The sequence below is a fragment of the Bradyrhizobium lablabi genome (assembly GCF_900141755.1).
In the GTDB taxonomy this organism is placed as follows: domain Bacteria; phylum Pseudomonadota; class Alphaproteobacteria; order Rhizobiales; family Xanthobacteraceae; genus Bradyrhizobium; species Bradyrhizobium lablabi_A.
Map to the genome: position 1 here is coordinate 226,855 of NZ_LT670844.1, position 228,001 is coordinate 454,855.

Below are 228,001 nucleotides of genomic sequence, written 5' to 3' on the forward strand. Positions count from 1 at the left end.
ACTGGCGACCGGCGAGCCGCTTTCGCTTCTGATGTTCGACATCGATCATTTCAAGTCGTTCAACGACAGTTACGGCCATCTCACCGGCGATCAGGTGCTGCGGCTGGTCGGCATGTCGCTGAAACAGACCATCAAGGGCCAGGACATCACCGCGCGCTATGGCGGCGAGGAATTCGCGGTGGTACTGCCGAACACCGCGCTGCGCCAGGCGCTGACGGTCGCCGATCATATCCGCCGCGCGGTGATGTCGAAGGAATTGAAGAAAAAATCAACCGGCGAAATCCTCGGCCGCGTCACGATCTCGGTCGGCGTATCCATGCTCAAGCCGGGCGACGATACGGATTCCCTGATCGAACGCGCCGACGCCTGCCTCTATGCGGCCAAGCGCAACGGCCGCAACCGCGTGATTTGTGAAGCCGATCCGGAATACGCCGCCGAGACGCAGAGCCAGGTGGCGTGATGAATGTCCCTCATGGTGAGGAGCGCATCTTGCGCGTCTCGAACCATGAGGCCACGATCTCGGCCCTGGCCATCCTTCGAGACGCGCGCGAATAGCGCGCTCCTCAGGATGAGGACCTCTTGTCTGGCGCCTTGTTCTTGGATTTCTTTGCAGCCTTTTTCTTTTTAGGCACTGCTTGGCCCGTAACCATCTTCTTCGCCTTGCGCGCCTTCGGACGCTTCTTCACCGCCGCGCGCTGTGCCGCCGCCAGTGCCGCCCTCGCCCAACCGGCCAGTTCTTCGGAATCGTCGAACAGCCGCGCGGGCAGCTCCCAATAGGAGTTCACCGTGACGGTTTTGGCGCGGGTTTGATACTGGAACGGCTTTGATCCTTCCGCCTCGAACTGCGGAATGGTCGCGTCATCGGCGCGGAAATAGAGCCCGCTGCGCAGCGCCAGCGCAAAGTTGGTGCCGTCAGCGGAAATACCGAAGCCGGAAAACATCCGGCGGATGGTCACCGGGCCGAAATCGGAAAACAGATCGATCAGGAAATCGCGGTCCATGCAGTCCGCTCACAACACGACGTCGTCCCGGCGAACGCCCGGGACCCATACGCTGCGGCTTCTCGTTTTGGCGCTGTGGGGTTAGCCGGCTTCTTTAAACAACAATGTACGGGGGTTATGGGTCCCGGCTCAAGGCCGGGACGACGGTAGTTAGACCTTCGCGGCCGTCAGCTGCACCGACTCGCCGCAGCCGCAGGCGCCGACCTGGTTTGGATTGTTGAAGATGAACTGCGCCGACATCCTGTCGACCTTGTAGTCCATCTCGGTGCCGAGCAAAAACAGCACGGCCTTGGGATCGATCAGGATCTTCACGCCCTTGTCCTCGACCACCTCGTCAGTGGGACGGACCTCGTGAGCATATTCGACGGTGTAGGATTGCCCGGCGCAGCCGCCATTCTTGATCCCGACCCGAAGGCCCACGATCTCGGAATCGGCGCGTTTTGTAAGCTCCGTGATCCGCTGCGCGGCCGCGTCCGTCAGCTTCATCACCTGCGGGCGTGGACGCGGCTTCGGTTTTGATACGGGCGTCGGTGTAGCGGGTGTCATGTCAGTCATGTGGTCATTCCAGGAGGCAAATCAATGCCGCGCATTTTCCGTTCTAACGCGTTAACGCTTCACCACATATTGAGGACGAGGCGCGCCTCGTCGCTCATCCGGTCCGGCGACCATGCCGGCTCCCAGACCAGATTGACATTGACCACGCCGACGCCGGGAACGCTGGCGACCGCGTTCTCCACCATCTGCGGCAATTCACCGGCCGCCGGACAGTTCGGCGTCGTCAGCGTCATCACCACGTCGACGGTGCGGTCGTCCTTGATGTCGACCTTGTAGATCAGGCCGAGTTCGTAGATGTCGGCCGGAATTTCCGGATCGAACACGGTTTTGAGCGCAGCAACGATTTCGCCGCCCAGCCGCTCGCTCTCCTCCGGCGGCAACGCTGAACTGGTTTCCATATTGCCGGTTTTGACTTCGGGACTCTTGGTTTCTACTGCATCGCTCATGCGAATATTTCCCGCGCCTTGATCAGCGCCTGTGCCAGATGGTCGACTTCTTCCCGCGTATTATACATCCCGAACGAGGCCCGGCACGTCGCCGTCACGTTGAACCGCTCTAAAAGCGGCATCACGCAATGGGTGCCGGCGCGTACCGCGATTCCCTGGCGGTCGATGACGGTGGCGACGTCGTGGGGATGGGCGCCCTTCATCTCGAACGAGATCACCGGTCCCTTGTCGCGCGCGGTCCCGATCAGGCGCAGCGAGTTGATTTCGCGAAGGCGCTCTTGTGCATAGGTCAAAAGGCCATGCTCGTGTGCCGCGATGCGTTCCTTGCCGATCGAATTGACGTAGTCGATCGCGGCACCGAGTCCCACAGCCTCGACGATCGCCGGCGTTCCCGCCTCGAACTTGTGCGGCGGATCACCATAGGTGACCCAATCCTTTGTCACTTCGCGGATCATTTCGCCGCCGCCGTTATAGGGGCGCATGGCGACGAGGTGCTCATGCTTGGCATAGAGCACACCGATGCCGGTTGGCCCGTACATCTTATGGCCGGTGAACACATAGAAATCGGCGTCGATATCCTGCACGTCGATTGCAAGATGCACGGCGGCCTGGCTGCCGTCGATCAAGACCGGAATGCCGTGGGCGTGCGCAAGCTTCACCACGTCCTTGACCGGGACGATGGTACCGAGCGCATTCGACATCTGCGTGATCGCGACCAGCTTTGTCCGCGGCGTCAGCGCTTTCTCGAATTCCTCGATCAGGAAATTGCCTTCGTCATCGACGTCGACCCATTTGATGACGGCGCCGTGGCGCTCCCTGAGGAAATGCCAGGGCACGATGTTGGAGTGATGCTCCATGATCGAGACCACGATCTCGTCGCCGGCCTTGATGTTGGGCTCACCCCAGGAGTAGGCGACGAGGTTGATCGCCTCGGTGGCGTTGCGGGTGAAGACGATCTCCTCGTTACGCCGCGCATTGAGGAATTTTGCCACTTTGGCGCGGCCGCCCTCATAGGCTTCGGTCGCCGCATTGGCGAGGTAATGCAATCCGCGATGGACGTTGGCGTACTCGGTCTTGTAGGCCTCCGTCATGCGCTCCAGCACGGCGTTCGGCTTTTGCGCCGACGCTGCGTTGTCGAGATAGACCAGCGGCTTGCCATAGACCTTTAGTGACAGCGCGGGAAAGTCCTCCCGCACCCGGGCGACGTCGTAGGAACCGTTCAGGACTGCCGGATGCATGGTCATCCCCGTGCCGCCAACCAACGCTGTGCCGCTGAGATCACAAGTTCGCGCAAGGCGTCATTGGCGATTGATTCGATCGCTTCGCCCACAAAAGCCTGGATCAAGAGCGCCTGCGCTTCCTTCTCGGAAAGGCCGCGCGCGCGCAGGTAAAACAGCAGGCTCTCGTCGAGCGCGCCGGTGGTCGCGCCATGGCCGCAGGTGACGTCGTCGGCAAAGATTTCCAGTTCCGGCTTGTTGTCGGCTTCCGCCTCGTCGGACAAAAGCAGCGCCCGCGTCATCATCTTGGCGTCGGTCTTTTGCGCATGGGGTCGAACGATGATGCGGCCCTGGAACACCGAATGGCCGCGGTCGTCGAGCACGGAGCGGAAGATTTCGCGGCTCGCGCAATTCGGCACCGCGTGATCGAGCAGCAGCGTAGTGTCGGCATGCTGGCGGCCATTGAGCAGCTTGACGCCGTTGGCCTCGACGCGGGACCCCTCGCCGGCAAAGGCGATCACCGGCTGATAGCGACTCACATTCGACCCGCTGGTCATGCCAAAAGTATTGAACTGCGCCCGCGCCCCCAATGTCACGACGGCGGAAGAAATGTTGAAAGCGTCGCGGGCGTCTTCGACCAGGCGCACATGATCCAGCCGGGCGTCATCGCCGATCGAAACGATGGCTGAGTCATGGACCTGATAGGCCTTCGAGCCGCTGGCCGCGATATAGCTCTCCACCAGCGTCACACGCGCAGCCTTGCCGACGTTCAATAGCGAGCGGGTGAACATTGCCGCGGGCGCTGCCGCGCTGGCGATATGGACGATATGCAGCGGCTGCGTCAGCGCGACGCCGTCGGCGACCTCGACCACAAGACCGTCCGTCATCATGGCGGTATTGAGCGCGACCATGGCATCGGCGTTGTCGGGCGCGAACAGGCGCGCCTGCAGCGCCGCGTCGCCAGTTTCAAGCACCTCGCGCAGCGTGCGGATGCCGAGACCCTTTTCGAGTTTCGCCAGATCGGACAGGCTTGGCGCGAATACGCCGTCCACCAGCACCAATCGGCGCACGCCGGCAATGGCGTGCAGTTTCAAGACGTCGCCTGCGCGCTTGAGCGTCGCGGCATCCGGTGCGGGCGCAAGCGGCAGCACCTCGCGCATCAGGACGCGCAGATCGGTGTATTTCCACTCCTCGATCCGCCGGTGCGGCAGTCCGGCGCGCTCATAGGCCGCGAACGCCTGCCGCCTGAGCTCGGCGAACTTTCCGGCGCCCGGCAAACGGTCGCGCGCAATGACAAAAATGTCGCTCAGCGCGCGTCCGGTCTCGGTTTTGGCCAGCACCACGTTCATGACAATTTCCGTTTTGGCATCAGGCCGCGTCTTCGAACTGCGTGTAGCCGGAAGCCTCGAGCTCCAGCGCCAGTTCCTTGTCGCCGCTCTTCACCACGCGGCCCTTCGACATCACGTGCACGAAGTCCGGCACGATGTAGTTCAGAAGCCGCTGGTAATGCGTGATCACCACCAACGCACGGTCGGGCGAGCGCAGCGCGTTGACACCGTCGGCGGCAATCCGCAGCGCGTCGATGTCGAGGCCGGAATCCATCTCGTCGAGGATGCACAGGCTCGGTTCGAACAGCGCCATCTGCAGAATCTCGTTGCGCTTCTTCTCGCCGCCGGAGAAGCCGACATTGACGCCACGCCGCAGCATATCCTGGGGAATGTTGAGTTTCGCTGCGACTTCGCGGACCTTCTTCAAAAAGTCCGGCGTCGAGAATTCGCTCTCGCCGCGCGCCTTGCGCTGGGCATTCAGCGCGGTGCGCAGGAACGTCATGGTCGCGACACCCGGAATCTCCACCGGATATTGGAACGCCAGGAACACGCCCTTGGCGGCGCGCTCATCCGGCGACATCTCCAACAGGTCTTCGCCGTTGAACAGGATCTCGCCGCCGGTGACTTCATAGCCCGGCTTGCCGGCGATGACATGGCTCAGCGTCGATTTGCCGGAACCGTTCGGCCCCATGATCGCGTGCACCTCGCCCTTGTTCACGGTGAGCGAAAGCCCGTGGAGAATTTCACGATCCTCGACACGAACCTGCAGATCTCTAACTTCGAGTAATGGCATTCTTTTTCCTAACTCAGTCATCCCTGCGCAGCAGCCTAGCCGCTATCGCCTGCACGACGTTTATCCAACCGAACCTTCCAGCGAGATCGAGATCAGCTTCTGTGCCTCGACCGCGAACTCCATCGGCAGCTGCTGCAGCACGTCCTTCACAAAACCGTTGACCACGAGGCCGACGGCCTCTTCCTGCGACAGCCCGCGCTGCACGCAATAGAACAGCACGTCTTCCGAAATTTTTGACGTGGTCGCCTCGTGCTCGAACAGCGCGGAAGAGTTCTTGGCCTCGATATAGGGCACGGTGTGCGCGCCGCATTTGTCGCCGATCAGAAGTGAGTCACACGCGGTAAAATTGCGCGCGCCGGTGGCCTTGCGATGCGCGGTCACGAGCCCGCGATAGGTGTTTTGCGAGACGCCGGCGGCGATGCCCTTGGAGATAATCCGGCTGGTCGTGTTCTTGCCCAGATGGATCATCTTGGTGCCGCTATCGACCTGCTGATGGCCGTTCGAAATCGCGATCGAATAAAATTCGCCTCGCGAATTATCGCCGCGCAAAATGCAGCTCGGATATTTCCAGGTGATTGCGGAACCCGTCTCGACCTGGGTCCACGAGATCTTCGAATTGTCGCCGCGGCAATCGCCGCGCTTGGTGACAAAATTGTAGATGCCGCCCTTGCCCTCGGAGTTGCCGGGGTACCAGTTCTGCACCGTCGAATATTTTATCTCGGCATCATCGAGCGCGACCAGTTCGACGACCGCGGCGTGCAACTGGTTCTCGTCGCGCTGCGGCGCGGTGCAGCCTTCGAGATAGCTGACGTAAGCGCCCTTGTCGGCGATGATGAGCGTCCGCTCGAACTGCCCGGTGTTGCGCTCGTTGATGCGGAAATAGGTCGACAGTTCCATCGGGCAGCGCACGCCCGGCGGCACATAGACGAACGAGCCGTCGGAGAACACCGCCGAGTTCAACGTGGCGAAGAAATTGTCGGAAGTAGGCACCACCGTGCCGAGGTACTTCTTCACGAGATCAGGATGCTCGCGGATCGCTTCCGAGATCGGCATGAAGATCACGCCGGCCTTCTTCAGCTCTTCCTTGAAGGTGGTCGCAACGGAAACCGAATCGAACACGGCATCGACGGCGATCTTGCGCTGGCCCTCCGGCCGCACGACGCCTTCCAGCACTTCGACCTCGCGCAAGGGAATGCCGAGCTTTTCGTAGGTCTTGAGAATTTCCGGATCGATCTCGTCCAGCGACGACACCGACTTCTTCGGCTTCGGCGCTGAGTAGTAATAGAGATCCTGATAATCGATCTTGGGATAATCGACGCGCGCCCATTTTGGCTCGGTCATGGTCAGCCAGCGGCGAAAAGCCTCCAGACGCCATTCCAGCATCCACGCCGGTTCGCTCTTTTTCGCAGAAATGAAGCGGACGGTATCTTCCGATAGCCCCTTCGGGGCCTTGTCGGACTCGATTACGGTCTCAAACCCATAACGATATTGATCGACGTCGATCCGGCGCACCCGATCGACGGTCTCCTGTACGGCCGCCATTCCATCCTCCGCTCGCGGTTTCAAGGACCGCGGTGGATCAATTCCGAAAGACTATTACGATGTTTCCCGGACGAAATCACCTGCTTAGAACCGTTCAAGCCGTGTTTCGTCGCTCCCCTGTAAGTAAGGTACCGGCGAGCTTTCGCCAAGCCTTAATGGCCAAATCAATGTCCGCCTCGGAGGTAGACCAGCCCAGACTAAGCCGCACCGCTCCCTTCGCAAGCTCGGGACCGTACCCCATGGCTTCGAGCACGTGGGAAGGCTGCACCTTGCCCGAAGAACAAGCGGAACCCGAGGATACCGCTACGCAAGTGAGGTCGAAGCCGATTATCGCAGTCTCGGCGTTCAGGCCGGGCACCGTAAACAGGGTCGTATTCGGCAGCCGCGGCGCCTCGGCCGAAAAGACAATGGCCCCCGGGGTCTGCGCCAGACCGCGTTCGAGCCGGTTCCGCAAGGTTTCGAGGCGCATGGCGTCTTTATCCAGAGCAGCCATGGCGGCCCTGGCCGCGGCCCCAAAGCCCGCGATGCCTGCGACGTTCTCGGTTCCGGCCCGGTGCCCCCGTTCCTGACCGCCGCCGCGCAACAGCGGTTCAAAGCCCAAAACCCCCTCGGCCAGAACCAGGGCGCCCACCCCCTTGGGGCCGCCGATCTTGTGCGCCGAGAGCGTCACCAGATCGGCGTTCATCACATTGATATCACAGGGTATTTTTCCGAACGCTTGGATCGCATCGACGTGCAGCAATCCTCCGGCGGCATGGACGATCCCAGCCGCCTCGTTCACCGGTTGAACAGCGCCAGTCTCGTTGTTGGCCAGCATCACCGAGACCAGCGCCGGCGGCCCATCCTCGAGCATGGACCTCAGACGATCGAGATCGACGAGGCCCGAGCGCGTTACACCGAGGCTAGTGATGGCGCCGGCCGGAAACCGACCCCCCGTGAGCACTGAAGCGTGTTCGATGGCCGAAACCACAAGTCTTTGCACCGGATGCCCGGACGCCCGCCGCAGCCCCGGCGTCAGCGCCAAGGCATTGGCCTCGGTGCCGCCCGACGTGAAGATCACGTTTTGCGGAAGCGCGCCAATGGCGACCGCGACCGCAGCCCTGGCATCCTCGACCAATTTTCGGGCCTGGCGGCCCTCGGCATGAACCGAGGACGGATTGCCCAGGATTTCCCACGCCTCCACCATCGCCGCCCTGGCTTCCGGGCGAAGCGGCGTGGTCGCATTCCAGTCGAGATACACCCTGTCAGGCATAGAGTATTATATTACCTTAATGACGTGATTTGGAAGCCGGCGGCCGCGTTGAAAAACGTCGCCGGTCACGCTTTACCTTATGCCAAGTGGCGACCGCGGCGTCTCCTGACAATCGTCCCGCTAACGCGTTGACCCCACTGGACGATGTTCAAAACCCTTGCTTTTTGCCCCTCGCCTCATGCTAGAACGCGGCCTCCAGTTCACCGAGCGCCGTTGGCTTCGAGCCGAGCGGCGCCTGATCAGCCCCTTACTCTTGCGAGGGTTTGTCTGCAAAGAGCCAGATGAGCCAGCACAAAGTCGGTTGATTTCGCCAGGGATCACTAATGCCTGAAGTCATCTTCACCGGCCCCGCAGGCCGCCTCGAAGGCCGTTACCATCCGGCAAAACAGAAGAACGCGCCGATTGCGATGGTGCTGCACCCGCATCCGCAGTTTCACGGCACGATGAATCACCAGATCATCTACCAGTGCTACTACGCGTTCGCGCATCGCGGATTTTCCGTGCTGCGCTTTAATTTCCGCGGCGTCGGCCGCAGCCAGGGATCATTCGATCACGGCACCGGCGAACTTTCGGATGCGGCCTCCGCGCTCGATTGGGCGCAGACCATCAATCCGGAAGCGCGCGCCTGCTGGGTCGCGGGCTTTTCGTTCGGCGCCTGGATCGGCATGCAGCTTCTGATGCGCCGGCCGGAGGTTGAGGGATTTATCTCGATCGCGCCACCCGCCAATCTCTACGATTTTTCATTTCTTGCGCCCTGCCCGTCCTCCGGCTTGATCGTGCATGGCGAGAAGGACGCCGTGGTGCCGCCGAAAGACGTCAACACGCTGGTGGAGAAACTGAAGACGCAAAAGGGCATCGTGATCGACCAGCAGATCATCCCTGGCGCCAACCATTTCTTCGACGGCAAGCTCGAGCCGTTGATGGAAACGGTGACCGGCTATCTCGACATGCGGCTCGCCAACGTGCGGTAGCGTCGCGCGGGCCATTACATTCAGGCCGTCATCACCCGCCAACGGGTCGGCGCTTAGCGCCCGCCCGATGACAGGCTCCAGCGGGTGATCCAGTACGCCGCGGCTTCTCGATCGATCACCAGCGTCTCTGGAATACCGGATCGCCCGGTCATAGGCGAGCGGAAGCGACGCCGTCCTTCGGACGGCTATGCCGGGCGATGACAGCTTTGGTCAAGCCGCGTCGCGCGCTTGCAATCCCAACAGCCACGAATTCCGCCGCTCGATGAACGCGCGCAGCAGCGCCGGATAGTCCGCGCTGACCGCCGATCGCACCGACGGCCGCACCGCAAGCGCCTTGCGCCATTGTACGAGCTTCGGCTTGCCCGACAGAATTCCGAAATCCGCGATCTTGTCGAACACATCGAAATAGCGGAACACCGGTCCGAACACCGCATCGACCAGCGAAAAATCTTCGCCGTCAAACCATGGCGCGGCCGCGACGCGAGCCTCTAGCCGCGCAAAGCGCTGCTCGAGTTGCGACGCCTTGGCCTTGAAAGTCGCCTCATCGGGCGCCGAATAAAACCCCGCGATATCGCCGAGCACGGCCGATCCGAATTCGATCCAGCCGCGATGCTCGGCGCGCCTCAAGGGATCGGCGGGATGCAGCGGTCCTGGTTGCGTCTCCTCAAGGTACTCCAGGATCACCGCCGACTCGAAAATCGCGGCGTCGCCGACTTGGAGCACCGGCGTCTTGCCGAGCGGCGAGATCGCCAGAAACCAATCCGGCTTGTTGGCGAGATCGATATCGATCCGCTCGAACGAAACGCCCTTTTCGGCGAGCGCGATCACCGCGCGCTGCACATAGGGACAAAGCTTGTGGCTGATCAGTTTTATGTGCGCGGCCATGGCGAATTAACCCCGTTTGATGCAGTTGCATGAACCTACATGCAACTGCATCAATCCGTCAAGCTCACGGCCGGGCGATCACTCCACCGGTCATCGGGATCGGCACGCCCGTCGTCGCCGGATAGCTCAGCGGCAGGCCTTTTAAGCCCCGCGCCGCCAAAAACCCAAAGGCCTGCGCCTCGATGGCATCCGCCGACCAGCCGAGCGCGTCGGCGGCTTCCACCGTTGCCGGGTCGAGGCGCTCGCGCAGCATCCGCAGCATGGTCAGGTTGCGCGCGCCGCCGCCGGCGACGATCCAGCACTTCGGCTCTTTCGGCAGTAGCGGCACGATCCGGGCGATGGCTTCGGCCGTGAGCGCCGTCAGCGTCGCGGCGCCATCGGCGGGAGACATGTCGCGCACCTTGAGCGAGGCAAAATCGTTGCGGTCGAGCGATTTCGGCGGCGGCAGCGCAAAGAACGGATGCTGCAGCGCGCGCATCACCCATGCCACGTCCACCGCGCCCTGCGCCGCCGTGCGGCCTTCGCAATCGAACGGCTGTCCCATGGTGCGAAAGATGTGATCGTCGAGCAGCGCATTGCCGGGCCCGGTATCGCAGGCGATCAGCGTGTTGGGGCCGTCGATATAGGTGATGTTGGAGACGCCGCCGATATTGACCACAACGATCGGGCCTTCGCGCTCCAGCGACTGCGCCAGCGCGCGATGATAGACCGGCACAAGCGGCGCGCCCTGGCCGCCGGCGTCGACGTCGGCCGCGCGGAAATCATGCATCACCGGGATATGGATCGCCTTGGCGAGCGCCGGACCATCGCCGATCTGCACGGTCATCTTCTCTGCCGGCCGGTGCAGCACGGTCTGGCCGTGAAAGCCGACGATATCGATGTCTTCATAGCTGATGCGGTTATGCGAGGTGAAGATGGCGACGGCCTCGGCGTGGGCCAAGGTAACGATGCGCTCGGCCTCGCGCAGGATGCCGGGCCGCGCCTCGCGGTGCAGCAGGTTCGGGGCTTCGTTCAGGGCCTGGCGCAGCAGGCCGCGCTCGTGGTCGGTATAAGCCCGATAGCCGGAGGGTCCGAACGCCCTGACCTGCTTGCCGTCGGTTTCGATCAAGGCGACGTCGACCCCGTCGAGCGAGGTGCCGCTCATCAGACCGATTGCCGTCAGCATTATCGCCATGGTGCCTTCGCGACGTCCCTGCCGCCCTGCCCTTGACGCCCGCTTGTGTCAAACCAGCGCATCTTATAATGCCACAGCGCGCACGCGTGCAGCAGCCTATTCCTCAGGGTTCCGCAATCCCCTAAGAATAGCGTGAAATAAGAATGATCAGAGTCGCACACGAATGACTACTTTTAAATCCGATTTTCTCCATATCTTGCAGGAACGCGGCTTCATCCATCAGTGTTCCGATTTCGAGGGACTGGACGCGCTCGCCGCTAAAGGCGAAGCCACCGCCTATGTCGGGTATGACTGCACCGCGCCGTCGCTGCATATCGGCAACTTCCTCACCATGATGATGCTGTACTGGCTGCAGCAGAGCGGCAACAAGCCGATCACCCTGATGGGCGGCGGCACGACCATGGTCGGCGATCCCTCCGGCAAGGACGAATCGCGCGCGCTGCGCTCGGTCGAGGAGATCGAGGCCAACAAGGCCAGCATCCGCGGCGTGTTCGCCAAGGTGCTGCGCTACGGTTCCGGCGCGACCGATGCGGTCATGCTGGACAATGCCGAATGGCTAACAAAACTGAACTGGATCGAGATGCTGCGCGACATCGGCCGGCATTTCTCGGTCAACCGCATGTTGACGATGGACTCCGTCCGGCTGCGTCTCGAGCGCGAGCAGGAGATGAGTTTCATCGAGTTCAACTACATGGTCTGCCAGGCCTACGATTTCGTCGAATTATCGCGGCGCGTCGGCTGCCGGTTGCAGATGGGCGGCTCTGACCAGTGGGGCAACATCGTCAATGGCGTCGACCTCGGCCGCCGCATGGGAACCCCGCAACTGTTCGCGCTGACGACGCCGCTGCTGACGACCGCGTCCGGCGAGAAGATGGGCAAGACCGCGAGCGGCGCGGTCTGGCTCAACGCGGAACAATTCAGCCCCTACGATTTCTGGCAATATTGGCGCAACGTCGAAGACGCCGACGTCGTCAAATTCCTAAAGCTGTTCACGATCCTGCCGATGAACGAGATCGCGCGCCTCGCGGCGTTAAAGGGTTCCGAAATTAACGAAGCCAAGAAGGTGCTGGCGACGGAGGCAACCGCGTTGCTGCACGGCCGCGATGCCGCCAACGCCGCATCTGATACCGCGCGTCAAACGTTTGAGGAAGGTCTCGTCGCCGAAAGCCTTCCGACGGTTGCGATCTCGCGCGGCGAGTTCGATGGCGGGCTTGGTGTGCTGAGCGCTTTTGTCAAAGCAGGCCTGGTCGCGTCGAACGGCGAGGCGCGCCGCCAGATCAAGGGCGGCGGACTCCGCGTCAACGACGTCGCGGTTTCGGACGAAAAGATGATGCTGAAACCCGGCGACCTCACGCCGGAGGGCGTCATAAAACTCTCCCTCGGCAAGAAGCGCCACGTCCTGCTCAAGCCTGCATAGGCGCATTCGCTTTGGACCCCTGCTCTTTGGCGCCGAAAAGCGCTCCTTGGTGAGCGCGGTCAGCAAAACTGGAATCCGGTTTTGCGTCCGACCGCGCTCATAACGAGCAAGCCATGGACCAAAATAGCCCAAGCGAAGATTCCGAATTGCGCCCACTGAAATCGGCGCACACGGCTCTCAGCGTGCTCGCGCTGTGCTTTGCGCTGTCGGTGCTCGGCCGCGGTCTCGGCGAGAGTTTTACGGTTTTCCTCAAACCCATCTCGGAGAGTTTTGGCTGGGACCGCGCCCAGGTGGTCTCGGTCTATTCGCTGACCGCGCTGGCCGGTGGGCTGGCGGCGCCTCTGGTCGGCCGGCTGTTCGACCGTTCCGGTCCCCGCACCGTCTATTCGCTCGGACTATTGTTGCTCGCCGGCGCGTTCTTGACCGCCGCGCACGCCCAATATCTCTGGCAGTTCCAGTTGAGCATCGGCATCTGCGTCGGTCTCGGCATCGCCTTTATCGGCAATGTTCCAAATTCGATCCTGCTCGGCCGCTGGTTCGGCGCGCGGCTGCCGACCGCGATGGCGGTGGTGTATTCCGCGACCGGCGCCGGCGTCCTGATCCTGCTGCCGGCGTCGCAAGTCCTGATCGATCATATCGGCTGGCGCGGCGCCTATCAGATTTTTGGCATTGTCGCGCTGCTGTTGTTGTTGCCGCTATTGCTATTGCCGTGGCGATTGTTCTCCACCGGCTCGCCGCATTTGGCGAAAAGCGCCGCCGCCGGTTTCGTCGACGAAGGCTGGACGCTGCTCCGCGCGATGCGCCACCACGCGTTCTGGGCCTTGTTTTCGACGTTCTTCTTCACCGCGATCGGCATGTATGCGATCGCGCCGCAAATCGTCGCCTATCTGATCGACGCGGGATTTCCGCCGTTACAGGCGGCGACCGCCTGGGGTTTTTCGGGCGTGGTGCTGTTGTTCGGCATGCTCGGCATCTCCTCGCTCGACGGCCTCATCGGCCGCCGGCCGTCGGTGTTGTTCAGCTATGCGGTGTCGATCGCCGGCATCCTCATGCTGTGGCTCTTGCAATGGTATCCGAACTACTGGCTGTTGACCGGCTTTGTCGTCTGCTTCGGCAGCATGATCGGCTCGCGCGGCCCGCTACTCACGGCGACCGCGATGAAGATCTTTCGGGGAAAGCGGGTCGGCACCATCTACGGCGCGATTTCGATCGGCAGCGGCCTCGGATCGGCGTTCGGCTCCTGGGGCGGCGGCCTGATCCACGATGTCAGCCACAGCTATAATCCGCTGATCGTGTTCTCGCTGATCAGCGTCGTCCTGGGGATGATCCCGTTCCTGGTCGTGCCGGCGCTGCGGCGCTAGTTATTCGGCGGGAATTCCACCGGGTTGTTCTGCTTGCCGGTGTTGAAATCCATGATCTTCCTGGAGACGCCGGGCAGTATCGCTGAAATCGGATTGACGCGAAGCTCCGGCTTGTCCGTCGTGCCGACGACTTCGTAGGTCACCCCGAACAGCCCCTCATTGCTGCCGCCGCCGAGAAACAGCCCGAGCACCGGGATCTGGCCGAACATGTTGTTCAGCCCGTACATCGGCACGAAGGTGCCGCTCATGCGCACCTGGTTGCGGAGATAGTCGATACTGCCTTCGATGGTGCCGCCGATCATCGGACCCTTCACGACGCCCTCGCGGATCGCGATCTGTCCGTTTTGCCGGGTGAATTCGGCACGCAACCGCGAGAAGGAAATCCCGCTCTGCACCGCGGCCGGCCCGCCCGCCGCCAGGCGATCGAGCGAGGCCTCGCCCTTGACGGTGAAGTCGCGGACCAAGATCACCCCCTCTTTCGCGCTCGGTTCGGCGGTCGGAGGATCCACGGCGTATTGCAGCTCGCCACCGACGACCTTGGAATAGGTGTCGGTGAAACGCAGGAACGCCCCGGCGTCGCTGGTCTCGAGATAGATCACGTCATGCCCTTGCGTGCGGCCGCGCAAATCACCGATTAGCGGCGTATCGCGTCCGAGCTTGCCGCTGAGCGCGAAATTTCGGATCGCGCCACCCCGCCGCGATATCTTGCAATCGACGCTGCGCAGCGCCTCGCCAAAGAAGCCGGCCACCGCGCCCAATTTGAGGTCGACATCGAAATCGACGGTCTTGATTTTGCTTTTGGGGTCGGCCTCCTTGCCCGAAATGGCGGATTTGAGGAAGCTGCGGCCATCGAACACCTCGCCGCGCATCGTCACTTTCACGACGCCGTCTGGGCCGCGCTCGGCCTTCAACGAGGTCTTGTCGCCTTCGGAGGGCGAATAGGTCGGAAAGGTCGCATTGATCAGATCGCCATTTGGATCGACCTCGATGGATCCCTTGATCGAGACGCCGCCGCCATCGATCACGATGTCTTCGAGGCGGGTCGATTGCGGCTTCTGCACCACGTTGAAAACCGCGTGGCTGGATTTGCCCGGCAATTTGACCCAGCCCGGCAGGATGTTGTCGAGTTTTAACGAGGTGAGGTCCGCATCTATTCCGACGCGGCTGTCGGTTCCGATCCTGCCGATGACCTTGACCGGCAGCGCGCCGCTGACGGCGGGGCCGAGATCGAATCCAAGCCGCGCGCGGCTGGCGTCATCGAGGGTTGCCTGCAATTTGATATCCGCATCACCCTCGTTCGGCTTGCGGTAATCCAGCGCGGCGGCCTGGCCGTTGATCTTGACGTCGCCCTTGACCTGATAGCCCGCATTGTTGGCGACGATCTTCAGCGTGCTGGCTTCGAGCTTCTGGTTCATCACCAGTTTGTCGGCGGTAAATCCGGAGAGATCGGCGGTCGCGGTATAGACCGTGTCGGCCTTGGTCAATGAGCCCTTGACCGGCAGGCCGAGCGTGATCAGGGCCGAAAACGTACCCTTGCTCGAGTTCGGGTCGATCAAGGTGCCGGAAAGGTCGCTGAGGCGATCCGAAGCGAGAAGTTCGGCTGCCGCCGGTACCGGACCGTCGATCCGGAATTTCACCTTGGCCGGCGACGGCTTGGGCGCCATATCCGGCACCTCGAATACGAAATCCGAAATCGTGAGCTTGCGGCCGGCGGGTGTATCGGACGCCGCCTGCCCGATCGTCACCGTCGCGGTCCGGCCGGTGACATGCGCCTTCAGATCCGCGTCGTGCACCGAGGGCATTTCGTCCACCGGGTGCAAGGTCACACCCGAGGCGACGATGTTGACGGAAAGCCCGTCATCCGGAATCGGCGGACCGCGCCGCGACAGGTTGCGCACCGGCGAGTTGACACCGACCTCGATGCGCTGCAGCGAGCCGCGCTCGACCCGCTCGATTACCCATTCGCGCACTTCGGGCACGATCAGGATCGGCCACATCCTCTTGAGGGCCGATGCCGACATCGGCGTTCCCGCAAAGCCCAGCGTCAGCCTCGGCTCCGCCGCATAGTCGATGCTGCCGGTGCCGGCGACGCCGATCTCGCCATTGCTGATATCGGCCTGGGTCAGGAGCACCCGCCGCTTGTCGGTGTCGAAGCGCATGCCGATGGCGATGCGGTTGAAGATCAATGGCGGCTGTTCGGGGTCGATCGCGGCCAGCACGATGGTGCCGCCGGAAAAACCGAGCTGCCAATCGGGAATGCTGTCGTTGGGCGGCTCGAGATGGGCCAAGAGCGTGATCCGGTTCTGCCCCGAAACGATCTTGAACGGCGCCACCAGCACGCGCCGTCCGGCATCCCATTCGACGCTCAGCTCCGCCGAATCGATCGCCATCGGATAATCCGGCGTATCGCTGTCGATGATGGGGCCCGCGCCGGCGCTGAGTTTGCCGCGGAAATAGGTCGGCAGACCGTCGCGGCCGAGTTCGCCCTTCAGTTCGCCGGTGAGCGGCAGGTCGGCGCTGTAGGTTAGGTCCTTCAGCCGCAACGCCAACAGGATATTTTTCGTGGAAACCTTGTCGGCGCGAATGTCGACCGATCGCACGCCATTGGCGGGCGCGCCGACGGTGACGCGCAGCGACCAGGCGTGGCGGCCGTCCTCGCCGACGCTCAGCGCCACCCCGCCGCCGCTCGGCCGGCGCAGGCTGAGGGTGATATTTTCAAAATTCCATTTGTTGCCGCGCTGCTGATCGTCGATGATCAGGCTTCCGTTCTTCAGGCCGATTTCGTTGAGGTTTTGTCCGTCCAGTCCGGTCAGGCTCAGGCTGTCGAGCCAGTCGAGGCCGGCAAGCAGCCCGCTTGTGGAATCTTTGCCGGGGATCGCCGCCGTCGTGCCGGGTTGTGCCGCCGGCGGCGGGGCGGCCGGGTTGATCGGAAGCGTCACGCTGGACTGGCCGGACGCAGAAGTCTGGCCGGACCCAGTCGGGTCCGATGCTGGCGGCGCGGCACCCAGTTGCCGCTTCGAGGCGACGCCGGTCGCGAGCGGACGTGCATTGTCGCCGGTGGAAACGGTGACATAGCCATCCGGCGTGATCCGCACCGCGAGTTCGGCGTCGACCAGATTGAGGCTCTGGGCGCGAAGCCGCCCCATCAAGAGCGCGGTGCCCGAAAGCCTCACCTCGGCCTTCGGCGCGCTTGCCACGATGGCGTGGTCGCGATCCCTGACGATGATGTCGCGGATGCGCACGGCGATGCCGATCCTACCCGCGCGCTCGATCTGCGTGCCGCCAACTTCGACGGTATTGTCGTGACCGATATTTTCCTCGATCGCCGCCGCAAGCCACGGCGTCGCCATCTCGAGATTGATCGGACCGGCGCCAAGCCGCCACCACAATCCGCCGAAGCAGCCGGCGAAAATCAGGGCCAACAACGCGATGGCGATCGCAAGCCGCCTGACCCAGCGTTCACCCGTGAGCCAGCGGCGAAACCGGGCGAGGTAATCGCCGATCCGATAAAAGCCGGAGTCCGATCGCGACAACAGCCGGCGCGCGCGATGGCCGGCCGCCTCGTCATGGTCCTGATCCCAATCGGCATCATCCCACTGCGAGGGCTGGACGTCAGCACGCGGACTTGACCCCTGGGGCGACGTATTCCTTGCCATTGCCTCTCGGTGCTGGCGCTGCTGGTTAGATTGATCGCCGCCAAGGCCTCGCCCGTCGACACGTAACGGACGCTCCTGTACCGGCATCGCTGCCAATCCTCGATTAATACTGTTACTCGTCATCTGGCCCACACGGGACATTCAACGAGCGGACGGGTGGTGCGTCGAATTCCTTGTAACCATACTCCGGGGCCGTCAGCCTTGCCCAGCAGCCCCCGCGAGATTCGCAAGGATCCGGGCAAGACACGCAATAACCCTATGATTGATCCGCCGAAAGCGACGAAAGGAAGGCGTATGTCCAAGAAAACGCGCAAGAAATCCCCCAAGCCATCCCCCAAGAAAGCTCCTAAGAAGGCCCCCAAGAAATCCCCTAAGTCATCCTCCCGCAAAGCGGCCGCTGTGCAGCCCGCGAACGCGGCGAAAACGCGCCCCTCCAAAACCCGCGCGACAGCCGCCGGCAAATCACGCAAGAACGATATCAAACAGCCGGGGAAAGCTGCTTCGGGAGCGTCGCACAAGGCCGCGACAAAACAGTTAACAAAAGCCTCCTCGCCGGCCGCGCGAACTTCAGGTTTGACCGAAGGCGCCGCCGCGCCGGCCTTCCGCCTGCCGAGGGACGGCGGCGACACCGTCTCGCTGTCCGACTACGCCGGCAAGAAGCTGGTGCTGTTTTTCTATCCCCGGGCCGACACGCCAGGCTGCACCAAGGAGGCCATCGACTTCACGCGGCTGGCCGCGGACTTCGCCGCGAGCAACACGGCGGTACTCGGCGTCTCCGGCGATTCCCTAAAGGCACAGGAATCCTTTCGAAACAAACATGAACTGACAATTCCTCTCATTTCGGACGAAAAACACGAGATGCTGCAGGCCTATGGCGCCTGGGGAGAAAAATCCATGTACGGCAGGACGTTCGAGGGAATTCTTCGCACCACGGTTCTGATCGGCGCCGACGGCCAAATCATACGAATCTGGCGCCATGTCAGGGTCGACGGCCACGCCGACGAGGTGCTGGCCGCAGCAAAGGCCGTATAATTCCGGCCGGTTCCATTTGCTAAAAATTAACCATGTGAAGGTCAAATCACTCCCGCAAAAATGGCCGTACGGAACGATCTCCGACCGGCGCGGGAGTGCCGATGTCGAACCGTTCCGGTCATTATTCCGAGTACCCCCAGCACCATCCACATGATCATGGCCGGGCGTTGCCGCGCCGGCCCGTGGCGAGCCAGGCGGTCGCCGCACCGCTGCCCACCCAAGAGGGCTACACGCTGGTCCATGCCGGCAAACAGGTCCGGTTCGGCCCGGTGGTGTTCTGGATCGTGGTCGGCACGGTGACGCTGCTCGGCATGTGGTCGGCGGCGACCGCGACCTATTTTGCCTTTCGCGACGACGTGCTGACGCGCCTGATCGCGCGCCAGGCCGAGATGCAATACGCCTATGAGGACCGCATCGCGGAGCTGCGCGCCAAAGTCGACCGCACCACCTCTCGCCAGTTGCTCGACCAGGAACAGTTCGACCAGAAGCTCGAACAGATCATGCGCCGCCAGACCGCGTTGGAATCCCGCGCCACCGCGCTTGGAACCATCCCGGACAATTCGGTGACCGGATCGATCCGGCCGCCCTCGCGCGGCGCCGCGGCAACCGATGCGGCGGCATCTGGAACCCCAAAACCCTCGCCGATCAACGATACCGTGATTTTCGTGGCGCCTCCGGATCGCGAAGCGCGGCTGGAATCGCGCGCGCCGATCGTCACCGACGTGCAGCCTAATCAATTCGCCAAGATCCAGGGGGTCGATAACGTGCTCGGCCGCCTGCAGGCCTCGCTTGACCAGGTCGAGGGCCGCCAGATCGCGGCGCTCAACGCGGTCGAAGACGGCATGGAATCGCGGGTACGGCGGATGCGCGGCGTCTTTACCGATCTCGGCCTCGACATGGCGCAATTGGAAGCGGCAACCCCGCGCGTCGGTATGGGCGGTCCGTTCGTTCCGGTCAAACTTTCAGCCAATGCCGGCGCCTTCGAGCGCCAGCTCTACCGGATCAACATCACCCGCGCCCAGGTTGAGCGGCTGAACCGGACCTTGGCGCTCGTGCCCTACCGCAAGCCTGTCGTCGGCGAGGTCGAATTCACCAGCGGATTCGGGGTCCGCACCGATCCCTTCCTCGGCCGCCCGGCGATGCATACCGGGCTCGATTTTCGCGCCTCGACCGGCGATCCCGTGCGCGTGACCGCGAACGGAAAGGTGGTTTCCTCAGGCTGGGCGGGCGGCTATGGCCGCATGGTCGAGGTCGACCACGGCAACGGGCTCTCGACCCGCTACGGCCATCTGTCCGAGATCGACGTCAAGGTCGGCGACCAGGTCAAGATCGGACAGATGATGGGCGCGGTCGGCTCGACCGGCCGGTCGACCGGCCCGCATCTGCATTACGAAACCAGGATCGACGGCGAAGCGGTCGACCCGCAGAAATTTTTGCGCGCCGGCGTGCGGCTCAGCGCCGGCTGAACGGTTATCGGTCCAGCATCGGGGCCACATGGTTCGAGACGCGCGGCGATGCCGCGCTCCTCACCATGAGGACCTAAGACCTCATCCTGAGGAGCCGCGCTCTTGCGTGGCGTCTCGAAGGATGAAGCCGCGGGATAGCGAGAAGCCCTAATGGCTCGCGTCGTGGCCGACCTCGCCGGTGATGACGTCGCCGAACAATTCCCAGGACGTGCCGTTGAACCGCATCAACTGCATTTGCTCGATCGGAAAATAATCGTCCGGCGAAGTGTTGATGGTGATCCCCGGCAGCAGCATGTCGCTGGTGAAGTTCTTCAGGTTGGCGGCCTCTTTCATGACGTTCTCGCGCGTCAGATTATCGCCGCACTGCTTGAGCACCTGCACCATCGCCTGCGATTCGACATAGGCATAGGCGTTGTTGGAGTTGGTCTTGTCGCCGTCGGGATAGTACTTGTCCATGAATGCCGCCCACTTCTTCACCCCCGGATCGTCCTTCCAGATCGGGTCGGTCGGATCCTTGACGTAAGACGTCGAGATGATGTCCTTGGCGTAGTCGAGGCCGGCGGGCTTCAAGACCGAGGCGATCGTGGTGGCGGTGTTGGCGAGGAAGAATTTGGGTTTCCAGCCGAGCTCGCCGACTTTCCGGATCGCCTGCGCCGATCCCTTCGGGGCGGCCCACGAGAAGAAAATATCGGCACCGGAATCGCGCAGCGCAACGATCTGCGAATCGATCGAGGGATCGCTCACCTCATACGACTTGTCGGCGATGATCATGCCGACCTTGTCGCCGAGTCCATCCTTCAGCCCCTTGAACTGATCCTTGCCGGCATCGTCATTCTGCCAGAACACCGCGATCTTGCCGCTAGGAAAGTGCTCCTGGATGTATTTCGCGTAGATGTGGCCTTCGCTCTGGTAATTGGGCTGAAAGCCCATGGTCCATGGAAAATTCTTGGGATCGCCGAATTTGGTGGCGCCGGAGGCGACGAATAGTTGCGGCACTCTTTTAGCGTTCATGTATTTCATGATCGCCGAATTGGACGGTGTTCCCAGCGACTGGAAAATCAGTAGCACCTCGTCGCCTTCGACGAGCTTGCGCGCCTGCTCGATCGCCTTCGGCGGACTGTAGGCGTCGTCGTAACTGATAAAGTTGATCTTGCGGCCGTTGATGCCGCCCTCGGCATTGACCATGTTGAAGAAGGCCGCCTCGGTCTTGCCGATCACGCCGTAGGAGGAGGCCGGACCGCTGTAGGGCATGATGTTACCGATCTTGATTTCGGTATCGCTGGCGCCGGGATCGTATTTCTTTTGCGCGTTCGCCGCGGTCGCGATGGTGAAGGCTGCGGCGAATGCCGCGGCGGCAACAAGGCTACGCATGCAAGCCGGCATCGTTCTCTCCCCTTCGGTATTATTTTAGCGAAGTCTCGCAAGTCGCGCGTGCACTTGCAAGCTTTGCCGCGGCGCGAAACCGTATTGTTGTGCGGCGGCGATTATGATCAGTTCCCCCTGACGCTCCAACCTTTTCGAGGCAGACGGCTTGGACAAACCAGCAATCCGCATCGGACCGCGGCATCCCAAAATTGCGAATTTAGGCTATCGCCTGACGCGCTGGATCTTTGAGCGGACGATGGCGCGCACCGGTTTTCATCGGATCGGCGACGAGTTCGCGAACCAGAAAATTGCCTCGATCAGGGAGCAATTGCAGCGCGGCGAGACAGTCTACATCGTGGGCCTCGGCGCCTCGGGCACCCACAATACCGGTGTCGCGCTGATCGAAGTCACGCAGAACACCGGACCCCGGATCATCGTCAATAACGAGGAAGAGCGGTTTTCCGGCAACAAGCACACCACCGAATATCCAAAGGTGTCGATCGAAGCCATGGTCGAGACGCTGCGTCAGAGGGGGCGAGCCGTCTCCGATATCGCAGCTTTCGTCACGACCTGGGATTATCCGGTTCTATTTGCGACCATGATGAGAACGGTACTGGAGGAAGTGCCGGCTAGTCTCAAGCTCCTGACGATGCCCATTGTTCCCGCCATCGACCTCCGCCGCCTGGACCAGGCGCGGCGCACGCCAAAAATTCTTGCCAGGCAACTCGGCCTCGGCGAACGCGTGCCGCTGATCTGCATGCCGCACCACGATAACCACGCGTGGTTTTCGTTCGCGGCTTCACCCTTCGCCGGCGGCGACGAACCAGTCGCCATCGCAGTGATCGACGGCACCGGCGATCAGGGTTCGATATCGCTGTATGTTGCAAACGATGGCGCGATGCGAAGGCTTTACTGCAATGACAGCGTGTTCGACTCGCTCGGCTCCTTCTACAGCGTAATCTCCTCGACGCAAGGTGGCTGGACCTGGCTGTCGAGCGAAGGCCGCTATATGGGCGCGGCCGCCTGGGGCGACATGAACCGCGCCAGCAATCCCTATTACGCGCGGTTGCGAGAGGTTTTGCATTTCGGCGACGGCGGCGAAATCAAGATCAACCGCGCCATGGCCAATTGGTACTGCGACCCCTTCGATCATCCCTACAAGGCCGTGCTAATCGATCTCCTCGGCGAGCCCTTAAAGCCCGAACAACTCTGGAATCCCGACGCTGTGCTTCGGGTCGAGGATATCCATCACCGGCCCGAGACAAAGGATCGCCTCGACAAGGCGGCGGCGACGCAATTGGTGTTCGAGGATGCAATCATCCATGTCGTCGACCATCTCCTGCGCGCAACCGGCGCCAACCGGCTGGTGCTCACCGGAGGCGTGGCGCTGAACGCGCTCGGCAACATGCGGCTGCTCGAACATTTCGATGAGGCGTGGTTTTCGCAGGCCCAGCAACGCAAAGCCCGCCTGCATCTGTGGGTGCCTCCGACCCCCGGCGATCCCGGCGTCACTATCGGCGCCGCGTGGCTGTTCGCCCATCTTGCGGGCGCCCCGCGCGGCGCGCCGATGACGCACGCTTTCTATTGCGGTTTGCCGCCGGCCCCCGAGGACATCGCGACCGCGCTTCAAGCCTCCGACATCGCCTCGCAACGGATCGGGAATATATCGACGCCCGACGGCCGCGAGGCGATCGCCGATCTGATGGCGTTCATGGTGGCGCAAAACGGCGTCATCGCGCTGTATCAGGGCGCGGCCGAAACCGGCCCCCGCGCGCTCGGGCACCGTTCGATCCTGGCTAACCCGTGCGACCCGCAAGCGCGCCAACGTCTCAACGAACGGGTAAAATACCGCGAGGCGATCCGCCCGCTGGCGCCGATGGCGACGCTTAAAGCAGCGCAGGAGTTGTTTTGGCTGCACGAGGGCGCGTCCGACGCCGACTATAACGCCTACAATTACATGGTGCTGACCGCGCATTCGAAGCCGCATGCGCGCGAAAAGATTCCGGCGGTGATTCATGCGGACGGCACCGGGCGGATTCAAATCGTGCGCGCGGAAGACGATCCCCTCACTCACGCCTATCTGAAGGCGCTCGGCCGCCGCATCGGCGTCGAGATCTCGGTCAACACGTCGTTCAATGTCGCCGGTCCGATCGCGCAGACCCCAAGCCAGGCGATCGATACGCTGCGCCGTTCCAAAGGCCTTGATGTCGTGCTGCTGGTCGCCAGCGACGGCACGGTGCACGCGGCATGGCACGGAGGTGAGCGCGACAGTGGCCGGTTTACGAGGTGGTTTTCGGAATGGACGACCGCGGCGGCCGTGGTCAGATCGCCTTAATTCAGGCGTTTCAATTACAAACCGATTGCCATTCGTAGCGTCTGGTCGCGGGATTCAAGACCTGATGCTGTGAACAGCCGGAGGTCCCGAGCGGAGCGATCACCTGGGGTTGGATCGGCGCGATCGACGGCGGAGCCATGCTGCAGATTGTCGCCGCGCATATCGGCGGCAGATCGATGGAGCTTGTGCACAGCGGCTGCACCTCGCCGTCAACGCAACGACAGACGCAAGACGCGTCGGCGTGCGTCACGAGAAGAGTGAGGAAAACGAGACCGAAGAAAACTCGCATATCGCCGCCCGCCCCGGTCCAACCTTACAAAATATACTATTTCTGCCGCGACACGATCTCGATCATCTTGCCTTCATCATCGTCGGGCGCAACCGCCTTCGCCCGCGCATAGGCCTCGACCGCGGCGCGCCCCATCAGCGGAGCATCGGACAAAAGGCTCTCGGCCAGCGCCACGGCGTAGGCGGCATCCTTGTGGCGCAACGCCGCGGTAAACGTCGCGCCGGAAAAATTCCGCGCCACCATGCGCTTAGAATGACGCAGCACCTGCGGACTGGCGGCGACGCCAGTCTCGATGGCTTCCAGCACCAGCTTCATGTCGAGGCCGGCCTGCTCGGCGATCGCAAGACCCTCGGCGATGCCGGCGATCTGGATGGCGCCCATCAGATTGTTGATCAGTTTGTAGACCGTGCCGGAGCCGACCGCGCCGAAGTGGCGGATCGTGGTCGAGAGCGGCACGAGATAGGGCCGCGCGCGCTCGAGGTCAGCGGGCTCGGCGCCAACCAGGAGCGTCAGCTTCCCGCTCGCCGCCGCATCGGGCAGGCCGGTGACCGGACTATCGATATAGATCAGACCGCGTCCACGCAGCTCACGCGCCAGATCGAGCGCGTGTCTGTAGGACACGGTGGAGCATTCGATCGCGAGCGTCCCGACTTTGGCCGCCGCCGCGCCATCCCTGCCGAGCCACACCGCGCGCGAGGCCTCGTCATCGGCAACCATCGTCACGATAGCGTCCGCGCCATCGGCGGCATCCGCAGGCGTAGAGGCCCATCGCGCGCCACGCGCGATCAGATCCTCGGCCTTTGCCTGGCTGCGATTCCAGACCGCGACCGTAAAACCTGCGTCGAGGTAGCGGCCGGCCATGCCGTGGCCCATGCGTCCGAGGCCGATAAAGGCGACATGTGCCATCGGCTAATCCACATCCTCGACCGCGCCCGGCGTGGTGCCGAAGGCGCGCTGCGCCAATGTCGCCGCCATGAACTCATCGAGGTCGCCGTCGAGCACGCCTGATGTATCCGAGGTCTGCACGCCGGTGCGGAGATCCTTCACCATCTGATAGGGCTGCAACACGTAAGAGCGGATCTGGTGGCCCCAGCCGATGTCGGTTTTGGCGGCCTGGTCGGCGGCGGCCTGCTCTTCGCGCTTCTTCAATTCAATTTCGTAGAGCCGCGCGCGCAGCATGTCCCAGGCCTGCGCCTTGTTCTTGTGCTGGGAACGGCCGGCCTGACAGACCACCGCGACCCCGGTCGGGATGTGCGTCAGCCGAACCGCGGACTCGGTCTTGTTGACGTGCTGGCCGCCGGCGCCGCCGGAGCGCATGGTGTCGGTGCGGACGTCGGATTCCTTGATGTCGATCTTGATGCTGTCGTCGACCACCGGAAACACCGCGACGCTGGAGAACGAGGTGTGGCGGCGCGCATTGGAATCAAATGGCGAGATCCGCACCAGCCGGTGCACGCCGCCTTCGGTCTTGAGCCAGCCATAGGCGTTGTGGCCTGAGATCTGGATGGTGGCGGATTTGATGCCGGCCTCTTCGCCCTGGGTCTCTTCCAGATATTCGATCTTGAAGCCGTGCTTTTCGGCCCAGCGCGTGTACATGCGGAGCAGCATCTCGGCCCAGTCCTGGCTCTCGGTGCCGCCGGCGCCGGCATGCACCTCGAGATAGGAATCGAACCGGTCGGCTTCGCCCGACAGCAGGGCTTCGAGCTCGCGACGCGCGACTTCCTTCTTCAAGTTTTTCAGCGCGATCTCGGCTTCGGTGACCACGCCGGCATCGCCCTCGGCTTCGCCGAGTTCGATCATGCCGATATTGTCCTCGAGCTCGCGCTCGACCTTGCCGATGCCGGCAAGCGCGTCCTCCAGCGAGGTGCGCTCCTGCATCAGCTTCTGGGCCTTCTGGGGATCGTTCCAGAGATCGGGGGCTTCGGCGAGCTTGTTCAGCTCCGCCAGACGCGCGGTGGATTGTTCGACGTCAAAGATGCCTCCTCAGCAGCCCGACCGACTGCTTGATCTCTTCGACTAGACGTTCGACTTCGGCGCGCATGGCTTCTCTGATCTGCGGCACGGGGCCGCTATGATTGGTGCTGCGAGGGGATGTAGCGGCGGGCGCCGCAAAGCGCAATCGGCTCGCGCTAGTAAAGCCCGCCGGTGCCGGGACGGAACAGGCTACGGTCGGCATCCGGAGCCGGCTGCAGCGATCGGCCGTCGGCATCCGCCACCCCGATCACGCTGTAATTATCCGGCGGCGCTGTGCCCGGCTTGAAGGCTTCCAGGATGACGCCGCCGGTCTCGCCCGGACCGGCACGCATGCCGGTCTTGGCCACGACCCGGATCAGCTTGATGCCGGCCGGCACCTTGAACGGGATCGCCGGCTTGTCGGCGAGCGCGAGTTTCAGGAAATCGCGCGCGATCGGCGCGGCCAGATGACCGCCGGTTGCCGCATTGCCCCGGCCGAGCGGGCGCGGCTTGTCATAGCCCATATAGATGCCGACGACGATGTCCGGCGAGAACCCGATGAACCAGGCGTCCTTGGCCTCGTTGGTGGTGCCGGTTTTGCCGGCGATCGGCTTGCCGACCTCCTTTACCGCGATCGCGGTGCCGCCCTGGACCACGCCTTCCATCATCGAGGTGATCTGGTACGCCGTCATCGCGTCCAGCACCTGCTCACGGCGATCGACCAGTTGGGGCTCGGGCTGGTTCTTCCAGCCGCCGGGCGCGTCGCAGCCGCGGCATTCGCGCGCGTCATGCTTGAAGATGGTATGGCCGTAACGGTCCTGAATGCGGTCGATCAAGGTCGGCTTCACGCGCCGCCCGCCATTGGCGAACATCGAATAGGCCGTGACCATCCGCATCGCGGTGGTCTCGCCGGCGCCGAGCGCATAGGACAGATAGTTCGGCAACTCGTCGTAGACGCCGAAGCGCCTGGCATATTCGCCGATCAGGGGCATGCCGATATCCTGCGCCAGCCGCACGGTCACCGTGTTCAGCGAGAGCCGCAACGCGTTGCGCAGCGTGGTCGGGCCGTTGAATTTGCCGTTCGAAAAATTCTCCGGCCGCCAGACTCCCGCCCCCTGCCCCTGATCGATCTCGATCGGGGCGTCGACCACCACCGTCGACGGCGTATAGCCGTTGTCGAGCGCGGAGGAATAGACGATCGGCTTGAACGACGAGCCGGGCTGCCGGTAAGCTTGCGTCGCGCGATTGAACTGGCTCTGGTCGAACGAGAAGCCGCCGACCATCGCGAGCACGCGGCCGGTCCATGGATCCATCACCACCATGGCGCCGGAGACTTCCGGCAATTGCCTTAAGCGATACTGGCCATCGACCGGATTGCCATCCCTGAACAGCGAATCGGCATAGATCACGTCGCCCGGCGCCAGCACCTGTGAGACCGCCGTCGGCGGCCGGCCCTTGGCCGGTCCCGATGCGGCCTTGGCCCATTTGACGCCGTCCAGCGTGATGATGCCGGTCTGCCGTTCCTTGGCGACCGCGCCGCCCAGTTCACGGCCGGGCTGGAAGCCGATCCGCGCGGATTGATCGCTGGTCTCTAGCACCACCGCCATCCGCCACGGCGAGATGTCCGACAGCGATTTGACGTCGGCAAGCTTGACGCCCCAGTCGCCGGATATATCGAGCTTGCTGATCGCGCCACGCCAGCCCTGCTGCTCGTCATAATTGACGAGGCCGGCCACCATGGTCTTGCGCGCCATCACCTGAATCTTCGGGTCGAGCGTGGTCCGGACCGACAGGCCGCCTTCGTAGAGCTTCTTTTCGCCGTAGCGCTCGAACAAGTCGCGGCGGACTTCCTCGGCAAAATACTCGCCGGCGAAGATGTGCGCGCCATTGCTCCGGTTGGTGACGATCAAGGGATCCTTGCGGGCCTTGTCGGCGTCGGCCTGCTTGATCCAGCCGTTTTCCAGCAGCCGGTCGACCACGTAATTGCGCCGCTCGACGGCGCGGTCGCGGTTGCGCACCGGATGCAGCGCCGTTGGCGCCTTCGGCAACGCGGCCAGATAGGATGCTTCGGCAACCGTGAGCTCGTTCACCGATTTGTCGAAATAGACCAGCGATGCCGCGGCGATGCCGTAAGCGCCAAGGCCTAGATAGATTTCATTGAGATAAAGTTCGAGGATCTTGTCCTTCGAGTAAGCACGCTCTATCCGCATCGCCAGTAAGGCTTCCTTGATCTTGCGGGTAAGCGACACCTTAGTCTTTTCATCGTCGGCAAACAGGAAGTTCTTCGCGACCTGCTGGGTGATCGTGGAAGCGCCCTGCGGCCGGCGGTTGGAGCCGTAATTCTGCGCGTAAACGACTGCCGCGCGCGCCATGCCCGAATAATCGATGCCGCCATGCTCGTAGAAGTTCTTGTCCTCTGCGGCCAGGAACGCGTTGATGACGAGCTTCGGCACCGCCTGGATCGGCAGATAAAGGCGGCGTTCCTTGGAATATTCGCCGAGCAGCGCGCCGTCGGCCGCATGCACGCGGGTCATGACCGGCGGCTCGTAATCCTGAAGCTGCGAATAATCCGGCAAGTCCTTGGAAAAATGCCAGATCATCCCCGCGGCTGCGGCGACCCCCACCAGGAACACCACGGTTCCGGCGGCGAACAAGAATCCCATAAACCGCACCAGCAAGCGCATTATCGAATATCCGTTTCAGCCCGTGCGCCACAAAAGGCGGCGCGTTCCTCTGCATGGACGCCATTCGCGGAACGGTCCCGTTCCGCGCCGGCACATAATACGTTGGCCGGGAGGGAATTTGGGTTGATTCCGAACACCTCGCGGTGTTTTTTTATAGGGTCGCCGCTGTGGCCAAACTAGGGCTTCCAGCATTGCAGGGGCTCCCTTTTCAATGCGCCGGCGTGGCCGTCGCCAGGCGTTTGGCCAGGAAGGCATCGACCGCCTGCGCCATCGATCCGACGGTCCGGGACCGCCAGCTCTCCGATACCAGGTGCTCGAGGTCGCCCTTGTTGGAGACATAGCCGAGTTCGATCAAGACCGACGGCACGTCGGGAGCCTTGAGCACCCTAAAGCCCGCCGATTTCAGCGGGTGCTTGTGCATCCGCACGGTATTTTTCATTTCCCCCATCAATAGCCGCGCGAAGCGGTTGGAGAAGGTGCGGGTCTCGCGCTGAGCGAGGTCGATCAGAATGTCGGCAACGTCGGTCGGCTCCTCGGTCAAATTGACCCCGCCGATGGCGTCCGCCTTGTTTTCGGCCTCCGCGAGCCGTTCGGCCTCGGCGTCGGAGGCCTTGTCGGAGAGCGTGTAGATCGTCGCCCCCTGGGCATCGCCCTCGCGGCGCGGCAAGGCGTCGGCATGGATCGACACGAACAGCGCCGCGGACTGATTGCGGGCGATTTTGACCCGGTCGTTGAGCGGAATGAAGGTATCGTCGTCCCGGGTCATGACGACACGATATTTGCCGCTTTTCTCAAGCCGGTCGCGCAGCGCGAGCCCAAACCCCAACACCAGGTTCTTTTCCACTATTTCGCCGCCCGACTGGGTGCCGTTGTCGAGACCGCCATGGCCGGGATCGATCACAACCACCGGACGCAAATCCGTAGGTGCCGCGGGTTTTGCCGGCTCCGCCGCCGGTGCGGGCACCGGCGCGGTTCTGGTCTCGGCAATGGCAGGCTTCAACTCGGGCCGGCTTTCGGGCGAAAGCGATTGAACGAAGCTGGTACGATCGACTTCTTCCAGTTCGATCACCAGCCGTGGCGGCTGGCCGTTGGCGGCCTCCAGCACCGAGGCGTTTGCGATTTTCGCCGGCCCGGTGAGGTCGAATACGATTCGCGAACCTCCGGGCATGACCAGCCCGTAACGGAAGGCCTTTACGAGCCCGCGTCCTGCAGCTCCGGTCCCCGCGGGCAATTGAAAGCTGACCTGGGGAATGTCCACCACCACCCGGTACGGATCGGCCAGCGCAAAGGCGTGAAACTGGATGGTCTTGTCGAGGTCGAGGACGAAGCGGGTCTGCTTGGCGTCGCCGGCCAGGCGGGCATCGGAGGCGATCGGAAAATTCGAGGCCGCGGCCGGGCCAGCCGCCTGACTTTCGGCGGCGCGCAGAATTGTGGCGTCGGAACAAAGCAATGCCGCGGCGCACAATAGCGCCCATCCCAGCAAAAAGCGATGATTTGTGCGGCTCGCCACGAATCCCAAGCCTCCGAGCAGCCCTCTTATCGCAATAGGGCCACAGGGTTAACCGAAGCTTAACGCAGATGTGGCGAATAAGGTCGAGTGTTGCCGGGCTGCGACGCTTCCCTTGCACGAAGGCCCCAATCCACGTATGTACGAGGGGCTGACGGCTAATACTCCCGGTTGTGTCGCGTTCAGCCTCCCGGTGCAGCGCCGGAACCTTCGAAACCTCGGGGATTCCAGCGTCCTTCCGATCCCTCCGCAGCCAGCGCAGCGCGCGGCTGACAAGGAGCGGCGGTTTCGAGCCCGAGCGGCGTCCGGTCCCAGGTTACCATCTTGTTCCAGGGACGGTTAAAGACACGGCATAACCGATTATCCGGGACGCAAACGTCCCGATAGCGAAGATCAGGCAGGCGCTTTGGCGCTGGCCTAAGCCAGCAGCAAAAGACAAGGCGGCCTTTTGCCGCCCAGATGTTTTAGACGGGCCGACGCTTGATGCGCCAGACTGTGAAGCCGACCATGATCCACGGAAGAATCGCGCCAACGCGAAGCGAAAGCTCCGCGCGCCGTCTTGCGGGATCCCGTTCGGCAGGGCGCCCCGGGTTGCGTTTTGGCCTTCCCCTCACCCCCGAATCAGGTGGACCGTCGCGTCACCCGGCGGCGCGACACGCGCTTACCGTGATACGCGCCCGCCGCCGCCAAGAGTTCCAAAATGCCCAACAAAATGTTGATAGATGCCACCCACCCGGAAGAGACCCGGGTCGTTGTGGTCCGCGGCAACCGCGTCGAAGAATTTGATTTCGAAACCGCCCAGCGCAAGCAACTGCGCGGCAACATCTACCTCGCTAAAGTCACGCGCGTAGAGCCGTCGCTGCAGGCGGCCTTCATCGAATATGGCGGCAACCGCCACGGTTTTCTGGCCTTCAGCGAAATCCATCCGGACTATTATCAAATTCCGGTCGCCGATCGCCAGGCGCTGATCGAGGCCGACGAACGCGCCCATCGCGAGGCCGAGGAAGAGAGCGAAAACCGCTCCAACCGCCGCCGCCCACGCCACCGCAACTCGCGCCGCCGCGGCAATGGCGAGCGCATCCAGAGCGAGATCGTCGAGAGCGCAAGCCCCGACCCGTCGCAGGCTGCCGCGCCGCGTGACAGCCAGTTCGAAGACCACGACCACGCCGAAGGCGTGCTTGCCGAAGGCTTGCACGCCGGGGACGGCCACCCCCATGACGGCGAACATCACCACGCCGATGCGGAGCATCATGGTCACGATCATGATCATGATGACCATGAGCATTCGCACGATCATGACCATGCCCATGGCGATCACGACCACGACCATGACCATGATGAGCACGACCATTTTCATGCGAGCGAGACACCGGCGGAAGCTCATGGCGAGCAGCACGCTGCCGCGGCCATCGACGCTGCGCCGGCGATTACGGCGAGTCTTGAGGCCGACGACGAACACGCCGACCACGAACACGGCGATGACGAGCGCACACACGAAGAGCACGCGCACGAGAACCTAGCCCATGCCGACGACGCCCCGCATGCCGAACATGGCGGCAGCGAGCATCCGGAACATGCCGACGGCGAGCCCGTCGCCCCGGAGCATGCCGAACATGCCGCCGCAGCGGTCGGCGACGAGAGCCGTGACGATGACGATGACGGCGACGAGGCCGAGGAAGACGTCGTCGAATCCGTCGGCGGCGACGACGTGCTGGAAGAAGTGCCCGAGCGCGCCTTCCGCCCGCGCCGGCAATACAAGATCCAGGAAGTGATAAAACGCCGCCAGGTGATGCTGGTGCAGGTCGTGAAGGAAGAGCGTGGCAACAAAGGCGCTGCGCTCACGACCTATCTGTCGCTGGCCGGCCGCTATGCGGTGTTGATGCCCAACACCGCGCGCGGCGGCGGCATCAGCCGCAAGATCACCAGCGCCCAGGACCGTTCGCGGCTCAAGGAAGTGGTGCAGGACCTCGACGTGCCGGAAGGCATGGGCATCATCCTGCGCACCGCGGGCGCCTCCCGCACCAAGCCCGAAATCAAGCGCGACTTCGAATATCTGATCCGGATGTGGGAAACCGTCCGCGACATGACGCTTAAGTCGCAGGCGCCGACGCTGGTCTATGAGGAAGGCTCGCTGATCAAGCGCTCGCTGCGCGACCTCTACAACAAGGAAATCGACGAGATTCAAGTCGCGGGCGAAGCCGGCTACCAGGAAGCGCGCGATTTCATGAAGATGCTGATGCCCTCGAACGTCCGCGCGGTGAAGCAGTATCGCGACGGCCAGCCGCTGTTCTCGCGGATGGGGGTCGAGAGCCAGCTCGATGCCATGTTCTCACCGACCGTGCAGCTACGCTCCGGCGGCTACATCGTGATCAACCAGACCGAGGCTTTGGTTTCGATCGACGTCAATTCCGGCCGCTCGACGCGCGAACATCACATCGAGGATACCGCGCTAAAGACCAACCTCGAGGCATCAGAGGAAGTCGCGCGGCAATTGCGATTGCGCGACCTCGCAGGCCTGATCGTCATCGACTTCATCGACATGGACGAGAAGCGCAACAACCGCGCGGTCGAACGCAAGCTCTCTGATTGCCTGCGGCAGGACCGCGCCCGTATCCAGGTCGGCCGCATCTCGCATTTTGGGCTACTCGAGATGTCGCGCCAGCGCATCCGCGCCAGCGTGCTCGAAAGTTCGACCGAGCCCTGCCCGCAATGCGGCGGCAGCGGCCACGTCCGTTCGGTGTCCTCGGTGGCGCTGCAATTGTTGCGCGGGCTGGAGGAGATATTGATGAAGGGCGCGACCCACAATCTCGTGGTGCGGACCCGGACCGATGTCGCGCTCTACGTCCTCAACCATAAGCGCGGCCATCTGCGCGACCTCGAAAACAGTTTTAAGGTGACGCTGTCGGTGATCGCCGATCCGACGGTCAGCGGCCAGCAGTCGTTCATCATCGATCGCGGCGAGCAGGTGCATACGCTGGAGGCGGCGAAAGCGCTGCTGGCGGCGCAGGTCGCGGCCTTTCCGCCGTCATCGGAGGAAGCGTTCGACGAGGACGAGGCGCTCGACGTCGAAGTCGAATCGGAAGTTGAGACCGACGAGACCGAAGGGCTCGCCGACGATGTCGTCGTCAGCGAAGGCAGTGAGGGTCAGGCCGAGGGCGAAGGTCCCCGGCGCAAGCGGCGGCGGCGGCGACGCGGCCGTCCCGGTGAGGCGCGCGAAGGCGGGCCGGTGCGTGACGAGAATGAGATGGCCCGCGTGCCGTTCGAAGCGGCCACGGTTCCCGGCGTCGTCGCGGAAGACGGTGAAGCCGACGACGATGAATCAGACGAGCAGCCCGGCCAGGTTCGCGCCGATCAGCCGCAGGGCGAGCGGCGGCCCCGCCGTCGCGGACGCCGTGGCGGACGCCGCCGGCGCGGCGGGCCGGAGGATGGTCTCCTCGGATCGATCCAGGACGAACTCAGCCCCCCGCCGGCTCCGGAAGCCGCCAGCGCTGTCGCCGATTTCGACGGATATACGCCACCAGAGCCATCGCTGCCGATGGTGCAACCGGAATCCATCGCACCGCAGCCGGAGCAACCGCCGGCGGATCGCACTCAACCGGAGCCTGCACGGGCCTCCACCGAAGCGGAGACCGCGCAAGAGGCCGAACGAGCCGCGGCGCGGCGCCGCTCAACCGTGCGCGAAAAGGTGAGCTTCCTGGCCGACGCCCAGCCTGCGGCACCGCCACCCGTCAGCCACAGCCAACCCGAGCCCGCGCCGGCCCCCGCCCCTGAGCCGTCCCCGCAGCCTTCTGCCGAGACGGTAACCGACACCCAGCCCCGGCGCGCCGGATGGTGGTCGCGGCGCTTCGGCAACGGCGAATAGACAATCTGATTTGTGAATCGAAAAAACCGCCCGGCAAAACCGGGCGGTTTTTGTTTCGGCGGGCGACGGAGAGCGTTCAGCGCGCCGCGACGCAGGGCCCCACCTGCATGCTCAGTGGAAAAAGGCTGTTAGTGCTGTGGTCCGCGAGGGTTGGACGTTCAGGCGCCCGGCCCCCCGAAGTGAGCTTGCCCAGCGAGTTGAGGGTACCCAGCGCGTCGAGCCAGCCGAGAGATTGTTGATAGCGGTTTTTGGGAAACTCTTCTTCGATCACGCAGCCCAGCGTGAAGACCGAAATTCCCTCGGCGTGAGATGTTGCCAGAGAGCGCAACGCGTTCTCGATGGCAAGCGCTCCCTTGCTGTGACCGACCAGGCGGGTGATCGTCGGAACGGCCTTAAGGATGGCGTGCACATCGTCTGATGCCGCGCTTCCATATCGATAGACCGGCGCACCGGTCGCCGCCGGATCGCGCCCCGGCGTGCTGAGCGCCAGTTCCTTGCCCATCATCGCGAGCGTCGGAGCGAAACTGGCGAGCCAATTTTGGGTCGCGCTTTGCAGCGCGTCATATATCTCGAAACCGAACCACCCGCCGAGCGCTTGCGGAACGACATCCGCTAGCCCGTAACCCGGCACCACGGCCGCCACCGGCTCCCCGATCGCCTTCGAGACGTCCCAGGCAAAAGCCACGGCACCATAGGCCGAGCTGCCGACGCCGGTGACGGCGAGGGTGTGGAGCGTGTCTCTGCCGGCGTTGTTGGCGTGATTAATGAACGGCTCCATGTCCAGGAACCAGTCACTGATCAAGCCGCGAAGTTTTGCATCGACGATGACGATGGAGCCGCTCGGATGGGTCGCGGCGGAGAGATCGATCGTCTTGGGCGGACGAGGCGACGTGCCATCATCGCACGACGCGCCGGTGTTGATGTCGATACCCTGCGCCAGCAAGGTCGTCGCCAGGGCGCCGACATCGTAGAACAAGGCATCGAGCGCGGTGTTGGTAAGACGGCAGAGCTGCAGCATCGGCTCAACAAAGGGCTTCTGCAAGTCATAGAGCTTAAGATTGCCATAGGCTGCGAGCGACGAAGCCGCGGCGGATTGCGGGGGTGCGGCGTCCGACATGAGGGTCCTTTCCTGCCCGGCAATGCAACCTACCCTATTTTCGGCCGCATGGCGCTCCCCGAAATGGACACCCTCGCTTTACTAACCCGTCGTGACCGCCGTCTCCACATCAGCCGGATCGATCGTCCGATCGAGATTGGCGTGCAGCCTTTCCTGGTCGAGCTCACCCTCCCACCACGACACGAACACGGTCGCGATGCCGTTGCCGGTGATGTTGGTGAGGGCGCGGACCTCGCTCATGAATTTGTCCACCGAGAACACGATCGCCATGCCCGGCACCAGCGCCGGATTGACCACCGACAGCGTCGCCGCAAGCGTGATGAAGCCGGCGCCGGTGACGCCACTGGCGCCCTTCGAGGTCAGCATCGCGACCACCAGGATGGTGATCTGCTGGCTGAACGACAGGTCGACGCCGAGCGCCTCCGCGATGAACAGCGTCGCCAGCGTCATATAGATGTTGGTACCGTCGAGATTGAACGAGTAGCCGGTCGGCACCACGAGCCCAACCACCGGTTTGGAGCAGCCGAGCCGTTCGAGCTTCGCCATCAATTGCGGCAGCGCGCTCTCGGACGAGCTGGTGCCGAGCACGATCAAAAGCTCTTCCTTGATATAGACGATGAACTTGAAGATGTTGAAGCCGACCACGCGTGCGATCAGGCCGAGCACGACGACCACGAACAGCGCCGCGGTCGCATAGAACAGCACGATCAGCCCGAACAAATTGAGCAGCGCGGCGGTTCCGAATTTTCCGACGGTGTAGGCCATCGCGCCGAAGGCGCCGAGGGGAGCGGCCTTCATGACGATGGCAATCACGCCGAAGATCGCATGCGAGGTGTCGTCGATGATGTCGCGCAGCCGGTGGCCGCGTTCGCCGAGCGCCATCAGCGCAAAGCCGAACAGGATGGCAAACAGCAGCACCTGGAGGATGTCGCCGCGCGCCAGCGCGCCGACCACGCTGTCCGGGATGATGTTGAGGACGAAATCGACCGATTTTTGCTCTGCCGCCTGTTCGGCATAATGCTGTACCGCCGCGGCATCGGGCTTCGCGGCGAGCCCGTGACCGACGTGAAACAGATTGCCCATCACAAGGCCAATGATCAGCGCAAACGATGACACGACCTCGAAATAGACCAGCGCCTTGACACCAACGCGGCCGACTTTTCGGGCATCGTCAATGTGGGAGATGCCCGACACGACAGTGCAAAAGATGATCGGCGCGATCACCATCTTGATCAATTTGATAAAGCCGTCGCCGAGCGCCTTGATCCAGTCATTGGTCGCGAGATTGGGCCACAGCGCGCCGATCAGGACGCCGAGCAGGATCGCGATCAGCACCTGAAGATAAAGTATCTTGTACCAGGGCTTTGCCGCACGGACTGGTGCCCCGGTTGCGATCGTTGCCGCCATGACGCTCACTCTCCCTTAACTAAATTCGCGAACCCGTCTTTGGCCTTTTTTGCGCCGACGACAGTTCCGCCGCCACAGCTGAGATCAATTGGCGCGGCGGAGTCAATGACGTTGCGCAAGGCCGCCGCTGATTTTACCTGCGGTGATCGAAGGCGTGCCTGAGCGCCGGCACCAGCGCCGCGCCGAGGGCGTTCTTGATCACCGTCGCGCCGAGGAAGGGCGCGATCCCGACCAGCCATGCCTTCGCAAAGCTGAGCTTCATGCCGAGCGCAAGCCACGCCAGTCCGCAGCCGAGAATGATGACGTGCCCGATCCCCATCGCCACAAACAGCAGCAGCACCGAGCGATCCCAACCGCGCTCGCTCAAATATCCGGTGACGAAGGCCGCGGCGACGAAACCGACCAGGTAGCCCGCTGTCGGGCCGACCAGCGGCGCGAGACCGCCAACGGGCCCCGCAAACACCGGCAATCCGCTTGCCCCTTCCGCCAGATAGGCCATCACGGTCAGACTTCCGAGCCACCTTCCATAGGCGGCGCCGATCACCAGGACGACCAGCGTCTGCAGCGTCATCGGCACGTAGGGCAGCGGCAGATTGATCTTGGCCGAAAGCGTCAACAACGCCGTTCCCAGCGCGATCAGCAGCATCGAGCGCACAAGGCCCGAAATTCCATCGGCGCGACCGGGCCACAGCATCGCGGCAAGCGGAAAATGCGGAGTGTCGACGGGTTGCGGTATTGACGTGGTGAACAAGGATGTCTCCTGCTTGAGATGGATATTTGGGAGTGTCTTTTTCCAGAGGGATCGAGCTGGTCGCGTTCGCTATCCGAGCCACCGCGCGAGGCGCGCGACGGCTTCGCGCATATCGTCGGCCGAGCGCGCATAGGAAAAGCGGATGAACTGATGGCCGTGGATCGGATCGAAATCGATCCCGGGGGTTGCCGCGACATGCGCCTCGTCCAGCATCTTTTTCGCGAATTCGAAACTGTCCGACGTGAACGCCGAGACGTCGGCATAAAGATAAAACGCGCCGTCGGCAGGCAGGAATTTGGTGAGACCGGAGCGCGGCAGGCCTTCGATCAGGATGCGGCGGTTCTCCTGGTAACCGTGTTTTACCGCTTCCATCTCGCTGCGGCCCTCAAACGCCGCTTCGGCTGCGATTTGCGACAGCGTGGGCACTGATATCGCGAGATTCTGCTGCAGCCGCTCGATCGGCCGCACCAATGGTTCCGGCACCACCATCCAGCCGACCCGCCAGCCGGTCATGCAGAAATATTTCGAGAACGAATTGATGATCAGCGCGTTCGCAGAAAGCTCCGCCGCCGTCACAGCCGGGAATGCATAGTCGAGGCCATGATAGATTTCGTCGGAAATGAAACGGATGCCCGCGCCTTCGGCCGCCGCGATCAGGCTCGTGAGCGCCTCCTTCGACATCATGGTGCCGGTCGGATTGGCCGGACTACCGACCAGCACGCCCTTTAAGGGTGTCTTGCGATGGACGGCCAGCAAGGCCTCGCCGGTCAGCGCATGGCGGTTCTCGCTCGAGGTCTCGATCAGCACCGGCTCGCAGCCGAGCGCGGTCAGGATATGACGATAGGGCGGATAGCCGGGCACGGTGACCGCAACCCGGTCGCCCGGCTCGAACAGCGCGAGAAACCCCAGGATGAACGCGCCCGACGAGCCCGTGGTGACCACGATCCTGTCCGTATCCACGCCAAAGCCATAGGCGTCGCGGTAGTGCCTTGCGATCCGCTCGCGCAGCGAGGGAACGCCGAGCGCCGAGGTGTAATCGATCCGCCCCACATCGAGCGCCGCGTGGGCGGCCGAAATCGCCGTCTTCGGCGCCGGAGCCCAGGGTTGCCCGACTTCCATGTGAATGACATGGCCGCCAGCCGCCTCGATGCGCGCCGCCGCCGCCATGACGTCCATCACCATGAACGGCGGAACATCGCTTCGCCCCGATGCCGTCAGCAGGCGCTTTGCACGTTCTCTCAGTGTCGCTTCGAGCATCGATATCTGCTATTTGACCCAGCGCCCCAGACAAGCCGCATTCCACGGTTTGTTAGGGCATATCCCGTATCCGGCCCGCCGCCAATCCTTTATAAATCGACATGTTGCTTCACATCGCGCACCGCAAGATATCGTCCAGCCTGATCGCAGTCACCGCCGCGGCAGCGCTTGCGCTTGCGCCGCTGCTCCCCGCCCGCGCCGAGCAGGACAAGGGCCCGCCGACGATTCGCGATACTGAGGCCGAGCAATTGCTGCGCGAATATACCAGGCCAATCCTGCGCGCGGCGGGCCTGGAAAAGCAGAACATTCAGATTGTCATCATCAACGAGAGCGTGTTCAACGCCTTCGTTGCCGACGGCCGCCGCATTTTCGTGAATTACGGCGCCATCATGCAGTCGGAGACGCCGAACCAGCTGATCGGGGTGCTGGCGCATGAAACCGGCCATTTGGCCGGCGGCCATCTTGCCAAGATGCACGAGCAGCTGGCGCAGGCACAGACGCAGATGATCATCGCCATGCTGCTTGGCGCCGGTGCAATGGTCGCGGGCTCGAGGGGCGGTGGCAACTCTGGCCTCGCCAATGCCGGCGCGGCCGCGGTCACAGGCCCTCAGGAAATGATCCGCCGCAGCCTGATCTCCTATGTGCGCCAGCAGGAAGAGAACGCCGACCGCGCCGGGGTGAAGTTCCTGACCGCGACCGGCCAATCCGCCAAGGGGATGCACGAGACCTTCAAGCGGTTCACCAATGAGAGCCTGTTCGCCGCGCGCGGGTCGGACCCCTATTTGCAGTCACATCCGATGCCCGCCGAACGCGTCGCCGCGCTCGAAGGACTGGCGCGCTCCTCGCCCTATTGGGACAAGAAAGACGATCCGCCGCTGCAGTTGCGCCACGACATGGTGCGCGCCAAGATCTCGGCCTTCATGGAGCGTCAGGACACCGTCTACCGACGCTATCCGATGTCGAACGACAGCCTGCCCGCGCGCTACGCGCATGCCATCTCAACCTATCTGCACGGCGATTTGCGTACCGCGCTCGGCATGATCGATGGACTGATCCAGCTACAGCCCAACAACCCCTATTTCTATGAATTGCGCGGCCAGGCGCTGTTGGAGGGCGGCAAGCCCGCCGAGGCGATCGCGCCGCTCCGCAAGGCGGTCCAGCTCTCGAATAACGCACCGCTCATCGAGATGTTACTTGGGCAGGCGCTCGTTGCCACGGATAATAAGGCCTACACTGAGGAAGCAATTGCGATTCTGCGTGCGGCGGTGGCACGAGAAACCGAGGCCCCGCTCGGCTTTTCCCAACTCGCAATGGCCTATGGCCGAAAGGGAGATTACGCCGAAGCCGATCTGGCGTCCGCACAGGCCGCCTTCCTGCGCGGCGACAACAAGACCGCGCGCGAACTCGCCTCGCGCGCCAAGACCCGCTTCGCCGTCGGTACCCCCGGTTGGGTGAAGGCCGACGATATCGTCGCTGCAAAGATGCCACCCGGCAGAAACAGCAACTAGAAATACACAAAGCCGGCGTATCAAGGTTTCCAAAAACCGGCTTTCACGAAAGAGGATTTGCCAATGCCTTCGTTCCGCTTTCTCGCCCCCGCTTTGCTCATGCTCGCGCTGTGCGGGATGCCATCTGGCGCATCGGCTCAGAGTTTCAACGACACCCAGCGCGGCGATATCGAGACCATCGTCAGGAATTACCTGATCGCGCATCCCGAGGTGCTGGAAGAGGCGATGGCTGAATTGAACAAGCGCCAGGCGGCGGCCGACGCCGAAAAGCACGAAGCGAGCGTCGCCAGCAACGCGGACACGATCTTCAATTCGCCGCGCGGCGTGGTGCTCGGCAACAAGGACGGCGACGTCACCTTCGTCGAGTTCTTCGACTACAATTGCGGCTACTGCAAGCGCGCGATGTCCGACATGCTCGATCTCCTGAAGAACGACGGAAAACTCAAGGTCGTGCTGAAGGAATTCCCGGTCCTGAGCGAGGGCTCGGTCGAAGCCGCCAAGGTCGCGGTTGCCGTGCGGATGCAGGACCCCAGCGGCAAGAAATATCTCGACTTCCACCAGAAACTGCTGGGCGGCCGCGGCCCGGCCGACAAGGCGCGCGCGATGGCCGCCGCCAAGGATGCCGGCCTCGACACCGCGCGGATCGAAAAGGACATCGCGAGCCCGGAAGTAAAGGCCACCATCGAGGAAAACTTCAAGCTCGCCGAAGCGATGGGCATGAACGGCACGCCGAGCTATGTGATCGGCAAGCAGGTCGTGATCGGCGCCGTCGGCCTTGACGGTCTGAAGGAAAAGATCGGCATCGCCCGCTGCGGCAAGGCGACGTGCTGAACCGTTAGCGGCGCTCATTCTTCCAGCGCTGATCCAACAAAGGCCGGCTGCAGCGTAGCCGGCTTTTTTGCGTAGATTTCGTGCGATGGTCTCATCGCGCCATCGCAAAACCTTACTCAAAATGATTTGGGCGAGCGGCGACTGAACCTCAGAATGCCGCCGAGCGTCTAACGGCTGGATTGCCCGTTGACTGCAGGACACAACGATGAGATTGGCGCCGCCCACGCTTGCCTACAACCTTGAACTCTTGAAGATACCGCCGGCGCGCGGCACGGAAAACGACCATGGCTGGTGCTATGGCCTGCCGCCCGGGATTACGCAAAGCCAATGGCCGCTGAGCCCGTTTTGCGGCTATCCGATGCAGCCTGGCTTTACGATTAGGGTTCCCGAGCAATATCGCACGCAGGGACCAGACTTCGTCGCACTCAGCCTGTTCGCGGATCAGCAACACGACGAGCCGGTCGAAGTCGAAGCCATCGCCGAATATTTCCGCGCCGATACGCAAGGCCGTCCCGACGACCCAAACCTGTTGCCGTTCTGGAGCTACAAGCAGAACCGGCATCCGATGGAATTTTGCATGGCGGAGGATGCGATGGGCCGCAGTTTCGCGGCGATCTGGCTGACGGAGGCCGAGTTCGCAGGACCGTTGTGTCAGCCGCCTCGCCTTGCCGGCAATCCGCTGCTGCGCCAGAACCCGCCGCCGCCCTGGATCGAGAAGGGTTCTGCGCGTGCCGTGTTCGAGCTTCAGATCGGCAGCTACGATGCAATCGAGGAAATCGAAAAGAAAGACTGGTATCGGGTCTTCGGACAGGTGCCGGAGATCGGTCACCGCGCCTACGCGATCGGGGTATCGTTACGTGAAGGCGATCCCAATGTCGGCAAGGCCCCGCGCGACCAACACCTGCACCAAAACGACATGGGCGACTACGTTGCGCCCTTCTCTCCGGCAGCCGAGCCGTTCGACTTGAAGCGCCTGTTCGGGCGCAACCATTTCGGCGGCACCATGTTCCCCGAACAATGGACGCCCAAATACGGCCCGAGCTATCTCGAGTTCGAGGAACACTTTGGCGGATTCAATTTTGGCGGCGGCAATGCCCAGCTCGATCTGGAGACGATGGCCTTCGAGTGGGCCTGCGGCTGAGATTGGCGCGGCTGCGAAACATCTAACGATGATGCCGCGGAAATCGATTCACTGATCTAGATCTATCGCAGCACATTAGGCGCGGTTTTTCGGAACGTGCTTCGCTCGTTCATCCTGCGTTCAAAAAACAAAATCGATGGAACCTCCGATATCGAGGAACATCGCACATCGCCTTTCGTTGTCGGCGCGGGCAATGCAGACACTTGAGGAGAGAATTCGATGACTACTCGTTTCATGATTTCGGTTGCCGCAGCGGCGCTGATCGCCGGAACCGGTTTTGCAAATGCGCAGGGAACCGGGATGAGCCGCGAAGGAACGTCTTCCGGTTCCGCCGTTCAGCAGAGCGCGCCGTCGTCACCGTCGGCCGCCCCCTCGTCGGCGACGCCGACGAATCGCAATGAGATGAATCGCAGCGATACCCCGGACAAGGGCGCGGCAAAGTCCACGCAGTCGGAAGAAAAGATGCAGCCCGGCGGCGCCAAGAGCCAGCGCGCTCAGGACGAGATGAAGGCCGGGCAAAAGGGTGAAAAATCGGCCCAGGAAAATATGAAAGGCGAAAAGTCGAAGAGCATGAGCTCCGAGAACGATAACGCCAAGGGCGCCAAGGACATGAAGTCCGAAGGTCGCGACAGCAAGATGAATGCCCAGGGCCAGGGCCGCGAGGATCGCAACACCGCCCAGGGCCGCGAGGATCGCAACACGGCGCAGGGTCGCGAGGGCCGCGACACCAACATGAATGCGGAGACCAAGAGCGGCGCTTCGACCACGACCACCGGCCAGGTCGGCGCCAGCGCCAAGCTTCCGCCCGAGCAGCGCACCAAGATCACGAGCGTGATCAAGGAGCAGCACGTTCAGCCGGTGACCAACGTCAACTTTGAGATCCGGCCCGGCGTGCGCATTCCGCGCGAGCGTGACGTGAAGTTCTATCCGCTTCCGCGGGAAGTCGTGACGATTTACCCGCAGTGGCGCGGATATGAGTACATCCTCGTCAAGGACAAGATCGTGGTGGTGGACCCGCGGACGTACGAGATCGTGGACGTGCTTGACGTCTAAATCTTGCAGGCAGTTGCGGGTTCGGGGCGGGCAGAAATGCCCGCCCCTTTTGCCGTGGCATCGCGGCCGGTCCGGATGACCCCGTGGGCCATCCCTAAACATTGGTTAATGCGTGTTATCCACAGCTTCTGCGCCGCTTTTTGCAAGCCGGATGAGGCATTTGAGCGCTGTGCCGGGCGCCCTAAAGGCTTCCCCTTGGCGCTGTAGTTACCTATAACCGCGCCACCTATAGCCCCATTGCCGGGATCTGGATGGCCAAGCCTTCTACTGACAAGACGTCTGCCGATACGATTTACGTGCTCAACGGCCCGAACCTCAATTTGTTGGGGACCCGCGAGCCCGAGACCTATGGCCATGCGACGCTCGCCGATGTCGAGAAACTGTGCGCGGACACATCGGCGCGGTTCGGCCTCAAGGCCGATTGCCGGCAGTCCAACCGCGAAGGCGAACTGATCGATTTCATCCACGAGGCCCACGCCAAAAAGGCGGCCGGGATCATCATCAACGCCGGTGCCTATTCGCACACCTCGATCGCGCTGCATGACGCGCTGGTCGCGGTGAAAATTCCGACCGTCGAAGTGCACATCTCAAACATTCACGCCCGCGAGAATTTCCGTCATCATTCGTTCACCGCCAAGGCCGCGTTCGCGATGCTTTCCGGCTTCGGCATCGATGGTTACCGGCTCGCGATCTCCGGCCTTGCCGCCAGGATCGGCGTCAAGGCCAAAGCCTGACGCCTCCGCCCTCATTCATTAGAAAGCCCCGGATCAAGCTCATGGCGCGCCAGCCTGACGACAAATCAGCCGTAAAAACGGGAAGCAACGACAGCGCGCTCATTCGCGAGCTCGCGCTGTTGCTTGACGAGACCAGTCTCACCGAGATCGAGATCGAGCGCGCCGGCCTTCGGGTGCGGGTTGCGCGCAACGTGACGATCGCCGCGGCGATGCCGCCGAGCATTCAGGCGGCCGCGGCTGCGGCGCCTGCAGTTGCGGGCCCGGCTGCGCTCGCCGATATGGCAAAACATCCGGGCGTCGTGCCCTCGCCGATGGTCGGCACCGCCTATTGGGCGTCGGAGCCCGGCGCCAAGCCGTTCATCGAAGTCGGCGCCAAGGTCTCGGTCGGACAGACGCTTCTGATCATCGAAGCGATGAAGACGATGAACCAGATTCCATCGCCGCGCGCCGGCACCGTGACGCAGATTCTCGTCGAGGACGGCCAGCCGGTCGAATTCGGCGAACCGCTGGTGATTATTGAGTAAGAGCACGAATAGCGAATGGCGAATGGCGAATAGGTAAGCAGATGAAGCCGGCGACAAAATTTCTTCTAATCGCTATTCGCTATTCGCTACTCGCCTCTAATTCGCTACTCGCCCCTGGAAAGACATGTTCGACAAGATCCTGATAGCCAATCGCGGCGAGATCGCGCTCCGCATTCTGCGGGCGTGCAAGGAGCTTGGCATCTCGACGGTAGCGGTGCATTCCACCGCCGACGCCGACGCCATGCATGTGCGGCTTGCCGACGAGAGCGTCTGCATCGGCCCGCCGCCGTCGAAGGACAGCTATCTCAACGTGCCGGCGCTGCTTGCGGCCTGCGAGATCACCGGCGCGGATGCGGTGCATCCCGGCTACGGCTTCCTGTCGGAGAACGCGCGCTTCGCCGAAATCCTGGCCGACCACAACCTGGATTTCATCGGGCCGAAGGCCGAGCACATCCGCCTGATGGGCGACAAGATCGAGGCCAAGAAGACTGCCAAGAAACTCGGCATTCCCGTGGTGCCCGGCTCCGAAGGCGCGGTCGGTCCGGACGACGACGCGATGGCGATCGCCAAGGCAATAGGCTTTCCGGTGCTGGTGAAGGCGGCCTCCGGCGGCGGCGGCCGCGGCATGAAGGTCGCGCAGACATCAGACGACCTGATGCTGGCGCTCTCGACAGCCGCCAACGAAGCCAAATCGGCCTTCGGCGACGCGTCGGTCTATCTGGAAAAATACCTGCAGAAGCCGCGCCACATCGAAATCCAGGTGCTCGGCGACGGCCGCGGCGGCGCCATCCATCTCGGCGAGCGCGATTGCTCGCTGCAGCGGCGCCACCAGAAGGTCTGGGAGGAAGGCCCCTCGCCCGCACTCGATCCGGCGGCGCGCGCGAAAATCGGCTCGACCGTCGCCAAGGCGATGCAGCAGATGAAATATCTCGGCGTCGGCACCGTGGAATTCCTCTACGAGGACGGCGAGTTCTATTTCATCGAGATGAACACCCGCATCCAGGTCGAGCATCCCGTCACCGAGATGATTACCGGTATCGACCTCGTGCTGGAGCAGATACGCATCGCCGCCGGCGGCGACCTCCCGGTGACCCAGGACGAGGTCGTGATCAACGGCCATTCGATCGAGTGCCGCGTCAACGCCGAAAACCCCGTCACCTTCCGCCCCTCGCCCGGCAAGATCCTGCAGTATCATCCGCCCGGCGGCCTCGGGGTGCGGATCGATTCGGCGGTCTACCAGGGCTACATCATCCCGCCCTATTACGATTCGCTCGTCGGCAAGCTGATCGTCCACGGCAAGACCCGCGCCGAGTGCCTGATGAGGCTGCGCCGGGCGCTGGACGAGATGGTGGTGGAAGGCATCGAGACCACGCTGCCGCTGTTCCGGGCGCTGGTCCGGGAACCCGACATCATCGACGGCGACTACCATATCCACTGGCTCGAACAGTATCTGGCCGGCCAGCCGGCCGATTGAGCGGCCCCGCCCCAAACATTATCATCGGCCTGGAACCAATTGCGCGGACAAGCGTTTCGGTCAGTTGGGGCGCTTTTCCCGCCCGGGAGAATGCTTGAATTCCATTCGCTTATGACGCGAGATCATTGTGAAGTTTGATGCCACGCGCCGGCGCGCGATTGGGCAAATCCTGCTGTTCGCGGCGGGCCTCGTGGTGCTGACCATCATCAGCGCCGGTTCGGTCCATCTGGTGAACCTGGCGCGGGAGGATGCGCGCTCGGTCGTCCACACCGTGGAAGTCGAAAACCAGATCTCGCTGGTCGAACTGCAGTTGCGTCGCGCCGAAAGCGCGCAGCGCGGCTATCTCTCGACGCTGCTGCCGGAATTCCAGACCGACTTCGAAGAAGCCGCCTCGAAGCTCACGCCGGCGCTGACGCGGCTCAGCCAATTGACCAGCGACAACCCCGTGCAGAAGCGGCTGGTCGGTGAGATGGCTCCGCTCTGCGACCAGCGAATCCAGGAATTCCGCAAGACCATCGACCTTGCGCGGATACAGCGCGTCGACGATGCCACCAGGATCATCCGCGAGGGCATCGGCCGCGACGCCATGAAGCGGATCGACGATCTCGCCAGCCAGATGCGCGCCGAGGAAAACCGCCTGTTTACCCTGCGCACCAAGAATGCCGACCGCAGCCAGACGATTGCCGCCTCGCTGACCTGGATCGGCTCGGGCTTCGTCGTGCTGCTGGCCGCGATCTCGATCTTTCTGGTGCGACGCTCGGCGCGCGCGCGCGACGACGCCGAAGCGCAAATGCGCGACAACAATATCAATCTGGAAGCCACCGTCGACGAGCGCACCGCCGATCTGCGCGAGGCCAACGACGAAATCCAGCGCTTCGCCTATATCGTCAGCCACGATCTGCGCTCGCCGCTGGTCAACATCATGGGATTTACCAGCGAGCTCGAAGAACTGCGCGCCGACATTTTCCGGCGGATCGCCTCGCTCAGCCGCGCGGCCATCCCGGCTTTGCCGGGGCCGCCGGTGGGCGACGACGTCGAGCAGGCGCTCGAGGGCGAAGACAAGCAGCTCGCGCAGGATTTTTCCGAAGCCCTCGGCTTCATCAAATCCTCGATCGCCAAGATGGACCGGCTCATCACCGCGATCCTCAACCTGACCCGCGAGGGGCGGCGCGAGTTCGAACCGGTCAGGATCGACACCCGCGAACTGATTGAAGGCATCGTGGCAACGGTTGCGCACCAGGCCGCGGAGGCCGAGGCCGAGATCCGCATCGAGCCGCTGCCGCACATCACAAGCGACCGCCTCGCGCTCGAACAGATTTTTTCGAATTTGATCGACAACGCGCTGAAATATCTCAAGCCGGGCGTTCCCGGCGGCATATCGATCCGGGGCCGCACCAAGCTCGGCTTTGCGATTTTCGAGATCGCCGACAACGGCCGCGGCATCGATCCCCGGGATCATCAGCGGATCTTTGACCTTTTTCGCCGCGCCGGCACGCAGGACAAACCCGGACAGGGGATTGGACTGGCCCATGTCCGCGCGCTGGTGCGGCGGCTTGGCGGGACCATGTCGGTATCCTCAGAGCTTAACAGCGGCTCTACCTTCATCATCACCCTGCCCATCAATTGGACAGCGAGCAACCGGAACAGAGAAAAATGAGCAAGCCAGTCACCATCATCATGATCGAGGACGACGAGGGGCACGCGCGCCTGATCGAACGCAACATCCGCCGCTCCGGCGTCAACAACGACATTCTGCCGTTCACCAACGGTACGGCCGCGGTGAATTATCTGTTCGGCCGCGATGGCACAGGCCTCGCGCAAAAGGGCCAGGCGCTGCTGATCCTGCTCGACCTCAACCTGCCGGATATGAGCGGCATCGACATCTTGCGGCGGGTCAAGGAAAACCAATATCTCAAATGCGCCCCAGTCGTGGTGCTCACTACCACCGACGACTCCCAGGAGATCAAGCGCTGCTATGAGCTGGGTTGCAATGTCTACATCACCAAGCCGGTCAATTACGAGAGCTTTGCCAACGCCATACGTCAACTCGGGCTGTTTTTCTCCGTCATTCAGGTTCCGCCGGCCTCCCCATGAACCCCGCAATGCCGACGCTGCTCTTTATCGACGATGATGCGGCGCTGGCCCGCTTGGTCGACCGCGGCCTGACGCGGCTCGGCTTCAAGGTGATCCACGCCGCCAGCGGCACCGAGGGGCTCGACCGGCTCGCGCAAGGCGGCATCGACGTCATCGCGCTCGATCAATACATGCCCGGCCTCGACGGCCTTGAGACGCTGGAGCGGATCTTGGCGATCCCGAAAGCCCCGCCGGTGGTGTTCGTCACCGCGGCGCAGGACTCCAGCATCGCCGTCACCGCCTTGAAGGCCGGCGCCGCCGACTATCTGGTCAAGGATGTGCACGGCGATTTCATCCCGCTATTGCAGGTCGCGATCGACGGCGCGTTGCGGCAGGCGGCCATCCAGAAAGCCCGCGACGACGCCGAGGCCGAGGTTCATGCTTCCCGCGACCGCTACGCAGCACTTGCCGCCGAGCGCGAGGTGCTGTTGCGCGAAGTCAACCACCGCGTCGGCAATTCGCTTCAGATCATCGCCTCGCTGTTGCACCTGCAGGCCAATTCCTCAACCCAGGACGACGTCAAGGCGGCGCTGACCAATGCGATGGGACGGGTCGCCGCGGTGGCGCAGGTGCACCGCAGGCTTTACACGACGCACGACCTGAAGAGCGTGTCGCTGAGCCAGTATCTCGAAGCACTATTGGAAGACCTCCGCAGGTCCGCTGAAGGCAACAAGATGTCGCAACTGACGTTGAAGGCCGAACAGATCGAGATCGACCCCGACCGCGCGGTTGCGATCGGCATCATCGTCAACGAGCTCGTGATGAATGCGGTGAAATACGCCTACCCCGACGGCGCCGGGCCCATTCACGTCGACCTTCATGCGCAAGGCGACGATGTCGTGCTGTCGATAGCGGACGAGGGCGTCGGGCTCAACGCCAAGAGCGACCCGCGCTCGACCGGGATGGGACAGCGCATCGTCAGCGCCATGGCGGCCAAGCTCGAGGCAAATCCCGAACGCGATCCGGCCCATCCCGGAACCCGGATCGTGCTGCGCTTTCTCCGCGTCAAGCCCGTGGCAAACGCCGGCTGCGCGACGACGAGCTAGGGTGTGAACCCATCATTCCGAGTGGCCGGCGGACGTCCGCTTTGGTGCGCAGTCCGGACTCAAGTCGGATATCGCGTGCGGTCCGAAAAGTGCAGCGGAAATCGCGGTCGCGGCCTACTCGATCAAATCGCTGGTGCCGCGAGACGGGACGCCGCGTCACTCTGGAAGTCCTGCTTTGCGGAGACCGTCGATATACAACTGAAGCCCCAATACATCGCCGCGCGCTACCCGTTCAGAAATGCGAAAATCGGGTTCGAGTTCGAGCAGACCGGCCACTGCCTCCCTTGCCTCTGCTTCGCGTCCTAGATGAGCCAGCGCCGACGCAAGGCAGCGATAAGTGAAAGGAAAAAGCGGGTTCTGGCGGACGGCCTTCTTGGCTGCCGAGACTGCCTCATCGAAACGACCAAGACCGATGAATGCAACGCTCATTCCTGCAAACGTTGCAAAAAGCAACGGGTCAAATGGGCTTAATCGAATGCGGCGCTCAAAGCTCCGGATTGCCTCTTCGGGCTGCCCCGCTGTTAGGTAAGCCCAACCTCGCTCTTCCCATGCGCGGAATGAATTAGGGTTCAAGGCGACCGCGCGGTCCACCATCTCCTTTGCAGTATCGAAATCGCCAGAAAAGCCAGCGGTTGCGCGGCCAAGCATGCTCAATGCCAAAGTGGCGTTCCCGTCGATACTGAGCGCCAACCGGAGAAACCGAAATCCTTCCGCAATTTCTGACTTCGGATCGGCCGCCCATCCGTGACGTGCATTTCGGAGGTGGCATTCCCCTGCGAGGGTAGCAGCAAAGCCGCACCGAGGGTCAATCTCTGAGGGTCAATCTCTAATGCGCGAGAGGCAAGCCGAAGGCTCTCGGCCGATCCGCCCCGGGTCCATGACTGGAGGTGTTGTGCTCGAAGACAAAGGTCGTAGGCGCTGAGGTTGTTCGGCCGACGCGCCGCCAAATCCATTTCTGTTTGAAGCAATTTTGGCTGAATGGCAGAAACAACATTCACCGTCACCTCGTCCTGCACCGCAAAAACATCGCTTAGATCACCTTCAAATCGATCAGCCCAAAGGTGCGCGCCGGTCATGGCATCAATCAATTGGCCGGTAATGCGGACTTTTCCGGCTGCCTTGCGCACACTTCCTTCCAGGACGTAGCGAACACCGAGCTCGCGCCCGACCTGTTTGATATCGACGGCCCTCCCCTTGTAAGTAAAGCTCGAATTGCGCGCGATCACGAATAGAGATTTGAACCGCGACAAGGCGGTGGTGATTTCGTCCACCATGCCATCCGCGAAATAGTCCTGCTCCGGATCGCCGCTCATGTTCTCAAACGGCAGCACGGCGATGGAGGGTTTGTCGGGGAGCGCGAGGGGCTGCGCAGTCTCGGTCTTCGGTTTTGTTGTCGGCGAAGAGCTTGGGCCGATGCGCACGCGCCAGGTCCGCATCGGTTCGGCGATATTCTTCAAAGATTGCGAACCCATATCCTCTAAGGTGCTCTCAACCTTGCCCCGAACCTGCCGGTGAGCATCGTCGGAAATGCAAATCCCACCCGGCTCTGCGATCCCTTCGAGACGCACTGCAATATTGACCCCATCACCAAAGATATCATCGTCTGCGATGATAATATCACCGACGTGAATGCCGATGCGGAGCTCGATCCGCTTGTCCTGCGGCACATCGGTATTTTGTTCTGCCATGCCGCGTTGGATTTCGTCGGCACATCGCACGGCGTCGACCACGCTGGCGAACTCAACGAGCGCGCCGTCCCCGGTATTCTTGACGATGCGTCCGCGATGATCAGCGATCTTGGGATCGAAAAGCGTCTTTCTGAGAGCTTTCAGTTGCTCCAGCGTGCCTTCTTCGTCCATCCCTATCAAGCGGCAAGAGCCCGCGACATCCGCCGCCAGAATAGCCGCCAGTCGCCGCTCTACGTGCTCGCTGCTCAAGATGCACCCCCGGGCTCGGGGAAATTGAATGTTCATATAGCACAATTGTGGGCCGACGTCCGGCTATGCCCCACGTCCGAAATGGGTCAAAAACAGTCCTGACGCCATTGAAATGGGATGTACGTATTACCCCCGACAGCAGACATCGTCAGCGCCGCCGCGATGCAAGGTCCCGATCCTGACCCGTTCGACGATTGCGATGTCATCGTCTGCTACGGCGGCGCGAAGGCCACCGACAAGCACCTTGCCTCCGCTGTTCATTGCGTTGACGACGAGATTTATCGAATGGCTGAAGCGCCCTGAGCAACGCAGGCGCGACCGCCACGCCACGAAGCAACTAGCCTGTAGTCGGCAACCGGCGTAATCGGTCATCGGGATTGCGGCCAGCTCGCTGCGACATTCAATGCGCACCGAGCAAATGCAGCCATTGCTACGCGAGATCGGCCAACTTCGGCAGCTCATATATGATCCCAATTGTGAAATGGCACACAGACAGGAGCCGTTCAGTCTGGTTGTGTTAAGTGGATGGCCGCCCGTCGGTGGGGAGCGCGCCACACGGTCTCGAAATCGGTTGCGCCATGAAATTGAATTGACGAAAGCACGCAACTCTGCTATCGGCCGTTTTCATCAAAAGCATGCGGCATTTTAGGAGTATCGTCATGCGCGGTTTCAATTGCACGGCTACTACTATGGTGTGCACCTCTCTCATTTTTGAGTCCACCTTGAGCGGGTGAACCAAAGAGGTTTCGCGTGCGCTGAATACTGCGTACAGGGATTTTCTGGGCCCCGCCGGCGACGGACGGGGCTTTTCTATTTCTTTTTTCTGCCCACTGCTGCCTGGCGGTGCCCCTGTGAAGAAGGACGCAGGGGTCATGTGGTACTTTTGGCCCGATTTAGCATTTGATCTTGTCAAGGGGCTGGTAGCCGGAGGTGCTTCTCTAGCGCTTCAAGCGGTCGCCCCCATGACGCTTCGCGCCTTGAAGCGGTTTCGAGCGCGTTGGTCTGCTCGGAAAGCCGCAAGAAAAGCAGGCCGCAACGCGTCCGTGAATGATGGCGGTTAGGAGGACAGTCGCATTAAACTAGCCCGCCGGGCGCGCTGGTCGGCGGGCTTTCTTATCAAGATTAACCATGATGCGCGTTGTGGCTGACAATGCGTCTAGGACGCGCATAGCAATGCCAAGTCGGCTGAATAATCCACCGGATTATTTAGAATGACGTGATTTCGCCCACTCGCTCAACAAGATGCGCACGCGAGGGTGCAGGGTCAAACCGATCGGCGAAATATTGCGTTTCATTGGCCACCAGTCCTTCGCGGAATTCCATGATGCTCACCGCGTAAGATGGTATGCCGTCATAGGTAAGTACGAATTCAGTGACCCAGAGATCGCCGCTGCCGATAATTCGCCGGACCGTAAAACGCTTCTTGTTTGGCTGGACGAATCGGCTCTCTTGAATGTTGTGCCGGCCGCGGATCCGCTCGCCCGATTGCGGATAATCAAGCACAGCATCCTCGCGGTAGATTTCATGTTCGACCTTGAAATCGCTCGCGTCCGAAGCATCCCAATGGCGCTCCAGCGCCGCCCGCACGGTTCGATCATCCATCTCAATCTCCCACCTGCGCTTCCGACTATCATTTCGGGACCACTGAATTCATTGTGCTGTACGCTATTCTGAAACGTGGGGCTATGCCGGTCGCGCCAGTCGTGCGTCGCCTCGCGATACCTTCGATTGCGGTTTGGTTTAAGGATACGCCTGTGGGAAGCCCCCGACAATGTGCGGATTTCGTCGGCCAATGGCGCGAAGAACTTCTCGCCTCGATTTGGACAAGTGGCCTAACCGAGTGTCACCTTCGGGTCAAAAACGGTCCTGACGGCCCCGAAACACCACTTTCGGTCTACCCCCGTCAACGGACATCGTCAGACCGCCCCGGCATGTCTCAAAGGTGCCAAAACCCGAAATCGTAAACCTAAGTATCATCGTCTCAAACAAATGTAAGGCACTGATGAACGTCTGTGCAATGGTCCGATCCGTCTCTCTGTGATTGGTTGTAGTTCGACGGCGTTATGCCGTTCGAACTGGGATTGTGGAGGCGAAATGCTGAGCAAAGAATATTTGGACACGGCACGGACCATACTCCGGGCGGCCCAAACAATGACCGACCAACACGTTGCGGGTCAGCTTAAGGCGCTTGCTGAGGACTATGAGCGGCGAGCTGAGAAAGCCGCACACGCTGATGCGGCTAAGGCATTGGCTCGGTCAGCTGCTCGCGAATGTGAGCGTAGGGTGGAGTAACGGATCGCGAAACTTGCCTGGAGGTGTAGCATGAGGCGGCGTTGGTTTGCGCTGATCGGCTTTACCGCCTTGCTTTTCCCCTCCTATCCTTACCGGCGACCATAGCACTAGCCTCTGCGTTCGTGCTCCAGTCCGTTCGCGTTTGCCCGCACGGTTGTGTCAGGACATGTAACGGTCGCTTTATGTGCACACTTAACCGGCGGGTTAATTCGTCCACAACACCTCTCAAGCAGGAAGGAAGCACTATCATGAACGTCATCATCCAGAAGCTTAACGGCTTGTGGCACCTCATCGTCGGGTCGTGTCAGATCCGGACTCCGTTCTTGGAGACACAGGACCGCGCGCTGGTCGTTGCGTACGCCCGCCGGGTCTACCCGGGCGCCAAGATCCTCGAACGCGACTGACGGTCAAGAAGGGGATGGGGCAGCACTCACGCAGGTCAAGTGTGCTGCGCCGCGAGTTCGGCGCTCGGACCCATGAGGCGCTCTGGGATCAATGAATCTAGTCATTGGCGGCGCCAATCCTAGTGGCGTTGCACGGCGCCACAAAGCCCGCTGTAATCGGCGCCATGAACGCTACCAAGTCTCGCGAGCGCATTTGGGTGGCCGAGTCCGCCGCTCCTATGTCTGGTTCTCGATAGGTAAGGCCGTTGAGCCGCCAAACTTGGACGGATCGTTGTAGCTAGGTGTGTCGTCGTAGTGAACGGTAGGCGGAGGCGCTGCGTAGGCCCAGCCCGGAACGGCGTAGCCCGAGAACCCTTGGCTAGGAAGAACGATGACATGATGTCGCGGGATAGTGTGATGCACAGTCGCGGCGCTTGCAGAAGCACACAAGATCATCAACAGGCTTAAGGCCAAAAGAACGCATCGCATTTGCTCCAATCAACTTGTCGGGTGGCGAACGGTCCCGACCTGCACGCGGCGGGCTGGGACGCTGCCGATCAAATGCGTTCGGGCGGTCGTCTCCCCAAGGGGCACCGGCCTCACGTTCGTTCAAAACAGCAAGATCATGCGCGCATGTCCAAGGGGCCGCGCCTCCGATATCCGCTAATGGTCAATCACGTCGGTTTGGCCAGGTGCCGGCCACTTCCGGTCTTCCCCGAACTACGGACATCGTCAGGCCGGCCTGGCATGTCTCAAACGTGCCAAAAACCGACGTGAGCCAGGACTTCGTCAGATGCAGTGAACGTTCGCGAGAGCGGGAATTGGAAAATCCGGATGCTGCCGGCTTCCCCCGTCGGCAAAGATCGTCTCCGTCCCGGTGCGGATCAGCGCGCCGGGGCTGTCCGTTGCTATGAATCGAATAGAACGCTCTAGCCCCCGATTTCGCTGCTTAGTGTGGGCCCGAACAACTCCCATCTGTCGCCCTTGAACCTCCTGAGCTGCACCTGTTTGATCGGCGCGAAATCGATCGGGCTGGTATTGATCTTGATGCCGGGCAGCAGGTTCGTGGTCTTGAAGTTCTTGAGGTTTGCGGCCTGCTTCATCACACTCTCGCGCGAGAGATTGTCGCCGCACTGCTTCAGCACCTGAACGAGCGTCTGGGCCATATTGTAGCCTGCCATCACCAGACTATCGGCCCGATTGCCTTCGGGGAAATCCTTGGCGAGAAATTCGTCGAACGCCTTCATGCCCGGATCATCCTTCCACTGCGGATCGAGTGCGTCCATCAGATAGGCCACTGAAATGATGTCCTGCGCTTTCTCCACGCCGGCCGGCCTAATCACGGCACCAATGGAGGTGCTGACGTTGTTGAGGAAGTGTAGTGGCTTCCAACCGATCTCGGCCGCTTTTCTGATCGCCTGCGCCGCGAACTTCGCCGTGGTGATGTCGACGAATACATCGGCATTTAGCGATTTCATTTTGACGATGTGCGAGTCGATGGTCGGGTCGGACACCTCATAGGCCTCCTCTGCGATGATCATCAACGCGGCCCTGTCGCCGAGGCCGTCCTTCAGGCCTTTGACATAATCCTTCCCGTAGTCGTCGTTCTGGTAGAGGACGCCGATCCTGGCGTTTGGCTTTTCCATCAGAATGTACTTTGCGTAGATCCGTGCCTCGTTCTGGTAGTTGGGGCTCCAGCCAATGGTCCACGGGAAGTTCTGCGGATCATTCCATTTGGTTGCCCCAGTCTGCACGAACAGCTGCGGCACTCTCTTCACGTTCATATATTTCTGAATGGCCGTGTTGGACGGCGTGCCAACCGAGCCGAAGATCAGAAAAACCTCGTTGCCCTCGACCAGCCTGCGCGCCTGCTCGACTGCTTTTGGTGGACTGTAAGCGTCGTCGTAGGAAATGAAGTTGATCTTGCGGCCGTTGATACCGCCTTCGGCGTTTATCTTGCGAAAATACGCCGCCTCGGTCCGACCGGTGACGCTGTAGGCCGATGCTGGGCCGCTGTACGGCATGATGTTGCCGATCTTGATTTCCGTGTCGGTAACACCCGGATCGTATTTCTTCTGGGCAAGTGCGCTGCTTCCGCTGGCAGCTAGCAAAATGATGGCGGTCGAAAACGCCGCCAATCGTCGCGCGACGAAAGACATTTCGTTTCTCCCTATGAATCAATGAATGTGTCTATTGTTGTTGGAGACCTCTCTCGGATCCCCTCTGCGGTAGTGAACACCCTTCGTCAACAGTTGTCGATCTCCACGAACGCCACCTCGCGTGCGCTTTCGGCGTCAGTTCGTGCGATTCGTCAATGTAGCTGACCCTAATGGTCAGGAGCCGCGTTACTCCTCTCCGTCGGTTTGAGGGAAGGTGCACTTGCTCAGCCGCCGGTTAGCCCTGAAAGCGGACATTGCGCGATACAGTCGGCATGTCTCAAAGGTGCCAGTACCGGAAATGGCGCACCATTGGTTGCCCAAGGACCTCTCTCAGAGCGATCAGCCGGATTCTCGGAGTTGGGCTTTGGACAGCCGTCACCGAACCGTCTTCGCCGTCGATGACGGAGGCGGCTTGCACCACATCGCACTAGGAAATCCTACCAAGGGTGTCTGTCCTCGCACTGAGAACAAATGCTCTACCAGTAGATCAAACCCTTTTGAGCCCTTGCCGCCACGCTGTTTGCAAATGCTGCTGCTGCGAGCCTTTGCTTTTCGGCGCAATGTATCGCCAGAATTTCGTAGAACTGCGCCTCCATGGACGGAACATTTTCCCCCTTGGTGCACACTGCATCAGCAGTGGTACTCACTAGGGCACTAACCTGACGCACAAGTAAATCATCCATTGATGGTTCCATAACCTTCTCCTTGTGCCACGCGAAACCGGATCAACGCCGCTTCGGCCTCAACGCTAGTTCATGTTTCCTATAAAGTTCGAGCCAACGTTTTTCACGGGGAGTTGTCGGTTCGCCCTCGAATGTCCAGCCAACATTTCCGTTGTCGTCCAGAGGGGGCAGTGCTTCGAGAGCTTCAAACTCGATTGTTTCTTCAAATGAAAGTCCGGCTAAGCACCGCCTATTCTCCTGCGGGCAAAAGTGGCGGCCAAAATCCTCTCGCGAAGAAAGCGGCGCAACTTTGTAAAAAGTGTTGCTACGGAACGAACGCGACATCGAAGAACCTCCGCGATAAGCCAGTTCCTAAAGGCAGGCTAACCGAAACACCGGTTAGACCTTGTGAACTAGTACACACATCACGAAAACACTCGAACGACCTCGTATAGCCGCGCAGAGTATCCACCGACTTGTGCCTCAGTTTCGCGCGGCCCTTGCGCTCCTCTGCATAGCCGCGAAGGAATCGAAGCGCATCCGTAGCGATATTCATCCGCAAGTTACGATCGTGACTGCACGGCAGGATACGTCATATCCGCTGACCGATCGAGCCTGTGGCCGTGCCGGGACTGTTGTGGCAAGCTCAGGCAGGCTTCCTCATGCAAAGTTGCACAGGGTCCTAAACCTAGGAGGACGACCATGGTAACTTATGTCGTGCTGGCGAAGTTCACTGAGCAGGGAATCCGCAATGCCAAGGATTCTCCAAAGCGGGCAGATGCCTTCAAGGAAATGGCGAAGACATTCGGCGTGACTGTGAAGGACATCGTCTGGACGCAGGGGCGATACGACATTGTGACGATCGTCGAGGCACCGGATGAGTCATCCGCCATGTCGCTGAACTTGAGTCTCGGCGCGCTCGGCAACGTCCGCACCGAAACGCTGCGAGCCTTTTCAGCGGCTGAGATGACGAATATTGTCGGTAAGATGCTCTGACACGCGTCCGCGTCTGCCCTTCTGCACGGCCGCCAAGAGGCGCGTTCCGTGGAGCAACGCGCATTCGCTGTTATGGGCCCCCAATTCAGAACGAGTAAATGTCTTCCGCTTTGCTCCCGGACTCGGACATGGTCCGATGCCGCCGGCACGTCTCAAACGTGCCAATTTCGGAAGTCACGAGCGTTGCCTTATTCGAGCATGTTGGCGGGCTCGCTTGAGGCATATTTTTTATTTCCTGTTTTTGATGGATACTAAGCAGCATGTCGCCGAGCGAATCCGCATTGGTGGTCTTGGTGCCGGAAGCAGAGGCCGTCGCGAAGCCATTCCGTGATCGTTACGATCCCTCAGCTGCTGCCGGTATGCCTGCGCACATCACATTGCTATATCCATTCAAAGCACCTTGCGAGGTCGACAACATAACGCTCGGCAAATTACGCGATTGCTTTGCGCGCTTCGAACCGATCCGGTTCTCACTTAGCGCGATCCGGCGATTCCCAATCGAGGTATTGTATTTGGCTCCGGAGCCCGATGAGCCGTTCCGCCAACTCACTTTGTCGATTTGGAATCTGTTCCCGGAAACGCCTCCGTATCGCGGAAAGTGGTCCGACATTGTTCCTCACCTATCCGTGGCGCAGCTCGTGAACGAACAGCAGATCGCCGCTGTCGCCGAAGACCTTGCGAAGGCATCTCAAGGAAAATTGCCGATCCGCGCGTTCGCGTCCAAGATAGCTCTGATGGACAACCGGTCTGGTCGTTGGGGGATTAGGGATTTGTTCAGCTTGGGCGCGTGACGCTATGACCAACCACGGCGCTATCGCGCGGCTGTGATGACAGCGACCGTCTGTCAAAAGGGCGACTTCCGGTATGGGTCAAACTGAGAAGAACTCAGTGCGAAGCGCGGTAGGGACGGTCATTGCTGACCGCCCCCCGCCCAAATCCGTGCAGGCGGAATTCCCGCACACGGCTCCTACCTTGGGTGCATGACGGCGAAACGCTTGTCAGGATACGGGTGAAGGATACGCGGTTGAGGGAGCCAGTTGGCGGCGAGCCCGTGCATTCGTTGCCACGAGAAGCGGTCCTTCTGGCTACGCCGCCGCAGCGTGCGCAACCAGATGCGCTTCACATAATGGTAGAATGCTCTCAGTGCAGGGCCATTGGTCGGCACGGCATGATAGGCGAAGAAGCCTCTGACCACCTGCTTGAGCCAGGCCCCTTGCTCGGGGATAGGCTCGTGCATGCGCCGTCGCAGTTCCTCCTTGATCCTCCTGAGCGTTGCCCGCATGCGATCGCGCCGTGTTGTTCTTTTGACAAGGAACTGCCCACGGCTGTTGCGTTCACAGATGAAGGTAAAGCCAAGAAAGTTGAAGGTCTCCGGTTTTCCGAGCCCGCGACGAGCGCGTCGTTCCGCCGCAAAGCGGCCGAACTCGATCAGGCGGGTCTTTTCCGGATTGAGCGACAGCGAGAACTCCTCGAACCGCTTGCGCATATCGTCCCAGAAGCGCCGGGCGTCCGCCTCGTGCTCGAAGCCGACGACAATGTCATCAGCATAACGCACGAGGATCATATCGCCCGTGGCCTCGTGCCGTCGCCAGCGCTCGGCCCAGAGGTCGAACACGTAATGCAGGTAGACGTTGGCAAGCAGCGGTGAGATTACCGATCCCTGCCCCGTCCCCTTTTCACTGACCGTGACAACCCCGTTCTCTAGGACACCCGCCTTCAACCACTTCTGGATCAGGCGGATAATGCGCAGATCGCCGATGCGGTGCTCCACGAATCGCACCAGCCAGTCTTTGCTGACTGAGTCGAAAAAGGAGGCCACATCTGCGTCAAAAATGAAGTTCACTCGCCTGCTCGTGATCCCGACGACCAGCGCATCCAGCGCATTGTGCTGACCTCGCTTGGGTCGGAACCCGTAGCTGAACCCGAGGAAGTCTTCCTCGTAGATGGCGTTCAGCACGGCCGCGGTCGCTCTCTGGACGATCTTGTCCTCGAGTGCCGCAACCGCCAGCGGACGCTGTTTCCCACCCGCCTTGGGTATGTACGTCCGGCGTGATGGCAGTGCCCGGTATGCTCCCCGATGAACCCGCTCGTGCAGATCAGTGAGGTTTCGGTCAAGGTCTGCTTCGTAGGTCGGCCACGTCAGTCCATCCACCCCGGAGGCGGCATCGCGTTTGAGCGCGAAGAACGCCATCCGCAGGCAGTCGATGCTGATGTGGTGGAGGAGTGCAGTGAACCTCTCCTTCTTCCGTTGCCTTGCGGCTTGCCGTACGCGCTCCAGCGCCTGTGCCACGCGCTCCCGTCCCTGTGTCCGGTGCGTGCTTTGCTGGCGCGCGTTCCCCTTGGCCCCCGCCCTTGGCTCCACCGGCTCCGCTGCGGTCGGGACCGCTTTGTTCGTCGGCTTCACAGCTACTATGGCAGAGTCTGACTTCTCGCGACCGTGCATCATCGGCTACGGCTCCTCGCCTTCCCGATGCGGACCGACGGCTGTTGCCGAGCGGTCGATCGCGAGATCTCCCGGTTCCCGTGCAAGGAGCGTCTGCACATGCCAGGGTCTCTGACCACGCCGGGTCGTCCTGGCGCTCGCGATGACGCGCCCGGATGTGTTGCCTTCCGCCAAATGCACGGCGTCGGCACCCAGAATAGGAATCTTTCGCGGCTCAATGGCTGGCCTATGCGCGCCCCTGTCAACGCTTCGCCGAAACCCTCGCGGGCAACTGCGCATGACTCGGGGCCGATGTGGATCGCTACTCCTTCATCGTAAGAGACTCGCACTCTCTACTCCTTGCCGGTCTCCCGGCGCTTCGCATATGTTTTCCGCTTCGCCCTCGAACTCGGACATTGCCCGATGACGTCGGCACTTCGCATTTGCGGCAATACCGGACATACAGGTCCATGCTGCTGTATGTACGCAGATGGCGGGATTCTGCTCAACCAAAAGCGGTTATGTGTCGATCTCATTCATGAAGATGAATGGAACTCTATGAGATGTTTCGCATTTTATGGCACAGGTAACCCTTGCGCGCCGGTTTCGCCGAGCGCACGCTTGCCAAGCGTTTTCACAAGAACTTACGGAGGATGCGACCATGCCACGGGTCAAGCAAGCTTCGAAGCAGAAACGCACAACCAAAGCCGCCGCCGTGAAGGTGCTGGGTGCCGCCGGACTGGGTCTTTCGCTGGTGGGTAGTGCATCCGCATCCACGATGCCCACTGCCGGTATCCCGCAATCTGACAATACCTCGCCCAATCAGCGCTTCGTTCTTGGCGAAGAGGAAATGGCCGACGTCAGTCTCGCTACGTTCCATCTCTTCGATAGGGAAAACGTTGGCAGCGGCGTGCAGCTAGCCCGCGGATGCGGTGGTTGCGGCTGCCGAGGTGGCGGCGGGTGCGGCGGGTGCCGAGGTTGCGGCGGTGGCGGCGGCTGCCGAGGTTGCGGCGGGGGCGGGTTCGGTGGCTGCCGAGGTTGCGGCGGCGGCGGCGGCTGCGGGTTCGGTGGCTTCTGGTTCGGTGGCTGCGCGGGCTGCGTGGGTTGCGCGGGCTGCGCGGGTTGCGCGGGCTGCTGCCTATCCTGGGGAGCGTGCCGCTTGTGCTAAGTCCCACGACCTAACGGCCGGCATCACCAAGGACTCTGCTAAGCTGGGTCTCTAATCGATCAGCCTCTCGCTGGTTGCGAGACAGGGCCGTTGATGCGTAGTCGAGTACGCGCTTGGCCGAGCTTTCGGCCGGCGCCACCACTCCATGCTTTTGTGCCGGGCCTTAAGCCTGAACCCTTACTAACATAAACCCGCTAACATAAACCCGACGCTGAGAAAATTGCGTCCAACGAGTTCAATAGCCGATTTTCCCAAGGTCGCCTTCGGGTCAATCGCGTCGTCCTGCCTGTCCGCCGGTCACTTCCGGCACCCGATGAACGGACAATTGATGCCAGCTTCGCAGACTATGGCCAATTTGGGCTGCAATTGTGCGACGCCTTCGGTGCGTGTGAAAACTTGCACGCTCCCGTCGCTCCGTGGCAGATATGGGCGAGTGCTCGGCCTCTTTTGGACCAGAATCTTTGATCCGGGCGATGACCCAACAGACTTGACGCGGGCATCGGCCGGCTCACAGACATGGGAGCGTTCTTATGATTGGCCTGTTCTTCGAGGTCATGCCGCGCCTTGGTCACGAGCAAGCCTACTTTGATACAGCTGCGGGCTTGCGACCGGAGTTGGACAAGAATCCTGGCCTCTTGTTCATCGATCGCTTCAAGAGTCTGGTCCGACAACGCATTGTGCTGTCGCACTCTCATTGGCGCGACGAAGCAAGTCTTGCCAGCTGGCGCACCCACGCAAAACATCATGTCGCACAGATTGCGGGGCGTCAGCAGCACTTCGAGGACTATCGTCTGCGAATCGGCCAGCTCGTTTGCGAGTGGCTTCCTCAGCCCAGCGGTCTCCGCCGGCTGGAAATCAGCAACAGCTACAACGACCCGCTGCTGCGCCAGGAACGGTACATGATTGCGTCCACCGCCAGGAGACCGCCCGAAGCAGGAGCCGAAAGCGATGTTCTGGCGAGTGTCTATCGTGACACCGAATACCTCGTCTTGACACCGACCCCATCACTTTCAGACGGCCTTGAGGCGGTCAAGCAGCTCTCGCTGACTGGCGCCATGACTTCGGTCCGCATGTATCTCGTTTCGCGCGACTACGGCATGTACGACCGGAAGGAGGCACCGCAATACTATCCGCCAGTGAACGGTGATCAATGAGATACACATCTGAGCCGCACGGATGTATTGCTCATGGCCCCGATGTCCGGTTCGGGTCGATGGCGTCGATTTTAGCGTGTCCGCGGTATGTCCGGATGGTGAGGAGCGCGGCAGCGCCGCGCGTCTCGAACCACGAGGCCATGCTACCCGTCGCGAAGTCCTCTTCGCCCTGCTAACCTGCCGCCCATGACGTCACGGGACTCCGCCTCTTTCGAAATTACCCCCGAGGTGCTGCTGCGCGCGTATGCCTGCGGCATCTTCCCGATGGCCGAGAGCGCCGACGATCCGACCTTGTTCTGGGTCGAGCCGGAGATGCGCGGCGTGATCCCGCTCGAGGGGTTTCGCATCGCCTCGCGGCTCGCGCGCACTGTGCGCTCCGACGCCTTCACCGTCACCGTCGACACCGCGTTCAAGGCGGTGATATCGGGCTGCGCGGCGCCGCAGGCCGGGCGCGACGATACCTGGATCAACAAGCGCATCCGCGATCTCTATGTCGGGCTGCATGAGCTCGGGCATGGCCACAGCGTCGAGGTCTGGGACAAGGACGAATTGGTCGGCGGGCTCTATGGCGTCAGCCTCGGCCGCGCCTTCTTCGGCGAAAGCATGTTCCACCGCGCCCGCGACGCTTCCAAGGTGGCGCTGGTGCATCTGGTGGCGCGGCTGATCGAAGGCGGTTTTGAGCTGCTCGACACCCAATATGTCACCGAACATTTGCGCAGTTTCGGCGCGGTCGAAATTTCAAGGCGGCGCTACCGCGCGCTGCTCGACAAGGCGATCGCAGGCGAAGCGAATTTTGGCAAATTGCCGGTCGATCGGCCGGTGCGTGGCGCCGAGGTGCTTGGGATCATCGCCGCGCGCGGGTAAGCGCCCCCGAGACTATCTGAAAATCCCGAACAGGCCGCCAGATTGCGGGGGTGGCGGCGGAGGCGGAGGTGGCTGCTGCTGCAGGGTCTGCTGCTGCGGCGGTGGCGGCGGGCGGACGGCCTGTTTGGGCGGCGCGCGCTTCTGAGCCGGTGGCGGCGCCGCCACCGGTTTCGGCGCCTCGGGAGGTGGTGCTGCCGTAACCACGGTCGTGTCCGGGGCTTTGCAGTCGGTCAGCCAGATGTCGTAGATCGGATGCTCGACGCCGTGTAGCCCCGGGCTCGCCGCATACATCCAGCCGGAGAAAATCCGCTTCACCTCGCCCTGCAGCGTGATCTCGTCGACCTCGACAAAGGCGTCGGTGTTGGCTGCCTCCGTCGCCGGACGGGTGTAGCAGGCGTCGGTTTTTACCCTGAGCGCACCGAACTGGACGGTCTCGCCGATATCCTCATCGAAATTGATGATACGTCCGGTGATCTTGTCGAGGCCCGAGAAGCTCGCTTTCTTGTTGACGATCTTCTGCGCCGGCGGCTCGGAGACCACCTCGTCGCCCGGCTGCAAAGTAGCCGGCGTCTGCGGCACGCTCTTGGGCTGGCGCTGTCCCGGCGGCAATCCCGGCAGCGGATTGGCGGCGGGAGGTGCGGTCGCGACGCCCTGGTTCGGACCTTGGCCCGGCTGCGGCGGCGCGATGGCGATATTGGGAGGCACGTTCTGCGGAATCACGGTGGTGCCGGGCGGCGGCGCCAGCGGTTGCGATTGCACCGAGCCGGGCGGCGGTACGCCCTGCCCCGGCAGCGGACGATTGGGTGTCGGCAGCAGGCGGCCGCCCTGCGGCAGCTCCGGCACTTCTTCTTCATCGTCGGGCGGCGGTTGCTGTTGATTGCCACGGGGAATATTGCCGGGCGGGCGCGGTGCCGGATCGGAAAAAATATTGCCGATCTGCGCGTGCGCAGGCGGCGCAAGCGAGAGCGTCGAAGCGGCCACTAGCGCCGCAAAACCGGTCAGGGCAATGGTTCGAAACATCTCGCGGCTTTTAAAGGCGAATCGGGCTCGCGACATCATACAGGGGTAAAGGGCTCTCCGCCGCGCGCAAGCCCCCGGTTAACACGGCGAATACGGCGGGGAAAGGGCGGTTTTGTTCCCGCGCAGCCCACTGGTCAGCCCGACCGGCGGATGAAATAGTCGCGCCCGAAAGCCGGCTCGGCCGGCACGCCGAACGTCAAATCCGGGACTACCGGAGCAAACAGGGGGAAATTTCCAACATGCCCGTCGTTCTCGACCCCGATGCCGCCGCCGTGTTCACCGCGTTTCAGGAAGCCGGCCGGCCGCCTTATGAGACGGTGTCGCCCACCGAAGCGCGCGAGCTTTATCTAAAAGGCCGCGCCGTCACCAATCCCGATCCGCCCGAGCTTTTGTCGGTTGCGCCGCTCACGATCCCCTCGCCCACCGGACCGATCCCCGCCCGGGTCTATACGCCGAAGACGCTGCGCAAGGCGGGCGGGCTCGCGCCGTGCCTGGTATTCTTCCACGGCGGCGGCTGGGTGATCGGCGATCTCGACTCCCACGACGTGGTCTGCCGCAAGCTCGCGCATGAAGGCGAACTTATCGTGATCTCGGTCGACTACCGGCTCGCCCCCGAACACAAATTCCCCGCCGCCGTCGACGACGCCATCGCGGCGACGAAATGGATTGCCGCCAACGCCGGCCAACTCGGCATCGACCCCTCGCGTCTGATGGTCGGCGGCGACAGCGCCGGCGGCAATCTCGCCGCGGTGGTTGCGCTCGCCGCGCGCGACGGCGACGGGCCAAGGATCGCCGGCCAGGTGCTGATCTATCCGGCCACGGATTTTGCCATGACGCATCCCTCGCACCGCGAGCCCGAGACCAGCATTCTCTTGACGCATTCCGTGATCAAATGGTTTTGCAATCACTATCTCCGCGGCGCCAGCGATATCGACAACTGGAAGGCCTCGCCGGCACGCGCCACGACGCTCGCCGGATTGCCGCCGGCCTATCTGCTGACCGCCGGCGCCGATCCCCTGCGCGACGAAGGCGACGAATACGCAAGGCGCCTGAAAGAGGCCGGCGTCGCCGTGACCTACCGGCACTTTCCCGGCCAATTCCACGGCTTCTTCACCATGGGCAAATTGCTGCAACAGGCCAATGTCGCGGCAAGCGACATCGGCGTTTGGCTGAAGGCGCTGAATTAGCGCTAGCCGCTTGGGAAACAGAGCGTAACCAGAAGTTACTTTGTTCCATGCGGCGATTGCCGCATGGTCGCGTCCGGCAACGCCGGTTCGCTTTGCCCGGCAGACTCGTTTCGCCGCCGCGCTCCATTCGAAAGCCGCATGCCCATCAGCTTGCAAAGGATCGCTGCGCTCCCGGTGCAGGCGCTGAATTGGCTCGGCGGTCAGGGGACCCGCGCGATTGCCGCGCTGGTGTTTTTCGGCATTGTGCTGCCGCCGCTTGGCGAGCTGCTCAAGCCTTTTGTCACTGAAGCCGTGTTTGTCCTGCTCTGCATATCGTTCATGCGGGTGGATATCGCCGCGCTGCGCGATCATCTGCGGCGGCCGGGCATCGTGCTGGCGGCAACAGTGTGGACCACGCTCGGCGTGCCGTTAATCGCCGGCGCAAGCTGTGTCGCGACCGGGCTCGACGCACACTCGGCGGATTTGTATCTCGCGCTGATGCTCCAGGCCGTGGCGTCGCCGATGATGGCAGCCCCTGCCCTGGTGGCGGTGATGGGGCTCGATTCGACGCTGGTGCTGATCACGCTGGTGACCAGCACGGCGCTTATTCCATTGACCGCGCCGCTGTTCGCCTACGTTTTCCTCGGCGCGGCGCTGACGCTTTCGCCGCTCGGGCTCGGATTGAAACTGTTTTCGATCCTCGCCGGCGCATTGTTCGTTGCGGGCGGCATCCGCTGGACGGTGGGCGCCTCCGCCATCAAACGGCACAAGGGCCCGATCGACGGCTTCAATATCCTGATCCTGTTCGTCTTTGTCGCCGCAATCATGGGGAACGTGGTTGGCAGTCTGCTGGCCGATCCCTTGCGGATGCTCGGACTGACGGGGCTGGCCTTCGCGGTGTTTTTCGCGCTGCTCGGCGTCACCGCGCTGATTTTCCGCAAAGTAGGCCACGAACAAGCGCTGGCGCTCGGTCTGATGGTCTCACAGCGCAACATGGGACTGATGCTGGCTGCGACCGACGGGGTGTTGCCGGGAACCACCTGGCTATATTTCGCCCTCAGTCAGTTTCCGATCTATCTGTCGCCGCAACTGCTCAAGCCGATCGTCGGCAGGCTAACGGCGCGGCAGCCTGCGCCCGCCGCGACCGGGACCGGCGAGGCCTAAGCGGCCGACCGCCATTGCATCGCGCCGAGGCGCCCGGCATGATGGAAACATCGCCGATCCGGGTTACTGTGCGCTCGACGAATCAGGGAGATTTCCATGCTGAGACGAATTCTTGCCGTGACATTGGTCGTCGGCGGCGTAGCGATGACAAATTCGGCCACAGCGCTCGCGCAGTCCGATGTGGTTGCCGGCGCCGTGGCGGGCGCCATCGCGGGAGCTGCGATCGCCACCGGCGCGATCGTGCCGTACGAGCATCGCGAGCCGCTGCACGAATATATCGTGCACGAAAACCGGCCGTCTTATCGCTATGACGATGAAGTCGCGGTGGGGCGGGAATTGCCGCCTGGCGCTTACGAATCCTATCCGGTGCCGGAGCGCTACGGCGTGCCCGAGCATCACTACGCGATCGTCAACGGCCGCCCGGTGGTGTTCCATCCGCAGACCCGCCGGATCATCCACGTTTACGACTAGCCGCATGATCGCGGCGTGGAAACGTCGGCCTCGATCGAAATTGCAAAACACACGCTGCTGTCGTGTGGGCTAATTCTGGCGGTCGGCACCCTCGCCGGCCTGTTGGCGCAGAAGATCAGGATCCCCGATGTCGCGGTGTTCCTGCTCGCCGGGATCGCGATCGGCCCGCAGGCGCTCGGGCTCGTCCATATCAAATCGGATTCGGCGCTGAACCAGATCATCCTGTTGTTCGGTGCGAGCTACATCCTGTTTGACGGCGGCGCGTCGCTGCGCTTTGCCGTCCTGAAGCAGGTCTGGATCACCATCACGGTGATCGCCACCGTCGGCGTGCTCATCACCGCCGGGGTCACCGGCATCGCCGCCCATTACATCCTCGGCATCCCCTTGGTGACGGCGCTGCTGTTGGGCGCGGTGCTTGCCTCGACCGACCCGGCCACGTTGGTGCCGATCTTCCGCCAGATCCGGATCAGCGATCGCGTGGCGCAGACCGTGATGAGCGAATCCGCGTTCAACGACGCCATGGGCGCGATCTTGACCTTCGGGGTGCTGGCGGTGGCGATGGGCGACGAGAAATTTTCGCTTGTCGCCTTATTGTTCGATCTCTTCAAGCAATCCGTCATCGGCATCGTCGCCGGGATCGCGCTCGGATATCTCGCGGCGCTGCTGATCGCCCACGAGAAATGGGCGTTCCTTGCCGAATACGCACCGGTCGTGACGCTGGTCGCCGTCATCGGCGCCTATTTCGCCGCGTCCGGCCTGCACGCCAGCGGCTTCATGGCCGTGTTTGTGTTCGGCATCATGCTCGGCAACAAGGACGCATTCGGCTTCCAGATGGAGGCCGGCGAAGCGCAAAAGCTCGACGAATTCATATTGACCACGGCCTTCATCATGCGGCTGTTCATTTTCATGCTGCTCGGCGCCCAGGTCGATTTTGCCCTGATGGGAAAATACTGGCTCGGCGGCGTCGCCATCGTCACCGTGCTGATGCTCTTGGCGCGCCCGCTGACGGTGTTGTTGTGCGCGCTGCCGGATCGCCGCGCGCGCTGGAACTTTTCTGAGCTGCTGTTGATGTGCTGGACGCGGGAGACCGGCGTCATGCCGGCCGCATTGGCCGGCATCCTGCTCGGCATCAGGGCCCCCGGGGCGCCGCTGATCGCCTCGGTCACCTTCGTCGCCATCCTGATGACGATCCTGATCCAGGCGCCGACCACCGAGTGGTTGGGACGCAGGCTCGGGCTATTGGAGGGGAACTAGGTCTCAGATGCTACTTCGCCGCGGCGAGTGTCGCCGCAAAGGCAGTGAGATTGTTGCGCGCCTCCTCATCGCCAACCATTTTGGTTGCCTTTGCGAGCAGGCCGATGATCTGGGTTCGATCATCGGGCAGGATGAACGAGGCCCGGAAATCCGCGTTGTCCCTCATCGCCGCGGTGATCAGGCGCGCGTTGGCAGGCTTGATCACCTTATCAGCGACGGTGCTGATCGAGCCGAACACCTGTTCCGCCGCGCCGCCGCGCGCCTTCCGAAGTCCGGCCTCGCGAATTGGCGTGCGCTGCTCGGGGCTGAGTTGGTCCATGAACAGATTCAATGCGGGTGCCTCGCGCGCCGTGAAGCGGAGCAGAAAATTCGTCGCCGCCGCGTATTGGTCCTGGTATTCCGTCAGATTGCGAAGCGCGGCGACCTGATCGAAATCCGGGCCCGGCTTCGCGCCAAAATACATGATCAGCTTGTTAGTCTGGTTCGCGGCCCCAAGCCAATCCAGCAGCCAAGGCAGATCGCCGGCCTTGCAAGGCGGCAGCGCGGTCAATTGCTCAAGGTCAAACACGCGGTGAAATAGGTCGGAAGCCGGCGGCTTGATGTAGTCCGGCCGTCCCCCTGATTTTGTCACCTCATCGAGATAAAGTCTTAGCGCCGGCACGGCATCCTTTGCGCTCGCCGAGAGTTTTGGACCGTCCTGGCCGAACGCGGGCGCGATGAGCGCAATCAACAACAGCACCGATCTGATCAATGGCATCGCCCGTCTCCAGATTTCAAAACTGCACATTGCGGCATGATTTTATGATCTCAAAATTCCTGCAACAGACATCACGCTCATTCGCGTGCAATTGGGTCGTGCCTGTTGGTATGTTTTACGGTGCCCAGCGGGAGTCGCACAGCCCCCCTCGGTCGAGCAAGGCGCCGTCCGGGTTCATGGCGCTTCCGGAAGCGCTGGCACGCCCGCAACGCACAACACAATTGACAATATTTTGCCGCCGCCAGAGCGTAGCTTCCTGAGAAAGAGGGAGGCGATCATGGAGGGTTTGGTTGAGACGATTGACGGCCTTGCGATCCAATATTGGATGTTGTGGGCTATGGCGATCGTTGTCGGCTTTGCGACCTGGAACATCTGGACGGGCAAGCATCATCAATGACGAGCTTGAGGCACGCCTGGCCCCTGCACCGCTGCATCTGGCGCGAGGCGTCGTGCCGGCAGGCGGCGCGGACATCGCTTAACTCCAGTTTTGGCTCCTGAACGGTGATACGCCGCGGGATGGTGGAAAAGGAGACTGTCAGATAGACTTCGCTGCTCAAAACCGAATGGTGGTTGATGATGGCCCGGTTCCCGCAGTCGGATACAACAGGGGAAAGCGGGGTAAAATTCAAAGCCTCGTTTCGCGAAAAAATAAGCGAAGAATTGACGGAGTTCATTATCCTTACCGCCTATCTCTACGTTTGCTTCGCGGCGGTGATCTATTTCAAGACGGCAATTCTGCAGGCGCAAGGCGTCGCCTACGCGCCACTGAGCCTGGCAATCATCAAGGCCGCAATCTGCGCAAAATTCATGCTGGTGGGACGTCTCTTTCACATGGGAGAGCGTTTCAAAAATCGTCCACTTATCATTCCAACGCTGCACCGGTCGTTCGTCTTCCTCTTGCTTTTGGCCGTCCTGACGTTGATCGAAGAGATCGTGGTTGGGGCGATCCACCGCCGAACGGTCATGGACTCCATTTCCGGAATAGCTGGCGGGACGTTGCATCAGTTCGTCGCGACAATTCTCCTCATGTTCTTGATCCTCGTTCCTTACTTTGCCTTCCGGTCGCTGGGCGATATCGTTGGTGACAAGATACTCGTGCGGCTGTTCTTCGAGCGGCGTCGCAGCGCATGAGCGGTCATGATCGGTTGCAGCGGCGATCGTGCTTGCTCAAGCGTTGCATCGGATGCAGACTTCGACAGCGGCTTACGAATGTCAGGGTGTCTGACCTATATCGGAAGTTGCGGCGGCGGTAAATGGGCGGCATTCGGTTTTGAGCGCGCGCCGCCGGTCACGATCGCGGCTTGGAGCGGCGATCAATCGACGTGAGGAGTGACGAGCATGGTTTCGCGCAATTTGCCTCTCTGGCTTCGTCTTGTCTTCCTCATCGGTGCTGTTCTCGGAATTGTTGCTCTTGCCTCGGATGCTGCGGCCCAAGGTACGTCCGGCAGCACCGGGGCCATCGCATCGATTCCCAGCAGCGTCGTGAGGGGCCACGAACAACAGCCCGGTATTCTCTCCCTCATCGCCAGCCCGCGTCCGCCCAGCGCTGATGCGGCTTCGAAGCCAAAACCGATCCGCCGCAGTGAAAGGCCGCCACCTTCAAAGTAGCGGCCTTCAATTGGTGCGTTAGGAGTAACGAGTATGGCTTCGCTGAAATTGCCGCTCTGGCTTCGTTTTTTCTTGCTCCTCGGTGCTGCCGCTCTTGCCTCGGGCGCAAGCCTCCTCGCCTATCGATATTATACGCGTCCGGCAACGCTGAGCGTGGCGGTGGGCTCGATTGACGGTGAGGCTGCCAAGGCGATGTCGGCCATTGCAAGCCGGCTGGTCTCGATCAACGCCCCGGTCCGGCTCAAGGTTGTCGACAGCGGTACGGCGCTGGAAGCCGCCAAGGCGTTTGCGGCGGGAAATGTGGATCTCGCCGTGGTTCGCGGTGATGTCGGTGACCTCTCGCAAGCCCAGGCCGTCGTTGTTGTCAGCCATGTGGTCGTCCTCATCGTCGCGCCGCCGGGCTCAACCATCGACAGCGTGGACAAGTTGAAGGGCCGCCGTGTGGGCGTGATCGGCGGCGACGCCAACAGCAAGATCGTCGAGGTGTTGAGCAAGGAATTCGGGCTCGATCGCGCCAAAGTATTCAAGGATATCGCGTTGCCGGATGCCCGGCGGGCCATTCAATCCAAGGAGGTCAATGCGCTTCTGGTCGTGATCCCTCTATCTGAAAAATATTTGTCGCTCGTGAAAGGCTTCCTTCAGCAGGGCCCAAAGGCGTTGCCGGTGCTGATCCCGATCGACTCCGCCGGGGCGATCGCCGACGCCGAACGCGCTTATGAAAGCTTCGATGTGCCCAAAGGAACGCTGCGCGGAGCGCCGCCGGTCCCGGAGGATGACCTGACCACCTTGCGGACCTCGCTGTATCTGGTTGCGAAGAAAAAACTAAGCTCTGATTTGATCGCAAGCCTCACGCAAACGATCATGAGCGTGCGCAGGGAGCTTTTGGTCGAGCAGCCGATTTTTGCGCAAATCACCGCTCCCAGCACCGACGCGGATGCGTACCTTCCACTGCATCCCGGAGCGGCGGCCTTCTACAACGGCACCCAGCAGAGCTTTATGGATGAATACGGCAACTGGATCTATCTGACGCCCATGATCCTCGGAGGCGCCGCCACCGTGCTGGCTGCGGCCTGGAAATTTCTTGGGCTCGGAAGCTCCAAAAATGAGGGCCCCCTGGATTCTCTCTATGCCCTGGGACGCCGGATACGACACGTCGGGACCGAGGCCGAGTTGTCGGATATCGAAGAAGAAATTGACGACATTCTCAAGGCGCAACGCGCCAGGTCCGCGGCAGGGGACGAGAGCGCGGTGGATGAGGCGACACTGAATGTGGCGGCGCACCGGCTGGAGAGTCTGATTCACGATCGACGAGCGATGCTTGCAAAGAAACCGGCGATCGTCTCCGCGGCATAAGTGACGCGGAATTTGGAATCAACCCAAGGAGAAGAACCATGAAACATCTGATCATCTCCCTCACGCTGGCAGGAAGCTTCATCGCCCTGAGCACGATGGACGCAAGCGCCGTCGTCTGCGCGCGCGGCGTCGTTCGCGCGGGCTGCGTCGCCACCGGCGGCGCCGTGGTCGTTGCAGCTCCTGTTGTCCGCCCAGCCGTTGTTGTAGCGCCACGGCGGGGTGTTGTTGTCCGCCGCAGGGTGTACTGACAATCCTTTATCAGTCGCCGAAAATGGCGGGGAGATCTTTGGGGGATGAACGATCTGTGGATCTCGCTCGCTGTGTTCGCCGTGATATTCGGCGGTGCCCTGGTCGGAGCGCTTGTTCGACCCTTGTTGTCGGAAAGCCATTTGCATCCGGACTCGAAGGACCTTGTAAAAATGGCAACGGGCCTGATCGGCACGTTAGCCGCGCTGGTGCTGGGTCTGTTGATCGCGTCCGCGAAAAGTTCCTTCGATCAGAAGACAACTCAGGTCAGGCAAATGACCGCTACCATCATCCTTCTGGACGATCTGCTTGCGGAATATGGCCCGGAAGCGGCTTCCGTCCGAAATCTTCTGCGGCAGTCCATTCCGCCGCTGGCTAACCGCATTTGGCACGAGGAGCAGCTTCCGAGCGGCAAGCTCGTTCATTTTGAGTCGACGGCAGAGTCGGCGGCATTCGAAAATCAACTGGAACGCCTGTCGCCGAACAACGACACGCAACGTTCGCTGCAATCTCGCGCCATTCAGGCATTCACGGAAGGCGCGCAGATCCGGCTGCAGTTGTTTGCGCAGGCCGGCAACTCAATTCCGGTTCCGTTTTTGATCATTCTGGTTTTTTGGCTGAGCGCGATCTTCGTGAGCTTCACTTTATTTGCACGAACCAATCTGGTCGTCATGGCCGCTCTGCTTGTTTGCGCGCTGTCATTTGCCGGCGCGATTTTTCTGGTCCTGGAGCTCGATAACCCCTTCACGGGATTGATGGGGATTTCAAGCGCGACACTGCGGAACGTGCTTTTGCCCTTAAGTCCATGAGTATTGTTTCTGAAGCAGGGAGGCATTATTTGTCAAAGAACCCGAATCGTCGCGCAGCCGCCGCGGGCTCATCGCCGATTTTCGGTATGCCGCTTCCTCAGCAGCCGGCGCTGCAACTGATCTACGATACGGCGCCGATCGGCCTCGCCTTCCTTTCTCCCGACTGCCGCTATCTGCAGATCAACCAGCGGCTGACTGAAATCTGCGGTATCTCCGTCGAAGATCATCTCGGACGCTCGGTTCGGGATTGCGTACCGGCGCTAGCCGATGCGGTCGAGGAAATTGTTCGCTCGATCATGGATACTGGCGATCCGGTAATAGGCGTCGAGGTCGCCGGCCAGCGCGCCGATCAGGTCGACGAACGTTACTGGATCACTTATTGGCATCCACTACGCAGTCCAACCGGCGAAATCGTCGGGGTCAACGTCGCCGCCGAAGAAGTCACGGAACGCAAGCGCGCCGAGGCAGCACTGAAGGCCAGCGAACGCGAGATACGCAGCGCCAGGGATGCGGCCGAAGCGGCGTTGAGCAATCTGCAGGAGACCCAAAACTTCCTGATCGAAGCGGAAAAACTCGCAGCGCTTGGGCGACTGGTGGCGGGCGTTGCGCACGAGATCAATAATCCCGTGGGTACCTGCCTGACCGTTGCCTCGTCGCTGGAACTTCGGACCGCCGGCTTCGCGGCGGAAGTAGCCCTGGGTAATCTCAGGCGATCACGCCTGAATGAATTTCTCAAGATCAGTCGCGAGGCGTCATCGCAATTGGTCGCCAATCTCAATCACGCGGCCGAGCTGATCCAGTCGTTCAAGCAGGTGGCGACCGACCGAAACTACTCGGACCAACGCATCTTCGACCTCGGCGACCTGACCGAACAGATCGCCGTGAGCCTGCGGCCGGGTCTCGGAAAGCAAAATCTGACCCTCAACGTCGCGTGCCAACCCGATCTGACGATGAACAGCTATCCAGGACCGTTCGGACAGGTCTTGACCAACCTTTTCCTCAACTCGGTCACGCATGCGTTTCCCGACGGCAATGGAGGAGCCATCGATATCAAGGTGCAGGCGTCCGGCAACAACCATGTCGAGATTGTCTTCTCCGACGATGGCTGCGGCATGAGTCTCGGCATCCGGCGTCAAGCGTTCGATCCGTTCTTCACGACGCGTCGCGACCAGGGCGGCACCGGCCTCGGCCTGCATATCGTCTACAGCATTGTCACCAACTGTCTGGGTGGCCGGCTCAATCTCGATAGCGAACCCGGCGAAGGCACAAAAATCCAGCTCATCCTGCCCCGTGTGGCGCCGCCAGCGCCCGCGGTTCGGTAGCGCGCTCGAGCGGATCGCCGCGATAGCTGAACCGCGCGGCGCCCTGTTGCGACACAGCATGGTCGGGCGAATGGCCCGGCCATCTTCGTTTGTGACGACAAGGGGCAAGATGATGTCCGCAAGCGCCGAAGAACCCCTCATCGACACCGCCGGCCGGCTCGCCTTCATGCGGCAGCACATGCGCCCGTATTGGTTCAGCTCCGAAGCCGGAGGCATTTATCTGGCCACCAGCGGCGATGTGGATGCAAATGCCCGGATATTCAACGAATTCCTGCGACGCGTGCCGGAAACCGCGGCGGCGACGGAGATGCGGGACCGCTGGGCGATCCTGCAAAACCTCATGGTTGACGACCTCACCCGGTTCTTCGCGACCGCCAAGCTCCCACCCGGTCAATATGAGCTCGACAATTACCACCTTGCGGAGGCAGTCGACGGCAAGCTGGCATTCGACATGCACGGACATGCGCCGATCGAGCTGCCGCCATCCCGGCTCATCTCATTCGTCGTGACGAACGAGCATCTTCGCCTGATTCCACGAATGAATACGCGGATGTGGCAGAACCTCGTCGAGATCATGGATGCCAAGCGTCCCTATGGCGACATGTCCAACTACTACGTCGATATCGCGGACGCGCTCGGCGAAAGCCCGCTACCGCGTGACCACGACAACCAGTTGCAACTAACCCGGACGCAGGAGGACCGTTACCTCGATCTTCATCGCAGCATGCTGTTTGCAGTGCAGGCGTTCTGGCTTCACGCCCGCTGAGCGCCACCGCCGAACCATGTATCGGGTTCGACGGCCCCCGGCATCTGTGGTTCAATCGCCGCGTTAGAAAAACAGGGGGGATCAACATGACCAAGTATACAGCGCTAGGTGCACTCGTTGGCGTGAGCTTGCTTGTATCGGCGACGTCCCACGCTCAATCAAGCAAGAGGACCGAACTGACAAAGGGTGACTTGACCGGCACGAATATGGAAATCGTTGTCGGGACGGTTGAAGTACCGCCCGGAGCGTCCGGAGTGCTTCATACCCACCCGGGCGATGAGGCCTATTATATTATCGACGGCGCCACCGCATTGTTGCCCGATGGCAAGCAAATTAACTTCGAACCGGGCGTAGCCAGAATCAACGTTCGCGATGTGCCCCACGGAGCTTTCCAAGTCATCGGCGACAAGACGCTTAAACTTCTTACCGTCCATATCGTCGATAAGGGCAAGCCGATGACGGTTCCGGTCAAATAGACCGCGCGTCAAATGACGCGCGCCGGACCGCCTCGCCGGTTCATGAGTGCGGGCCTAACCCGCCCGCGCCGCGCGGCGCAGCGATTGCGGCGGCTGGCCGAAGGCGCGGATGAAGGCGCGGCGCATCCGCTCCGGATCGCGAAAGCCGGTGAGTTGCGCGACGCGTTCGATCGCTTCGCTTGAGGACTGCACGCGCTGCCGTGCCACTTCGATGCGCAAACGCTCGACCGCTTTCGACGGCGTGGTGCCGGTCTCGGCGATGAAGGCGCGGGCAAAATGCCGCGAGCTCATGCCGGCCTGCTCGGCGAGATCCTCCACCGTCAGCGGCGCGTCGAGATGCTCGCGCGCCCAGGTCAACAGCGGTCCGAAGCGGCCGCTCGGCGCCTTCAATTCCAACAGCGAAGAGAATTGCGACTGACCGCCGCTGCGGCGGTGATAGAGCACGAGCTGGCGCGCGGTTTTTTGCGCGATCTCCTCGCCTAGATCCTCCGTCACCATGGCGAGCGCCAGATCGATGCCGGCGGTGATCCCCGCCGAAGTCCAGATGTTTCCGTCGCGGACGAAAATCTGGTCCGCCTCCAGCTTCACCTTGGGATAGGCGGAAAGAAAATGCCGCGTGCGCCCCCAATGCGTGGTGGCGCGGCGGCCGTCGAGCAGGCCGGCTTCGGCCAGGATGTAGGCGCCGGAGCAGACGCCGGCGACGCGGACGCCGCGTTTTGCAAGTCCCCGCACGAACGAAAGCGTCTTCGCGCAGATCGCAGGCGCTCGCGTGCCCATGCCGCCCGCGACGATCAAGGTTGAGATCGCGCCCGACGGCCGAAAGCCGCGTGCGAGCATCTCAGCGCCTGATGAGCTGCGCACCGGACCCGGCGTCGCGGCAAGAACCTTGATCGACGGAGCGGCACCCGCAAAGCGCGCCGCGATTTCGAACACCGAAATCGGGCCGGCCGCGTCCAGCAACTGGAAATCGGGAAATATCAGTACGCCGATCATGTTTGGGCTATGTCCTGAAATGAGGGAAATATGCCATTTCGGACAGAGGACGATCATGTCAGGATGTGCGGGTCAAGAAAAACCTTGGAGGCCCCCATGTCCGAACCGCTCCAGATTGGTCTCGTGCTGTTTCCAAAAGTCACTCAACTCGACTTCACCGGACCGCTGCAGGTGTTTTCGAGCGTGCCCGGCGCCAAGGTGCATCTGATCTGGAAACGGATCGAGCCGGTCGCGAGCGATACGCCTCTGGTGCTCACGCCCACCGTCAGCTTTGCCGATTGCCCGCAGCTCGACGTGATCTGCGTGCCGGGCGGGATCGGCAGCGATGACATGATCAATGACGAGGAGATGCTCGATTTCCTGCGCCGCCAGGCCGTCGGGGCAAAATACATCACCTCGGTCTGCACGGGATCGCTGGTGCTCGGCGCGGCCGGCCTGCTGCAGGGTTATCGCGCGGCAACCCACTGGACGGCGATGGAATATCTTTCGTCCTTTGGAGCTGTGCCGACGAAAACCCGGGTCTGCGTCGACCGCAACCGCGTCACCGGCGGCGGCGTCACCGCGGGGATCGATTTCGCCCTCACCCTGGTGTCGATGATGGTCGACCAGAAGGCCGCCGAGGCGGTCCAGCTCCGGCTCGAATACAATCCCGCGCCGCCGTTCAACGCAGGTTCGCCCGACACCGCGCCGGCTGAACTGGTCGCGATGTTCAAGGAGAAGATCGCGCCGAGCCGGCAGCGCCGCGGCGACGCGATCGCCCGCGCGGCGGCGAGGCTCGAGCAACGAAAAATATCGGCGGCGTAACAATGCTCCGTCAGAATGGTCTTCTCAGCATGACGGGAATTTCGACCTCATCCTGAGGAGCGGCGTCTTCGCCGCGTCTCGAAGGATGGCCGCGAGTCGGTGCGTTGCGGCCATCCTTCGAGACGCTTGCTTCGCAAGCTCCTCAGGATGAGGTCGAAGATGCAGAAAGAAGATGCAGAAAAAGGCCGCCTGGTTGCCCAGACGGCCTTTCCTGTCCTACGGTGGCTCCACATTGACGGGCGATCTCAGAACATCCGCACCGGGGGCCTATCTCCCGGCCGCATTCTGATCGGCAGCCGCTGCAAATCGGGACAGTCGCGAACTGGAGCCCGAACCGACGCGATGGTCTCCCATCTCCGTAAGATGACCCATTGAGCCATCATCGCGTGGAGACGGCAACAGCGCGCTGAAAGCTATCCCCGCTGTCACCGTTGTTCACAGGGGCTCACGTCGCTTGCGCCGTCATTCCCGGGCGCGCGTCAGCGCGAACCCGGAATCTCGACGTTGTCGCGCGGGATTCCGGGTTCACCCCTGCGGGCTGCCCCGCAATGACGATGGTTGGTGTCAGCTTCCCGGCGTCCACGGCTGATAGTCGCCGGTCGCCTTGGGGCGGTGGCCGCTGGCAAGCGTCGAGCCGGGCGGACGGTAGGCAAAGGGCGTTCCCGTCAGGTTCGGAAGGTGCGGCTTTTCCCACTCGCGCGGCGTATAGGCCTCCTCCGTCGGCGGGACATCGACGGTGTGATGCATCCAGCCGTGCCAGGATGGCGGTATCCGCGTCGCTTCGGCATAGCCGTTATAGATCACCCAGCGCCGCTCGAAGCCGAGCGACGGATCGATCTTGCCGCCCTTGGTGCGGTAATAGCGGTTGCCCTGCTCGTCCTTGCCCACGAGCTCGCCGAAGCGCCAGGTCCACAATTGCGTTCCAAACGTTTCGCCGTTCCACCAGGTGAATATCTTGAGAAAAAACTGTTTCATGGGGCCCGGCCGGTTCGAGACGCGCTGTCGGGCCGTGATGCCATCCGCAAGGCGAATTGTCCAGTAAAGCCAGGGCATGCGTGCCGATCGGCCCGCGGCCAACGGCGCTCGCGTGACCGATTGCCGCGGAACAGACAAGAATCCGTTCATTCCCCATACAGTTCCGCACTGGCAGGCTGATCTCACGCAGGATTGCTGAGGGTTTCCGGAACGTCCGCTCGCTCGGCGGGTTGAGCGACCATGTCCCACAAATGGAGCCGACGATGATCAATCTTAAGGTATTGAGTAGCGCTGCCGTGATCGCCCTGGCGTTGCCGATGGCCGCCTCGGCGGCTGGCCCGCATCCCGGCATCGGTGCCGCCTTCCGTGGCGGCGGTGCCGCGCCGATGGCGCATTTCAGCGCTGGCAGTCCGGCCGCACGATTTTACGGCGGCGGTGCCGGCTTCCATCCCGGCGGCGTCAGCGCGCCGGTTGCGGCGTATAGCGGCATCCGTCCCGGCGTGAGCGGCCCGGTCGCAGCCTATAGCGGCGGCCCCTATCGCGGCGGCTATGGCGGATGGCACCACCACGACCACGATCGCGGCCGCTTCGTGCCCGGCCTGGTGGCCGGCGCCCTGGTCGGCGGCGCGCTCGCGGCGGATAGCTACGCCTATTACGGTGGCCCGGATTACTATTACGGACCCGACTACGCCGATACGTATTACGACGACACCGCGGTGGTTGCAGAGGCTCCGGTGCCGGTGGGTGATGACGCGGTCACTTACTGCATGCAGCGCTATCGTTCCTACGATCCCGCGTCAGGAACCTATCTGGGTTACGACGGGTTGCGACACCCCTGCCCGTAACTGGATGCGTGCTGTCGCTGGCGCGCGTCAGGATCGCGTCGCCAGCGCCACGCCTGCGAGCGTAAAGATCAGCGCCGCGATCTGGCCGGGGCCGAGCGGCTCATGCAGCGCGAGCGCCGCCGTCACCACGCCGATCACCGGCACCGCCATGGTGCCGATCGCGGCCACCGACGCCGGCAGCCGCGCCAGCGCCGCAAACCAGCTGACATAGGCGACGCAGAACTGGACCACGGTCGCGCCGATCAAAAGCGTCCAGTCGAACTCGGACAATGTCGCCCAATCCGCCTTCTCGATCACGAGGCCAGCGATCGCGACCGGCGTGCAGCCGATCCCGACCTGCCAGGCAGCCGCCGACAGCGGCGGCAGATGGAGCGGCAGCTTTTTTGCCAGAACTGTGCCGAGCGCAAAGCCGAAGGCTCCGGCGAGCGCCATGATGATGCCCGGCAGCTTTTCCAGGCTCCCCGCAAAGCCGTTGCCGCCCATGATCGCCGCAAGCCCCGCGAACGCCATGGCGAGCGAAATGACGCGCAGCAGATTTGGCCGCTCGCCGAGGATCGGCCATGCCAGGATCGAGGCCCATACCGGCATGGTGTAGGCGATCAGCGCCGCCTCGCTCGCCGGCAGCCAGAGCAGCGCCAGTCCCATCAGCACCATCCAGCAGCCGACATTGAGTGTCGCGGCCACCACCAGTCGCGGCCAGAGCTTTGCCGGCACGCGCAGGCTCTGGCCGCTCAGGATCGCCAGCAGCGCCAGCAGAACCGCGCCGAACACGCCGGTGGAACCGCGCAAGGTCAGCGGCGGCAGGTCGCTCAGGAGATATTTTGTGATCGGCCAATTGAAGCCCCAGCCGACCGACGTCAGGGCGAGGAACATCAGTCCCGCGGGCGTGATGCGCGCACGCGCCGGCGTCGAATTTTGCAGTGTCATGGAAAGGGACCAGGTCGGGAATCACCGGCAATGTGGCCGTGATCGCGGCCGCTCGCCATCGATCGCCTTGCATGCCAGGGCGGCCTTCTCCGTAGCCCTGCGTGAGTCTCCTCAAGGCAACCCCCTCGCCCGCAATAAATAGTTACCCTGTGAACAACGGGACGAAGCCGGAATTGACCAGCCGCGACCAATTTTTTTCGCTTGGGAATCCCTGAGGACTCACTGATACTTGGCCACACAGCCAGCGGCGGGTGCCCCCTGGATTTCTCCCTTTTCCACCATATTTAGTATTTGATTCAGGAACTCGTACTAATCCTTGACGGGCGCGAGGGAGTTGTCCTAGCTTTCATCCTGTTCGGCGCGAGTGAGTTTGGGTCCCGCCGGTCGCTTCCAGAAGGGTTCCAGATTGACCACGCCGGTTGCCGGTCGAGGCAGCCTGTATGGGCTTTTTTGTCCTAAATCCGGGGGGATTTCGGAGCGCTAAAGCGAGCCAAAAACGGCTCAGGTTTTGTTGAGTTGGGGCGTTGAGAGCATGACCTGAAGACCCGGAACGTGGGGCGTTCCGTCAGGACATGCGGCAGCAAGATCGATGCGCGCATCGATCAGAGAGCCAGAGAAAAGGGCCGGGTCCACCGGTAGAGCTTGCGGACCAAAAGTTCGCTCAAGGAACATCACCCGGCGCCGTGACAAGCGGTCCGGTCAAAAACAACGGGGCATACGAAGATGCGAATCGAACGACGCAACACCACTTCTGGCCAGTCACCCTACGACAGGATTGATTTCAGATTGACGACATCTGAGATCCGCAATCCCGACGGCTCGGTGGTTTTCCGTCTCGAAAATGTCGAAGTGCCGGAATTCTGGTCGCAGGTCGCCTCCGACGTGCTGGCGCAGAAGTATTTTCGTAAAGCCGGCGTCGCGGCCCGCCTGAAGAAGGTCGAGGAAGAGACCGTGCCGTCCTGGCTGTGGCGCTCGGTGCCGGACGTCGAGGCGCTCGCGGACTTGCCGGAAGCGCAGCGCTATGTCAGCGAGCTCTCGGCCAAACAGGTGTTCGATCGCCTCGCCGGCTGCTGGACCTATTGGGGCTGGAAGGGCGGATATTTCTCATCCGAAGAAGACGCGCGCGCCTTCTTTGACGAGCTTCGCTACATGCTCGCAAAGCAGATGGTGGCGCCGAACTCGCCGCAATGGTTCAACACCGGATTGCACTGGGCCTACGGCGTCGATGGCCCCGGCCAGGGCCACTATTATGTGGACTGGAAGACCGGCAAGCTGACAAAATCAAAGTCGGCCTACGAGCATCCGCAGCCGCACGCCTGTTTCATCCAGGGCATCGAGGACGACCTCGTCAACGAGGGCGGCATCATGGACCTCTGGGTGCGCGAAGCGCGGCTGTTCAAATACGGCTCCGGCACGGGCTCCAATTTTTCGCGGCTGCGCGGCGAAGGCGAAAAGCTTTCCGGCGGCGGCCGCTCGTCCGGCCTCATGAGCTTCCTCAAGATCGGCGACCGCGCCGCCGGTGCGATCAAGTCGGGCGGCACCACGCGCCGCGCCGCCAAGATGGTGGTGGTTGACGCCGATCACCCCGATATCGAGACCTATATCGACTGGAAGGTGAAGGAAGAGCAGAAGGTCGCGGCCCTCGTGACCGGCTCAAAACTCAACCAGAAGCACCTCAAGGCCGTCTTGAAAGCCTGCGTCAATTGCGAAGGCTCCGGCGACGATTGCTTTGACCCCGAAAAAAACCCAGCGCTGCGGCGGGAGATAAAGCTCGCGCGCCGTGCGCTGGTCACCGACGCGATGATCAAGCGCGTGATCCAGTTTGCAAAGCAGGGCTATAAGGAGATCGATTTCCCGATCTACGACACCGACTGGGACTCGGAGGCCTATCTCACCGTCTCCGGCCAGAACTCCAACAACTCGGTGTCGCTGAAGGACGATTTTCTTCGCGCGGTGGAGACCGATGGCGACTGGAACCTGATCGGCCGCACCAACAAGAAGATCACCAAGACCCTGAAAGCCCGCGATCTCTGGGAAAAGATCGGCTACGCCGCCTGGGCCTCGGCCGATCCCGGCCTGCACTTCAACACCACCATGAACGACTGGCATACCTGCAAGGCGTCCGGCGACATCCGCGCGTCAAATCCGTGCTCGGAATACATGTTTTTGGATGACACCGCCTGCAATCTGGCATCCGCCAATCTCTTGACGTTCTATAACACCACCCCCACCCATCCCTCCCCCGCAAGCGGGGGAGGGTCAGGGAGGGGGCGCTTCGACGTGGATGCCTATGAGCATCTCTGCCGCTTGTGGACCATCGTGCTCGAAATCTCCGTGATGATGGCGCAATTCCCGTCAAAAGCGATCGCCGAACTCTCGTATGAGTTCCGCACGCTGGGCCTCGGCTTTGCGAATATCGGCGGTCTCCTCATGACCATGGGTCTGTCTTACGACTCGAAGGAAGGCCGCGCGCTGTGCGGCGCGCTGACCGCGATCATGACCGGCGTCTCCTATGCGACGTCGGCCGAGATGGCGAAAGAGCTCGGCCCCTTCCCCGGCTACAAGAAGAACGCCAACCACATGCTGCGGGTGATCCGCAACCATCGCCGCGCCGCGCATGGCGAATCGCGTGGTTATGAAGCTTTGGCCGTCAATCCGGTGCCGCTCGATCACGCCTCGTGCAAACAGGCCGACATCGTCGACCATGCAAAGGCCGCATGGGACCTGGCGCTCGAGCTCGGCGAACTCCATGGCTACCGCAACGCGCAGACCACAGTGGTGGCGCCGACCGGCACCATTGGCCTCGTGATGGATTGCGATACCACCGGCATCGAGCCTGACTTTGCGCTGGTGAAATTCAAAAAGCTCGCCGGCGGCGGCTATTGGAAAATCATCAACCGCGCGGTCCCCGAGGCGCTGCGTGTGCTCGGCTACCGCGAAAACGAGATCGCCGAGATCGAAGCCTATGCCGTCGGCCACGGCTCGCTCTCGAATGCGCCCGCGATCAACGTTTCCACCTTGAAAACCAAGGGCTTCACCGACGAAGCTCTCGCAAAAGTGGAAGCCGCCCTTCCGACCGCGTTCGACATCAAATTCGCCTTCAACAAGTGGACGTTCGGTGAGGACTTCCTCCGCGATACCCTGAAGATCGACCCCGAAGCCATTGCCGCGCCTAACTTTGACCTGCTCACCGCGATCGGCTTCACAAAGCGTGAGATCGAGGCCGCCAACGTGCACATCTGCGGCGCGATGACGGTGGAAGGCGCGCCGCATCTCAAGGCCGAGCACTACAACGTGTTCGACTGCGCCAATCCCTGCGGCAAGGTCGGCAAGCGCTATCTGTCTGTGGAAAGCCACATCCGCATGATGGCGGCATCGCAGCCGTTCATTTCGGGTGCGATCTCAAAAACCATCAACATGCCGAACGACGCCACGGTGGAGGATTGCAAGGAAGCCTATCTCCTGTCCTGGAAACTCGCGCTGAAAGCCAACGCGCTCTATCGCGACGGCTCAAAACTCTCGCAGCCTTTGAACTCGCAACTGATCAGCGACGAGGACGAGGAAGAGGATGCCGTCGAGGCGTTCTACGACAAGCCGATGGCCGCGCGCACCGCGCAGATTTCGGAAAAGGTGGTGGAGCGGCTGGTCGAGCGCATCATCGTGATGCGCGAGCGCGAAAAAATGCCGGATCGCCGCAAGGGCTACACGCAAAAGGCCGTGGTCGGCGGCCACAAGGTCTATTTGCGCACCGGCGAATATGATGACGGCCGTCTCGGCGAGATCTTCATCGACATGCACAAGGAAGGCGCGGCGCTTCGTTCGTTCATCAACAACTTCGCCATCGCGGTGTCGCTGGGTCTGCAATACGGTGTGCCGCTGGAAGAATATGTCGACGCCTTCACCTTCACCCGCTTCGAGCCCGCCGGCCCCGTGCAGGGCAACGACTCGATCAAATACGCGACCTCGATCCTCGACTATGTCTTCCGCGAACTCGCGGTCAGCTACATGAGCCGGTTTGACCTCGCCCATGTCGACCCCTCCGAGTCGAATTTCGACGCCATGGGTAGAGGCGTCGAGGAAGGCAAGGTGCCGGAGGGCAACAAGTACCTGTCGAAGGGCCTGACCCGCTCGCGCACGGATAATCTCGTCGTCATGCGCGGCGCCACCGAACCGCAAACCGAAGCGCGCCCGCCCAGCAACGTCACCTCGATGTCCTCCCACAGCGCATCCGCCCGCGCCTCCGACGCCGTGGAAGGCGCGGTGGCGCTGAAGCAGGAAGCCCTGCACGATCTGTCGCCGACGGAAAAGCTGGAGGCGTTGCAGTGGAGCAAGGCGGGAGCCGCGCAACAAGCGGCACCGTCAAAGGCCGAACGCCGGGCGGAAGCCAAGGCCAAAGGCTATGAGGGCGAGATGTGCGGGGAGTGCGGGAATTTTACGCTGGTGCGGAATGGCACCTGCATGAAGTGCGATACGTGTGGGTCCACGACGGGGTGTTCGTGAGGTAAATACAACAGACAGAATAGCAAAAGGCCGCTCTCACGAGCGGCCTTCGGTTTATGTGCATGATCGACGCGACACGCAAAATGAATGAAGCCGACGTCCGCGAAGATGTTGCTATGCCACTTCTCCGAGCGTTGGGCTATGCGGCCGGAACTGCAAACGACATCATCCGTGAAAAGGCACTTGAATATCCAAATAACTTTCTTGGCAGGAAAAAGAAGGCTGACCCGCCTCTCCGCGGCCGGGCCGATTATATATTGACTGTACTCGGCGCAGGCTCTTGGACATTAGAAATTAAGGCAGAGGAAGTCGAAATAGACAGGGACGCAATCGAGCAAGCCATTACATACGCGCGTCACCCACAAGTTTCAGGCAGCTACGCAGCGGTCCTAAATGGACGACGCTTCGTTGCGTTTCACAACACGCAGCGATCAGACGAACCGCTGCTAATTGACTTGCCAGTAGCGGAGATCACCGAACTCGCAAAGGCGTTAGAGAATACATTATCGCCGCACGCTGTTCGGCAAAATTGCTCTCCGCCCAAAGTCGATTTGGAAATGCCACTAGCTGCGGGACTTAGGTCCAGCGCAACAATTTCCAAGGCCTCGATTCTCTATGACAGATTCTCCTGGCGCAGCAACATCCCAGTCCCAAAGGAAGCCGTGGCTACTCTCGACGAAAGTTGCCGGAGGATGTCCGGACTTCGAGTGAGCGCTTCAGGAGGTTGGATAAAGCGAGACGAAAGGTCACGCATAACCGCCAAACTAGAATGGCTTTTTCCGAACGATGATCTGCGGAAATTTGCCGAGCAAAAACAAATCGCAGATATGGAATATGTTTGCCTGACTTCAACGCTCTCCGAAGATCCGCTTAAACCGACCATTTTTCATATCGTGGGAAAGATCGATATCGAAGCAGGCGATAGTCTATTCGATATGGCCACCTGGAGAACAAAAATTGCTGGGATCGACGCTGTATTGGCGTACGGCGGACAAGCTACAGGCTTTCTCGAGGCGGGAATATTCCAAGGCACCGTCGAGGCAAAATATGAAATTACGTTCCCCACAATGCCTGCGCTTCGGATAATTCAATCTGGGTTTGGAAAACTAGAGCTTTCCATACTTCGTTAGTAAGCGTAGCCCGGATGGAGCGCAGCGAAATCCGGGGCAGTCTCATTGACATCGCGATCCCGGATTGCACCGCGCTCCATCCGGGCTACGATCGAGCTCGATTGCATCGAGAGATTGCAGTCGACAGCCCGTAGGGCGGAATAGCGGAGCGTATTCCGCCAATCTACGCGCACCGGTCGGCGCAATACGCGGAGCCTGTCATCGGGCGCGTTCGCGCGACCCGTTGGCTATTGCGCCCTACGCGCTTCCGCTTTCCCCCGATAGAACTACCCTTCCAGTGTGAATCCAACTCGCAACGTGACCTGGTAATGTCGGACAGACCCATTTTCGATATGGCCTCTCGTTTGCACGACTTCGAACCATTTCATCTCGCGAATGGTCTTTGATGCGCGGGTGATGGCATTTTGAACGGCATCTTCGATACTTTTTTCGGAAGATCCCACGAGTTCTAGTATCTTATAAACGTGATCCTTCATTTCAGTTGCTGGCATGGCGAGCCTCCGCTGGTGAGCCAGGTCTATTTTGAGCCAGGTCTATTTTGAGCCAGGTCTATTTTGAGCCAAGTCTATTCTGAACGACGTCTATTCTGAACGAGGTCTATTCTGAACGAGGTCTAACCTCTCGAGTTCCGCTACTTCCGCGAGGGGAGCTGGAGCGGACCGCAGGGATCGAACTCTACACCTTCAGAATGTCCGCAAGGGATCAATCGCTTTGGTTTGGCGATGTCCGCGCTAAAACGCGCGAGAGGCGCCGGGATGTCCCCGGCGGCTCGCGCGTTGCGTAGCGATGTGTTGCGACGCGCAGCGTCGCGTGGTGGAACGTTGCGATGCGCCAGGGGATGAGCCGAGGCGCGCCGCGTTGCCGACCGTGGTGTCGATAAGTCCTACGCCTCTCATCGACCAGGCTAACATGGCTGGTCGCGGGGCGACATCAAGACAGCGCTGCTGCCGTAGTCACCATCTTTTTCGATCGCGCCTAAAAAGCCGCGACTGCTGGAACGGGATGTAACAAAATCTGCAACGGCCGGTTTTGGCGCTGACGACTGCGATGCTTGCGCATGGTGCCGCTGAGCCACCGTGCCTGTCAAAAGCGTGATATGCTTAGGGTAAAGCAGCGGGAGGCCTGGATGCCAGAAGACGCCCTTATCGTCATAACAAGCGCCATCAAAACCGCTTTCATTGATCATCCCGGTTCTGGACACGGTACGACGTGGGACCAAGTCACGAAAAGTGACGAAGAAAGTATTCATCTCGCCAAGGCTGTGCTGGTTGCTCTTCGCAAAGCCGGATATTCCGTCACCAAGGTCGAGGACCAGAATGCCCCGAAGCCCTAGAGCATGATCCGGAAAAGTGGGCACCGGTTTTCCCTCGCGACAAACGCGAAGCGTTTGCGCGGAGATCACGCTCAAACAAAACGATAGAGCGGGATGACGATTCGAAGAAAAGTCATCACGCTCTAAGGGCGAGAAGCTCCTGCCGACTTGATCGGGGATGCCATTTTCCGGTGCCGCGTCTGCGTACGGGGCTACGGAAATAAAGCAGGAGGGGTCTGCCGATGATCGAAGGGATCAGCGCGGTCACACTGGGCACCCACGAGATGGCCCGAGCTTTCCGGTTCTACCGCGCGCTGGGGTTTGAGGTCCTGCATGGCGGCGAAGATTCGTCATTCGCCAGCTTTCGAGCAGGGACGAGCTATCTCAACCTCATCGCCCAGCCTGCCGAGCGGCGCTGGTCCTGGTGGGGGCGGGTAATCTTCTACGTTGCCGACGTTGACGCATTTTACGACCGTGCGCTCGCAGCGGGATATCTGCCAGCTACCGTGCCCCGCGATGCCGAATGGGGTGAGCGCTTCTTCCACCTCAATGACCCCGACGGCCACGAACTCAGTTTCGCCCGGCCTTTGTCCCCGGTTTCCGTCCAATAGAGCATGATCCGGAAAAGCATGCCCTCGGGCTTGGCCCGAGGGTGGAAACCGGTTTTCCCTCGCGACAAACGCCAAGCGCGCGGAGATGATCGATGCGGCCTGCGATCCCTATCGGCCCGAGCGTCACTACATGCGCGGGCCAGGCCCGAAATGGCACGCGAGGCAACAAACCCTCGTGGAAGCCGGTGCGCTCTGAACCAGCGTGGCCCAAACGAAGCCAGCTGGTCGCGCTTCCGCCCATTGAACCTTTGCCCGGCCATCAGCGTCAAATCCTTCGGGCAAAGCCATGATGCGAGCGGAAGGCCATGTTTATCAGCACAGCCGGGTGGAGTGGTCGGTTTGGCCTGGCGCTTGCGTCGCTGATCGCAGCGGGAGCATGTTCCATTGCCTTGGCCGCCCCGGTCGAAAAATCCGTGGCCGGCAAACAACTGCACTTTCCCGAGGGTCACTGGAGCGCGCTGCCGCAGGTCGGCCCTGACGGCAAGGTGCGGCAATGCGTCCTCGTCGCGCTGCGGCAGCGCACCGGCAAGGATGGCCCGGTCGATACGCATTTCTCGCTGAACATCAGCCGCGGCAGCGGTCTCACCTTCGCGATCCAGGATGACGGCCTGCCGATGGAAGAAGTTCTGGACGACCAGGCCGAGATCCTGATCGACAACACCGCCTTTCCCGCGGTCGGCTTCCCGGTCGCGAATGTAGCCTTCGCCTTCCACCCGGGCGATGCCGCTGGTAGCCTCGCGGCGCTCCGCAAGGCGATGCACATCACGCTGCGCTCGGATGGTGCTGGCATTGACTCCGGCGCCGTCAACATCGACCTGCCGGCGGAAGCCGTGAGCTGGCTCAGGCAGTGCGGCAAGACGTTCGACATCCCGATCGACAAGCCGACCGATCCCAATGCCCCGGATATGCCGGTGCCGCGGCAGCGCTCGGCGAAGATTGCGATCATGCCGGCGACACCGGCTGGAGCGCCGGGTATCGAGGACAAGCAGAAGATCGAGGGCTGGAATGCCTCCGAGCTGCGCGGCAGCGACGGCAGCATCCAGGCCTGCTACATCCGCCGCCATTATCTGCTGACAGGCTCGGAGCCGTTCTCGCGCACGTTGGGCACCTTGCTGATGCTGAGCCGCCGCCAGGGCCTCATCGTGGTATTGAAGGACTCCAAGCTCGATCTGCCCGAAGGTCAGCCGGTCGAGGCGACACTGAAGGTCGGCGAAGAGCCCTTCACGGCATTCTCCGCGCATGTGGTGGGCCACGACGAGATCGGCATATATCCGCAGCACGCTACGACGCTTGCCACTGTCCTGGAAAAAGGCGCCCAGCTCATCTTCAAGGCAGCGCCGAGCGACCGGATGGAGTTTCCGGTGCAGGCAGGCGTCGTCCCCTGGCTGCGCGCCTGCGCTCGCCGCAACGGCATATCGATCGAACCCGTCGGGCAGTGACGGGCATTGCACCCTGGCGCATGAGTTGAATCGTCGCCTGCGCAAGTTCGATCACCTCGCCCCGCTTGCGGGGAGAGGCATAGGCCGCCTTCGGCGGCCGTCCTTAGACAAGAAGAACGCCGAAGCGAAGCTTCGGCTATGTCGCGCAGCGATCCGGGTGAGGGGGATTCTCCGCATAATTTGTGCTTCCGCATTCGCGGAAACAGCCCCTCTCCCCAACCCTCTCCCTGCAAGAGCGGGGCGAGGGAGAAGTCACCGCTGCGCCTCAACCTAAAGTCATCACGCTCTGGCGGCTCGAAGCGGCCCGCCATTCCAGGAGGCGCTGGGAGAGCGTATGGTGCTCCGATTATCCGCTGAACCTGGGAGGCAATCATGCAGTTCAGGACAACCGGACTATTGTTGCTCGGCGCGATGGCGCTTCCCGTCTCCGCGACCGCACAAACCACCCCCACAGCGCCGGCAATTACGCGAACAGTGGTCGCCGCAACCAAACTGCCGACCGTCACCGACGTGCCGCTGCATTTCAAAGCGGTGAGCGTCACTCTTCAGCCGGACCAGAAGAGCGGCGTGTCGGCGGCCAGCGGCATCCTCTACCAGTTGTCAGGATCGACCGAGGTCTCGCTTGGTGGCGAGGCCAAAATGCTCAACGCCGGAGACGGGCTGTTCATCGCCGGCGGAAAGACCGCGGCGCTAACGGCGGGTAGCGGAGGGCCGTCAACTTTTCTCCACTTCTTCCTTGTCCCCGCTGCCGACTTGGGTCGGCCTGTCGAGACGGCACCTGCCGCGGTGAGAGAGCTATATCGCACAGCGACTCCGATCCCCGACCTGCAGTCAGGCGGTTATGATCTCAATCTCACGCGAGTTACATTTCCGGCGCAGATGCCCTCCAACCCGCCGCACCATCGGTCAGGCGCGGCTCTATACTTCATCATCTCCGGCACCGGGGCCAACACGGTCGACGGCAAGACAGAAGCAAGGGGACCGGGTTCCCTGATCTATGAACCGTACGCCCTCGTGCACCAATGGGGAAACCCAGGCAACGAGCCGTTGATATTCCTGGCCTTCAACATCAATCCGGAAGGTATAGCGGCCGTGCTTCCGGGCGCACCAGCAAAGAAACAATAGCTAGAGCATGATCCGGAAAAGTGGGTACCGGTTTTCCGAAAAGATCATGCTCAAACAAAAAGATAGAGCGGGATGACGATTCGAAGAAAAGTCATCGCGCTCTAGTGGCGGGCGGCCCACCGCATCCGGAGGGCCGTTCGATCTCATATGAGTTGGCGAATTTGAATCATGGTGGCAACGAACGATCGCATCGTCACCGTGTTCGGCGGAACTGGTTTTCTTGGCCGCCGCATCGTTCGGCATCTATCCGATGTTCGGCCGCGGCGAGACCAGATTGCAGCCGGCCTATGTGGAGGCTGGTCGCGGGGCGACTTCAAGACAGCGCTGCTGCCGTAGTCGCCATCTCTTTCGATCGCGCCAAAAAAGCCGCGACTGCTGGATTCGGCGTGATTTCCAGAAGCTCGATCGACGAAAATCCGTACGACCCACCTGCTGCCCCGCTACGCCGGATCACCGTTGTTCGACAATATCTGCGCAGCGCCGCCGATGGCGCGTCGGAAGGCTTCATCGAAGGTCACACCGCGAAGCTGCCATCGGTGCGGCCGGCCCTGCCACTCCAGTTGCCACTCGGTGGCCCATCCGAGCTCCTGATCGTCCCACACCAGCCGCCCGACCAAAGCGACCTCCCCACCCTGCTCGGCTGCGCGAGAGGCCCATGTCGAGGGCGGCACCGCCGTCAACCCGGCACCATCGATGCCCGACTTCGCCAATGCCGCACCGCTCGGCAACACAATGGTCATCCCGCGCCTGGCGGCTGCGGCGAGCAGTGAGTCGCGCGGCGCTGCGGAACGCTCCGCATCAGCCGTGACGATGTATTTTGTTGGGCCCTGCTCCATCTCGACAAAGACTCCAAGGATCGGACGGTGCGAAAGCCACGGCGTGAGGCCAAGTGCCTTGAGCAGGCCGTCGATTTTCTTTTCATCGAAGTCGACAATCAGATCGTAGGGCCGGTCACGGGTGCCCTGCTCGTCGCGCGTCGGCGTGCCGGACATCTGGTCGTGATAGCGATACGCCCTAACAAAATCTCCCGCGCGCGATTTGTAGACCGCCAGTCGAGGGTCGCCGGCAAGTTTTAGCGCGCCCGACACTTTGATGAGGACATCCTCCAGACATGAGACAAAGCCGATGATGCGATTGGCCTCGCCCTGGCCTGTGACGACGGCCTGCGCTCGATATAGATCCGCCGCGGCCGCCATGGTGACGGTGAAACACATCAACGCTGCCAAAATCGATGTCCTGATCATGATCGCCTCCGCTACGCAGGCACATTGCGTCCGCAGCATATCGCGCCGTCTCCCGAACCAACTGCTGTTGCACCGCACCCGTTGCTCCGCAAAAAATATCATCTTCCTGCCCGGCTCGCCGCCAGTTCCAACAGCCGCCTTGAAAGATTGATCCGGAACAAACATGATATGATACGCGCTTAGCTTAGAGATCGGTCGCGGAGAAATCCCGATGTTACAACGCGCCCTCCCGGTACAGCATCCGCCCTTCGCGCTTGGTGAAAAGCTCGGAGTTCACGCGCCGTCGAGGGCGCGCGCGCTCGTTCGTGTTTTTGTCGGCCATTGCCTGCGGTTGCTGCGATTGTTGGGCCAGTTCGCCGCGGCCGGTGGTCCTCTTTCGTAGGCGCGTACCGCAACACGCGGAGTTCGTCGTCAGGCACCCAGTCGCGCGATCCGTTGGCTATGGCGCCCTACGCGCTTTGCAGCAGGGACCTTCTCGTCCTACTTGGCGGTAGAAGGACCGAGGCAATTACCGTGATTAAAACCGACCTCTCCGAAATCTACCGGGACTACATCGCCTGCTTGAACAGGCAGGACTGGCCGAAGCTGGAACAGTTCGTTCAGGATGACGTGCACTACAACGGTCGGCGGATCGGATTGTCAGGTTATCGCGAGATGCTGGTGAGAGACTTTGATGAAATTCCGGACCTGTATTTCAACATTCATCTGCTGATTTCCGATCCGCCTTATATCGCAAGCCGGCTGGGCTTCGACTGTACGCCTAAGGGAATGTTCCTTGGCCTCGACGTAAACGGAAAGCGAGTTTCCTTTACCGAAAACGTCTTCTATGAATTTCGGAGCGAAAAGATCGATCAAGTATGGTCTGTGATAGATAAGGCCGCTATCGAAGCTCAGCTCTAGAGCCAGGGACGGTGGCAAAAGAGCCCGGTCACCGGGGAGAGCACGAAGGAAACCGTTAAAACCATTGCGTGCGGGAATGCCGGGTTGATCCCGGTGAGCCCGTGGTGACTACTCGTGTGCTTTCTACCTTTGCACACGAGGCTGCGGGTGCACTGGGCACCCGGCATTCCCCACGCCCTCCTGGGGCGGAAGATTCATCCAGGCCTCGGGCGCATCGCGCCGCGAGATCGCCAAGTCATATCTATCCGTCATTGCGAGGAGCGCTTGCGACGAAGCAATCCAGCTTTCTTTTTCCCGGCGCCAAAGCTGGATTGCTTCGTCGCGGAGCCTGTCATCGGGCGCGCGTTCGCGCGACCCGTTGGCTCCTCGCAATGACGACGTCGCCGCACGACCGCTAAAATTGTTCGGATTTCCCGTACTTTCCCCTACCGTACTCGCCCGGAATATCCCGATACCCTTTCCGCTGCTATCCCTGAGTCGCACTTCGCTTTTTCATTAGGAGGCGGAACATGGCTCAGGTCTTTTTCCACTGCTCCAACGCCGAAGAGATATGGGTCGACGGGCGCGGCATCGCCGTCGGCAATCTCGCCGAGGCGCATCAGCAGGCCGCGATCGTGGTGCGCTCGCTGCTCATGACGGCGGGCACGGAAGATTGGCGCGAGTGGGTGCTGCACGCCAACGACGATCTCGGCGAAGAGATTTTTGCCGTGCCGTTCGTCTCCCTGCTCGGCAAGCTGCATTGAGAGGCCACCATGTTTCGCCAGCGCCTCCATGCGATCGTGACGAAGTGGCAGCGGCTGATCGAAATTGCCCGTAATCCCTATCGGCCCGAGCGTCATTACATGCGCGGTCCCGGCCCGAAATGGCGCGCCAAGCACAAGACCCAAAGCGGCGTGCTTTGAACCGGCCTGCCTAGCCGGCGTGCCATCCGGCGGCCTATAAGAGGCATCGGATGTCCCCCTGGCAGGCAGCATGACCGTCATTTCGATTCAGTCGCAGGTCGCCTACGGCCATGTCGGCAACAGCGCCGCCGCCTTTCCCCTGCAGATGCACGGCATCGACGTGATCGCGGTGCCCACCACTTTGCTGAGCAACCGGCCGGGTTACCCGACCGTCCGCGGCCGGGTGCTCGACGCGCCACTGGTCGCCGATCTCCTGCGCGGGGTCGAGGAACGCGGCGCGGTCGAGACCTGCCAGATGATCCTGTCGGGCTATCTCGGCTCGCCTGACATTGCTGCCGTCGTCGCGGAATTCGTGCAGCGGGCCCGGGCCCGCAACCCGGCGATATCCTATTGCTGCGATCCCGTGCTCGGCGATCGCGATCGGGGCCTGTTCGTCCACGCCGACATCCCGCCGCTGGTTCGTGACCGGCTGTGCCGGCTTGCGGACCTCATCACCCCCAATCATTTCGAGTTCGAATGGCTGTGCGGCGCGAGGGCCACCACGATCGATGAAGTGATCGCGCAGGCGCAAGTCCTGATCGCGCGCGGTCCGTCGACGGTCGTCGTCACCAGCGCCGAACTCGCCGATACGCCGGCAGGTCATATCGATACGCTTGCCGTCGAACCGGCCAAGGCCTGGCGCGTACGCACGCCGAAACTGCCGATCAGCCCCTCCGGGACCGGCGATCTGTTTGCCGCGCTTTTGGTGTCGGCGCGCGTGCGCGGATCGGACACGCCGGCCGCGCTCGCTCACGCGGCATCGGCCGTCTTCGCCGTGCTGGAATGCACCGCAGCCGGTGGCACCGAGGAAATGCGCATCGTCGAGACGGCTTCGCTGCTCGTCCACCCGCCGCGACGGTTCGACGCCGTCGCCGTGCGCAGCAGCTCTTCGTAACCTACTGCACGACGTCGAGCTTGACGTTCGCAACCCCCTTGTTGACCATTCCCAGCGCATTGGCCGCCGAATAGGAGACGTCGACGACCCGCCCGTGCACGTACGGGCCGCGGTCATTGACCCGGACGGTTACGGACCGCCCGGTCGCGGTGTTGGTCACGCGCAATTTGGTGCCGAACGGCAAGGTCGGATGGGCGGCGGTCAGTTCGTGCGTATCGAATTTTTCGCCGCTCGCGGTCTCGGTTCCCTCGGTGTAGAAGCTCGCCACTCCCTGCGAGGCAACCTGCGTCCCACCCGCATTCTTCTTCGCCGCGAACGGCGTATGCTTTTTCACGGACGCGACATGCCTGCGCATGGGCAGCGACGCGTGCCGGCTGGCGCCAACAAATTCGGAATGTCTGGTGACCACGGAGGACTGGGCGCAAGCCCCCAACAACGCCCCTCCGAGCGCGACGGCAAACAATCGAACGACACAACGCATGGAAAACATGTCGCATCCCCCAATCTGTGCCCCCGCGCCCAAACCGAAATCCGACATGGTTAAGAGCGGAGCCCAATGAGGGCGGAACGGTGGCCGGACGAGTCCAGCCCCACACGATTCCTTGCGAGTGTGATTATTGCGCCACAGTCATCCAGGCAGCGCGGCGGGTGGCGATTCCAACGATCAGCCGTGGGGACCTGCGATCGGTCCGTTCCACGCGCTCCGCCCCGGCGGAAGCACGACGACGGTCGCACCCTGCCTCACCCGATCGAAGAGATCGATGACATCCTCGTTGGTCATGCGGATGCAGCCGGATGAGATGGCCTGCCCGATATATTCCGGCTGGTTGGTGCCGTGAATACGATACAGCGTGTCCTTGTTGCCCTCGTAGAGATAGAGCGCCCGCGCGCCAAGCGGATTGGCCGGGCCTCCGGCAATGCGTGGCGGGTAAGGACCGAGCCGCGCCTGAATCTCCGGTGTCGGGATCCAGTCTGGCCATTCCGCCATCTTGCCGACGGTTGCGACGCCGGAGAACGCCATCGCTTCCTCCCCGACCGCCACGCCGTAGCGGATCGCCTTGCCGGCGGGCAGGACGTAGTAGAGAAACCGCGACTCGGTATCGACCAGGATCGTGCCCGGCGCCTCTCTGCGCGAATAGTCGACGATATGTCGGCGATAGGACTCAGGAATGTCCGCCCGCGCATAAGGCGGATGTGCCAGCAACTGCCGGTCGCGCGGCGTAAAACTGGCATCCGACGACGGCGCGAGCGTCGCCTGCATGCAGCCGCCGAGCGCAAGCCCGACAAGCCCCATCAGCAACAACGCGAGCCTGGAACTCGGCACCGCCCCGCCTCCAAAGCATTAGGTTGCGCCCATATGCTTCCCCAATCGTGCAGAAATCATGGCGATAATTTGTGAAACAACGCCTTGCCGCCCGGCGAATTCTTCCCGGCATTGAGCAAAATCCGGCGCACGCGGCAAAAAAATTCCACAATCGTTCAAAAAAAAATTGCCTCCCCTGGAGAAGGAGGACCTGACATGCGGATCGTAACCGCGATCATCTCTGGTTCGATGGCTCTGGCGGTTCTGACGACGCCGGCGCTCGCAAAACATTCCGACGCTCACCCAGCCCAAGTCCCTGCCCAAGTCCGCGACCCATGAAACCGGCCACCAAACCCGCTGATAAGCCCGATCCGGCGATGGCCTGGTAGCCCGCTGCCATCAGTGTAAACCAGAGATTAATTCCCGCCATCTACGATGGAGGACCTCGTCCTCTACCATCGCGAATGGCGCACAGACTCATGAAAATCGGGACCCTGCTCACGGCTGCAATCATCTCGCTTTCCACCGTCGGCGGCGGTCTCGCGCTCTATGTGGCGGTGACGAAATACCAGACCATGGACAAGATTTCGGTGGCGCAGAGCCGGCTCGAGGTGGTGCGCGCCGTCGGCGACATTCCGCGTTATCTGAACCCCGAGCGCGGGTTCGCCACCAACATCCTGTTCGGGCCTGCCGCGGTCGATCCGAAGCAGCGCGCCGAACTTGTCGACAAATACCGCAAGCAGACCGACGGCGCGCGCGACAAGATGAATGCCGTCAGGAAGAGCCTGCCCGGGCCGCTCGACGACGGTGACACTGTCGGCGCCGGAATCGACACACTCAACGCGAAATTCGTTAGCCTCCGCGTAGAGATCGATAAAGCCATCGACGGCCCGGCCGAAGCCCGCAAGGATGCCGCGAAGAAAATCGTTTCAGACAATGCGGCCTTCAACAATGCGGTCACCGCGCTGCTCGACGGCCAGGTCCGCAAGATCGCAAAACTCGACGGCGACGCCTACCGGCAGGCGAGCTATGCCAACATCGCCTGGACGCTGCGCGACGTCGGCGGCTTCAATGCCAGCCTGCACAAGAGCCTGGTCGGCGCCAAGCGGGCGGCGACCGAAGCCGAAAAGATCGAGCTCGCCCGCTCGCAGGGGCGGAGCGATCAGATCCTGATGTCGCTGCAGGAGTTGCGCGGCAATCCCGCAACGCCCGCCAACGTCGCCTCCGCGCTCGAGCGCATGAACGACGCCTATGTCGAGCGCTTCGGCAAGGAATTGAAACTTGCCAAGGAAGGCGCCGTCAGCGGCAAATACGAGCACGATCTCGATACTTACTTCACGGAGTCGCAGGTCGGCCTTGCCGCGATCGTCGAGGTACGCGATGCCTTCTACGACAATGCCGAACAGATCCTCTCCGCAGCCTATTCCTCGGCGCGCTTTAGCTTCCTGATCGCGCTCGCGGGGCTCTTGGCGGTCGTAGTCGCCAGCGCCGGCCTCGTGGTGATGGTGCGCCGCCGGATCTGCCAGCCGATCGTCGATCTCACCGGCACGATGTCGCGGCTTGCCGGCGGCAACGTCTCAGAGGAAATTCCAGGCGCCGAGCGCAGCGACGAGATCGGCGCCATGGCGGCCGCCGTGCAGGTCTTCAAGGACAACAAGATCGAGGCCGATCGGTTGGCCGCGGAGCAGGAAGCCGAAAACGACGTCAAGATGCGGCGCGCCCGCCTGCTCGACGATCTCACCCGCGCGTTCGAAACCAAGGTGAGCGAACTGGTCGGCGGGCTGTCGCAGGCGTCGGCCGCGATGGAAGAGACGGCGCAGTCGATGTCGTCGACCGCGGCCGCCACCAACCGTCAGGCCGCGGTCGTGGCCGCGGCTTCCGAACAGACCTCGACCAATGTGCAGGCGGTCGCGAGCGCCACCGAGGAACTGACATCCTCGATCACCGAGATCGGCCGCCAGGTCACGCAGTCCACCGAGATCGCGGCGCGCGCGGTCGAGAACGCCCGCCGCACCGGCGATACCGCGCGCTCGCTCGCCGAGGGCGCACAGAAGATCGGCGACGTCGTGACGCTGATCCAGACCATCGCCGCCCAGACCAATTTGCTCGCCCTCAACGCCACCATCGAGGCCGCGCGCGCCGGCGAAGCCGGACGCGGATTCGCCGTGGTCGCCTCCGAGGTCAAATCGCTGGCCGGCCAGACCGCCAAGGCCACCACCGAAATCTCCGAGCAGATCGCAGCGATCCAGGCCGCCAGCGACGAGACGGTGACGGCGATCAAGAACGTCGTCGACGTCATCACCGAGATCGATCAGATCGGCATTGCGATTGCATCCGCGATCGAGGAACAGGGCTCCGCGACCAAGGAAATCTCCCGCAGCGTCCAGGAAGCCGCGCGCGGCACCCAGGAAGTCAACGCCAACATTTCCGGCGTGCAGCGCGCCGCCGACGAAACCGGCGCCGCCGCCAACCGGGTGCTCGGCGCCGCCGAACAATTGTCGTCCCAGTCAAGCGATCTCGCCGGCCAGTTCAACCGCTTCCTGTCCGAGGTGCGGGCGGCGTAGGTCCAACGCTACCCGTAACCCGGATGGAGCCAACGGGTCGCGCGAATGCGCGCCCGATGACAGGCTCCGCGAAATCCGGGGCCCGACCTGCGCATCGCCTTCCCAGCGCTCCATCGGGACCACGATTAGGGAGCTTGATTGGTGCAGGCTTGACCAATGCCAGCTATGCCCCGGTAGCAACCAAATTCCGCATCGCAGCGAAATGATGCGACGTGCCAAAAGGCGACGTCGCGCCGGCCACCTCGGAGCTGTCAGCTCAAGGATCAGGGGCTCCATCCGTTGTGGGCCACCTTGTTCATGAGCGCTCGAAGTCTAACGACGATTTCGGCTGCTCGCTTACCGTCGATAGCGATACCATTGAGCGCCTGGCGGACTCCTTCCAGATCTGGCTGTTCAGCGCACAGCCAGTTTAACCCGGCCTCTGCATTAGTGACCGCCGCCGTGATCGCGTCGACGATCTCGTGAGCTTGCGCATTATAGGTGCGCACGAATTCCGCCGAGGTCTGCAATGGCACTTGACCCTTCGCGTCGCTCACGCTTCCTTCCGGCCGGAACGAGTGTTGATCAGTTAGCATGACAAATCTCCTCGACCGTAGAGGTGTTGAAGGTACGGAGATGCCGCGCAACCCGCCGGCGCAACGAAGCAGTAGCCTCGGCCGGAACCGTTCGTCACATAGCCCTCGCCTCCCTGACCGTCACTTAGGGCACGCCGCAGCTGCTGTCCGGTGTGGCCGTTTGCCGCCAGACGGGGAATGCCGTCAACTCTCGCGCGGATCATCGGCGTGCTCCAAAGTTCGGCGTTGGATTGGTGAGCAGAACTGTGCTCACGATGGCGTTGTTGCCTTGCTTGCAATCGCTTTCAATGCGGCTGCCATAGCGTTGACTGTCGTGTTGTTCGCACCGTCCAGGCCGTGGCGGTGCGCAAGAAATGCAGGATCGTTGTACGACAGCCAAGTGGTGCCCGACGCGTCCTGCCAGACCAAAGCCTTGAGTGGTAGATCGATGCCGAACGTCTGAGTCGACTGCATCAGCGGTGTGCCGGTCTTTGCATTGCCGAAGATCAGGAGTTCTGTTGGCCGCAGCGGCAGCCCGACGGCAGTCGCGCCCGCGGCGTGATCAATATGGGCAAAGACCGTCATTCCCCTGGCCCTGACCTCGGCCTCGAACCGGTTCATCGTTTCCTCCGGTCCATAGCGACTTTCGATCGTAATCAATCCATCTGGAGCCATTGCTTGGTGTCCCAAAGCATTTGCGATGGACTGACCTTACCGTCAGCGGACGCATCCATCCTTGAGGCAGTTCTGAAAAGTTCTGAAAAGCGTCGCCCAACGACCACAGATTCCTGCTCGAAACTGTCCAAATGGCCTTAAAATGTCCGAAGGGAGCACCGATGCCAGGCCAGGACCGACGGCCCGTCTACAAGTTCGGCGCGTGGGAAATCGATCTCGCGCGCCGTGAGATGCGGTTGAACGGCGTTCCGACTGACGTTGGCAGCCGGGCGTTCGAAATTGTCGAGACGCTGGTCCAGTCGGCCGGCGAGCTGATCGACAAGTATGAGTTGATGAACCGTGTATGGCCGGGTGCAGCGGTCGAGGAAAACACTCTACAGGCTCAAATCTCCGCGATACGCCGGGCGTTGGGTCCCGATCGAGGACTATTGAAGACAATCGCGGGTCGTGGCTACCGATTGCTGGGAGACTGGATAATTCAGCAGGAGGATTTTGCCGCGGCCGGCATGCCCACTGCTGAACCCGCTCGAAGCTATGTCACAAATCTTACCGCCCCACCCAGCGCATTGATTGGCAGAAACACAGCCGAGGCCCAATTATTAGAGCTGCTTTCGACCTATCGAATGGTCACCATGACCGGGCCCGGCGGTATCGGGAAGACCGTACTCGCGCAGGCGGTTGCCCGCAATCTGCTCGCGACTTTCGGAGGTGACGGTTTGCTCGTCGAACTGGTCTCGCTGTCGGACCCTGCGCTGGTGCCATTTGCGGTCGCGACTGTTCTCGGCCTCAGACTGGGCGGCGACGAGATTTCTTTTGAATCCATTGCGCGAGAAATCGGAGCAAGAAAACTCCTGCTCGTGCTGGATAATTGCGAGCATCTGATTGAAGGGGCTGCGAGGTTAGCGGAGACGCTCGTACGATCGTGTCCAAATACGACGATTCTGGCGACGAGCCGCGAGGTGCTTCGCATCGACGGCGAGTATGTCTATCGCGTTCCCCCGCTCGATGTTCCGGTACGGGGCGGAGATGGAGATCACGATATCCTCGGACGCAGCGCAGTGCAGCTCCTGATTGCCAGGACAAAGGCATTGAACGCCGACTTTTCGCCGCGCGGGGAAAGCCTTCAGCTGGTCGCTGCGATTTCGCGTCAGCTCGATGGCATCCCGCTGGCCATCGAATTCGCGGCGGCTCGCGTCGCAACGCTTGGGTTGCAACAGGTCGCCGCGCGCTTGCACGATCGCTTCAACCTGCTGACCCGCGGCTTCCGAACGGCGTTACCGCGACACCAGACCCTGCTTGCGGCCCTCGATTGGAGTTATGAACTGCTGTCTGAGACGGAGGCGCGGGTGCTGCGCCACCTTGCGGTGTTCAACGGCGATTTTTCCCTCGATGCCGCTGCCGCAGTGATGGGAAATCTCGACGCCGTCTCGGTCGCGGATAGCCTGGCAGGCCTGGTCGTCAAGTCGCTCGTCGCCGCGGACTTTCAAGCCGGGGACGATCACTATCGTCTGCTTGACACGACGCGTGCCTACGCCCTCGAAAAGCTGCGCGGTGCGGGAGAGCACCGGGAAGCCGCACGTCGCCATGCGGAATACTTCCGGGAAGCCCTCATTCAGGCTGAGGCAGAAGGCAATTCCTTACCGCAAACCGATTGGCAGAGACGCTATGGCCGACACCTCGGCAATGTCCGCGCCGGCCTCGAATGGGCATTCTCGGCGGACGGCGACTCGCAGATCGGCGCGGCGTTGACTGCCGCTGCAGTGCCGCTATGGGTCCACCTGTCGCTGTTCGGCGAATGTCGCGAACGCGCCGAATTGGCGCTCGCGAAGCTGGACGATGGCGCTATAGATCCGACACGCTTGCGCATGCAGCTCTCGGCGGCACTCGGCTGGTCGCTGATGTACGGCCAGGGTCGTGCGCGAGATGCGGGCCCAACACTCGCGATCACCCTCGAATTGGCGGACCGGCTCGACGACAAGCATTATCGCCTGCGCGCCCTCTGGGGCCTTTGCATCGACCAGTTCAACAATGGCGAATTTATCAAGGCACTCGAGTTCGCTCAGCGCTTCACGAAAGCAGCGGAGGGCTCTGCCGATCCGACCGACTTGATGCTGGCCGATCGCCTTCTCGCCGTGTCGCTGCACTTTCTTGGCGACCAAAACGGCGCACGTCGCCACATCGACCGGGTCGACGCGTCCCTCGATCTCCTGGCCGAGAAGCCCAAGATTTTCCCGCTCGATCTGCGGATCTCGACGCACTATTTCCGTGCCCGCATCCTGTGGATGCAAGGTCTCGCCGATCAGGCGCTGCGCCTTGTCGAGCACAACATCGAGGAGGGACGCGCGAATGGCCACGCCTTGACCTTCTGCAGTGTGCTGGGGCAGGGCGCGTGCCCGATCACCTTCCTGGCCGGTGATTTCGACGCGGCGGAGCGCTACGGTGAAGTGCTATTCGAGCACACTGAGCGCCACGCGATAAGCCTTTGGCGGCTTTGGGCGGGCTGTTTCAAGGGCATGGTTATGGCCAAACGCGGCAACATCGACGCTGGGCTGGTGCTCTTGCGGAGTGAAATCGATCGGGCGGGCGACGCCAGGTTCTTGCCGCGCTTCCTGCTTCCGCTGGGCGAACTGGCGGCCTGTCTCGGCGAAGCAAATCAGATCGAAAAAGGGCTTGCAGCGGCCGACGAAACCTTGGAGCGCTGCAAAGCCAGGCAGGAACAGTGGTACGTCCCGGAGCTCTTGCGCATCAAGGGCGAATTGATGCTGAAGGACCCGCAACATCAACCGGCCTCGTCGGTGGAACGATGCTTCATCGAGGCCTTGAAGCTGGCAAAGCAGCAGGGCGCGCTCTTCTGGGAGTTGAGAAACGCGCTAAGCCTTGCGCGTCTCTGGGTTGGGCAGGACCGGAAGACCGACGCAAGGCAGATCCTTGAACCGCTGTACGGGGCATTCACGGAGGGCTTTCAGATTGCTGACGTTCGCGAGGCAAAAACGCTGCTTGACGGGCTTGACGCTGACTGACGGCCAGACAGCACTCGGTCAACCTGAAAATGGCCAGTCGCTTGCTTCAGTCGTTTCGGCTCGCGCTCCTGGATCGTTCGCATGATGCTGAGCTGAGGCATCTTTTGGAGGCGGATCAATCTGATCCAATCGGCCGACAGTTGAGACGCAGTCGTACATGAATTTGTAACGTTTCTTAAACGGCCGCGATCAACTTGCCAGAGCGAGCGCAGATAGCCCCAAACCGCGGATCCGGACCACTTGCAACTGCTGGTTTTTCGGGAGCACGACGTGCGGCTCAAACGAGTACTTTGATAGGGCTGAAACCGGGATCGAGAGGACTGCCGTTGGGCGCGGCTAATGTCGCAGTTGGGTCTTGGCAAAACATGATATAGTAGGAGACGTGCGAGAGAAACGCGATGAGGGAGGCTGCTCATGACTGAGGCAATCGGGCGCCAAGCGATCGCAAAGGTCTCGCGTCGATTACTCCCGTTCATGGCCCTGCTTTATTTCGTAAACTTCCTTGATCGCATCAACCTCGGTTTTGCTGCGCTCACTATGAACAAGGACTTGGGGCTCAGCGCGTACGTGTACGGGCTGGGGGCCGGCATATTTTTCTTCGGTTATTTTATCTTCGAGGTGCCAAGCAACCTCATCCTGGAGCGTGTAGGAGCGCGTCTGTGGATCGCCCGAATCATGCTGACCTGGGGCTTCATTTCGGCTGGCATGGCGTTTGTCACGGGCGAGACGAGCTTCATCGTTATGCGTTTTCTCCTGGGCGTAGCTGAGGCCGGCTTCTTTCCGGGCATGATCCTCTATCTAACCTATTGGTACCCCGCTCCATATCGCGCCCGCGTCATTGCTGGATTTATGCTGGCCATTCCGGTCTCGATCGCTATTGGAGCACCGATATCGACGACCATCCTTGGCCTCGACGGTCTGCTCGGGCTTAAGGGTTGGCAGTGGCTGTTCATTATCGAAGGGGCTCCCGCGGTGGTTCTTTCGGCCGCCGTACTGTACTTCATGACCGACCGACCCGCACACGCGAAATGGCTCACTGCAGCCGAACGGGATTGGCTCGAACGAGCGCTGCGGGACGAACGCGAAGCGATCAATGCAGCTCACGGTACTTACAATCCCTTCCGTGCGCTAATCGACCCACGTGTGCTTGCTCTGTCGTTTATTTACCTTTGTCTCGTGGCTGCCGGCTACGGAACGGTTTACTTTCTGCCGCAGATCATCAAGGGACTCGGTTTCTCCAATTTTCAGACGGGGTTCGTGACCTCCGTACCCTCCATCGCAGGCTCCGTCGGCATGCTGGTCTGGGGCTGGTATTCGGATCGAATTGGCGAGCGGCGCTGGAACCTGGCGGTGGCCAGCTTATGCGGCGCAGTAGGACTCGCCGGCGCCGGCCTGTTTAATGCTTCGTACTGGGGCCTGTTGGCCATGTGTATCGCGAGCATCGGTCTGAATGGCACAAAGCCATGTTTTTGGCCGCTTCCGTCAACGCTCATGACTGGTACTGCCGCGGCAGCCAGCATTGCGGCGATCAATTCGATAGGAAATCTTGGCGGCTTTGTCGGACCCTATGTTGTGGGTTGGATCAAGGACACGACCCAGAGCTTTGAAGCGGGGCTCTATTTCCTAAGCGTCTGCGCCGTACTGGCGGCAATTGTGACCACGCTGGCGATGCGTCCATCCAGCCAGAGGGTCGCATCCCAAAGCATCAGTCATCCGGCATAAATCGGCCAGTTCGTGGCACGGGATACGGGCGATGTCGCAGTCGGGTCATTCGCGACGGAGTCCGGCGGCCAACAAGCCCGGCCACGTCCGCTGTGCTGCCGAAAGCGGACGTAAATTCAGAGCATTAGCGGCTCCGCGACGGACGTGATTCAAGCTGCGAAACCGGAGCCTTGCGCTACGACCTCAGCGACTTTGAATGGACCGCCAGTTATTGCGCCCCCACACCCTTTTGTGTGTCGCGCGCGAATGCTAAATCGCCGACATGCTCACCGCCGAAGACATCGAAAAAGCCGTCGAACAACTCGCCCCGCGCGAGCTAGCGCGGCTTCGCGCCTGGTTCGAAGTGTTCGATGCCCGGCAATTCGACGCCGCCATTGAGCGGGGGGCACGCGTCGGCAAGCTCGATGCTCATGCCGCCGAGGCGATTTCCGCGCACCGCGCCGGACTATCACGCGAGTTTTAATGTCGGGATCGGCCGCCGCCAATCGTCCTTCGGGCATCCACTGGCCCAACCCGAACGAGGCAACCGATGCTCTACGCTATCTTGGCCTATCACGTTGAAGAGGAAGTCGCGTCCTGGACCCCGGAAGAGGACGCAACAGTGATGCGCGACCTCAACAAGGTGCACGGCCGCCTCAACGAATTGGGACGCCTCGGGCCCGCGGCGCGGCTCGGGGCAACCGAGGGCGCCTGCGTGCTGCGCGGCCCGCGCAAAGGCGTGGTTACCGACGGCCCCTTTACCGAGTCAAAAGAGCAGCTTCTCGGTTTCTACATCCTCGACTGCGCCGACCGCGACGCCGCCATATCAGCCGCGCGCGATCTGCGCCAGGTCAATCCCTCTGCGATGTATGAGATACGGCCCGTAAAACTCTATCTTCCCGGCGTGCCGTTTCCGAGAACGGAGGATGGCGTCGACGCGTAGCCGTAACGCGACTGCGCATCCACCAGTCGTCCCGGCGAAAGCAGGGACCCATAGCCACCGATGTAAGTTGTTGGAAAGCCGTCTGGCCGCAGCGCTAAACAGAGAGGCCGCGGCGTATGGGTCCCTGCTTTCGCAGGGACGACATCAAGAAGATTGTCTCGCTCAGGTGATTTGCCCGTCAGGCAAAAACCTGTCCAGCCTCTTTTGCAAAAATATTTCTGTTTTTCCGAAATGCAAATCAGACTATATGATTTGCCGTCCTGTCCCACAGAGGGGCGGCTCGAGATCGTCACGGACGCGGGACAGGATGCGGTGGACGCGGATGCGCTCTTGACGAACGGCGCTGACGCGGACGGCGAAGTCGTGTGGTCCTGACACCCCGACGCTGGTGTCAAGTTCTTGAGAAGCAAGCTTCTCAGGGGCGACGGTGGCAAGAAAGCCCGGCTCACCGGGGAGAGCACGATATAAGCCGTAAAACCATTGCGCGGGGAATGCCGGGTGATTCCGGTGTGACCTGACCAACGCGTGTGCGTTCTACCACTGCCATTGCACACGCGGCTATCGGGCGCATCGGGCGCCCGGCATTCCCTGCGCCCTCTGACTGGAGGGTAAGGAAATTTATAGCAAACCTCGGGCGTATCCGGCCGCGAGATCGTGAAATTGTATCTAAACGTCATGGCGAGGCGCAAAGCCGTCACTGCGCTCCTCGCAATGACGGCCCCATTTGAACTTGCCGCCGACCGGGCGCGACTAGCAATAGTCCGACGCTATCAAAGGGGTAAGCCATGACCGATCCGCGAACGCAAGCATCCGATGGCACCGGCCGCAACCCCATCATCTCGCTCGTGCTGCCCTGCCTCCTGATCGGGCATTTTCTCTGGAACCTGCTGACGCCGGCCCACGAATACGCGATGCGCTCCGAGCAGCGCCTGACCATGACGCTCGATTTTCTCTTGCTCGCTGGCCTATTCGGCTTGAGGCGCTCGATGCCGGCGGCGTTGTTCTGGATTGCGCTTATCGCCGGGATCGGGCTATTCGCGCTCCGCATGACCAGCGACGCCGGCTGGTGGACCGGCCATCTCGTCTATTCCATTCCACCGCGCTGACCCCATCGGTCCATGCCCAGAACCGTCGACGATATCATTGCCGAGGCAGCCGCGCTGCCGCTGCGCGACGCAGCTTATGCGATCTGGCGGGAGAAAATCACGTTCGAGCGGCTGGAGGGCCGCATCTGGCCGCAGCGCGATTTCAGCACGCCGGAAGCGAGCGAAAAATCCATGCAGGAGATTTCCGCGCGGCTTAAATACGAGCACGATTTCGCGCAGGACGGGCCGACCTTCGACCGTTTGAAGCGGGCGCACCCGCGCGCCAGCGATGCCGAACTGAAGCAGGCGATCGTCGAGGCCGTAAAATTCGACGACGATTGCTTCAAATATTTCTCATACGGCAGCGGTGAGAATTATCTCGACAATACACCACGCGCCGTCGCCCGCGCGGCGCGCGAAAATCCGCCGTATCTGGAAACCACCTACCGCGATGCCGAGAACTGGGTCGCCTACAACATGAAGTGATGGCGAACCTAGAAGCAAAGATTGGTGACAAAATTACCGCGCTTGTCCTTGATCACGTAGGGGCATTCAATGCGCTTCAGCGCTTTCTTGGCGTCCTCATCGCCGAGGGCTGCGGCGCGCTCGTAATAGGCTTTGGCGGCGGCCGCATCCTTTGGCCCGCCGCGCCCTTCCTGGGTGAAGGCGCCCATCCGTTCCAGCGCACCGGGATGATTTTGCGCCGCCGCTTTCTCGAACAAAGCGCGCGCGCCGGAATCATCCTGGGCGCCGCCGGTGCCCTCCGCCAACATCAACCCCAACTGATACTGCGCCTCCGCATTGGTCTCGGCGGCTTTTGCCAGGAGCTCCCTCGCCCGCGCAGGATCCGGCGACGCACCGCCGCTGCCGCCGAGCGCCGCGAGGTTGCTGACGCCGCGCGGATTGCCGGCTTGCGCGGCGCGCTCGAACAATTTCCGGGCTTGCGCTTCATCCCGCGCGACGCCCGCGCCGGTGCCATAGAGCACACCGAGTTCGACCATCGCCGAGGTGGAACCTTTGTCTGCCGCCTTGCGCCAGGCGGCGATCGCTTCCGGCATTTGATGGTTGGCGGCGTAGGCGCGGCCCAATTGATAGAGCGCGCGCCGCGACGAGCCGGAGGCAATCTTACAGAATTTGATCGCGGTCGCGATATCGGGTGCCATGACTTCCGGCGTACCCTTGACATCGGCCGGCTTGTCCGGATCGGCGGGATCAGCGGCAAGCCGGTCGCACAGCACGAGATCGGCGGATTGCGCGAGCGCTACTCTGGGAGCCGCAACGATCGCGATCGCCGAGACGGCGACGCAGCCGATCGCAGCAAATACATTCGCGTGGGATCGTTTTGTCATGGCGCACATCGGAACGGCAAGGTTAGCTTCGAAGAACGGGCGGATTCAAGGCTCGAGCCCGGCCGCGCGCAGCACCGGAGCGACTTCGGCCGAGGCGAGGTAGGCCAACAACGCGTCGGCCTGAACCGCCCTTACGGAGGCCGCAAGGCGCCCGGCGGAAAACACCGCGGGCGTTTGCAATTCGCGCGGGATCGGTCCGACCACTTCAACGCCCCTGACCTGCATCAATTCGCTGAGCTGCTGCACGGCGAGATCCGCCTCGCCCGACACCAGCCGTTCGGCGGTCAAACCCGACGGCACGATCCGCGCGCCGGCGTTGATCTCGGAGGCGATCCCCATCCGCTCGATCAGTTGCGCAAAGAAAATGCCGCTGGCGCCGATCCGCGAATAGGCGACCGCGCGAGCATTAAGCAGCGTCGCGCGAAGCGCGGCGACGCTCGCGATATCGGGATGAACCGCACCGGCCTTTACCGCAATGCCCACGTAAGAGCTTGCCAGATCGACGCAACTTGCGGCGACCACCCTTCCCTGCGCAGCGAGACCTTCGAGCCCTTCGCGGGTGAGGATGACAACGTCGGCTTCCTCCCCACCGCGCAGTCGATCGAGCAATCCCAGTGTCGGCGCGAAATCCGCATCAAGGCGCGCGCCGCCGGCCGCCTGATAGGGTCCGGCAAGGGTTTGCACCGCCCCCTTCAGCGCGAGCGTCGAGAGCACCCGAACCACCTTCTCCATCGCGCGTCCCTTACCGCGGCCCCGCAGGCTGCGCCCACAAGCGCGGTCCGTTCTAGCAAACGCGCAAGCCGGCGCAATGGCGTGCGGTGTCTCCAAAACGCAATGATCCGCCAAAGCGCTCAAGCTCTGGCGGATCAGGATGCAGCCTGGAAGGCCCCAGCCCCTAGGCCTTATCGAGGCTTAGGCCGCGGCCGCCTTGGCCGCGGTCGGGACGGAAGCAATCGTCTTCAGGATCTGCGAAGCGATCTGGTAGGGGTCGCCTTGCGAGTTCGGGCGGCGGTCTTCCAGATAACCCTTGTAGCCGTTGTTGGCGAAGCTGTGGGGAACGCGGATCGAGGCGCCGCGGTCGGCGATACCCCAGCTGAAAGTGTCGATCGAAGCGGTCTCGTGCTTGCCGGTCAGGCGCAAATGGTTGTCCGGGCCGTAGACCGCGATGTGATCGGCGCGGTTAGCCTTGAAGGCATCCATGAGCTTCTCGAAGTACTCCTTGCCGCCGACTTCGCGCATGTACTTGGTGGAGAAGTTGGCGTGCATGCCGGAGCCGTTCCAGTCGGTGTCGCCGAGCGGCTTGCAGTGGTACTCGATGTCAATGCCATACTTCTCGGTCAGCCGCTGCATCAGATAGCGGGCCATCCACATTTCGTCAGCGGCCTTCTTGGAGCCTTTGCCGAAGATCTGGAATTCCCACTGGCCTTTCGCCACCTCGGCGTTGATGCCTTCGTGGTTGATGCCGGCGGCGAGGCAGAGGTCGAGATGCTTGTCGACGATCTCGCGCGCGACCGCGCCGACGTTCGAATAGCCGACGCCGGTGTAATACGGTCCCTGCGGCGCGGGATAGCCGCTGGTCGGAAAGCCGAGCGGACGGCCGTCCTTGTACATGAAATATTCCTGCTCGAAGCCGAACCAGGCGCCTTCGTCGTCCAGAATGGTGGCACGCTTGTTGGTGGGATGCGGGGTCTTGCCGTCGGGCATCATCACTTCGCACATCACCAGCGCGCCGTTGGTGCGCGCGCCGTCCGGATAGACAGCGACCGGCTTGAGCACGCAATCGGAGCTGTGGCCCTCGGCCTGCATGGTCGAGCTTCCGTCGAAGCCCCAAAGCGGAAGCTGCTCGAGCGTCGGAAATGCGTCGAATTCCTTGATTTGCGTTTTGCCGCGCAGATTCGGTGTCGGCGTATAGCCGTCGAGCCAGATATACTCGAGCTTATACTTTGTCATTGAGCCTCTCTCATAGTTTGATGATGCGAAAGGTGGGAAACCGAAGCTTATTGGTCACCACAAGCGTACCCGGCCACCATCGGCCATTTCTTTCTAAGCAATTAAGGTGCCAAACGCTGCGTTGCGGGATAGCGCTACCGGACGGCAAATCCACCCCGCCTCTCCGCCGCGGATTCGCGTTTGGGGGTGCGGCAAAGGCGCGCGGGGGGCCTCACGGGCAGGCACCCGGGCAAGGCGACTTATCCCCTATCTACGCCCGATTGCGCAGCACTCGGCAGACCGGTCCATCGCTTCGATTAAAACCGCGCCATCGGCCGGCAACAATCGGCAAGAAAGCAAGCCGCCTCCGGCAACCTCTGCGATGGCCCACGCGTTAGCCAGACGGGGACTGCTCCCCCGGGTGCAAAACCAGAACTGCCTAGAAATTATACAGTAAATGACTTTGCCTTGGTCAGGTTGCACCGGCGACGCGCACCGACGATATCGATTTCAGTAACCAGTCGAGAACGAGTCGGGCGCAGCATGAGTCTAATGCGCATCGACACATTGGAGAGACGATCATGAACACGAGTCTGAATCACGGGTCTGCAAAGATCTACCAATTCCCTCCCGGGGGCCGCGCGGCTCTCGGCGGACGTCGCTATGAGGAGACCAAGCAATCAGCCGAGCAAAGCTCGTCGCGCGTGAACGAGGCGGCGCTTAGCGGCAGCTGGTATCACGAAGCGGCCATCCAGGCGGCAATGCAGGAATCCAAGCCGGCGTGGGAGCGCTGATGCCAGTCGCAAGCTCGATACCGATGGGTGGCGGGTCTTGGGTGGGATATCAAAAGTTAAAAAAGGGTCGGGACCTCAGCGTTCCGGCCCTTTTTCATGTCAATGCGCACGCCGTCGTCGGCCTTCTCGCGTGCCTGACCGTGGTGCCCGTCTTGGTGATGTTTAACGTGATCCCGCCGCCCGAATAGCGCGCCCCCGACAGCGTGATGCGCCTGTTGAGCGTCACCGCCTGGCCGTCGATCTGCAGAAAGGCGCGCCGGTCATAGGCGAAAAATCCGACGATAAACTGCGTGCCATCGGCGCAGCGATAATTCTGGAAGGTCTGGGCGAAAGCAGACGATGACCCCGCCGCCGCAATGCCGGCAAAAAGTAAAGCCGCACCGAAAATTGAACGCTGTCGCCAATTCATCTTTGCCCCCACGAGCGGCTAGTATAGACGAGACCCGTCCGCCCGCCACGCCCGTCAGTCATTTCTCCGCCGCAGAGGATGGCTTAAGCTAAGCCGATGTCAGATCAACCCGCCCCTCCGCCTGCCCGCCATCTCAACCTCGCCGGCGCAAGCAATTTCCGCGACCTCGGCGGTTACGCCGCGAGCGACGGCCGCCGGGTGCGCTGGCGGCAGCTCTTCCGTTCCAACCATCTCGGCCATGTCACATCAGCCGATATCGAGATTTTGCGCGGCCTTGGCCTGAAGAACGCGTTCGATTTTCGCGGCACCGGGGAGCGCGTCGCCGCTTTGTGCGCGATATCGGAGATCGCGGTTCATTCGCTGCCGATCGAGCCGACCGTGGTCGCCGCGCTGCGGGCCCGCGCTTCCGACGGCGTCGTGCTGTCGTCGACCGACGCGGTAGATGTGATGCGCGATTCCTACCGCAACTACGTGCATCAAAACACGCAAAGCTTCCGGGCGCTGTTTACGCATTTGCTCGAGGACCGTGCACCGCTGGTGATCCATTGCACCGCCGGCAAGGATCGTACCGGCTTTGCCTGCGCGCTGATCCTGCAGGTGCTAGGCGTACCCGACGAGGTGATCGCCGAGGATTACCTGCTCACCAACCGCTTCTATCGCCGCGATCCCTCCGCGAGCTCCGAGCTTCCCGACGATGTCAGGCAGGTACTGGGCTCGGTGGAGACATCCTTCCTCGCCGCCGCCTATGACGCTATCCGGGCCGACTATGGCGATCTCGAAAACTATTTCAGCGATGGGTTGGGCGTCGGCGAACGCCAACGCGCGACGCTTCAGGCGCGCTATCTGGAATCCTGAACGCCTCCCCGCATCTCGGGAAGCGGGGCAGAGCTGCTTAGGCCGCCGCTTCCATTTCGGCATCGAGATCGGCGATGACGTCCTCGAACGCCGAGATCGCCTGTTGGATCGCCGCGATCTGCATCAGTTCCCACCCGCTCACCGGACCGACGCGATTCTGCAGCGCGACAACCAAATCCCGCCGCTGCTCCTTGAGCTGAACAAGCGGTAAACCGTGGTCAGGCAGATGTCTCATGATAGCTTTCCCAGCCCTTGGATTGAATCGCCACTCCCTATAGCGCGTTGATTCTGCCGTCCGCTTACAAAACTCCGGCAAATTTTAGCGATCGGCCCCGATCCGTATTCCTAAGTGGCGCCTTGCGCCGCCGCGACCGCCTTCATGATTGTATCGCACAAGCCTCTGGAAAGCCGGAGCGTGCTTGCATCGCTCTGATGCAGCCTGTCGGGGTCGGTCGGATCGAGCATCCGCTCGAACGATATGTTGTTGTGCACGTGCCAGTGCCGCATCAGCGCCCAGCGGTGAAAAACATTGACGCGTATCCGCTCCGCCACAGCCGATATCAGTGACACCATGCGTTCGGAGAGACCGGCCCTGTCGTCGAGGAGCATCGCCGGGACGTATTGCGGATCGATCAGCATCACGTCGAGCGGGTGGGCGCGCAGCTGATCCAGGCCGATGGCAATTTTGTCGGCGATGTCGTCGATATTGTAATCCTCCTTGTGGAATACCGCGTTGGTCCCGACCTGCCAGATCACCAGCAACGGTGTTTCGGAGAAAATGTCGGCTTGGAAGCGGAGTAATTCCTTGTCTGCTTCTTGGCCGCCTATTCCCCGGTTGAGCACATCGATATTCGGATTGTTTCTGGCGGCCCTCAGATACATCTCCAGCCGGTAGGGATAAGGCACGACGTCTCCCCTACCCGCCGTCGACGACGATCCCATCGCAATGATCTTGATCCGGCCACTGCCTCGAAGTGCTTCGGCCAGGCGCGGAAATGGGTACTTGAAGCCGATGACTTCATCAGGGAGATCGGCGAAGGCAAAATTGTCGACCATTGGAACCGTCCGCTCGTGACAACCATCTAACGCTGGCACCCTCATTTGGGCGCAATTTTTCGGAGCATTGCAAATGAATTTCGCCTGGCGATAGTGTGCACACTTTCATGCGCTGGCCCGGAGAGCAATCATGGACGGAAAAGTCGTTGTCGTGACCGGCGCCCTCGGCGCCCTCGGCAAGGTGGTTGCGGAGATGGCGCTGGCGCGAGGCGCCAAGGTCGCCGGAGTCGATCACGCGGCGTCGCAGACACCGCCAACGGAGACCCGAATAGAACTCGGCGGCGTCGATCTCTCGGATGCGGCGCAGGCCAAAAAGGTGATCGACGCCGTCGCGTCGCGCTTCGGCAGATTGGATGCGCTGATCAATATCGCCGGCGGCTTTGCGTTCGAGACCGTCGCGGAGGGCGATCCAAAGACCTGGCAGCGCATGTACGCGCTCAACGTGCTCACCGCACTGAATACGTCGCGGTCGGCGCTGCCGTATCTTGCTGCCTCCACGTCGGGGCGGATCGTCAATATCGGCGCGATGGGCGCGTTGCAGGCGGGTGCCGGCATGGGCCCCTACGCCGCATCCAAAGCCGGCGTGCACCGCCTGACCGAGGCGCTCGCCGCCGAATGGAAAGGCAAGATCACGGTCAATGCGGTGCTGCCCTCGACCATCGACACTCCAGCCAATCGCGCCAGCATGCCGAAAGCGGATTTTACGAAATGGGTGACGCCGCAGGAACTCGCCAACGTAATCCTGTTTCTTGCGAGCGACGCCGCCAGCGGCGTCACGGGAGCGCTATTGCCGGTAAGCGGGCGGGTGTAGCTCTCACGCCTCGGCCAGCCTCTTCAAGACCGCGCTGAAACGGATGCTGCGCTTGCCGGCGAGCGCGGTGGCTTCCCCGACCGCGCCGTCATCGGTGTAGGTGCCGGAAAAGCCGATGCCGACCTCGTAGCCGCCGAATACAGGCCGCTCTCCCTGGTTCGGGGTGTGCTCGTGATTGATGAGTTCGCCTTTCCACCGGCCATTGCCGCTCGTGTAGGCGCCGATATAATCGAAGAAGCCGTCGCCGCCGCGAATGCGGCCATTGTGCAGCAGCATGACGCCGGTGTTGCCGCCGTCGATGCCGTCGAGCATCCGGATGTGAATGGAGTAGAGCCCGTTGCGGATGCCGCCCTCCTTGTAGGGCGGAACGGGCGGCGCGGCCGCTTCGCTGATCGGCGTCATCACCGAGTTGAAGGCAACGCCGGGCAGTTGCGGCGTGCCGCCCTCAAAATGATATTGCTCGCCCTGCCGCCGGCCTGTGAGCGACAGCGTGATGTGATCGGTCTTCAAGAGCGGCTGGAAATTCGGATCGTTATTATGACGTATGGTCGACATCTCGGCCGATACTTCACCTTGAGCGGTCTCATGGTAGGTGCCGACGAACCCGAAAGCCGAATTTCCGCCCATCATCTTGCCGTCATAGCAATAGAGGACGCCGCGGCGCGAACCGTGCACCGTATGCATCTCGACCTTGTAAAGTCCCTTCAGCATTACGACCTGCGACCTTTCGGTCCGCAACCTCTGGTCTCTCAATAACCTATCTCAAATGGCCCATCTCAAATGTGAAGCAAAACGGGCGCCCGCTCCGTTCAGTCCGGAACCAATAACCGCAGCTTCGATTTGAATCGAATGCTCTGTTTGCCGGCGAGCGAGATGCCGTCGGTTTCGGCGCCCTCATCGGTATAGGTTCCGGTAAATCCGATGGTCACGACCTTGCGCTCCCAGATCGGACGGGCGCCGAAGGTCGGCGAGTGTTCCTGGTTGGTGACCTCGCCCTTCCATTTGCCGTTCGCGCAAGTGTAGGTGCCATAGGCATAAAAGAAGGAATCGCCGCCGCGCAGCGTCCCGTCGCGCACGACCATGACGCCCTGATTGCCGCCCTTGACGCCGTCGAGCATCTCTACGGTGATATGGTAGAGGCCGTTCCTGATCGTCACGTTCGTCGCGCCCGTCTTTGTCCCGAGCGCTAGGATACCCGTTCCGGTGTCGTTTGATCAAATCACACTGCAGGCGCCGCCGGGGCCGATCCGGGCTAGACTCGGACACTGAGTCGCACGCCTGACATTGGGGCCCCCTTGGAAACCGCGCTGTATTTGCCCGTCAAACGCTTCCTGGAAAAGCTCGGCTTCACGGTCAAGGGCGAAGTCGGCGGCTGCGACCTGGTGGCGCTGAGCGGCGACGATCCCCCGATCGTCGTGATCGGCGAATTGAAACTTTCATTCAATCTGGAGCTGGTGCTGCAGGCTGTCGACCGCGCCGGTGCCTGCGACGAGGTTTGGCTGGCCGCCAGGATGTCGATACGCGGCAAGGGCCGCGAGAGCGACGCGCGCTATCGCAATCTGTGCCGCCGGCTCGGCTTTGGCATGCTGGCGGTGACCAATACCGGCGATGTCGAGGTCATCGTCAAACCGCCGACCACGAGCCCGCGCCGCGATCCGAAGAAGCGTTCCCGCCTGGTTGCCGAGCATCGGCGCCGCCAAGGCGATCCGGCGCTGGGCGGAAGCACGCGCGCGCCGATCATGACGGCCTACAGGCAGCAGGCGCTGGCCTGCGCGGCGGCGCTGGCGCGGGGTCCGCGGCGGGTGCGCGACCTCAAGCCCGCCATTCCCGACGCCCCGAAAATCCTGCAGCACAACGTCTATGGCTGGTTCGACCGCGCCGAGCGTGGCATTTATCAGCTGACCGATGCCGGACGCGCTGCGCTGAAACGCTGGCCGCAGCAACCGCTCTCCTTTGCAAGCGCCGGCGATTCCATTCCTTGAACGAAAGCCGCGGGAGGACACCATGATCGTGGTAACCGGCAGCGTGACGGCGAAGGAAGATTGTTTCGACGAGGTCCGCGGATTGAGCCTCGAACATGTCCGTCGTTCGCGCAGCGAGCCCGGATGCATCTCCCACGCGGTGCATGTCGATTGCGAGAATCCGATGCGGCTGGTGTTCGTCGAGCAATGGGCCGATCGCCCCGCGCTGTTGGCCCATTTCGCGGTGCCGGAGTCGCGGCAGTTCGTCCGCGCGCTGCAGCCGCTCGCCGCGGCCGCAACAACGATCGAGATTTATGACGCTACAAGAGTGGAAAACTTTTAATTCGCGAACGCATAGCTGGATTGCCATATCAATTTCATATTGCAATGCAACATGAGGACTTCTAGGTATTCCGGACCAAACGAGAGGCCCCGATGAGCGAAGACTGGAATACGAAATATGGAACGCGGCGCGTCCGGCGCGATCCGCCGACGCTGGATGAAGCAATTTTTGCCGCGATCGGTATCACCGACGATCAGAATGAGCAGGCCGAGATCGCCGCGTCGCTGATGGGGCTGCCGATCGAGGCCGTGACTGCGGAAGTGAAGAAGATGGCGCGCACGTCGGCGCGCTCGACGACGCGGGTTATCGCAGGCGAACAAGGCGCGCAGCGCTCGGTCGTGGTCGAGCGCCGGGTGATCCGAAAGTTCGGCAACGACAAACGCACCGGGACCTAACCGCGCCTTTGGCGAGCGGCTGGAATTCGCGCCTTGCCTGACAGCAAAGCGCGATTTTTTTATCAGGTCCGCTCGGCCGTCTGGCCCAAGCCATACATTTGCAGGACAAGCTTCCAGTACATCCGATTGAATTTGATCATCGCGCGCGCCGCATCGGCCGGGGTTGCGATGGCTACGCTTGCGGATTCGGCCCGAGGTTGCTGCGTCAGATCAATGCTGCCGGTGGATTCGCCGTAACGGAAGGTCAGGTTCGCGCCGAATTTCTGGGCGAGCGCCCGCATCGCCTGGTTTTGCGCACCGGTCGTGATCCGCAAGGAGCGGTAACCCTTGGCTCGGGCTTCCGCGATTAGCTTCTTGAACAGGATGCTGCCGACGCCCTGCCGGCGCACGCTCGCCTCCACGCTGAAAGCGATCTCGGGGAGTGAATCCGGGGATTGATCCGGCGGATGCAGTTCCGCCGCACCGCGCACCACGCCGTTTTCGAAATAGGCGATGATGACGGTGCCATCTTCCGCGCATTTCGCGGCATAGCGTTCGATAAAACTGTCATCGAGGAAGCCATGGAAGCGATCGCGACGGCTTTCCGGATCGAGCCGCAACAGATGATCGCGCAACAGCGGCAATTCTTCTTGCTGACGCAGTGTCCGAACGTAGCCCTTGGCCGGCGCCGAACGGGTAGAGTCTTGGTAGTTCACTTCATAACTCCTCTTGGAAATCCCTCGAGGAGGCGTCGAATCCCTAGTTCCCTGATATTGCATTGCAGCACGAAATTCAAGGCCGTTTTCCGCCTCAAATAACGGCAACTATTCGACATCATTAACGCCCCCTCGGACCGCTGCGCCGTTAACATTTCCTTGACGCCTGTGCCGATCGGCAAGCTACTTGCAAGCGCTGGATTGGCGCCAGACTTTGGCGCCATGGATTCCTGGAGCTCCATCGTGGCTGTCGTGCTCGACACGAGTACTTCGGTTCCGGATCGCCGACTTGCGGTCTGGCAGGACATCGTCTGCGACACCTTTGTCGGGCTCGATTGCCGCTCGGACATGGACGATTCGTTCTGGGGTGCGGTTACGCAGTCGACGATCGGGCCGGTGTCGTGCACGCGGGTCGATTCCTGCGCCCAGCGGGTGTTCCGCACGCCGTCCAGGATCGCGCGCGCCAGCGAGGATTACGTGCTGGTGGCCCTGGGCAACAGTGGCGTCAACGGCGTGTTCCAGGACGGCCGCGAAGCCGTCGTATCCGCGGGCCAGTTCGTCATTTACGACACCACCCGGCCCTATGAGTTGCGCTTCGACGAGGGCTTTTCGCAGACCATCTTTCAGATGCCGCGAAAACTTCTGCATCAGCGCATCGGCGCGTTCAACGCGCTAACGGCGACCACGTTCTCCGCAAATCGTCCCCTCGAACGACTGGCCTATGAATTCCTGATCGGCTTGAGCAGGACCATCGACCAGGTCGATCCGGCCACGGCCAATCGATTGATGGACCAGGGGCTCGATCTCATCGCAATGGTCTTCGCCGACCGGATGCATCAGCATTCGCATGACCAGTCGTTTCACAGATCGGCGCTGCTTTATCGTCTCAAGAACTACATCCTCAGCCATCTGCGCGATCCCGAACTCTCGATGCCGCGGGCTGCCGCGGCACTCGGCATCTCGCCGCGCTACGCCAGCGATCTGATCGCCGCCGAACAGACCTCGTTCCGCAGCTACGTCCAGATGCAGCGTCTTGAGCGATGCAAGCGCGATCTGGCCGACCCCGCCCACGCGGCCCGGCATGTCAGCGATATCGCATTCGCGTGGGGTTTTAACGACCTCGCTCATTTCAGCCGCATCTTCAAGCAAAGGTTCGGCGTCGCGCCGCGCGAATGGCGCGAGCACCCGACGCCATAGTCGGGCGCCCCCGGCTCCTTTGCCAGTTACGACAAGTTTTCGTTCCGCCGCGGACAAGCGGCGCGGCGGCACATCGCTGTAGGCTTCGGGCCAGTGGTCTCCTGTCTCCTGATTGCGAAAGGATGATTTCGATGGGTCTTGTTCATCAGAAATACAGGGTTGCGGTGGTTCAGGCGGCGCCGGTTTGGCTCGATCTCGATGCGACCGTCGACAAAACGATCGCCCTGATCGAGCAGGCCGCAGCCGAGGGCGCGAAGCTGATCGCGTTTCCCGAAACCTTCATCCCCGGATATCCGTGGCAGATCTGGCTCGGCGCTCCCGCCTGGGCGATCGGCCGTGGCTTCGTGCAGCGCTATTTTGACAATTCGCTTTCGTACGACGGCCCAGAGGCCGAAAAGATCCGCAAGGCCGTGAAGCGCGCCAAGTTAACCGCAGTCATCGGCCTGTCCGAACGCGAAGGCGGCAGCCTGTACATCGCGCAGTGGCTGATCGGCCCCGACGGCGAGACCATCGCCAAGCGGCGCAAGCTGCGGCCGACCCATGCCGAACGCACCGTGTTCGGCGAGGGCGACGGCAGCGACCTCGCCGTCCATGATCGCGCCGACGTCGGACGGCTCGGCGCATTGTGCTGCTGGGAGCATCTGCAGCCGCTATCGAAATACGCGATGTACGCACAGAACGAGCAGGTTCACGTCGGCGCCTGGCCGAGCTTCTCGCTTTACGACCCGTTCGCGCATGCGCTGGGCTCCGAGGTCAACAACGCTGCAAGCAAGGTCTACGCCGTTGAGGGCTCATGTTTCTTCCTCGGCCCCTGCGCGGTGGTCTCGCAAGCCATGATCGACGAGCTCTGCGACAGCCCTGAGAAACACGCATTCCTGCACGCCGGCGGCGGCCATGCGGTGATCTATGGGCCGGACGGTAGTTCGCTTGCCGAAAAACTTCCGCCGGATCAGGAAGGCATTCTGTATGCCGATATCGATCTCGGCATGATCGGCGTGGCGAAGAATGCCGCCGATCCCGCCGGACACTATTCCAGGCCGGACGTCACGCGGCTCCTGCTCAACTCCTCCCGCGCCAACCGCGTTGAACATTTTACGCTTCCCGTCGATGCGGAGGTCATGAGCGAAATAAGGCTGCAGGCCTGACGACAACCTCAAGAGGAGCCCGCCATGGAATCCGCGATCCCGGAGCATCTTCGAACCACCCGCACGCGCCACCGCCGCATTCCTGACGACTACGCGCCGCCCTATCCGTCGTTCGTGGCGCGCCACAAGCCTGGCGTTGCGCGGGTCGTGATGGCCTATTTCGGCGTCCAGGCCCGCGATGCCTCTTCGAAAGCCGCGGGCGAGGCGCTGGCGTGGATCACCACCTGTTTCGAGTCCGATGCTGGCCCAACGCATTGGGATCGGGCGCGCTATATCGACGAAGCCGGTTTTAGCAATATCGTGACGGTTGCGTATTGGGACGACCGCGCAAAGTTCGATGGCTGGTTTCCGACGGCACGCGACGGCTGGACCGGCGACCGGCGCGCCTTGGACGGTGTCGGCACGTTCATCGAGGTGCTCTATCCATCCGTCGAAGGCTACGAAACCCTGTTCTCCTCGTTAGGAAGGCCAGAAGGCATTGCCGTTCTTGCCGACGGCATGAGCGGTGAAGTCCAGGAGCATGCCTATTGGGGCGGCATGCGCGATCGCATCCCGTTGTCGCAGACCAGCGAGTTGGCGCCCGCGGGCGCGGCCCGCGCCATTCGTGACGGCGCGCGCATCCGCGTCATCCCGCACGACAATTTATGCTTGATCCGCTCTGGTCAGGATTGGGTCGATACGGAAGCATCAGAGCGCAATATGTATCTCGGGGACGTCGAGCCGGTCTTGAGGGAAGGCATGGACTTTTTGCGCGATGAAGGCCGCTCGATCGGTTGTTATGCCAACCGTTACATGACGGTGACCGCGCCCGACGGCCGGCCAATCGAAAAGTCCTACGGCATGAGCTGGTGGAAAAGCCTGGCGGCGCTGGAGCGTTGGGCTGAATCGCATCCGACCCATGTCAGGATTTTTGGCGCGGCGATGAAATATCTGTCGACGCTAGGGCCGGCCGCGAAGTTACGGCTTTATCATGAGGTCACCGTCGCACGCACCGATGAAGCGTTTTTCGAATATTTCGACTGTCATCCACAAACCGGAATGTTGAATGCGGTGCAGAGGGCCGACACGGCGTAACCACGATCCGCGCGCCTGCTCGTTACAACACCATCTGTGTTTGCGTGACGATGGCAACCAGGCGGCCCTCCTCCGTCTCCAGCCGGGTTTGCCAGACCTGGGTGCGCCGGCCCCGATGCACCGGCGTCGCGGTGGCGACGACGGTCATGCCCTCTTTCGCACCGCCGATGAAATTGGTCTTGCTTTCGATCGTTGTGGTGCCCTTGGCATCCTCGGGCAAATTTATCACCGTCGCCGCAGCGCCGACCGAATCCGCCAGCGCCATGATGGCGCCGCCATGAATGGTGTGGCCGAGGGTGCAGAGATCCGGCCGCACCAGCATCCTTGCCACCACGCGATCTTTGTCGGCTTCGGTGAAAGTCACGCCTTTCAGCTCCGCAAAAGGCATTTTCATCGAATTCACTTTTTCGAGTGGCGTCATGATCGGCGATCCTCCAGCTCTTCCCTACGGCGTCATTCCGGGATGGTCCGAAGGACCAGACCCGGAATCTCGAGATTCCGGGTTCGATGCTTCGCATCGCCCCGGAATGACGTCTTATCGCGAAGACGTTCTTGAAACGATTACCTGCGAGGTAAGGCCGGTAATGACGTTCTCCGGCCGTGACAGGCGATTTATTATCGGCCACCCTCTCGCCATGCGCCAGTTCCCTCCCCGCCGGATCGTATGTCTCACGGAAGAAACCGTCGAGACGCTGTATCTGCTTGGCGAGCAGGACCGGATCGTCGGCGTTTCCGGCTACGCGGTGCGACCGCCGCAGGTCCGGCGCGAAAAGCCGCGGGTATCGGCCTTTATCTCGGCCGATATTCCGAAAATTCTCGCGCTCGAGCCGGACCTCGCTCTCGCTTTCTCGGATTTGCAGGCGGATATCGTCGCCGACCTGGTGCGCGCCGGCGTCGACATCCATGTCTTCAACCAGCGCGACATCGCGGGCATCCTTTCGATGATCCGCACCGTCGGCGCGCTGGTCGGGGCGGCCGAGCGCGCCGATCAGCTCGCGGCCAGCTATGAGATGCGCCTCGCCGGCATCGCGTCCATTGCGCGGCCCGCGGCAAAGCCAAAGGTCTATTTCGAGGAATGGGACGATCCGCTGATCTCCGGCATCGGCTGGGTTTCCGAACTGATCGAGATCGCGGGCGGCGAAGACATCCTGCCAAGACTGCGGTTTCAACAGGCCGCCAAGGATCGCATTATTTTGCCCGACGTTGTGCGCGCCGCTGCGCCCGATGTGATCCTGGCGTCGTGGTGCGGCAAGAAGGTCGTGCCCGACAAGATCAGGAAGCGGCCGGGCTGGAACGAAATTCCCGCTGTCCGCAACGACCGAATCATCGAGATAAAATCGACGCTGATCCTGCAGCCCGGTCCCGCCGCGCTGACGGACGGGCTGGATGCGATTGTCACGGCGTTGTGGCCTGCTTGAATAATCCTCATCCTGAGGAGCGGCCACTTGGCCGCGTCTCGAAGGATGAGGATAGACCCGTGGCCTCGTGGTTCGAGACGCGCGCAAGGCGCGCTCCTCACCATGAGGGTCTTACACCTTCTCCACCCCGCACCATTCGGCGATGAACAGCGCGGTCGCCTTGGTCGATTTGCGCAGCGAGTCGAGATCGACATATTCATTGAAGCCGTGCATGGCCGCGCCGCTCGCACCGAAACACAGGCTCGGAATGTTGTAGTTCAAGCCATAAAACCGCGTATCGGTAAGCGCGGTGAAGACGAGATCCTGTACCGCGCCGCCATAGACCGCCGCAAATGCCTTGCCGAACGCGGCTTCGGCTTCAGCCGAATCCTTCAATTCATAGCCCTCGGACAGAAAGCCGGACCATTCGACCTCGGGCGGATTGTTGGAGAGGAAGCGATGATCGCGCGCGGCGGCCGAGACGCAACTGCGAATCTCGGCCTGGCAATCGGCGACCGACCAGCCGGGCAGGATCGCGATCCGGCAATCGACGTCGCACCACGCCGGCACGCTGGAGGCCCAGTCGCCGCCCTTGATGATGCCCGGATTGAAATTGATCGGATGCGTGAGCGCCTTGAAGTAGCGATCGCTTTTCGCGCGCTCGTTCCATTCGATCTCGAGCTTTTGCAGCGCCTCGATCAGATGGTAGGCCGCGGTGATCGCGTTGGCGCCTGAGCCTGCCTCGAACACGTGCACGGGATGGCCGCGTACTTTCAGGCGAAACCAGATCACGCCAACCTGCGAGCGCACCATCTTGCCGGATGTCGGCTCGGGAATGAGACACGCATCGGCGCGGTAGCCGCGCTGCAAGGTCGAGAGCGCGCCGACGCCGGTGCTCTCCTCCTCGATCACGGACTGGAAGTGGATCCGTGCGGTCGGCTTCAATCCCGCCGCCTTGATCGCGTCGAGCGCATAGAGCGCGCCGATGGTGCCGGACTTCATGTCGCAGGCGCCGCGGCCGTACATCTTGCCGTCTTTGATGACCGGCGAAAACGGCGGCGTCTCCCACATCTCGAGCGGTCCGGTCGGCACCACATCACAATGTCCCTGCAGGATCAGCGACCGACCGGCATTGGTCGAAGGCCGGTAAGTGCCGACGACCGTGCGCGCCTTGGAAAAATCATGCTCGATCGGCCCAAAACCGCGCAAATCTTTCAAGTCGTCGACATCGATATGCCAGTCGTCGACCTCGTAGCCGCGCTGCCGCAAGAGATCGCCGATCATGTCCTGGCACGGCCCTTCGGCGCCGCGGGTCGAGGGAATGGCAACGAAATCGCGCGTGGTCGCAAGCTGCGCGTCGAAACCGGCATCGACGGCGTCGAGGATTTTTTGCTTGGTATCGATGGCGTTCATTGCAGTCGGTTTTCCTGTTGTCGCTTTCAGAATCACCCGCCCGCCAATAAACTTCGCGGGCGAGATTTCGCGCCCCATGGAGACACAGATGCAAGGCAACCGCAATATTCTGCATCTCGTGGTCGGCGCGCTCTGCGGTTGCGCGCCGCTGGTGCTCGCAACCCCGGTAATGGCGGAACAGGTGTCGCGCGAGCAGGACACCGTGAACTTGCGGCTCGGACAACGAATCCAGGTCGATGACGGATCGTGCCCCGCCGGCCAGATCAAGGAAGTCTCGGGCGCGCGGATGACCGCGAACGGAATCCTTCGGGCGGTAAATTGCGTTCCACGCACGAAGAGGTAAGCGAGCGCGGCGACGCCCGTGGGCGCCGCTGCCAGCCAAACCAGGATTTCGAAATTCGGGGGGAGCGAGCCTAGTTCAGCGGCTCAAACATGCATTGCAGCGTCGGCTTCGCAATCTTGGTAAAGGTTGCGCCGATCTCAGATTGTTTCGATGCCGGCACCCATTCGGTTTCGATGGTCGGCACGCCGGTTTCGCTGATGCCGCGGAGCAGCGCTTCGCGAAGATCGTCATCTTCGACGGCGGCGGCCGCATAGTCATGCAGGCAGTCGCAAACGGATTCGGGATGCGCCCAGCGTCCCATCATATGAGGCACGCACTGCCGCACGAACTCCGCGCGTGGATCGGGCATGCTCTTCAATGACCGGAATTGTACGGGCTCAATCTGCTCGACCTGGGCCTGAGCCGAACCGCCGAGAAGACAGCACGCGATAAAAGCTGCAGCACTGATACGAAACAACATGAACCGCCTTACGAGCAACCAATGTCAGAGATCAATTGCGCCTTAACGGGCGGCAACCACGAGAGCCTGGGGCGCCGGCGAAGCGATCGGCGAGCCGCTATAGGCAAAGGTGCCGACGCCCGGCAGGCTGGTATCCGCAGAACCGGCGATCGAGGGGCCCGCGAGCAGGAAAGCGAAGGCGAGGATGAAGCTCAAATTCCGCATTTGACTCTCTCCGGTTTGAATACCGGCGCTGCCCGCCGTTTTTGTTGCCGGGATTGATAATCATCCGTTGTTTCCGGACGTCTGCGCCAAAGCGGGAAATGGTTTCGTCGGGCGGGAGAATTGTTTCGTCGGCAGCGGTCCGACGAAACAGAATTACGAAAACATCAATGATTTCAGACAACCGATCTGACCGTAGGCCACTGACCGAGAGGTCGTTCAGTGGCCTAGCGCGGCCCTTCTCGGACCATCCAACGCGCATTGGACAACTGCACTGACCTTTGTCGAAGGGCGAAATATCCGCAAGCATCAGCCGTTTCCATGCAATGGACCACTTTTTAACCTTTATCTGGTGGAGAAGCGGCTCGAACCGCTCGACGCCCGTGAACCGAAGCGTCGCGGCGGCCGACAAATCAGACTGCGTGCAACCATTCTAGGCTGTCGCGCGTTTAACAAGGTGACCTCAAACAGGGGGAATCCAGTCGTGGGCAATGGCAACAACGATGTTGGCAATAAGACCGCGACCCGCAAAGCCGGCCGGATCGGCCTCGCCGGCGGTGCTTCCGAGCCACGGATCGACAAATCCGGGCCGCTGAGGGTAGAGCGGCCGAGGATTTGCGGCGCGATGCTGCAGCAATGCGCCGACAGCGGCAATTTCTCGACGCCGCAAAAATTCGTGCGGTTGGTCGGCTGCCGCGATCCGAAGCCTAAAGCTTGGGTGCGCCCCCGCGCGGCGCCGCAGAAGCAGTGAACAAGCTTTCCGTTGCTGCAAGTTTTCCGTTACTGAATGAAATCGCCGCATTTCTGGAGCGCGGTATCCGCGGCGCCCCAGGGCATGATCGGTACCGAGGAGGTCGAATTCTTCGGCGAGCCGTCGATCAGCTTGTCCGAATAGACCATGTAAACCAGCACGTTCCGCTTGGCGTCGCAGCCGCGGACGATCTGCATCTTCTTGAAGAACATGGAACGGCGTTGCCGGAACATATCGTCGCCCTGCTCCATCTTGCCCTTGAAATGGATCGGGCCGATCTGGCGGCAGGCCAGCGAAATATCCGAGACCTGCTCGGCGAGCCCAAGCCAGCCCGTAAATCCGCCCTTTTCCGGGACCGTGAAATGGCAGGCGACGCCCTCGACCTCGGGGTCGTCGACGCCATAGGTCGCAAGCTTGTCGTTCGGGCTGACCCACTTGAAGACGGTCGAACGGCGGAAGATCAGATCCGGCTCGTCAGCCGCGGAAGCTTGCGAGACCGGCCAAAGCAGAACCACAAGCGCCAGCAAGGCCAGCGATATCCACCTCTTGTCACATAGGCTTAAGGTTTTGGATGTCATGGATATCTCCGTTGGCGTGGCTCGACCCATTTAAGTGCGCGAGAGCGCGTGAGGAAGGCTGGCGGTAGCGGGTGCATCCGCCGTTTAACGCAATGTGAGGCTTTTTTGCTACGCTGCAGGCGAAAATCGTTGGGATTGGAACCGCTACGCTGGTGAACGCGTATCTCGTCTGCAACACTAAATATCGAAATCCGAGGATTCGAATGATGCGCGTACGCGGGCACGGGGTTTTGGGCGGCACCAAGCGGTTTTGGCGAATTGCGGCCCTATCCGCCGCCGGTGCGATCGGTGCCGCATCCCAAGCGGAAGCCGCGCTGTATTACTGGTCGGACTACGACCCCGGATATTATCGACCCGCGCCGATGGCGCCGCAACGGCGGCCAAAGCTTCGTCCCCAGCAAGCCAAAAAGCCCGCGGTGCCGGAAAAGGAATCCGCCAAACCGCAGGGGCCGGTGATCATCGCGATCTCGATCGATCAGCAAAAACTCAGGCTCTACGACGCCAACGGGTTTTTTGCCGAGTCGCCGATTTCGACGGGTATGAAGGGCCACCCGACGCCGATGGGCGTGTTCAGCGTTATTCAAAAACAGAAGCTGCATCACTCCAACATCTATAGCGGCGCGCCGATGCCCTATATGCAGCGGATCACCTGGTCGGGCGTCGCCATCCATGCCGGCGTGCTGCCCGGCTATCCGGCTTCCCATGGCTGCATCCGCATGCCCATGGCCTTTGCCATCAAGATGTGGAACTGGACCAAGATGGGCGCGCGGGTCGTCGTCGTTCCCGGCGAATTGACGCCTTCGAACTTCTCGCATCCGCTGCTCGCCACCCGGAAGGTCGTGCCGCAGCCGGTTGCCGCCAGCGAGCCGCAAGCCGATGCGCCGGCCGCCGCCAAAGGCGACAAGGCCGCCGATGCCGCCGCGATCAAGCCTGCGATCGAGCCTACAATCAAGGAGGCGAGCCTCGAACTGCGATCGACCGTCGGGCATCATGACAGCGCCAAGCCCGCCATCGACGAGCCGTCGGCGTCCACGCCGCTGCGCGATCAGACCCATACTGCGGACGCCTCTGGCGAGATGTCGGCAAGAAATTCGGTCACGATGTCGGACGCGGCACCGTCCGGCGGCAGCACGCCCACGCACGATGAAGCTTCGGCCGCCAACGACAGCGCGCTGCCGGCCGCCGCCGACACCGCCAAGGCAGGCGGCGCGTCGAACATGGAAGCGAACTCAGAGACTGGCGCTTCAACAGCGAAGCACGACGAGATCGCTTCGCCTGACGACAAACCAGCCGCGACCAAATCGGCCGAAGCGCTCGCGGAGGAAATTGAATCTCCGGAGACCGGCGCGCCTAACGACGCTACCAAGACCGCGGATCACGCGCAGACTTCCGCCGATGCCGTAAAGGCTGAAGCCAAAGCCGAGGCGACAAAGCGCGAAGCCAAGGCGGATGACATCAAGACAGAACCGCAAAAAGCCGACCCGCCCAAATCGAACGAGAAGCCTGACGCCAGCGTCAAGGCCGTCAGCGATGCGGGCGCTGGCGTTCCCGCGAAAAAAGATCAGAACCGCCTGACCGACGCGGAAAAACCGGCCGCGGCAAAGCCCGATCCGGCAGCGGTCTTGGCGTTAAAGCGCCCGGGCCAGATCGCGGTGTTCGTCAGCCGCAAGGATTCAAAGCTCTATGTGCGGCAGAATTTCTCGCCGCTGTTCGAGATGCCGATCGCGATCGCGCCGAGCGACCGGCCCTTGGGCACGCACATCTTCACCGCGCAGGTCGACAAGGACGACGCCAATGTCCTGCACTGGTCGGTAGTCTCGCTTCCGGCGCCCGCGAGGCATGTCGAGCGCCGCGACGAGGACGATCGCGCCTCGCGCCGGCGCAAGGTCGCGGGCGCGGTCGAGATGAAGCCGATGCCGAAACCGGACAGCCCCGCCGAAGCACTGGATCGCCTCGGCATCCCAGCTGAGACGATGGCGCGCATTACTGAGGCGCTTTCGACCGGCAGCTCGATCATCGTCTCCGATCAGGGCATCGCCGCCGGCGAGACCGGCGAAGGCACCGATTTTATCGTTTCGCTGCGCTAGCCGGCATCGAGCATAGCCCTCCAGCCGCCGTCGCTTTGCCGCGGCGGCTAGGCTAAAAGACCGCCGGCATGAACCAGATTTCCAACCCGGCCCTAACCACCGCGCCAAAGAACGACGCCACCAGGGATGCGTTCGACCGCCTGACGTTCCTTGGCTGGCGCTGGGGGTTAGCGGCGATTGTCGGCGGCCTTGCGGTATCGTTTTTCCTGTTCGGCTATGCGCTCATCTACTGGCGCAATGCCGACATGGATTTCATGGTGATCTACAACGCGCTTGCGCTGAACGACGGCAAGCCGCAGCTGTTCTTCGATCACACCGCCTATCTGACGATCCTGGCGCTAAAAGCCTGGTTTCAATTGCTGCACGGGCTCGGGCTGCTCGACGCCTATTCGCTGTCGGCGATGCCGCCGGCGTCCAATCCGGCCGCCTTCGATGCCGCGATGTCGAGCGCGGTTCGCGCCGGGCGCGTGCTGGCGTTCTTGATCGCGACCGGCTGCGTGCTGATTTTTGCCGCGCTGGCCCGGCTCATGCTGCGCGACTGGCGCGTCGCGCTGATCGCAACGCTTGCCTTCGCGTTCTCGGGCGGCGTCGCCGTGCATTCGCGGATCCTGCGCAGCGAGCTGGTCGCGGCGTGCCCGGTGATTTTTGCGCTGATGCTTTTGATCGTGGCCGGACGCCGCGCCACCCCCACGCGACCCCTCGCGCTGGCGGCCGCGGCGGCCTTATGCGTGCTCGGTCTGGAGAACAAGGTGCAGGCGATCCTGCTGATTGGCGCGTTGCCACTCATGGTGCTGCCATTCGGCAGCGGGAACAGCGCAGGCGTCGCGTTCTGGCGCCAATCGCGCTTGCGTTGGCTCTTGACCGGCATCGCGGCACTGGCCGCGATCGCGGCGGCCGGGGCCGCGTGGCCGCTGATCGCAACCGGGCTGGATCGCGCTTTGCTTGACGCTGGGCAGTTTCATCCGCTGTTGCTCGGTCGCTTCGGCATCTATCAGGTCGCGCTTGCGACCCTGATCGGCGGATGCATGACCGCCTATGCGATGATCTGGCGCGTCAGCGCCGCGGAGACGCTGGCGTCGATGTCTGCGGTCATTGCCGGTGCAGCCATTGCGTTGCTCGTGCTCGATCTCGATTACAACACCAGCAATGTGATTGCCGTGATCAATCCGCTGGAGAAAATGCTGACCTTTGCGGACACGACCACCACCGATGCCGCGAACGGCTCGAACCTCCTGAGTATTTTTCTGTTGCTCTTCGACGGGGTCGGATCGGTTCTCGCGCGCTACACCTTCGTGCTGCATTCCTCGCCGCGTCCGACCGTGTTTCTGACCTGGCTGATCGTGCCCGGCATCATCCTGGCATGGCGGCGCGGCGAAAGGCTGGTGGCGATCCAGGCGCTCGTGCTGTTGCTCGGCGCGATCGGGATCGATTCGCTCGGGGTGCGGCGCGGACTGAAATCCGAATATTTTATCTTCACCGACCCGCTGATCATCCTGTCAGGCGCGATCCTGCTCGATTGCTTAAGCGATCTGCGTTTTCACAAATGGGCCTATCCGATTGCGGCTGTCCTGTTCGGCCTGCATATCGCGGTCGGCCAGGCCGAGCCGATCAAATACGCGTTCATGCGCAGGGGCCCCGAATCGGCGTGCGCGTGGCAAGGCTATTACATGCCGCTGATGCCGTTGCCCTGGTGTCCGGCCCGGCCATAACGGCTTGTTGAGCAGCGCCCGCGCGCCGGTTGCGATAGCTTGGCCCATCCGGAGAGAGCACGATGATCCATCGCAGGACGATTTTGTCGGCGGGCCTGGCCGCAATCGCGGGGCCGCTGTTGACCCGCAAGGCTTTGGCACAGGCCGCCATGAGCCGCATCACCGCGTATGCGTTTTCGTTTCCGGCGCTTGAGGGCGGCGATATCAGGCTTGCCGAATTCGCCGGGCGCCCGCTGATGGTCGTCAACACCGCCTCACTATGCGGCTACACGCCGCAATATGCCGGATTGCAGGAGTTGTGGACCGAATTCCACGATCGCGGCCTGATGATGATCGGGGTTCCCTCCAACGATTTCGGTGGACAGGAACCGGGCGGCGCGAGCGAAATCAAGGAAACCGCACAGCACCAATATGGGGTTACCTTTCCGATCGCCGCCAAAGCGGTGGTAAAGGGCCCAAACGCCCATCCGTTCTACCGATGGGCCGCCGACGCTCGGCCCAAGGACGTCCCGCATTGGAACTTTCACAAATATCTCATCGGCCGCGACGGCTACATCGCGGAAGCGTTCCCCGAGACCGTCGAGCCTGCGGATACACGCGTCAAAACCGCGATTGCGCGGGCGCTGGCGGATACCTGACGCACGAGGCGTCTCGGCGTGAATTAACCTGTTCACCGACAAATCCGCAGCCCCTGATAAAACCCGTTGCCGTGGCGGCGCGGGTCCAACTAGGCTAATATGGTCAGGGGTAGGAATTAGCTCGGGCGACGGCCAAAAGCCTGAAACGGGCGGGATCAGCTTAAGGGGAATACGATGCGTATTGCGGCAGGATTGATCTTTGCAAGCGCGGTTTCACTGTGTGCGTCGGGGATGGCCTGGGCCCAGACGCCAGCTCCCAAGGCCGCGGCAGCGCCGCAGGCAGCGCCTGCGGCGGCTCCAGCACCTGCCCCTGCAAAGGCCGCTTGCGCCAATCCCAATGCGCTCGGGATCGCTCGCACCGTCGAAATCGACACCACGGGCGGGCCGGGCTTCGGTTTCGAGCACTTCAAGCAGCTCGATTTCCTGCGCGACCATGAGGTGGTGCTGACGTTCGACGACGGCCCCTGGCCGGTCAATACGCCTTCGGTGCTGAAGACGCTCGCTGACGAATGCACGACCGGGATTTTCTTCCCGATCGGCAAGCACTCGACCTACTATCCGGAAATCCTCAAAGAGGTTTTGGCGGCCGGGCATACCGTCGGCTCGCACACCTGGTCGCACGCCACGCTGACCAACAAGAAACTGACCGAAGACCAGCGCAAGGAAGAAATCGAGAAAGGTTTTAGCGCGGTGAAGTGGGCGCTCGGCGGCACCGCGCCCTCGCCGTTCTTCCGCTTCCCGGCGCTGCAGCATCCGCCGGAAATGGTGACCTATCTCGGCACCAGAAATATCGCGATGTTCTCCTGCGACCTCGATTCCTTCGATTTCAAGGCGCGCAATGCGCAGCAGGTGATCGACGTCACCATGAAGAAGCTCGACAAGCTCGGCAAAGGCATCATCCTGCTGCACGATTTCCACAAGCATACGGCCGAAGCCCTGCCCGACCTGCTGCACCGGCTGAAGGCCGGCGGCTACAAGGTCGTCAAGATGATCGCCAAAGCCCCGGTGGAAACGCTAGCGCAGTACGACGACGAGGTCCTCAAGGACGCCAAGCTGCCGACCGTGAGCTCGCGGCCAGTCTCCAGCGTGGTGCAGACGATTTCGGAATAACTTCCGCCGCGCACGACAACGCCGATGCCGGGTTTGCGTATTGACGGCTACGTCATCGTGTCGGCGGACGGCATGCTGGCGAACGCCGACCACGTGATGCCGGATCAGTTGAATTTCGAGGGCGACAAGCGGTTCTTCACCGCAGCCCTTGATCGCGCCGACCTGATCGTGCACGGCCGACATTCCGGCGAGGACCAGCCGAACGCGCCAAACCGACGACGCGTTATCGTGACCCGCTCGATCGCTGGGCTCGCGCCCGATCCGTCCAATCGGAGGGCGATCTTGTGGAATCCCGCAGGTGCTGCGTTCGAGGCCGCCTGCGATCTGGCCGGCGTGGATTCCGGCACGGTCGCGATCATCGGCGGACCGGATGTGTTCGGAATGTTCATGGACCGCTACGACACGTTCTTTTTATCGCAGGCGCCACGGGTACGGCTGCCCGGCGGTGAGCCCTGCTTCCCCGGTGTGCCAGAACGTTCGCCGCAGCAGATTCTGGCCTCTCACGGCTTAAAGGCCGGCGAAGCTCGGGTCCTCGATCCCGCACATGATGTCACCGTCACGCCGTGGCGGCGCGCTGCATAGAAGAACGCCTTACGCGCTAAACATCGCCATAGGCAGGCTCCGCCATCCGCGACCCGCGGCCATAGCCTGCGATCATGAACAACCCACCGATGATCGACAGATTTTTCAGCGCCTCGACCAGGGTCTTGGCATTGTCGGGCGGCGATTGATTCCAGAAATCGTGGAAATAGAAGGTTACCGCCGCCACGAAGAAGATCAGCAGAATGGCAAAGAACCGCGCGCCGAAATTCAGCGCGATCATCAAGCCGCTGACGACCTCGAAGACGCCGACCGCAATGGCGAGCAGTTGCGGCGTCGTCATTCCCGTCATGGACTCGATCTGCGAGGTATAGGGGGCCAATAACGCCGGGACTGTCACCTTGGCGGCGATAAAATCGGCAGTGGCCTGGATCGCGAAAAGCTTGGTTGCGCCCGAATAGACAAACAACACCGCGAATAAAACGCGCCCGAAAGTAATAAACGCTGGCATGGTTGGCCTCATTTCAAGTGCTTGCAATAGAAGGTGTCGCAACAGGCGAAGCGATTATGGGCGTTCCGCCCTGGGTTTTCAAACAGTCAAATCTGGTCCGACGCGCGAGCTTGCGCCGCAACAAAAACTCCCGCGCAAAAACTCCCGCGATTGAATCTATAATTTAGCCGAACAAGGTCGGCTGCTGGCGGCCGGCGCGCTCCTGGGCTTCGACCGCGGCGACCGCGGTCATGTTGAGAACACCGCGCGCAGTCACCGAGGGGGTGAGGATATGCGCCGGCCGCGCCGGGCCGATCAGGATCGGCCCGACCGGCAGCGCATCCGCCAAGGCCTTGATCATCTGATACGCGACGTTGGCGGTATCGAGGTTCGGCATGATCAGGATATTGGCCTCACCTTCCAGTTTCGAATGCGGCAGGATCAGTTTCCTTGCGGCTTCGGAGAGCGCGGTATCGCCCTGCATTTCGCCGTCGGCCTCGATTTCCGGATGGTTCTGCTTCAGAAGCGCGGTAGCGCGGCGCATCTTGCGCGAGGATTCGGTATCATAACTGCCAAAGTCAGAATGTGACACGAAGGCGATTTTAGGCTTGATATTGAACCGCTGCACATGGATCGCCGCCAGCGCCGCCATTTCGGCGATCTCCTCGGCGCTCGGGTTCGGCCGCACCTGGGTGTCGGCGATGAAATAGGCGCCCTTGCTGGTGATCATCAGCGCCAGCGCCGCGAAATCGCTGACCCCCGGGAGGAAGCCGACGATCTCCCGCACATGGCGCAGATGGCTCATGTAGCGGCCCTCGACGCCGCAGATCATCGCGTCGGCCTCGCCGCGGATCACCGCAAGCGCCGCGATCACCGTGGCATTGGTGCGCACGACGGTTCGGGCGGCATCGGGGGTGACGCCGTGCCGGCCGGCGACGTCGATATAGGATTGCACATAGGACCGATAGCGCGGATCATCCTCGGGATTGATCAGATCGAAATCGCGGCCGGCCTTGATGGCAAGGCCATAGCGCTTGATCCTGGCTTCGACGACCGAGGGACGTCCGACCAGGATCGGCCGCGCCAGTTTCTCTTCCAGCACCACCTGCGTCGCGTGCAGGACGCGCTCGTCCTCGCCTTCGGCATAGATCACTCGGACCGGCTGGGTTTTTGCCTTGGCAAACACCGGCTTCATGACCAGGCCGGAGCGGAATGCGAAGCGCTCCAGCTGGGCCCGATAGTCCTCGAAATTCTTGATCGGACGAGAGGCGACGCCAGATTCCATCGCCGCCTTCGCAACCGCCGGCGCGATGCGCAGGATCAGCCGCGGATCGAACGGGCTCGGTATCAGCGATCCCGGGCCGAACCCCTGCGCTTCGCCGCTGTCGAAACCGGGAGCGATCGCGTCCACCGGCGGATCGCGCGCGAGCTGCGCAATGGCATCGACCGCGGCCTTCTTCATTTCCTCGTTGATCGCGGTGGCGCCGACATCGAGCGCGCCGCGGAAGATGAAGGGGAAGCAGAGGACGTTGTTGACCTGATTGGGGAAGTCGGAACGTCCGGTGCAGATCATGGCATCGGGACGGGCTTTGCGGGCTTCGTCCGGCATGATTTCCGGTGTCGGATTGGCCAGCGCCATCACCAATGGCTTGTCCGCCATCCGCTTGACCATGTCAGGCGTCAGCACGTTGGGCGCCGACAGCCCCAGAAAAATGTCGGCGCCGTCGATCACGTCCCCCAAGGTGCGCTTGTCGGTCTTCTGGGCATAGACGGCCTTCCAGCGGTCCATCAGGGTGTTGCGGCCCTCATGCACCACGCCGTCGATATCGCAAACCCAGATATTCCTGCGCTGAGCGCCCAGCGAAACCAGAAGATTGAGGCAGGCGATCGCCGCGGCACCGGCACCCGAGGCGACGATCTTGACGTCCTTGAGCTTCTTGCCGTTCAACAATAGCGCGTTGGTGATCGCGGCGCCGACGATGATGGCGGTGCCATGCTGGTCGTCATGAAACACCGGGATCTTCATCCGCTCCTTGAGCCGCGCCTCGATCTCAAAACATTCCGGGCCCTTGATGTCCTCGAGATTGATGCCGCCGAAGGTGGGCTCCAGCGCCGCGACCGTCTCGACCACGCGCTCGATGGTGTCGGCCGCGATCTCGATATCGAACACGTCGATGCCGGCGAATTTCTTGAACAGAACCGCCTTTCCCTCCATCACCGGCTTCGATGCCAGGGGACCGATATTGCCCAGGCCGAGAACGGCGGTGCCGTTCGAGACGACGGCGACAAGGTTGGCACGGGTCGTCAGCGAAGCCGCTTCCGCCGGGTTTTTGGCGATCTCCATGCAAGCCGCGGCCACGCCCGGCGAATAGGCGAGCGCAAGGTCGCGCTGGTTGGCGAGCGGCTTGATCGCCTGAATTTCGAGCTTACCCGGCCGCGGCAGGCGGTGATAGGCGAGCGCCGCGGAATGAAGATCTTCGGAATAGGACGACATACATTTCCCCCGCGGGCCCGTTCGGCCCCGAAATTAAGGCTTTGTCGGTGGCTGGTCTTCAGTTCTGGGGCAGATTGAGCCGGATGTGAAGCTCACGCAACTGCTTCGGCGTGACCTCCGAGGGCGCTCCCATCAGCAGGTCTTCGGCCCGTTGGTTCATCGGGAACAGCGAGATTTCACGTAGGTTCGTGGTGCCGCACAGGAGCATGACGATGCGATCGAGCCCGGCCGCCATGCCGCCATGCGGCGGAGCGCCGTACTGGAAGGCCCGGTACATGCCGCCAAAACGCTCGACCACGTCCTTCTCGCCGTAGCCCGCGATCTCGAACGCCTTCACCATCGCTTCGGGCCGATGATTGCGGATACCACCGGAAGCGATCTCATAGCCGTTGCAAGTGATGTCGTATTGAAACGCCTTGATGGTCAGCGGGTCCTGGGTTTGCAACGCCTCGAGCCCGCCCTGCGGCATCGAGAACGGATTGTGCGAGAAGTCGACCTTCTTCTCTTCCTCGTTGTATTCATACATCGGGAAGTCGACGATCCAGGCGAGCTCGAACCGATCCTTGTCGATCAGGTTCAATTCCTCGCCCAGTTTTGTCCGCGCCAGCCCTGAAAACTTCCAGAACTTTTCGGGATCGCCGGCGACGAAGAAGGCCGCATCGCCCTCCTTCAAGCCGAGCTGCGCGCGGATCGCTGCCGTCCGTTCGGGGCCGATGTTGTTGGCAAGCGGGCCTGCGCCCTCGCCGCCCTCGCGCCACATGATGTAGCCGAGCCCGGGCTGACCCTCGCCCTGCGCCCATGAGTTCATCCGGTCGCAAAACGCGCGCGAGCCGCCACCGGGTCCGGGAATGGCCCAAACCTGGTTCTTCGGGTCTTCCAGCATCCGCGCGAACACCTTGAAGCCGGAGCCGCGGAAATGTTCGGAGACGTCCTGCATGACGAGCGGATTGCGCAGATCGGGCTTGTCGCTGCCGTATTTACGTAAGGCCTCGGCGAACGGAATCCGCGGCCAGTTCTTCGTGACCGGCTTGCCCTTGGCAAAATCCTCGAACACGCCCGTGATGACCGGCTCCATCGCCGCGAACACGTCGTCCTGGGTGACAAAGCTCATCTCGACGTCGAGCTGATAAAACTCGCCGGGCAGACGGTCCGCGCGCGGGTCCTCGTCGCGAAAACAAGGCGCGATCTGGAAATAACGGTCGAAGCCCGACATCATCAAAAGCTGCTTGTACTGCTGCGGCGCCTGCGGCAGCGCGTAGAATTTTCCCGGATGAATCCGTGACGGCACCAGGAAGTCGCGCGCGCCCTCCGGAGAAGACGCCGTCAGGATCGGGGTCTGGAATTCGAAGAAACCCTGATCCTTCATGCGCTTGCGCATGGAATCGACGATTCTGCCGCGGGTCATGATGTTCTGGTGTAGTTTCTCTCGCCGAAGGTCGAGGAAACGGTACTTAAGCCTTATGTCTTCGGGATATTCCTGCTCGCCGAACACCGGCAGCGGCAGCTCGCCGGCCGGACCCAGCACCTCGATCTCGCTGACATAGACTTCGACCGCGCCGGTCGGCAGCTCCGGATTGTCGGTGCCTTCGGGGCGGCGGCGGACCTTGCCGTCGATCCGCACCACCCATTCCGAGCGCAGTTTCTCGGCCTCCTTGAAGGCCGGCGAATCCGGGTCGGCTACGACTTGGGTGATGCCGTAATGGTCGCGCAAATCGATGAACAGCACGCCGCCATGGTCGCGGATGCGATGGCACCAGCCCGACAGCCGGACTGTCTCGCCGATATGGCTTTCGCGGAGCGCGCCGCAGGTGTGGGACCGGTAACGATGCATGAATAGTCCAAAAACTGATGTGGAGGTTCGAATCGGGTGGCCTCGGGGCAGCCCCTTCAAAGTTGGGCAGGGTTTACCCGAGGCAGCGCAGGGCGGCAACCGAATGCGCCGTCAAATATGGGCCCTCCGGGAATGATCTGACCCCCCGCAAATCGATTGTCTAATCGCTGGCTATGCCTATCTTGGAGCCATGACGGTCCATTTCCCCTTCCAAAACACCTACACGGCGCTGCCGGCGAACTTTTTTGCGCGCGTCGTGCCGACGCCCGTCGCCTCGCCCAAACTGATAAAACTGAACCGGCCGCTCGCGGTCCATCTCGGCCTCGACCCGGATCGGCTCGAAAGCCCCGAAGGCGCCGAGATACTGGCGGGAAAGCGCGTTCCAGACGGCGCGGACCCGATCGCGATGGCCTATGCCGGCCACCAGTTCGGGCATTTCGTTCCACAATTAGGTGACGGCCGGGCCATTCTGCTCGGCGAGGTGATCGATGCCGACGGCATCCGCCGCGACATTCAGCTCAAGGGATCGGGCCCGACACCGTTTTCGCGCCGTGGCGACGGCCGGGCGGCGCTCGGGCCGGTGTTGCGCGAATATGTCGTCAGCGAAGCGATGGCTGCGCTTGGCATTCCGACCACCCGCTCGCTCGCCGCCGTCATGACCGGCGAGAGCGTGCTGCGCGAGACGCTGTTGCCGGGCGCCGTCCTGACCCGCGTCGCCTCCAGCCACATTCGCGTCGGCACGTTCCAGTATTTTGCCGCCCGCGGCGATACCGACGGCGTGCGGCGGCTCGCCGATCACGTCATCGCCAGGCATTATCCGCAATTGGCGAACGCCGACCGCCCCTATCATGCGCTGCTTTCAGCCGTCATCACGCGGCAAGCGGAGCTGGTCGCGCGCTGGCTCTTGGTCGGCTTCATCCATGGCGTCATGAACACCGACAATACCTCGATCTCGGGCGAGACCATCGATTACGGTCCGTGTGCCTTCATGGACCATTACGATCCGGCAACGGTGTTTTCCTCGATCGACGAGCAAGGCCGTTACGCCTACGGCAATCAGCCGCGGATCGCGCTCTGGAACCTGACGCGGCTGGCGGAATGCCTGTTGCCGCTATTTTCCGAGGCGCAGGAGAAGGCCATCGAAGAGGCGCAAACAGCGCTCGGCGATTTCATCGAGACGTTCGACACGGCCTACCAGGCGGGCCTGCGGAGCAAGCTCGGCCTGTTCACCGCGCGCGAGGAGGACCGTACGTTGGCGCAGGACCTGCTCGACGCGATGGCCAAAAACCAGGCCGACTTCACCCTCACCTTCAGGCGGTTGAGCGATGCGGCGTCCGATCCGGCGGGCGATGACCTTGTGAGGCAGTTGTTCGCTGATCCCACCGCCTATGACGAATGGGCGGCGCGCTGGCGGCAAAGGACCAGCGAGGAACTGCAGCAACCCGCGGCAAGGCAGACCGCGATGCGCGCGGTCAATCCCGCCTTCATTCCAAGGAACCACCGGGTGGAGGCCGTGATCGACGCCGCCGTCAACCGCGACGATTTTGCCCCCTTCGAGGAGCTTCTCGCGGTCTTGTCGAGGCCGTATCAGGACCAGGCTGCGTTCGCCGCCTATGCCGAGCCGCCCGAACCGCACCAGCGCGTGCTGCAGACGTTTTGCGGGACCTGAGCCGTTAACCCGGCGTTCAACACGTCAAGAAACCCCCGCTCGTCCGCCGCCAGGAATTAAGCAAGGATTAGCGCCTCCCCTACAAATCTATCGTTTTGCCGGGGGGATTGCCGTGGACGGATTGGTGTTTGAATTCATCGGATTGGCGATCCTGGCGCTCTGCATCATCGTGCTTGCCGTTCCGGCGCGGCGGTCGCCTGGCCGGCAAATCCGCGACACCTGAATCCGGCTCCGAAGGCAGCGTCCTGAGCGACCCCGCCGCCCGCCGGCGCGGCCAGGGGGCGCGTCGGCCCCGAAAAACTGTTGCCAGACGGAAATGCAAGGCTCGAATTCGCTGCAAGACCCTTGACATATCAGCGCTTTCGGCAGAACGCGTCACCTAAGCGTTATGGACCGTTCATGCATTTGATTACCACCACTTCGGAACTCGCCGCCGTTTGCGCCCGCCTCGCCAAACACCCGGTCATCACCGTCGATACGGAGTTCCTGCGCGAAACGACCTATTATCCCCTGCTCTGCGTCGTGCAGATGGCGAGCGCCGAGGAGGCGGTCGTGGTGGACACGTTGGCCGAGGGCATCGACCTCAAGCCGTTCTTCGAGCTGATGGCAAATGAGGCGGTGCTGAAGGTCTTTCATGCCGCCCGGCAGGATATCGAAATCGTCTGGCATCAGACCGGCATCGTTCCGCACCCGATTTTCGACACACAGGTCGCGGCCATGGTGCTCGGCTATGGCGATAGCATCGCCTATGACCAATTGGTCGAGCGCATCACCGGCCACCGGCCCGACAAGACCCACCGCTTCACCGACTGGTCGCGGCGGCCGCTGACCGCAGAACAGATGCATTACGCAGTCTCGGACGTCACCCATTTGCGCGACGTGTTCGCGGCACTCGACGCCGACTTAAAGAAGCGCGGGCGCAGCGATTGGGTCAGCGAGGAGATGGAAGTTCTGACCTCGCCGAAGACCTACGACTTTCATCCCGAGCGCGCCTGGGAGCGGTTGAAGACGCGGGTCCGCAAGCCCCGAGAGCTTGCGGTCCTGATGGAAGTCGCGGCATGGCGCGAACAGGAAGCGCAAAGCCGCGACGTTCCGCGCAGCCGCGTGCTGAAAGACGATGCGGTCGGCGACATCGCTACCCATGCGCCGACCAGCCTCGAGCGGCTCGCCAATCTGCGCTCGCTGCCGAAGGGTTTTGACCGCTCGAAATGGGGCACCGATATCGTCGCCGCCGTGCAGCGCGGCCTCGCGCGCGATCCGGCGACATTGCCGAAACTCGAAAAGCCGCGCAGCAATTCGAACGGCGCCGCGATCGTCGAATTGTTGAAGGTGTTGTTGCGCATGACGTCGGAGCGCCACGCTGTCGCCAGCAAGGTGATCGCAACCGTTGACGATCTCGAGCAGATCGCGGCCGACGATCACGCCGACGTGGCTGCCCTGCACGGCTGGCGCCGCGAGCTGTTCGGCGAAGCGGCGCTGTCGCTGAAACACGGCCGGCTGGCATTGGCGATCGAAAAGGGACGGGTCGTCAAGGTGGACCGGAACTGACGCGAACTCCGTGCATCGCGATCGCGCCTCATTTTACCGCTCAGATCGACCACGACAGAGGCAATTGCACGGGATCGATGCACCGAAGGCGCTATCGCGTCGTATCGTCCGTGCGGTGGTCCGGCGGGGTTCTCAATAGTTGCGATACTTCCACCAGGACCATCGATAGAATATAAGCGCTGGTGGGCAAATCCAACTGGCGAGCCTTCGAGATCGCGGCCGAGACGTCGATTGCCAGCTCGTTGAGATCGTCCTCTCGGGTTGCCATCTGTCATTCGCTTCTGGAGCTTTAACTGTGAGCACCGACGATTCCGATGATCCCGGTGACAAACTACTGCGGTTACTTCGGGACAATCAGATCGATCTGAACGTGGTTGAGGGTTTGCGGCTGGTAATTGCATTTAGAAAAATCAAGGACTCCACGGATCGGCGCGTGCTCATCGAGCTGGCCGAGCGACTTGCAAAATGACCGTCAGCCCACCGCGATGGCGTCGCTTCCGTCACACCGCAATCTTACCGCTCGCGCCGATAAGATCGGTACTTGCCTGAACCCGCGCATAGTTGCCGATCACTTTGACCACCGCCAGCTTGTAGGAGGCCGCCTCGCCGACGCCGGGCCGCCGACAGGCGACCGCGTCGCTGACCACCTGATAGCGATGACTGCGGTGAAAGCCGTCGACCACGGTCGACAGGATGGTTTCATCGAGCGAAAACCCGCATAGCACGCAGCGAATGTCTCTCATATTGGCCATGTATTCGGCAAAACGCGACGAGCTGTAGGCTGACGGCAGCGGATGCTCGAAGGCGAGCTCCCCCGGACGCGGCTTCAGCTCCGCGATCCAGTCCGTCAGGTTCGACGCCGGGTTGAACCACGCGGCCTGGGCGATCCGTTTCAGATGCATCACCGGCCAGAGATTGCTGCGCCAGACCGTCATCAATTCAAGGCAGCGCGACGTAATCGCTTCGGCATCCGAGATGACGTGGCTGCGGCCTTCCGTGAGATACTCGGTCTGCAGATCCGCGCAGATCAGGATCGGCGGATCATCATGGATCGAAATTGTCATTTTGCGGTTCGCGATCATGTTTCGGCCAGCGCCGCCGTGCGAAGTGGCGACGTCACGTCGCGACCTGACGAGATATCGAGCACGCCGGGCCGGTCCCAATCGCCCTCGGGGCGGATGATCACGTAGGGGTCGCTCTCCAGCGTGATGGCGTCGGGACCCGGTTCGATGTCGAGCACCATTTCCGTGTAGGAGAAATCGGAAAACGTGATCTTGCGGTTATGGCCAAGCGGCCGGGCGCCGAAATGCGCCCAGAAGTCGACCAGGCGATCCTGGGCCTGACCATAGATTTTCCTAAAGCCCTTGCGCTTGATGTAGTCGACGCTTGCCTGCACCAATTTGAACGACACGCGCGAGCGCCGGAACTGATGGCGGACGGCGAGCCGTTCGACCTTGGCGAACTCACCAAAGAACCGTACCCGAAGGCAGCCCGCGGGTTCCCTTCCGACAAATCCGATGAAATGCGCCGCGACCAGATCGTTGCCGTCGAACTCTTCCTCGATCGGGCAATCCTGCTCGGCGAGGTAAACGGCGGCGCGGATGGCGGTGACCAGCATGAGGTCGTTGGGATCACGCGCGATGCGGACCGAGATCGCGCGCGGGTTCGAGGTGGCCGATGATGAAGACCTAGTGCCATGCATCTGCAGAACTCCTTGCTGGGAAACCCGATGCCGCTAGACGCGTCGGGACGCGGTTCCAGGGCCGCTCGTAACACCAGAGGTCGGGCTGGAAGCTCGGTATCTGCTTGAAGCAAGTCGAAATCAGCCAATCGCGTCCTGCCTTGGTCGATGGCTGGGCGAAGCAATTGGCGTTGACATAGCGCCGCGTTCGCAAATGCGCCGAGATCTTGCCGGATGCGGCGACACCGCGACCGGTTGCCGCAAGTGCCCAAAGGTAGATCGCCGACACCTCCTCGTCGCTCGGCGCAAGCAGGCTGATATCCGGCTGCGTCAGGCAAATCTCGTCGAGAATGAGAGCGTCGTGTCCGCGACTGTTGAGATAAAGAAACGCAATGCCGCCGAGCAATTGCTCACGTCGGCTGAACGTTAGAATGCATTCAGGATCAAAAGCGAAGTATTTGCCGAGCATCGGCGCCGTCATCTGAACTCCCGGAACCAGGCGATGGGCCATATCGGCCAGGATTGAAATCTCCTGATATCGCGCCGGTCGGACCTCAACATCCGAACTGATCGGCAGTGAATCGAAATCGTGCCTTGCAGCGAAACAGGCTCTTTCCATAGTCTCGTTGCGCATCTATCGTTACTCCTGCCCGCAACGAGCATCATAACGGGTGGGAGTTTGGGGTATGCAGCAACTATTGCATCGGGGTGCTGCGATGATGCAGCACCGGACTGAGGAAGCTCCGGATGCGTCCTGGGACGATCTGAAAGCGTTTCTCGTTTGCACGCGATACAAGAGTTTCCGGAACGCCGGTGAAGTGCTTGGCCTGACGAGCACGACCTTGATGCGAAGGATCGATCGGCTCGAGGAGCGGATCGGCTGCAAATTGTTTCTGCGCGATCAGAGTGGATTGACGCTGAGCGAAGACGGAGCCGCGATGATTGCGGACGTGACTGAAATGGAGCGTCACGCCTTCAACATTTTCCGGCGCGCGTCGCAGTCGTCGAATGATCCTGCGGGTACGGTGCGGATTGCCGTGACCGAGGGGCCGGGCAATTTCTGGATTCTTCCAAGGCTGATCGATTTCCAGAAAACCTACCGCAAGATCACCGTCGACCTTCGCTGCGCGATGGAGCAATCGGACGTGGCACGGCTGGAATCCGATATTGCCATTCAGCTCGAACCGCCGACCAACCCCGACCTCATCGTCGCCAAGCTCGGCAGGCTGCACATCTACCCCTTCGTTTCCGCAGGCTACCAGAAGCTCTACGGCATTCCCGCATCGCTATCTGAGCTCAAAAGTCACCGAATTATCAAGCAAAGCGCGCCGCAGGTCGATGATACCGCGTATGCGCGGATTTTCGGACTGACCTCGCTGGAAGGCGTCGTCGGAATAAAGACAAACTCCAGCATCGGCGTTCTATACGCGGTTGAACGAGGCGCAGGCGTTGGTTTCCTGCCAACTTCGTCGATCGCCTTAGGGGCGCCGCTGGTCGCGGTCGATATGGGCTTTAGTCATCATGCCGAACTTTGGCTTACCTATCACAAGGAATTTCGCAACTCGGATCGGCATAAGATCGTCATCGATTGGCTCAAGAAGATATTCGATCCCAAAACGTATCCGTGTTTCCGGGACGAGTTTATTCACCCAAACGACCTCGTGCCCCTGATGGCCGGACCGAGAGAGAATTTCGGGCTGGTGGGATATGCCGCTGCCAACCCGTTTAATGGCGCCAAGGAACTGCTCTGATCGTCGGGCGAGGCAGGCCGCGCGTCACCACTTCAGCTCCACCCCGACCGTGCCCTGGTGCGACTGCGACGCGGCGCGGAACTTGCCGTCATAATTGGCGTAGAGGCGCGCGCTATTGCTCAGGAAGAGCGACGCCGACGCGCCGGCATCCGCGCCGTAGCGGCTTTCGCCGATACCTTGCAGGGTGATGCTCTGGGTGCCGAGGCTGACGGTGAGCGAACTGAAATTCTGCGCGACATTGTCGACGAACTTGCCGTAGGCGGACAGATCGAAAATCTTCTGATCGAAAACGAAGTAGTGCCCGATCTCCGCGCCGAGCAGGATCCGCGAACGCTCCGCCGTCGCACCGCTCGCCATCACCGGATCAAGTCCGCCGACCTCCGTAAACGATCCGGTCGAGGCGCGCACATATTCGAACGCGGCCTTCGGCACGATCCGGCTCTGGTCCATGTTCCAGTAGTAGCTGAGTTCGGTCAGCGCGCCGTCGATACGGCCGTCATAGCCGGCGGTCGCGAAGCCCACCCCGGTGTCGCGGCTGGAATTGATTTTTCCAAAACCGTGGACCAGCGCGACGGCCCAGGTCCACGGACCCTTGTCCACAGAGGCGTTGAAGCCGATCTGGGTCAAGTCGAGGGTTGCCGACTGCAGCGAAACCGGAACGTCGATGGCGGTGCCGCTTTGGTCGACCGAAACCCCGACATTGACGCCGGGTGCGATGCGCGCGCCGAGGCCCGCGACACCGCCCCAGGTCTGGCGATGGTCGCCGGCGAAATCGCCTTGCATGCCGGTCCTGGCCGAAATTCCGTAGGTCTCACCCCAGGTCCGGAAACGCGGCGCCTCGGTTGCCTCGGAGGCGCCGCCGCCGCCGGGATTGTTGCGGGCGGCGCGGGCGAAACCGTTGGTCGCCTGGTCGCCAAGCCGCTCGAGGAAATTGCTGCCGAGATTGGTCAGCGCAGCGCCCGCCGACAGGTCGGTGTTGGCATCGGTGCGCGATGGCACCGGTGGCGGAGGCAGCGGCGGCGGCGGGGGTGGCGGGGGCGGGGGCGGTGCTGGGGGTCGTGGCGGCACAAGAACGGCAATCTGGGCCTGAGCCGGCGGCGACGTCGCGGCACCTGCCAAAACGACGACAAACGCGACCGCAACGGTCCTCGAAAGCCCGCCGCCAGCACCCGTCCCCTTAGCGCGCGAAGGCTGCGATGAGCCGCACATGAATGCTATTTCCCGAAACGGCGCCAACTCGAAACGATGCAAATCCTGTCGGCCGGTGCCGATTTGCCCCCAGTTCTCGCGGGGGGTCAATCGGTCTTGGTCCCGGGCTGCGGGCGATTAGCGGACATTGTTGTTCCGCTGCCACAGGTCGGAAAGCGGCGGTCTCATTCTTGAACAGACTTCCCAGGACACGCCGGAAGCTTGCTAACGCGCAAATTTCGTGTTGCAATATGCAGCACAATCGGATTTAGGCCGATCGACTGTGCGTTTCGCGACTGAGAAATTGAGCAGACATCAGACAAGCCCGCTTGTGGCGTGGCACGCGAACAGCGTGGCCGCGTCTTTTTTACGTCTAGACCAGGAGACAGGCGATGCAAAAAGGCACCGTCAAGTGGTTCAACCCGACCAAGGGTTATGGGTTCATCAAGCCGATGGCCGGCGATAAGGACGTGTTCGTCCATATCTCGGCGGTCGAGCGTGCGGGGCTCTCAACCCTCAACGAGAATCAGGTAATCGAATATGACCTTGTGGAAAATCGCGGCAAGAGCTCCGCGGAAAATCTGAAGGTCACCTAACTTCGTCACGATCCGCGCAAGCAATCCTGATGTACCCCCGGCCTATGCCGGGGGATTCTTATTTTTAAGCTAATTTTTTCGAACCATTGACGGCTAACCGAGCATCCGCCGCTCACGCTCCTTGCCCGACGCCTCAGCTTGCCGCGGGCGAAATCAAGATGGCGTCGGAACCCTTGCCGCCTGCGGCTTTGCATATATCGCCGTCAAGCCGGATCTGATCAGCCGCGACCAGCCGTAGCGCTTCGGGATAGATGCGGTGTTCGACCGCAAGAATCCGCGCCGCCAGCGTCTCCGGCGTATCGTCATCGCGCACCGCGACCGCGCCCTGCATCAGAATCGGGCCGGCGTCGGTTTCCGGAATGACAAAATGCACGGTCGCTCCCGAAATCTTTACCCCTGCGCGCAGCGCCTGCGCCTGCGGTTCGAGACCGGGAAATGACGGCAGCAATGAGGGATGAATGTTGAGCATCCTGCCATACCAGCGCTGCACGAATCCGGCGGTGAACAGCCGCATGAAACCGGCGAGGCAAATCAGGTCGATCTTGTGCTGATCGAGCGTCGTCTGCAGCACGGCCTCGAACGCCGCGCGATCCTTGCCGAACGGCTTGCTCTCGATCGTGAGCGTCGGAATTCCGCTAGTCCTGGCCTTTTCGAGGCCCAAAGCGTCGGAGCGGTTGGAGATCACCACGACGATCTCGGCCGGGAAATCCACTTCGCTTGCCGCCTCGATCAATGCGGACATGTTCGATCCGCGCCCGGAAATCAGGATGGCGACACGGCGCTTCATGGACTCACCATGCCAGATCGAGATGACCGTTATAGACCACGCGGTGCTCGCCCTCGGCGGGGATCACCTCGCCGAGAAGCGTAACGCTCTCGCCGCCCTCGGCAAGAATCGCGGTGACCTGTTCGATCGCATCCGCTTTCACGATCGCGATCATGCCGATGCCGCAATTGAAGGTGCGCAGCAATTCGAGTTCGGCGATGCCGCCCTGCTCCGCCAGCCATTTGAACACCGGCAGCACTGGAAGCCTCGCCAGATCGATGCCGACGCCGAGATGCTTCGGCAGCACGCGCGGAATATTGTCGGTGAAACCGCCGCCGGTGATGTGGGCGAGCCCCTTGACCGCGCCGCTCTCGCGAATCGCGCGCAGGCATGACCTCACATAGAGCCGCGTCGGCGTCAGCAGCGCGCCGCCCAATGTCATGACCGGGGAGAACGGCGCGGGCGCGTCTAAGCCGAGGCCGGATCGTTCGACGATCTTGCGGACCAGGGAAAAACCGTTGGAGTGAAGGCCCGACGAGGCAAGGCCGAGCACGGCGTCCCCGACCGCAATATCGGGCCGCGGCAACAGCGTGCCGCGTTCGGCCGCGCCGACCGCAAACCCCCCGAGGTCGTAGTCGCCATCCCTGTAGAGGCCGGGCATTTCGGCGGTTTCGCCGCCAATCAGCGCGCAGCCGGATTCGCGGCAGCCTTCCGCGACCCCTGCGACGATCGCCGCCGCCGCCTCCGGATCGAGCCTGCCGCATGCAAAATAGTCCAGAAAGAACAGCGGCTCCGCGCCCTGCACCACCAGGTCGTTGACCGACATCGCCACCAGGTCGATGCCGATGCCGCCGTGCAGGCCGGTCTCGATCGCGATCTTGACCTTGGTGCCGACGCCATCCGTGGCGGCGACCAGGACCGGGTCTTTGAAGCCCGCGGCCTTGAGATCGAACAGCCCGCCGAACCCGCCGATTTCGGCGTCGGCCCCGGCGCGGGCGGTAGCACGGACCATCGGCTTGATCAGGTCGACCAGCCGATTACCCGCATCGATGTCGACACCCGAATCCGCGTAAGTGAGCCCGTTTTTGCGGTCGATCATGGCCTGTCCCAGATAATGCCGGCTGGTTACGTCGGATTCCGCGGATGCGCAATGGCTCGCAAGCGGTATGCCCGTGTACTATGTAGACAGGAACCGGTTCAGCCTGCAAAGAGCCGGACCTTCGTAAAAAACAAGGCCGGGAGCCGGGAAGCGACCGAGTTGAGTATTCCGAATATCATTACGCTGGGCCGCATCCTCCTGGTGCCGATCATCGTCTGGGCGATCGCCTCCAGCCAGATGGAAATCGCGTTCGCGATCTTCGTCATCGCCGGCGTCAGCGACGCCGTGGACGGCTTCCTCGCCAAGCGTTTCAACATGGCGAGCGAGTTAGGCGCCCTGCTCGATCCCTTGGCCGACAAGGCGCTTCTGGTCTCGATCTACGTGGCGCTTGGTATCTGGGGCGCGGTGCCGCGCTGGATCGTCATCCTCGTGGTCTCGCGCGATATCATGATCGTGAGCGCCGTGATTGTGTCATGGTTGTTCGGCAAGCCGATCCCGATGAAGCCGTTGATGGTGTCAAAACTCAATACCGTGGCGCAGGTGGCATTCGCGGCATTGGTGCTGGCCGCGCTCGGCTTCGGCTTCCAGCCGAGGCCGTATGATCTGATCCTGATGGGCTTTGTAACGGTCTTTACTTTGGTCTCCGTCTCTCTCTATCTCGTGGAGTGGGTGCGGCACATGAGCACGATCGAAGCCAGCTAGAGCGCGATCGAAGCAAGTTGGATCGCCGAGATCCCGGTATGGAGCAACCGCGTGGCAGGCCGCGTCGAACCTCGTCAACTGGCATTTGCGCTGCCGCACGCGGAAAGCCTCACCCGCGACAATTTCCTCGAAGGACCGGCCAATGCTGCCGGCCTGGCGCTGGTTGACGGTTGGCCGGACTGGCCAAGCCCGATCATGCTGCTGGTCGGACCGGAGGGCTCCGGCAAGAGCCATCTGGCGGCGATCTGGGCCGAGCAGGCCGGCGCGCGGTCGATATCCGCCCATGCGCTGACCGCAACCGCGGTGCCGGGCGCGCTGGCGACCGGGGCGCTGGTGGTGGAAGACTTGAAATCGCCTGATGTCGACGAGCGGGCGCTCTTTCACCTGATGAACCTGGCGCGGGAAGACGAAGCCTTCGTTCTGATCACCGCGCGGGTGCCGCCGTCCGCGCTCCAAATCGAGCTGCGCGATCTGCGGTCACGGCTGCGCGCGGTTCCGACGGTGTCGCTGCTGCCGCCCGACGACCAGTTGTTTCGCGCCCTGATCGTCAAATTCTGCGCCGACCGTCAACTGGCTGTCGATGAGACGGTGGTAAGCTATCTCGCAACCCGGATCGAGCGGTCCTACGCGGCCGTACGGCAGGCGGTCGAACTGCTCGACAGCGAAGCCTTGCGGCTCGGCCGGCCGGTCACCCGGGCGCTGGCGGCTGAATTATTGCGCAATGCCTGATTTGTGACGGCCGAGGCGCATCTTGACGGCGCGGCTTGTGGGAACATCAATGTCATCGAAACGTCATCGCGATAACACATGCTTTGCGCCGACTTGGCTAAAATGGCGGCGCGGCCTGATTTGGGAATGGATCAAACCTTGATGGAATCCGCGCAAGCCATTGTAATTAAAGAAAAAGAAGCGGAAGCCGAGGCTAGCCCGACGATTGCTGCAAGCCCCGAACGCTTCATCAATCGCGAGCTTTCCTGGCTGCATTTCAATCGCCGGGTGCTCGAGGAGTCGGTCAATCCCGGCCATCCCGCGCTTGAACGGGTGCGATTCCTGTCGATTTCCGCCAATAACCTTGATGAGTTCTTCATGGTCCGCGTCGCCGGCATCAAGGCCCAGGTGCGCGAGGGCATTGCCGAGCGCAGCCCAGACGGGCTGACCCCGTCCGAACAGCTGGTTCTGATCAACGAGACGGTTTCAAAGCTCGCCAACGACCAACAGGCGATCTGGCGCGACCTGCGCGGCATCCTGGCCGAAGTGGGCATCGTTCTTGTCGACGGCCGCGATGTCACCAAGACCGAGCGAGGCTGGATCGAGGATCATTTCCTCCACAACATTTTTCCATTGCTGACGCCGCTTGCCATCGATCCAGCGCATCCCTTCCCGTTTATCCCGAGCCTCGGATTTACCATCGCGCTGCACCTGGCGCGGGTCGCCGACGGCAAGCCGATGAACGCGCTCATTCGTATGCCCGGCAAGATCGATCGCTTCATCCGCCTGCCCGCCGGCAAGGACGCGACCGTGCGCCTGATTACGCTGGAGCAGGCCACCGGCCTGTTCATCGGCCGGCTGTTCCCTGGCTATGTCGTCAAAGGCCAGGGCGCCTTCCGCATCATCCGGGATTCCGAACTCGAAATCGAGGAAGAGGCCGAAGATCTGGTGCGGCTGTTTGAAACCGCGTTGAAGCGGCGGCGGCGCGGATCGGTGATCCGGCTCGAGATCGAAGCCAACATGCCGGATGAACTGCGCGCCTTCGTGCAGCACGCACTTTCCACCGCCGACGACGAGGTGTTGCTGGTCGACGGCGTGCTGGCGATGAACGAATTGTCGCAACTGACCCGGCTCGACCGCCCCGATCTCGAATTCGCGCCCTACGTCCCCCGCCATCCGGAACGCGTGCGCGACCATGGCGGCGATATTTTCGCCGCGATCCGGCAAAAGGACCTGATCGTCCATCATCCCTATGAATCGTTCGACGTCGTCGTGCAATTCCTGCAACAGGCCGCCCGCGATCCCGACGTCGTCGCCATCAAGCAGACGCTTTATCGCACCTCGAACAACTCGCCGATCGTCCGCGCGCTCGCGGAGGCCGCGGAAGCCGGAAAGTCGGTAACCGCGCTGATCGAGCTCAAGGCGCGGTTCGATGAGGAAGCCAACATCCGCTGGGCCCGCGACCTCGAACGCGCCGGCGTCCAGGTCGTGTACGGGTTCATCGAACTGAAGACCCATGCCAAGCTGTCGCTGATCGTGCGCCGCGAGGGCGGCAGTCTCACGACCTATGTCCATACCGGCACGGGGAACTATCATCCGGTGACCGCGCGTATCTACACTGATTTGTCCTATTTCACCTCCGACCCGATCATCGGCCGCGACGCCGCGCGGGTCTTCAACTACATCACCGGCTACGCCGAACCGAGCGACATCGAGAAGATGGCGGTATCGCCGCTGACCCTGCGCAAGCGCATGCTCGAACATATTCACGGCGAGACCAACCACGCCCGTCACGGCAGGCCCGCGGCGATCTGGATGAAGATGAACTCGCTGGTCGACCCCGACATCATCGACGCACTCTACCAAGCCTCGCAGGCGGGCGTATCGATCGAGCTGGTGGTGCGCGGCATCTGTTGCCTGCGTCCGGGCATATCAGGGCTTTCGGAGAATATCCGCGTCAAATCGATCATCGGCCGTTTCCTCGAGCATGGCCGAATCTACTGCTTCGGCATGGGACAGGGCCTGCCCGGCGCAAAAGCTGCTGTGTATATCTCGTCCGCCGACATGATGCCGCGCAACCTCGATCGCCGGGTCGAAATCCTCTGTCCGCTGCAAAATCCCACGGTGCATCAGCAGGTTCTCGAGCAGATCATGGTCGCTAACCTGAAGGATACCGAGCAGAGCTGGCAATTGTTGCCGGACGGATCGTCAACGCGTATGAAGGCCGCGAAGGGCGAGGAGTCTTTCAACCTGCATAATTACTTCATGACGAATCCGAGTCTGTCCGGCCGTGGAAAGTCGCTTAAGGAATCTTCGCCGCGCCGGCTCACGCGCCGTACCGAGCGTCAGCAATCGTCCACCGAGCGTCAGGCATCATCATAAGGGGTCTTTCCGGTGAAGGGGCCGCGCAAACGCGCATCGAGCGTCGCGGTCATCGACATCGGCTCGAACTCGGTGCGTCTCGTCGTCTACGAATCGTTGACGCGAAGCCTGGTCACGCTGTTCAACGAAAAAACCCTGTGCGGTCTCGGACGAGAGGTGCAGACCACCGGGCTATTGGCGCCCGACGCCGTCGCCAAGGCGTTGACGTCGCTGCGGCGGTTTCGCGCGCTGTGCAAAGTGATGAAAGTCGGCCGGGTCTACGCGATCGCCACCGCCGCGTGCCGCGATGCCACCAACGGCCCGGATTTCATTGCCAAGGCCGAACGCATCTGCGGCGTCAAAATAGAAATCCTCTCGGGTCCGCGCGAAGCGAAATTATCCGCCTTCGGCGTCATCTCCGGCATTCACAAGCCGGACGGGATCGTCGGCGATCTCGGCGGCGGTTCGCTGGAACTGGTCGACGTTCGCGGCAACCGGGTTCATAGCGGCGTCACGTTGCCGCTCGGAAGCCTCGCGCTGCAGGATCTGTCGCACAAATCCTTGAAGCGCGCCGAGCGCATCGTCAAAACCGAGCTTTCCGATGTTGCCCAGCTCTCGGCCGGCCGCGGCCGTGTGTTCTACGCGGTCGGTGGAACGTGGCGCGCGCTGGCGCGCATCCACATCATCCAGAGCGAATACCCGCTGCGAGTGATGCATGGCTATTCGATACCGGCCCAGGACGCACTCGATTTCGCGCAGCGCCTGCGGCGCCTGGTAACGGCGAATATGTTGGCCAATATCGAGGTCGTTGCCGATGCGCGGCGGCCGCTATTGGCCTACGCTGCCCTCGTTCTCGAACAAATCATCCGGGTCGCGAAGCCGAAAACCATTGTGTTTTCGACCTTCGGCGTACGTGAAGGCCTGCTCTACGAGAAGCTGCCGCCGGCCGAGCGCGCCAAGGACGGATTGTTTGGCGCCGTTCAAGAGCTCAACGGACTGTTGTCGCGATCCGCGCGTCATGCCCAGGAATTGACGGAATGGACCGATCGCCTGGTGCGGGTCGTGCATTTGCGGGAAACCGACGAGGATCGCCGCCTGCGCCATGTCGCTTGCCTGTTGTCGGATATCGGCTGGCGGGTACATCCCGATCACCGCGGCGAGGAAACGCTCAGTCTCATCATCAATGGCAATTTCGGCTCGATCAGCCATCAAGGCCGGGCGTTTGTCGCATTGTCGGTGTTCTACCGTTATGCGGGCTTGAGCGAACAGAACGAACCGCCGGCTATCATTCGTGAGTTGGTGCTGCCGGCCATGATCGAGCGTGCGCGCCTGCTCGGCGCCGCGTTCCGCGTCGCCCATCTGATATCGGCGGCGCGGCCGGGCGTGTTGCCGGCGACCCACTTCCGAACCCAGGGCCGCAAGCTGATGCTGGTGTTCGAGCACCGGATGGTCGATATCGTCGCCGACCGCGTCGGCAGCCGCTTCAAGCAGCTGGCGCGGCTGGTCGGCCGCTCCGGGTCGATCGAAAGGCGCTAGGCCAGTCCAGCGCAATTTTCTCTGATTCAATTTTCAAACAGCCACGATGCGCAAGGTTTTGACATCGTCATTGCGAGCGCAGCGAAGCAATCCAGCTTTGGCGCCGCGAAACAGGAAGCTGGATTGCTTCGTCGCAAGTGCTCCTCGCAATGACGACTGGAAACAGTTTCGCATTCCCGCGGCGCAATGCGCCCGAGGTTTGCCTCATCTTTCACCCTCCTGGAAAGTAGAGGGCGCAGGGAAAGCCGGATGCGCGCTGCACCCGCGGTCTCGCGTGCAAAATGCAATATAGAAGACGCACACGAGCATACAGGTTCAGCGGAGGCAATCCGGCCTTCCCTGCACGATGGTTTACGGCTTACTTCGTGCTCTCCCCGGCGACCGGGCTCTTTTGCCACCGTCATCCGTGGAAGTGACTTCCACGAACTTGACACCAGCGTCGGGGTGTCAGGACCACACGACTTCGCCGTCCGCTTAAGCGCTGTTCGTCAATAGCGCTGCTGCGTCCACCGCATCCCGCCCCGCGTCCGTGACGATCGCGATACGCCCCTCGAGAGGAACGAGACGGCGCAGTTGTAAAAGTGTTTTGGGGCAAACGAGAACAAATTTCTTTTTGCAGGGAGGACTGGACAGGGCAAATCAGCTTGATCCGAAAGGAGAATTTTTGCTCAATTGAAATTGCTGTGAAAGCCGGAATTGAGGTCAAATGGCATCGCTGATTTGCCCGTCGGGCGATCGATGGCGCTACGTTCGCTCTTTCCCCGCTATGGCCGAACCGTGAGTTGAATTAAGTGCACTGGACTGCACCCCTGGAACGAGACACGATAATTTCTGTGACAGTGCGGTTGCCATGATGCGTTATCGTGGTTTGTTTTGCGCGAACGCGGTTTCGAACTCAAGGGGCGATTGGTACCCGAGCGCCGAGTGCAACCGGTCCTTGTTGTAGACTTCTGCGATGAAGCTATTGATTCGGCGGCGGGCGTCACTGAGGTCGGCGAAGGCCTTGCCGTCGATCTCTTCGGTCTTCAGCGTCTTCATGAAGCTCTCGGCCTTGGCGTTGTCGAAGGGATTGCCCGGTCTGCTCATGCTGATGGTGATGTCGCGATCGGCCAGCCGTTGGCGATAGGCGATGGAGGCGTATTGCACCCCGCGATCGGAGTGATGGATCAGGCTGCCGGGTTGCGGCTTTCGGGCATCGATGGCTGTCTCCAGCGCGGCGATGGCGAGTGAGGCATCGAGCGTGTTCTCAAAAGCCCAGCCCACGGCCTTGCGCGAGAAGGCGTCGAGAATGACGGCGAGATAGGCGAAGGCTCTGGCGAGATGCACATAAGTGATGTCGGCGACCCAGATTTGATCAGGCGCTGACGGAACAAGGCCGCGCACCAGATTGGGCACGATGAGAAAGGCCGAGGGGCGGTCGGCTGGTGGCTTCAGGAACGGCGCCTTGCGCTGGGCCAGGAGATTGTCCTCGCGCATAAGCCGCTGAACTTTCTTGGCATTCACCACCATGCCCTGCCGTCTGAGGGCCGCTGTCACCCGCCTATAGCCATAGAAGCGGTGCTTGAGGCAAATGCGCTGGATAACGTCGCGCAACTCGCACTCAGCCGCCTCACCGCTGCGTCCGGCAAGGTGCCGGTAATACGTCGCGCGCGGCAGGCCTGCGAGCCTGCACAGGTGCAGCACATCGGCGTGCGAACCGGCCGCTTCTAGCGTCATGGCTTCAATAACTTCGATGATGCGGATGCGGGTTTGCCTTGCGCTGCCGGCCGCTCCAAGGCGCGCAAGGCTTTTCGAAAAAAATCGATGTCCAGTTGCTGGCGGCCCACCAGCCGTTCAAGCTCGGCGATGCGCGCGCTCGCCTGGGCGAGCGCAGAGCGTTTTTTGTCATCCGCCTGTAGCGGCCTGAGCCTGCGGGGGCCAGGCTTGGGCCCGCGCTTGCGATTCAACCCCTCAGGCCCATGGGCCTTCCACGCCTTGATCCAGTCATGCAGAAGCTTGCGCGATATCCCAAGCTTGCGGGCCACAGGCAGAACGCCTTCGCCTCCTTCAGCAAGCTTGATCGCCTTCAATTTGTACGCCGTCGGAAACTGACGGATCTTTCCTTTTGCTGCCACAGGTCATCCTCGAAATGCCTGTCACAGAAATTATCGTGTCTCGTTCCAGGGGTGCAGTCCAGCACCGTCACCGTAATTCCCCAAAGAACTCCACCGCGCCCGTTTCGAGATTGTACATTGCGCCTGTGATCTTGATGGTACCCTTGGCCTCCAACTCCGCCAGGACGGGGCTGTCTTTCCGAATGTTCGCGACAGTCATCTCGACATTCTTCCGCGCGACAGCATCCACGAAGGCGTAGTTCTTCGCCGACCGGTCGCCTGTATAGGACGTCGCCTGCACCGCAGGTTTGATCTTAGCCAGCAATCCCGTAAGATTGCCCAGCTCTGCGTTGTCAATCGCCCCTTTGATCGCGCCACAGGCGGTGTGCCCCATGACGAGCACGACTTTGGCGCCGGCGAGTTTGCACGCGAACTCCAGGCTGCCCAGAATGTCGGCGCTCTCGACGTTGCCGGCGACCCGGCAGTTGAAGATGTCGCCGATGCCGAGGTCCATGATGACCTCGGCCGGGGCGCGCGAGTCGATGCAGCTGAGTAGCGCCGCTGCGGGATATTGTCCCGAGGCGCTTGCCTTCTGTTCGCGAAGATAATTGCGTTCCTTCCTTTCGCCCTTCCGAAAGCGCGTGTTTCCGTTCTTCATTGCCTGGATGATTTGATCCGGCGTCAACTTGTCGCGTAGTTCCTTGGTAAGAGCGTCCGCGCGTGCCCGGTCCGCGAGGAAGAGGCTGCTCCCGCCAATTCCGACCGCAGCCGCTGCGCCCGTCATCTTGAGGAAATTCCGGCGGGCCAAACAATTGCAGTCCCGAGGATGTCCTGGCTTGTGGTGCACGGGCGATCTCCCCTTCCATAACTATATTTTTCAAGCAACGTGCCGCGAATCCTATTTTTGATCGGTGTTCGTGACAAGGTGTCACAAGCAAACGACGAGGCAAATCTATAATTCAGAATGGAGCTCGGCTGGCAAACCTCAACTAAGATGCAGAGGCTGCTTCCGCACGGGCACGGAAGGAGACATGGTCGGGCGCGTTGCAAAGCGCCGAAGTGCGCTGTTTGAGCAATGCTCGACAGGTCTATAACCGGTTCGATAGACTGAAGAGGGGTTTTGTCCGACCTGAGCCCGACGATGTCTGAAACGATTATGCGACGAATATGGCAAGCCATAAAACGATGGCGCTGGCGGGCCCTGGCTTTGGCGGTGGCGATGCCCTTGGCAATCGCCGTGTTTAGCTGGTTCGGCGTCACCACCCCCGATCGGACAGCAGAGCAGTCATTCATGTCCCGCGCCGAAGCTCGCCACCAAGGCGCGGTAACCGTTCGCGCGGCGGTTTTGACCGACGACGAAGGCCAGCGCTACTTCGGCGCGTCTCTGGCCGACCATGGCATTCAGGCGATCTGGCTGGGCGTGGACAACGCCGGTGAATCCGAGCTGGAGTTTCTGCCGATCGTCACCGACCCGAACTACTTTTCGGAAGCGGAGGTGGAACAGCTTCTTCACGCATGGTGGCGAGGCAGCGCCAATGCGTCCACCAAGGCCGCCGTCGCGCAGGCTCCCATGCCGGATATCATCCCGCAGAGGCAAGCCGCGGCGGGCTTTGTCTTTACGCACCGTGAAGGTGGCTTGAAATTGTTTGGCGTGGGGTTCGAAACCGGCAGTGAGGAACTGCTGTTCAGGTTCGCCCTCCCGGTCCGCGGCGGGTCCTATGCGATCGAGAAAGTTGATTTCAGCAACATCTATCCGCCCGGATCGGTCGAGGATATCGATCTGGCGACGCTGCGCGAAAGGCTAGCGAAGCTACCGTGCTGCACCACCAATAAGAGCGGCACAGATAACGGTGATCCGCTCAATATCGTCGTCGTCGGGCACGGACTCGACGCACTTTTCTCATTCATCGGGCGCGGATGGAGGCTCGACGAGCCGTTCGATCTTCACAGCGTTTATCGGACTATTCAAGCTTTCCTGTTCCGCAGCGAATATCTCAACGCACCGGTCAGCCCGCTGCATGTTTTCGGACGCCAGCAGGAAGTCGCATTGCAGAAGGCGCGCAACACCGTGAGCCTTCGCAATCATCTACGGCTGTGGCTCGCTCCGTTCACGGTCGGTGGGCAGCAGGTCTGGGTGGGCCAAATCAGCCGCGACATCGGCATCAAGCTGACCACGCAAGTCTGGTATCTGACCACGCATCGGATTAGCCCGGCCGTCGACCAGGACCGCTTCTATCTGCTGCAGGACCTGATCATGTCCGGGGCCGTTTCGCGCTTCGGCTTTGTGCAGGGCGTTGGTGTATCGTCCACGCCAGATCCGCGCGTCAATCTCGGTGGAGACCCGTATCTGACCGATGGCCTTCGGCTCGTTCTGTTCCTCGGCACGCCGCGACGGGCCTTCGATCAAATCGAGTTTCTCGACTGGGAGCATCCTCGCCCGTAGAGCGACCTCGCCCGGTTCGGCTTCAGCGGGCACTGGTCGCGATCGTCGCGCGCGGTCCCGGCGGCGGCTCTCGCATCAGCGAACAAGTTCGGACCTGTCGTCTAGGCCAATTACGGTCACAGTGCACTCAATTCGGCTCCGCGGTTTCCCAGGACACCGTGCACCATCGCCCGCATCTTCAGCACCATGTGATCCAGCGCGGCAATGGCCGCGTGTGGCGCAAGTTGTAAGACTGCAAAGTTGCGATTTTAGCGCGTCCCACAGCAATTTTTAATATTACGAGCAATTACAGATATTTCGAAGGATTTATCGGTATGTACATTGTGGAAACAGACCGAATCTTTGAGGGTAATTAGTTTGGGGCCGGACGATCAAATCGAGTGGCATCAGCGACATCCTGATGCACGTCATCCATTTTTAGTTAAACGGATGTCTTGGGCTTGGTTCTCTGCTGAGCTCGTTCGTATTCAACCAACGGAATTGGGTTACCGAGTGAAGGGAGATGCAGCTTATTTAGCGCTGCATGATTTTGTTCGCTCCGATGGGGAGACGACTATGAACGGAGGGAGCCGTTCGACGCTTACTGACGTCCGAGATAAATTAACGTTCGTACCGATCGGATCTTCCGCCGAAGGTTGGAATCGTTTCAAAGGCCGGGTGTCGTCGGTCTTTGCAGTTCATCTCGCCCCTCCCAGATCAGATCACGACGCAAGCGATATCTCAAATATTCCTCCATCTTTGTATTTCGAAAATAACAATCTCAAAGCGACGCTCCTAAAACTCCAAAGCGTCTTAGATGGCTCGGGCATAGACGACCACGCGTATGCGCAGACGCTCGGGCTGTTGCTTTTGTGGGAACTACGGCACGCCGCTGACCCACAGTCCCCGCAACTGAAACCGCTACGCGGAGGTTTAACTGCATTTCAACTAAGGCGCATCAAAGAGTTTGTTGATGCTCACACTACGAAAGAAATCGGGATATCCGATCTAGCGAACTTGGTAGGACTGAGCCAGTTCCACTTAATTCGAGCGTTTAAAAATTCCGTTGGGCTTTCACCCTATCAGTACGTTCTGTCCGCGCGGATCAGCGCTGCAAAAGAGCTGTTGTCGAACAGCGATCGATCGATTGCCGACGTCGCGCTCGCGGTGGGATTTACCGATTCATCCCAACTGAACCGCGTATTTCTAAAATTGATTGGAGTTACGCCAACGGCCTTTCGGCGCGAGAATGGCTTGGGTTGAACACGAACAAACTCGGCAGAGAACCACGACCAGGACATCCGCTTAACTAGAAATGGATGGTGCGCATCAGGGTATCGTTGATGCAACTCGAGTTCAGCGTCCGGCCTCAAACTAATTCCCCTCAAAGATTCCTTCTTTTCGCAAAGTACATACGGATAGCTTCTTCGAAATACCAATAATTGCTCGGAATATTAAAACTTGCCGTGAGACTGCGTTACTTGCGTCAAATAGCTTTTCTTGCGCCAAAATAATCCAACCGCTGATCGTCCTATTGTCGATCACAGTCCCGCATGGTGTCGTTCTGGCTCGATGGAATCCGCTGATTGCCAGCGTATCCCTGCTCCCCGCTAGTCACCGCGTTACCCGGCACCAGCCGGGTGAGCCGCAGAGGGCTCTTTATGCGCTATTTGCCGAAGCGTTTCCGCTTATTCTTTTCCGACGTCATCGAGCGATACAGGAACCAGAGGGCGCGGAAACGTTCGGGCCCTCTGTGGCGCGCGCTGAGGAGATTCAGAGACCGGGGGGCGTGGAAGACAACGGTTGAAAAGAATAATAGCGGGCCGATCTACGTGCTGAAGATGACCGCGATGGCCGTGACGGTGCCGGCTATCTTTCTGTTGGCCGCTTATTTCTTCATAAAATGGGACATCAGTTGCTCGCGCCGCAATGCGGACGGCCCAAAGATCGCAAATACGATCTCAATCTCGGGCTGTCTTTAGATGCCGATCAACGAATGGCTTAGCGCCGCCGGAATAATGATGCCCTTCGGCATCGGGATTTATCTTCCGCTTCTCAGCAGCAAACCGAACTGGACTATCCGGGCGATTACCGGCGTGATGCTCGCCATCTCGCTTTGCAATCTCGCGGCAGTCGTCACGAATGAGGCAAGACGCAATTGCACGACGATCCTTCATTGCGGCCTGAAGAAATAACGGTCAAGCATGTATTGCTCTGGCTTTTTGCGGTGGCGCTGTGGCTTGTGCTGTTTCCGGTCTATTATGGGCCAGCGCTGCTTTACAGCTGGATCAGGGGACGCGAGGTCAGGGTGTGGATGTTTACGGGCTATTGAATTCTAACGCCCGAGATCGTGACGTCTTTACCACCCGTGCTATCATTAAATCTGTTTTTTCGCTTCGCGGCGCTTCAGCTCGCGCTCGACCGCTTCGCGGACCGGATCGCATCTATATCGCGAATTTGCGCGCCGTTCCGTTGCCACCAGCGCCGCCGCCATAGGCGCCTCCGGAGACTGCCACGCCCGCGCCGCCGCTTGCCGTGGGGGTCGGGCCCGGCGCATCCGATCCATACATGACATTTGCCGAGCCGCCACCAGAGCCGCCGCCAGCCGCGCCGTTGGCGCCGAGATAGGCTGCGGCTGCAGCGCCCGCGGCAGTTACGCTGCCCGTCCCGGAATAGGCGCCGGCACAGATCAGAATTACGGTGACAGTGCACCGTAATTGTCGTCGGCCGCTCCGGGTCGATCGTCAGGCGTTGGAAGCGTTTTCAAACGAAGTGAAGACCGGTTCGCGCTAAGAAGACGCATCAAATCAAGAATCTGGAGCGTTTACCGGATCGATTACCGCCGGTCGGTCGATTGAACCGCCCCGGCGGTTGGCGGCAGCGCGAGTTTTTCAAGCTGCTGCAATTTGCGCTTCCGCCAGATCGATCCAACGATCAGAACGACCGCCGCGCCTAGCAGCGAGGCGATGTACTCGACGAGATCGCCGTCCACGCTGAAATGCGGCGATACGCCGAACACCGCCGACGTCGCGTCGAGATTGAACACGATCTGGCCGTCGAGCAGTTGTTTCAGCAACGGCTGCACCGCCGGATCGGTCGCGATCACCTCGCCCGCGATCCAGCCGAGCAGCGTCGCGCCGAGCCAGACCAGAATCGGAAACCGGTCAAGCACCATCATGATCAAGGCGGCGCCGGCGACGATCATGGGAATGCTGACGGCAAGCCCGAGGATCAATAGCGGCAGCTGGCCGTTCGCGGCGGCTGCGACCGCGATCACGTTATCCAGGCTCATCACGATGTCGGCAATCACGACAATCCGGATCGCGTGCCAAAGGCTGGTGCCCGCGGTAACGTCGTCGCCCTCATCTTCGGGGACCAGCAGCCTGGCGGCGATCACCAACAGCGCCAGCCCGCCGACCAGTTTCAGATAGGGCAGCACCATCAGCTTGGCGACGATGCCGGTGAATGCGATCAGGAGCACCACCGCGATGCCGGCACCGATCACCATGCCCCACAGCCGCTGCCGCGGCGCGAGACCGCGGCAGGCCATCGCGATCACAAGCGCATTGTCGCCGGACAACAATACGTTGATCCAGATGATCTTGCCGACCGCCAGCCAGAAGGCCGGCGTCTGCATGTCGGTCTGGATTTGAGCGAAGAACGCGCCGGTATTTGCGGGATCAACGACCTGCAACAGCCAATTCACGATAGCCTACCCCTTCGGCTAAACCGGCCGTCCCCCGCGCACCACCGGCACTATCAATCAGCCGACGATTTCGTTGCCGGAGAAAAACTGGGCGATCTCGATCGCCGCGGTCTCCGGCGCATCGGAGCCGTGCACCGAGTTCTCGCCGATCGACTTGGCGTGCAGCTTGCGGATCGTTCCGTCAGCCGCCTTGGCCGGATCGGTCGCGCCCATCACGTCGCGGTGCTTGAGCACGGCGCCCTCGCCTTCCAGCACCTGAACCACCACCGGGCCGGAGGTCATGAAATCCACCAGCTCGCCGAAAAACGGCCGCGCCTTGTGGACGGCGTAGAAGGTCTCGGCCTGCTCGCGCGTCATCCGGATGCGCTTCTGGGCGACGATGCGAAGCCCCGCCTTCTCGATCAGCGCATTGATCGCGCCCGTCAGATTGCGCGCGGTCGCGTCGGGCTTGATAATCGAAAAGGTGCGTTCAATCGCCATGATTTCGTCCTTGCAAAGCGTGGGTTTTCAGGAGTTGCCGGGCTTATATCGGCGCCATCCGCGAACGGCAAGCGATCAGGCGCTATCCGCCGGACCCGCGGACGGCAAAGGATTAAGCGAATTACAACAATTTCACCGAGATGAACCCTCTCTGACACCGGCGTCCCGGTTTCGTTCACCTTCGCGGGCGTAGGCTGTGATCAACCCAAACGCCAAGCGGATTTCGCGGGCGTTGGTAGCGCAGTTTCACCGACGGCGCCGGTGGCGCCGAACCTTGAGGAGACGATCATGTTTCGTAAACTCTCGCTCGTTGCAGTTGCCGCGGCTTCGCTGGGTGTGGCCGCGCTGGCGCCGACCTCCGCCTCCGCCTGGGGCGGCTGGCACGGTGGTTGGCATCACGGTTGGGGCTGGGGCCCCCACTTCCACGTCGGCGGCCCGGTCTATTATGGTCCGGCTTACAGTTATGGTTACGGCGACTGCTATGTACGGCGACTGGTCCCGACGCCGTGGGGCCCCCGCTGGCGCCTGGTCAATCGCTGCTACTGATCTGAATGGTCCAGTTTCTGGCGTGCAAAGCCCCAGCCTCTTGGCCGGGGCTTTTTCGTTCCCTGGTTCGATCAAATGGAACCGACCGTTGCTTGCGTTATAGGCATGCCGATCGTTGTGGTAGCGGAAACAAATCACCCCCCAAATGACTTATCTCGGCATCTGAAGAATCTTGGACAACGAGCAAACAATGATGGGTAAGTGGACTGCCGACAACAGCGAACAGATCGACGGCAAGACCAGCCGATCGATCTGCGACGCCATCGGCGAACGGCTGCAGCAGAGCCTGCGCCCGGACACGTCGCGCCTGTCGTCCCGCCTCCAGCATCTGATGGACGAATTGCGCCGGCGCGACGGTGGCGACCGCTTCGGGTCGTCAAGGTAACAGTAACGAAGTTTCGGCTTTTGGCGTTTCCGGAGACGAATATTTCGCGCACAAACCGGTTGCGTTTGGCGACGGCACCGGTGACAACGCCGCATGCTTTCAATCACCGAAATCTCGGTCCGGATTGCCGGACGGCTTTTGATCGATCATGGCACAGCCCAGATCGTGCCCGGCGCGCGGGTCGGTCTGGTCGGCCGCAACGGCGCCGGTAAATCGACGCTGTTCCACGCCATTCGCGGCGAGCTGCCGACCGAGACCGGCAGCATCGCCATTCCGCCGCGCTGGCGCGTCGGCAGCCTGGCACAGGAAGCGCCGAACGGGCCGGAAAGTCTGCTCGAAATCGTGCTCAAGGCCGACCTCGAGCGCGACGCCCTGCTGCGCGAAGCCGACACCGCCCATGACCCCCACCGGATCGCGGAGATCCAGACCAGGCTCGTCGACATCGACGCCCATTCGGCGCCCGCCCGCGCTGCCGCGATCTTAAGCGGCCTCGGGTTTTCGACCGCCGATCAGTCAAGGCCATGCCAGGAATTCTCCGGCGGCTGGCGGATGCGGGTTGCGCTCGCCGCGACCCTGTTCGCGGCGCCCGACCTTCTGCTGCTGGACGAGCCGACCAACTATCTCGATCTCGAAGGCACGCTGTGGCTTGAAGACCATCTGGCGAATTATCCGCGCACCGTCATCGTCATCAGCCATGACCGCGATCTGCTCGACACTTCGGTGGACCAGATCCTGCATCTCGACCGCGGCAAGCTGACGCTCTATCGCGGCACTTACTCCTCCTTCGAGGAGCAACGCGCCACCCGCGAAATGCTCGACGCCAAGCACGCCAAGCGGCAGGAGGCGGAGCGCAAGCGCCTGCAGGCCTTCGTCGACCGCTTCAAGGCCAAGGCCTCGAAAGCCCGCCAGGCCCAGTCGCGGGTGAAAATGCTGGAAAAGATGAAACCGGTCTCGGCGCTGGTGACGCAGGACGTGCGCGAGATCACCTTCCCGGCGCCGGAAAAAATGCTGTCGCCGCCGATTATCGCCGTCGACAATGTTTCGGTCGGTTACGATCCGAAGCATCCGGTGCTGAACCGTGTCACCTTGCGGATCGACAATGATGACCGCATCGCGTTGCTCGGCTCCAACGGCAATGGCAAATCGACGCTGGTCAAACTGCTCGCCAATCGGCTGGCGCCGTTTTCGGGCTCGATCACGCGCGCGGACAAGCTTTCCATCGCCTATTTCGCGCAGCACCAGCTCGACGAATTGAACGAAGACGGGTCGCCCTATGACCACGTCCGCAAGCTGATGCCGGATGCCCCGGAGACCAAAGTGCGGGGGCGCACCGGTGCGATCGGTTTTTCCGGCAAGGCCGGCGACACGCTGGTCAAGAGCCTGTCCGGTGGCGAAAAGGCACGGCTGTTGCTGGGGCTAGCGACCTTCTTCGGCCCCAACATGATCATCCTCGACGAGCCGACCAACCATCTCGACATCGACAGCCGCGCAGCACTTGCCGAAGCGATCAACGAATTTCCAGGCGCCGTCATCATGGTCTCGCACGACCGCTATCTGATCGAAGCCTGCGCCGATCAATTATGGGTCGTCGCCGATCATGCGGTGACGAGCTATGACGGCGACCTCGACGATTACCGGCGGATGGTGCTGTCGTCGCGCGGCATGCGCACCAGTTCACGCGACCGCGCCGGCAACGAACGCGGGAACGGCCGCGACAAGCCACAGCGTGGCAGGAGCGAAAAGCGCATTCCCTTGAAGCAGAAGATTTCGGACGCCGAAGCCGAGATCGCGCGCATCAACGGCATCATCTCGAAAATCGATACCGCGCTGGCGCTGCCGGACTTGTTCAAGCGCGACCCCAAGCAGGCGGCGCAACTCGCCAAGGCGCGGGCCGGTGCGGCGAGCGCCTTGCTGCGCGCCGAGGAAGAATGGCTGGCGGCGAGCTCGCAATATGACGACGCGGCCGGCTGAGTCACCTTAGCCGCAAAGCGCGCGGTGCAAAGATCAGGTCGCCGCCGGTTTCTTCTTCGCCTTGGGCTTGGCGATCTTCGGCTGCACCGGCGCTTGAGGCGAGCCCTCGATCGAGGTCAGCCGTCCTGCCGTGAAGGTATAGATCCCGGCGCGCTGACCTTGCGTATAGGTGATGACCGCCACCCGATCGCCGCGCCCGTTGTTGGAAATGCTGACGTTGCCGGGCGCGCCGATGCCGCGCACGACGTCGCATTCGGCATGGCCGAGCGCCACCGTTCCCGTGGTCGAGGGGACCGGCGGCGCGCTGGCAACGCCATCGGTCAACGCGTTAGCGTCGGCCGGCCCAGCGGGCGGCGCCATTCCCGGGCAATACCCCTCCGCGCTCACGAGATCTTCCGCCGTCACCGGCTTGTTGGGCGACAGCGGCGGCGCTTCAATGTTTCGGATGAACAGCCTGCCCGAGCGCGAGAACCATTCCGCATCCTTCGACAATAGATCGGACTGAAACATGTCGGCCGTGCCCGAGCAGCCCGCCATCACCGGGGCCAGCAGCAGCAACGCCAACAGTCGTTTTCGCTGAGTGCTCTTGTCTCGCACGATAAGTTACGTTCCCACCCCGTCCGGTCGTATGACCGCCAAAGTATCAGCGGTTTGGCGAAAAGATGATGCGCCGATCCAAAAATTCAGCGCGCGGTCCGACGCAAAACCGGTTCCCGGCTTTGCTGACCGCGCTCTAAGCATTTGTCCCACCATCACTTTGCGGCACGACCGTGGCTGTGCGCAAGCACGCCGTCCGAAACCCCAAGAATATCATTAATTGCCTGATATCGCTAATCCCGCCGCTGCCAGCGGCCTCGCTCGTCGGCCTGCCAATAGGTAACCTCGAACCCCCGCGCCTTGCAGTCGGTCCAGGCCCGCCTCGCCGCGGCGAGCGCATCGGTGTCGTCGCCGTTGAACACCAGAACCATCCGGTCGTAGGCGTCCGCATCCGCCGGCAAGCCGGCATTGTCGATCAGAAACCTGACATTGGCCCGGTTCGGGTTGGCCTCCTCCACCACCAGGACGATCGGCTGATCCTCCGCATCGCCCGAGCGCCAGGTTGCGTGCGGCAAAAACGAATCGTCGCGATAGGTCCATAAATGTGAGTCGAGCGCCTCCGTGCGCTCCTGCGACGTCGACTGCACCACGACCCGCCAGCCGCGCTCGAGCGATTTCTCGAGCAAAGGCGGCAAGACGCTTTCGAGCGACATGTTCTGCAGATGGTAGAACAGGACTTCCGTCATCCGGCGTTCTGCTATTTCTCAACTATTTCTTGGCTTCGTAATATTCGGCGACCAGCCGCTCGAGCAGCCGAACGCCGAACCCCGAACCCCAGCTTTGATTGATGTCGTTTTTCGGCGCGCCCATCGCCGTTCCCGCGATGTCGAGATGGGCCCATGGCGTGTCATCGACGAAGCGCTGCAGGAATTGGGCGGCGGTGATCGAACCGCCGTTGCGGCCGCCGGTGTTCTTCACGTCGGCAAACTGCGAATCGATCTGCTTGTCGTATTCCGGGCCGAGCGGCATGCGCCAGAGCCGTTCGCCGGTCGCCTGCCCGACCTTGGTCAGCCGCTCGGCCAATTCATCGTTGTTGGAAAAAAGGCCAGCATATTCGGTGCCGAGCGCCACCAAGATCGCGCCGGTTAACGTCGCGAGATCGACCATGAATTTCGGCTTGAACTTCTTCGCCACGTACCAGAGCACATCCGCCAGCACCAGGCGGCCTTCGGCATCGGTATTGATGATCTCGATGGTCTGCCCGGACATCGAGGTCACGATATCGCCGGGGCGCTGGGCGTTGCCGTCGGGCATGTTTTCGACGACGCCGATGGCGCCGACCGCATTGACCTTTGCCTTGCGCGCCGCAAGCGCCTGCATCAGTCCGACGACGCAGGCAGCACCGCCCATGTCGCCCTTCATGTCCTCCATATTGGCGGCGCCCTTGATGGAAATGCCGCCGGTGTCGAAACAAACGCCCTTGCCGATAAAGGCTACCGGCTGATCGCCGCGCTTGCCGCCGTTCCAGCGCATGATCACGGTGCGGCCGGGCTGCGTCGAGCCCTGGGCAACACCGAGCAGCGCGCCCATGCCGAGTTTTTTCATGGCCTTGACGTCGAGGATCTCGACGTCGACGCCGAGCTTGCGAAGTTGCGCGGCGCGGCGCGCGAATTCCGCGGGGTAGAGCACGTTCGGAGGCTCGTTCACCAGCTCGCGGGCCATGATGACGCCATCGACGATGTGAGCGTCGGGCGCGAACGCTTTTCGCGCCGCTGCGACGTCGCCGACCGCGATTGAAACCTCCGCCCGCAAGGCGGCGTCCTCGCCCTCCTTCTTCTTCGTCTTGTAGCGGTCGAATTTATAGACGCGCAGCCGCACCCCGGCGGCGACCGCGGCCGCTTGCTCCGGCGTCATCGCCGCATCGGGCAATTCCGCGATGATGGTCGCAGCGTCATTACCTGCACGCAGCTTGCCGGCTGCCGCGCCGCCGAGCTTGAAATAATCATTGTCCTTGAGGGCCGAGACCTTGCCGGCGCCGACCACGATCAGACGCGAAACCTTGAGCCCCTGCGGCGCCAGAATGTCGAGCGCGGACCCGCTCTTGCCCTTGAATTGGTTGGTTTCCGCCGCCCGCCTGACCAGATCGGCCGCAGCCCCCAGCGTTTTGCGGGTCGCGGCGCCGAACTTCAACGTATCGTCGCAAAACACCACGAGAATGCCGCGCGGGGCGGCGGAAAACGGGGCGAAGCCGACCTTGACGGCGTCGGACATAGGAAAATCCTCCAAAACTTAGGGGCTGTCGCTGGTCGGGAACCCGCCGGGCGGCTTTGAAATGTTCTCTTCGGCAGTGATTCACGTCCGTCAAGAGCAGGGTGCTGGGTACTATGACCCCCAAGACATGTCGCTGCCAAGCCGCGGTCGTGGCTAGGGGGCCACAGCCCTGGTTTTATTAACCATTTTCTAAGGGTGCCACGGCGCAGCCATTTTGTTGACGGATCAAAGGGATGGTAGTGAGAGAGTGAACCGGCTGGACGGGCGACGCCGCGACCAATGGGGATCCCGAATTCGGGATTGGTCGCGGCCGTCAGCTCCAGTTCGCGGGGGGTGGGGATCGTGCGGTAACGATGGGGTCGATCGACAGGTATATCTTTCGCACGACGCTTGCGTCGTTTGCGCTGGTTCTGGTCAGCCTGACGGGGGTGATCTGGATTACGCAGGCGTTGCGCGGCATCGACCTGATGACGAGCCAAGGTCAGACCATCCTGACCTTTCTCGGCGTCACCAGCCTGGTGATCCCGGCGCTGGTCTTGGTGATCTCGCCGATCGCGCTGATGATCGCGATCTCGCATACCCTCAACAAGCTCGCCACCGATTCCGAGATCATCGTCATGAACGCGGCCGGCTTCTCGCCGTTCCGGCTGTTCCGCCCGTTCATCTATGCCACCTGCGTGGTGGCGGTCCTGGTCGCCTTTATCGCCGCCTATCTCGCCCCCGACGGCATGCGGCGGATTAAGCAATGGGACGCCGAAATCACTGCGGACGTGCTCACCAACATCCTGCAGCCCGGCCGCTTCGCGCAGCTCGATCAGAACCTCACCATCCGGATTCGGGAACGGCAACCCGGCGGCCTTCTGGTCGGCATCTTCATCGATGACCGCCGCGATCCGAAGGAGCGCGTCAGCATCGTCGCCGACCATGGGACTGTCGTGAAAAACGAGGGCGGCTCGTTTTTGATTCTCGAGGATGGAAATCTCGAGCGCTTCGAAATCGACAAGCGCGATCCGGCGCTGGTCGCGTTCGCCCGCTACGGATTCGACATGTCGAAATTCTCGAATCAGGGCCACGACGTCGCCTTGGGCATTCGCGAGCGCTACCTCTGGGAGTTGATCTCGCCGCCGGACGACGATCCGGTCTACCTGCAGCTGCCCGGCCAGTTCCGCGCCGAGCTGCATGACCGCTTCATGTCGCCGATCTATCCGTTCGCGTTCGCCGCCCTCACCTTCGCCTTTCTCGGGGCGCCGCGCACCACGCGCCAGAGCCGCAACTTTTCCATCGGCAGCTCCATCCTCGCGGTGTTCGGCTTGCGCATGGCGGGATTTGCCTGCTCGGTCATGGCGGTGAAATCGCCGTTCGCTCCGATCGTTCAATATTTGATGCTCCTTCTAGCGATCGGCGTCAGCCTCTGGATCATCATCGGCGGCATCGTCATCGAGCCGCCTGCCTCATTGATCGAATCCATCAATAATGCGAACGCGCGCCTGTTACGGCTTTTTGGGCGGCCTGCCACAGCATGAGCATGATGACGAACACGCTTGGGCGATATTTCGCCGGCCGCTTCGTGGTCTCGGCGCTCGGCGTGTTCGCCTCGATCTTCGTGCTGCTGGTGCTCGTCGACTACATCGAGATGGTCAGGAAGACCTCGGGGCTGGTTTCGGCCTCAGCCATCACGGTTGCCGAGACCTCGCTGTTCCGCGTGCCGCAACTGCTCGAAAAGATGATGCCGTTTTGCATCCTGATCGGCGCCATGACCTGCTATCTGGCGCTTTCGCGACGGCTGGAGCTCGTGGTGGCGCGCGCCGCGGGCGTCTCTGCCTGGCAGTTCATCGCCCCGGCGCTGGCGAGCGCCATCGTGCTCGGCATCCTGGCAACGACCGCCTATAATCCGATGTCGGCGAACTTGCGCGAAATCTCCAAGCGGATGGAGGCGGAGCTGTTCGGCTCCGCGCCCGGCGGCGGCATCCAGGACGCATCCGGTTTCTGGATCAATCAGGTCAACGCCGATGGTCAGGCCATCATCAATGCCGCGCGGAGCGAGCAGCAGGGCGTGCGTTTGACCGGGCTGACGGTGTTCCGATTCGATACCAATTACCAGTTCAAGGAGCGGATCGAGGCGCGCGAGGCGACGCTCGAAGACGGCCAATGGCTGTTCAAATCGGTGCGCCGCTATTCCCTCGACGGCCCGCCCATCGACGAGGACCGTTTCACGCTGGCGACCAGCCTGACGCCGGCCCAGGTCCGCAACAGTTTCTCCACACCGGAAACTGTGTCTTTTTGGCAACTCCCGAGCTATATCCGGTCCTCGGAAAGCTCCGGATTTGCGACCGCCGGCTACCGGCTGCAGTACCACAAGCTCATCGCACAGCCGTTTTTATTGGCTGCCATGGTCATGCTGGCGGCGTCCGTCTCGCTGCGGTTCTTCCGCTTCGGCGGCGTGCAAAAGATGGTTTTGAGTGGCGTGGGTGCAGGCTTTCTGCTCTACGTGCTGTCAAAAGTAACTGAGGATTTGAGCAAGGCTGAGTTGATGCATCCGATCGCTTCGGCGTGGCTGCCCGTGTTGGTGGGCGGCCTCACCGGCTTTTTGGCCTTGCTGTACCAGGAGGACGGGTAGTGGCAGTTAGCGCCGCCCTCCAGAGAAGCACGCCTGCGTTCAGGCGGCGCACCGTCGTGCGCCGTCGCGGTGGTCGCTTGGCTGGCGCGATTGGACTCGTCCTTGCGCTGGTTGTCGCACTGATTTTCGCCGCCGCCCTCAGTATCGGCCTGACCACCCCGGCCTCGGCGCAGGGCTTTACCTACAATCCAAGGCCGCCCCACCCGTTGCCGCCGCGCACGGCCAACGATGGGCAGATGCTGGTCCAGGCGGTCGAGGTCGATTACGACTACAACAATTCTCGGGTATCGGCGGTCGGCAACGTGCAGCTGTTCTATAATGGGACAAGCGTCGAGGCCGACAAGGTTATCTACGATCAGAAGACCAAGCGACTGCACGCCGAGGGCAACATCCGCATGACCGATGCGGAGGGCAAGATCACCTACGCCAACATCATGGATTTGAGCGACGATTACCGCGACGGGTTCGTCGATTCGCTGCGCGTCGACACCGCCGACGCGACGCGGATGGCGGCGACCCGCGCCGACCGCACCAGCGGCAACTATACCGTGTTCGAAAACGGCGTTTATACCGCCTGCGCCCCCTGTAAGGACGATCCGAAGAAGCCGCCGCTGTGGCAGGTCAAGGGCGCGCGGATCATCCACGACCAAACCGACAAGATGTTGTATTTCGAGAACGCCCAGCTCGAATTCTTCGGCATTCCGATGGCCTATATGCCGTATTTCTCGACGCCCGATCCGACCGTCAAACGCAAAACCGGATTCCTGATGCCGAGCCCCTCCGAGGCTTCGACCTACGGCTACGGCGTCGAAACCCCGTTCTACTGGGCGATCGCTCCCGATTATGACGCGACCTTCAACCCGCGCTTCACGACCCGGCAGGGCGTCCTGCTGCAGGCCGAATTCCGTCAGCGCCTGATCAACGGATCGTATCAAATCCGCGCCTACGGCATCGACCAATTGGACCCGGGCGCCTTCGCCGGTCAGCCCGGAGACCGGCAATTCCGTGGCGGCGTCGACACCAAGGGCCAGTTCTCGCTCAACGACAAGTGGGTGTGGGGCTTCGACGGCGTGCTGCTCACGGACTTCTTCTTCTTCTCCGATTACAGGCTGGCGCAATACAAGGATTCGATGGGCTCGTTCCTGAGCCTGCCGACGGAAGCGATTTCCCAGCTTTATCTGACCGGCGTCGGCGACCGCAGCTATTTCGATGCGCGCACCATCTACTATCTCAGTTTTTCGGGTAACCAGCAGCAGGTGCCCGTGATTCACCCGGTGGTCGATTATTTCAACGTGCTCAACTACCCGATCTTCGGCGGCGAAGTCAGCTACAAGACCAACTTCACCAGCCTGACCCGCAATGACGCCGCCTTCGACCCGATCACGACGACGGCCAACACCCTTGGCCTGTGCACGGTGGCGTCCGCCGATCCGCTGGCGCGGACTCCGTCGCAGTGCCTCTTGCGTGGTGTGCCCGGGACCTACACCCGGTTAACGGCTGAGGCGCAGTGGCGAAAATCGTTCACCGATTCCGCGGGCGAAATCTGGACGCCGTTTGCAATTCTGCGCGCGGACGCAATCGACGCCTCGATCTCGAACCAGCCGGGCGTTTCTAACTTTCTCCCGGTCGGCGACACCCAGGCGCTGCGGGTGATGCCGACCGTCGGCCTCGAATACCGCTATCCCTTCATCAACGTTCAGCCCTGGGGCACCACGACGATCGAGCCGATCGCGCAGGTCATCATTCGTCCCAACGAACCTTACGCCGGAAAGCTCCCCAACGAAGACGCGCAGAGCCTGGTGTTCGACGCCAGCAATCTGTTCAGCGTCGACAAATTCTCAGGCTACGACCGCGTTGAAGGCGGCGGCCGCGCCAATGTCGGCGCCCAGGCGACGACGCAATTCGACCGCGGCGGCGCCGTCAAGGTATTGTTCGGCCAGTCCTATCAACTGTTCGGCCTGAATTCCTTCGCGGTTCACGATACGATCAATACCGGCGTCGATTCCGGCCTGGCGACGCCAAAATCGGACTATGTAGCCAGCGCCGAATATTCGCCCAACCGAACCTATACGTTCAGCGTGCGCTCGCGCCTCGATCAGGCGACGCTTAACGTGCAGCGTTTCGAGGCCGAGGGCCGCGCAAACTTCGACCGCTGGTCGGTGAGCCTGACCTACGGCGATTATGCCGCGCAGCCTGATCTCGGATACCTGACCCGTCGCGAAGGGCTGTTGGCCAACGGCTCGATCAAGTTGGCCACCAACTGGGTGATGACGGGCGGCGCCCGATGGGATCTCGAAGCCAACAAGATCAACCAGTACATCATCGGCGCCGGCTATGTGGACGACTGCTTCGTGCTGGCAGCCAACTACGTCACGTCCTACACCTACACCGCGGGCACCACGCCGCCGGTGCTCAATCACGCTTTCATGCTGCAGATCGGCCTGCGGACCCTTGCCACGACGGCGGCATCGGCGAGTGGTGCCACGGGTATCCAATAGAACTGGCGCCGGCACGCCGCCGGAGGACGGATTCCCGGCGCCCCCAATTGATATGGCGAATATGATCATGACGACCACATTCTCTCATCGCCTTTCACCGCTCATCCTGGGTTGCGCAGCGGCGCTGATCCTGATGGGTTGCGGCTCGCCGCTGCGTGCGCAAACCGTCGCCGTCATGGTCAACGGCGAACCCATCACCAATTACGATATCGAACAGCGCAGCAAGCTGGATACGCTTTCGACCCACAAGCCTGCCGACCGGCAGCAGGTGATCAACCAGCTGATCGACGAAAAGCTGAAGATCAAGGAAGCCAAGAAATATGGCGTCGACCCTAGCTCCACCGATATCGACCAGTCGTATGCCCAGATGAGTTCGCGGATGCGGATCACGCCCGAGCAGCTGACAAAATCGCTCGAGAGTCAGGGCATTCGGTCCGATACGCTGAAGAACCGCATCAAGGCCGACATGGTCTGGACCAGCCTCGTCCGCGGACGCTACAAGGAGAGCCTGCAGGTCGGCGAGAAAGACGTCGCCGCGGCCGTCAAGGTCAGCGGCGGCGACGAGAAGCAGGAGGCCGATGCATTTGAATACAAGATGCAGCCGATCGTCCTGCTCGTGCCGCAGGGATCCGCACCCGCCGCCATCGAAGCAAGGCATAAGGAGGCCGAGGCGTTGCGTGGCCGCGTGCAGAGCTGCAATGACGCGAACGCTCTCTTCAAGTCGATGCAGAACGCAGCGATCCGCGAGGCGGTGGTCAAGACCTCCGCCGATATGCCGGCGGTGCTTCGTGAATTGCTCGACAAGACGCCCATCGGCCATTTGACGCCGCCCGAAGTGACGAAACAAGGCATTGAGATGGTTGCGCTGTGCGACCGGAAGCCGACCACCGTCGACACGCCGAAAAAGCGGGAAATCCGGGAAAAGATGTATGCCGAAAAATACGACGCGAAGTCGAAAGCATACCTGCAGGAAATCCGCAAAGCCGCGATGATCGAATATCGTTGACGCATGGCAAAGCCACTGGCGCTGACCTCAGGCGAACCCGCCGGTATCGGACCCGATATCACCATCAAGGCATGGCTGCGGCGGAGTGAACTGAAGCTACCGGCATTCTACCTGCTTGGCGATCGCGACTTCCTCGCACACCGGGCGAAGGCGCTTGGACTAAGTGTCAGGCTTGCCGATGTTCGCGCCGAAGAAGCGGAGGCTGCTTTCGCGAACGCGCTGCCGGTCGTGGCCACTGGCCAGGCGGCGACGGCGGCGCCTGGCCAGCCCGACGGCACCAGTGCGGACGCGGCCATGGCCTCGATCCGCCAGGCGGTCGCCGATGTCATCGCCGGGCGGGCCAGCGCGGTGGTCACCAATCCGATTGCCAAGAGCGTGCTTTACCGCGCCGGTTTCAGGCATCCCGGTCATACCGAGTTCCTCGCCGAACTCGCGGCGACCGGGGCCCATACGCCTCAGCCGGTCATGATGCTGTGGTCCCCTGCCCTCGTCGTCGTGCCCGTGACCATCCATCTTGCGCTGCGCGATGCGATCGCGCGGCTGTCGAGCGAACTGATCGTCAGCACCGTGCGCATCGTGGTGGCGGATCTGAAAGCCCGCTTCGGTCTCGCCCATCCGCGCCTTGCGGTATCCGGCCTCAATCCGCACGCCGGCGAAGACGGTTCGCTCGGCACCGAGGACCTCACCATCGTGGCGCCCGCCGTCGAAACCCTGCGCGGCGAAGGCATCGACATCAGGGGGCCGCTGCCGGCCGACACCATGTTCCACGACGCCGCGCGTAAAACCTACGACTGCGCGATCTGCATGTATCACGATCAGGCGCTGATCCCGGTCAAGACGCTGGCCTTCGACGAGGCCGTCAATGTCACTCTGGGATTGCCGTTCATCCGCACCTCGCCGGACCATGGCACGGCATTCGACATTGCCGGCACCGGCAAAGCCGATCCGTCCAGCCTGATCGCGGCGCTGCGGCTGGCGGCGCGGATCGCGGCGACGCAGGGCGCATGAGCGCAATCGACGACCTTCCGCCGCTGCGCGAGGTCATTCGTCAGCACGGTTTGTCGGCACGCAAATCGCTCGGCCAGAATTTTCTGCTCGACCTCAATCTTACCGCGCGGATCGCGCGTGCCGCAGGCCCATTGGAAGATGCCAGCGTCATCGAGATCGGCCCCGGTCCCGGCGGGTTGACCCGCGCGTTGCTGGCGATGGGCGCGCGCCACGTCATCGCCGTGGAACGCGACCAGCGCGCGCTTCCGGCGCTGGAGGAAATTGCAAGGCGTTACCCGGGGCGGCTGGAAATTGTCTGCGCCGACGCGCAAGCCTTCGATCCGCGGCCCCTGCTCGGGAGCACGAAAGCGAAAATCGTCGCCAACCTGCCCTACAACATCGCAACCGCGCTTCTGATCGACTGGCTGTCGATCGAGCCGTGGCCGCCCTGGTACGACATGATGGTCTTGATGTTCCAGCGCGAAGTGGCCGAGCGCATCGTCGCGCGCGAGAACGAGGAAGCCTATGGGCGGCTCGGCGTGCTCGCCAACTGGCGTGCCGAGACCAAGATCCTGTTCGACATTTCTCCCGCGGCCTTCGTGCCGCAGCCCAAGGTCACCTCGTCGCTGGTGCGACTGGTGCCGCGCGGTACGCCGGAAGTGTGCGACCGCCGCGCGCTGGAGCAGGTCGCAGCCGCAGCCTTCGGCCAGCGGCGGAAAATGCTGCGGCAAAGCCTCAAATCGCTGTCGGTCGATCCGGCCCGGCTGGCCGCTGCAGCCGGCGTCGATCCGACGCGGCGCGCCGAGACTATCCCGGTCTCGGGCTTTGTTGCCATGGCGCGCGAATTGGCCGATATACGAAATGAAAAATTGAAAACTCCCTGAGGAGAGAAACGCCATGGCGCCGATGCGTCGCCAATCCCTGGTCAAATTCGATGCGCCGCTGTGCGAAACCATCGTCGAGACGCCGAAGCCGCAAGGCAAAGAAGTCCTGGTCCGGATCGAGCGCTGCGGGCTGTGCCATTCCGACCTGCACATCCAGGACGGTTACGCCGACCTCGGCGGCGGCAAGAAGCTCGACACCACGCGCGGCATGACGCTGCCATTCACGCTCGGCCACGAGATCGCGGGAATCGTCGAGGAAGTCGGGCCCGACGTGTCGAAGACCCTGATCGGCACGAGGAAAGCGGTGTTCCCGTGGATAGGCTGCGGCCAGTGCCGGGATTGCGCCAATGGCGACGAAAATCTCTGCATCAAGCAGCGCTTCCTCGGCGTTGCCATCGACGGCGGATTTGCCAGCCACGTGCTCGTACCCGATGCCAAATACCTCCTGGATTACGATCCGCTGCCGGTCAACCAGGCGGCGACCCTGATGTGCTCCGGCGTCACCGCCTATGGCGCATTGAAGCGCCTGGTCGACCGGCCGCGGCAGCGCAATCTATTGCTGATCGGCCTCGGCGGCGTCGGTATGATGGGACTCTCGTTCGCGCAGGCGATGTTCAAGCAGAAGATCGCGGTGGCGGATTTGAGTCCCGCCGCGCGCGAGGCGGCGCTGGCGAGCGGCGCCGCTGTCGCCTACGATCCGGCCGAGCCCGACGTGGTCAAGCGCATGATCAAGGAGACCGAAGGCGGATTTGACGAAATCGTCGATTTTGCGGGCAACGAAAAATCCATGGCGTTTGCGGTCTCCGCGGTCGCGCGCGGCGGCAAGATCGTGGTGTCGGGATTGATGGGCGGCAATTTCAGCCTGCCGATGGTGCAATGGATCTACAAGCGCATGACCATCGAGGGCTTCATGGTCGGAACGCTGGCTGAAGCGCATGAATTGATGGCCCTCGCCCGCTCCGGAAAAATAAAACCGACGCCGATGCGAGAGGAGCCGATGGGCGACGTCCAGAAATGGATCGAGGCGTTGCGGGCCGGAAAGGTCGTGGGGCGCATCGTGCTGAAGAACTGAGGCAGAGCATCTCGGAAGCCTCGCCAACAGAGGCAGAGTGCCATCCAAGCCTCGCTTGAACAGGGAGGACTGAAATGGCTTGGAGGAAACCGACACCGGGCGCCTTGGCCGTGCCCCGGCTGATGTTGGTCGCGACCGCCTTGGTCGCTGCCGCTTTGGTCGCGACGCCCGCGCTGGCGCAGAAACGATACGGCCCCGGCGTCACCGACACCGAGATCAAGATCGGCACCACCACGCCCTATAGCGGCCCGGCGTCGGCCTATTCGGCCGGCGCGATCTCCACCACCGCGTATTTTGCGATGATCAACGAACAGGGCGGCGTGAACGGCCGCAAGATCAATTACATCAGCCTCGACGACGCCTATAGCCCGCCGAAGACGGTCGAGCAGATCAGGCGGCTGATCGAAAGCGACGAGGTGCTGTTCCTGGTCAATCCGGTCGGCACCGCGACCAACATGGCGGTGGTGAAATACATCAACCAGAAACAGGTGCCGCATCTTTTCATCGGTACCGGCGCGACCGTCTTCAACGACCCCGAGCACTATCCGTGGACCATGAGCTGGACGCCGCATTACGCATCCGAGGGCGAGATCTACGCCAGATATATTCTTTCGGTAAAGCCCGACGCCAGGATCGGCATCCTGTCGCAAAACGACGATCTCGGCCGCGACTATATCCTCGGCTTCAAGCGCGGGCTCGGCGATAAGGCATCGACGATGATCGTCTCGGCCTTGACCTACAATACCAGCGATCCGACGGTCGATTCGCAGGTCGTGTCGTTGAAGGCGGCCGGCGCCGACATGTTCGTCATCTTCTCGGTGCCGAAATTCGCAGCGCAAGCGATCCGCAAGGCCTACGACATCGACTGGCACCCGCAGGAGTTCGTATCCAGCGTCGGCTCCTCGATCGCAGGCGCGATCAGGCCCGCCGGCTTCGCGGCCGCCAAGGGCATCATCTCCGCGGCTTACCAGAAAGACCCGGCCGACCCGCAATGGCGCGACGATCCCGAGATGAAGGCCTGGAACGCATGGATGGACAAGTACAACCCGCACGTCGACAAAAGCGATTACTACGCGCCTTACGGCTATAACATCGGCACCGCGGTAGTGCAGCTCCTCAGGCAATGCGGCGACAACCTCACCCGCGAAAACATCATGAAGCAGGCGTCGCATCTGGACATGGAGTTGCCGCTGCTGCTGCCGGGCATCAAGTTGAAGACCGGCCCGACGGATCTGCGCCCGATCAAACAGATGCGGCTGGTGCGTTTCGACGGCTCCCGTTACGTGCTGTTCAGCGACGTGCTCGCGAGCGAATAATCTGGTCTCGAAAAGGTAGCGGCGGTGCTTTTCGCGGCGCCCCGCGCCTGATAACCTGCCGCCATCATATTCGCGGGGATGCATTGGGGATGCGCCGGCCGCTTTTCGAGGGGACTGCAATTAGCGGCACGCTGCCGGCGCTGATTGCCCTGCTGTCGCTTTTTTTCGCAGCTCCCGCTTCGGCGGAAAGGCGCGTTGCGCTCGTGGTCGGCAATTCCGCCTATCAAAACATCGCCCGGCTCGACAATCCCCGCAACGATGCGGTGCTGATGGCCGATACGCTCGGCGGCCTCGGCTTTACGCTGATCGGCGGCCATGCCCGGCTCGATCTCGACAAGTCCGCGCTGGACAATGCCATCCAGGACTTCGGGCGGCAAATCCAGGGCGCCAACGTCGCGCTGTTCTACTATGCCGGCCACGGCGTTCAGGTCTCAGGCTCGAACTATCTGGTGCCGGTCAATGCCAATCCGACGCGCGAGGCCGACGTCGATTTCCAGATGGTGGACATCAACCTCGTGCTGCGCCAGATGCAGGGCTCCGGCACGCGCCTCAACCTCGTGATCCTCGACGCCTGCCGCAACAATCCATTCGGCGCCCGCGGCTTGCGCTCATCCGATGGCGGCCTTGCCCAGATGCGGGCGCCGGAAGGCACGCTGATCTCCTACGCGACGCAGCCGGGCAGCGTCGCCCAGGACGGTAGCGACGGCCACAGCCCCTACACCAAGGCCTTGGCAATGACCATCCGGCAGGCCGGGCTCGATATCTTTCAAACCTTCAACCAGGTCGGGCTTGCTGTGAAGCGAGAGACCGGCGGCTCGCAACAGCCGTGGGTGTCGTCGTCGCCGATCGACGGCAACTTCTATTTCGTGGCGCCGGCTGCAATTGCGGCGCCACAGGCTGCCATCGTGCCGTCGCAGCCGCCGCGGCAGGCCGATCCGCTGCGCCCCGACCCCGACTTTGTGCCGATCAAGGATGCCGCGCTGCTGCGGGAATTGAGCGAGCGCCTCTACGCGCACAATTTCGATCCGGAGACGCCGGACGGCAAAGACGGCATGAAGCTCGCGATCAGCAAGTTTCAGGAAAAAACCAGCATGGCGCCGACCGGCGAAGCAACCGAGGGGGTGCTGATGCGGCTGCGAAGCATGGACGATCTGAAGCCGTGGGGATCGATCGTCTATGGCCCCGACAACGATAAATGGGGGATCTCCTGGAATCACGCCTCGCGCAAGGCGGCCGTCGAGGATGCGCGCTCCAAATGCGGTGCCAGCAAATGCGCCATCGAACTGAGCTTCTACGGAAGGAGCTGCGGGGCATTCGCGTTTTCAGGAAAATCATGGTCGCTGGTTCAGCGTGACAGCGTGCAAAAGGCCAAGGATGCCGCGCTTGACGAGTGCGGCGGGACTGGCAAATCTTGCCGCATTATCGGGGCGGTCTGTGCCGATGGATCTGGCCGCTAGATTTAAACCCAAATCATTGGAAACCTTTTTAATGCAAAGCGCCATTCGACATCTCACTCAGATCACCCTTCTCGCTGCCTTGCTTGCCGTCATGATCGGTCCTGGTACGGCGCTGGCCCAATCCGGCAGCGCCGGCGGCAGCATCGGCAATGACGAAAAATCGCTGTCCGGTTCGCGATCGGTTGAACCCGAGCGGCCCGCCCGGCGCAGCAAGCCCGACACCGAAGAGCCGCGACGATCCACCTCACGACGCAGCGGCGGCGGTGGTGGCGGAGGCGGAGGGGGCAATTTCGACGGGGCGTGGGTCGTCGTGTCCGTCGGCACCACCTGTTCCGGCAGCAGCAGCACGGCGGTCGTCGTAAGCAGCGGCAAGATCATCGGCCAAGGCCTCACCGGAAGTGTCAGCCCGGGCGGGGCGACCAGCTCCGTCGGCAATTACGACGGCATCACCGTCGTCAGCTCCGGCCACGTTTCCGGCCGCAGCGGCTCCGGATCGTTCAAGCGGTCCGACGGATGCGTCGGGCGCTGGACCGCCTCGAAGCAGTAGCGCCGACCCAGTTTGCAGCCGTTGGTGGGTTTGGCGGATGTAGCGCGAGCCCGAATTAAGCCGCATGCTGCCCGGAATTGCGGCGCATTGCGACCCAGATTTTCGCGGAGATTTGCAAGGGCTAAAGGGGGCGCGTATCAACTCCCGGAGTTGGAGATGTCAAACTGCGTCACGAAATTCAGATCGGCAATTTTCGCAAGCTGCCTTGCAAGCATCCCGCTGGCAACCATGGCGCACAGCGCCGCGCGCGAGGCCGAACAATGCCTTTCCGGTCCGAAGCAAGAGGCGCCGCAAGGCAGCCACTGGTACTACCGCATCGATCACACCACCAAGCGTCACTGCTGGTATCTCGGCGAGGAGCGCGGCGAGGAGCGCGGCAAGGCTGCGCGAGCCGTCGCATCGAATTCGTCGCGGCGTGCGGCGCCGGAATCGCCAAAGGCAGAAGAAGCGATGCAGCCATCGATCGCGAACGCCCATGCTGAACTGCCCGCGCCGTCGGCGGTCGAACAGCCGACCCACGACGATGCGCCCGCGCCGGTGATACCCAACAATGCTGCGATCGTGGAAAACGCCATGTCGGCGACGAACGCCCCGCGATGGATTGTCGGGTCACGCTGGCCCGATCAGTCGGACGCTTCGCCGCCGGCCCAGCCAGCGCCAGACAAGCCCGCTTCCCCGACAAGCGCCTCTTCGGTCTCGCGGCCGCCGCCGATCGCGGTTGCAGACCAGGTCGCGGCAGCCCTCCCGTCACCGGAAACGCCGGCCTATTCGGTGCCGATGCAGTTGGCCGCGCTGATCGGCGCGCTGGCGATCGCCGGCATCATCGGCGGCATCGCTTTCAAGTTCGGCACCGCACGAGGTCCCGATTTTTCCCGCCTCGCTGATGAGACGGAAGACCGCGACGAACGGATTGCGGACTTCTTCGCACAAATGTCGCGACGACGCTCGAGCTGACGAAGGCGCTATTTTTCCAATTGCCGCTGCAGCTCGCGCACGAAGCCCGAGAGGCCCACCTGCCTTTCGCGCTTGAGCTGCTCGGCGCGCAGGATCGATTTGACCGCCTCGAAGGCGATCCCGATATTATCGTTGACGATGATATAGTCGTAAGCGTCGAAATGGCTCATTTCGTCGCCCGCCTTCCGCATGCGGCCGCGGATCACATCGTCGGAATCCTGCGCGCGGGTGTGCAGCCGCTGCTCCAGCGCCGTCACCGACGGCGGCAGGATGAAGACGCTGACGACATCGTTGGGCGAGCGGCTGCGCAATTGCTGGGTGCCCTGCCAGTCGATATCGAACAGCACGTCCTGCCCCGCCGCCAAAGCGGCCTCGACCGGCGCGCGCGGGGTGCCGTAGCGGTTGTCGAACACATTGGCCCATTCGAGCAGCTCGCCATTATTGACCATCGCGTCGAACCGCTTCTGATCGACGAAAAAATAATCCTTGCCGTCGACCTCGCCGGGCCGTTTCGGCCGCGTTGTCGCCGACACCGACATTTTTAGCGCCGGCGTCTCCGCTACCAGCATGCGCGACAGCGTGGTCTTTCCCGCGCCCGACGGCGATGACAGCACGAACATCAGTCCGCGCCGCTCAACCCCGTCAAAGCCGTGACCGCCAGCCGCCATCCATTACTCCAAATTCTGAACCTGCTCGCGGAATTGCTCGACCACGTTCTTCATCTCCAGGCCGGTATTGGTCAATTCAAGATCGTTCGACTTGGAGCAGCAGGTATTGACCTCGCGGTTGAACTCCTGCGCCAGGAAATCCAGCCGCCGTCCGATCGGTCCGCCCTTGCCGATCATCTCGCGCGTCTGCGAGATGTGGGAAGCGATGCGATCGAGCTCCTCGCGAATGTCGGCCTTGGCCGCGATCAATAGCGCTTCCTGGTTGAGCCGATCGGGATCGAAGCGGTCGCTTGTCTCCAGCAGGGCTGCGATCTGCTCGGCAAGCCGCGCCTTGATCGCCTCGGGCTTGCGGCCGGGAGCGGCTTCCGCCTTCTTGGCCAACTGCTCGATCTCATCCATCCGCTGGATCAGGATCTGCCCAAGCGTTACGCCCTCGCGGCGACGCATCTCGACGAGGTTTTGCAGCGCCTGTTCGAACGCCGCGGCCGCGGCGGCCTTGGCGGCCTTGTCTTCCTCTTCATTGCTTTCCGGCTCGACCACCTCGATGACGCCCTTGATCCCCAACAGCCCATCGATGCTCGGCGCCACTGCGTCGATCTTGCCGGCGAGCACGCCCGCGACCTTCACGATCGAGGCCAGCACGTCTTCGTTGATGCGGACCATCGAGGCGGCATTGGCGCGTTTGACGTTCAAATTGGCGTAGACCGTGCCGCGCGACAATAGCTCGCCGGCCCGCTTCTTGGCGAACGCCTCGAGCTCGTCCCATCCCGGCGGCAGCCGCATGCGCAGATCAAACCCTTTGGCGTTGACCGACTTCAATTCCCACTCGAACGCATACGGTCCGCTGGCGCCATGGCTTCGCGCAAAACCGGTCATGCTCGATAGCGCCATCGCGTGAATTTCTCCGACAGTCAAAGCCATGAGATTCGCAAAGAAACAACTCCGCGACCTTAGCGCTTATTCCCTAAAAGTGGATAACGGTTTTGCGAACAGATGCGCGCAAAATCACTGGTTAACGGCCGCTTGCCGGCGTTATTGCTGAACCACGGGGGGCGCTGCCGTCGATTGCGCCGCGCCCTGCCGCGCCGCAGCCGGGCTGCGCGCGGGCTTTTTCGGCGCCGCCGGCTTCGCGGTCGTCGTGGATGTCGCGTTGGCGTCGGCCGGTGCGCCGGCCGCGGCCGGCGGCGGCGGATCGTCGGCCGGTTCGACGGTGTCGTTCTGGATCTGCTTTTCCATCGCGCGCAGCTTGGCGACGTTCTTCTGATGCTGGTCGTAAGTGTCGCTGAAGGCGTGGCCACCGGTGCCGTCGGCGACAAAGAAAAGATCACGGGTGCGGGCCGGATTGGCGGCCGCTTCCAGCGAGGCGCGGCCGGGATTGGCGATCGGCCCGGGCGGCAGACCGTCAACCACATAGGTGTTGTAAGGCGACGGCTGCTGGATCTCCGAACGCTTGATCGGCCGCCCGAGCGTGCCCTTGCCGCCGACCAGCCCATAGATGATGGTCGGATCGGACTGCAGCTTTATTTTTTGCCGCAGGCGGTTGACGAACACGGCCGCAACGCGGCTGCGCTCATCGGCCTTGCCGGTTTCCTTTTCGACGATCGAGGCCAGCGTCACCAATTGCTCCGGCGTCTTGATCGGAAGGTCCGGGCTGCGGCGTTCCCAGATTTCCGCCAGCACACGCTTCTGCGTTTGCTGCATCCGTACAATCACCTGGTCGCGCGTGGTGCCGCGCGGGAATTTGTAGGTCTCCGGCAGCAGCGTGCCCTCGCGCGGGATCTCCTTCACCGAGCCGGCAAAAATGTCGTTGTCGGTAAGCCGGCCGACGATCTGCTCGGAGGTCAGGCCTTCGGGGATCGTCACCGCGTGCTGCACCACCTTGCCTTCGACGATGGTGCCGATGACGTCGCGCAGGCTGGCGTTCTTCTGGAACGAATATTCGCCGGGCTTGAGTTCGGAGCGCGCCTTCAGCGCGAACACGGCGCCGATGAACGCCCAGCGATTATTGTCAATCACGCCCTCGCGCTGCAGGGTATCGGCGATGTCGGTCATTCCCGCGCGCGCCGGAATGTTGACGACCTTGTCCTCCTGCAACGGCCCCGGCGCCTCGATCTTCTGCCTGCCGTAGTAATAAGCGGCGCCGGTCCCGATCATCAACACCAATACGATGGTGATGATGGCGTTGCCGACCACGACGAACGGATTGCGGGCGCGCTCCGACCGCTTTGGCGGCGGCGGCACTTGTTCCGGCTCCAGCGCGGCACGCGGGCTGCGTGGTGAAATGGGCGGCCTCTCACTCATCGATGCAACCTAAATTCCTGTCGGTTCAATCGTGGCCGCGCGCGATTCCCGCGGCTGCCGGTAGTTTACGCCCAAATCTACGATTTATCACCGAATACGGCGAAACGGTGGAGTCTTCTTGATTGGGCCGCGTCAGTTGGCCACGCGCTGCATGATCACGGATGCGTTGGTGCCTCCGAAACCGAAGGAATTCGATAGCGCAACGTTGATCTCGCGTTTGCGCGGGGCTTGCGGCACGAGATCGATCGCCGTTTCCACCGATGGGTGCTCGAGATTGATGGTCGGCGGGGCGATGTTATCGCGAATCGCCAGGATTGAGAAAATCGCCTCGACCGCGCCGGCGGCGCCGAGCAGATGACCGGTCGATGATTTGGTCGACGACATCGATACCCTGGATGCGGCGTTGCCCAATAGCCGCTCCACCGCGCCGAGTTCGATTTCGTCCCCGACCTGCGTCGACGTGCCGTGCGCGTTGATGTAGTCGATATCGGAACAAGAGATCCCGGCGCGCTTCATCGCCGCGCTCATGCTGCGGAATGCGCCATCGCCGTCCGGCGTCGGAGAGGTGATATGATAGGCATCACCCGACAGACCGTAGCCGATCACCTCGGCATAGATTTTCGCGCCGCGATTTTTGGCGTGATAATATTCCTCGAGCACCACGATGCCGGCGCCCTCGCCCATCACAAAACCGTCGCGATCCCGATCGTACGGACGCGAGGCTTTTTCGGGCGTTTCGTTGAAGGCGGTCGACAGCGCGCGCGACGCGCAAAATCCCGCCATCGCCAACCGGCAAACCGGTGATTCCGTTCCGCCCGCCACCATGACATCGGCATCACCCAGCGCAATCAGCCGGCTGGCGTCGCCGATCGCATGCGCGCCGGTCGAGCACGCCGTCACCACCGCATGGTTCGGACCCTTCAGCCCGTGCTCGATCGACACGTAACCCGACGCAAGGTTGATCAGGCGCCCGGGAATAAAGAATGGCGAGACCTTGCGCGGGCCGCGTTCCTTCAAGAGCAGCGCGGTATCGGCAATGCCGGACAGGCCGCCGATCCCGGAGCCGATCATGGTGCCGGTGGCGCAACGATCTTCTTCGGTGGAAGGATGCCAATTGGCGTCATCGAGCGCCTGCTTCGCCGCGCACATCGCGAAAATGATGAAATCGTCGACCTTGCGCTGATCCTTCGGCTCCATCCACTGGTCGGGGTTGAATGTACCGTCAGAGCCGTCGCCGCGCGGAACGAGGCAGGCGATCCGGCTGGTCAGATCGGAGACGTCGAAACTATCGATCTTCCTGGCGCCGCTCTCGCTGTTGAGGATGCGCTTCCAGGTCGGTTCGACGCCACAGCCAAGTGGCGAAACCATGCCGAGGCCCGTGACGACAACCCGCCTCATATCCACCACTCCAGCCCACGTTCAGCGGCCCACAACAAGAAACCGGTGGACCGCGCGACCACGGCCCGTCCGGCTTCGTCAGCACCGCGCGGGGGCGTCAGCTTTTAGCGTTCTTTTCGAGAAATTTTGTGGCGTCGCCGACGGTCAAAATCGTCTCCGCCGCGTCGTCCGGAATTTCACAACCGAATTCTTCTTCAAACGCCATCACGAGCTCGACCGTATCAAGACTGTCGGCGCCGAGGTCATCAATGAAGCTCGCATTGTCGACCACTTTTTCGGGTTCAACACCAAGGTGTTCGACCACGATCTTCTTAACCCGCTCGCCAATCTCACTCATCGTTCAACCTCGTGCTTGTTCCCATTAGACCCGTCCCCAAAAGACCCGTCACCAAGACGATACGAGCCATCCTGGTCGTTAAACCTTCCTTCGCAACCGCGCATAGTCTTGATTTGGCCAAGTCTTGATTCTGCCAACTCATAGCCGACAAAGGCCCGGCGAACGACGGCAGGCTCCGCAGCCGCCCAATATACAGGGTTTCAAAATCCTGCAATGGCGTTCTTTGCCCATCCGTTGGTGGTTCGGTTATCATACTTCCCAAGCCTTGACTATAAGCCTCGATCGGCCGTCGAATCCGCCATTGGCCCCGCCGAGGGGCCGTTAACCGGCTCAAATCATGGCCATTCCACCGTTGACGTGAATCGTCTGCCCGGTGACATAGGCCGCTTCGTTCGAGCTGAGATAGACCGCCGCCGCAGCAATTTCTTCCGCGGTCCCGAGACGCGCCGCAGGAACCTTCGAAAGAATCGTTTCGCGCTGCTTTTCGTTGAGCGCGTCCGTCATCGGCGTTGCGATAAATCCGGGGGCGATGCAATTGGCGGTCACGTTGCGCTTGGCGTATTCGGCGCCCAGCGTCTTGATCATGCCGATCAGCCCAGCCTTCGAGGCGGTGTAATTGCCCTGGCCTGGATTGCCGGTGACGCCGACCACCGAGGTGATCGCGATGATACGTCCGAAGCGCTTGCGCATCATCAATTTGGTCGCGGCTCGGGCGAGCCGAAACGTCGCGGTCAAGTTGACCTTGATGACCTCGTCCCAGTCCTCGTCGCGCAATTGCACGAACAGATTGTCCCTGGTGATGCCGGCATTGGCGACGAGAATGTCGACCTGGCCCATGGCTTTTTCCGCCGACGGCACCAGTGCCTCGACCTCGGCAGCGTCGGAGAGATTGCAGGGCAGCACATGCACCCTGTCGCCAAGCTTGCCGGCGAGCGCGTCCAGCACCTCGCGCCGCGTCCCGGAAATCGCAACGCTGGCACCCTGCTTGTGCAGCGCCTGCGCGATCGCGCCGCCGATGCCCCCAGTCGCGCCGGTGACGAGCGCCGTCCTGCCTGTCAGATCGAACATCATCGTCTCCCCGGGCTCAAGCCGTTCGCGCGGCAGCGAGCGCTTCTTTCGCGGCAGCCATGTCGTTCGGCCCGCCGACCGAAATCCCAATCGCGCCGTCGGCAATGCGCTTGACAAGCCCGCTCAGCACCTTGCCGGCGCCGATTTCGAAAAACCGCGTGACGCCGTGGCTTGCCATATAAGCCACCGATTCGCGCCAACGCACCGTTCCCGTGACCTGTTCGATCAGGCGGCGGCGGATTTCGTCCGGATCGGTAACCGGCGCGGCCAGCACGTTCGATACCAAGGGCGACGCCGGCCGGTTGATGGTGACCTCCGCCAGCGCTTTCGCCATCACATCGGCCGCGGGCTGCATCAGGGCGCAGTGGAACGGCGCTGACACCGGCAGCAGCATGGCGCGCTTGGCGCCCTTGGTCTTGGCGATCTCGATGGCGCGCTCGACCGCGGCCTTGTCGCCGGAGACCACGACCTGCCCGCCGCCATTGTCGTTGGCGGCCTGGCAGACCTGACCCTGCGCGGCTTCGTTGGCGACCGCAACCGCGGCGTCATAATCGAGACCGAGCAGCGCGGCCATGGCGCCGACGCCGACCGGCACCGCCTTCTGCATGGCAAGGCCGCGGGTGCGCAACAGCCGCGCGGTGTCACCGATGCTCAAGCCGCCGGCAGCGGCAAGCGCGGAATATTCGCCAAGCGAATGGCCGGCCACGAACGCGGCGTCGCGCCCAACCGAGAAGCCGGCCTCGGTTTCCAATACCCGCAGCGTCGCCAGCGACACCGCCATCAGCGCAGGCTGGGCATTTTCGGTGAGTTGCAGGGTCTCGGCCGGGCCTTCCCAGATGATCGCCGTCAGCTTTTCGCCGAGCGCGGCGTCGACCTCGTCGAACACCGCGCGGGCGACCGGGAAGGCTTCCGCCAGGGCCTTGCCCATGCCAACCGCCTGGGACCCCTGCCCCGGAAAAGTGAATGCTGCCGTCATCAAAACCCCTGGAATACGCCTGGCCGCTGGAAATGGCTGAATTGGCGCCGAAAGACACCGCGGAAGACCGTTATGTCAAGCCGCCGCCGGTTCCCGGCCGCCTTCCGTTCGCTTGGCTGGGTTACGCCAATTGTGCCGCCTTGCCTTCGCTTTCACCTGACTTTCCCTTGCCATCGCGGCCAAAATCCGTATAAACCGCGCCATCCGTGGATCCCGGCCGGGAGCTGAACGGACGGTCTCAGCAATCTCACCTTATCGGCGACATTGATGTGGCAGGGCCAGTCGGTCCGTCGTCCCGTGCTTCCGCCTTCTGAGCTTATTTCCGAGTCCTTTCCGAAGGTCTCGAAGGGCTTGCCGCCGGGGACCGCGCCAACACTAGGAAAGGACACCCATGCCTCATTATGAGCATGTATTTCTCGCGCGCCAGGATGCGAGTACCCAACAGGTCGAGGAATTGACCACCCAGATGACCGGCATCGTCGAGCAACTCGGCGGCAAGGTCGTGAAGATGGAAAACTGGGGCGTACGCTCCCTCACCTATCGGATGAACAAGAACAGAAAAGCGCATTTCGTGCTTTTGAACATCGACGGTCCGTCGGCGGCGGTTGCCGAGATCGAGCGGCAGGAACGGATCAGTGAAGACGTCATCCGCTATCTCACCGTTCGCGTCGAAGAGCACGAGGAAGGCCCGTCAGCGATGATGCGCAAAGCCGATCGCGATCGTGATCGCGACGACCGCGGCGGCGGTGGTTTCCGTGGCGATCGCGAGGGCGGCTTCCGTGGCGATCGTGACGGCGGTGGCTATCGCGGCGACCGCGGCCCGCGCCGTCCGCGCGATGACGACGCAGCGATCGAGGAGTAAGGATCATGGCTGAAGCTGGTGCACGCCGTCCGTTTTTCCGCCGCCGCAAGACCTGCCCGTTCACAGGTCCGAATGCGCCGAAGATCGACTACAAGGATTCCAAGCTGCTGATGCGTTACGTCTCCGAGCGCGGCAAGATCGTGCCGAGCCGCATCACCGCCGTCTCCGCCAAGAAGCAGCGTGAACTCGCGCGCGCCATCAAGCGCTCGCGTTTCCTCGGACTGCTGCCTTACGTGATCCGTTAAAAATCCTCGATCGGCGGCACGCGTGCCGCCGATCAAAAAATTCATAAGGCTTCCGGGTCGTCCGGTTGCCGATGGTTGGGGTTCAAAGAACCTCTAACCGCTCGAAAGGAGCGGGACAGCTGATGATCGTGATCGTTTTCATTGCTATCGCCGCCGGCGCCGCGTCGGCATTGATGTTCGCCTCGTTGATCTCGGGCGCGCTGATCTCACTAGTGCTGTTCTACCTGGCGCCGTTGCCGCTGATGGTGGCCGCGATGGGCTGGGGTCCGCTCAGCGCGACCCTCGGCGGCATCGCGGCAGCCACCAGTCTCGGCGCGATCTTCGGCCTGTCCCATTGCATCGCCTTTGCCGTCATGGTCGCGCTGCCCGCCTGGTGGCTCGGGCATCTCGCCCTGCTCGGACGGCCTATTTCCAACGGCGTAGCATCAGGCAATGTCGCATCAGGCAATGGAGCCGCGCCGGTTGCGCCTGATCTGGAGTGGTATCCGGTAGGCCGCGTCCTGCTGTGGATCACAGGCTTTGCCGTACTGACCACCGCGGCGGCGTTGCTCACGCTTGGCACCGATGCCGCCACCATCGCCGGCACGCTGCGGCGGGGCTTGCTGATGATTCTCGGCCTGCGCGACGCCACCTTGACCAATGAGACCGACCAATTGATCGATGCCCTGGTGACCGTCGCGCCGGCCGCGGCCGCGATCTTCGCCACGACGACATTGACGCTCAATGTCTGGCTCGCCGCCAAGATCACCGCGACCTCCGGGCGATTGCACCGCCCCTGGCCCGACCTTAACAGCGCTGCGCTGCCGCCGATGACGCTCGCCGCATTGTGCGCAGTGGTCGCATTCTGTTTTACCGGCGGACTGCTCGCCATCCTGGCGCTGATCGTCGCCGCGGCCTTGATGATGGCTTACGCGCTGGTCGGCTTCGCGGTGCTGCATACGTTGACGCTAGCGCTGCGCAGCCGCGCCTTCTGGCTCGGCTGCACCTATACCATCATGGTGGTGTTCGTCTGGCCCGTGATTGCGCTGGTGGTTCTCGGACTTGCCGACGCCATTTTCGGAATTCGCCAGCGCTATTTGCAAGGGAGGCCGCCGCCTATCCCTGCGTCCTGAAATCACACCTTCAACTTAATCCCCAAACTCTCATCACCTTTAAGGAGACCGAATATGGAAGTCATTTTGCTGGAACGTGTCGCCAAGCTCGGCCAGATGGGCGAAGTGGTCCGCGTCAAGGACGGCTTTGCCCGCAATTTCCTCTTGAAGCGCGGCAAGGCGCTGCGCGCCACTGCGGATAATCGCGCCAAGTTCGACGGCATGAAGGCCGAGCTCGAGGCCCGCAACCTGCAGGCCAAGGGCGAGGCGAGCAAGGTCGCCGAAAAGATCGACGGCCGCAATGTCGTGGTGCTGCGCCAGGCCTCCGAGACCGGTCAATTGTTCGGATCGGTGACGGTTCGCGACATCATCGCGTCGTTTGAGGCCGACAAGGTCACCATCAGCCGCAGCCAGATCATGCTGGACGCGCCGATCAAGACCATCGGCAAGCACAACATCGCCATCGCCGTGCATCCCGAGGTCGAGGTCAGCGTCACCGTGACGGTTGCACGCAGCGCCGATGAGGCCGAACGCATTAACCGCGGCGAGGATATCTCGACCCGTCAGGAAGATCAGGACGCGGCCGCCGAAGCGCTCGCCGCCGCCGGCGAGTTCTTCGATCCGGAAGCCCGCCGTGACGAGGAGGAGCCGCAGCCGGAGACGGCCACCGAAAAGTAACGCACCTCGTATCGGATCGCTCAAGCCCGGCTGGATCAGGCCGGGCTTGGGATTCTGGCCGGCACGTTCTCGAGCATCGCAATCGAGGCCAATGCGGTCGCGGTGTGCTTTTCGACGCCGTCAATGACGCAAAAAACATCGGCGGCAACGACGGCGACCTGGCGTCCGGGTTTTATCACCCGCGCGCGACAGATCAGGCGCTCGCCGGAAGCGGGCGACAACAGATTCAATTTGTATTCCGCCGTCAGCGCGGGCTGGCCGCGTGAGGTCGCAGCGGCGATCGTGGTCGCATTGTCGACCAGGAAAGCGGTGACGCCGCCGTGGAAAAAGCCATGCTGCTGCAACAGCTCACCCCGCCGGTCGACGGCGAGCGTGCATGACCCGCGCGCGAGTTCACAGAGCTCCGCCCCGATATGGGCCATGAATCCCTGCTGGCTGAGGCTCGTTCGGATTCGGTTTGCGATCGGTGCGAAATCCGCCTCGACATCCCCCGTCATGACCGGTCCTCGGTTTCTTGAATGGCTTGCGGAGCGACCAGCGCGCGGGTCGCGCAGGCAATCAAAGTGTCGGCCTGAAGCCGCGGATCGCTGCGGTCGCGACCGGACAGCCAGGCGCGACAGAAAATCTGCGCCGGTCCGATGATCTGGCTGAAGAACAACACCGGCGTCATCGGCAATAAGTCGCCGCGCGCGATCAGCGGCGCGCGCCATCGCTCGATGCCTTCGGCGAGCCGCGCGTTCTGCGCGCGCTGCGCGTCGCGCACGGCCTCGGTCCATTCGCCGCGGGAAATCTCGAACAGAAAGCGGGCTTCGCGCCGGTTGTTCACCACCCAGTCGAGATGGGCGCGGATCAAACGATCGATACCGTCCTGCGCGTTCGAGGACGGCTCGATCGCAGCCAGCACGGCTGCGTGATAACGCTGCAGCACTTCCAGAAACAGCGTACCGGCCAATTCCTTCTTCGATCCGAAGAAATGGAAGAAGCTGCCGTTCGAAGCCCGCGCCCGGGTCCGGATGGCCGCAACCGTCGCGCCCTCAAAACCATCGCGATCGAATACGGCAAGTCCCGCGGCCAGCAGATCCTCGCGTGCCCGAACGGCCATGATCCCTCTCTCGCGCTGCGTGGATCACTACTCTAGAGTATTGCTCTAGTAGCGGTCAAGCCAAGGCCGCCGGCCGGAAATTCGGACGCGCAAAAGCCTATTGGGAGATCGGTGGCGCCGGCGGGCCGGCGGGTGCCACTGGAGGCGGCGGGGGCGGCGCTGAGGCCGTCGTCACCGGCGGCGGCGCCGACGGCGCGGCAGGCGCAGCGGCGGATTGCGTTGGGCTTGCCGAGGGTGAGCTTACCGAGGGTGGGCTTGCCGAGGGTGCTGATGCAGGTTCCGATGCCCCGGTTGAAACGGCCGCGGACACCGCTGGCGGCGCCGGCGTGACCGGGGGAACCGGATCGGGCCGCAGCACCGGGGTCGAGCCGCCGCCGGCCTCCTTCGGCGTCTCGATCTTGGCCGACTCCGACTTAGCCTCACCGGACGGCTTGGCGGCCTCCTCCTTGGCGGCTTCGCCCTTCGGCTGGTCGTCCTTGGGCGTCTCGCCCTTCGCGGGCTCCTCGGTCTTGGCGGAATCGGTCTTGGCGGAATCAGTCTTGGCGGAATCAGTCTTGGCGGACTCGGCTTTGGGAAGCTCTTCGACGCCCGGCCTACCCCGCCTGCTCAACCGCTTGCGGCCGTCGGGGCCGCGCTCGATGGCAGCCTGGGCCGGAGCTTGTCCCTCCATGGCCGGCGCCTCTCCCGGGCGGGCCAGGCGCTTGGCGTTGCGGCCGTGAACTCCATCGATATCCGCCGGCTTCGCGGCCTCGCGCGGCTCAACCTCGGGCTTGGCGGCCTCCTGCGGTGCGGGACGCAGCCTGCGGCCAAACCGGTCGAGTTGATCGGCCGCGCCGGGGGGCTTGGCCTCCCCCTTCCCATCCTTGCCGTCCTTGGGCTGGGCATAGCGGGTATCGGTCGCCCCATTGGAGACCAGAAAAGCCGACAGCAGCGAGGCCATCTCGGGACTGGTGGTGTAGTGCTGGCGCAAGAAGCTCTGCAGCGATCCCGCCGGCACGGTCTTCAACAAGCCCCGCGGGCTCTTGTGGCAGGCGTTACAAGTGCCGGCGAAAATCTGGGATGGGCTCTTGCCGGCTTCGAGATTTGTCGCCTGAGCCCATGCCGGGGCGGCCGCGAAACCGCTGATCAGAAGCATCACCGTCGCTAAACTGAGCGCTCGGCTCAACATTCTTAAATTCTCCGATTGCGGAAATCGCTTCCACCGCCGTTCAAACGGGCTACCTGCGGCGGTCACCTTTTAGCCGATTATCCCGCGAATGGAAGCGCGCTTATGGCGCAGCTAAGTGAATGTCACATTTGGGAATATCCGCTTTGTGTACAACGCACTAGCGGGCCCGCACTCACACTATTATGATCGATCGCGGCGCCTGGGAACCATTCTGTTTCCTGCGCGTCGGGTGTAACGGCCGGGACGTTAGCCTCTGCGGGATCGCTTGGTTCGGTGGTTTCGATGGACCGATTGTTGCGTTATTTCCTCTCGCAGTTCATTCGCCGCGGGGCGATGACCTTTACGACTGCGAGCGGGGCCAGGTTTACCTGCGGCGATGGGACCGGCGAGCCGGTTGCGGTGCGTTTCCTCACCACCGACGCCGAACGCAGGGTTTTGATCAACCCGGAACTGGCGCTCGGCGAAGTCTACATGGAAGGCAGCTTCGTGGTGGAGAACGGCTCGATCGCGGATGCACTTGCGATCCTGATGAATCAGCCGGACATCTTGCCGCGCTGGGCCAAGCTGCAATGGTGGCTGCGATATCTCGGCCGGCATTTTCGCCAGTTCAATCCGCGCGGCCGTTCGAAGAACAATGTCGCGCGCCATTACGATCTCGACGGGCGGCTCTATTCCCTCTTCCTCGACGCCGACAAGCAATATAGCTGCGCCTATTTCGAGACGCCGCAGACGACGCTCGATGATGCCCAACTCGCCAAGAAGCGTCATCTCGCCGCCAAGCTCTTGATCAGGCCCGGCGACCGCGTGCTCGATATCGGCTCCGGCTGGGGCGGCCTTGGCCTCTATCTCGCCGAAATGGCCGGCGCCAACGTCACCGGCGTCACGCTGTCGACCGAACAATTGCAGGTGTCGAACGCGCGCGCCGCCGACAGGAAGCTGTCGCAGTCGGCGAAGTTCTTCCTGGAAGACTATCGCGACGTTTCCGGCCCGTTCGATCGGATCGTGTCGGTCGGCATGTTCGAACATGTGGGCGTCGACTTCTACGAAAAATATTTCAGGCGCTGCGCCGAACTTCTCACCGACGACGGCGTCATGATGCTGCACTCGATCGGGCGATCGGAGGGGCCCGATGCCACCAATCCCTGGATTGCCAAGTACATCTTCCCCGGCGGCTACATCCCCGCGCTGTCCGAGGTGATCCCGGCGATCGAGCGCGCCGGGCTTCTGGTCTGCGACATCGAAATCCTGCGGCTGCATTATGCCGAGACGCTGAAGGCCTGGCGCGAGCGCTTCATGGCGCGCCGCGAGGAAGCGGTGCAGCTCTACGACGAGCGCTTTGCGCGGATGTGGGAATTCTATCTGGCGTCTTCGGAAATGTCGTTCCGCAAGCAGAATTTGATGAATTTCCAGATCCAATTGACAAAACGCCAGGGCGTGGTGCCGATGACACGCGACTATATCACGCATGAGGAAGCAAAACTGCGCGGGCTGGAGCGCGGCCAGCGGCCAAGGCTGCAGATCGCGGGCGAATAGGCTGGTGTAACCAGCCCTCTCGGCTTCTAATTCCGCAGGCTGAAACGCGAGGCGACGTGCGTGCAGTGCGACACCGGCCGCGCCAGCTGCGCACGCAGCGCCATCAGGATCGAGGATTCGCAAGGCATTTCGCGGATTTCCGGGCGCGCGACCTGCTCCATCGTGTCGATCAGCAGCGACAGCCATAGCTTTTCGCCGTCTCCCGATCGCCATGTATGAAATTGCTGGCCCATCGCCTGTCCTTGCTTAAGGCGCGATCCGCGCCCGTTATTAATTCCGAGGTCGCAAACCCGTTCCCCGGATGCGCGTCCTTAGGATGGGTATGCCCACGCGGCGAAAGGTTCAGGCTGGGACCGGAGTTTCCCGGGCTTTTCATCGATGGCCGCCGCGCTCTCGCCGGAATCCCGTCAAGCGCCGCGCCTCACGAGGCTGGAAATCATCCACATTTTAATGAACGGTGCATAAGCAATGAGCTTTCGCTTTCGCTTTCCGCCGGACTGGCGCTTTATTCGCGCCCCGCTTCAACAATTAGACAAAGTTCGGCTCACGATCTCTCCCCATGGCCATGACTGATTCGAACGTCCTCAAGCTCGCCCCCGAGGCGGGGGCTCCGGCCGCCTATCGGAGCGCACCGCACAATATCGAGGCGGAACAGAGCCTTTTGGGCGCGATCCTGGTCAACAACGACGCCTTCTACCGGGTGTCGGATTTCCTCGAGCAAAAACACTTCTTCGAACCGATCCATCAGTCGATCTTTGATACCGCCGGCAGCCTGATCCGGATGGGCAAGGTCGCGACCCCCGTCACGCTGAAAACCTTCTTTCCGGCCGAGACCGACATCGGCGGCATGACGGTCGGCCAATACCTCGCCCGCCTCGCCGCGGAAGCGACCACCATCATCAACGCCCAGGATTATGGGCGAACGATCTACGACCTGGCGCTGCGCCGCGACCTGATTGGTATCGGCGAGGATATGGTCAACGTTGCTTACGAAGCGCCGGTGGATTTTGCGCCGCGGGCACAGATCGAGGATGCCGAGCGCCGGCTGTATGAACTGGCCGAATCCGGCCGCTATGACGGCGGCTTCCAGCGTTTTGCGCAGGCGCTGACCGTTGCCGTCGACATGGCGGCCAAAGCGTTCCAGCGCGACGGCAAATTGTCGGGCATCGCGACCGGCCTGCGCGACCTCGACATCAAGATGGGCGGCCTGCAGCCCTCCGACCTGATCATCGTGGCGGGGCGTCCCGGCATGGGCAAGACCGCGCTTGCCACCAACATCGCCTACAACGTCGCCAAGGTGCATCGCGCCGAGGTCCAGGCCGACGGCACCATGAAGTCGGTCAATGGCGGCATTGTCGGCTTCTTCTCCTGCGAAATGTCGGCCGAACAGCTCGCCACCCGTATCATCGCCGAGCGCACCGGGATTCCCTCGAGCACAATCCGCCGCGGCGGCATCACCGAGGGCGATTTCGAAAAAATCCGCGACTATTCGATCGAGCTGCAGTCGCTGCCGTTCTATGTCGACGAGACCGGTGGCCTTTCGATCTCGCAGCTCACCGCGCGCGCCCGCCGGCTGAAGCGGCAGAAGGGCCTCGATCTGATCGTGGTCGACTATATCCAGTTGCTGCAGGGGTCGAACAAGCGCGGCAACGAAAACCGCGTGCAGGAAGTCACGGAGATCACGACGAGCCTGAAGGCACTGGCGAAAGAGCTCAACGTTCCCGTCATCGCGCTCTCGCAATTGTCGCGCCAGGTGGAAAGCCGCGACGACAAGCGCCCGCAACTGTCGGACCTGCGCGAGTCCGGCTCGATCGAGCAGGACGCCGATGTTGTGATGTTCGTGTTCCGCGAGGAATATTATCTCGCCAACAAGGAGCCGCGGGCGGGCACGCCGGAATACGAGAAATGGCAACTCGACATGTCGCTGGTGCACGGCAAGGCCGAAGTGATCATCGGCAAGCAGCGCCACGGCCCGACCGGCACCGTCGAGCTGCAGTTCGACGCCGCCGTCACACGGTTTGGCGACCTGACGCATGACAGCCATTTGCCGGATCGCGCCTATTGACCGCAGGCCCCGGTTGAACCGCCCTGCTCCGGCGCGTAAAACGGCGCCATGAACATCGTCTCCGACCCGAAATCGATCCCGCCCGGCAGCCTGCTCTCGCCCGAGGCCAACCAGGCGGCCGCGCTTGCGAGCGCGACCGGCGTGCTCACCGTCGATCTCGACGCCATCGTCGCCAACTGGCGCAAGCTCGAGAAGACCGCGGTGCCGGCCGAGTGCGCCGGCGTGATCAAGGCCGACGCCTATGGCTGCGGCGCGGCTCCGGTCGCGCGCGCGCTGGCGGATGCCGGCTGCAAGACGTTTTTTGTCGCCACTCTGGATGAAGCGCGCGCTGCCCGTGCCGCAGTGCCACAGGCCGTCATCTATACGCTCGATGGTTTCTTCCAGAATTGCGGCGATGCATTTGCAAAAATCGACGCCAGGCCCGTGATCGGCGATCTCAACGAGCTCGCCGAATGGGACGTGTTCTGCCGCCGCTCCGGCTGGGCCGGCGGTGCTGCTGTTCATATCGACACCGGCATGAACCGGCTCGGGCTGACGCTGGTCGAGGCGCAGGGCATCATTCCCCGCATCAATGCCGGCGATCATGGCATTACGCTCGTCATGAGCCACCTCGCCTGCGCCGAAAACCTCAACCATCCGCTCAACGCCAAGCAGCTTGCGGCCTTCCGCGAGATCGCCAGTCTTTTCTCCGGCGTGCCGGCGTCGCTGTCGAATTCCTCCGGCTGCTTCCTCGGGCCCCAGTTCCAGTTCGACCTGGTGCGGCCGGGCGCCGCGCTCTACGGCATCAATCCGACGCCCGAGGCGGACAATCCGATGCAGCCGGTGGTCGAATTGAAGGCGCGGATCGTGCAGATGCGCGCTATCGAGAAGGGCGAGAGCGTCGGCTATGGCGGGACCTGGACGGCGCGGCGGCCGACGAAACTTGCGATCGTATCGGCCGGCTACGCCGACGGCTATTTCCGCGCTGCCGGCGGGATCGATGGCACCCGCAGCGCCGAGGTCGTGGTTGCCGGCAAGCGCTGCCCGGTGGCAGGCCGCATCTCGATGGACCTGATGGCGATCGATGTCACTGATCTGCCCAACAACGCGGCGCGGCGCGGTCATATGGCGACGCTGATCGGCGAAGGTATCACCGTCGACGAACTCGCGCATCATTTTGGGACCATCGGCTACGAAGTGCTGACCAGCCTCGGCCCGCGCTATGCCCGCGTCTACAAGGGCGGCGGCGCGACGACGATCGAGCCCGCGCCTGCGGCACCGGCGGCCTGACAGTTTGTCAGGCATGAAGGTCGCGACATTCAACATCAACAACATCAACCGGCGCCTCCCTAACCTTTTGCGATGGCTGCGTCAGGCAAAGCCCGACGCGGTTTCCCTGCAAGAACTGAAAGCGACCGACGATGATTTTCCGCTTTCGGAAATCAACAAGGCCGGCTACGGCGCGGTCTGGCACGGACAGAAGACCTGGAACGGCGTCGCCATCCTGGCGCGAAAAGCCGAGCCGGTGCTGATCCGGACCGCGCTGCCCGGCGATGCAACCGATCACGAGGCGCGCTATATCGAGGCCGCCGTCAACGGCATCGTCGTCACCAGCCTCTATCTGCCGAACGGCAACCCGCAGCCCGGGCCGAAATTTGATTACAAGCTGAAATGGTTTTCCAGGCTCAAGCGGCACGCGGCGACATTCATCAAGCAGGAAATTCCGGTGGTGCTGGCCGGCGACTACAACGTCGCGCCGACCGAGCTCGATATCTATCCGACGAAATCATGGGACAAGGATGCGCTGATCCAGCCGAAGAGCCGCGCCGCGTTCAAGTCGCTGGTGGAACAAGGCTGGTGCGACGCGATCCGCGAACTTCATCCGTCAGAGCCGATGTACACGTTCTGGGACTACATGCGAAACCGCTGGCCGCGCGACGCCGGATTGCGGCTCGATCATCTGCTCGTCAGCCCGGTGCTTGCGCCGCGCCTGACAAAAGCCGGCGTCGACCGCAAGCTGCGCGGCGAGGAAGGCGCTAGCGACCACGCGCCGGCGTGGATCGTGTTGGACTAGATTGCCAAGAGGCGTTTTGCGTTGGCGGCGACATGCTCGCGGTAGCCTCCGATAACCATAGCGGCCGCGGCGCCGGAGAGCAGAAACACTAACAACCGTCATACCCCGCGCATGCGGGGTATCCAGTACGCCGCGGCTTCTCGATTCCATCCGGGTCTGGTCCTTCGGACCATCCCGGAATGACGGTTGGATACGACTTCGCGATCCCGCGGCGCGATGCGCCCGAGTTGTGCTGAATTCTCCGCCCCGTGAGGGCGTGGGGAATGCCGGGCGCCGATGCACCCGCAGCCGCGCGTGTAGTGTAGTAAACACGCGCGTTAGTCACCACAGGTCCACCGGAACATCCCGGCATTCCCGCACACAGTGGTTTTAACGGTTTCCTTCGTGCTCTCCCCGGCGATCGGGCTTTCTTGTCACCGTCATCTGCGCTTCTTCTCGCAGACTTGACGCCGGCGTCGAGGCGTCAGGACCACACGACTTCTCCGTCCGCGACTGGCGCTGTTCGTCAATAGCGCCGCTCGCGTCCACCGCATCCCGTCCCGCGTTCGTGACGATCGCGAGCCGCCCCTGTTTGGAACGGGACGTCGTCTACATACAACTGATTTGGGTCAGGCGGCCAGCGTTATTTCTGAAATTCCGAAATTAAGTCCTTAGCGCGCAGCTACGCGTGCAGCCGGCATCACCACAAATTCTTGCCGTCGATCACGGTTACCGGCACGGCGTCGAGATCGAAATCATCCAGAAGCCGCGAATTGATGCCGACGCGCGGATTGTCGAAATCGGGCTTGCCGGTCGACCAGTCCGGCGATTCCGAATAGGTGCCGCAGCCGCAACCCGCACAGAAATGGTGCTTTACCGTGCGGCTTTGCCATTGATAGGTCGCCACGTTCTCCACCAGCGTGGTCAGGCGAAACTGCGCCGGCGTGTAATAGGCCCACAACGCGCCGCGCTTTGAGCACAGCGAACAGGTACACCGCGTCACGCCGCTCGGCGCCTCGCTCACTTCGAATTGCGTATTGCCGCAATGGCAACTTCCCTTGATCGGCACGATCCGCTCCTCCCCATGGCCTGACACGGCGAGGGTCGTAGCCTGAGCCTGCTGCCACCATGGTGTCAGCAGCAGGCGGCCACCGTTACTCCCGCCAGACCTCGGCCAGATCGATCGTATGTTCGGGCACGCCAAGGATCAACTTGGCCGTCCCCCCACAGACCGGCAGGCGAACGATCATGCTCGCCCAATTCCGCTCTTCCGGACGCGGGGTCTGGTTGAGCAAATCGATCGTGTCCCGCGTACGCCGCACTTCACTGAACTCGTACCGAAATGGGCTGCCGTCGGGTGGAAAATACTCATGCCAGACCTTGCCCTCATGTTTGAAATAGCTCTCGGGCTTGCGGTAGGTATTTGCATAGGTGAGACAAACAGGAAGGTTCAGCCCTTCCAGCACAAGGGGATAGACAGTGCCGACGCTGGCGATCAATCCGAAGATGGTGGTTAGTGCGCCAACGAATACCAATCGATTTGATCTTATCCAATCCAGAACGGCCGAAAGGCCGGTGTTCAAAACCGTGGCGCGCGAGTCCTCCATGATTGCGACTCCTTCTCTCAAATGCGACCAGCCAAGATCGCGTTGCGCCGGATTCAACAGAAGGTTGCCAAGCCTGCGTATGAACTACATCACAATCCCTGATCACGTATCGGTGCCTGACGACAATGCTCTCCCCCTCATGGTGAGGAGGCGCCCTTGCGCCGTCTCGAACCATGAGGCCACAGTGGGGGCCTGCATCCTTCGAGACGCGCGCGAAAGCGCGCTCCTCAGGATGAGGTCGGAGATATATTCACAGCCGCTCAGCGTTTGGGACACCTGCCGGCTTCGCGGTGTCAGATCTTGAACCTTCTCTTCATCCTCGCGGTCGGGCTTTTGGCCGGCACCATCTCCGGCATCGTCGGCACCGGCTCGTCGATCATGCTGATGCCGGTGCTGGTCTATCAATACGGACCGAAACAGGCGGTACCGATCATGGCGATCGCCGCCGTAATGGCCAATTTTTCGCGCATCCTCGCCTGGTGGCGCGAGGTCGACTGGCGCGCCTGCGCCGCCTATTCCATTCCGGGCATTCCGGCCGCGGCGCTTGGCGCGCGCACGCTGTTGGCGCTGCCGTCGCACGCGGTCGATATTGCAATCGGCGTGTTCCTGATCGCGATGGTGCCGGTGCGGCACTGGCTCGCGCGGCACCAGCTCAAATTATCGCTGTGGCACCTTGCGATCGGCGGCGCGGCAATCGGCTACCTCACCGGCATCGTGGTTTCGACCGGGCCGTTAAGCGTGCCGCTGTTTCTGTTCTACGGCCTCACCAAGGGCGCGTTCCTCGCCACGGAAGCTGCGAGTTCGCTCGGGCTTTACGTGAGTAAATCGGTGACCTTCGAGCGGTTCGGCGCGCTCACATCGGACATCGCATTGCAGGGCCTGATCGCCGGCGCGTCGCTGATGTCGGGCGCCTTCATCGCCAGGCGTTTTGTGTTGCGGCTCGAGCCGGATGTGTTTCGGCTTGTGATGGACGCCATCATGCTGGCGGCCGGACTTTCCTTGCTGTGGACGGCGGCAACTAGCTAAAATCCCATGGTTAACGCTATTCCGATCTGAACCAATCCATCGGATTGGCCGACGAAGTGACGCGTATCACAACCAATTTCGTAACAGGCCATCGACGATTGCTTGGCCCGCAAATGCATTTCAATCACCCAAAGCCCGGAGATACTTACATGAACAAGGGAATCATTGGCGTAGCGCTTGCGGCCGTCATCGTTCTCATAATCGCAGCGGGAAGCTGGTACACGGTCGACCAGACCGAGCGCGGCGTGCTGCTTCGCAATGGCGCCGTCATCGGCACCGCGCAGCCCGGCCTCGGCTTCAAGCTGCCGTTGCTCGACAGCGTCGAGAAGATCGGCGTGAAAACCTCGACCTATTCGTGGGACAAGATGAACTCTTATTCCTACGATCAGCAGCCCGCCGACCTGAAGATCAGCGTGACCTTGCGCGCAGCACCGGAGAAGGTGGCCGACCTCTACGCCAAATTCGGACGGCTGGATGCGGCGGTCAATCAGGTGGTCAGCCCGGTCGTCAACCAGCAGGTCAAGGTCGTGTTCGGCCGCTACACCGCGGTCAAGGCCATCCAGGAGCGCGGCGCGCTCAACAGCGCGATCAAGGACGCGATTACGGAATCGCTGAAATACGATCCAATGATCATCATCGAGAGCGTGCAACTGGAAAACATCGAGTTCAGCGCAAATTACCTGCACTCGATCGAGCAGCGCATGCTGGCCGAGGTCGAGGTGCAGAAATTGCAGCAGAATGCCGAGCGCGAAAAAGTCCAGGCGCAAATCACCGTCACCCAGGCCACCGCCAAAGCCAACGCCGTCCGCGCCGAAGCCCAGGCCGAGGCCGATGCGACCCGCCTGAACGGCGAAGCCAAGGCATCGAACATCAAGATCACCGGCGAAGCCGAAGCGGCCGCGATCGAAGCGAGAGCCAAGGCGCTCGGCACCAATCCGAACCTCGTCACGCTGGTGCAGGCCGAACGCTGGAACGGCGTGCTGCCGACCACGATGGTGCCGGGCTCGGCGGTGCCGTTTGTGTCGTTGAAGTGAGGATTGAATAGATCAGGGGACGCCAGAGCGCGCTGGAACCATCCGGAAGCGCTCGCGTCTCCGATCCCGGTCGCCGACGAAGCCGGCTCTCTGGCCTTGAACAGTTGACGGCAGGTGACGGCCATCATATTCTAGCCAGAAATTCTAGCTAGCGAGAATCAAGCTTATGACCCAGCGCAGTTGGTCGGTACAGGATGCGAAGAACCGGTTCAGCGAGGTCGTGGAGGCCGCGCGACGCACGCCGCAGACCGTCACCAAGCATGGCAAGCCCGCCGTAGTCGTCGTCGATGTGGTCGAGTACGAGCGACTGCGGCGCCTCGAACGCGCGCGGGCACCATCCTTTGCCGATATGCTGCTCGCCATGCCACAGGATAACGGCGATGTCCCGCGTCGAAATGTGCGGATGCGCGATATCGAGCTCTGATGTTCTTGATCGATACCGTCACGCTGTCCGAGTTGCGCAGGCGGCAGCGCGATCCAATGGTCGTGGCGTGGTTCGAGCGGCAGCGAACGACCGAACTGTTTCTCAGCGTCATCAGCATCGGCGAGATAGAGCGCGGCATTGCGCGACAGCGCGCGACGGATCCAGGCTTCGCCGACGCGCTGGCGGCCTGGCTGGACCGCGTACTGGTCCTCTACGGCGAGCGGATTGTGCCATTCGATCTGCGAACGGCGCGGCGTTGGGGTACCCTGAGCGCCGTTCTCGGCAATGACAGCGCCGATCTCATGATCGCGGCCACAGCGCTGGAACATGGGCTCACCATCGTCACGCGCAACGTATCTGATTTCGAGCCCACCGGGGTCGCCGTCGTCGATCCGTTCAGTCGACGGCCTAAGCGGAAGTAGCCAGTACCGGATTCGTCCTTAGAACAAAATAGGAACATTAAGATTTCTGTGCTATCAACCGCGACGGAATCCCACGGCGACTCACCTCCAATGGCCAAATCCGCCCTCTCCTTTGTCTGCCAGAACTGCGGTGCGGCCTATAACCGCTGGCAGGGCAAATGCGAGTCCTGTGGCGAGTGGAACACGCTTTCCGAGGAGGACACAACCGGCGCCACCACGATGCCGGTCTCGATCCGCTCAAAGCGCAAGGGCCGCAAGTTTGTGCTGGAGAGCCTCACCGGCAAGAGCCATGAGGCCCCTCGCCTCGCCTCGGGGATGGCCGAGCTCGATCGTGTCACCGGCGGCGGGTTTGTCAGGGGCTCGGTGCTTTTGGTCGGCGGCGACCCCGGCATCGGTAAGTCGACGTTGTTGACGCAGGCGACCAGCCTGATGGCGCGGGCCGGCCATCGCGCGGTCTATATTTCCGGTGAAGAGGCGGTCGCGCAGGTGCGGCTGCGCGCCGAGCGGCTGGGGCTGGCGGATGCGCCGGTGCAGCTTGCGGCGGAGACTTCCGTCGAGGACATCGTCTCGACCTTGTCCGAAGGGGCGGTGCCGCGGCTGATCGTGATCGATTCGATCCAGACCATGTGGACCGACACGGTGGAATCCGCGCCCGGCACGGTGACACAGGTTCGCGCCTCGGCGCAGGCGCTGATCAGGTTCGCAAAGAAATCCGGCGCGGCGATCATCCTGGTCGGCCATGTGACAAAAGACGGCCAGATCGCCGGCCCCCGCGTGGTCGAGCATATGGTCGATGCGGTGCTTTCGTTCGAGGGTGAAGGCTCCCAGCAATTCCGCATTTTGCGCGCGGTGAAAAACCGGTTCGGGCCGACCGACGAGATCGGCGTATTCGAGATGACGGGCCTCGGCCTGCGCGAAGTCTCAAATCCGTCCGAGCTGTTCCTGTCGGAGCGTGATCTCGGCAGTCCGGGCACGGCGGTATTCGCCGGCATCGAGGGCACCCGCCCGGTGCTGGTGGAACTGCAGGCGCTGGTGGCGCCGACCTCGCTCGGCACGCCGCGCCGGGCGGTGGTGGGCTGGGACCCGAGCCGGCTGTCGATGGTGCTGGCGGTGCTGGAGGCCCATTGCGGCGTCAAACTTTCCGGCCATGACGTCTATCTCAATGTCGCCGGCGGCCTGCGCATCCAGGAACCGGCGGCGGACCTTGCCGCGGCAGCAGCCCTGGTGTCGTCGCTGGTCAATGCGCCGTTGCCGACCGATGCCGTTTATTTCGGCGAGATTTCGCTCTCGGGCGCGGTGCGGCCGGTGGCGCAGACCTCGGCGCGGCTGAAGGAAGCGGCAAAGCTCGGATTCGGCCGCGCCGTGCTGCCCGAATCGGCCCGCGGGGAGACCGGCGGCGACGCGGGGATGGCGCTGAACAGCGTGGGCGGATTGACCAGCCTGGTCGCCGATATCGCCGCGCGCGGTACACCGAAACGAAACCAGGACGGCAACCGGGAGGGCGCAAGTGTTGAGAAAAATGCCACACCGGCGCGATTCCGTCGCGAGAACGGCTAAAGCGGCGTGACGTTACAAGCCCTCGCCGCTATACAACCCGCGCGGGGGCGGGATGGCACGTTTTCCGGCCTTGCGGGACCTGCCATATGACCGTCACCTTGGGACGGCACCGACACGCCGATTCGCGAACCCAGACTTTGATGCGGACCTGACCAGCCGATGCCGATAACGATACTCGATCTCGCTTTGCTCGCCGTGATGCTCGTTTCCGGCCTGCTCGCGATGGTACGCGGCTTTATGCGCGAGATTCTGTCGATCGCGGCATGGGGCACGGCCGCGCTGGTCACGATTTACGCCTTCGGCAAGCTGCTGCCGACCGCGAAAACCTATTTCAACAACGATACGGTCGCCAGCATCGTCGTGGTCGCCGGCGTCTTTATCGGCACCCTGATCGCGGTTTCCATCATTACGGTGCGGATTTCCGACATGATCCTGGATTCCCGGATCGGCGCGCTCGACCGCACCCTCGGGTTCCTGTTCGGGCTGGCAAGGGGCCTCCTGATCGTCGTGGTCGCCTTCATGTTCTTCAGCTGGCTGGTCCCGGACAAGCAGCGGCCCGACTGGGTCACCGGGGCCAAATCCCGGATGGTGCTGCAGGGAACCGGGGATTGGCTGATGTCGCTCTTGCCGGATGACCCCGAGAACACCATCTTGAAGAGATTCAAGAAGAATAAACCAGACGATGAGCAGACTGACGCCGAGCCGGCACCGCCGGCCGCCGGTGATGGCTACAGTAAGCCTGCGCGTGACAGCCTGAAAAAGCTGATCGAGAAACCCGCGGCACGTTGAATTTAGGCCCAAAGAGAGGCGCGATGGACGAGACCGAGAGCCCTTCCGAAGACGCCGAGCAACGCGACCGCGGCCTTGGCCCGGTCGACCTGGAACTTCACGAATCAGATCTGGACGGTGACACGCTGCGCGAAGAGTGCGGCGTGTTCGGCATTTTTGGCCACCCCGAGGCCGCCGCCATCACCGCGCTTGGGCTGCACGCCCTGCAGCATCGCGGCCAGGAGGCCGCGGGCATCGTCTCTTTCGATGGGAAGCGCTTTCACTCAGAGCGGCGGCTCGGCCTGGTCGGCGACACCTTTTCCCGCCGCGAGGTGATCGAGCGGCTGCCGGGCACGACCGCGGTCGGCCATGTCCGCTACTCCACAACAGGCGAAACCATCCTGCGCAACGTGCAGCCGCTGTTCGCCGAGCTCAACGCCGGCGGTTTTGCCGTGGGCCATAACGGCAATCTCACCAACGGATTGACCTTGCGCCGCGAGCTCGTGCGCAACGGCGCCATGATGCAATCGACCACCGACACCGAAGTCATCCTGCATCTGGTGGCGCAATCAAAACGCAACCGCTTCATCGACCGCTTCATCGAGGCGCTGCGCGCGATCGAGGGCGCCTATTCGCTGGTGTCCCTGACCAACAAGAAGCTGATCGGCGCGCGCGATCCGCTCGGCATCCGTCCGCTTGTCATGGGCGAACTCGACGGCCGGCCGATTCTGGCGTCGGAAACCTGCGCGCTCGATATCATCGGCGCCAAATATGTCCGCGACGTCGAGCCCGGCGAGATCATCGTGTTCGACGAGAACGGCGCGCAGAGCCACAAGCCGTTCCCGCCCAAGCCGCCGCGGCCGTGTATCTTCGAATACATCTACTTCTCGCGGCCGGATTCCATCGTCGGCGGGCGGTCGGTCTATGAAGTGCGAAAGGCCTTCGGCGCGCAGCTCGCGCGCGAAAGCCATGTCGATGTCGACGTCGTGGTGCCGGTGCCGGATTCCGGCGTGCCGGCCGCCGTCGGCTACAGCCAGCATTCCGGCGTGCCGTTCGAACTCGGCATTATCAGAAATCACTATGTCGGCCGCACTTTTATTCAGCCGACCCAGAGCGTGCGCGAACTCGGCGTGCGCATGAAGCATTCGGCCAACCGCGCCGCGATCGAAGGCAAGCGCATCATCCTGATCGACGATTCGCTGGTGCGCGGCACCACCTCGAAAAAGATCGTCCGCATGATGCGCGACGCCGGCGCCCGCGAGGTGCACTTCCGGCTCGCCTCGCCGCCGATCGTCCATCCCGATTATTACGGCATCGACCTGCCGGACCGCGGCGGGCTCCTGGCCGCGACCCATAATCTGGAGGAAATGCGCGAGATCATCGGCGCGGATTCGCTGGCGTTCCTGTCGATCGACGGCATGTACCGCGCCATGGGCGAACCCGGCCGCGATCCCGCCAATCCGAAATTCTCCGATCATTGCTTTACGGGTGTTTATCCGACCCACCTCACCGACCAGACCCAGGTCGAACCGCAGCCGCGGCAACTTTCGTTGTTGGCGGAAGCGAGCTGACGCGAAGCGTCATTCCGGGGCGCGCGCAGCGCGAACCCGGAATCTCGAAATTGTCTTGCGCCTCTCATTACATCGAGATTCCGGGTCTGGTCCTTCGGACCATCCCGGAATGACGATGTCTGGCGGCGGCGATCACTCCGCCGCCATCGCGCCCAGCACCGTCACCGTCTTCCAGTTCCGCGTCGTCGCGCCGACCGAAAAGGTCTTTTCGATTGCGGCGTTCGAAAGCTTGGTCTCGCCGTAATTGATCGGGCAGTGCAGATAGACCTCCTGCCCAACCCATCGATATTCATCGCGCGCTCCGGCGAAGGCATCGAGTTTTTCCAGCGCGGGTTTTGCAGGCGCTTTCGCCAAAAACGTCACGTACAATCTCGAGGGATCGACGCCTTTCTGTTTCAGGAACGGATTGCCGGCGAGGGTTTTTGTCATCTCAGACGCGCTGCGGACGACCACGGTGACCGGCAATCGTGTTTGCCTATCGACCGTCGCCTTGAGGGTCTTTGCCAGTTTATCAGCGCCCAAGCGCGATGAAAAAACGATGTTGCCGCTCTGCACATAGGTCCGCACATCCTGCAATCCGAGGCCCGCGCAGGCCTGGCGCAGCCAGTCCATTTTCAGCGAATTGCCGCCGACATTGACACCCCGCAACATCGCCACATAGACGGTCAAAATCGCCCTCCCAACATTTGATTTTCGCCGGCAATCGTACCATAAGTCCCCTCGATGACGACCTTTCCCCTCGCCTCCCGCATCGCTCTCGTCACCGGCGCCTCGCGCGGCATCGGCTATGCCACCGCGCGCGCGCTGGCAAAGCTAGGCGCGCATGTGGTCGCGGTGGCGCGCACCCAAGGCGGCCTCGAAGAGCTCGACGACGAGATCCAGAAGGACGGCGGCAGCGCGACATTGGTGCCGCTCGACCTCACCGATTTCGACGGCATCGCCCGCCTCGGCGCCGCGCTGCATGAGCGCCACGGCAAACTCGACATCCTCGTCGGCAATGCCGGCGTCGCCGGGCCCTCCTCGCCGCTCGGGCATGTCGACCTGAAACCGTGGAACGACGTGATGGCCGTCAACGTGACGGCGAATTTTCAATTGATCCGCTGCATGGAGCCGCTGTTGAAAAAATCCGACGCCGGCCGCGCGGTGTTCGTGACCTCGGCTGCCGCCAACAAGGCGCTCGCCTATGTCGGTCCCTACGCGACCTCGAAGGCCGCGCTGGAGGCGCTGGTGCGGGTGTGGGCCAATGAGACCGCATCGACCGCCATTCGCGTCAACCTGTTCAGCCCCGGCCCGATCCGCACCCGGATGCGCGCCACGGTGTTTCCCGGCGAGGATCCGATGACGCTGGACACACCGGAGCAGGCGGCGGAATTCATCCTGCCGATGTGCACGCCCGATTGGAAAGAGACCGGCAGGTTTTATGACTATCCGGCCCGCACGCTGAAGAGTTTTCACGCGCCGGCGTGAACATGGCCGCGTTTTCGGTGGTCGTCCCCGCGAAGGCGGGGACCCAGTATTCCAGATGCGGCTGTGATTTAAACGAGAAGCCGCGGCGTACTGGATCGCCCGCCTTCGCGGGCGATGACACCTGTTTGTGACGCAACCGAGTTGCCTCCCTCTCGCGCAATTGACTCCCGAACCTCGTCGCTATTCACTGCCCGCCAAGCGGGGGAGAACCCGCGCCAAAAATCGGGAGGATGCCATGACGCCGATGCCAAACCGCGGTTATCTCTTGAAATCTCTTCCCCTCCTCTTCGCCTCCGCCGTCCTGCTCGCCGCCCCCGCGCTTCCGCGTCCCGCCCACGCCGGCGACGTCCCGGCCTTCGCCGTCGATGCGGCCTGGCCGAAGCAACTGCCGAACAACTGGATCATCGGCCAGGTCGGCGGCCTCACGGTTGATGCGCAGGATCATGTCTGGGTGTTTCACCGCCCGCGCTCGCTGACCGACGACGAGAAAGGTGCTGCGCTGACACCGCCGCGTTCGAAATGCTGCGTTCCGGCGCCGCCGGTGCTCGAATTCGATACCGACGGCAATCTGCTGCGCTCCTGGGGCGGACCGGGCGAAGGCTATGAATGGGTCGGGCGCGAACACGGCATCGAAATCGACGACAGGGGATTTGTCTGGCTGACCGGCAACGCGGACAACGACAACGCGCTTTTGAAATTCACCCTCGACGGCAAGTTCGTGATGCAGATCGGCAAGGTTGCACCGAGCAAAGGCAGCAACGACACCACGCAATTGGGCAAGCCTGCGGAGACCGCACTCGACAAGGCGGCCGACGAGATCTATGTCGCCGACGGTTACGGCAATCATCGTGTCATCGTGTTCGACGCCACCACCGGCGCCTACAAGCGGCATTGGGGCGCCTATGGCAACAAGCCAGATGACACCAAGCAGGCGCCTTACGATCCCAAGGCACAGGTCTCCCAGCAATTCGGCAATCCCGTTCACTGCGTGAAGATCGCGCAAGACGGCCTGGTCTATGTCTGCGACCGCATCAACGACCGGATTCAGGTCTTCAGGAAAGACGGCACATTCGTAAAAGAGTGGTTCTACGAGAAGAACACGCTCGGCAACGGCGCGGTGTGGGACCTCGCGATCTGGCCCGATCCGAAACAGACCTATCTCTTGAGCGCCGACGGCGAGAACAACGAAATCCGGGTCTTGAAGCGCGAGGACGGAAGCGTGGTCGGCAGCTTTGGGCATAACGGCCGCAATGCCGGGCAATTCCACTGGGTGCACGCCATGGCGGTCGACAGCAAGGGTAACGTCTATACCGCCGAGGTCGATACCGGAAAACGCATCCAGAAATTTACCCTCACCTCGGATGCGCTACGATAAGCGCATTGCCGGGAGGCGCCAGAAAGACTATCGGGGAAGCGGGATCGCCCATTCGATCAATTTGGGTAAGGCTCCGAAAAGAGAGCAAGCCCGGCATTAACACGTGGAGGATTTAATGACGACGACACGCGCGCGGCGCTATGCCGCGCTTATTGCATGCGCCGGCTTGGGGCTCGCGACACCGGCCTTGGCCCAGGACAAGATCGTCAAGATCGGCGTGCTCAACGACATGTCGAGCCTTTACGCCGATATCGGCGGCCCCAATTCGGTGGTCGCGGTCAAGATGGCGGTGGAAGATTCCGGCCTGCCCGCCAAGGGCTGGAAGATCGACGTGCTCAGCGCCGACCACCAGAACAAGCCGGACGTCGGCGTCAACATGGCGCGGCAATGGTTCGACGTCGACAAGGTCGACGTCATCACCGACACGCCGAATTCCGGCGTCGCGCTGGCGGTGAGCAACCTCGTCAAGGAGAAAAATGCGGTGCTGCTCAACTCGGGCGCTGCGACCGCCGATCTGACCGGCAAGGCCTGCACGCCGAACACGGTCTCCTTCACCTTCGATACCTACATGCTCGCCAACGGCACCGGTAAGGCGCTGACCAAGGCCGGCGGCGCCACCTGGTTCTTCCTGACGTCGGACTACGCCTTCGGTTACGCGCTGGAGCGTGACACCACCGCGGTCGTCACCGCCAATGGCGGCAAGGTGCTCGGCGGGGTCAAGCATCCGATCAACAGCTCGGATTTTTCCTCGTTCCTGCTGCAGGCGCAGGCCTCGAAAGCAAAAGTCGTCGGCCTCGCCAATGCCGGCGGCGACACCACCAACTCGATCAAGCAGGCATCCGAATTCGGCATCGTGGCCGGCGGCCAGAAGCTCGCCGCGCTGTTGCTCTTCATCAATGACGTGCATTCGCTGGGCCTGAAGACCGCGCAAGGCCTGTCGTTCACGGAATCCTTCTATTGGGACATGAACGACCAGACCCGCGCCTGGTCGAAGCGTTTCATGGCGCTGTCGCCGAAGGGGACGATGCCCTCGATGACGGTGGCGGGAAACTATGCCGCCGTGCTGCATTACCTCAAGGCTCTGGAGGCGCTCGGCGGCAATCCGCATGACGGCGCCAAGGTCGTCGCCAAGATGAAGGAAATCCCGACCGACGATCCGCTGTTCGGCAAGGGCCCGCTGCGGATCGACGGCAGGCGGATCATTCCGGCCTATCTGTTCGAGGTGAAGAAGCCCGAGGAATCCAAATATCCCTGGGATTATTACAAGCTGATCGCCACCATCTCTCCGGAAGACGCCGCCAAGCCGCTCGAGGCGAGCGAGTGTCCGCTGGTAAAAAAATAACAATCAGTTGAGCAAGATCGAAGCTATGGAAGCTAAAGCGTTATGCCCGGCCTTGTGCGGGGCATAACGCCTTATCGTCACAGCAGAGCCCCCACTGGGCCAAGCATGTCGTGATTCAAATTGTCACGTCGGGTTCCACGACGCAGCGCAACGGATAATTATTTCGTCGCGCTAGCTTGGTCACGCTCTCCGCGATGTTCCATGCGCGGTCGAGGTCGTAGACCCCGCATATGCCGCTGCCATCGCGATGAATCTCGAGCACCATCTTGAGTGCCTCATCGCGCGTCTTGCCAAAGATATTCTCCAGTACCTGAACAACGAATTCCATCGTTGTCTTGTTGTCGTTCAATAGCAGCACTTTGGCGGCCATTTGAGTTTCCCTCCCGCGTCATTCCATTGGGCTATGGCCGGCTGTAGGTATGTTCGACTTTTTGGCACGCAACGCGTGTCGGATACGCGCCCGGTCATTCGTCCTGGGGACGCACGTCAACCAAACATTGGGAGCAGGAGCCATGATGCAGCAGGACCAAACGGCCGAAGCCCAAATCAAAGCGCTGATCGAAGCCTGGGCGGATGCGGTCCGCCGGCATGATCTGTCCGGCATTCTCGCCCATCATGATCAAGACATCGTGATGTTCGACGTCCCGCCGCCGCTGCAGTCGCGCGGATTGGATGAATACAGGAAAACCTGGGATCTCTTCTTTCCGTATCACGAGCCGTCGCAAGCCTTCGACATCGAAGAGCTTGCAATTACCGCCGGCGACGATGTCGCCTTCGCAGTCGCCATCCTGCGTTGCGGCTCCGCCACGATCAGCGGCCCGCCACAGAAAGGGGGGTTCCTGTTCAGGCTGACCATCGGACTGCGCAAAGTCGGTGACGACTGGCGCATCACGCACGAGCATCACTCCGTGCCGGCGACGGACTAGACCATTGCCCGGCGAAGCGGACGCCGTTTCGCCGGGAAATGCGACACACTGGCGCCCCGTCGATACCGGAATTTCTTCCAGTATGCCCAAGCGCACCTTCACGCATCCCAAAACAGGCGCGCCGGCGAACATGAACACCGCCGCGATCGGCGAGAGGCCGGTACCGGACTTGAAGAAGGTTTTAATGGTGACGGTCCGGTTGTCTCTTATCTAACCAATATCCAAACAACAGAGCTGAAGCGCCATGACGCCTTACCTGATTGCCGCCCGCGAGGGAATCATCTGGTGGGTCACGCTCACCTTGATGCCGGTCGAGATTGCATTCGGCGCCATCGAAGCCGAAATCGATCGGCGCGTGGTGTCGCCATGATCGTCCGGTGCATCGACAAAACGTTGCAGCATGACACGCTGGTGGTCGGGCGCAAATATGAAGTTCGCGCCGAACGCGATGACTGTTACATCCTTTCCGGCTTCGACAAACGATTCAGCTAGACGCGGTTAGAGATCGTGGAACGGTGTGCAGTTCGCTAAAGCCGCTCCAGAACGCGCGACTTGTACCGCGGACCATTTGCCCTGTCCGCGCGCCCTCGGAAGGCCTTGGGCGTTGAAATCTTCTGCAATGGGCCCGCAGGTTCGATGCCCGGCCGCCTGCAGCGCCTTGATGGTCGGGCAGATATCTATACTCAGCTCACACGGAACAATCGATCAATGATGACATTGGCTTTCCTAAAAGGCGTCTTGGTCGCCGTAATCGGCGTCGGGCTACTCGCGGTCCTGATTATTTGGGCGTTCTGGATTGGCTAGCGGCGCGGTCGACGTCGCCACTAGGATCAAGGCTTCCATCGCCGCTTGCCGATCGGATCATCGAACGAGCGTTTCCGTCGCAGGATCTGCGAGCGGATTTTTTTCGTTTCGATATTTCTCTATTTTTCTCCCGCAACTTTCGTTTTTCTCCGGACGATCAACCTTGAACAGATGTGACCGTGCGATATCACTTTCTATGAGTGATTGAGGCTTGTTCATTCTATCGAACCGCAACTTAAAGGCGCGTGCAAGCGACTTGCCGCGACCCGAATACGGCAGAATCGGTCAAATGACCCGCATATGAATGCGTTTTTAAAATTCAATTTAATGGCGTGAGCAGATGGGTGGACCTAACATCAGCTACGCTCATTCGGCGTTCCAGTGAGGGCTTAGTGGAGTTTCCGCATGGCGGACACGTCGGTTGCACGTTGCTACCTCAGAGATGCGGGCGTGGCGAACGGTTACGAGCAACCGGTCAACTGGGCACGGATCGTTGTTCTAGTCGCAATGGCGCTGCCCGTATTTGGCGGTTTGTACTATGCACTTCTGGATTTTTTGTTGTTCGGATGAAAGCGCGAGCTGCCAATGGCCGGACCCCCCCTGTTGCTCCCAATCAGATTTTGATTTTTCGGAATCGCGGACTCGCTTTGATTGTGCAATGTGACAGTGACCAGCTTTCCCAAGAGGCAGGTGCACCATGCGCTCTCATGACTTTTCCGATCGATTTCTCGCGGCAATAGCAGCCAGCCTTCTGCTGCAGTGCTCGAGCTCGGTAGCCCGATGAGTAGAACTTCAAGACAGCCGATTTTTGCCGATCGGGTGAGAGGCGCCCGGATCTGGCGCATGATAAATCGAGTTTCATTTGCGGTGCTGGTCTTTGCCGCTCCGGTCTGCCTGGTCTCAGCGCAGGATGCCAAGGTTTCTGTCGACATGATCGGCATAGGCGGCATGAGCTGCGCTCACTGGCGGTCTAAGCAAGACCATTTATTAGAGGGAACCGTTTGGATCTACGGTTTCTGGACGGGACTCAATTACGTTGCTGCAGCAAGTGATCAAGCACAGGCGAAGATCGATTTTGCGTCGATAGTGGCCGAAGTCGAAAAAACATGCGCTCAGCAAACGTCGCAGACATTAGCCAGCGCCGTATGGACCGCTTATCTTGGGTCTAAGAGGTAGCCTACCCGAAGGAGCGAGAACAGCCCACGCACGGCCTCCTCAACAGCCCCGGCAGATCGACCCTATCATCTTGTTGACCTTCGCTTCTTCACAATCGATGGCGGGATTGGTCCCGAGCAATGTCCCCATCATCGGGCCGTCGCCGATGCCGGATGACGAAAGCGCTGTGCCCAGACTGCGCAAAGTCGGTGACGACTGGCGCATCACGCACGAACATCACTCCGTGCCGGCAACAGATTAGCCTCTTTTCGAACAGCTTGAAAATGACGTCGTCATGGCCGGGCTTGTCCCGGCCATCCACGTCTTTCGTGCTGCACCCTCGCAAAGTCGTGGATGCCCGGGACAAGCCCGGGCATGACGAGTTTGGCGGTAACCGCCGTATCCGCTGGCTACATTTCCGGTCAGGCTCTCAGGATGAGGGATTACCCTTGATCCCCCAAAGTGTTCGCATCGCGATGACGAGCGCCAGCAGCAACAGCGCCGACGCCAGCAGGAACGGCGCGCCCGGCAATTTTTCCGGCGCTTGCGGGCCGATGAAATAGGCAAAGGTCAGCGTGAACAGGAACGGCCCGACCAATTGGGACACGCTCTGCACGCTGGTGGTCGCGCCCTGCAACTGGCCCTGCTGGTCGGGTTTGACCAATTGCGTCATCAGCGCCTGGATCGCCGCGCCTGAGACGCCCCAGAACGCCATCACGGGAATGCCGAGCCAGAACAGCGGGCCGGTCGGCGCGGTGCCGAAAATCAGAAAGCCGATGGCGCCGCAGCCAAGCCCGAACAACAGCGCGCGCCGTTCGCCGAAACGCGCGACGATCGGTCCGATGCCGAGACCCTGCACCGCCATCGCGCAGATACCGACCATGGCCAGCGTCAGGCCGACCGTTTTCGCATCCCAGCCATAGCGATAGGTCGCATAGAGCACGAAGACCGAGGGCAGCACGACATGGGCGAGCTGCGCAAAGAAATTCGCAATCGACAGGCCAGCGAGAACGCCGTCGGCGCGGAGCAGATGCAGCGCTCCGAGCGGATTGGCGCTTTTCCAGCGGAAGCGCGCACGCCGGTCGCGCGGCAATGACTCCGGGAGGATCAATAGGCCGTACAGCGTATTGGCAAAACTCAAACCCGCCGCGACCCAGAACGGCAGCCGCGGGTCCATGCCGCCAAGCAACCCGCCGAGCGCGGGCCCGAGGATGAAGCCGGCCCCGAACGCCGCGCCGACCTTGCCGAAAACCGCCGCGCGCTTTTCCGGCGCCGTGATGTCGGCGATATAGGCAAACGAGGTCGAGATGCTGGCCGAAGTGATACCGGAGATGACGCGGCCGATGAACAGCCAGCTCAGCGACGGCGCCAGCGCCATCAGCACATAATCCAGCGCCAGCCCAAAGTTCGACAACAGCACCACCGGCCGCCGGCCAAACCGGTCCGACAGCCCGCCCAGGATCGGCGAGAAGAAAAACTGCATCAGCGCCCAGGCGGTGCCGAACAGGCCAAAGATGCGCGCCGCGCTCGCAGTGTCGTTATTGACAAAACTTTCCACGAGTTTTGGCAGGATCGGGATGATCAGGCCCAGCGCCAGCGTATCGAGCAGGATGGTGACGAAGATGAACGCCACCGCCGCGCCGCCGACCGGCGGCGCTTCGACGATGCTCTCGGGCGCGATCTCGCTCATGACGGCCGCTTGCGCTTGTGCGCGAACGGATTGGCCTTTTCGCGCAGCGCGATCCGCACCGGCGTCCCCGGGAGCTCGAAAAATTCGCGCAACGAATTAACGAGATAGCGCAAGTAAGATTGCGGCACGGCGTCCGCGCGCGAGCAGAACAACACAAAACTCGGCGGCCGCGCTTTCGCCTGGGTGATGTAATTCAGTTTCAGGCGCCGGCCCGATACCGCCGGCGGCGGATTGGCATCGACCGCCTGCTCGAACCAGCGATTGAGCGCAGCGGTTGGAATGCGCTTGTTCCACACCGCATAGGCCTGCTCGACCGCGCTCATCAGGCGGTCGATGCCCTCGCCCATCAGGCCGGACACCGCGACGATGGGCATGCCCTTGACCTGCGGCAGCAGGTGATCGGCGTCCGTGCGCAGCGCCGATATCAGGCTGGATTGCCTTCCCATCAAATCCCATTTGTTGACCGCGATGACGAGCGCCCTGCCCTCGCGCTCGATCAGGTCGGCGATCCGCAGATCCTGTTCCTCGAACTTGTTCTGCGCGTCCATCATCAGCACCACGACTTCGGCGAAGCGGATGGCGCGCAGCGCGTCGGCTACTGAAAGCTTTTCGAGCTTTTCCTCGATGCGCGAGCGCCGCCTTAAGCCAGCGGTATCGAACACGCGAAACTCGCGGCCCTGCCAGGTGACCTCGACGGAAATCGAATCGCGGGTGGTGCCGGCTTCGGCGCTGGTCAGAAGCCGCTCCTCGCCGAGCAGATGATTGATCAGCGTCGACTTGCCGGCGTTGGGGCGGCCGACAATGGCGACGCGGATCGGCCGTTTTGCAATGTCCTCGTCGGTTTCGATAATGTCGTCGTCGTCGAACTCTTCCGCTTCCTCGATGGGCTCCGGCATCAATCCGCGCAACGCGTCGTAGAGATCGCTTAATCCCTCGCCGTGCTCGGCTGAAATCTGCACGGGATCGCCGAGCCCCAAAGCGTAGGATTCCATCGCGCCGATTTCGCCGTGTCTGCCCTCGCTCTTATTGGCGACCAAGACCACCGGCTTGTTGGCGCGGCGGGCGAAATCGGCAAAGGCGCGGTCGTTTGGCGTAAGACCAACGCGGGCGTCGATCACAAACATCAGGGCGTCGGCAAGAGCGATCGCGGTTTCGGTCTGCTCCTGCATCCGCGCGGTCAGCGAGCCCTTGGCGCCCTCGTCGAGCCCTGCGGTATCGATCACGGTGAATTCGAGATCGCCGAGGCGGCCTTCGCCTTCCCTGCGGTCGCGGGTGACGCCGGGTTCGTCGTCGACGAGCGCAAGCTTCTGCCCGACCAGCCGGTTGAACAGCGTCGATTTCCCGACATTGGGCCGGCCGATGATGGCAATCGTGAAGGGCATAAGGGATCCCAGCGCCTTAGAGCGCGATGACTTTTCTTCGAATCGTCATCCCGCTCTAACTTTTTGTTTGAGCATGATCTTTTCGGAAAACCGGTACCCACTTTTCCGGATCATGCTTTAGCGCGTATTCCTGAAAAATAGGCGCAGACTATGAGACTGCAGCCCAGGTCAACGAGATAAAATTAGCGCGTGAAGGTGCCGCTCGGCATCGGGGCCGGGAACGGCGCGGCGGATTGTTGCGGCGATTGCGCAGGCTGCCCCGATTGCGTGGCCTGGGCCGGCTGGCCGGCCGTCTGATCGGGCGGCGGCGCGGTGGTCCGCTTGCGCGCGATCTTCTTCGGCTTCGGCGCGGGCGGCGCGGCGGTCGAGCCGTCTTCCTCCGGCACGGCCTCGCCGTCAGGCTCGGCGGCGGCCGGCTGCACGGGAGCGTTGCTGGCGGTCGCCGGCTGCTTGCTCTTGGATTTCGCGTTGCGCTTTGATTTCGGCTGTTCGGGCGGCGGAGGCGGCACGGCGCCCCCGGCCTGGGCATTTTGCTGGTCGATCTGCTGCTGCTGCTGTTCGACATTGCCCTTGTACAAATCCTTCGGCACGCCCTGCTCGAGGCCCGGTACGCCGTCGGGGAATACCGGCTTGCGCTCGCCGGGCAGCTTTTTCTTGGTGTCGAGCCAGTCCAACAGATCGCTCGGATCGAAGCCGCCGCTCGAGCAGCCGGCCAGCGCGCCCGACAATGCGATCAGGACGGCAGCGGCGATCAGACGTTGCGAACGGCGCATGGTCGGTGTCTCACTCAACTCGTTTCCTAAGGGCCGTCAGCTCTTGGCGACCGGCGGAAGCAACGCTTGCAGGGCCTCGGCACGCGAGCGCAGGCTGGGCGGCGTCTCGCCGTCATTGGCAATCAGATCGAGCCACTGCCGCGCCGCTGCGTTATCGCCGGCGCGCAAGGCCGACAGCGCGAGCAGTTCGCGCGCGGTGTGGCGATAGGTGGCGCCGGGCACGGTCGCAGGCTCGAGACGCTGCAGCATGTCGGGATAGCTCGAACTATCCACCAGCAACTCGGCCGCGCGGATTTTTGCCAGTTCCTGCGCCGTCGCACCGATGCTGCGGTCGGCAGCGGTATCGTCGTATAATTTCGCCGCCGCCTTCGGATCGCGGGTTGCGACTTCCGCAGCCGCCCGTAGCCGCGCCAGCATGCGGTAGCCGGACGGCGCTTTCGCCGCCAGCTCGTTAAATGCCGCCTCGGCCTCGGAATGCTTGTTCGCTTCCGAGAGCTCGACCGCCTTGTCGAAGGCCGCCCCCGCCTCGGCGGCTTTCTGGGCCTCGATATACTGATAGCCACGCCAGCCGCCCACCGCGGCGATGATCAGAAGCGCGGCGGCGACGATATAGATCGAATACTGGTCCCACAGCTTCTTGAGCTGGTCGCGACGGACATCCTCGTCGACTTCGTCAAATAATTCAGACACTTAAGGTAATCCCATCCCCGAAGGACTTAAAATGCAGACCGGCATGCCGCGCCCAGCCTGCCCCCGCGTGGCGGCGGCGATACCCTAGCGATATGGCGTTGGCAAGGCAAAGCCAGCCGGCTCAAAGCGTTAACGCTGCTGGACAAGGCCGGGGCGAGGCCCAGCCACGGCATAACTGGGCATTTTTCGGCGGAACTACAAGTGCGCGGCGGCCCAGGTTTCCCGCAATTGCCGCTTCATCACCTTGCCATTGGCGTTGCGCGGCAAGGGTTCGGTGGTGAGATCGATCGTCTCCGGGACCTTGTAGTCCGACAGCCGCTCGGCGCACCAGGCGCGCAGCGCCTCGGCCCTGACCTCGCGGTTGCGGGTCACGATGACCGCATGAACCCGCTCGCCGAGCACCGGGCACGGCTTTGCAATAATCGCGCTCTCGACCACGCCGGGATGGCCGGCCAGCACCGATTCGACCTCGGCGGAATAGATCTTGAGTCCGCCGCGGTTGATCATGTCCTTCTGGCGATCGAACACGCGGACGAAATTTTCTTTGTCGATCGAACCGAGATCGCCGGAGTGCCAGAAGCCGCCGGTAAGGCTTTCCGCCGTCGCCTTCGGATTATTCCAATAGCCTTTGATGACAGATGCGCCGTGAATCCAGATCTCGCCGATCTCGCCGCGCGGCAATTCGCGGCCCTCAGTGTCGACGACGATGATGTGCGCGCCGGGACATGGCAGGCCGACACTGTCGAGATGGGCCGCGGTCAACTCGCCCGGCATGATGGTCGAGGGCGACGTGGTCTCGGTCGAGCCGTAGCAATTCGCAAGCTTCAGACCCGGGATCTTGGTGTCCAGTTTTTCGATCGTGGCGACCGGCATCGGCGCGCCGCCAAAGCCTCCGATGCGCCAGCTCGACAGATCGTAGCTGTCGAAATCCGGCTGCAGGAGGCAGAGATTGTACATCGCCGGCACCATCACCGTGTAAGTGACACGCTCGCGCGCGGCGACCTTCAAATATTCCGCCGCCTTGAATTCGGCCATGATGATCAAGGCGCCCGCGCAACGGACCATGGTCATGATGTTGGCGACTACGCCGGTGACATGCGCCAGCGGCACCGCGGCGATCGAACGGTCCGCCACGGTGATCTCAAGACAGGACGCGAATATCATCGCGGAATGGATGACGTTGCAATGCGCGAGCATCGCGCCTTTGGGCCGGCCGGTGGTGCCGGAGGTATAAAGAATGAGCGCGGTGTCCTGTTCGCCGACCTCCGCAGGCTCGCCCAGTGCATCATTTTCGACCAGATCGGAAAATTGCGACGCGCGCGCTTCATCATCGACCGAAATCTTGTGCTTCAGGTCGGGGATGTCGCGGGCATCGGGCACGCGATCGGCCAGCGTTGCCTCATGGATCAAAAGGCTCGCGCCGCTGTCGGTCAGGACGTAGGCGATTTCCGGCTTCTGCTGCCGGGTGCTCAGCACAACCGTCACCAGGCCGAGATGGGCTGCGCCGAACATCGCGAGCGCGAATTCGATGCGGTTGCCGAGTAAAAGCGCGACGCGATCGCCCCGTTGCAGGCCGAGTTTTCGCAAGCCCGCCGCCACGCGGGCCGATTGTTGCGCGACGTCGCGCCATGTCAGCCGGCGGTCGCCGCAAATCAGCGCCTCGCCGTCCGGATTTTTCGATGCCGCCTCCGCAACCATCGCCCAGATGGTGTTCGACCGCTCGCAAAACGCCGGCACCAGGCGGTCGCCGAAGCGGGCCTCAAGCTGCATGGCGGGAATCGAATAATGCGACCAGTCCATCGTTCGCCTCGCTCAACTCTTGGTCTTCATGCCGTAAACATGCTCCGGACCTGGAAAGGCGCGCGAGCGCACGTCCCTGGCATAACCCTCGATCGCGGCCTCGATCATCGGGCCGAGTTCGCCATAGCGGCGAACGAATTTCGGCGTCCGTGGCGACAAGCCCAGCATGTCCTCCAGCACCAATACCTGGCCGTCGCAGGCCGCACTGGCGCCGATGCCGATGGTGGGGATGGCGATCGTCTCGGTGATCCTGCGTGCCAATGGTTCTGCGACCGCCTCGATCACGATCGAGAATGCGCCGGCCTCGGAAATCGCTTTCGCGTCGTTCTCGATCGGCTCCCAGCTTCCCTCCTCGCGGCCCTGGGCACGAAACGAGCCGAGCGTGTTGATCGACTGCGGCGTCAGGCCGATATGGCCCATCACGGGAATGCCGCGCTCGACCAGAAACGCGACGGTCTCGGCCATCCGCTCGCCACCTTCGAGTTTGACGGCACCGCAATGGGTTTCTTTCAGGATTCTCGCCGCGGAATGAAACGCCTGCTCTTTCGAGGCCTCATACGAGCCGAAGGGCATGTCGACCACGACCAGCGCATGCTGCGAGCCGCGCATGACGGCGCGGCCCTGCAGGATCATCATGTCGAGCGTCACCGGCACCGTGGTCTCAAAACCGTGCATCACATTCCCTAAGGAATCGCCGACCAGAATGACGTCGCAATGGCGGTCGACCAATGCCGCGGTATGGGCGTGATACGACGTCAGCATCACGATCGGCTCGCCATTCTTGCGGGCGCGGATATCGGGCGCGGTCTTGCGCTTGATGGTGGATTGGACAGACATTTTTATCCTCCGACGACGGGAACGCCGATCACGACGGGATGGAACGCAAACGCCAGCGCCAGATAGGCGACGATCCCGACGGCTATTGCGATCAGATCGTTGACGGGACCGCCCACCGGAATTGGCGGCCCGCCCGCATCGGTCCGACGTTTCAGCGAGATGCGGTCGAACACCGCCCAGCCCAGGAACGAGCCGAACAGGATGATGCCGCCGAGATCGCCATTGGCCAGCAAATGCGCCGCCGCCCACAATTTTACCCCCGACAGCAGCGGATGTTTTACGACCGTGTAGATGCGGCCGCGGATATAGGCGGCCACGACCAGAATGACGGCCGGCAGCATCAGGGCCACGGTGACGTGCTTGAGCCATCTCGGCGGATACCAGAGGTCGATCCGCTCGGCTGCGCGATAATGGGCAAAACCCCAGACGATCAGCGCGAGGCCCGCGAGCGAAACCAGCGCGTAGCCGATCTTGTAGGGACCCTCGCCCCATTGCGCGATCAGCCGCGCGCGCTGTTCGCGCCTTGTCGTGAGCGTGTGGACGCCGAAGAACAGCACCAGGCCCAGGATCATCACCGCTAGACCCATGATGTTTCCTCCGCTGCAGGGCCGGCTTTTTGTCTGCTTCGGGTATCACTTTAAGGGCTTAAAGTGCAATGCGCCAAAATGCGCGCAAGCTATCCGTTCTAACCGCCGTCATTCCGGGATGGCCCGAAGGGCCAGACCCGGAATCTCGAAATTGGAGGCACGCAAGCCAATCTCGAGATTCCGGGTTCGCGCGTTTCACGCGCGCCCCGGAATGACGGCTTTGTTCACGGCGTTCCGGATTGCTTGCCCAATTCGCGATTGTCGACATAGCGGATCGCGATCGGCCGGCCGGCCAGCGCGCCGCCGAGGTCGCCGGTAAATTTCATCGGCGTACAGGCATCGAGCGATGCATTGATCGCCTTCAGGTAGGTGGCGCGGGTGTCTGGTGAGGCGCCCTCGGTGAAGTACGTCATGCGCGGCGTCCCGATCATCTCACCGGAACGCTTGAAACTGAAGCGGACCGACATCTGCATGCCCTCCCGCGCGGCGTCGGCCGGCGGCGGTGTCCAGCAGGACCGCAGTGCCGCAAAGAGATCGCCGATGGTGTTGAGATCGTGGTCGGGCTTTTTGTACTTATCTGCATCGTTTTGCGGCGGCACGCTTTGAACCGTGAGCTGCAGGTTTTCCCCATAGGGATAATCGATCTCGGGAATGCAGGGCCCGTGATTGAACACGCTGCAGAAGTAGGGCGTGCACGGCCGTCCATCCAGCACGCTGCAGGGCGAATGGGAGAACGGTATGGGATTGATCTGATGCCGCGGCCGGGCCTCGGCGGTTGCGGCGGCCATTGTGGCTGCAATAGCAATGATGAGGCAGATGACAATGCGCGGCAGCATGAAACCAGTCCCAAAAGGCCCACAACCCAAATTGATGTTGTTAAAATGATGCGCCGGCCCGACGGCATCAAGGCCGGCGGCGTTCACATCCCCGCGTTCATCGCTGAAAGTTCCGCGATCAGCGCCTTTTCGCTGGGCTGGTCGAGCACGCCGGCGGCATAAAGCGAGATGCCGCCATAGAGCGTGATATAGATCTTCATCACCGCGCGCCGCCGCGCCGCCGGCGTTTCGATATCGGCACAGAAAATCCGCATCGCCTCGGTGATGACTTTGTGCACGGCGGTCTGCAGTGGCGGATTGTACTTCATGGTGGCGTGCGGCCGGCTCGCCATCAGCGCGAAGATCGCGCGGTTGGCGAGCGCGAAGCGGATATAAATCGCGGTGTAGTCTTCCGGCGTCTGTGCTTTCTTCAGCCGGCCTGCGAGCCGCGTATAGGCCTCGGTCGCGACCGCATCCAACAGCGCCTCGCGATCCCCAAAATGGTTGTAGAGCGAGCGGTGCGCGACGCCGACGGCGTCGGCGACCTCGCGCAAGCTCAAGCGCTCATGGCCGACTTTCGCCACCAGACCATAGGCGGCCTTCAAGGCCGCTGTTTGCAAATTGCCATGTCGATAGGTGGCCCGGCGCGGTTTTGAATTCATGCGCCTTCATACAAAGGCGGCGGCCAAAACACCACCGCCGCGGCGCCAGCCGCTCCCCTCAAGCCGACGCGCGGCTCACCACCCGGTCTTCACCGTATTGTGGGGTGATGTCCTCGTCGATCATGGCGCGGATCATTTTTATCACAGCGCCGCGCGCCCGTGCCTTGGTGGCAGCGTGGGCCGGCATGTTGAGCGTGCTTAGCGCCCGGGCCGCCTCCTCCGCGCTGCGCTCGAGCTCGTCGGCCGGAACGACGCGGTCGAAGAAGCCGGCGGTGACCGCTTCCATTGGACCGAACATCTCCGCGGTCATCACAACCCGGCTGAAATAGGCCGGCGTCAGCCGCTGCCGGGCGATCTCGATGGCAAAACGCGGCACCGTGAGCCCGATCGCGACCTCGTTCATGCCGATCCGGTAGTCGCCCTCGGCGGCAATGCGGTGATCGCAGGACATGATCAGGAACGCCCCCATCGGGAACGCGTTGCCCTGGCAGGCCGCGACCACGGGCGTCGGAAACGACAGGATGCGCAGCGCGAGCTCCGCACCGGCCTTGACCATCAGATATTGCTCCTCGGCGCTGCCCTTGGCGAATACGTTGAGATCGAACCCGCCAGAAAAATGCTTTCCGCGCGCTTTCAGGATCGCGACCGTCTTGTCCCGTTCGGCCTGGTCGAACGCGGCATGCAGCGCGTTCAGCATTTTCAGCGACATCACATTGGCCTTGCCGTCGTCCATCACGATGGTGCCGACGGGGCCGGAACGGGAATAGGTGACGAGATCTGGCATTGCGGGCTCCTCGATTGATAAAAGCATCCATTGGATACTTTACTGGTTGAGCGGCAGGTTCAAGGAGCTTTTCCGGGAGAGCAGCCGCATGAGGCATCCGCGGCGCGCATGGGTGTCGCGGGAATGCCACCACATATTTGGCGTCATCACCGGGCTTGTCCCGGTGATCCACGTCTTGCTTGCTTGCTTTCTTGGTGACAAAGACGCGGATGGCCGGGTCAAGCCCGGCCATGACGAATTGAGAGACTGGCGCGAGGCATCGACCCACCGGCCCGCTCACGCCTTCCTCTTCACGTCCTTGATGCTGGAAAAATTGATGCCCTCGGCGCGTTCTTTGGTGTAGCCGAGGTAAAATTCGTTCTTGGCCAGGAACACCGGATCGCCATCGACGTCGTCGGCGACGCCGGAGCCGTTGGCGGCGATGAAGGCGTCGAGTTTCTTGCGGTCGTCGGATGAAATCCAGCGCGCCAGCTGAAATTCCGAGACCTCGAATTCCACGGGAAGCGAATATTCGGCGTCGAGCCGGGCTTTCAGCACGTCGAGCTGCAGCGGGCCGACCACGCCGACCAGCGCGGGCGCGCCGTCGCGCGGGCGGAAAACCTGCACCACGCCCTCCTCCGACATCTGCTGCAAGGCTTCTTTCAGTTTCTTCGCCTTCATCGCGTCGGTGAGCCGGACGCGGCGGACGATCTCCGGGGCAAAACTGGGAACGCCCACAAAGGTTAGGTCCTCGCCTTCGGTCAGGGTGTCGCCGATCCGCAACGTGCCGTGATTGGGAATGCCGACGACGTCGCCGGCAAACGCCTCATCGGCCAGGGCGCGGTCCTGCGCGAAGAAGAATTGCGGGCTCGAGAGCGACATGTTCTTGCCGGTGCGCACCAGCTTTGCCTTCATGCCGCGGGCGAGTTTGCCCGAGCACAGCCGCGCGAACGCAATGCGGTCGCGGTGGTTCGGGTCCATATTGGCCTGGATCTTGAACACGAACGCGCTCATGCGCGGCTCCGCGGCCTCGACCTTGCGCAGGTTGGAGTCCTGCGCGCGCGGCGGCGGCGCGAAGCGGCCGAGGCCTTCCAGGAGATCGCCGACGCCAAAGTTGCGCAGCGCGCTACCGAAATAGACCGGCGTCAAATGGCCCTCGCGAAACGCAGCGAGTTCGAACGGCTTGCAGGCTTCGGATACCAGCGCCAGTTCATCCTTGACCGCGGCGACGTCAAGGTTGGCATTGCGGCCGGCAAGTTCGGAAATGTCGATCTGTTGCGCCGCGCCTGTTTTGGCGCCGCCGCCCTCGAGCAGGCGCACGCCGCCGCTCACGACATCATAGGTGCCGAGGAAATCGCGGCCGCGGCCGACCGGCCAGGTCATCGGCGTAGTGTCGAGCGCCAGCGTCTTTTCGATCTCATCCAGGAGATCAAACGTGTCACGGCTCTCGCGGTCCATCTTGTTGATGAAGGTGATAATCGGGATATCGCGCAGACGACACACCTCGAACAGCTTTCGCGTTCGCGCCTCGATGCCCTTGGCGGCATCGATCACCATCACGGCGGAATCGACCGCGGTCAGCGTCCGATAGGTGTCTTCGGAAAAGTCCTCGTGGCCCGGCGTGTCGAGCAAATTGAACACGAGGCCCTCGAACTCGAAGGTCATCACCGAGGTGACGACCGAGATGCCGCGCTCGCGCTCGATCTTCATCCAGTCGGAACGGGTGTTGCGGCGCTCGCCCTTGGCCTTGACCTGGCCTGCGAGATTGATGGCGCCGCCGAACAGCAAGAGCTTTTCGGTCAACGTGGTCTTGCCGGCGTCGGGATGGGAGATGATCGCAAAGGTCCGGCGCCGCGCCACTTCCTGGGCAAGCGGCGAGCGGGACGGTGATTCGGTTGCGATGGCGAGGTCGGACATGGCGGCAGCGTTTGGCAGGGAAAGGTGGCTGGATCAAGGGAGTTTTCGGCCTGTTACATATAGGAATGGCGCGGACGAACGCCAATCAGGGAGCTTGTCAGGGCACTTTGGACACCAGCGACACCACCCAATAGGCCAGCGCCGCGATGCCGGCAGACGCGGGGATCGTGATCACCCAGGCATAGACGATCGTGCTCGCGACGTTCCAGCGCACCGCCGAGGCCCGCCGCGCAGCGCCGACACCGACGATGGCGCCGGTGATGGTATGGGTGGTCGAGACCGGAACTCCGAGCCAGGTCGCGATGAACAGTGTCGCCGCGCCGCCGGTCTCGGCGCAAAATCCCTGCATCGGCGTCAGTTTTGTGATGCGCAGGCCCATGGTGCGGACGATCCGCCAGCCGCCCATCAACGTGCCCAGCGCCATTGCCGCTTGGCAGGACAACACCACCCAGAACGGCACGAAAAATTCGGTGCCGAGATAGCCTTGCGAATAAAGCAGCACCGCGATGATGCCCATGGTCTTCTGCGCGTCGTTGCCGCCATGGCCGAGCGAATATAGCGATGCCGAGACGAATTGCAGGATGCGGAAGGCGCGATCGACCGCGAACGGCGTCGAGCGCACCGAGGCCCAGGACACGATCACGACCAGCACCAGCGCCAGCACAAATCCGAGCAGCGGCGACAGCACGATCGCGAGCAGGGTTTTGGTGAGCCCGCTCCAGACCGCGGCCGAAAGCCCGGCCTTTGCCATGCCGCCGCCGACCAGTCCGCCGATCAGGGCGTGCGAACTGGAGGATGGGATGCCCAAACCCCAGGTGATCAGGTTCCAGACGATGGCGCCGACCAGGGCGGCGAAGATCACTTGCGTATCAATTACGCTCGGCTCGACGATCCCGGTGCCGATGGTGTGCGCGACATTGAGCCCGAACACGGCAAAGGCGACGAAGTTGAAGAACGCCGCCCAGAACACGGCGTATTGCGGCCGCAACACCCGGGTCGACACGATCGTCGCAATCGAATTGGCGGCGTCGTGCAATCCGTTGAGGAAGTCGAACATGAGCGCGACCGCGATCAATCCGGCCAGTATCGGAAGACCAAGCGTGGCGTCCACTGCGCGGCCCTGCCCTATACCTGTTCGATCACGATTGAGTTGATCTCATTGGCAACGTCATCGAAACGATCGGCGACTTTCTCGAGATGGTCGTAGATCTCGGCGCCGACGATGTAATCCATCGTGTTGGCGTTGCGGTGCTTGAGGAAGAGCTCCTTCAGCCCGATGTCGTGGAGATCGTCGACGCGCCCTTCGAGCTTGGTCAATTCCTCGGTGATCGCGGTCAGCATCGAGACGTTGTTGCCGATCGATTTCAAGAGCGGCAGCGCGCGGCCGACGAGATTGGCGCATTCGACCAGTAGCGTACCCATTTCCCGCATCGGCGGCTCGAAAGTGCGGACCTCGAACAGGATGACGGCTTTCGCGGTCTGCTGCATCTGGTCGATGGCGTCGTCCATCGAGGTGATCAGGTTCTTGATATCGCCGCGGTCGAACGGGGTGATGAACGTCCGCCGTACCGCGGTGAGCACCTCGCGGGTGATGCTGTCGGCGTCGTTCTCGTACTGGTTGACGCGCTGGCAGAACACCGGCGTCTCATCGCCGCCGCGCAGCATCTCCTGCAACGCCAGCGCGCCCTGCAGCACGGTCTCGGCATGGCGGGCGAACAGGTCGAAAAACCGTTCCTCCCTCGGGAGAAAAGCGCGGAACCAACGCAGCATCTGAAATGTCCATTGTCAGCGGAAATGGCCGGCCGGAATCGCCTGTCACATAACTGTCATAAACCATTCCGGCGGGAAAGCGCGCCGCACACGGCCCGCGAAACCGGTCATCCACTGCTTTATAAGGGCAAGAAAATGCTCTGGATTTCGTTCCGCTCAAAGCGAGCGGCGGAAATAATGCGCGATCTCGCCGATCACGCCGCGGCGGAATGTCAGCACGCAGATCACGAAGATCGCGCCCTGGATCACCGTCACCCATTGGCCGAACCCTGCTAGGTACTGCTGCATGGCGATAATGACAAAAGCCCCGACCACCGGTCCGAACACGGTGCCGAGCCCGCCGACCAGCGTCATCAGCACGATTTGCCCGGACATCGCCACTTCAACGTCCGTCAATGATGCATTTTGCGCGACGAACACCTTCAGCGCGCCGGCCAATCCTGCCAGCGTTCCCGACAGGATATAAGCTAGCAGCTTGTACTGATCGGTCTTGTAGCCGAGCGAGATCGCGCGAGGCTCGTTCTCACGAATAGCTTTCAGCACCTCGCCGAACGGCGAGTTGATGGTACGGAAGATCACCAAAAAGCCGAACAGGAAGCCAGCGAGAACGACGTAGTAAAGGATCGTCGGGTTGGCGAGGTTGAAAATTCCGAACAGGTAACCCTGCGGAACGCCCTGGATACCGTCCTCGCCATGGGTGAACGGCACCTGCACATAGATGAAATACAAAAGCTGCGATAGCGCGAGCGTGATCATCGCGAAATAGATGCCCTGGCGGCGGATCGCGACGACGCCGGTGATGACGCCAAGCGCTGCGGCAGCAGCGGTGCCGGCCAGAATTCCAAGTTCGGGGGACAAGCCCCAGACCTTCAATGCGTGCGCCGAGACATAGCCCGCGGTGCCCAGAAACATCGCGTGACCGAACGACAATAATCCGCCGTAGCCGATCAAAAGGTTGAAGGCACACGCCAGCAGCGCAAAGCACAGCGCCTGCATGACGAAGAACGGGTAGATGCCGCTCACCGGCACGGCCATCAACAGCGCCGTCATGATGCCGAACGCGATCATCTCGTCGCGGATGGTGCGCGGTGTCACCGGGATTGTATCGTCGGTCATCGCCGTCATATCAAGCCGCCCGTCCGGTAAGTCCTGTAGGCTTCACCAGCAACACCAGCACCATCAGGACGAATACCACGGTGTTGGAGGCCTCCGGATAGAAGTACTTGGTCAGTCCCTCGATCACGCCGAGCGCGAAGCCGGTGACGATCGATCCCATGATCGAACCCATGCCGCCGATCACCACCACCGCGAACACCACGATGATGACATTTTCGCCCATCAGCGGCCGCACCTGATTGATCGGCGCCGACAATACGCCGGCGAGCGCCGCGAGACCGACGCCAAGCCCGTAAGTCAGCGTGATCATGCGCGGCACGTTGATGCCGAAGGCGCGCACCAGCGTCGGGTTTTCGGTGGCGGCGCGAAGGTAAGCGCCAAGCCGCGTCCGTTCGATCAAGTACCAGGTTCCAAGACAGACGATGAGCGAGAAGATCACCACCCAGCCACGATAGATCGGCAGGTACATGAAGCCGAGATTCATGCCGCCTTTCAGCTCGTCGGGGATCGCGTAAGGCAAGCCCGATGAGCCGAAGTAATTCTGGAACACGCCCTGGATGATCAGCGCCAGCCCGAATGTCAGCAGCAGCCCGTAGAGATGATCGAGGCCGGCCAGCCATTGCAGCATGGTCCGTTCCAGGATCATTCCGAAAATGCCGACCACGATCGGCGCCAGGATCAGCGCCGGCCAATATCCGATGCCCGCGACGTTCAAGAGGAAATAGGCGCAGAACGCGCCCATCATGTAGAGCGCGCCGTGAGCGAAATTGATGATGTTGAGCATGC

At 62.0% G+C, this 228,001-nt stretch carries 221 protein-coding genes (2 of these 221 running past the window's edge); 120 read left to right on the forward strand and 101 right to left on the reverse strand.

The window, feature by feature from the left end; genetic code table 11:
- A protein-coding gene (locus tag B5526_RS01060; RefSeq protein ID WP_079536202.1) for a GGDEF domain-containing protein crosses the window boundary here: on the forward strand, window positions 1-460 show its end. Its footprint begins 608 nt before the window's first position; the window shows 460 of its 1,068 coding nt (coding positions 609-1,068); the start codon falls outside the window, past its left edge; the stop codon is at window positions 458-460.
- A 103-nt stretch (window positions 461-563) separates the two neighbouring features.
- Here B5526_RS01060 and B5526_RS01065 read toward each other — a convergent pair whose 3' ends face one another.
- The 8 genes from B5526_RS01065 to B5526_RS01100 form a co-directional block, all read right to left on the reverse strand.
- Window positions 564-1,001 (reverse strand): TfoX/Sxy family protein, encoded by a 438-nt coding sequence (locus B5526_RS01065; protein ID WP_079536204.1) that lies wholly within the window; start codon window positions 999-1,001, stop codon window positions 564-566.
- Window positions 1,002-1,151: 150 nt separating this feature from the next.
- Window positions 1,152-1,556, reverse strand: coding sequence for a HesB/IscA family protein (locus tag B5526_RS01070; protein ID WP_079536206.1), 405 nt, complete (start codon window positions 1,554-1,556; stop codon window positions 1,152-1,154).
- Window positions 1,557-1,615: 59 nt separating this feature from the next.
- Window positions 1,616-2,002 (reverse strand): SUF system Fe-S cluster assembly protein, encoded by a 387-nt coding sequence (locus B5526_RS01075; RefSeq protein WP_079536207.1) that lies wholly within the window; start codon window positions 2,000-2,002, stop codon window positions 1,616-1,618.
- Window positions 1,999-3,246: a cysteine desulfurase gene (locus B5526_RS01080; RefSeq protein ID WP_079536209.1), complete on the reverse strand. Its 1,248-nt coding sequence runs from the start codon at window positions 3,244-3,246 to the stop codon at window positions 1,999-2,001. The genes B5526_RS01075 and B5526_RS01080 overlap by 4 nt, the downstream gene beginning before the upstream one ends.
- Window positions 3,243-4,568 carry a Fe-S cluster assembly protein SufD gene (sufD, locus tag B5526_RS01085; protein ID WP_079536211.1) on the reverse strand — a complete coding sequence of 442 codons (1,326 nt, stop codon included), beginning with the start codon at window positions 4,566-4,568 and terminating at the stop codon, window positions 3,243-3,245. Before sufD ends, B5526_RS01080 begins: the two co-directional genes overlap by 4 nt.
- Before the next feature lie 19 nt (window positions 4,569-4,587).
- The gene (gene sufC, locus B5526_RS01090; protein ID WP_079536212.1) at window positions 4,588-5,340 is read right to left on the reverse strand and encodes a Fe-S cluster assembly ATPase SufC; all 753 of its coding nucleotides are present in this window, start codon (window positions 5,338-5,340) and stop codon (window positions 4,588-4,590) included.
- Between the two features lie 60 nt (window positions 5,341-5,400).
- Window positions 5,401-6,882 (reverse strand): Fe-S cluster assembly protein SufB, encoded by a 1,482-nt coding sequence (gene sufB, locus B5526_RS01095; protein ID WP_079536214.1) that lies wholly within the window; start codon window positions 6,880-6,882, stop codon window positions 5,401-5,403.
- 94 nt (window positions 6,883-6,976) lie between these two features.
- A complete protein-coding gene (locus tag B5526_RS01100) occupies window positions 6,977-8,134 on the reverse strand; it encodes a cysteine desulfurase family protein (RefSeq protein WP_079536216.1) in 1,158 nt (385 codons plus the stop codon).
- A 323-nt stretch (window positions 8,135-8,457) separates the two neighbouring features.
- Here B5526_RS01100 and B5526_RS01105 point away from each other — a divergent pair, with 323 nt between their 5' ends.
- Window positions 8,458-9,105, forward strand: a complete 648-nt coding sequence (locus B5526_RS01105; RefSeq protein WP_079536218.1) for an alpha/beta hydrolase — start codon at window positions 8,458-8,460, stop codon at window positions 9,103-9,105.
- A 210-nt stretch (window positions 9,106-9,315) separates the two neighbouring features.
- Here B5526_RS01105 and B5526_RS01110 read toward each other — a convergent pair whose 3' ends face one another.
- Complete coding sequence (locus B5526_RS01110) at window positions 9,316-9,990, reverse strand: glutathione S-transferase family protein (RefSeq protein ID WP_079536219.1); 675 nt, start codon at window positions 9,988-9,990, stop codon at window positions 9,316-9,318.
- A 64-nt stretch (window positions 9,991-10,054) separates the two neighbouring features.
- Window positions 10,055-11,158 (reverse strand): anhydro-N-acetylmuramic acid kinase, encoded by a 1,104-nt coding sequence (locus B5526_RS01115; protein ID WP_079544595.1) that lies wholly within the window; start codon window positions 11,156-11,158, stop codon window positions 10,055-10,057.
- A 169-nt stretch (window positions 11,159-11,327) separates the two neighbouring features.
- On the opposite strand from B5526_RS01115, the gene tyrS reads away from it, so the two are divergent.
- Together tyrS and B5526_RS01125 are read left to right on the forward strand one after the other, a co-directional pair.
- Entirely contained in the window at window positions 11,328-12,581 is a 1,254-nt protein-coding gene (tyrS, locus tag B5526_RS01120; protein ID WP_079536221.1) for a tyrosine--tRNA ligase, read from the forward strand.
- A gap of 113 nt (window positions 12,582-12,694) precedes the next feature.
- Window positions 12,695-13,942: an MFS transporter gene (locus B5526_RS01125; RefSeq protein WP_079536223.1), complete on the forward strand. Its 1,248-nt coding sequence runs from the start codon at window positions 12,695-12,697 to the stop codon at window positions 13,940-13,942.
- On the opposite strand, the gene B5526_RS01130 is transcribed toward B5526_RS01125, so the two are convergent.
- On the reverse strand, window positions 13,939-17,685 hold the full coding sequence (locus B5526_RS01130) for a DUF3971 domain-containing protein (protein WP_079536225.1): 3,747 nt from the start codon (window positions 17,683-17,685) through the stop codon (window positions 13,939-13,941). The two genes, B5526_RS01125 and B5526_RS01130, sit on opposite strands and share 4 nt — an antisense overlap.
- 207 nt (window positions 17,686-17,892) lie before the next feature.
- Between B5526_RS01130 and B5526_RS01135 the strand changes: the two genes are divergently transcribed.
- Together B5526_RS01135 and B5526_RS01140 are read left to right on the forward strand one after the other, a co-directional pair.
- Window positions 17,893-18,630, forward strand: coding sequence for a redoxin domain-containing protein (locus B5526_RS01135; protein ID WP_079536227.1), 738 nt, complete (start codon window positions 17,893-17,895; stop codon window positions 18,628-18,630).
- A 101-nt stretch (window positions 18,631-18,731) separates the two neighbouring features.
- Window positions 18,732-20,096 carry a peptidoglycan DD-metalloendopeptidase family protein gene (locus B5526_RS01140; RefSeq protein ID WP_079536229.1) on the forward strand — a complete coding sequence of 455 codons (1,365 nt, stop codon included), beginning with the start codon at window positions 18,732-18,734 and terminating at the stop codon, window positions 20,094-20,096.
- 147 nt (window positions 20,097-20,243) lie between these two features.
- On the opposite strand, the gene B5526_RS01145 is transcribed toward B5526_RS01140, so the two are convergent.
- Window positions 20,244-21,467: an ABC transporter substrate-binding protein gene (locus B5526_RS01145; protein ID WP_244562165.1), complete on the reverse strand. Its 1,224-nt coding sequence runs from the start codon at window positions 21,465-21,467 to the stop codon at window positions 20,244-20,246.
- Between the two features lie 160 nt (window positions 21,468-21,627).
- On the opposite strand from B5526_RS01145, the gene B5526_RS01150 reads away from it, so the two are divergent.
- The gene (locus tag B5526_RS01150) at window positions 21,628-23,796 is read left to right on the forward strand and encodes a carbamoyltransferase C-terminal domain-containing protein (RefSeq protein ID WP_197688403.1); all 2,169 of its coding nucleotides are present in this window, start codon (window positions 21,628-21,630) and stop codon (window positions 23,794-23,796) included.
- A 325-nt stretch (window positions 23,797-24,121) separates the two neighbouring features.
- Here B5526_RS01150 and B5526_RS01160 read toward each other — a convergent pair whose 3' ends face one another.
- The 4 genes from B5526_RS01160 to B5526_RS01175 form a co-directional block, all read right to left on the reverse strand.
- On the reverse strand, window positions 24,122-24,991 hold the full coding sequence (locus B5526_RS01160) for an NAD(P)-dependent oxidoreductase (RefSeq protein ID WP_079536234.1): 870 nt from the start codon (window positions 24,989-24,991) through the stop codon (window positions 24,122-24,124).
- Between the two features lie 3 nt (window positions 24,992-24,994).
- Window positions 24,995-26,126 (reverse strand): peptide chain release factor 2 gene (gene prfB, locus B5526_RS01165; RefSeq protein ID WP_154071068.1). Its coding sequence is split into 2 segments (ribosomal slippage): window positions 24,995-26,056 and window positions 26,058-26,126, totalling 1,131 coding nucleotides; the frame shifts between segments, so codons are not numbered across the junction.
- Between the two features lie 88 nt (window positions 26,127-26,214).
- Complete coding sequence (locus tag B5526_RS01170) at window positions 26,215-28,722, reverse strand: penicillin-binding protein 1A (RefSeq protein ID WP_079536237.1); 2,508 nt, start codon at window positions 28,720-28,722, stop codon at window positions 26,215-26,217.
- A gap of 208 nt (window positions 28,723-28,930) precedes the next feature.
- Window positions 28,931-30,232 (reverse strand): N-acetylmuramoyl-L-alanine amidase, encoded by a 1,302-nt coding sequence (locus B5526_RS01175; RefSeq protein WP_079544597.1) that lies wholly within the window; start codon window positions 30,230-30,232, stop codon window positions 28,931-28,933.
- Between the two features lie 697 nt (window positions 30,233-30,929).
- Between B5526_RS01175 and B5526_RS01180 the strand changes: the two genes are divergently transcribed.
- A complete protein-coding gene (locus tag B5526_RS01180; RefSeq protein WP_079536239.1) occupies window positions 30,930-34,091 on the forward strand; it encodes an Rne/Rng family ribonuclease in 3,162 nt (1,053 codons plus the stop codon).
- Window positions 34,092-34,167: 76 nt separating this feature from the next.
- Here B5526_RS01180 and B5526_RS01185 read toward each other — a convergent pair whose 3' ends face one another.
- From B5526_RS01185 to B5526_RS01200, 4 genes are all read right to left on the reverse strand, one after another.
- Window positions 34,168-35,208 carry a hypothetical protein gene (locus tag B5526_RS01185; RefSeq protein WP_079536240.1) on the reverse strand — a complete coding sequence of 347 codons (1,041 nt, stop codon included), beginning with the start codon at window positions 35,206-35,208 and terminating at the stop codon, window positions 34,168-34,170.
- 81 nt (window positions 35,209-35,289) lie between these two features.
- Complete coding sequence (locus B5526_RS01190; protein WP_079536242.1) at window positions 35,290-36,615, reverse strand: dicarboxylate/amino acid:cation symporter; 1,326 nt, start codon at window positions 36,613-36,615, stop codon at window positions 35,290-35,292.
- A 133-nt stretch (window positions 36,616-36,748) separates the two neighbouring features.
- A complete protein-coding gene (locus tag B5526_RS01195; protein WP_079544598.1) occupies window positions 36,749-37,306 on the reverse strand; it encodes a biotin transporter BioY in 558 nt (185 codons plus the stop codon).
- A 129-nt stretch (window positions 37,307-37,435) separates the two neighbouring features.
- Entirely contained in the window at window positions 37,436-38,623 is a 1,188-nt protein-coding gene (locus B5526_RS01200) for a pyridoxal phosphate-dependent aminotransferase (RefSeq protein WP_079536244.1), read from the reverse strand.
- A gap of 101 nt (window positions 38,624-38,724) precedes the next feature.
- On the opposite strand from B5526_RS01200, the gene B5526_RS01205 reads away from it, so the two are divergent.
- From B5526_RS01205 to B5526_RS01250, 10 genes are all read left to right on the forward strand, one after another.
- On the forward strand, window positions 38,725-40,131 hold the full coding sequence (locus B5526_RS01205) for a M48 family metalloprotease (protein WP_079536245.1): 1,407 nt from the start codon (window positions 38,725-38,727) through the stop codon (window positions 40,129-40,131).
- A 63-nt stretch (window positions 40,132-40,194) separates the two neighbouring features.
- The gene (locus B5526_RS01210) at window positions 40,195-40,962 is read left to right on the forward strand and encodes a DsbA family protein (RefSeq protein WP_079536247.1); all 768 of its coding nucleotides are present in this window, start codon (window positions 40,195-40,197) and stop codon (window positions 40,960-40,962) included.
- Window positions 40,963-41,167: 205 nt separating this feature from the next.
- Window positions 41,168-42,103 (forward strand): hypothetical protein, encoded by a 936-nt coding sequence (locus B5526_RS01215; RefSeq protein ID WP_079536248.1) that lies wholly within the window; start codon window positions 41,168-41,170, stop codon window positions 42,101-42,103.
- Window positions 42,104-42,322: 219 nt separating this feature from the next.
- A complete protein-coding gene (locus B5526_RS01220) occupies window positions 42,323-43,156 on the forward strand; it encodes a DUF1236 domain-containing protein (RefSeq protein WP_079536250.1) in 834 nt (277 codons plus the stop codon).
- Between the two features lie 251 nt (window positions 43,157-43,407).
- On the forward strand, window positions 43,408-43,890 hold the full coding sequence (gene aroQ / locus B5526_RS01225) for a type II 3-dehydroquinate dehydratase (RefSeq protein ID WP_079536251.1): 483 nt from the start codon (window positions 43,408-43,410) through the stop codon (window positions 43,888-43,890).
- A 41-nt stretch (window positions 43,891-43,931) separates the two neighbouring features.
- Complete coding sequence (accB, locus tag B5526_RS01230; protein WP_079536252.1) at window positions 43,932-44,414, forward strand: acetyl-CoA carboxylase biotin carboxyl carrier protein; 483 nt, start codon at window positions 43,932-43,934, stop codon at window positions 44,412-44,414.
- Between the two features lie 124 nt (window positions 44,415-44,538).
- Entirely contained in the window at window positions 44,539-45,888 is a 1,350-nt protein-coding gene (gene accC / locus B5526_RS01235; RefSeq protein WP_079536254.1) for an acetyl-CoA carboxylase biotin carboxylase subunit, read from the forward strand.
- A gap of 127 nt (window positions 45,889-46,015) precedes the next feature.
- Window positions 46,016-47,545 carry a sensor histidine kinase gene (locus B5526_RS01240; protein WP_154071069.1) on the forward strand — a complete coding sequence of 510 codons (1,530 nt, stop codon included), beginning with the start codon at window positions 46,016-46,018 and terminating at the stop codon, window positions 47,543-47,545.
- Window positions 47,542-47,982 carry a response regulator gene (locus B5526_RS01245; RefSeq protein WP_079536256.1) on the forward strand — a complete coding sequence of 147 codons (441 nt, stop codon included), beginning with the start codon at window positions 47,542-47,544 and terminating at the stop codon, window positions 47,980-47,982. Before B5526_RS01240 ends, B5526_RS01245 begins: the two co-directional genes overlap by 4 nt.
- On the forward strand, window positions 47,979-49,067 hold the full coding sequence (locus B5526_RS01250) for a sensor histidine kinase (RefSeq protein ID WP_079536257.1): 1,089 nt from the start codon (window positions 47,979-47,981) through the stop codon (window positions 49,065-49,067). The genes B5526_RS01245 and B5526_RS01250 overlap by 4 nt, the downstream gene beginning before the upstream one ends.
- Before the next feature lie 156 nt (window positions 49,068-49,223).
- Here B5526_RS01250 and B5526_RS38755 read toward each other — a convergent pair whose 3' ends face one another.
- Together B5526_RS38755 and B5526_RS01255 are read right to left on the reverse strand one after the other, a co-directional pair.
- The gene (locus tag B5526_RS38755) at window positions 49,224-49,757 is read right to left on the reverse strand and encodes a tetratricopeptide repeat protein (protein WP_244562166.1); all 534 of its coding nucleotides are present in this window, start codon (window positions 49,755-49,757) and stop codon (window positions 49,224-49,226) included.
- Window positions 49,718-51,004: an adenylate/guanylate cyclase domain-containing protein gene (locus B5526_RS01255; RefSeq protein ID WP_244562167.1), complete on the reverse strand. Its 1,287-nt coding sequence runs from the start codon at window positions 51,002-51,004 to the stop codon at window positions 49,718-49,720. Before B5526_RS01255 ends, B5526_RS38755 begins: the two co-directional genes overlap by 40 nt.
- 117 nt (window positions 51,005-51,121) lie before the next feature.
- Between B5526_RS01255 and B5526_RS01260 the strand changes: the two genes are divergently transcribed.
- Complete coding sequence (locus tag B5526_RS01260; RefSeq protein ID WP_079536259.1) at window positions 51,122-51,307, forward strand: hypothetical protein; 186 nt, start codon at window positions 51,122-51,124, stop codon at window positions 51,305-51,307.
- 903 nt (window positions 51,308-52,210) lie between these two features.
- On the opposite strand, the gene B5526_RS01270 is transcribed toward B5526_RS01260, so the two are convergent.
- On the reverse strand, window positions 52,211-52,606 hold the full coding sequence (locus B5526_RS01270; protein WP_079536260.1) for a nuclear transport factor 2 family protein: 396 nt from the start codon (window positions 52,604-52,606) through the stop codon (window positions 52,211-52,213).
- Window positions 52,607-53,544: 938 nt separating this feature from the next.
- Between B5526_RS01270 and B5526_RS38315 the strand changes: the two genes are divergently transcribed.
- On the forward strand, window positions 53,545-53,700 hold the full coding sequence (locus tag B5526_RS38315; protein ID WP_172841942.1) for a hypothetical protein: 156 nt from the start codon (window positions 53,545-53,547) through the stop codon (window positions 53,698-53,700).
- Window positions 53,701-54,608: 908 nt separating this feature from the next.
- Here B5526_RS38315 and B5526_RS01280 read toward each other — a convergent pair.
- The 3 genes from B5526_RS01280 to B5526_RS37300 form a co-directional block, all read right to left on the reverse strand.
- On the reverse strand, window positions 54,609-55,838 hold the full coding sequence (locus B5526_RS01280) for an ABC transporter substrate-binding protein (protein ID WP_079536264.1): 1,230 nt from the start codon (window positions 55,836-55,838) through the stop codon (window positions 54,609-54,611).
- 476 nt (window positions 55,839-56,314) lie between these two features.
- Complete coding sequence (locus B5526_RS01285; protein ID WP_154071070.1) at window positions 56,315-56,533, reverse strand: hypothetical protein; 219 nt, start codon at window positions 56,531-56,533, stop codon at window positions 56,315-56,317.
- A gap of 30 nt (window positions 56,534-56,563) precedes the next feature.
- A complete protein-coding gene (locus B5526_RS37300) occupies window positions 56,564-56,845 on the reverse strand; it encodes a hypothetical protein (protein ID WP_197688404.1) in 282 nt (93 codons plus the stop codon).
- Between the two features lie 357 nt (window positions 56,846-57,202).
- Here B5526_RS37300 and B5526_RS01290 point away from each other — a divergent pair, with 357 nt between their 5' ends.
- A complete protein-coding gene (locus tag B5526_RS01290) occupies window positions 57,203-57,496 on the forward strand; it encodes a GYD domain-containing protein (RefSeq protein ID WP_079536267.1) in 294 nt (97 codons plus the stop codon).
- Window positions 57,497-57,756: 260 nt separating this feature from the next.
- Window positions 57,757-58,287 (forward strand): 2'-5' RNA ligase family protein, encoded by a 531-nt coding sequence (locus B5526_RS01295; protein WP_079536269.1) that lies wholly within the window; start codon window positions 57,757-57,759, stop codon window positions 58,285-58,287.
- 176 nt (window positions 58,288-58,463) lie between these two features.
- On the opposite strand, the gene ltrA is transcribed toward B5526_RS01295, so the two are convergent.
- Window positions 58,464-59,786, reverse strand: a complete 1,323-nt coding sequence (gene ltrA, locus B5526_RS01300; RefSeq protein WP_433994614.1) for a group II intron reverse transcriptase/maturase — start codon at window positions 59,784-59,786, stop codon at window positions 58,464-58,466.
- A gap of 1,830 nt (window positions 59,787-61,616) precedes the next feature.
- On the opposite strand from ltrA, the gene B5526_RS01315 reads away from it, so the two are divergent.
- Together B5526_RS01315 and aat are read left to right on the forward strand one after the other, a co-directional pair.
- Complete coding sequence (locus B5526_RS01315) at window positions 61,617-62,240, forward strand: antibiotic biosynthesis monooxygenase family protein (protein WP_079536271.1); 624 nt, start codon at window positions 61,617-61,619, stop codon at window positions 62,238-62,240.
- A 186-nt stretch (window positions 62,241-62,426) separates the two neighbouring features.
- Window positions 62,427-63,104: a leucyl/phenylalanyl-tRNA--protein transferase gene (aat, locus tag B5526_RS01320; RefSeq protein ID WP_079536272.1), complete on the forward strand. Its 678-nt coding sequence runs from the start codon at window positions 62,427-62,429 to the stop codon at window positions 63,102-63,104.
- Window positions 63,105-63,116: 12 nt separating this feature from the next.
- Here the strand turns inward: aat and B5526_RS01325 are convergent, their stop codons facing one another.
- Window positions 63,117-64,124: a DUF2155 domain-containing protein gene (locus B5526_RS01325; protein WP_079544602.1), complete on the reverse strand. Its 1,008-nt coding sequence runs from the start codon at window positions 64,122-64,124 to the stop codon at window positions 63,117-63,119.
- 239 nt (window positions 64,125-64,363) lie between these two features.
- Between B5526_RS01325 and B5526_RS01330 the strand changes: the two genes are divergently transcribed.
- The 4 genes from B5526_RS01330 (at window position 64,364) to B5526_RS01345 (ending at window position 68,179) form a co-directional block, all read left to right on the forward strand.
- Entirely contained in the window at window positions 64,364-65,311 is a 948-nt protein-coding gene (locus B5526_RS01330) for an alpha/beta hydrolase (RefSeq protein WP_079536274.1), read from the forward strand.
- A gap of 138 nt (window positions 65,312-65,449) precedes the next feature.
- On the forward strand, window positions 65,450-66,454 hold the full coding sequence (locus B5526_RS01335; RefSeq protein ID WP_079544603.1) for a Na+-dependent transporter: 1,005 nt from the start codon (window positions 65,450-65,452) through the stop codon (window positions 66,452-66,454).
- Between the two features lie 96 nt (window positions 66,455-66,550).
- The gene (locus B5526_RS01340; RefSeq protein WP_079536275.1) at window positions 66,551-66,925 is read left to right on the forward strand and encodes a DUF1236 domain-containing protein; all 375 of its coding nucleotides are present in this window, start codon (window positions 66,551-66,553) and stop codon (window positions 66,923-66,925) included.
- A 15-nt stretch (window positions 66,926-66,940) separates the two neighbouring features.
- Entirely contained in the window at window positions 66,941-68,179 is a 1,239-nt protein-coding gene (locus B5526_RS01345) for a cation:proton antiporter (protein WP_079536277.1), read from the forward strand.
- Window positions 68,180-68,189: 10 nt separating this feature from the next.
- On the opposite strand, the gene B5526_RS01350 is transcribed toward B5526_RS01345, so the two are convergent.
- Window positions 68,190-68,936, reverse strand: a complete 747-nt coding sequence (locus B5526_RS01350) for a hypothetical protein (protein WP_154071072.1) — start codon at window positions 68,934-68,936, stop codon at window positions 68,190-68,192.
- Between the two features lie 573 nt (window positions 68,937-69,509).
- Here B5526_RS01350 and B5526_RS01355 point away from each other — a divergent pair.
- From B5526_RS01355 to B5526_RS01385, 7 genes are all read left to right on the forward strand, one after another.
- On the forward strand, window positions 69,510-70,067 hold the full coding sequence (locus B5526_RS01355) for a hypothetical protein (protein WP_079536280.1): 558 nt from the start codon (window positions 69,510-69,512) through the stop codon (window positions 70,065-70,067).
- A gap of 510 nt (window positions 70,068-70,577) precedes the next feature.
- Complete coding sequence (locus B5526_RS01360) at window positions 70,578-71,897, forward strand: TAXI family TRAP transporter solute-binding subunit (RefSeq protein ID WP_079536281.1); 1,320 nt, start codon at window positions 70,578-70,580, stop codon at window positions 71,895-71,897.
- A 38-nt stretch (window positions 71,898-71,935) separates the two neighbouring features.
- Complete coding sequence (locus tag B5526_RS01365; protein ID WP_079536282.1) at window positions 71,936-72,145, forward strand: hypothetical protein; 210 nt, start codon at window positions 71,936-71,938, stop codon at window positions 72,143-72,145.
- Window positions 72,146-72,190: 45 nt separating this feature from the next.
- Window positions 72,191-72,952, forward strand: a complete 762-nt coding sequence (locus tag B5526_RS01370) for a DUF4239 domain-containing protein (protein ID WP_079536283.1) — start codon at window positions 72,191-72,193, stop codon at window positions 72,950-72,952.
- An 86-nt stretch (window positions 72,953-73,038) separates the two neighbouring features.
- Entirely contained in the window at window positions 73,039-74,274 is a 1,236-nt protein-coding gene (locus B5526_RS01375; protein WP_079536285.1) for a sensor histidine kinase, read from the forward strand.
- A 112-nt stretch (window positions 74,275-74,386) separates the two neighbouring features.
- Window positions 74,387-75,040, forward strand: a complete 654-nt coding sequence (locus B5526_RS01380; RefSeq protein WP_154071073.1) for a hypothetical protein — start codon at window positions 74,387-74,389, stop codon at window positions 75,038-75,040.
- Window positions 75,041-75,126: 86 nt separating this feature from the next.
- Window positions 75,127-75,516 carry a cupin domain-containing protein gene (locus B5526_RS01385; protein ID WP_079536287.1) on the forward strand — a complete coding sequence of 130 codons (390 nt, stop codon included), beginning with the start codon at window positions 75,127-75,129 and terminating at the stop codon, window positions 75,514-75,516.
- A 54-nt stretch (window positions 75,517-75,570) separates the two neighbouring features.
- Here the strand turns inward: B5526_RS01385 and B5526_RS01390 are convergent, their stop codons facing one another.
- Window positions 75,571-76,509: a GlxA family transcriptional regulator gene (locus B5526_RS01390; protein WP_079536289.1), complete on the reverse strand. Its 939-nt coding sequence runs from the start codon at window positions 76,507-76,509 to the stop codon at window positions 75,571-75,573.
- Between the two features lie 96 nt (window positions 76,510-76,605).
- On the opposite strand from B5526_RS01390, the gene B5526_RS01395 reads away from it, so the two are divergent.
- Window positions 76,606-77,313 carry a DJ-1/PfpI family protein gene (locus B5526_RS01395; protein WP_079536290.1) on the forward strand — a complete coding sequence of 236 codons (708 nt, stop codon included), beginning with the start codon at window positions 76,606-76,608 and terminating at the stop codon, window positions 77,311-77,313.
- Between the two features lie 564 nt (window positions 77,314-77,877).
- Here B5526_RS01395 and B5526_RS01400 read toward each other — a convergent pair.
- Window positions 77,878-78,288 carry an NADH:ubiquinone oxidoreductase subunit NDUFA12 gene (locus tag B5526_RS01400; RefSeq protein WP_079544604.1) on the reverse strand — a complete coding sequence of 137 codons (411 nt, stop codon included), beginning with the start codon at window positions 78,286-78,288 and terminating at the stop codon, window positions 77,878-77,880.
- A 263-nt stretch (window positions 78,289-78,551) separates the two neighbouring features.
- Here B5526_RS01400 and B5526_RS01405 point away from each other — a divergent pair, with 263 nt between their 5' ends.
- Window positions 78,552-79,133, forward strand: coding sequence for a BA14K family protein (locus B5526_RS01405; protein WP_079544605.1), 582 nt, complete (start codon window positions 78,552-78,554; stop codon window positions 79,131-79,133).
- A 27-nt stretch (window positions 79,134-79,160) separates the two neighbouring features.
- Here the strand turns inward: B5526_RS01405 and B5526_RS01410 are convergent, their stop codons facing one another.
- Window positions 79,161-80,060, reverse strand: coding sequence for a DMT family transporter (locus B5526_RS01410; RefSeq protein ID WP_079536292.1), 900 nt, complete (start codon window positions 80,058-80,060; stop codon window positions 79,161-79,163).
- Between the two features lie 723 nt (window positions 80,061-80,783).
- Here B5526_RS01410 and B5526_RS01415 point away from each other — a divergent pair.
- On the forward strand, window positions 80,784-84,560 hold the full coding sequence (locus B5526_RS01415; RefSeq protein ID WP_079536293.1) for a vitamin B12-dependent ribonucleotide reductase: 3,777 nt from the start codon (window positions 80,784-80,786) through the stop codon (window positions 84,558-84,560).
- A gap of 62 nt (window positions 84,561-84,622) precedes the next feature.
- Entirely contained in the window at window positions 84,623-85,690 is a 1,068-nt protein-coding gene (locus B5526_RS01420; RefSeq protein WP_172841944.1) for a type I restriction enzyme HsdR N-terminal domain-containing protein, read from the forward strand.
- Window positions 85,691-85,956: 266 nt separating this feature from the next.
- Here the strand turns inward: B5526_RS01420 and B5526_RS01425 are convergent, their stop codons facing one another.
- Together B5526_RS01425 and B5526_RS37305 are read right to left on the reverse strand one after the other, a co-directional pair.
- Entirely contained in the window at window positions 85,957-86,181 is a 225-nt protein-coding gene (locus tag B5526_RS01425) for a dodecin (protein ID WP_079536297.1), read from the reverse strand.
- Between the two features lie 413 nt (window positions 86,182-86,594).
- Window positions 86,595-87,047: a hypothetical protein gene (locus tag B5526_RS37305; protein ID WP_154071074.1), complete on the reverse strand. Its 453-nt coding sequence runs from the start codon at window positions 87,045-87,047 to the stop codon at window positions 86,595-86,597.
- 197 nt (window positions 87,048-87,244) lie between these two features.
- Between B5526_RS37305 and B5526_RS01435 the strand changes: the two genes are divergently transcribed.
- The 3 genes from B5526_RS01435 (at window position 87,245) to B5526_RS01445 (ending at window position 90,177) form a co-directional block, all read left to right on the forward strand.
- Window positions 87,245-87,613 (forward strand): VOC family protein, encoded by a 369-nt coding sequence (locus B5526_RS01435; RefSeq protein ID WP_079536300.1) that lies wholly within the window; start codon window positions 87,245-87,247, stop codon window positions 87,611-87,613.
- Between the two features lie 305 nt (window positions 87,614-87,918).
- The gene (locus B5526_RS01440) at window positions 87,919-89,052 is read left to right on the forward strand and encodes a hypothetical protein (RefSeq protein ID WP_154071075.1); all 1,134 of its coding nucleotides are present in this window, start codon (window positions 87,919-87,921) and stop codon (window positions 89,050-89,052) included.
- A gap of 372 nt (window positions 89,053-89,424) precedes the next feature.
- Window positions 89,425-90,177 (forward strand): cupin domain-containing protein, encoded by a 753-nt coding sequence (locus B5526_RS01445; protein WP_079536303.1) that lies wholly within the window; start codon window positions 89,425-89,427, stop codon window positions 90,175-90,177.
- Between the two features lie 440 nt (window positions 90,178-90,617).
- Here B5526_RS01445 and B5526_RS01450 read toward each other — a convergent pair whose 3' ends face one another.
- A complete protein-coding gene (locus B5526_RS01450; protein WP_244562168.1) occupies window positions 90,618-91,421 on the reverse strand; it encodes a DUF2066 domain-containing protein in 804 nt (267 codons plus the stop codon).
- A gap of 513 nt (window positions 91,422-91,934) precedes the next feature.
- Here B5526_RS01450 and B5526_RS01455 point away from each other — a divergent pair.
- The 4 genes from B5526_RS01455 (at window position 91,935) to pdxY (ending at window position 94,157) form a co-directional block, all read left to right on the forward strand.
- Window positions 91,935-92,321, forward strand: coding sequence for an ester cyclase (locus B5526_RS01455; RefSeq protein WP_154071076.1), 387 nt, complete (start codon window positions 91,935-91,937; stop codon window positions 92,319-92,321).
- A gap of 509 nt (window positions 92,322-92,830) precedes the next feature.
- Window positions 92,831-93,064: a DUF6894 family protein gene (locus B5526_RS01460; RefSeq protein ID WP_079536306.1), complete on the forward strand. Its 234-nt coding sequence runs from the start codon at window positions 92,831-92,833 to the stop codon at window positions 93,062-93,064.
- 9 nt (window positions 93,065-93,073) lie between these two features.
- Entirely contained in the window at window positions 93,074-93,223 is a 150-nt protein-coding gene (locus B5526_RS38320) for a hypothetical protein (RefSeq protein ID WP_172841945.1), read from the forward strand.
- Between the two features lie 70 nt (window positions 93,224-93,293).
- Window positions 93,294-94,157: a pyridoxal kinase PdxY gene (gene pdxY, locus B5526_RS01465; protein ID WP_079536308.1), complete on the forward strand. Its 864-nt coding sequence runs from the start codon at window positions 93,294-93,296 to the stop codon at window positions 94,155-94,157.
- A 1-nt stretch (window position 94,158) separates the two neighbouring features.
- On the opposite strand, the gene B5526_RS39665 is transcribed toward pdxY, so the two are convergent.
- On the reverse strand, window positions 94,159-94,695 hold the full coding sequence (locus B5526_RS39665; RefSeq protein WP_433994615.1) for a septal ring lytic transglycosylase RlpA family protein: 537 nt from the start codon (window positions 94,693-94,695) through the stop codon (window positions 94,159-94,161).
- Between the two features lie 126 nt (window positions 94,696-94,821).
- Window positions 94,822-95,451 (reverse strand): L,D-transpeptidase, encoded by a 630-nt coding sequence (locus tag B5526_RS01475; RefSeq protein WP_079544607.1) that lies wholly within the window; start codon window positions 95,449-95,451, stop codon window positions 94,822-94,824.
- Between the two features lie 488 nt (window positions 95,452-95,939).
- Between B5526_RS01475 and B5526_RS01480 the strand changes: the two genes are divergently transcribed.
- On the forward strand, window positions 95,940-98,024 hold the full coding sequence (locus B5526_RS01480) for a methyl-accepting chemotaxis protein (RefSeq protein WP_079536311.1): 2,085 nt from the start codon (window positions 95,940-95,942) through the stop codon (window positions 98,022-98,024).
- Window positions 98,025-98,287: 263 nt separating this feature from the next.
- On the opposite strand, the gene B5526_RS01485 is transcribed toward B5526_RS01480, so the two are convergent.
- Window positions 98,288-98,560: a hypothetical protein gene (locus tag B5526_RS01485; protein ID WP_154071078.1), complete on the reverse strand. Its 273-nt coding sequence runs from the start codon at window positions 98,558-98,560 to the stop codon at window positions 98,288-98,290.
- Between the two features lie 288 nt (window positions 98,561-98,848).
- On the reverse strand, window positions 98,849-99,199 hold the full coding sequence (locus tag B5526_RS01490; RefSeq protein WP_349642761.1) for a DUF302 domain-containing protein: 351 nt from the start codon (window positions 99,197-99,199) through the stop codon (window positions 98,849-98,851).
- Between the two features lie 215 nt (window positions 99,200-99,414).
- On the opposite strand from B5526_RS01490, the gene B5526_RS01495 reads away from it, so the two are divergent.
- From B5526_RS01495 to B5526_RS01520, 6 genes are all read left to right on the forward strand, one after another.
- Entirely contained in the window at window positions 99,415-102,273 is a 2,859-nt protein-coding gene (locus tag B5526_RS01495) for an ATP-binding protein (protein ID WP_244562169.1), read from the forward strand.
- Window positions 102,274-102,687: 414 nt separating this feature from the next.
- Window positions 102,688-103,995 carry an MFS transporter gene (locus B5526_RS01500; RefSeq protein WP_079536315.1) on the forward strand — a complete coding sequence of 436 codons (1,308 nt, stop codon included), beginning with the start codon at window positions 102,688-102,690 and terminating at the stop codon, window positions 103,993-103,995.
- A 262-nt stretch (window positions 103,996-104,257) separates the two neighbouring features.
- Entirely contained in the window at window positions 104,258-104,458 is a 201-nt protein-coding gene (locus B5526_RS01505) for a hypothetical protein (protein ID WP_079536317.1), read from the forward strand.
- Between the two features lie 66 nt (window positions 104,459-104,524).
- Complete coding sequence (locus B5526_RS01510; protein WP_079536318.1) at window positions 104,525-104,917, forward strand: YciI family protein; 393 nt, start codon at window positions 104,525-104,527, stop codon at window positions 104,915-104,917.
- A gap of 785 nt (window positions 104,918-105,702) precedes the next feature.
- Window positions 105,703-106,023: a hypothetical protein gene (locus tag B5526_RS01515; RefSeq protein WP_079536320.1), complete on the forward strand. Its 321-nt coding sequence runs from the start codon at window positions 105,703-105,705 to the stop codon at window positions 106,021-106,023.
- Window positions 106,024-106,035: 12 nt separating this feature from the next.
- Window positions 106,036-106,488, forward strand: a complete 453-nt coding sequence (locus tag B5526_RS01520; RefSeq protein ID WP_079536321.1) for a hypothetical protein — start codon at window positions 106,036-106,038, stop codon at window positions 106,486-106,488.
- Window positions 106,489-106,496: 8 nt separating this feature from the next.
- On the opposite strand, the gene B5526_RS01525 is transcribed toward B5526_RS01520, so the two are convergent.
- The 3 genes from B5526_RS01525 to B5526_RS01535 form a co-directional block, all read right to left on the reverse strand.
- Window positions 106,497-107,351 (reverse strand): tetratricopeptide repeat protein, encoded by an 855-nt coding sequence (locus B5526_RS01525; protein WP_079544609.1) that lies wholly within the window; start codon window positions 107,349-107,351, stop codon window positions 106,497-106,499.
- A 45-nt stretch (window positions 107,352-107,396) separates the two neighbouring features.
- Window positions 107,397-108,083: a substrate-binding domain-containing protein gene (locus tag B5526_RS01530; RefSeq protein WP_079536323.1), complete on the reverse strand. Its 687-nt coding sequence runs from the start codon at window positions 108,081-108,083 to the stop codon at window positions 107,397-107,399.
- Between the two features lie 180 nt (window positions 108,084-108,263).
- Window positions 108,264-109,301 (reverse strand): glutamine synthetase beta-grasp domain-containing protein, encoded by a 1,038-nt coding sequence (locus B5526_RS01535; RefSeq protein ID WP_079536325.1) that lies wholly within the window; start codon window positions 109,299-109,301, stop codon window positions 108,264-108,266.
- Window positions 109,302-109,861: 560 nt separating this feature from the next.
- Between B5526_RS01535 and B5526_RS01540 the strand changes: the two genes are divergently transcribed.
- The gene (locus B5526_RS01540; RefSeq protein WP_433994616.1) at window positions 109,862-110,074 is read left to right on the forward strand and encodes a DUF2735 domain-containing protein; all 213 of its coding nucleotides are present in this window, start codon (window positions 109,862-109,864) and stop codon (window positions 110,072-110,074) included.
- Window positions 110,075-110,168: 94 nt separating this feature from the next.
- Here the strand turns inward: B5526_RS01540 and B5526_RS01545 are convergent, their stop codons facing one another.
- Complete coding sequence (locus B5526_RS01545) at window positions 110,169-110,483, reverse strand: MliC family protein (protein WP_079536328.1); 315 nt, start codon at window positions 110,481-110,483, stop codon at window positions 110,169-110,171.
- Window positions 110,484-110,579: 96 nt separating this feature from the next.
- Here B5526_RS01545 and B5526_RS01550 point away from each other — a divergent pair, with 96 nt between their 5' ends.
- Window positions 110,580-111,338: a tyrosine-protein phosphatase gene (locus B5526_RS01550; protein WP_079536330.1), complete on the forward strand. Its 759-nt coding sequence runs from the start codon at window positions 110,580-110,582 to the stop codon at window positions 111,336-111,338.
- Window positions 111,339-111,375: 37 nt separating this feature from the next.
- On the opposite strand, the gene B5526_RS01555 is transcribed toward B5526_RS01550, so the two are convergent.
- Both B5526_RS01555 and B5526_RS01560 read right to left on the reverse strand, forming a co-directional pair.
- Window positions 111,376-111,573 (reverse strand): hypothetical protein, encoded by a 198-nt coding sequence (locus B5526_RS01555; protein WP_244562171.1) that lies wholly within the window; start codon window positions 111,571-111,573, stop codon window positions 111,376-111,378.
- Window positions 111,574-111,683: 110 nt separating this feature from the next.
- Complete coding sequence (locus B5526_RS01560) at window positions 111,684-112,394, reverse strand: SGNH/GDSL hydrolase family protein (RefSeq protein WP_079536332.1); 711 nt, start codon at window positions 112,392-112,394, stop codon at window positions 111,684-111,686.
- Window positions 112,395-112,524: 130 nt separating this feature from the next.
- On the opposite strand from B5526_RS01560, the gene B5526_RS01565 reads away from it, so the two are divergent.
- Window positions 112,525-113,205, forward strand: a complete 681-nt coding sequence (locus B5526_RS01565) for an SDR family oxidoreductase (RefSeq protein WP_079536334.1) — start codon at window positions 112,525-112,527, stop codon at window positions 113,203-113,205.
- 3 nt (window positions 113,206-113,208) lie between these two features.
- Here B5526_RS01565 and B5526_RS01570 read toward each other — a convergent pair whose 3' ends face one another.
- Both B5526_RS01570 and B5526_RS01575 read right to left on the reverse strand, forming a co-directional pair.
- On the reverse strand, window positions 113,209-113,916 hold the full coding sequence (locus B5526_RS01570; RefSeq protein WP_079536336.1) for a hypothetical protein: 708 nt from the start codon (window positions 113,914-113,916) through the stop codon (window positions 113,209-113,211).
- Between the two features lie 98 nt (window positions 113,917-114,014).
- A complete protein-coding gene (locus tag B5526_RS01575) occupies window positions 114,015-114,362 on the reverse strand; it encodes a hypothetical protein (RefSeq protein WP_079536337.1) in 348 nt (115 codons plus the stop codon).
- Between the two features lie 138 nt (window positions 114,363-114,500).
- Between B5526_RS01575 and B5526_RS01580 the strand changes: the two genes are divergently transcribed.
- The 3 genes from B5526_RS01580 to B5526_RS01590 all read left to right on the forward strand — a co-directional run bounded on the left by B5526_RS01580 (window position 114,501) and on the right by B5526_RS01590 (window position 115,904).
- Complete coding sequence (locus tag B5526_RS01580; protein ID WP_079536339.1) at window positions 114,501-115,187, forward strand: DUF2161 domain-containing phosphodiesterase; 687 nt, start codon at window positions 114,501-114,503, stop codon at window positions 115,185-115,187.
- 22 nt (window positions 115,188-115,209) lie between these two features.
- Entirely contained in the window at window positions 115,210-115,509 is a 300-nt protein-coding gene (locus B5526_RS01585; RefSeq protein ID WP_079536340.1) for a putative quinol monooxygenase, read from the forward strand.
- Between the two features lie 92 nt (window positions 115,510-115,601).
- Window positions 115,602-115,904 (forward strand): hypothetical protein, encoded by a 303-nt coding sequence (locus B5526_RS01590; protein ID WP_079536341.1) that lies wholly within the window; start codon window positions 115,602-115,604, stop codon window positions 115,902-115,904.
- Between the two features lie 62 nt (window positions 115,905-115,966).
- Here B5526_RS01590 and B5526_RS01595 read toward each other — a convergent pair whose 3' ends face one another.
- On the reverse strand, window positions 115,967-116,599 hold the full coding sequence (locus B5526_RS01595) for a GNAT family N-acetyltransferase (RefSeq protein ID WP_154071080.1): 633 nt from the start codon (window positions 116,597-116,599) through the stop codon (window positions 115,967-115,969).
- A 243-nt stretch (window positions 116,600-116,842) separates the two neighbouring features.
- On the opposite strand from B5526_RS01595, the gene B5526_RS01600 reads away from it, so the two are divergent.
- The 3 genes from B5526_RS01600 (at window position 116,843) to B5526_RS01610 (ending at window position 120,015) form a co-directional block, all read left to right on the forward strand.
- Entirely contained in the window at window positions 116,843-117,796 is a 954-nt protein-coding gene (locus B5526_RS01600; RefSeq protein ID WP_244562172.1) for a helix-turn-helix domain-containing protein, read from the forward strand.
- A 131-nt stretch (window positions 117,797-117,927) separates the two neighbouring features.
- A complete protein-coding gene (locus B5526_RS01605) occupies window positions 117,928-118,941 on the forward strand; it encodes a carbon-nitrogen hydrolase family protein (RefSeq protein ID WP_079544612.1) in 1,014 nt (337 codons plus the stop codon).
- A gap of 24 nt (window positions 118,942-118,965) precedes the next feature.
- Window positions 118,966-120,015 carry a phenylacetaldoxime dehydratase family protein gene (locus B5526_RS01610; protein ID WP_079536344.1) on the forward strand — a complete coding sequence of 350 codons (1,050 nt, stop codon included), beginning with the start codon at window positions 118,966-118,968 and terminating at the stop codon, window positions 120,013-120,015.
- Window positions 120,016-120,037: 22 nt separating this feature from the next.
- On the opposite strand, the gene B5526_RS01615 is transcribed toward B5526_RS01610, so the two are convergent.
- Window positions 120,038-120,436, reverse strand: coding sequence for a PaaI family thioesterase (locus B5526_RS01615; protein ID WP_079536346.1), 399 nt, complete (start codon window positions 120,434-120,436; stop codon window positions 120,038-120,040).
- A 214-nt stretch (window positions 120,437-120,650) separates the two neighbouring features.
- Here B5526_RS01615 and B5526_RS01620 point away from each other — a divergent pair, with 214 nt between their 5' ends.
- Window positions 120,651-121,433 carry a cobalamin-binding protein gene (locus B5526_RS01620; protein WP_079536348.1) on the forward strand — a complete coding sequence of 261 codons (783 nt, stop codon included), beginning with the start codon at window positions 120,651-120,653 and terminating at the stop codon, window positions 121,431-121,433.
- Window positions 121,434-121,544: 111 nt separating this feature from the next.
- Here B5526_RS01620 and B5526_RS01625 read toward each other — a convergent pair whose 3' ends face one another.
- A complete protein-coding gene (locus B5526_RS01625) occupies window positions 121,545-122,825 on the reverse strand; it encodes an ArgE/DapE family deacylase (protein ID WP_079544613.1) in 1,281 nt (426 codons plus the stop codon).
- A gap of 88 nt (window positions 122,826-122,913) precedes the next feature.
- Between B5526_RS01625 and B5526_RS01630 the strand changes: the two genes are divergently transcribed.
- Window positions 122,914-123,168, forward strand: a complete 255-nt coding sequence (locus B5526_RS01630; protein WP_079544614.1) for a DUF6719 family protein — start codon at window positions 122,914-122,916, stop codon at window positions 123,166-123,168.
- 70 nt (window positions 123,169-123,238) lie between these two features.
- Here B5526_RS01630 and B5526_RS01635 read toward each other — a convergent pair whose 3' ends face one another.
- Both B5526_RS01635 and B5526_RS38325 read right to left on the reverse strand, forming a co-directional pair.
- Complete coding sequence (locus tag B5526_RS01635; protein WP_079536349.1) at window positions 123,239-123,628, reverse strand: hypothetical protein; 390 nt, start codon at window positions 123,626-123,628, stop codon at window positions 123,239-123,241.
- Between the two features lie 42 nt (window positions 123,629-123,670).
- Window positions 123,671-123,832: a hypothetical protein gene (locus B5526_RS38325; protein ID WP_172841946.1), complete on the reverse strand. Its 162-nt coding sequence runs from the start codon at window positions 123,830-123,832 to the stop codon at window positions 123,671-123,673.
- A gap of 481 nt (window positions 123,833-124,313) precedes the next feature.
- Here B5526_RS38325 and B5526_RS01640 point away from each other — a divergent pair, with 481 nt between their 5' ends.
- The gene (locus tag B5526_RS01640) at window positions 124,314-124,580 is read left to right on the forward strand and encodes a hypothetical protein (RefSeq protein ID WP_079536351.1); all 267 of its coding nucleotides are present in this window, start codon (window positions 124,314-124,316) and stop codon (window positions 124,578-124,580) included.
- Between the two features lie 29 nt (window positions 124,581-124,609).
- Here the strand turns inward: B5526_RS01640 and B5526_RS01645 are convergent, their stop codons facing one another.
- Entirely contained in the window at window positions 124,610-125,158 is a 549-nt protein-coding gene (locus B5526_RS01645; RefSeq protein WP_079536353.1) for a CreA family protein, read from the reverse strand.
- Between the two features lie 203 nt (window positions 125,159-125,361).
- On the opposite strand from B5526_RS01645, the gene B5526_RS01650 reads away from it, so the two are divergent.
- The 5 genes from B5526_RS01650 (at window position 125,362) to B5526_RS01670 (ending at window position 131,284) form a co-directional block, all read left to right on the forward strand.
- A complete protein-coding gene (locus B5526_RS01650; protein ID WP_079536354.1) occupies window positions 125,362-127,245 on the forward strand; it encodes a L,D-transpeptidase family protein in 1,884 nt (627 codons plus the stop codon).
- 68 nt (window positions 127,246-127,313) lie between these two features.
- Entirely contained in the window at window positions 127,314-128,954 is a 1,641-nt protein-coding gene (locus tag B5526_RS01655) for a hypothetical protein (RefSeq protein WP_079536356.1), read from the forward strand.
- A gap of 62 nt (window positions 128,955-129,016) precedes the next feature.
- Window positions 129,017-129,592 (forward strand): glutathione peroxidase, encoded by a 576-nt coding sequence (locus tag B5526_RS01660; protein ID WP_079536358.1) that lies wholly within the window; start codon window positions 129,017-129,019, stop codon window positions 129,590-129,592.
- 174 nt (window positions 129,593-129,766) lie between these two features.
- Window positions 129,767-130,702: a polysaccharide deacetylase family protein gene (locus tag B5526_RS01665; protein WP_079536360.1), complete on the forward strand. Its 936-nt coding sequence runs from the start codon at window positions 129,767-129,769 to the stop codon at window positions 130,700-130,702.
- 24 nt (window positions 130,703-130,726) lie between these two features.
- Window positions 130,727-131,284: a dihydrofolate reductase gene (locus tag B5526_RS01670; RefSeq protein WP_079536361.1), complete on the forward strand. Its 558-nt coding sequence runs from the start codon at window positions 130,727-130,729 to the stop codon at window positions 131,282-131,284.
- A gap of 16 nt (window positions 131,285-131,300) precedes the next feature.
- On the opposite strand, the gene B5526_RS01675 is transcribed toward B5526_RS01670, so the two are convergent.
- From B5526_RS01675 to aspS, 3 genes are all read right to left on the reverse strand, one after another.
- Complete coding sequence (locus tag B5526_RS01675; protein WP_079536362.1) at window positions 131,301-131,753, reverse strand: DoxX family protein; 453 nt, start codon at window positions 131,751-131,753, stop codon at window positions 131,301-131,303.
- A 163-nt stretch (window positions 131,754-131,916) separates the two neighbouring features.
- Window positions 131,917-134,226 carry an NADP-dependent malic enzyme gene (locus B5526_RS01680; RefSeq protein WP_079536364.1) on the reverse strand — a complete coding sequence of 770 codons (2,310 nt, stop codon included), beginning with the start codon at window positions 134,224-134,226 and terminating at the stop codon, window positions 131,917-131,919.
- 58 nt (window positions 134,227-134,284) lie between these two features.
- Window positions 134,285-136,057, reverse strand: a complete 1,773-nt coding sequence (gene aspS, locus B5526_RS01685; RefSeq protein WP_079536366.1) for an aspartate--tRNA ligase — start codon at window positions 136,055-136,057, stop codon at window positions 134,285-134,287.
- A 190-nt stretch (window positions 136,058-136,247) separates the two neighbouring features.
- Between aspS and B5526_RS01690 the strand changes: the two genes are divergently transcribed.
- Both B5526_RS01690 and rnd read left to right on the forward strand, forming a co-directional pair.
- Window positions 136,248-137,726, forward strand: coding sequence for a protein adenylyltransferase SelO (locus tag B5526_RS01690; protein WP_079536368.1), 1,479 nt, complete (start codon window positions 136,248-136,250; stop codon window positions 137,724-137,726).
- Between the two features lie 399 nt (window positions 137,727-138,125).
- Window positions 138,126-139,274: a ribonuclease D gene (rnd, locus tag B5526_RS01700; RefSeq protein WP_079536372.1), complete on the forward strand. Its 1,149-nt coding sequence runs from the start codon at window positions 138,126-138,128 to the stop codon at window positions 139,272-139,274.
- Window positions 139,275-139,365: 91 nt separating this feature from the next.
- On the opposite strand, the gene B5526_RS38330 is transcribed toward rnd, so the two are convergent.
- Window positions 139,366-139,542, reverse strand: coding sequence for a hypothetical protein (locus tag B5526_RS38330; RefSeq protein ID WP_172841947.1), 177 nt, complete (start codon window positions 139,540-139,542; stop codon window positions 139,366-139,368).
- Window positions 139,543-139,569: 27 nt separating this feature from the next.
- Here B5526_RS38330 and B5526_RS38335 point away from each other — a divergent pair, with 27 nt between their 5' ends.
- A complete protein-coding gene (locus B5526_RS38335; RefSeq protein ID WP_172841948.1) occupies window positions 139,570-139,743 on the forward strand; it encodes a hypothetical protein in 174 nt (57 codons plus the stop codon).
- Between the two features lie 31 nt (window positions 139,744-139,774).
- Here the strand turns inward: B5526_RS38335 and B5526_RS01705 are convergent, their stop codons facing one another.
- Genes B5526_RS01705 through B5526_RS01715 form a run of 3 tightly spaced genes read right to left on the reverse strand, consistent with a single transcriptional unit; the run spans window position 139,775 to window position 141,436 of the window.
- On the reverse strand, window positions 139,775-140,338 hold the full coding sequence (locus tag B5526_RS01705; RefSeq protein WP_079544615.1) for a cysteine hydrolase family protein: 564 nt from the start codon (window positions 140,336-140,338) through the stop codon (window positions 139,775-139,777).
- A gap of 14 nt (window positions 140,339-140,352) precedes the next feature.
- Window positions 140,353-140,976: a GNAT family N-acetyltransferase gene (locus B5526_RS01710; protein ID WP_079536373.1), complete on the reverse strand. Its 624-nt coding sequence runs from the start codon at window positions 140,974-140,976 to the stop codon at window positions 140,353-140,355.
- Window positions 140,963-141,436 (reverse strand): hypothetical protein, encoded by a 474-nt coding sequence (locus tag B5526_RS01715; protein WP_244562173.1) that lies wholly within the window; start codon window positions 141,434-141,436, stop codon window positions 140,963-140,965. Before B5526_RS01715 ends, B5526_RS01710 begins: the two co-directional genes overlap by 14 nt.
- A gap of 205 nt (window positions 141,437-141,641) precedes the next feature.
- Here B5526_RS01715 and B5526_RS01720 point away from each other — a divergent pair, with 205 nt between their 5' ends.
- Window positions 141,642-142,706 carry a LysR family transcriptional regulator gene (locus B5526_RS01720; RefSeq protein WP_079536377.1) on the forward strand — a complete coding sequence of 355 codons (1,065 nt, stop codon included), beginning with the start codon at window positions 141,642-141,644 and terminating at the stop codon, window positions 142,704-142,706.
- Window positions 142,707-142,730: 24 nt separating this feature from the next.
- Here the strand turns inward: B5526_RS01720 and B5526_RS01725 are convergent, their stop codons facing one another.
- Window positions 142,731-143,915, reverse strand: a complete 1,185-nt coding sequence (locus tag B5526_RS01725; RefSeq protein WP_079536379.1) for an autotransporter outer membrane beta-barrel domain-containing protein — start codon at window positions 143,913-143,915, stop codon at window positions 142,731-142,733.
- Between the two features lie 371 nt (window positions 143,916-144,286).
- On the opposite strand from B5526_RS01725, the gene B5526_RS01730 reads away from it, so the two are divergent.
- Window positions 144,287-144,490: a cold-shock protein gene (locus B5526_RS01730; protein WP_079536380.1), complete on the forward strand. Its 204-nt coding sequence runs from the start codon at window positions 144,287-144,289 to the stop codon at window positions 144,488-144,490.
- A gap of 133 nt (window positions 144,491-144,623) precedes the next feature.
- On the opposite strand, the gene purN is transcribed toward B5526_RS01730, so the two are convergent.
- Together purN and purM are read right to left on the reverse strand one after the other, a co-directional pair.
- On the reverse strand, window positions 144,624-145,277 hold the full coding sequence (gene purN / locus B5526_RS01735) for a phosphoribosylglycinamide formyltransferase (protein WP_079536382.1): 654 nt from the start codon (window positions 145,275-145,277) through the stop codon (window positions 144,624-144,626).
- 4 nt (window positions 145,278-145,281) lie between these two features.
- Window positions 145,282-146,355, reverse strand: a complete 1,074-nt coding sequence (gene purM, locus B5526_RS01740) for a phosphoribosylformylglycinamidine cyclo-ligase (RefSeq protein ID WP_079536383.1) — start codon at window positions 146,353-146,355, stop codon at window positions 145,282-145,284.
- A 159-nt stretch (window positions 146,356-146,514) separates the two neighbouring features.
- Here purM and B5526_RS01745 point away from each other — a divergent pair, with 159 nt between their 5' ends.
- From B5526_RS01745 to ppx, 4 genes are all read left to right on the forward strand, one after another.
- Window positions 146,515-147,057, forward strand: a complete 543-nt coding sequence (locus tag B5526_RS01745; protein ID WP_079536385.1) for a CDP-alcohol phosphatidyltransferase family protein — start codon at window positions 146,515-146,517, stop codon at window positions 147,055-147,057.
- A gap of 51 nt (window positions 147,058-147,108) precedes the next feature.
- On the forward strand, window positions 147,109-147,786 hold the full coding sequence (locus tag B5526_RS01750; protein WP_079536386.1) for a DnaA ATPase domain-containing protein: 678 nt from the start codon (window positions 147,109-147,111) through the stop codon (window positions 147,784-147,786).
- Between the two features lie 141 nt (window positions 147,787-147,927).
- Entirely contained in the window at window positions 147,928-150,147 is a 2,220-nt protein-coding gene (locus B5526_RS01755) for an RNA degradosome polyphosphate kinase (protein ID WP_079544616.1), read from the forward strand.
- 12 nt (window positions 150,148-150,159) lie between these two features.
- The gene (gene ppx / locus B5526_RS01760) at window positions 150,160-151,662 is read left to right on the forward strand and encodes an exopolyphosphatase (protein ID WP_079536388.1); all 1,503 of its coding nucleotides are present in this window, start codon (window positions 150,160-150,162) and stop codon (window positions 151,660-151,662) included.
- Window positions 151,663-152,520: 858 nt separating this feature from the next.
- Here ppx and B5526_RS01765 read toward each other — a convergent pair.
- From B5526_RS01765 to B5526_RS01775, 3 genes are all read right to left on the reverse strand, one after another.
- On the reverse strand, window positions 152,521-153,378 hold the full coding sequence (locus B5526_RS01765) for an IS3 family transposase (protein WP_079536390.1): 858 nt from the start codon (window positions 153,376-153,378) through the stop codon (window positions 152,521-152,523).
- Complete coding sequence (locus B5526_RS01770) at window positions 153,375-153,776, reverse strand: helix-turn-helix domain-containing protein (protein WP_079536392.1); 402 nt, start codon at window positions 153,774-153,776, stop codon at window positions 153,375-153,377. The genes B5526_RS01765 and B5526_RS01770 overlap by 4 nt, the downstream gene beginning before the upstream one ends.
- Before the next feature lie 67 nt (window positions 153,777-153,843).
- Window positions 153,844-154,602 carry a carbonic anhydrase family protein gene (locus tag B5526_RS01775; RefSeq protein WP_283807591.1) on the reverse strand — a complete coding sequence of 253 codons (759 nt, stop codon included), beginning with the start codon at window positions 154,600-154,602 and terminating at the stop codon, window positions 153,844-153,846.
- 294 nt (window positions 154,603-154,896) lie between these two features.
- Here B5526_RS01775 and B5526_RS01780 point away from each other — a divergent pair, with 294 nt between their 5' ends.
- The 4 genes from B5526_RS01780 (at window position 154,897) to B5526_RS39350 (ending at window position 158,509) form a co-directional block, all read left to right on the forward strand.
- Window positions 154,897-156,198 (forward strand): LssY C-terminal domain-containing protein, encoded by a 1,302-nt coding sequence (locus tag B5526_RS01780; protein WP_079536395.1) that lies wholly within the window; start codon window positions 154,897-154,899, stop codon window positions 156,196-156,198.
- A 321-nt stretch (window positions 156,199-156,519) separates the two neighbouring features.
- Window positions 156,520-157,440: a helix-turn-helix domain-containing protein gene (locus B5526_RS01785; protein WP_244562174.1), complete on the forward strand. Its 921-nt coding sequence runs from the start codon at window positions 156,520-156,522 to the stop codon at window positions 157,438-157,440.
- A 719-nt stretch (window positions 157,441-158,159) separates the two neighbouring features.
- Entirely contained in the window at window positions 158,160-158,372 is a 213-nt protein-coding gene (locus tag B5526_RS01790; protein WP_079536396.1) for a hypothetical protein, read from the forward strand.
- A gap of 14 nt (window positions 158,373-158,386) precedes the next feature.
- Complete coding sequence (locus tag B5526_RS39350) at window positions 158,387-158,509, forward strand: hypothetical protein (protein ID WP_283807592.1); 123 nt, start codon at window positions 158,387-158,389, stop codon at window positions 158,507-158,509.
- A gap of 504 nt (window positions 158,510-159,013) precedes the next feature.
- Here B5526_RS39350 and B5526_RS01795 read toward each other — a convergent pair.
- Window positions 159,014-159,883, reverse strand: coding sequence for a TerC family protein (locus B5526_RS01795; RefSeq protein ID WP_079536398.1), 870 nt, complete (start codon window positions 159,881-159,883; stop codon window positions 159,014-159,016).
- Window positions 159,884-159,940: 57 nt separating this feature from the next.
- Window positions 159,941-160,363, reverse strand: a complete 423-nt coding sequence (ndk, locus tag B5526_RS01800) for a nucleoside-diphosphate kinase (protein ID WP_079536399.1) — start codon at window positions 160,361-160,363, stop codon at window positions 159,941-159,943.
- Between the two features lie 288 nt (window positions 160,364-160,651).
- On the opposite strand from ndk, the gene B5526_RS01805 reads away from it, so the two are divergent.
- From B5526_RS01805 to B5526_RS01815, 3 genes are all read left to right on the forward strand, one after another.
- Window positions 160,652-160,909, forward strand: coding sequence for a sulfur globule protein precursor (locus B5526_RS01805; RefSeq protein WP_079544618.1), 258 nt, complete (start codon window positions 160,652-160,654; stop codon window positions 160,907-160,909).
- A 190-nt stretch (window positions 160,910-161,099) separates the two neighbouring features.
- Window positions 161,100-161,294 carry a hypothetical protein gene (locus B5526_RS01810; protein WP_079536401.1) on the forward strand — a complete coding sequence of 65 codons (195 nt, stop codon included), beginning with the start codon at window positions 161,100-161,102 and terminating at the stop codon, window positions 161,292-161,294.
- Between the two features lie 93 nt (window positions 161,295-161,387).
- Window positions 161,388-163,265, forward strand: coding sequence for an ABC-F family ATP-binding cassette domain-containing protein (locus B5526_RS01815; RefSeq protein WP_079536403.1), 1,878 nt, complete (start codon window positions 161,388-161,390; stop codon window positions 163,263-163,265).
- A gap of 33 nt (window positions 163,266-163,298) precedes the next feature.
- On the opposite strand, the gene B5526_RS01820 is transcribed toward B5526_RS01815, so the two are convergent.
- The 3 genes from B5526_RS01820 to B5526_RS01830 all read right to left on the reverse strand — a co-directional run bounded on the left by B5526_RS01820 (window position 163,299) and on the right by B5526_RS01830 (window position 166,073).
- Window positions 163,299-163,823: a hypothetical protein gene (locus tag B5526_RS01820; protein WP_172842190.1), complete on the reverse strand. Its 525-nt coding sequence runs from the start codon at window positions 163,821-163,823 to the stop codon at window positions 163,299-163,301.
- Window positions 163,824-164,095: 272 nt separating this feature from the next.
- Complete coding sequence (locus B5526_RS01825; RefSeq protein WP_079536404.1) at window positions 164,096-164,548, reverse strand: DNA polymerase III subunit chi; 453 nt, start codon at window positions 164,546-164,548, stop codon at window positions 164,096-164,098.
- A 22-nt stretch (window positions 164,549-164,570) separates the two neighbouring features.
- On the reverse strand, window positions 164,571-166,073 hold the full coding sequence (locus B5526_RS01830; protein ID WP_079536406.1) for a leucyl aminopeptidase: 1,503 nt from the start codon (window positions 166,071-166,073) through the stop codon (window positions 164,571-164,573).
- A 353-nt stretch (window positions 166,074-166,426) separates the two neighbouring features.
- On the opposite strand from B5526_RS01830, the gene lptF reads away from it, so the two are divergent.
- From lptF to B5526_RS01885, 11 genes are all read left to right on the forward strand, one after another.
- A complete protein-coding gene (lptF, locus tag B5526_RS01835; protein WP_079536408.1) occupies window positions 166,427-167,596 on the forward strand; it encodes an LPS export ABC transporter permease LptF in 1,170 nt (389 codons plus the stop codon).
- A complete protein-coding gene (gene lptG / locus B5526_RS01840) occupies window positions 167,593-168,690 on the forward strand; it encodes an LPS export ABC transporter permease LptG (protein ID WP_079536409.1) in 1,098 nt (365 codons plus the stop codon). Before lptF ends, lptG begins: the two co-directional genes overlap by 4 nt.
- Window positions 168,690-171,188 carry an LPS-assembly protein LptD gene (locus B5526_RS01845; protein WP_079536411.1) on the forward strand — a complete coding sequence of 833 codons (2,499 nt, stop codon included), beginning with the start codon at window positions 168,690-168,692 and terminating at the stop codon, window positions 171,186-171,188. The genes lptG and B5526_RS01845 overlap by 1 nt, the downstream gene beginning before the upstream one ends.
- 67 nt (window positions 171,189-171,255) lie before the next feature.
- The gene (locus tag B5526_RS01850) at window positions 171,256-172,194 is read left to right on the forward strand and encodes a SurA N-terminal domain-containing protein (RefSeq protein WP_079544620.1); all 939 of its coding nucleotides are present in this window, start codon (window positions 171,256-171,258) and stop codon (window positions 172,192-172,194) included.
- 3 nt (window positions 172,195-172,197) lie between these two features.
- Window positions 172,198-173,202, forward strand: coding sequence for a 4-hydroxythreonine-4-phosphate dehydrogenase PdxA (gene pdxA, locus B5526_RS01855; protein ID WP_079536412.1), 1,005 nt, complete (start codon window positions 172,198-172,200; stop codon window positions 173,200-173,202).
- Window positions 173,199-174,065 carry a 16S rRNA (adenine(1518)-N(6)/adenine(1519)-N(6))-dimethyltransferase RsmA gene (gene rsmA / locus B5526_RS01860; RefSeq protein ID WP_079536414.1) on the forward strand — a complete coding sequence of 289 codons (867 nt, stop codon included), beginning with the start codon at window positions 173,199-173,201 and terminating at the stop codon, window positions 174,063-174,065. Before pdxA ends, rsmA begins: the two co-directional genes overlap by 4 nt.
- Window positions 174,066-174,078: 13 nt before the next feature.
- Window positions 174,079-175,137: an alcohol dehydrogenase gene (locus tag B5526_RS01865; RefSeq protein ID WP_079536416.1), complete on the forward strand. Its 1,059-nt coding sequence runs from the start codon at window positions 174,079-174,081 to the stop codon at window positions 175,135-175,137.
- 74 nt (window positions 175,138-175,211) lie between these two features.
- Window positions 175,212-176,453: an ABC transporter substrate-binding protein gene (locus B5526_RS01870; protein ID WP_244562175.1), complete on the forward strand. Its 1,242-nt coding sequence runs from the start codon at window positions 175,212-175,214 to the stop codon at window positions 176,451-176,453.
- Window positions 176,454-176,542: 89 nt separating this feature from the next.
- On the forward strand, window positions 176,543-177,910 hold the full coding sequence (locus tag B5526_RS01875; protein ID WP_079536417.1) for a caspase family protein: 1,368 nt from the start codon (window positions 176,543-176,545) through the stop codon (window positions 177,908-177,910).
- Window positions 177,911-177,941: 31 nt separating this feature from the next.
- Entirely contained in the window at window positions 177,942-178,457 is a 516-nt protein-coding gene (locus B5526_RS01880) for a hypothetical protein (protein ID WP_079536419.1), read from the forward strand.
- Between the two features lie 156 nt (window positions 178,458-178,613).
- Window positions 178,614-179,411 carry a hypothetical protein gene (locus B5526_RS01885; RefSeq protein WP_154071082.1) on the forward strand — a complete coding sequence of 266 codons (798 nt, stop codon included), beginning with the start codon at window positions 178,614-178,616 and terminating at the stop codon, window positions 179,409-179,411.
- Window positions 179,412-179,419: 8 nt separating this feature from the next.
- Here B5526_RS01885 and gmk read toward each other — a convergent pair whose 3' ends face one another.
- The 7 genes from gmk to fabD form a co-directional block, all read right to left on the reverse strand.
- The gene (gmk, locus tag B5526_RS01890) at window positions 179,420-180,079 is read right to left on the reverse strand and encodes a guanylate kinase (protein WP_079536422.1); all 660 of its coding nucleotides are present in this window, start codon (window positions 180,077-180,079) and stop codon (window positions 179,420-179,422) included.
- 3 nt (window positions 180,080-180,082) lie between these two features.
- A complete protein-coding gene (locus B5526_RS01895; RefSeq protein ID WP_079536423.1) occupies window positions 180,083-180,970 on the reverse strand; it encodes a YicC/YloC family endoribonuclease in 888 nt (295 codons plus the stop codon).
- A gap of 141 nt (window positions 180,971-181,111) precedes the next feature.
- On the reverse strand, window positions 181,112-182,380 hold the full coding sequence (gene mltG, locus B5526_RS01900; protein WP_079536425.1) for an endolytic transglycosylase MltG: 1,269 nt from the start codon (window positions 182,378-182,380) through the stop codon (window positions 181,112-181,114).
- A 132-nt stretch (window positions 182,381-182,512) separates the two neighbouring features.
- Window positions 182,513-183,778 carry a beta-ketoacyl-ACP synthase II gene (fabF, locus tag B5526_RS01905; RefSeq protein WP_079544622.1) on the reverse strand — a complete coding sequence of 422 codons (1,266 nt, stop codon included), beginning with the start codon at window positions 183,776-183,778 and terminating at the stop codon, window positions 182,513-182,515.
- A 97-nt stretch (window positions 183,779-183,875) separates the two neighbouring features.
- Window positions 183,876-184,115: an acyl carrier protein gene (locus tag B5526_RS01910; RefSeq protein WP_006610957.1), complete on the reverse strand. Its 240-nt coding sequence runs from the start codon at window positions 184,113-184,115 to the stop codon at window positions 183,876-183,878.
- Between the two features lie 330 nt (window positions 184,116-184,445).
- The gene (fabG, locus tag B5526_RS01915; protein ID WP_079544623.1) at window positions 184,446-185,183 is read right to left on the reverse strand and encodes a 3-oxoacyl-[acyl-carrier-protein] reductase; all 738 of its coding nucleotides are present in this window, start codon (window positions 185,181-185,183) and stop codon (window positions 184,446-184,448) included.
- A 16-nt stretch (window positions 185,184-185,199) separates the two neighbouring features.
- On the reverse strand, window positions 185,200-186,159 hold the full coding sequence (gene fabD, locus B5526_RS01920) for an ACP S-malonyltransferase (RefSeq protein WP_079536427.1): 960 nt from the start codon (window positions 186,157-186,159) through the stop codon (window positions 185,200-185,202).
- 391 nt (window positions 186,160-186,550) lie between these two features.
- Here fabD and rpsF point away from each other — a divergent pair, with 391 nt between their 5' ends.
- The 4 genes from rpsF (at window position 186,551) to rplI (ending at window position 189,035) form a co-directional block, all read left to right on the forward strand.
- Entirely contained in the window at window positions 186,551-187,021 is a 471-nt protein-coding gene (rpsF, locus tag B5526_RS01925; protein WP_079536429.1) for a 30S ribosomal protein S6, read from the forward strand.
- Window positions 187,022-187,026: 5 nt separating this feature from the next.
- Window positions 187,027-187,266, forward strand: a complete 240-nt coding sequence (gene rpsR, locus B5526_RS01930) for a 30S ribosomal protein S18 (RefSeq protein WP_002711478.1) — start codon at window positions 187,027-187,029, stop codon at window positions 187,264-187,266.
- A 122-nt stretch (window positions 187,267-187,388) separates the two neighbouring features.
- Window positions 187,389-188,378 (forward strand): hypothetical protein, encoded by a 990-nt coding sequence (locus B5526_RS01935; protein WP_079536430.1) that lies wholly within the window; start codon window positions 187,389-187,391, stop codon window positions 188,376-188,378.
- A 54-nt stretch (window positions 188,379-188,432) separates the two neighbouring features.
- Complete coding sequence (gene rplI, locus B5526_RS01940; RefSeq protein ID WP_079536432.1) at window positions 188,433-189,035, forward strand: 50S ribosomal protein L9; 603 nt, start codon at window positions 188,433-188,435, stop codon at window positions 189,033-189,035.
- 35 nt (window positions 189,036-189,070) lie between these two features.
- On the opposite strand, the gene B5526_RS01945 is transcribed toward rplI, so the two are convergent.
- The 3 genes from B5526_RS01945 to B5526_RS01955 form a co-directional block, all read right to left on the reverse strand.
- The gene (locus B5526_RS01945) at window positions 189,071-189,532 is read right to left on the reverse strand and encodes a PaaI family thioesterase (RefSeq protein ID WP_079536434.1); all 462 of its coding nucleotides are present in this window, start codon (window positions 189,530-189,532) and stop codon (window positions 189,071-189,073) included.
- On the reverse strand, window positions 189,529-190,137 hold the full coding sequence (locus tag B5526_RS01950) for a TetR/AcrR family transcriptional regulator (RefSeq protein ID WP_079536436.1): 609 nt from the start codon (window positions 190,135-190,137) through the stop codon (window positions 189,529-189,531). The genes B5526_RS01945 and B5526_RS01950 overlap by 4 nt, the downstream gene beginning before the upstream one ends.
- A 97-nt stretch (window positions 190,138-190,234) precedes the next feature.
- Window positions 190,235-191,305, reverse strand: coding sequence for a hypothetical protein (locus B5526_RS01955; protein WP_079536439.1), 1,071 nt, complete (start codon window positions 191,303-191,305; stop codon window positions 190,235-190,237).
- A 282-nt stretch (window positions 191,306-191,587) separates the two neighbouring features.
- On the opposite strand from B5526_RS01955, the gene B5526_RS01960 reads away from it, so the two are divergent.
- Window positions 191,588-192,838, forward strand: a complete 1,251-nt coding sequence (locus B5526_RS01960; protein WP_079536440.1) for an SAM-dependent methyltransferase — start codon at window positions 191,588-191,590, stop codon at window positions 192,836-192,838.
- A 26-nt stretch (window positions 192,839-192,864) separates the two neighbouring features.
- On the opposite strand, the gene B5526_RS01965 is transcribed toward B5526_RS01960, so the two are convergent.
- Entirely contained in the window at window positions 192,865-193,071 is a 207-nt protein-coding gene (locus B5526_RS01965) for a hypothetical protein (RefSeq protein WP_079536442.1), read from the reverse strand.
- A gap of 326 nt (window positions 193,072-193,397) precedes the next feature.
- Here B5526_RS01965 and B5526_RS01970 point away from each other — a divergent pair, with 326 nt between their 5' ends.
- From B5526_RS01970 to xth, 3 genes are read left to right on the forward strand one after another with little or no spacing between them, the layout of a single operon-like run.
- Window positions 193,398-194,903 carry a replicative DNA helicase gene (locus tag B5526_RS01970; RefSeq protein ID WP_079536444.1) on the forward strand — a complete coding sequence of 502 codons (1,506 nt, stop codon included), beginning with the start codon at window positions 193,398-193,400 and terminating at the stop codon, window positions 194,901-194,903.
- A gap of 48 nt (window positions 194,904-194,951) precedes the next feature.
- A complete protein-coding gene (gene alr / locus B5526_RS01975) occupies window positions 194,952-196,172 on the forward strand; it encodes an alanine racemase (RefSeq protein WP_154071083.1) in 1,221 nt (406 codons plus the stop codon).
- Window positions 196,173-196,185: 13 nt separating this feature from the next.
- A complete protein-coding gene (xth, locus tag B5526_RS01980) occupies window positions 196,186-196,956 on the forward strand; it encodes an exodeoxyribonuclease III (protein WP_079536445.1) in 771 nt (256 codons plus the stop codon).
- A gap of 679 nt (window positions 196,957-197,635) precedes the next feature.
- Here xth and B5526_RS01985 read toward each other — a convergent pair.
- On the reverse strand, window positions 197,636-198,004 hold the full coding sequence (locus B5526_RS01985) for a GFA family protein (RefSeq protein WP_079536447.1): 369 nt from the start codon (window positions 198,002-198,004) through the stop codon (window positions 197,636-197,638).
- Between the two features lie 85 nt (window positions 198,005-198,089).
- Complete coding sequence (locus B5526_RS01990) at window positions 198,090-198,542, reverse strand: hypothetical protein (protein WP_154071084.1); 453 nt, start codon at window positions 198,540-198,542, stop codon at window positions 198,090-198,092.
- Window positions 198,543-198,842: 300 nt separating this feature from the next.
- Between B5526_RS01990 and B5526_RS02000 the strand changes: the two genes are divergently transcribed.
- From B5526_RS02000 to purF, 7 genes are all read left to right on the forward strand, one after another.
- Window positions 198,843-199,568: a sulfite exporter TauE/SafE family protein gene (locus B5526_RS02000; RefSeq protein WP_079536452.1), complete on the forward strand. Its 726-nt coding sequence runs from the start codon at window positions 198,843-198,845 to the stop codon at window positions 199,566-199,568.
- 149 nt (window positions 199,569-199,717) lie between these two features.
- Window positions 199,718-200,602, forward strand: a complete 885-nt coding sequence (locus B5526_RS02005) for a prohibitin family protein (RefSeq protein WP_079544625.1) — start codon at window positions 199,718-199,720, stop codon at window positions 200,600-200,602.
- Window positions 200,603-200,768: 166 nt separating this feature from the next.
- Window positions 200,769-201,026 carry a type II toxin-antitoxin system prevent-host-death family antitoxin gene (locus tag B5526_RS02010; protein WP_079536454.1) on the forward strand — a complete coding sequence of 86 codons (258 nt, stop codon included), beginning with the start codon at window positions 200,769-200,771 and terminating at the stop codon, window positions 201,024-201,026.
- Window positions 201,026-201,448 (forward strand): type II toxin-antitoxin system VapC family toxin, encoded by a 423-nt coding sequence (locus tag B5526_RS02015; RefSeq protein WP_079536456.1) that lies wholly within the window; start codon window positions 201,026-201,028, stop codon window positions 201,446-201,448. The genes B5526_RS02010 and B5526_RS02015 overlap by 1 nt, the downstream gene beginning before the upstream one ends.
- Before the next feature lie 90 nt (window positions 201,449-201,538).
- Window positions 201,539-203,005 (forward strand): DNA repair protein RadA, encoded by a 1,467-nt coding sequence (gene radA / locus B5526_RS02020; RefSeq protein ID WP_079536458.1) that lies wholly within the window; start codon window positions 201,539-201,541, stop codon window positions 203,003-203,005.
- A 159-nt stretch (window positions 203,006-203,164) separates the two neighbouring features.
- Entirely contained in the window at window positions 203,165-203,794 is a 630-nt protein-coding gene (locus B5526_RS02025) for a CvpA family protein (protein ID WP_079536460.1), read from the forward strand.
- A gap of 23 nt (window positions 203,795-203,817) precedes the next feature.
- Window positions 203,818-205,344: an amidophosphoribosyltransferase gene (gene purF, locus B5526_RS02030; protein ID WP_079536461.1), complete on the forward strand. Its 1,527-nt coding sequence runs from the start codon at window positions 203,818-203,820 to the stop codon at window positions 205,342-205,344.
- A gap of 132 nt (window positions 205,345-205,476) precedes the next feature.
- On the opposite strand, the gene B5526_RS02035 is transcribed toward purF, so the two are convergent.
- Window positions 205,477-206,013, reverse strand: coding sequence for a DUF1697 domain-containing protein (locus tag B5526_RS02035; protein ID WP_079536463.1), 537 nt, complete (start codon window positions 206,011-206,013; stop codon window positions 205,477-205,479).
- Between the two features lie 54 nt (window positions 206,014-206,067).
- On the opposite strand from B5526_RS02035, the gene B5526_RS02040 reads away from it, so the two are divergent.
- From B5526_RS02040 to B5526_RS02050, 3 genes are all read left to right on the forward strand, one after another.
- Window positions 206,068-206,811 (forward strand): SDR family NAD(P)-dependent oxidoreductase, encoded by a 744-nt coding sequence (locus B5526_RS02040; RefSeq protein ID WP_079536465.1) that lies wholly within the window; start codon window positions 206,068-206,070, stop codon window positions 206,809-206,811.
- 244 nt (window positions 206,812-207,055) lie between these two features.
- Complete coding sequence (locus tag B5526_RS02045) at window positions 207,056-208,186, forward strand: hypothetical protein (protein WP_433994677.1); 1,131 nt, start codon at window positions 207,056-207,058, stop codon at window positions 208,184-208,186.
- 115 nt (window positions 208,187-208,301) lie between these two features.
- Window positions 208,302-209,528: an ABC transporter substrate-binding protein gene (locus tag B5526_RS02050; RefSeq protein WP_079536468.1), complete on the forward strand. Its 1,227-nt coding sequence runs from the start codon at window positions 208,302-208,304 to the stop codon at window positions 209,526-209,528.
- 115 nt (window positions 209,529-209,643) lie between these two features.
- Here B5526_RS02050 and B5526_RS02055 read toward each other — a convergent pair whose 3' ends face one another.
- Window positions 209,644-209,898: an ATP-dependent Clp protease adaptor ClpS gene (locus B5526_RS02055; protein ID WP_079536470.1), complete on the reverse strand. Its 255-nt coding sequence runs from the start codon at window positions 209,896-209,898 to the stop codon at window positions 209,644-209,646.
- A 49-nt stretch (window positions 209,899-209,947) separates the two neighbouring features.
- Here B5526_RS02055 and B5526_RS02060 point away from each other — a divergent pair, with 49 nt between their 5' ends.
- From B5526_RS02060 to B5526_RS02065, 5 genes are all read left to right on the forward strand, one after another.
- Window positions 209,948-210,454 carry a YybH family protein gene (locus B5526_RS02060; RefSeq protein ID WP_197688405.1) on the forward strand — a complete coding sequence of 169 codons (507 nt, stop codon included), beginning with the start codon at window positions 209,948-209,950 and terminating at the stop codon, window positions 210,452-210,454.
- 82 nt (window positions 210,455-210,536) lie between these two features.
- Window positions 210,537-210,668: a hypothetical protein gene (locus B5526_RS39355; protein ID WP_283807593.1), complete on the forward strand. Its 132-nt coding sequence runs from the start codon at window positions 210,537-210,539 to the stop codon at window positions 210,666-210,668.
- A gap of 30 nt (window positions 210,669-210,698) precedes the next feature.
- Complete coding sequence (locus B5526_RS39360; RefSeq protein WP_283807594.1) at window positions 210,699-210,824, forward strand: hypothetical protein; 126 nt, start codon at window positions 210,699-210,701, stop codon at window positions 210,822-210,824.
- 839 nt (window positions 210,825-211,663) lie between these two features.
- Window positions 211,664-211,828 carry a hypothetical protein gene (locus B5526_RS37310; RefSeq protein ID WP_154071085.1) on the forward strand — a complete coding sequence of 55 codons (165 nt, stop codon included), beginning with the start codon at window positions 211,664-211,666 and terminating at the stop codon, window positions 211,826-211,828.
- A 273-nt stretch (window positions 211,829-212,101) separates the two neighbouring features.
- Window positions 212,102-212,434, forward strand: a complete 333-nt coding sequence (locus B5526_RS02065) for a hypothetical protein (protein WP_079536471.1) — start codon at window positions 212,102-212,104, stop codon at window positions 212,432-212,434.
- A 409-nt stretch (window positions 212,435-212,843) separates the two neighbouring features.
- On the opposite strand, the gene B5526_RS02070 is transcribed toward B5526_RS02065, so the two are convergent.
- The 15 genes from B5526_RS02070 to B5526_RS02140 form a co-directional block, all read right to left on the reverse strand.
- A complete protein-coding gene (locus tag B5526_RS02070) occupies window positions 212,844-214,103 on the reverse strand; it encodes a TCR/Tet family MFS transporter (protein ID WP_079536473.1) in 1,260 nt (419 codons plus the stop codon).
- Complete coding sequence (gene der, locus B5526_RS02075) at window positions 214,100-215,485, reverse strand: ribosome biogenesis GTPase Der (RefSeq protein ID WP_079536475.1); 1,386 nt, start codon at window positions 215,483-215,485, stop codon at window positions 214,100-214,102. Before der ends, B5526_RS02070 begins: the two co-directional genes overlap by 4 nt.
- 182 nt (window positions 215,486-215,667) lie before the next feature.
- Window positions 215,668-216,258, reverse strand: coding sequence for a hypothetical protein (locus B5526_RS02080; RefSeq protein WP_079536477.1), 591 nt, complete (start codon window positions 216,256-216,258; stop codon window positions 215,668-215,670).
- A 36-nt stretch (window positions 216,259-216,294) separates the two neighbouring features.
- Window positions 216,295-216,948 (reverse strand): tetratricopeptide repeat protein, encoded by a 654-nt coding sequence (locus B5526_RS02085; RefSeq protein ID WP_079536479.1) that lies wholly within the window; start codon window positions 216,946-216,948, stop codon window positions 216,295-216,297.
- A 195-nt stretch (window positions 216,949-217,143) separates the two neighbouring features.
- Window positions 217,144-218,748, reverse strand: coding sequence for a class I adenylate-forming enzyme family protein (locus B5526_RS02090; RefSeq protein ID WP_079536481.1), 1,605 nt, complete (start codon window positions 218,746-218,748; stop codon window positions 217,144-217,146).
- A gap of 12 nt (window positions 218,749-218,760) precedes the next feature.
- Window positions 218,761-219,585, reverse strand: a complete 825-nt coding sequence (gene panB, locus B5526_RS02095) for a 3-methyl-2-oxobutanoate hydroxymethyltransferase (RefSeq protein ID WP_079536483.1) — start codon at window positions 219,583-219,585, stop codon at window positions 218,761-218,763.
- 2 nt (window positions 219,586-219,587) lie between these two features.
- Window positions 219,588-220,172 (reverse strand): NnrU family protein, encoded by a 585-nt coding sequence (locus B5526_RS02100; RefSeq protein WP_079536485.1) that lies wholly within the window; start codon window positions 220,170-220,172, stop codon window positions 219,588-219,590.
- A gap of 224 nt (window positions 220,173-220,396) precedes the next feature.
- Complete coding sequence (locus tag B5526_RS02105) at window positions 220,397-220,960, reverse strand: hypothetical protein (RefSeq protein WP_433994678.1); 564 nt, start codon at window positions 220,958-220,960, stop codon at window positions 220,397-220,399.
- A 131-nt stretch (window positions 220,961-221,091) separates the two neighbouring features.
- Complete coding sequence (locus tag B5526_RS02110) at window positions 221,092-221,649, reverse strand: TetR/AcrR family transcriptional regulator (RefSeq protein ID WP_079536486.1); 558 nt, start codon at window positions 221,647-221,649, stop codon at window positions 221,092-221,094.
- 58 nt (window positions 221,650-221,707) lie between these two features.
- Entirely contained in the window at window positions 221,708-222,433 is a 726-nt protein-coding gene (locus tag B5526_RS02115) for a crotonase/enoyl-CoA hydratase family protein (RefSeq protein WP_079536488.1), read from the reverse strand.
- Between the two features lie 276 nt (window positions 222,434-222,709).
- The gene (locus B5526_RS02120; protein ID WP_079536489.1) at window positions 222,710-224,329 is read right to left on the reverse strand and encodes a peptide chain release factor 3; all 1,620 of its coding nucleotides are present in this window, start codon (window positions 224,327-224,329) and stop codon (window positions 222,710-222,712) included.
- 97 nt (window positions 224,330-224,426) lie between these two features.
- A complete protein-coding gene (locus B5526_RS02125) occupies window positions 224,427-225,440 on the reverse strand; it encodes an inorganic phosphate transporter (protein WP_079536491.1) in 1,014 nt (337 codons plus the stop codon).
- 14 nt (window positions 225,441-225,454) lie between these two features.
- Window positions 225,455-226,099, reverse strand: coding sequence for a DUF47 domain-containing protein (locus B5526_RS02130; RefSeq protein ID WP_079536492.1), 645 nt, complete (start codon window positions 226,097-226,099; stop codon window positions 225,455-225,457).
- 156 nt (window positions 226,100-226,255) lie between these two features.
- Window positions 226,256-227,224: a branched-chain amino acid ABC transporter permease gene (locus B5526_RS02135; RefSeq protein WP_079536494.1), complete on the reverse strand. Its 969-nt coding sequence runs from the start codon at window positions 227,222-227,224 to the stop codon at window positions 226,256-226,258.
- 1 nt (window position 227,225) lies between these two features.
- Window positions 227,226-228,001, reverse strand: the 3' portion of a protein-coding gene (locus B5526_RS02140; RefSeq protein ID WP_079536495.1) for a branched-chain amino acid ABC transporter permease. The gene runs 88 nt beyond the window's last position; the window shows 776 of its 864 coding nt (coding positions 89-864); the start codon falls outside the window, past its right edge; it ends in the stop codon at window positions 227,226-227,228.

Bases quoted from the DNA above. Each gene is read 5' to 3' on its own strand.
- B5526_RS01065 (WP_079536204.1), bottom strand. From the start codon at position 1,001: ATGGACCGCGATTTCCTGATCGATCTGTTTTCCGATTTCGGCCCGGTG.
- B5526_RS01070 (WP_079536206.1), bottom strand. From the start codon at position 1,556: ATGACTGACATGACACCCGCTACACCGACGCCCGTATCAAAACCGAAG.
- B5526_RS01075 (WP_079536207.1), bottom strand. From the start codon at position 2,002: ATGAGCGATGCAGTAGAAACCAAGAGTCCCGAAGTCAAAACCGGCAAT.
- B5526_RS01080 (WP_079536209.1), bottom strand. From the start codon at position 3,246: ATGACCATGCATCCGGCAGTCCTGAACGGTTCCTACGACGTCGCCCGG.
- sufD (WP_079536211.1), bottom strand. From the start codon at position 4,568: ATGAACGTGGTGCTGGCCAAAACCGAGACCGGACGCGCGCTGAGCGAC.
- sufC (WP_079536212.1), bottom strand. From the start codon at position 5,340: ATGCCATTACTCGAAGTTAGAGATCTGCAGGTTCGTGTCGAGGATCGT.
- sufB (WP_079536214.1), bottom strand. From the start codon at position 6,882: ATGGCGGCCGTACAGGAGACCGTCGATCGGGTGCGCCGGATCGACGTC.
- B5526_RS01100 (WP_079536216.1), bottom strand. From the start codon at position 8,134: ATGCCTGACAGGGTGTATCTCGACTGGAATGCGACCACGCCGCTTCGC.
- B5526_RS01105 (WP_079536218.1), top strand. From the start codon at position 8,458: ATGCCTGAAGTCATCTTCACCGGCCCCGCAGGCCGCCTCGAAGGCCGT.
- B5526_RS01110 (WP_079536219.1), bottom strand. From the start codon at position 9,990: ATGGCCGCGCACATAAAACTGATCAGCCACAAGCTTTGTCCCTATGTG.
- tyrS (WP_079536221.1), top strand. From the start codon at position 11,328: ATGACTACTTTTAAATCCGATTTTCTCCATATCTTGCAGGAACGCGGC.
- B5526_RS01125 (WP_079536223.1), top strand. From the start codon at position 12,695: ATGGACCAAAATAGCCCAAGCGAAGATTCCGAATTGCGCCCACTGAAA.
- B5526_RS01130 (WP_079536225.1), bottom strand. From the start codon at position 17,685: ATGCCGGTACAGGAGCGTCCGTTACGTGTCGACGGGCGAGGCCTTGGC.
- B5526_RS01135 (WP_079536227.1), top strand. From the start codon at position 17,893: ATGTCCAAGAAAACGCGCAAGAAATCCCCCAAGCCATCCCCCAAGAAA.
- B5526_RS01140 (WP_079536229.1), top strand. From the start codon at position 18,732: ATGTCGAACCGTTCCGGTCATTATTCCGAGTACCCCCAGCACCATCCA.
- B5526_RS01145 (WP_244562165.1), bottom strand. From the start codon at position 21,467: ATGCGTAGCCTTGTTGCCGCCGCGGCATTCGCCGCAGCCTTCACCATC.
- B5526_RS01160 (WP_079536234.1), bottom strand. From the start codon at position 24,991: ATGGCACATGTCGCCTTTATCGGCCTCGGACGCATGGGCCACGGCATG.
- B5526_RS01170 (WP_079536237.1), bottom strand. From the start codon at position 28,722: ATGCGCTTGCTGGTGCGGTTTATGGGATTCTTGTTCGCCGCCGGAACC.
- B5526_RS01180 (WP_079536239.1), top strand. From the start codon at position 30,930: ATGCCCAACAAAATGTTGATAGATGCCACCCACCCGGAAGAGACCCGG.
- B5526_RS01185 (WP_079536240.1), bottom strand. From the start codon at position 35,208: ATGTCGGACGCCGCACCCCCGCAATCCGCCGCGGCTTCGTCGCTCGCA.
- B5526_RS01190 (WP_079536242.1), bottom strand. From the start codon at position 36,615: ATGGCGGCAACGATCGCAACCGGGGCACCAGTCCGTGCGGCAAAGCCC.
- B5526_RS01200 (WP_079536244.1), bottom strand. From the start codon at position 38,623: ATGCTCGAAGCGACACTGAGAGAACGTGCAAAGCGCCTGCTGACGGCA.
- B5526_RS01205 (WP_079536245.1), top strand. From the start codon at position 38,725: ATGTTGCTTCACATCGCGCACCGCAAGATATCGTCCAGCCTGATCGCA.
- B5526_RS01210 (WP_079536247.1), top strand. From the start codon at position 40,195: ATGCCTTCGTTCCGCTTTCTCGCCCCCGCTTTGCTCATGCTCGCGCTG.
- B5526_RS01215 (WP_079536248.1), top strand. From the start codon at position 41,168: ATGAGATTGGCGCCGCCCACGCTTGCCTACAACCTTGAACTCTTGAAG.
- B5526_RS01220 (WP_079536250.1), top strand. From the start codon at position 42,323: ATGACTACTCGTTTCATGATTTCGGTTGCCGCAGCGGCGCTGATCGCC.
- aroQ (WP_079536251.1), top strand. From the start codon at position 43,408: ATGGCCAAGCCTTCTACTGACAAGACGTCTGCCGATACGATTTACGTG.
- accB (WP_079536252.1), top strand. From the start codon at position 43,932: ATGGCGCGCCAGCCTGACGACAAATCAGCCGTAAAAACGGGAAGCAAC.
- accC (WP_079536254.1), top strand. From the start codon at position 44,539: ATGTTCGACAAGATCCTGATAGCCAATCGCGGCGAGATCGCGCTCCGC.
- B5526_RS01245 (WP_079536256.1), top strand. From the start codon at position 47,542: ATGAGCAAGCCAGTCACCATCATCATGATCGAGGACGACGAGGGGCAC.
- B5526_RS01250 (WP_079536257.1), top strand. From the start codon at position 47,979: ATGAACCCCGCAATGCCGACGCTGCTCTTTATCGACGATGATGCGGCG.
- B5526_RS01260 (WP_079536259.1), top strand. From the start codon at position 51,122: ATGTACGTATTACCCCCGACAGCAGACATCGTCAGCGCCGCCGCGATG.
- B5526_RS01270 (WP_079536260.1), bottom strand. From the start codon at position 52,606: ATGGATGATCGAACCGTGCGGGCGGCGCTGGAGCGCCATTGGGATGCT.
- B5526_RS38315 (WP_172841942.1), top strand. From the start codon at position 53,545: ATGAACGTCATCATCCAGAAGCTTAACGGCTTGTGGCACCTCATCGTC.
- B5526_RS01280 (WP_079536264.1), bottom strand. From the start codon at position 55,838: ATGTCTTTCGTCGCGCGACGATTGGCGGCGTTTTCGACCGCCATCATT.
- B5526_RS01285 (WP_154071070.1), bottom strand. From the start codon at position 56,533: ATGGAACCATCAATGGATGATTTACTTGTGCGTCAGGTTAGTGCCCTA.
- B5526_RS37300 (WP_197688404.1), bottom strand. From the start codon at position 56,845: ATGTCGCGTTCGTTCCGTAGCAACACTTTTTACAAAGTTGCGCCGCTT.
- B5526_RS01290 (WP_079536267.1), top strand. From the start codon at position 57,203: ATGGTAACTTATGTCGTGCTGGCGAAGTTCACTGAGCAGGGAATCCGC.
- B5526_RS01295 (WP_079536269.1), top strand. From the start codon at position 57,757: ATGTCGCCGAGCGAATCCGCATTGGTGGTCTTGGTGCCGGAAGCAGAG.
- B5526_RS01315 (WP_079536271.1), top strand. From the start codon at position 61,617: ATGATTGGCCTGTTCTTCGAGGTCATGCCGCGCCTTGGTCACGAGCAA.
- aat (WP_079536272.1), top strand. From the start codon at position 62,427: ATGACGTCACGGGACTCCGCCTCTTTCGAAATTACCCCCGAGGTGCTG.
- B5526_RS01325 (WP_079544602.1), bottom strand. From the start codon at position 64,124: ATGTTTCGAACCATTGCCCTGACCGGTTTTGCGGCGCTAGTGGCCGCT.
- B5526_RS01330 (WP_079536274.1), top strand. From the start codon at position 64,364: ATGCCCGTCGTTCTCGACCCCGATGCCGCCGCCGTGTTCACCGCGTTT.
- B5526_RS01335 (WP_079544603.1), top strand. From the start codon at position 65,450: ATGCCCATCAGCTTGCAAAGGATCGCTGCGCTCCCGGTGCAGGCGCTG.
- B5526_RS01340 (WP_079536275.1), top strand. From the start codon at position 66,551: ATGCTGAGACGAATTCTTGCCGTGACATTGGTCGTCGGCGGCGTAGCG.
- B5526_RS01350 (WP_154071072.1), bottom strand. From the start codon at position 68,936: ATGCCATTGATCAGATCGGTGCTGTTGTTGATTGCGCTCATCGCGCCC.
- B5526_RS01355 (WP_079536280.1), top strand. From the start codon at position 69,510: ATGATGGCCCGGTTCCCGCAGTCGGATACAACAGGGGAAAGCGGGGTA.
- B5526_RS01360 (WP_079536281.1), top strand. From the start codon at position 70,578: ATGGCTTCGCTGAAATTGCCGCTCTGGCTTCGTTTTTTCTTGCTCCTC.
- B5526_RS01365 (WP_079536282.1), top strand. From the start codon at position 71,936: ATGAAACATCTGATCATCTCCCTCACGCTGGCAGGAAGCTTCATCGCC.
- B5526_RS01370 (WP_079536283.1), top strand. From the start codon at position 72,191: ATGAACGATCTGTGGATCTCGCTCGCTGTGTTCGCCGTGATATTCGGC.
- B5526_RS01375 (WP_079536285.1), top strand. From the start codon at position 73,039: ATGCCGCTTCCTCAGCAGCCGGCGCTGCAACTGATCTACGATACGGCG.
- B5526_RS01380 (WP_154071073.1), top strand. From the start codon at position 74,387: ATGTCCGCAAGCGCCGAAGAACCCCTCATCGACACCGCCGGCCGGCTC.
- B5526_RS01385 (WP_079536287.1), top strand. From the start codon at position 75,127: ATGACCAAGTATACAGCGCTAGGTGCACTCGTTGGCGTGAGCTTGCTT.
- B5526_RS01390 (WP_079536289.1), bottom strand. From the start codon at position 76,509: ATGATCGGCGTACTGATATTTCCCGATTTCCAGTTGCTGGACGCGGCC.
- B5526_RS01395 (WP_079536290.1), top strand. From the start codon at position 76,606: ATGTCCGAACCGCTCCAGATTGGTCTCGTGCTGTTTCCAAAAGTCACT.
- B5526_RS01400 (WP_079544604.1), bottom strand. From the start codon at position 78,288: ATGAAACAGTTTTTTCTCAAGATATTCACCTGGTGGAACGGCGAAACG.
- B5526_RS01405 (WP_079544605.1), top strand. From the start codon at position 78,552: ATGATCAATCTTAAGGTATTGAGTAGCGCTGCCGTGATCGCCCTGGCG.
- B5526_RS01410 (WP_079536292.1), bottom strand. From the start codon at position 80,060: ATGACACTGCAAAATTCGACGCCGGCGCGTGCGCGCATCACGCCCGCG.
- B5526_RS01415 (WP_079536293.1), top strand. From the start codon at position 80,784: ATGCGAATCGAACGACGCAACACCACTTCTGGCCAGTCACCCTACGAC.
- B5526_RS01420 (WP_172841944.1), top strand. From the start codon at position 84,623: ATGATCGACGCGACACGCAAAATGAATGAAGCCGACGTCCGCGAAGAT.
- B5526_RS01425 (WP_079536297.1), bottom strand. From the start codon at position 86,181: ATGCCAGCAACTGAAATGAAGGATCACGTTTATAAGATACTAGAACTC.
- B5526_RS01435 (WP_079536300.1), top strand. From the start codon at position 87,245: ATGATCGAAGGGATCAGCGCGGTCACACTGGGCACCCACGAGATGGCC.
- B5526_RS01440 (WP_154071075.1), top strand. From the start codon at position 87,919: ATGTTTATCAGCACAGCCGGGTGGAGTGGTCGGTTTGGCCTGGCGCTT.
- B5526_RS01445 (WP_079536303.1), top strand. From the start codon at position 89,425: ATGCAGTTCAGGACAACCGGACTATTGTTGCTCGGCGCGATGGCGCTT.
- B5526_RS01450 (WP_244562168.1), bottom strand. From the start codon at position 91,421: ATGATCAGGACATCGATTTTGGCAGCGTTGATGTGTTTCACCGTCACC.
- B5526_RS01460 (WP_079536306.1), top strand. From the start codon at position 92,831: ATGGCTCAGGTCTTTTTCCACTGCTCCAACGCCGAAGAGATATGGGTC.
- B5526_RS38320 (WP_172841945.1), top strand. From the start codon at position 93,074: ATGTTTCGCCAGCGCCTCCATGCGATCGTGACGAAGTGGCAGCGGCTG.
- pdxY (WP_079536308.1), top strand. From the start codon at position 93,294: ATGACCGTCATTTCGATTCAGTCGCAGGTCGCCTACGGCCATGTCGGC.
- B5526_RS39665 (WP_433994615.1), bottom strand. From the start codon at position 94,695: ATGTCGGATTTCGGTTTGGGCGCGGGGGCACAGATTGGGGGATGCGAC.
- B5526_RS01475 (WP_079544607.1), bottom strand. From the start codon at position 95,451: ATGGGGCTTGTCGGGCTTGCGCTCGGCGGCTGCATGCAGGCGACGCTC.
- B5526_RS01480 (WP_079536311.1), top strand. From the start codon at position 95,940: ATGAAAATCGGGACCCTGCTCACGGCTGCAATCATCTCGCTTTCCACC.
- B5526_RS01490 (WP_349642761.1), bottom strand. From the start codon at position 99,199: ATGAACCGGTTCGAGGCCGAGGTCAGGGCCAGGGGAATGACGGTCTTT.
- B5526_RS01495 (WP_244562169.1), top strand. From the start codon at position 99,415: ATGCCAGGCCAGGACCGACGGCCCGTCTACAAGTTCGGCGCGTGGGAA.
- B5526_RS01500 (WP_079536315.1), top strand. From the start codon at position 102,688: ATGACTGAGGCAATCGGGCGCCAAGCGATCGCAAAGGTCTCGCGTCGA.
- B5526_RS01505 (WP_079536317.1), top strand. From the start codon at position 104,258: ATGCTCACCGCCGAAGACATCGAAAAAGCCGTCGAACAACTCGCCCCG.
- B5526_RS01510 (WP_079536318.1), top strand. From the start codon at position 104,525: ATGCTCTACGCTATCTTGGCCTATCACGTTGAAGAGGAAGTCGCGTCC.
- B5526_RS01515 (WP_079536320.1), top strand. From the start codon at position 105,703: ATGACCGATCCGCGAACGCAAGCATCCGATGGCACCGGCCGCAACCCC.
- B5526_RS01520 (WP_079536321.1), top strand. From the start codon at position 106,036: ATGCCCAGAACCGTCGACGATATCATTGCCGAGGCAGCCGCGCTGCCG.
- B5526_RS01525 (WP_079544609.1), bottom strand. From the start codon at position 107,351: ATGACAAAACGATCCCACGCGAATGTATTTGCTGCGATCGGCTGCGTC.
- B5526_RS01530 (WP_079536323.1), bottom strand. From the start codon at position 108,083: ATGGAGAAGGTGGTTCGGGTGCTCTCGACGCTCGCGCTGAAGGGGGCG.
- B5526_RS01535 (WP_079536325.1), bottom strand. From the start codon at position 109,301: ATGACAAAGTATAAGCTCGAGTATATCTGGCTCGACGGCTATACGCCG.
- B5526_RS01540 (WP_433994616.1), top strand. From the start codon at position 109,862: ATGAACACGAGTCTGAATCACGGGTCTGCAAAGATCTACCAATTCCCT.
- B5526_RS01545 (WP_079536328.1), bottom strand. From the start codon at position 110,483: ATGAATTGGCGACAGCGTTCAATTTTCGGTGCGGCTTTACTTTTTGCC.
- B5526_RS01550 (WP_079536330.1), top strand. From the start codon at position 110,580: ATGTCAGATCAACCCGCCCCTCCGCCTGCCCGCCATCTCAACCTCGCC.
- B5526_RS01555 (WP_244562171.1), bottom strand. From the start codon at position 111,573: ATGAGACATCTGCCTGACCACGGTTTACCGCTTGTTCAGCTCAAGGAG.
- B5526_RS01560 (WP_079536332.1), bottom strand. From the start codon at position 112,394: ATGGTCGACAATTTTGCCTTCGCCGATCTCCCTGATGAAGTCATCGGC.
- B5526_RS01565 (WP_079536334.1), top strand. From the start codon at position 112,525: ATGGACGGAAAAGTCGTTGTCGTGACCGGCGCCCTCGGCGCCCTCGGC.
- B5526_RS01570 (WP_079536336.1), bottom strand. From the start codon at position 113,916: ATGCTGAAGGGACTTTACAAGGTCGAGATGCATACGGTGCACGGTTCG.
- B5526_RS01585 (WP_079536340.1), top strand. From the start codon at position 115,210: ATGATCGTGGTAACCGGCAGCGTGACGGCGAAGGAAGATTGTTTCGAC.
- B5526_RS01590 (WP_079536341.1), top strand. From the start codon at position 115,602: ATGAGCGAAGACTGGAATACGAAATATGGAACGCGGCGCGTCCGGCGC.
- B5526_RS01605 (WP_079544612.1), top strand. From the start codon at position 117,928: ATGGGTCTTGTTCATCAGAAATACAGGGTTGCGGTGGTTCAGGCGGCG.
- B5526_RS01610 (WP_079536344.1), top strand. From the start codon at position 118,966: ATGGAATCCGCGATCCCGGAGCATCTTCGAACCACCCGCACGCGCCAC.
- B5526_RS01615 (WP_079536346.1), bottom strand. From the start codon at position 120,436: ATGACGCCACTCGAAAAAGTGAATTCGATGAAAATGCCTTTTGCGGAG.
- B5526_RS01620 (WP_079536348.1), top strand. From the start codon at position 120,651: ATGCGCCAGTTCCCTCCCCGCCGGATCGTATGTCTCACGGAAGAAACC.
- B5526_RS01625 (WP_079544613.1), bottom strand. From the start codon at position 122,825: ATGAACGCCATCGATACCAAGCAAAAAATCCTCGACGCCGTCGATGCC.
- B5526_RS01630 (WP_079544614.1), top strand. From the start codon at position 122,914: ATGCAAGGCAACCGCAATATTCTGCATCTCGTGGTCGGCGCGCTCTGC.
- B5526_RS01635 (WP_079536349.1), bottom strand. From the start codon at position 123,628: ATGTTGTTTCGTATCAGTGCTGCAGCTTTTATCGCGTGCTGTCTTCTC.
- B5526_RS38325 (WP_172841946.1), bottom strand. From the start codon at position 123,832: ATGCGGAATTTGAGCTTCATCCTCGCCTTCGCTTTCCTGCTCGCGGGC.
- B5526_RS01645 (WP_079536353.1), bottom strand. From the start codon at position 125,158: ATGACATCCAAAACCTTAAGCCTATGTGACAAGAGGTGGATATCGCTG.
- B5526_RS01650 (WP_079536354.1), top strand. From the start codon at position 125,362: ATGATGCGCGTACGCGGGCACGGGGTTTTGGGCGGCACCAAGCGGTTT.
- B5526_RS01655 (WP_079536356.1), top strand. From the start codon at position 127,314: ATGAACCAGATTTCCAACCCGGCCCTAACCACCGCGCCAAAGAACGAC.
- B5526_RS01660 (WP_079536358.1), top strand. From the start codon at position 129,017: ATGATCCATCGCAGGACGATTTTGTCGGCGGGCCTGGCCGCAATCGCG.
- B5526_RS01665 (WP_079536360.1), top strand. From the start codon at position 129,767: ATGCGTATTGCGGCAGGATTGATCTTTGCAAGCGCGGTTTCACTGTGT.
- B5526_RS01670 (WP_079536361.1), top strand. From the start codon at position 130,727: ATGCCGGGTTTGCGTATTGACGGCTACGTCATCGTGTCGGCGGACGGC.
- B5526_RS01675 (WP_079536362.1), bottom strand. From the start codon at position 131,753: ATGCCAGCGTTTATTACTTTCGGGCGCGTTTTATTCGCGGTGTTGTTT.
- B5526_RS01680 (WP_079536364.1), bottom strand. From the start codon at position 134,226: ATGTCGTCCTATTCCGAAGATCTTCATTCCGCGGCGCTCGCCTATCAC.
- aspS (WP_079536366.1), bottom strand. From the start codon at position 136,057: ATGCATCGTTACCGGTCCCACACCTGCGGCGCGCTCCGCGAAAGCCAT.
- B5526_RS01690 (WP_079536368.1), top strand. From the start codon at position 136,248: ATGACGGTCCATTTCCCCTTCCAAAACACCTACACGGCGCTGCCGGCG.
- rnd (WP_079536372.1), top strand. From the start codon at position 138,126: ATGCATTTGATTACCACCACTTCGGAACTCGCCGCCGTTTGCGCCCGC.
- B5526_RS38330 (WP_172841947.1), bottom strand. From the start codon at position 139,542: ATGGCAACCCGAGAGGACGATCTCAACGAGCTGGCAATCGACGTCTCG.
- B5526_RS01705 (WP_079544615.1), bottom strand. From the start codon at position 140,338: ATGACAATTTCGATCCATGATGATCCGCCGATCCTGATCTGCGCGGAT.
- B5526_RS01710 (WP_079536373.1), bottom strand. From the start codon at position 140,976: ATGCATGGCACTAGGTCTTCATCATCGGCCACCTCGAACCCGCGCGCG.
- B5526_RS01715 (WP_244562173.1), bottom strand. From the start codon at position 141,436: ATGACGGCGCCGATGCTCGGCAAATACTTCGCTTTTGATCCTGAATGC.
- B5526_RS01720 (WP_079536377.1), top strand. From the start codon at position 141,642: ATGCAGCAACTATTGCATCGGGGTGCTGCGATGATGCAGCACCGGACT.
- B5526_RS01725 (WP_079536379.1), bottom strand. From the start codon at position 143,915: ATGTGCGGCTCATCGCAGCCTTCGCGCGCTAAGGGGACGGGTGCTGGC.
- B5526_RS01730 (WP_079536380.1), top strand. From the start codon at position 144,287: ATGCAAAAAGGCACCGTCAAGTGGTTCAACCCGACCAAGGGTTATGGG.
- purN (WP_079536382.1), bottom strand. From the start codon at position 145,277: ATGAAGCGCCGTGTCGCCATCCTGATTTCCGGGCGCGGATCGAACATG.
- purM (WP_079536383.1), bottom strand. From the start codon at position 146,355: ATGATCGACCGCAAAAACGGGCTCACTTACGCGGATTCGGGTGTCGAC.
- B5526_RS01755 (WP_079544616.1), top strand. From the start codon at position 147,928: ATGGAATCCGCGCAAGCCATTGTAATTAAAGAAAAAGAAGCGGAAGCC.
- B5526_RS01765 (WP_079536390.1), bottom strand. From the start codon at position 153,378: ATGACGCTAGAAGCGGCCGGTTCGCACGCCGATGTGCTGCACCTGTGC.
- B5526_RS01780 (WP_079536395.1), top strand. From the start codon at position 154,897: ATGTCTGAAACGATTATGCGACGAATATGGCAAGCCATAAAACGATGG.
- B5526_RS01790 (WP_079536396.1), top strand. From the start codon at position 158,160: ATGCCGATCAACGAATGGCTTAGCGCCGCCGGAATAATGATGCCCTTC.
- ndk (WP_079536399.1), bottom strand. From the start codon at position 160,363: ATGGCGATTGAACGCACCTTTTCGATTATCAAGCCCGACGCGACCGCG.
- B5526_RS01805 (WP_079544618.1), top strand. From the start codon at position 160,652: ATGTTTCGTAAACTCTCGCTCGTTGCAGTTGCCGCGGCTTCGCTGGGT.
- B5526_RS01810 (WP_079536401.1), top strand. From the start codon at position 161,100: ATGATGGGTAAGTGGACTGCCGACAACAGCGAACAGATCGACGGCAAG.
- B5526_RS01815 (WP_079536403.1), top strand. From the start codon at position 161,388: ATGCTTTCAATCACCGAAATCTCGGTCCGGATTGCCGGACGGCTTTTG.
- B5526_RS01825 (WP_079536404.1), bottom strand. From the start codon at position 164,548: ATGACGGAAGTCCTGTTCTACCATCTGCAGAACATGTCGCTCGAAAGC.
- B5526_RS01830 (WP_079536406.1), bottom strand. From the start codon at position 166,073: ATGTCCGACGCCGTCAAGGTCGGCTTCGCCCCGTTTTCCGCCGCCCCG.
- lptF (WP_079536408.1), top strand. From the start codon at position 166,427: ATGGGGTCGATCGACAGGTATATCTTTCGCACGACGCTTGCGTCGTTT.
- lptG (WP_079536409.1), top strand. From the start codon at position 167,593: ATGAGCATGATGACGAACACGCTTGGGCGATATTTCGCCGGCCGCTTC.
- B5526_RS01850 (WP_079544620.1), top strand. From the start codon at position 171,256: ATGACGACCACATTCTCTCATCGCCTTTCACCGCTCATCCTGGGTTGC.
- pdxA (WP_079536412.1), top strand. From the start codon at position 172,198: ATGGCAAAGCCACTGGCGCTGACCTCAGGCGAACCCGCCGGTATCGGA.
- rsmA (WP_079536414.1), top strand. From the start codon at position 173,199: ATGAGCGCAATCGACGACCTTCCGCCGCTGCGCGAGGTCATTCGTCAG.
- B5526_RS01865 (WP_079536416.1), top strand. From the start codon at position 174,079: ATGGCGCCGATGCGTCGCCAATCCCTGGTCAAATTCGATGCGCCGCTG.
- B5526_RS01870 (WP_244562175.1), top strand. From the start codon at position 175,212: ATGGCTTGGAGGAAACCGACACCGGGCGCCTTGGCCGTGCCCCGGCTG.
- B5526_RS01875 (WP_079536417.1), top strand. From the start codon at position 176,543: ATGCGCCGGCCGCTTTTCGAGGGGACTGCAATTAGCGGCACGCTGCCG.
- B5526_RS01880 (WP_079536419.1), top strand. From the start codon at position 177,942: ATGCAAAGCGCCATTCGACATCTCACTCAGATCACCCTTCTCGCTGCC.
- B5526_RS01885 (WP_154071082.1), top strand. From the start codon at position 178,614: ATGTCAAACTGCGTCACGAAATTCAGATCGGCAATTTTCGCAAGCTGC.
- gmk (WP_079536422.1), bottom strand. From the start codon at position 180,079: ATGGCGGCTGGCGGTCACGGCTTTGACGGGGTTGAGCGGCGCGGACTG.
- B5526_RS01895 (WP_079536423.1), bottom strand. From the start codon at position 180,970: ATGGCGCTATCGAGCATGACCGGTTTTGCGCGAAGCCATGGCGCCAGC.
- mltG (WP_079536425.1), bottom strand. From the start codon at position 182,380: ATGAGTGAGAGGCCGCCCATTTCACCACGCAGCCCGCGTGCCGCGCTG.
- fabF (WP_079544622.1), bottom strand. From the start codon at position 183,778: ATGAGGCGGGTTGTCGTCACGGGCCTCGGCATGGTTTCGCCACTTGGC.
- B5526_RS01910 (WP_006610957.1), bottom strand. From the start codon at position 184,115: ATGAGTGAGATTGGCGAGCGGGTTAAGAAGATCGTGGTCGAACACCTT.
- fabG (WP_079544623.1), bottom strand. From the start codon at position 185,183: ATGTTCGATCTGACAGGCAGGACGGCGCTCGTCACCGGCGCGACTGGG.
- fabD (WP_079536427.1), bottom strand. From the start codon at position 186,159: ATGACGGCAGCATTCACTTTTCCGGGGCAGGGGTCCCAGGCGGTTGGC.
- rpsF (WP_079536429.1), top strand. From the start codon at position 186,551: ATGCCTCATTATGAGCATGTATTTCTCGCGCGCCAGGATGCGAGTACC.
- rpsR (WP_002711478.1), top strand. From the start codon at position 187,027: ATGGCTGAAGCTGGTGCACGCCGTCCGTTTTTCCGCCGCCGCAAGACC.
- B5526_RS01935 (WP_079536430.1), top strand. From the start codon at position 187,389: ATGATCGTGATCGTTTTCATTGCTATCGCCGCCGGCGCCGCGTCGGCA.
- rplI (WP_079536432.1), top strand. From the start codon at position 188,433: ATGGAAGTCATTTTGCTGGAACGTGTCGCCAAGCTCGGCCAGATGGGC.
- B5526_RS01945 (WP_079536434.1), bottom strand. From the start codon at position 189,532: ATGACGGGGGATGTCGAGGCGGATTTCGCACCGATCGCAAACCGAATC.
- B5526_RS01950 (WP_079536436.1), bottom strand. From the start codon at position 190,137: ATGGCCGTTCGGGCACGCGAGGATCTGCTGGCCGCGGGACTTGCCGTA.
- B5526_RS01955 (WP_079536439.1), bottom strand. From the start codon at position 191,305: ATGTTGAGCCGAGCGCTCAGTTTAGCGACGGTGATGCTTCTGATCAGC.
- B5526_RS01960 (WP_079536440.1), top strand. From the start codon at position 191,588: ATGGACCGATTGTTGCGTTATTTCCTCTCGCAGTTCATTCGCCGCGGG.
- B5526_RS01965 (WP_079536442.1), bottom strand. From the start codon at position 193,071: ATGGGCCAGCAATTTCATACATGGCGATCGGGAGACGGCGAAAAGCTA.
- B5526_RS01970 (WP_079536444.1), top strand. From the start codon at position 193,398: ATGGCCATGACTGATTCGAACGTCCTCAAGCTCGCCCCCGAGGCGGGG.
- alr (WP_154071083.1), top strand. From the start codon at position 194,952: ATGAACATCGTCTCCGACCCGAAATCGATCCCGCCCGGCAGCCTGCTC.
- xth (WP_079536445.1), top strand. From the start codon at position 196,186: ATGAAGGTCGCGACATTCAACATCAACAACATCAACCGGCGCCTCCCT.
- B5526_RS01990 (WP_154071084.1), bottom strand. From the start codon at position 198,542: ATGGAGGACTCGCGCGCCACGGTTTTGAACACCGGCCTTTCGGCCGTT.
- B5526_RS02005 (WP_079544625.1), top strand. From the start codon at position 199,718: ATGAACAAGGGAATCATTGGCGTAGCGCTTGCGGCCGTCATCGTTCTC.
- B5526_RS02010 (WP_079536454.1), top strand. From the start codon at position 200,769: ATGACCCAGCGCAGTTGGTCGGTACAGGATGCGAAGAACCGGTTCAGC.
- B5526_RS02015 (WP_079536456.1), top strand. From the start codon at position 201,026: ATGTTCTTGATCGATACCGTCACGCTGTCCGAGTTGCGCAGGCGGCAG.
- radA (WP_079536458.1), top strand. From the start codon at position 201,539: ATGGCCAAATCCGCCCTCTCCTTTGTCTGCCAGAACTGCGGTGCGGCC.
- B5526_RS02025 (WP_079536460.1), top strand. From the start codon at position 203,165: ATGCCGATAACGATACTCGATCTCGCTTTGCTCGCCGTGATGCTCGTT.
- purF (WP_079536461.1), top strand. From the start codon at position 203,818: ATGGACGAGACCGAGAGCCCTTCCGAAGACGCCGAGCAACGCGACCGC.
- B5526_RS02040 (WP_079536465.1), top strand. From the start codon at position 206,068: ATGACGACCTTTCCCCTCGCCTCCCGCATCGCTCTCGTCACCGGCGCC.
- B5526_RS02045 (WP_433994677.1), top strand. From the start codon at position 207,056: ATGCCAAACCGCGGTTATCTCTTGAAATCTCTTCCCCTCCTCTTCGCC.
- B5526_RS02050 (WP_079536468.1), top strand. From the start codon at position 208,302: ATGACGACGACACGCGCGCGGCGCTATGCCGCGCTTATTGCATGCGCC.
- B5526_RS02055 (WP_079536470.1), bottom strand. From the start codon at position 209,898: ATGGCCGCCAAAGTGCTGCTATTGAACGACAACAAGACAACGATGGAA.
- B5526_RS02060 (WP_197688405.1), top strand. From the start codon at position 209,948: ATGTTCGACTTTTTGGCACGCAACGCGTGTCGGATACGCGCCCGGTCA.
- B5526_RS39355 (WP_283807593.1), top strand. From the start codon at position 210,537: ATGCCCAAGCGCACCTTCACGCATCCCAAAACAGGCGCGCCGGCGAAC.
- B5526_RS39360 (WP_283807594.1), top strand. From the start codon at position 210,699: ATGACGCCTTACCTGATTGCCGCCCGCGAGGGAATCATCTGGTGGGTC.
- B5526_RS37310 (WP_154071085.1), top strand. From the start codon at position 211,664: ATGGCGGACACGTCGGTTGCACGTTGCTACCTCAGAGATGCGGGCGTG.
- B5526_RS02065 (WP_079536471.1), top strand. From the start codon at position 212,102: ATGATAAATCGAGTTTCATTTGCGGTGCTGGTCTTTGCCGCTCCGGTC.
- B5526_RS02070 (WP_079536473.1), bottom strand. From the start codon at position 214,103: ATGAGCGAGATCGCGCCCGAGAGCATCGTCGAAGCGCCGCCGGTCGGC.
- der (WP_079536475.1), bottom strand. From the start codon at position 215,485: ATGCCCTTCACGATTGCCATCATCGGCCGGCCCAATGTCGGGAAATCG.
- B5526_RS02080 (WP_079536477.1), bottom strand. From the start codon at position 216,258: ATGCGCCGTTCGCAACGTCTGATCGCCGCTGCCGTCCTGATCGCATTG.
- B5526_RS02090 (WP_079536481.1), bottom strand. From the start codon at position 218,748: ATGGACTGGTCGCATTATTCGATTCCCGCCATGCAGCTTGAGGCCCGC.
- panB (WP_079536483.1), bottom strand. From the start codon at position 219,585: ATGTCTGTCCAATCCACCATCAAGCGCAAGACCGCGCCCGATATCCGC.
- B5526_RS02100 (WP_079536485.1), bottom strand. From the start codon at position 220,172: ATGGGTCTAGCGGTGATGATCCTGGGCCTGGTGCTGTTCTTCGGCGTC.
- B5526_RS02105 (WP_433994678.1), bottom strand. From the start codon at position 220,960: ATGGCCGCCGCAACCGCCGAGGCCCGGCCGCGGCATCAGATCAATCCC.
- B5526_RS02110 (WP_079536486.1), bottom strand. From the start codon at position 221,649: ATGAATTCAAAACCGCGCCGGGCCACCTATCGACATGGCAATTTGCAA.
- B5526_RS02115 (WP_079536488.1), bottom strand. From the start codon at position 222,433: ATGCCAGATCTCGTCACCTATTCCCGTTCCGGCCCCGTCGGCACCATC.
- B5526_RS02120 (WP_079536489.1), bottom strand. From the start codon at position 224,329: ATGTCCGACCTCGCCATCGCAACCGAATCACCGTCCCGCTCGCCGCTT.
- B5526_RS02130 (WP_079536492.1), bottom strand. From the start codon at position 226,099: ATGCTGCGTTGGTTCCGCGCTTTTCTCCCGAGGGAGGAACGGTTTTTC.
- B5526_RS02135 (WP_079536494.1), bottom strand. From the start codon at position 227,224: ATGACGGCGATGACCGACGATACAATCCCGGTGACACCGCGCACCATC.